Below are 230686 nucleotides of genomic sequence, written 5' to 3' on the forward strand. Positions count from 1 at the left end.
TACCGCCATGAAGAAGTAGAAGGGTTGAATTTACATTTGTCCAGTAGTATGCATTATAAACAAAACGCATTACACAGTATCGATGTACAGTTAGATAGATTAGATGGTAAAATGCATGTACACCCTTTGCGATTTGAGAATTTTAATGGTCGCGTTCACTATGAAGATGAGCATATTATGATTCAGAAGTTTAAAGGCAAAATGGGTCGTACTGAATTTGAAGTAGATATGAATTACTACCTGGGTGAGGATGAAACCATTAAAAAGCGAGATAATCACTTGACTTTGAAATCAGAATTTATTGATTTTGATGCCCTGTCCAGCTTCAATGAAAGTCCACAACCTGAACAAACTGATTCTACCAAGTCTGTTCATACCTCTGAAGATATGGCCGCGCACGCTGAGGCTTTTAATCTGTACGAATTATCATTTACTGATATGCAGTTTAATGCGGATATCGGACACTTTATTTATCATCGACTAGACTTAAAGAATATTCATGCACAATTAAGAACCACTAAAAATCATTATATCTATTTAGATACGGTAAGCTTAGATGCGGCCGGAGGTCATGTGGCTATGAATGGATATTTTAATGGAAGTGATCCGAAACATATTTACTTAAAGCCACAAATGAATTTAACTGAGGTGGACTTGGATAAACTCTTATTCAAGTTCGAAAACTTTGGTCAGGAAGAAATCGTGTCGGAGAACTTACATGGGCAGTTAACCGCACGTATTACAGGGAATATTCGTGTGTATCCTGATTTAATGGTAGACCTGGATCACTCTGTAGTACATATGGATGTGATGGTATTAAATGGACGTTTGGAAAATTATGATCCGGTGATGATGCTTTCCGATTATTTTGGCGATAAGGATTTGACCAATATTAAGTTTGATACTTTGCAAAATCATATGGACATTACCAATGGAGTAGTTACCATTCCGAATATGACTATCGAATCTACCCTAGGGCATATGGATATATCCGGAACCCAGGATATGGAAGATAATATCGATTACTATTTCCGAATTCCATGGAGTTTGGTAAAACAAGCAGCAAAAAACAAACTATTTGGAGCCAAAGCATCCGATAAAAATAAAGAGGATGAGATCGTAGAAGTGGATCCTAATAAGAAAACAAAATACCTGAATATTAATGTGACAGGTAATTTTGATGACTATAGCGTAAAAGTCAAGAAGCAGAAGAAGTAACTGATTTTTTAAGTTTCACTTCGGCTCCGCTCAGTGAACAGATGGAACTCTGAGCGGAGCCGAAGGGTGAGAAGAAGATCTTCGAATTGATAATCAACTATATTTAATCCACAGATGATAAAAGGTTATATGTATATACTAGAATGTGAAGGTGGGTTTTATTATACTGGTAGTACAAATGATTTGGATAGAAGATTAAAAGAACATATTACTGGTAATGGAGCTAATTTTACTAAAAAGTATCCTCCAATTCAATTGGCTTATTTCGAGGTGTTTGATAGAATAGATCAAGCTTTTTATAGAGAAAAGCAGATTCAGGGCTGGACTAGACAAAAGAAAGAAGCGTTGATTAAGAGGCAAACTGATAAGCTTCATGAATTAGCAAAATGTTTGAATCAAACACATTTTAGTAATAAGAATGATTAATACGTTCACTTCGACTCCGCTCAGTGAACCGATTGTACCCTGAGCGGAGCCGAAGGGTACAAAAATTGAATTTTAATAAGGTGGCTGAGCGGCTTGTGCTGAACATCGCTGAAGAAAGTCGAAATATTTGGAGGTGGCTAAGCGGTTTATGCTAAGCATAGCCGAAGTAAGTTAAGATATTTGGAGGTGGCTGAGCGGAGTCGAAGCCCCGATTACATTCTCCGATGTGCAGGAATAATGGGTGCTTTTCCATTAAAAGGATTCATCTGGCCAATACCTCGGGTGTCCATAGTTACTGCACGTTTAATAGCTCCCTGTCCAAATCGATTTCTGATTTTATCCATAGCTTGATACAGATGAATTGTTTTTTCGTTGTCTTCAAAAAGGTTGATTTGATAACCACCTCCAACTAAACCACTAAACCGAACACCAACTAATCGTGCCATAACCCTACGTTGGTAGAGTTGATCAAATAGTTGCATGACAGTAGCAATTAACGTATGATCATTAGCCGTATATGGAATATGCTTTTGGCGACTCCGGGTATCAAAATCGGAATACCTTACGGTAACGGAAACATTAGACGTCAATTTGTTTCCGTTACGTAGGTAGTAGGCTAGCTTTTCAGTCATAGAAGTAAGGATTTCTTTGAGTTTCCGAACGTCTATGGTATCTTTTTCAAAAGTGAGGGATGATGAAATAGACTTGCGATCGTGGTAGGGTGTTACAGGAGTGCGATCAATACCATTGGCTTTTTTCCATATAGCGATACCGTTTTTTCCAAAAACACGTTCCATGAGTTCCAAAGGCATTTCCTGGAGAGTGTGTATTTTTTCAATTCCCATGCTTCTGAATTTTCGATAAGTCTTATCACCAACCATTGGAATTTTTTTGATGGAAAGAGGTGCCAGAAAACGTTTTTCAGTACCATATGGAATTTCTATTTGTCCATTAGGCTTGGCTTCACCGGTGCCGACTTTAGAAACGGTTTTACTCGTAGACATGCCAAATGAGATAGGAAGATGCGTCTCTTTTATGATCCGTTGGCGTAATTCTTTCGCCCATTTGTAACTACCGTGGAACCGGTCCATTCCGGTGATATCAATGTAAAATTCATCGATAGATGATTTTTCATATAAGGGAGACATTTCTTCAATGATATCGGTAACCATGTTAGAGAACTTGCTGTAGATTCCACTACTGCCACGAATAACAACAGCTTCGGGACAAAGCTTACGCGCCATTCGCATAGGCATAGCAGAGTGAATTCCATAAGGACGGGTTTCATAGCTGCATGCAGAAACCACACCACGGTCGCTGGTACCTCCAACAAGCACAGGTTTACCAATAAGTTTGGGATCAAGTAGACGTTCACATGATACAAAAAAGGAGTCTAAATCCATGTGAATAATGGTATTAGCGAGGGGAGAAGTAAGGTCGGTTGAAGAAGACGAAATCGAATCTGAAGCTTTAGGTCCAAAATCAAATGTGGGGGTGTCCTGGTCTAAAATTGTTTTCATTGTTTTACGCTTTTTATTTCAATAGGATTTAAAATCCGTTTTGTTCTGATTTGTGAATTACAAAAGAAGTAAATATATTTGTCATTTAATGTTAATATATTTTACAATGTTGAATTTTGCCAGTAATATCAAATATTTGAGAAATAAGAAAGCTTGGTCTCAGCAAGCTTTAGCAGACCATTTTGAATTATCCAGAGGTCAAATCGCTTCATATGAAGATCATCGGGCAGAGCCGAGTCAGGAAACATTAATTAAGTATTCAGACTTTTTTAAATTACCTATTGATGCCTTGATCCGACATGACCTGACTTTATCCAAAGATGATGTATATATCGATATAGGAAAGAACAGAGTCCTGTTTCCGGTGGTCATCAATAATGATGATGAAGATATGATTGAAGTCGTTCCGATTAAAGCTTCTGCAGGTTATTTAAGAGGATATGATGACCCGGAGTATATCTCAGAGTTACCTCAAATGAAATTGCCTTTTGTGCCTACAGGAAAACACCGTGCATTCCCGATTAAAGGAGATTCTATGGAGCCCTGGGTTCGTGATGGCGCTTTTGTTGTAGGGAAGTTTGTAGAATCCCCTGAGTATATCCGAAGCGGACAAACTTATGTGGTGATTACACGAAATGAAGGACTTGTTTATAAGCGTTTATATAAGAACACTCAGAATAAGAGCGTGTTGATTTTTAAGTCGGATAATGCATTTTATGAGCCTTATGAAGTGCGTCTGGAGGATGTTATTGAATTGTGGGAATACACCTGTAAAATTGATATGCAGAATTACGAGAATGATGATTTGAATCTATCCAGTATTATGCAAATGATGCGTAGTTTCCAGGTAGAACTTAAGGAGATTAAAAGTAAGATGAATTAGAATAATATGAGGTGTAAATGAAGCACCGTAGGTGCGATATGAATTTCAGGAAGGTATAGTCAAAAGATATTGAAGCACCATCGGTGCGAAATATCTCAAAAGAATAAGGTCAAAAGCCAGAGAGCTACAGCGTAGCGACACCAAAGTCAATAATTAACCTAATAATCCTAAAATAAAGTAAGATGGCGAATACGTACACGCAATTGTACTATTATGTTGTGTTTGTGGTAAAAAGAAGAAGAAACCTCATTCAACCCAGATGGAAAACCGAACTCTATAAGTATATCGTTGGTATAGTGAATAATAAGAATCACAAAATCGTAGTCATTAACGGGATGCCAGATCATATACATATTTTATTGAGAGCAAAACCAGATATTAACCTGTCTCATATCATGAGAGATATTAAGGCCAATTCATCCAGATATATTAATCAAAGAAAGTGGGTACGGGGCAAGTTCGAATGGCAAGTTAGATTTGCCGCATTTACAGTAGGGTATTCACAGATAGATATGGTGATGAACTATATCGAACGACAAGAAGAGCATCATATAAAGCAGTCGTTTAGACAAGAGTACATATCATTTTTGGAGGATAACAGTATAGCATACGATACCCAATACATTTTTGACGAGGTGGAGTGAAGGAGTCGATTTCGCTACGCTGTAGCTCAGTGCCTTAATTAGGATTTTGAATTATGGCGTAGCGCACCGATGGTGCTTCCGCCAATATAATATAGGATTCAATTTTATATACTCCGCATCTCAGGGTTATGTTTGAGCGCAGTAAAACTATTGGTCCAGGCCATAGCCACATGTACGAAAAAGGCAATCCAGATGGTTCCGGTTAACAATGTCAAAAGGCACAGCACAATACCGAGTGGGATGGCGCCAATGGTTTCATCCAGTCCTTTAGGAATATGTGTAGAAGAGTAGAGTGCTACATTGACCGCGATGGCTGGCCAAACACCAAACTCAGCCACTAATGGAAACAACAAAATACCTCTAAATAAAATCTCGTATCCAAACAAATAGGCAGCCCATCCCAAAGCATTTTTAATCTTTAAAGCAGTATCCCATTCTTTAGCTCTAATCTGCGGATAATTCACAAAATTCTTTGGGTTTCGTGCACTGATACTGGCTATTGGGACGATAAGAATACAAAGCCCCAGAATCCAGGCCAAAGAAGTCAATGTCGTTTCCGGAATGATGGTTAATCCATAATCTGCCAGAGCATAATTAGGTAACACCAACAAACTGATGATTAAGGGAATAATTCCCATCCAAATCAGACCTGAATATTTAGTGAAAAGAATGTGCTTTTCAGAAGCTTTATCCGCATCGTATCGATTATAAAATTTGGATTTGATTTTTGGAGAAATAGAAATAAACCAATAGATGGTAAACCCAACAGTAGCAATGATAATGGGGTAGAAGCTCTGAATATTGTCAACTTGCCAACTTAAATCAATTCCGGTAGTATTAAAATCCATTATAATCTAATTGAGCGGCAAAAGTCATAAAACAGATTTAAAAAGCCTCATTAACGCCAAAGTAAATTCCTGACCCACCATAAGAATTGAACCCAATATCTAATCTTAAAGCCGATCTGTTATTCTTTGAAATGAAATATCGAGGACCAAAACCAAAGCTGGATTTATTGGGACTATCAAACCCATCAAGTGCATTGCCCACATTTCCGGTAAGTACAAATGCAGCCATTTCCCATCTGGAAGCAATCGGAAAACGGTATTCTGCCTGAAGCACATATAAGTGATCATCAATAAAACGACCTCTAAAATAGCCCCGGGCTAAATCAGCTCCACCATAAATGGCTCTGGCCTGGAAAGGTGCATCCCCAAAGGTGAGACGTGTATAAAACTGGAGTGCTAAAACCTGTTTTCGAGGTAATTTCAAATATTTCCGTAAATCAATTTGAAAACTGTTAAAGCTATGGGTACTGGCCATAACCTTGCTGGTGAAATTGGTTTGAAACTGGTATAAACCACCTCGGAGGGGCGAAAAATAATTGTCACGCGTATCCACATTAAAAACAACACCCAATCCCATTAATCGGGCACCTGAGGAACCGTTGACTGTATCAGCATCCAGAATACCACCACTATCAACTTCTGTGACATCATAATTGGCAAAAGTGAACTGAAATCCAAAGTTGACAAACTGAGGGAGTTGCTTGAGCAATGAGGCAGTTATGAATGTTTCCGTCTGATTAAAATTCTCTTCCGCAATATCTTGTGTATTTCCACCAATGCCCCAAAACTGAGTAGGGAAGACCTGATATTTGATTTTGGCATCTAATGCAAATCGATCTTGATTAAAGAACAATTTAGAAGCCCCCTGAATAATCAACTGATTGTTTAGCGTATAGATAAATGTTCCGAATATATTGGATAGTTTACCGCTTTTAAAGACCGGGTTTGTTTTAAAAAATATCTGTGTTCCCGCACCAAAAGCGCCACTGGTTTCAGGAGTATAAAATACAATGGGAACAGCAATAGTCTTCACATTCTTTATAGCCGTATCTCCAATAGGAATAGCCGTTAAGGTATCCTGCATTTGCGTATACCCTGACAAACTGGTGCATATGATAAAGATGGATAGTAGAAATCGCATTAAAAGAAAAATTGATCTAGGTATACTTGAAAACTAAAATTGAAATTTAACTGCGAAAATTCATAATCTTCTTTGGTTACCGTTTCTAAAATCAAATTGGTTCGGTCTGCATATACATGCCCAAATTGATAGGCCACAGACATCCCAAAACCTACATTTTTATTGATCAGATATGTAAAACCAATAGCCGGTCGAATCCCATATCCTTTACCATGTAATTCCTCGGCAAAAACAAAATTGGTTGTTTCAATCTCATTGATCTCATTGATTACCGTGTAAAATGGGGTAAGGTCTGCAAACAGTGCTCCGTTATAATATCTCATAAAATAATATCTGGACCATACTCCAATAGACACATTTTCAGCAGAAACATGTAAATCCGGATTACGAAATTCCGTTTTACCCAATGCGAATTCCACACCAAGTGTCCAGCCATCTTTAATAAAATAACCACTTTGGGTGCCAATGGAGTACTCATTGACCTTTCTGGCTACCTGACCACCCAGAATATTTCCATTCACACTTTGGCTACTGATAGATCCGTTCAATCCAGTGATATAACGCCCTTTGACCAGAATAACCGAATCTTGATCCTGTGCCAAACCATGCAGTGAAATGAATAAGATAAAACCGAGTAGGTATTTCATGTGACCAATCCTTTTTTTGGTTCGTCAAATATATTGTTTGAGGTCAGCATATGGACGAAGACTTTAGAAAGTTATAAAGCAAATTAATTTTCATTCTGAAAAGTTACACATTTTTAAGAGTTTTAGATTATTGGTTTGATCAACAATCAGAAGCCATAACCCTGTAGCCTAAAATGTCAGAAACCTGACAAAAAGAAATTTTATGTAGCAGAGTTCTTATGTTATGTTTGGACTTACTTAAAACATGAAATATGAAAAAAAGTTTACTCGGTCTATTAGTAATCATTTCGGCAACTGGTTTTTCGCAATCATGGGTGCAATTGGCTAATGCTCCGGTGGGACGTCATCATCCCATTTCTTTTTCATTAAACGAAAAGGGCTATGCAATTACAGGAACTTTATCATCGGGATTACCCACTAAAGATGCCTATGAATATGATCCGGTTACCAATACCTGGACCACACTACAACAGTTTCCAGGGCCTGCACGTAGTTTCGGAATCGGAACAGTAGCCAATGGGATTGCTTATATGGGTTTTGGTGCAAATAATTCACAATACCTAAATGATTTATGGAGTTTTGATGCGGCTACCGATACGTGGACGCAATTGGCCAGTTGTGGATGTACAGGCAGGAGACACCCTGCAATGATTGCAATTGGCAATAAAATATATGTAGGTCTGGGAGATGATCCATCCGGTGATCTTGATGATTGGTGGGTGTATGATATCCTGCTGGATTCATGGACTCAAATTGCAGATTTGCCTGGCCCTGGAAGACATCATCCATTTATGTTTAACGCGGGAGATGAAGTTTTTGCCGGTTTGGGACATAGCGGAGGAACTATATTTAAAGATTGGTATAAGTTAGATACGACATCTAATACATGGTCCAGCATGAGTGATTTCCCGGGAGAAGCCAGAGTGGCTGGAACACAGTTCGCTATTGACGACAAAGGATTTGTCCTCAGCGGTGATGGAGATGATCATAACTTTATGGCTACAGGTGAAATGTGGAAATACGATCCATCAACGGATACATGGAATGAACTTACTCCTCACCCTGGGGTGAGTCGTTGGGCTCCCGGAAGTTTTGTGATCAATAAGGAGGTCTATTTTTATGGTGGACAAAACCGTCAAACCAATACATTTCCAACCGATTTATGGAAGTTTGATTTAACATCAGCCGTTTTAAGTGTAGAAGACAATTTAGCTGAAGCAACTCGTGTATATCCTAATCCTGTAAATGATGTTTTGTATTGGGAAAATGATAGTAGAATCACAGAAGTAAGAGTGTATAATGCTTTGGGACAATTGGTCGTTACCAGTTCGGTGAATGCCAAACAACTAAATGTACAAGATTGGACGAATGGAATTTATGCGGTGCATTTTTATGAAAATGATAAACGAGTTTCAGCCACCAAAGTATTGGTGCAACATTAAGCATTGGAATAATTTTAGTTCAGTAAAAAGTAGCTTTTGGGCTACTTTTTTTGTTTAAGGGTATTGGGGGTGTGTTGTGATAACCTGAATGTGGAGGATAGATATTTAATGAGTTATAATGTTATGGTAAAGGTGTATTATTTTCTTCCCGATAAGCTTAGTATTTTCCAGGAACGAGTGGATATTTAAAGAAAATAGTGCCAGAAGAAATTTTGTATATTTGAGCTATGGAAATAAATATTCAAAATGCTAAAATTGAATTGATCCAGTGGTTGACTACTTTGGAAGATAGCGCTTTGATTCATAAATTATTAGAATTGAGAAAATCTGAATCTAAAGACTGGGGGGATGAAATTTCTGAGGAGGAACGAAAATCAATTGAACAAGGAATTTTGGATGCTGAGAATGGAAAAGTTAAGCCGCATTCTGAAGTAAGAAAGATTTATGAAAAGTGGCTTTAAAATTTTTTGGACCAATCATGCTCTTACTGAACTTAATCAAACTTTTGAGTACCTGGAGGAAAATTTTACCCAAAAAGAACTACAAAGACTGTCAGCAGAAATAGAAAGGGTATTAAATTTAATTGCTCATAATCCCAAATTGTTTCCCTTCTCTGAAAATCTAAGAGTTCGAAAAGCCATTATTTTGGAATTAAACACGATGTATTACAGAGAAAATAAGGATGTAATTGAAATATTATCGTTTTTTTCCAATCGACAAAATCCAAATAAAAGACGATTGAAATAATTAAATAAACTTAACTCATCAATCTAAAAGATCGTCTAAAACACCAATAAATATAGGTTGAGAGCGTATATGAGAACAGTATCATTTACAGATATATTTATTCTGGGCATAATTATAAATGCAACATTGTTGCATTTGAGTGGTGATTCTATACTTTTGCCCAAAAACTAGAATATGGGTGAGTAGAGAACAAGAAGGGAATTTGTAAAGCAATGTGCGCTTTCCATTCCAGAGCTTACCTATGCTCATATCTCCATTTCCAAAATACGATATCATGAATCAAAAAGAATTTGAAGTAATCATAATAGGTGGAAGTTATGCCGGACTTTCGGCAGCCATGACTTTAGGGCGTTCGCTTCGCGAAACGCTGGTCATAGATGGCGGAAAACCATGTAATCGCCAAACACCGCATTCCCATAATTTTTTAACCCAGGACGGAAGTACTCCCAAAGAAATTGCTGAATTGGCCAAAAGCCAGGTAGCCCAATATGACAGCGTAAAGTTCTATGACGGACTGGCTATTGCAGGAAAGAAAAGTAATGGAGGATTTGAAATAACCACTTCAAAGGGAGATGTTTTTAGGGCTAAGAAATTGGTGATGGCATCCGGAATTAAAGACCTGATGCCTGAGGTTAAAGGTTTTTCCGAATGTTGGGGAATTTCGGTAGTGCATTGCCCATATTGCCACGGATACGAAATAAGAAATAAAAAAACGGCTATTATTGCCAATGGAGAAAGGGCTTTCCATTTGGTGTCGTTGGTTAACAATCTGACCAAAGAAATTAAAATCATTACCTCGGGAGCAAAAGACTTTGATGATCACCAACTCGAAAAATTAAAACAACATAATATCCAAATCATTGAAAAAGAAATTTCGGCTATCGAACATCAAAATGGACAATTAGAAACCATTATTTTTAAAGATGGCAGTACCGAAAACTTTGATTGTGCTTATGCTTCAATTCCTTTTGAGCAAAGTTCTCATATCGCTGAAAGTTTGGGCTGTAAGCTTACTGAAGATGGGTACATTGAAGTAGATTTTATGCAAAAAACCACTGAAGAAGGTGTTTTTGCTTGTGGCGATAACAGTACCATGATGCGCTCGGTGGCCAATGCGGTTTATGGAGGAAACATTACCGGTGCGGTGCTCAATAATGAACTCACACAAGAAAGCTTTTAACATAGTAGAAGTGTTATTTTTTTATCTTCGGGAGAAGCGGTAGTTTTAGCAGATAATTGTAAATCATATATGGTTTATTTACCTGTGGTTAAATGAAAACTAAGCAATCGAAATGAGCTTTTGGAAAAAAATATTAAGAAGTATAAGTGGGACCAATCCGGACAAAACAAATTCTCAATTTGATAAGTATAGAAGTGAACTAAATGAGCTGAATTTGAAATCAATTTCAGATTTAGAAAATAGGGTGAAGCCGTTAATTCGACCCGCAACAAAGCTTGAAATATTATCGGCTTCAAGACCACCGGAAAACTCTCAATTTGAATCTCATTTTGGCGGACATCCATATTTTGAAACGGGAGAACAATGGCCCAAAAGTAAAAGAGGAAAACACTTAGAGTTTATTTTTCAGATTTTTAACTCTCCTGAATTAGAGTTACCTGAAAGCATAGAACTGGTACAATTCTTTTATGATTGGGAGCAATTTCCCTGGGATACCCAGGATGATGGTTGGTTAGTCAAAATGTATAACAAGGTGGACCATCAAAATGCAGCGTTTATTGCCAAACCTCAAGAGTTGAAATCCTCAAAATTTTGTAAAGTCGAATTTAAAAGTGTGCGGTCTTTGCCAGATTGGGAAGGCATCGATTTATATGATAATAATGCATCAAAACTATCCTGTGTATTGAACGAAGATGAGCCCTGGGACAGCTACGGTCAGATGGTTTCAAAATTAATTGGAGAACAAGATTATCAAAGTCAACTTGGAGGGTATCCCAATTGGGTTCAGGGAGAATCCACGCCAAACGACCCGGAGGGAAATCCTATGAAACTTTTGTTTCAGATCGATTCCGATGATAATGCAGGATTGATGTGGGGAGATGTAGGCTTAATTTATGTGTTTTATGACGAGAAAACCGAAAATATCGAATTCGCCCTGCAATGTCATTAGTCTTTGAATATGGGTAAAAAGAAAAAGAATATCGATAGAACAAAATATGGAGATTATTCTTCGGGAGCGCTAGGCTATGAGGAGAATAAAGCGCATATTTTTATCTATACGATTGTTTCTGTGTTTGTTCTTTTATTCATAGTGTATTCTATTGCGAATGGAAGAATTGCTCTCCCAAAGCGTCATGGGGTTTTATACTTTGATGGAATGGCGATGTATACTGTTATAGGAGCACTGATTTTTATGGTCATTGGATTCTATTTACCCGTCATCGAATTTTATTTATGTAGAAGAAACTTCCATAAAAGAAACCTGATTCGTAAAAGGTTTATGAGGATAAAGAAGTGGAATAGAATATGGGCTTGGACACTTTTTATTTTATCCATTCTAATTGGGATATTCTATGACCAGATATCCAGGGCGTAAATTTTTTTATTACTCCGAGAAGCGGTAGTTTTAGCCTGTATTAATAACCGGATAACGTTTATAAAAATGAAAGTTACAGTCGAAAAAAATGAAAAGGTAGCTCAAATGATATTTGGCTCTATTTATCCACTTTACCTGGATAGACTGGAGAAAAATGGTAGGACGAAAGAAGAACTGGATCAGGTACTTGGATGGTTTACCGGTTTTGATCAAGATACTTTACAGGCACTGATTGATGAAAAAGTAACCTATAGAACATTTTTCGAAAAAGCACAGATTCATCCAAATGCACACATGATTAAAGGCGTGGTTTGTGGTTATCGAATTGAAGAGATTGAGGATGAATTTGAATTGTATAGACAGTGTAGGCAAATGGAAAAGCTGATTGACGAATTGGCCAAAGGGCGTAAAATGGAGAAGATTTTGCGCGAAGAAAAGAAGTAGGGATGGGGGCCGAAATCCACATAAGTTTAGAGAGCGATAAATATGATGACCAGGAATTAGCGCCATTTCTTGGGCGTAGTTTTCATTATGAAATCACCAGAGGTGCTATTTGGGAAAATAGGGCGCCATTTTTAAGTAAAGCAGAGATAGAATTACTTGAGGCTCCTTATTATGATGGAATTGAATATGAATCTGTTCAACTCATCTCGCCAAATGATTTAAAAGCTGTTTTAGAGAAAGTCAAAAACTACTTATATGCGTATAGAGATACTTTGCCATTTGAAATTGATATAGACCATGAAAGAATGGAGAATGCCGGACTATCAAGCTATTTGACTGTAAATGGGAGCAAATGCTGGATTAAAGGAGATTCTTTGTATCACCATGTTTCCGAAAAAGTTCAAATTAGCAATTATCCAATGGAACCGACTTCGATAGATGTATGGATAGATTATGCCGATGAAGTGGTGATAGATGGGAATAAGTACTATCTCAAAAAGACATCACGATTCGAAAAATTTGCCGATACATTAGACCAGGTGATTGCGTTTTGTGAAATGGCGAATAAAAAGAACGAAAAAATCTATTGGCTGTATAATCATTAAATAACCAGATTGAAACACATAGAACTAATATTGACCAGATCGGTATGGATTATATTAAAAAATGGATATAAGAAAACCCTATGATTGAAGATGGCACATAAGAAAAAAGGACAGTTAACAACTTCACCTGAATGGGTTAAACATTTACGAAAGTATATGAAGAATCAATTTTGGCGTGGTGAACGAAATGCAGGGAAAAAACTGATTCAATCAGAACTGAAAGAGATGTACAAAGGAATCAATCAGTTGATAGATGAAATTCTTTGGAATGATTGGGACCCAATTGGCGTAAATGATATTGCTCCACGAGATGAATATCAAGATTATGTCCCTGAGATTTGTTCATTGATAATCCAAAATAAGTCAGTCAGTGATATTGCCGATAAACTGCATCAAATTGAAACCGAAGTTATCGGGGTGGTAGGTAATAGAGAAAATTGCCTAAATGTGGCCAATAAAATAATGAGTGAAATAAATAAGGATACTCACGATATCAATGTCGATAAATCATAAGCCAAATAAAATCGTTTATACTCTTTTGGGTGTGGTTCAATCTACCTTATCTGTATATTGGATTTACGATATTATTACCCTGTATATAAATTACCAAAACCCAGATCTTCTTTTTCTCTTTCAGTATCCAAATTGGGTGTTATTTCTAAATATTGTATTAAGTGTTTTGAATCTGTACTTAGGAATAAGGTTAATAAAAAGAAAAATATCTATCCAACGAAGCTACCTCACAATGATTCTTTTAACCCTCATTGGAGGGTTGATAAACATTATAAGTGCTGCATAAAATAAAAGGGCCACACTTCATGCAGCCCTTTTGGTGTTAACACTCTTGTTCAATTTGCTCAAACCCTTCCCATAAAATTTTGAGGTTAAACAGGGCATACTTTTCCTCATCATTAAAAGGCACATCGGTATGATACAGTGCCAAATCATGAATCAGTTTTAAGGATTTAGAAAATTCAGATACGCCATGAAACATGATGTAATCTATAAATGCTGCCTGAGCAGGCAGTAAAGGAGTGCGTATTTTTGATACCTGCCGGGTATCATCCGTGGTAGTTCCCGGGTGGTGTAGGGAAATACTTTGACCATTGGAGCTTCGCATAATTGAATGGTATTAAATGAATAAAAGAGGACGGGTCACTGCGAAACTCCTCAAAGCGGTGCCTTGATTGGTCTTCGGGACTTACACCCGTTTGCCCATCCAATATCTTTTGCTTAAACCGTATAAATGCAAGTTGCACCATGATTAATAATTTTAAGAAGTTTCGCACCCCAAAAGTACAGATTTTAATAAAAACATACATGGATTAGGGGGGGTATAAAAATGCCTGCCTACATACCATTTTAAGCGGCCATTAGGAATGTTTATAAACCATATGATTAAAATCATATGAGTTTATTTAATTTAAAATAAGCGTTTTACAGTTTTTATATACGTACAAACCACAATAGTAAAATACGTATTTACCACATTTTTTATAAAAGTTCGATAGGGTAGTTTTAGCTATCAATTATAAGATGATAAACGTTTATAGTCGTTTGTAATTATTTGCAAGTGGGTGGAGGCGCTTCTTTAACTGAATTAAAAACAATATTATGAAAAACATTATTTCAATAATTTTTTTACTTCTTATTTTTATATTGATGTCTTGTACCTCAAATAAACGAATTACACAACATATAACCCATGAAAGTGGTTGGAGTGATGAAGTAATAAACATTTGTAATCAATCATGGCAATTTGCCCAATTATCTCTCAATGCATATGAAGATAAAGACAGTTTAAAAATATCTAATTTGTACGAGAAACTGGATAGTTTTTCCAATGCAGACATAGATTTTAATGCTATTCTCTACCGAAATAAAATTAATGGGACTTATGTTATAGCATATAGAGGGACCAATTCAATTGAAGATTTTAAGTATGGAAATAATCCCGTAAATCAAAAACAAAATGAAGCTGGTTTATCTGTTTTCGATGAGGTGATTAAAAAATACGGTAATGAAATATTAATTGTAGTAACAGGACATTCTTTAGGAGGAGGTATTGCCATGGGGGTTTCACTTAACCGACCAAATGTTACTTGTTATTCTTTCAATGGAAGTCCAATTTTTAAAAAAAGGAATAAAGATGGACGAAACAATGCTAGATATAGTATTGTCGAATATGGTGAAATACTTAAAGTAACCCGTGTTTTTGGAAGGGAAGCGAATCAATTGTATACATCAATCAATCTAACGCCTGGAGTAAATACAATTAAACAACATAGTATGGTTAATCTTGCGATTGGAATTACGCAGATAGCAGCCATAAAGTCCCAAGAGGCGAAATTATCACTTGAATTAAATAACCTTGAATTTAAATACAAAATCAGGACAAACCATTCACAACAACAACAACAACAACAACAACAGTTGCAACAACAAATTGGAAGGTAATGGTAGATTAACATTTTAATTTTTGAAACAAGGATTAATTGATAAGAATTAAGATAATAATTGTAACAAGAAATTGATAGTTTCCTTGCTTATAAAATACTCTTGGATTTTACTATTTGGTTTGTATTTGCTAAATTAGATGCTTAAACCAAGTAACAACTCATATACAAACACATTGTAAATATTATGGTTTGAGAACGACAATAACAATATTTCAATCTTTTATTAAACCTCTGAATCGAGATAGCGAAAACCTTAAAAAAGAATTCGTAAAGTCTCAAAGAGATCTGAAAAAACTAAAGCCAATAGAGCTAAATGTGGGAGAAACACTAACTTCAGTAATGGAAGTCAAAGAATTAGATAAAATACCAGCCAACTTAAAGACTCTTTGGGGGATAAATCGCAAATACATTAGAGAAGAAACATTTTATCAATTTAAAATTAGGGTTACTTATAATAAGCAGTATTTTGAGGATTTAGAAAAAGAATATGGAATCAATTCAAATGATTACTTTAAAAAAGAAATTTTATCTTATAAAGTTGAAAAACGCTTCTATGATTTTCTAATGATACTAAATATATGCAGAGTTGGTGGATTTCATTTTGGTATAGGATTTTTAGATTATGAAGGTGGGTATAAACGACTAAAAAAAATGAATTTATATACTACCGAGTTATTCGATTATTCTTATGAAAAAAAATGGCCGAAATTTGAGAATTTGTGTATTCAAAAAACGTGGAATTGGTTTATAGAATTAGTAAATCCAATAGATGTAGATGAATTAAGCTCTACTAGTTTAAGTAGAGCCTTTAACGCATTCTCATATCTTTATGAAGAATCAGATGAAATAAATAAATTGTTTTGGACGATGGTTGGTATAGAGGCAATATATGTGAAGGGTAAAGAAGGTATTGCCCAACAAATAAAAGAAAAAGGTCAACTATTCTTAGGAGAAATAGGAGAATTTAAAAAGCGTTTGTCAAAAATGTATGATTTTAGATCATCATTCATACACGGAAGTAAAAACTTTCCAAGTTACTTTCATATTGATGATGCTATTGATAGTTATGAAAATTTCAATTCTGAACTGAATGATATTATATTGACAGCTGAATCAATGCTCATAGCAACAATTCAAAAGTTAGCTAAAGAAAACAAAAACGGTTTAAGTTTTGAATATGTAATAAAATAATAACGTTGATCAACAAAGTGTATAATTAATTGCTTATTCTGTTTATACCTAGTTCCACCATCAAATTGACATATTATAGTTTTTCAATCAGTAAAGCTGATTAGAAAAACGACATTAATCTGTCTACTGACGGATGGCAATCGGATCACTAAAAAACAACTTAACCCATCAAACCTTCCCTGGAAACCTTTTCGAAATAAACCTGGCCGGAGTATCGGCAGGGCGTTGGTGTTTCCAGCGTTTATGCGACCACAACCATAGGTGTGGTTTGGCTATAATTTGCTCTTCCAGTTTTTTGGTATGAAACTCGGTAATCTCGCCTTCCTTGGTTTCGCGTGGCTTTTCAAAAATGGTTTCAAAACCCATTTGGTATTGTCCGCGTTGCGTACGGTCCAGCTTAGCAAATAGGACCGGAAAATCATATTGTCGTGCCAATTTCTCGGCCCCTCTAAACACCGGAGTATCCTGGTTCAGGAAATTCATCCAGTAGCCACGATCGGCCGCAGGGGTTTGATCCCCAATAAGCATAATCGCAATTTTTTCTCCACGGTCTATATACTCCTGTATGATTTCATACGCATCATACAAAGGCACCAATACCATTCCGTAGCGCGTACGGTAGGAAGCCAGTAGTTTTTCAAAATGCGGATTGCTTAATGGTTTATATACCCCCAGTACGGTATGTTTGGTATCACGAGAATACGCAGTTACCAAATATTCCCAGTTGCCATAGTGCCCCAGCACGGTCACAATAGATTGTCCTTTGTCAAAATAAGAGTTGGGCAGGTCTACATTACTGGTTTGAAAGCCTTTTTGCCAATCCTTTTCGGGCATTGTAATGGCTTTGATCGATTCCATAAACATATCGGCCAAAAAGCGGAAAAACTGATTTGAAATCTGCTGAATTTCCTGATCAGACTTTTCAGGAAACGAATTTTTCAGGTTGTTCCAAACTACCTTTTTACGGTAACCAATGCCTTTAAAAAATACCCAATACATAAATGTGGAAATGCCATATAAAACGGACCACGGAAGTCTGGAAAAAGCTTTAGTGACTGCAACACCTATATGCATAGAAAGATTGGTTTAAAACGCTGCAAATGTAACAAAAAGCGCAGGTTTGCAGTAGCAAAATATTTGTGCAGTTATAGCATATTACGCACCTTTGAAAGCACAAACCCATACGGATATGAAAATTCTATTAGCAGCCATCGGCACCAGAGGAGATGTAGAACCATTTTTGGCTTTGGGCGAAATGCTTCAAAATCGCGGTCATGAAGTGACGTGTCAGTTTCCCGAGCAGTTTAGAGATCTGGCGGCCAATTCAAATCTGGCTTTTGAAGGACTCACTCCTGATTTTCTGGAACTGATCAATAGTCATGATGGAAAAATGGTAATGGGAGGTAAAGGATCACTGTTTGCCAAGTTGGGTGCCTATATCCGGGTTTATCAAAAATCGGTAGGGATCAATGCCTATATGATGCAGCAACAACATGAGCTGGCGGAGTCGCTCCAACCCGATCGGATTTTATATAGTGCCAAAGCTACGTATGCCGTGGCGTGGGAAATTATGCATCCCGGAAAAGCCATCAATATCAGTCCCATTCCGTATTTGATTCATTATGTGAAAGACCACGGACATATTGGTTTTAATGGAGACTATGGGCCGTTTTTAAATAAACTGACCTATAAACTGATCAATTACTTTTTGGCACAAAATATCATCAGTTCCACCAAAGAAATTCGCAAAGCCGCAGGGATTTCCGCCCGACAAGTACGGGAGGTGTTGACACAAAAAAAGATGGTATATACGCTATCGCGTGTATTCTTTAAAGAACAACCGTATTGGCCCGAGCAGGTAAAAGTATTGGGTTATCACGAACGCCCCGTTACTTACAATTGGGAACCAGATGCGGGATTGGAAAAGTTTTTGGCATCGCACGATAAAATCATGCTGGTCACATTCGGAAGTATGACCAACTCTGAACCGAAAGTCAAAACGGCACTCATTTTAAAAATCCTCACCGAACTCAAAATCCCGGCATTAATCAATGTTGCTGCCGGGGGATTAGTGATTCCGGAGGAATATGATCAAGACCAGTTTTATTTTGTAACGCAAATCCCATACGAATGGGTATTACCTAAAATGTATGCAGTAGTGCATCACGGAGGATCGGGAACCTCGCATTTGGCAGTGAAGCATGGTTGCGCTACGATGATTGTTCCGCATATTCTGGATCAATACATCTGGAATAACATTTATACCAAAGTAGGAGTAGGGCCTAAAGGAATTGCGATGGATAAAATCACGGAAGGCAATTTAAAACCGAAAATCAAAGCGCTTTTTACGGATTCTAAATACAAAGCACAATCAGAAAAATTAGCCGCTGAAATGAATGCGGAGGATTTTAAAGAACAAATTATTGATTTTATTGAAGGATAACATCTAGAAAGTGATTTTCTGCGAAAGAATCTTTTTGGGCAGTGGTAATGTTCCATTGCTTGGAATTGCGGTCTCGAAGAGACCATAGCATGAAAAGCAAATGGAACCATGGTCGCTTGCGAACCACCTTCCAAAAAGTGCCCTTTTTTTCGTTCTTTTTTTGGGCATACAAAAAAAGGACATAAAGAAAATAAGTGTTTTAATATGACAACATACTCTAAATTTATTATGTCCTTTTTGGCTTGAACCAAAAAGGACCAAAAAGTTCAAGGCTGAAGAAAGCTTTGTTGAAAGCTAATTCTTCATTTCGTTATCTCACCCAAACTCGCAAACGACATAAACGACTTTTCAAGTCGATGTCTGAGCTCAAACATGGGTTCGATGACACTACATTCATCGAGCTTTCTACCAAAACTTCCTAAGGCCGATTCTTATACAAGAATGTTTTATTGTAATACATTACATCCTCAAATAATGTATTATTTCTTGGTCTTTTTGGGCAGTGGTAATGTTCCATGCTCGGAATTGCGGTCTCGAGAGACCATAGCATGAAGAGCAAATGGAACCATGGTCGCTTGCGAACCACCTTCCAAAAAGTGCCCTTTTTTTCGTTCTTTTTTTGGGGCAAGCAAAAAAAGGACAATCTAAAACAGATTACTTTTACAAAAAACAATCTCCCATAATGAATCTAAAAACCGAAATAAAATCCCAATCCATATTTAGAATGAGCGAAAGCACCGAACGCATAGAAAAATGCGTGAACCTCCTCACAAACGAACAAGTATGGTATAATTTCAATGATCATACCAACAGCATAGGTCATTTAATCCTGCACTTATGCGGTAACATCACCCAATACATTCAATCCTCACTCGGAAACCAAAAAGACGAACGGGTTCGGGATTTAGAGTTCGAAACCAAAGAACAACTTTCTAACGAAGAACTTATTCAAAAGATCAAAAACACAGCTACTAAAGCATCCGAAATCATTCAACAATTAAGTGAAGAAGAACTCTTAAAAGAACGCTCCGTACAGGGATTTAACTTTACCGGAGTAGGCAACATCATTCATGTGGTAGAACATTATTCCTACCATACGGGACAAATTGCATTGCAAACCAAACTACTCCGAAATATGGATTTAGGATTCTATGCCGATTTGGATTTGAATATCAAGAATGAATAAAAGAAATCTTTGGAGAATTTCAAGCGTTTATGGAGATTTGGCGCTATGAAAAATACCGGGGAAAAGATTTTAGATTTTTACAATCATTTAGCGTTAGAAAGCCTTCAAACTCCTGGAGTAGAAGTGATGAACCCATTTAACAAAGCAGAGGTGCAGGCTATTTGCGAAGTATTTTACCATCGTTTTTACAATGATTCCGGAAAGCGTGCTTTTATGATTGCCATTAACCCGGGTAGATTTGGAGCCGGAGTCACCGGATTACCATTTACCGATCCCACAGTATTGGAAGGTTTATTGGGAATTTCCAATTCCTTTCAAAAACGAAAAGAACTCTCCGCCATCTTTATTTATGAAATGATTGACGCATTGGGAGGTGTAGAATCGTTTTACAACAATTTCTTTTTTACCAATGTTTCTCCGTTAGGGTTTCTAAAAGACGGTAAGAATTTAAACTATTACGATATTGCCGATTTACAAAAAGAACTCACTCCGTGGATGGTCGAACAAATGAATCATCAGGTAGAACAATGGGGCAGAAGAGACGTGGCATTTACGATTGGCAAAGGACAAAATCATAAAATCTTGTTGCAGTTAAACAAAGAACATAAATGGTTTGACCAAATCATTGCCTTACCGCATCCACGTTGGATTATGCAATACAATCTGAAACGTAAAGATGATATTCTGGATCAGATGATTCAGACCATCAATGAAGCCATAAAGTAAAAGAGGATAATCCGTTTCCAGATTACCCTCCTTCGGAGATTATGAGCGTTTAAATCTTGTTATTAATCCACAGCTATTATTACTGAATAGTCTACGAGACGAATTTCAAATGTCTGATAGCTAGATATGTAGTGATACGTTTGTTTCACTTTTCCTACGTTATCCGCATAGTAATTATGTACATATCTTGGGTTGGGAACATTAGGAATATTCGCGTAAGTCGTGTAGGTCCCGCGGTAATCCAATACGGAAAATGTTCCGGCTGGTACGGTTACCTCATAGGGCGGATCAACTGTTTGGAAAACCCGATGATATAAGGTATCATTATTCCCTATGATTTCGTAATGTTCTCTAAAGGTGGCCGTATAATCAGTTGCAGGTAATATGGTATCACCCAGGTGGGAAATGATATTACCATGATCATTTTTGATGATTCGGTAAATGCCCCATTGGTTTTGAAATGGGTGAAATGTACCTTCTACCACATAGTAGGTTTCATTGTTGATCATGGTGTCTTTTGTAATCACCAGACTATCATGAGGAGGTAATTTTGTTTCAACTCCATTTGTATCTATTCGATATGTATTATAAACCCAATAATTCCCAATAGCTAGTGGCATATAGTTTTTTGGAGCTGGGGTGGGAGGGCAAATAATCTCTTCATCTTTTTTACATGAAGAAATGAAAATGAGTAGGATGGCCAGGGAGGACAAAATTGCTTTCATAGATTACTTAATTATTTGAATTTTAGATGAGTAAAAAAGTAAGTCTATGCCATAAATTGTTTTTAGTGATGTTTTAAGTTGGAATGTCAGTAAAACACATTTTACGAAAGAATATTGTTAGAGGGTTCTAAAAACTTTAAAAATAATATTTGTGATTCTTCGGGAATCCAGATTATAATTGGGTTTTGAAGGGACTAAACAAATTTTAAATTTCTTTAGCCGCCCAATTTCCTTTCTTCAAATAATACCAGGATAAGACAAACATGACCCCAAAGTATACAAACTCACTGCTCCATACCATATGAAGTTCCATTTGAGATACCACAGCCACATAATATGCGTAGATGAGGTAAAGTCCCACGCCCATGACTTCAATAAACAATGCTGTACGTGTATTTCCGGTTCCTGAAACCGCACGGAAAGGCATAAACGACATGGTAAATGTAAACATAGAGAAAGTGGTCAATCTCAAGGTACTGAGAGAGTCCGAAATGATTTCCGCATCCGTACTAAAAAGTCCAATGGTAAATTCCGGAAATAAGTTAATACTCACGAAGAATAATACATTGATTCCCAGACCTAAAACCGTAGTGCGAACGATCAGAGGAATGATTTTTTCGAAGTTCTTTTCGCCCATCAGGTTACTCACAAAAGTATTGGTGGCATCGGCCAGGGAGAATACCGGAACCATTACAAAAATGTAGATTCCACGGATGATTTGAGAGATGGCTAGAGCACGTTCGCCCAGGTTTTCCACAATCACAAAAAAGCTGAACCAGGCGCCAATTGAAATAGCGTTTTGTACCATAATTGGATTGGCCACTTCTAGTATGGTTTTGGTTTGTTCCCAGTGAAATGAAATGAATTTATTGAGGTTGTATTTCTCTAAGTCTACAAACTTTAAAGTGTATACGATAAAAAGCAATGTGCCACTCGCTTCAGAAATCACCGAAGCCAGCGCAGCCCCTTGGACACCCATTTGCGGAAAGGGCCCGTAACCATTGATCAATGCCACATCCAACACAATGTTGAGTAAGGAAATAAATGGAGTGAAATACCCCAGAATTTTGGTCTTGGTTGTCCCTACAAAAAATGCGATAAACAGTAAGTTGGTCAACGTAAATAAAATTCCCCAGCCACGCATTTTCATGTACACGGTGGCAAAATGCACCACATTTTCAGAGTCAAAAATAGATTGCAAAATAGGAGGGATGGCCAACTGAATAAAAATGAATAATAAGCTGGCAAAGAGGACTGTAAAATAGATGCCCTGATAGAATAAACTCCCTATGGCTTTATAATCATGTGCGCCATTTCTACGTCCGATAATGATTTGAATTCCAGAAGTAAACCCCATCCCGATTACAAAAAGCAGGGCATATAAAATCTGCCCGTTCCCGGTTCCGCCTACTTCGGCTTCACCCAGTCCGGTCACCAACATAATATCTATCACACCTACCAGGTTCATCGCAATTCCGGCAATAACCAACGGAGCTGTAATTTTAAGAATGTTTTTATATGAGGTGTTTAAAGAATTCATGAGTGGCGCAAAAGTGCTTTTTCTAATGAGATAAATGAGAATAAAAAAGAAATAATAACAAGATATTAGTATTACGGAATTTTATAATAACCTGACAAAAATCAGTTTAAAAGTGCCTTTTAGCTCTCAGAATTTAGAATCAACATTTTTATATTGCGAATTCAAATTGAGAGATATGACCAGAGAAGAACTTTTAGACGCGATTGACAAGAAATATAAGGCAATGGGACAAGATCCGGATGTACATTTATCTGGATTACTATACGCTGAACCGATGAAGTATTGGGATTTTATTCAGGTAGATGCTTTATTGGGATTACAAACCCAAAGAACTCAACTTCCGGATGAAATGGTGTTTATTATGTATCATCAAATCAATGAGTTGATTTTTAAAATGATCTTATGGGAAATTGAGCAGGTATCTAAAGCTGATCCGATTTCTACTCAAAAGTTTACCATGCATTTAGGTCGTATCAGTCGTTATTTTGATTTGTTATCAAATTCGTTTGATATTATGGGCGAGGGAATGGAACCGGAGCAGTATATGAAGTTTAGAGATACGTTAACTCCTGCTAGTGGATTCCAAAGTGCACAGTATCGTAAAATTGAGTTTGCTTCTACGGAATTGATCAATTTGATTGATAACCGTTTTAGAGCTACAATCGATAGAAATACTCCATTCGAGCATGCGTATGATCACTTGTATTGGCAGGCTGCGGGTAAGGATTATGCAACAGGGAAGAAGAGTAAATTATTACTCAATTTTGAAGACAAGTATTTCGAAGAGTTTATCACGTTCATGAAGGATTATAATACCTTGAATTTATGGACGAAGTTTAAGTCATTACCAAAAGAAGATCAGGAAAATAAAGAATTGATCAATGCGATGCGTCATTACGATCATACCGTAAATGTGGATTGGGTGATGCACCATTTAAATGCAGCGAAAAAGTATCTGGGAGATAGTGAAGCTACCGGAGGAAGCCATTGGCAGAAATATATGCATCCAAGATATCAGAAGCGTATTTTCTTCCCGGGATTGTGGTCTGATGAAGAGATTGAGAATTGGGGAATTACCAATTTGGATGGGTACAAAGTGATTGAGTAGTCATTATAGAATATTTAAAAAGGGAGGCCAAAGCCTCCCTTTTTTGTTTGTGGATCTATCGGTGTCTATTTTTATATCATGATCTTTTTGGGCAGTGGTAATGTTCCATGCTCGGAATTGCGGTCTCGGAGAGACCATAGCATGAAGAGCAAATGGAACCATGGTCGCTTGCGAACCACCTTCCAAAAAGTGCTCTTTTTTTCGTTCTTTTTTTGGAGCAAGCAAAAAAAGGACAATAAAATAACTACCATAAAATTAAGGTGAAGTTGATCAAATAATTCAGTAGTTATTCTATTCTTTTTGGCTTGACACTTCGACTTACTTCGACAAGCTCAGCACAAGACGCTCAGCGTCCGACAAAAAGAATCAACCGGAATGGAATGAAGGAAAAGCACACAAATCAAAACTTAAAAGATGTGCTTAAAAAGTTCAAGGCTGAAGAAAGCTTTGTTGAAAGCTAACGCCTTCATTTCGTTATCTCACCCAAACTCGCAAACGACATGAGCGACTTTTCAAGTCGATGTCTGAGCTCAAACATGGGTTCGATGACACTACATTCATCGAGCTTTCTACCAAAACTTCCTAAGGCCGATTCTCACACAATAAAGTTTTATTGTAAAACATTAAATACGCAATTACAACCTTTATTCAGTCATTCGAACAGAATACTCCAATTCCTCAAAAGGAATAATACTCTTCACATTACGACCTACAATAGGCCAGGACTGAAAAATGGTATCCACTTCCAATTTGCGATCCACAATAGCCTGATATAAACCCTCCTGGCGTTTTCCGGCTTTTCGAATCGGTTGATCTTTGGCCATCCATGTCAAATCATCCTGAAAAAGAAGATGCTCCTGAGGGAAATAATACACCATAAAATCACTGGTATGTGCGGAAATCTCTCCGATCTTAAAGATTTGAATTTCATAGGAACCATCCGAAATATGGATACTATCCTCAACGATTCTGTATTGTCCTGTTTTTTGACTTTGCTGCAATTGATCCGGATGTAAAGTTCTTGGGGCATCAATGATAAATTGTAGATAATCTACATTTTCAGAAGTACAAATAATCTCAGCTCCGGTATTCACAAAAGGACGAATACCACCAATAGAGTGCGGATGATGATGCCCTACTATAAAATATTTGATCGGTTTATTCGGGGCAATTTCTTGCGCTTTTGAAATGATGAGTTCTCCGTTTTCACTATTTAAAGGGGCTTTAGCCAGACATAAGAAATCATCAAATTCAACGACTAACGTTCTATTATCCGCATCTTTTAAATCAATAAAATGAATCCGATCGTTGTAATGTGTAATGGTGGCTTCATCCGCAGTAGCTTCAGCTTTTTGAATTTCATATTTAAGAGGCAGGGAAAGAGGAGGTGTAATACCGGATGTAAATTGAATCTCATCCAAAGTCACCTGATCCTGAATTTTCCCATTGATTCTGGAAATTTCTATTTGTTGAGCGATTGCGATATTTTCTATCGTTTGGTAATCGCTATATGCATATGTGGTTACCACATCTCCATAAAGCTTATGATGCGTTAAGAACGTGACTTTATCTATTAGGAGATCACTTTTTTTGATATGGATATTTGAAATAGACGCGTATAAATTTAAAGTATAAATCGCGAAAGAGTCATTTTCAGTAAATGTAACTTCCTGGGGGTGGTGGATATAATATTGAAGTAACTGAAATGGTATATATCCGGGATTATGTTGCATATGTTCCAAAACCAATTCTTCGGTGACATCAGAAGCAGAATCAGCACCATAATCCAGATAGGATAAAGTATCACTCACGAATTGGGTAATAGAGTTAAAGTTACGCCCTCTGAAATCAATAGAGTCTGTTTTTACGAATGTTTTACTATTGAGTTCAATTCGCCCATTTATTTCATATGGAGATTTTAACCAGGGCGTCATGCTATGATGCAGCATGTGCATTTTTTCTTTGAAGGTAAAACGGATGTTTTTCTGTTCGAGAGTGAGTCCTTGTTTTTCCCAACATTGTTGTAAGTAATCGGTAGGTTTTGAGCATGAATAGGCCATCAAGGCGCAGCCTAATAATAGGTACGTAAATTTTTTCATATTGATTATATCGAATTAATGTTTGCATCAGGACGCATCTAAAATTCGAATGGTGACGGCTCAAAGTGTATTTAACGCTTTTATAAGAAAACGGAGTTTAGTCAGATCTATGAAATAAAAAAGAGGCTTAAAAAGCCCCTTTTATAAAATGAGATATGAGATGCACTTAATCCATCAAAGCCATAAACTTTTCTTTCCTATTGTACATTAAGAAAATGGTAGCGAGTAAAAAGAAAGCTGCTCCACCGATTCCTGCAGGATCTAAAATAACATGGAACCAAAAGGCACAAAACCCTACAGGAGCTAAGAAAAATAATGCGACACCAGTTTGTTTATTGATTAATAGTAATAAGCCACCAACCACTTCGATTACGCCAACTACAGGCATAATTCCCATTGCCATTAATCCTGAAAATGCCGTTAATACATCTCCCTCAGGAGGAGGCATAGGCATAAATTGTAAGAATTTGTTGAGGCCAAAGACCACTAACATCAGTCCGAGGAGGATTCGGACGATCATTTCTACTTTTTTCATAATAATTTGGATTTTGATTGGTTCTAAAGTTACATATCTTATTCATTTAAAATGAAATAGGGGATGTGTGACTTATGAACAAGATGTTAAGATAGAGAATCATCCAAATTAAACCGGTGTTTTCTAACCTTCCTGAATTCCAGATTTATAGGTTTCCAAAGCTCTTTTTCGGGCAAAAGCATGATCGACCATTGGAGTAGGATAAGCATCGGTCCCAAATTCCGGAATCCATTTTTGGATGTACTTCAAATCCGGATCGAATTTCTTCAATTGTTCTGTAGGGTTAAATACTCTAAAATAAGGTGCGGCATCACATCCGGTTCCTGCCGACCATTGCCAGTTGCCGTTGTTGGCTGACAGGTCGTAATCCAATAGTTTTTGAGCAAAATAGGCTTCACCCCAGGACCAGTGAATCAATAAATGCTTACATAAAAAACCAGCGGTGATCATGCGTACCCGATTATGCATATAGCCGGTAGCATTTAACTGGCGCATACCGGCATCCACCATAGGGTACCCGGTTTGTCCATTACACCATTTTTCAAATTCAGATTGATTGTTTCGCCACGGAATACTATTGTATTTGGGTTTAAAATTTTCTTTCATTACTTGTGGAAAATGAAATAAAATTTGCATAAAGAATTCGCGCCAAATCAGTTCGTTTAAAAATGTTTCATTGTCTCGGACTTTCAGAACTATTTCACGGATACTCACTGTACCAAAGCGTAAATGAGGACTGAGGTCACTGGTGCCTTGAATAGAAGGAATATCTCTTGTGGCCGCATAATCATCCAGATGCTCCAGCTTGAAATCGTTTACCTTTTGAGTGTTTTTTTCAAAACCTATAGAAGCCAGAGAAGGGAATTCAGTTTCAATTTCTATCAAGTTGTTGAAAGGTGCATCTTGCTTTGGAAAATGCAAAGATTGGAATACCTGTCGCCACTTATTTTTATAAGGAGTGTAAACCGTATAGGGCATTCCATTTGGTTTTACGATCTCACTCTTCTCGAAAATGACCTGATCTTTATGTTTATGAAACGGGATCGAATGCTGATGTAACAAATGTTTAATTTGTGTATCCCTTTTTCGGGCATAAGGTTCATAATCCCGATTCGCATGTACGGATTGAATATCGTATTCAGCCAGTAGTTTATTCCAGATCTCAACAGGAGTACCGTGGTGAATTAAAATGCCGGAATGAGGCGCCAATTTTTTATGGATCTCATCAAGTTGGCTATGAATAAAGCCAACACGCGCATCATCTTTAGGAAGCTCATCCAAAATATTTTGATCAAAAATAAACAGAAGCAATACCGGATGTTTTTCTTTCAAAGCCTGGATCAGCCCGGTGTTATCATGTAGTCTAAGGTCTCTTCTAAACCAAAAAATGGATACTTTCTTCTTATTCAATGCGCTAGGTTTTGTGTGAAATGAAAGATGAAATTAGTAAAATCCCGTCTATTATTGGCTGAATCTGGAAGGAATTTTTTGTGCAAAACTTTTTTTCATAGAAGCATATTTCTCTTCTTTAAATTCAACTCAAATCCCTAATTTGTAACCTTCCAAAAATGAGGTTCAACATCATTTAATTTTCTGATTAGCAAATGTTTTTAATTTACGATACCGAGACAACCGGGTTGCCAAGAGATTGGAATGCGCCTTTAACTGACTTTGACAATTGGCCCAGGATGGTTCAATTGGCCTGGCAGATTCATGATGAAAATGGGGAGCTGGTTGAAGTAAAAAACTTTATCGTAAAACCGGAAGGGTATAATATTCCATTTGCTTCACAGAAGATCCATGGAATTTCCACGGAGCGTGCCCAGAAAGAAGGGATGCCTCTGGATTATGTGTTGAATGAGTTTAACGAAGCACTAGGCAAGGCAGAATTCGTTATTGGACACAATATTGAGTTTGATATCAATATTGCAGGTTGTGAGTATCTCAGAAAAGAGATAGACTCACCATTGACTGAAATGGCTACCATTGATACGAAGGATGAAGCGACAGAGTATTGTGCGATTCCCGGGGGGCGTGGAGGTAAATTTAAATGGCCTACACTGACAGAGCTTTATGTGAAGTTATTCCAAACCGGATTTGATGAAGCGCATAATGCAAGTGCCGATGTGGAGGCGACTACACGTGCATTTTTGGAGTTGATTCGTATCGGAGTTATTACCGGACAACGATTAGGAAAAGAAGAAGCTTTTATTCAAAACTTCAAAGCCAAAAACCCGCAACCATTTGAGTTAATTGGTTTAAATATTGAACCATACAAACCACTGGATGCAGATGAGGAAGAAGTAGAAACGGATACCAGTAAGGATGTAGGTGTTGCAACTAGAACGGTTTCTGAGGAGGACTTAAATGACTTTGTCCATTTCCATGTGCATACCCAATTTTCCATTTTGGAAGCGGTGGGTCAGCCCGCTGATTATGTTTCCAGAGCTAAAGAAATTGGAATGAATGCTTTGGGAATTACCGATGTAGGAAATATGATGGGTGCTTTTGCATTTGTGAATGCATGTAATAAAGCCGGAATCAAACCTATTGTAGGTACCGATATTTATGTGTGTAAAGACCATACGAACCATACGGTAAAAGACAATGGATACCAGCAGGTACTAATTGCGAAGAATAAAAAAGGATATCATAATCTGGCCAAAATATCTTCGGTGTCCTACACGGAAGGAAAGTATTATGTGCCTAGAGTAAGCAAACCAATCATAGAACAATACCATGAAGAAATCATGGCCACCACGGGTGGACTTTGGGCAGAGATTCCGAGTTTGATTCTGAATGTAGGTGAAAAAGAAGCAGAAGAAGCATTCCAATGGTGGCATAACCTATTTGGAGATGATTTCTATGTAGAGTTGACCCGTCACGGCCTGGAAGAAGAAGATGTGGTGAACGAGACTTTACTGCGATTTGCGAAGAAATACAATGTCAAATATTTTGCTTCTAACAATGTGTATTATCCAACTAAATCCGGTGCCGATGCATTGGATGTATTGCTTTGTGTCAAAGACAACAAACTGGTTTCTACACCAAAGACATTTTTAGGGAAGAAAGGAAGAGAATTCCGTTTTGGTTTCCCAAATGACGAATGGTACCTGAAATCTCCGCAAGAAATGTTGGAGCGCTTTAAGGATTTACCGGAAGCGATTGAAACGGCTGCAGAAATGGGGCGTAAGTGTACCGGGTTTGAATTGGCCCGTGACGTACTGTTACCCGCGTTTGATATCCCGGAAGAGTTTGTGGACCCTAATGATGAAATCAACGGAACCAAAAATGGGGAGAATGCATTCTTAAGACATTTGACCTATGTAGGAGCTGAAAAGCGTTATGATGAAATTACGGATGATATTCGCGAACGTTTGGATTTTGAATTGTCGGTGATTGAAAAAACAGGATATCCGGGTTATTTCCTGATTGTACAGGATTTCACTACCGAAGCCCGAAATATGGGCGTATCGGTAGGGCCGGGAAGGGGATCGGCTGCAGGTTCAGCCGTAGCATATTGTATTGGAATTACCAATGTGGATCCAATTAAGTATGATCTGCTTTTTGAGCGTTTCCTGAATCCGGAAAGGGTATCCATGCCCGATATTGATATCGATTTTGATGATGAGGGGCGTCAACGTGTGATCGATTATGTGGTAGATAAATATGGAGCCAATCAGGTGGCACAAATTATCACATATGGTTCCATGGCAGCTAAATCCAGTATTCGAGATGTATCCCGTGTTTTGGATTTACCATTGGCAGATTCTGATCAGATTGCGAAGTTGGTTCCATTCGGAATGTCATTAAAGAAGATTTTCGGATTAAGCGAAAAAGACCTGAAAGCCAAGTTACGCGCAGAAGATCTGGCCATGGCTGAGGAATTGAAAAAGATTTCTCAGGACAACAATGATAGAGCCGCAGCTTTAAATAAAGCACGAACTTTAGAAGGTTCCATGCGGAATACAGGAATTCACGCCTGTGGGGTAATTATTACGCCAAGTGATATTACAGAGCACGTTCCGGTAGCGGTTGCTAAAGATTCTGATTTGTGGGTCACACAATTTGATAACTCGGTGGTGGAATCTGCAGGGTTGTTGAAAATGGACTTCCTGGGATTAAAAACGTTGAGTATTATTAAGGATGCTATTGAAATTGCGGAACGGAGACACGATGTGAAAATCGATCCGGACGAAATTCCACTGGATGATGAAACCACATATGAGCTTTTTCAAAGTGGACAAACCAAGGGGCTGTTCCAGTTTGAGTCGCCTGGAATGCAGAAGCATCTAATCAATCTAAAACCTGATAAGTTTGATGATTTGATTGCGATGAATGCATTGTATCGTCCGGGACCTTTGGAATATATCCCAAACTTTATTGCCCGTAAACATGGAGAAGAGGAGATTGTTTACGATTTGGACGATATGGAAGACTTGCTGGGAGAGACCTATGGAATTACGGTCTACCAGGAGCAAGTAATGCTTTTGTCTCAGAAGCTGGCAGGTTTTACCAAAGGTGAAGCCGATTCATTGCGTAAGGCAATGGGAAAGAAGAAGAAAGATATTATTGATCAATTACGTCCTAAGTTTATTGCAGGATGTGAGGAGAGAGGTCATGATAAAGATAAAGCAGGTAAGGTTTGGAAAGACTGGGAAGCATTTGCAGCCTATGCATTTAACAAATCGCACTCTACATGTTATTCTGTAGTAGCGTTCCAAACAGCTTACCTAAAAGCCAATTACCCTGCAGCATATATGGCATCGGTGCTGACACACAACCTGAATGACATTACCAAAGTAACGGAGTTTATGGAGGAATGTAAACGTATGGGAATTGTGGTATTGGGGCCAGATGTAAATGAATCCGAACAAAAGTTTACTGTAAACCAGAAAGGAGAAATTCGTTTTGGTTTGGCGGCAATGAAAGGTATTGGAACCAGTGCGGTACAATCTTTAATTCGAGAAAGGGAAGAGAATGGTAATTATACATCCGTTTTTGATCTGGTAAAAAGGGTCGAGCTCCGTTCCGTAAATAGAAAGTCCATCGAAACATTGGTTTTAGGCGGGGCGTTTGATTCTATGGGCGTGCGTAGAGAACAATTCTTTGCCGTGGATCCTAAGGGACGTACGTTTTTGGAAACTGTTGTGAAGTTTGGTGCCAGACACCAGGAAAATGCGAATTCCGCACAAGTATCGTTATTTGGCGAGAGTTCGGAAATTTCACTTCCGGAACCTGTGATTCCTCCGGCAGAAGAATGGATGATTCTGGAGAAATTCAATCGTGAGAAAGAGGTAGTAGGTGTATATATATCTGGGCATCCATTGGATGATTATAAAGTCGATATCGATAACTTCTGTAATGTTACCGTAGATAAAATGCAAAACCCTGATAGAAGTCTTGTGGGGCCTGAATTGAAGTTTGGAGGAATGGTAACCGGATTCCGTCATATGGTCGCTAAGAATGGAAATCCCTGGGGAATTTTAACGATTTCGGATTATACCGGTTCGATGGATGTACGTTTGTTCAAGGAGGATTACTTGAAATTTAAGGATTTCTTTCATCAAAATTTATATCTGTTTTTTCAAGCAAAATTCAATGTGCCAAGTTGGATTCCGGATGGAGAGCCACGTTTAAAAATTACCCAAATGGAATTTTTAAATGAGGTACGTGAGAAGTTTGCAAAACATCTAAATATCAGGGTTGATATGGCTGGTTTAAATACCACACTTCTTGATGATATTGAGGTATTGTTTGCAGATCATCCGGGAAATACGCAAATTAATTTGCAGTTTGTTACACAGAATGAAGGCAAGGAAATCAGTATAAGTGCTGCAGTACGTCAATTTAGGATTGATCCGAACAATACATTTATGAAAGAGTTGAGTACCTTACCTTATATTGAATATACCTTAAGTAAAAGTAAGGCTTAATATTTGTGAATTAGTCTTTTAAGTAGGGATGTTGGATTTTGATTTTTAAATAGTATATTCGTTCAGGGTCAATTTACACCGATCAATATATTTATTTAAATCCTATGAAGTCAATTTACAAATCAACAATCCTAGTTATATGTCTATTATTTACTTGGAACATTTCTAAAGCAACGCACATTGCGGGGCAGGACATTAGTTATACCTGTGTGGGACAGGATTCTTTTTTAGTCACGATTCGATTATACAGAAACTGTTCTGGTATTGCTGCACCTGCTACGTTAACGGCCAATTTTGCAAGTACCTGTGGTTCTTTGAGTGCGGTTTTAAATCAAGCTGGAGGAGGTGCAGGAGTAGAAGTATCTCAATTATGTCCAACCAGTATGTCTACCTCTTCATGTAATGGAGGTTCCAATCCCGGGTTAATGCTACATACCTATACCGGTATGGTGGTTTTGACTCCATGCAATGACTGGGTCATATCCTATTCTACATGTTGTCGAAATAGTTCAGTGAATTTGGTAGGGCAGCAGGGTATCTATCTCAGTGCTGATTTGAACAATGACAATGGACAATGTAATAGTACGCCAACATTTACTTCAAGACCAAATCCATATTTCTGTATCAATCAGCAGGCATATTATAATCTGGGAGCTACCGAGCCGGATGGGGATAGTTTAGTGTATACGTTAGTAAGTCCATATACAGCAGCAGCTACTAGTGTGAATTATAATGTGGGATATTCAGCATCTGCACCAATATCCGGAATCACTTTGAATTCAGCTACCGGAGAATTGAGTTTTACACCAACTATAGTAGGATACTTTGCTATGGCAATTCAAATATCGGAGTACGAATATGGAACAGGAACATTTAAAGGTTCCAATATGGTCGATTTTCAAATTATCGTTGTAAACTGTGGCGCGAATAGCCAACCAACCGTTCCGGGAATTTCAAATGTGACCGGAAATGCTTCTGTGATAAATTCTAAAACATTAGGTGTTTGTGGAGGTAATAATTTAACTTTTGATATTGTATTTACCGATGCGAATGCGACAGATACAGTGACTTTAGCCTCTAATTTAGGAACTATACTTCCAAATGCCAATATTACAATGACGGCAGGAAATCCGGCTACTATGCATGTGGATTGGACACCGGGACCAAACGCACTGAATAGAGTGATTTTTGTGGTGGTCGGTTCAGATGATAATTGTCCGATAATAGGCGAGAACTATGGTACATATACAATAATTGTGAATAAGGGAGTGGCCACCATTCAAGATGATACTATTTGTGCGGGTTCGCAATGGATTGATTTGACCACTTCGGGTGGATTTAATTATACCTGGTCGGTCATATCCGGTTCACCAATAGATACTGTAGTTGGTTCCAGCACTTATAATATGACTTGTTTTAATTGTGAGTCTCCATCGGTTTCTCCGCAAACAACAACCGTTTATCAAGTGGCATCAACCGGGGTAGGGTTATGTCAGGTAACTGATACAGTGACAATCACGGTCGCACCAAATTTTGATATCACTATGCCGGGTGATTCTGTCTTGTGTTCAATTGCATCATATCCTTTAAATGTGACAACGACACAGCCATCGTTTACATATACATATCATTGGACACCGTCTACAGGATTAAGTAATGATACCATAGCCAATCCGATCGCTTCTCCATCTCAAAATACAACATACTTTCTGACCATGACCTCAAGTGATGGCTGTTCGAAAACGGGCGATGTTACTGTGGGACTATCGGCTCCATTTCCAAGTAATTCATATGTTACTGGTGATACCGTTTTATGTTCTGGGCAATCCACGCAGTTAGAAGTCCATTTAGGTGATGTGGATATTACCACTTGTGGAACTTCCAATAATGGTTGTTTGGGAACTGTTCAAAATGGTGATATCGGTACCGCAACGACTACCAATTCTGTGAATAATTATCCTGCAGTTTACGGTATCAGTAGTTCCGGAGCTAAGCATCAAATTATTTATACAGCATCAGAACTTCAGGCGTTGGGAATGACTTTAGGAGGTGCTATTAATACCATTTCATTTTACAATAATGCAGTGAGTAGTAATGTTACCACGAATAACTTCAGAATTAAAATGGGATGTACGTCTCAATCTGATTTAACCAATGGTTGGATCACCGGACTTCAGGAAGTCGTAGGTCCTACTACACATACGATGACCACCGGTTGGAATCATCATAATTTACCAGTATCATATTTATGGGATGGTACATCAAATTTAGTGGTAGAAGTATCATTTGAAAATACCAGCGCATTTTTCAATTCCAATGCGCAAACCAGATTTACGGCAGTCACATCTTCTCGCGTATTATATTTCGCAGATAATGTACAGGGGGTTTCTCAATACTATCCACCGATCGGAACAGGGACTGGGGATGCGAAATTGAGTACGTATAGACCGAATACCAAGTTTAATTTCTGCTCAGGTGCAAATCCAGCTGCATTCTCTTATACATGGACACCTTCAGCAGGATTATCCGGAACAACCATATCTAATCCTACAGCGGCACCAGGTACATCAACTACATATCAGGTAGTGATTAGTGATACGCTGGGAGGATGTTCAGATACCATTACCCATTTTGTGGATGTGGTAAGTCAATTCGATGCAGGGTTTAATTTTGATGATCCAATTTGTGTGAATGAAGCACCGATTACTTTGGCGCCAAATGTAGCCGGAGGAGTATTTACAGGTAGTGGAGTTACATCTTCGGGTGTTTTTGATCCGTCATTAGCAGGCGCAGGAACCTGGCCAATTACATATAGTATTTCTTCTCCAACTTTATGTGCGAATGATTCGACTATGTTGATTCAGGTATTGCCATTGAGTAATACCGCAATTACCTATGTGGAAATATGTGAAGGAAGCGGAACTGTGAATTTAACTGCGGCAACTCCCGGAGGAAATTGGGGTGGAGCACAAATCACAGATTCTGTAAATGGCGTATTTGATGCGACAGGACTGACCGCAGGGTATTATCCGGTTACGTATACCATTTCACAGCCATGTTTAAGTGTGGATACAATGGACATTAAAGTTATAGAGCCTTATAGCTTTACATTTAGCCAAAATCAAATCAATGTATGTCAGGATGCATCTGTAAATCTGGGGAGTAATTATGTATTATCTAATGGTCCAAATCAAGGTTCCGGTCCGGTAACCGCAGTATGGTCAGATGTGAATGGATATATTTCTGCTTCCGGTGTGTTTGATGCTATGGGAGTTCCGCAAGGAAGTTATACAGTAACTTTAAGCATTTCTGGTCCGAATGGTAGCTGTGGAAGTTCAGAAGATATGATAGTGAATGTAATTAAAACAGATTATCCAACGTTCCCGAATAGTTTGAGTTTTTGCGATGCATCAACAAATGCTGTTATTAATGTAAATCCATGGTTATTTGGTAATGGAACGGGTTATGTGCAAACACCAATTAGTCCACTAAATCCAAATGATACGCTGGATATCCAACCATTTGGAAGTAATGGGAAATTCGATCCGTCCGTATTGGGTGCAGGTAGCTGGAGTTTAACAGTATATTATACCAATTTAAATGGATGTACCGGAATTTCTACCGATACAATTCATGTGTTGCCAACACCAGGAAATGGGGTGACTTTAAATGGAACTACTTTAACCGCAAATGCTTCGGGAGCATATACCTATCAATGGTTCGATTGTAACAATGGTAATTCACCAATATCAGGTGCGACCAGTCAATCATACACACCTACGGTTAGCGGAACATATGGCGTGAGTATTAGTGCCGGAAGTTGTACATCTACTTCTGCATGTACTGATGTGACCATAGTAGGGGTTGAAGAGTTAGAAAATGGATTGGGCGTGATGTTATATCCAAATCCTGTAGTAGATGTGTTGAAAATTGATCGTGGAAATAATGATGCGTTAACCATCGTAATCACGAACAGCTCAGGTAAACAGATGTATAAAACTTCTGCGATTGAGCAAATCACAGAGTTAGACTTATCAAACTATTCATCAGGAGTATATTTTGTTAAAGTGAGTAACGAAACAAATTCACAAATTGTAAGAATTGTCAAGATGTAAATACTTTGAAATGAGATATAAAAAAAGCCGGTTGATATCAACCGGCTTTTTTATTGAGATTATTAAGAGTATAACATTATGCCATTATTGGAAGTAAAGGACATCTTTTACAGTACTTGCCCTTTTTGTTAATCTTGTCACAACATTTAGACTTACGTTTTTGGGATTTTTGTTGAAATCCAAGAACGTGAACACGCAAATCTTTCGATGCTTTACGATGAATCATGACCATGTGGCAAATTAATGAGACATTGCAAAAGCGTACAATACCTAAAAGTGGGTAATTGAATTGGGTGGAGACATAGTCAAATTTTATGAGACTATTAGTTTTTTATGTTTTGATCACAATGTAATTGTCTCCATATTTGCAGAAATAATGAATCCGTTACATTAAATTTGTCCCGGTTTTTAAAATTGATACGTTAAATACAAAATATAAGATTATGGCAGTAGAAATCACAGACGCAAACTTCGAGGAAATGGTAATGAACAGTGATAAACCAGTTTTACTAGATTTTTGGGCTGAATGGTGTGGTCCTTGTAGATTAATTGGACCTTTAGTAGAAGAGATTGCAAATGAGCAAGGCGATAAAGCGGTTGTGGGTAAAGTAAATGTGGATGAAAATCCTCAAGCTGCAATGAAATTTGGAATTAGAAATATTCCTACAATTTTATACGTAAAAAATGGAGAGGTTGTTGACAAACAAGTTGGTGCAACTTCTAAAGATGTAATCGAAGGTAAATTAACTGCTTTGATGAACTAATAAACATCTGTTTATAATATTAAAAAGGCTTTGGAAATTTCCAAAGCCTTTTTTTATGCGCTATATTTTAATGAAAGATGTGGTCTAAAAGATAAAAAGCACCGAGATGCTATCTCGATGCCTTTTTAGTTTTAAGTAATCAGGTTAAGTGTTTATGAACTTTATTTCCTATCCGAGATCAAATGTATGGGGCGAAAACCACTTAAATTGGGAGGTTTTGTTAAACGAATGTTTGAGTTAGTAAAGAGGCGATTCGGCTTTGTGAAGTATATTTCGTTATTTGTGAATCTCAAATAATTCTAATCAGTGATTTTAGTTTACTTTTAGTTAATCCCTCTGGAATCAAATGATATATTTGTTTGATCCCTTGTAACAATGTTGAGGCCATTGGAACATTTGAATACTAACATATCCGGATTTAGAAAATGGTTGGTTTTGACCCTTTTTTGCCTTGTGTATTTCATTGGAAATGCATCTAATCAAAATCATTTATTAAACACATATAGTCTGCATAACTGGAATACCGAGGATCAATTACCTCAGAGTTCTGTAAATACGATTATGCAATCTTCCGATGGTTACTTATGGATAGGTACATTTGGTGGAATTGCCAGATTTGACGGATTAACTTTTGAGCATATCAAACACCCTCAATTGATGTATGAGCGTGTGATTAGTTTGTTTGAAGATCAAGATGGATATATCTGGATCGGTTCGGAGAACAATGGACTATATCGCTATAAAAATGGTAAAGTCAAACATTATAATCTGGAAAATGGATTTCCGGGTGTTGGGATCACCAGTATCTTCCAATATGGTGATCGGGTAGGCGTTTTGATTCAGGGAAAGGGAGTTGCTGCGATATCTGGAGATGAGATAGAATTTCATCAAAGTAAAGTGTTGGATGGAGAACTTCTGGAACAAGCGATTATTGATGCAAATGGTGATATCTGGATTGTTTCATCCAAAGGAGTGTTTTTACAAAAGGATCTTAGAACGGAACCTGTTTATATTGAGAATAGTTTTCACGAAGAAGATGGATTTGCTATAGACATAGGGAAAGATCAGGAATTGTATTTCGGAAATCAGGATGGTTTTTACCGAATCAATAAAACAGCATTAAAAGCAGAATATTTATTTGATCATCAAATTGGCTTTTTATCTCAGCAGTTTTGTATAAGCAATAATGGCACATTCTGGTATGGAGGTAAAGGAAATGAATTGCATTGTAAAACATCCGAATGGTCGTTGAAATGGGGGCGAGAAGATGGTGTGCCAAATGGAGAAATTTCATGTATTTATGAAGATCGATCTGGAAACATTTGGGTAGGTTTAAATGGAGGGGGATTAATCGAGTTTTATCAAAACCAGGTGAATGTACTGGCGCATGAAACCGAATTAGGCCAAAAGATTTTTTTAGCCATTCATCCGGATGATCAGGGAAGATTGTGGATGGCGACTAATAATGGCGGCTTCTTTTCATTAGACACAGCTACACAAACGCTTAAGTCTTATGATGAGCGACATAACATCACAGCGGATATTTGGTCATTGGCATCTAATGCTAATGGAGAGTTATGGGGTGGTACATTTGGCAATGGAATCTTTTATGTAAATACCAATAAAACAGACGTATTTACACGTATTGATGATTGGGGCGGAGGTAGCAAGGTGATTTTGGCTATGATTTATGACACCGTTTACGATAGGCTTTTAATCGGTTCTGATCAGGGAGGTGTTTTTCAATTTAAGGATAACGAATGGAGTAATATTATTCCGGATCATATAGATCATGACAGAATTACAAAATTCACATTGTCTCCAAATGGAGATATGTACGTTTCTACCCAGGGCAATGGTATTCGAATGATTCGTGATAAAGAAGTTACGAGTTTAGACGAAAACAATGGCTTACCTTCAAACACGATTAGGGATGTGTTTTTTGATTCAGAGGGTGTCATGTGGTTAGGTTCGTATGGGAGTGGGATTATAGTGAATTTAGATGGACAGTTTGTAACTATAGATAAAAGTCTGGGGCTTTTCGATAATCTAATTTCTACCATTCGTGAAGATCAATTGGGTTATTTATGGATGAGCTGTAATTCCGGGGTATTTAGAGCGAAGAGGCAAGATCTAATTCAGGTGGCCCGAGGTGAATTGGATAAAGTACAATGTCAGGTTTTCAATAAATCCCACGGAATGGGGCATTCAGAGACAAATGGTGGGTTCCAATCGTCTAGCATTCAGTTTGGCGATGGGACATTGTTATATCCAACAATGAAAGGGGTGGCCGTTTTTAATCCGGAGAAACTCCAGGGACATGATACATTATCTAATGTATTGATTAGTGCCATTTCTTATGGTAATACTCTTATAGAATCGACAGATAAAATAGTGGTGCCAGCAGAATATAGAGATGTGGAATTTGCCTATACTGCGCCTACATTTTTTGCTCCCGAACTGATCACTTTTGAATATTACTTAGAAGGTTACGAGCAGGAATGGAGTACTATAGGCAGAAACAGAAATGCTGTCTATAAAAAGTTGAAACCGGGAACTTATACATTTAAGGTAAGAGCAAGAAATAGCCAGGGAATTTTGAGCCATACATATGCGGCTCAGGAAATAACCATTGAGCCGTATTTTTATGAAACCACAGCGTTTAGATGGATTTTAGGTGCGTTTATCCTGCTGGTTATATTCGGAACCTATGCGTGGCAAAACATCAATGCAGAGAGGAGAGAAGTGGAATTAAAAAGAATAGTTTCCGAGCGTACTATTGATTTAGAAAATGAAAAGAAACTGACCGAGGAAGCTTTGCAGAAGGTAGAAGAACAGTCTGTAGAGATTCAAAAGATGAGTATGGCAAAAGCCGATTTCTTTCAAAGCATTTCTCACGAATTAAAAACTCCGTTAACTCTCATCAAAGGGCCTGTAGAGGCCTTGTTGGATTCTGATGAGGTAAATCTGGAATCAGAAGTTAGAGAAGATTTAGGCCTGGTAAAAAAGCAAGCCAATTACCTGACCGACCTGATTTCCCAGTTGTTGGATATTGCACGATCGGAAGATGGATACTTAAAGAAACAAGAAGAGCCCGTAGATATCATCGATTTAATGCAAAAGGTCATTTCCTCAGTAGATTCCTGGATCCAACAGAAAGAAATCAACTTTGAGTCCTATGTGCGCTTACAACGTGTAAAAGGGTTAACAGATATAGACTTTGTAGAAAAGATCATTAAGAATTTATTGACGAATGCCATTAAGTTTACCCCACCCAAAGGAGTGATTGATTTGAGTCTGGGAGAAATTGGTGATGATTTACTGATTACCGTATCCGATAGTGGTAAAGGGATTGATGAGGATGATCTCCCGTATATTTTTGATCGTTACTATACCAAAGGTTCTCAGGAAAATGGAAATACTGCGGGTACCGGGATTGGATTGGCGCTTGTAAAAGAGTTTATCCAATTATTAGATGGCGAAATCAAAGTGGGAAAATCTGGATTATATGGAGGAGCAGAATTTGTATGTCGAATTCCGTTTTTTAGATTGGATGATTTAGAAGTCCCAACAGAGATTCCAAAGGAATTGACTTTGAGTCAGACTATCATCAATGTAAATGGAGAATTGGAAGAAACAGAATTAGATGATCAAAAGAAAGTCGTTTTAGTCGTGGATGATCACAGTGATATTCGAACTTTTATCAAGAGATCATTGAAGCCGAATTATAGAATTGAAGAGGCTGAGAATGGGGAAGAAGGATTGGCAAAAGCCCTGAATATAAACCCGGACGTGATCATTTCGGATGTAAACATGCCTCAAAAAGACGGATTGGAAATGTTAAGCGAATTAAAGTCGAATTCAAAAACAGATTACATTCCAGTGTTATTACTTACCGCCAGAGGGTCTGAAAAGATAAAGGTCCAAGGATGGGATGAAGGTGCAGATGGATATATGGCTAAACCATTTAATGCCAATGAGCTTTCAGCCAGAGTCAATGGGATTATAGAAAATCGTAAGAAGTTAAGACGAAGAATAGAACAAGAACTAAGTACTTCCGATTTTGAAAGTGACGGTAAGTCTGATTTTGAAAAACAATTTGAAAATCTGGTACATTCAAAACTGACCCATCCGGAGTATAGCTTTAACGAAAGTCTGGGAGATTTTGCCATGAGTTTGTCTAAATTTCAGCGTACGGTTAAAGAGCATTACGGAATGACTCCGCAGGTATATCTAAGACTTCAACGATTGGATATGGCCAAAAATCTAATTGAGAAAAATAGAGGTTCTATCTCTGAAATCGCATATGCATGTGGTTTCAATAGTGTGTCTTACTTTAATCGTGTATTTAAAAAAACGTATCAAATTACGCCTTCAGATTTGATTTAACCTTCTTTTATTTAGTTGTTTACGATATAGTTCAACGACTTAACGAAATAGTTCAATAACCCGGTCTTAGGCTACATGCATATTTGTTAATAGATAAATTTAACAAACAATATTTCAGAAATGAAAAAGTCTATTCTCGTTCTTTTGGTCGCTATTTGGCCGACCATTTTATTTTCACAACTCACAGCGCCATTTTGTAATCCATCATTTACTGGGCACCAGGCTTTCTTTCAGCTAGGTATAAAAAGAGTAATTTTTGGTACAATAGATAATTCAACTAGTGTTCCGGGGCAGGGAGATCCACTTATTCATGACTTTACTGCTACCAAACAAACCACAATTGTACAGGGAGTACCCAAGTCTATTACCGTAACTAATTTTACTCATAATCAGGAAGACGTTAAGGTGTATATCGATTGGAATAATGATGGTGACTTTAATGATGCTGGAGAGTTGGCTTTTAGTAGTGATAAAAAAATATCGCATACCGGATCAATTACAGCTCCGGTAACATCAGTAATTGATACTTTGATAAGAATGAGGGTATTATCCGATTTTTTCGATAATGGTATTAGTGGTCCCTGCGAGAATATTGATTTCGGGCAGGTTGAAGAATATGCCGTTCGGGTATATCCTAATTTGGAAATACCAATTACAATTGATAGTAGTGTAACCTGTGGCGGTCTTACGAATGGAGGCTTAACAGTAAATCCAACCGGATATGCTGGACCTTTTTCTTATTCCTGGAGTAATGGTGATACAACAGCTTCAATAACAGGGTTGGGAGCTGGAACATATACTGTAACGGTTTCTACAACTTCCGGATTTTCAATAACATCAACAAATTCAAAGACAGTTACTGTTCAGGATGTAACCGCTCCAACGATCACAGTATGTGCATCTACACCTGGCAATATTACAGCAAACGGTTCTTGTCAGGGAAGTGCACCAGATTTAACGGGTGGAGTAACCGCCACAGATAATTGTGGTCCACCAGCAATTACTCAAAGCCCTGCTGCAGGAGCGATTTTAGGCTTAGGTACTACAACCATTACTTTAATCGCCACTGATGCGGTGGGGAATACCGCCACATGTACAGTAAATCAAACCGTAGTAGATAATACAGCTCCTGTAATTACCATATGTGCATCAACACCGAGTAATATTTCGGCCAATAGTTTCTGTCAGGGAAGTGCACCAGATTTAACGGGGTCAGTAACTGCCACAGATAATTGCACGGGTTCACCAACAATTACACAAAGTCCGGCATCAGGTGCCACATTAGGTTTAGGAACGACTACCATTACATTAACCGCGACTGATGGTTCAGGAAACACAGCAACCTGTACAGTAAATCAAACGGTGGTAGATGATACAGCTCCAACGATTACAGTATGTGCATCAACACCGAGTAACATTTCTGCGAATAGTTTTTGTCAGGGAAGTGCACCAGATTTAACAGGTTCAGTAACTGCTACAGATAATTGTACGAGTTCACCAACGATTACCCAAAGTCCGGCATCAGGTGCCACATTAGGTTTAGGAACGACTACCATTACATTAACCGCGACTGATGGTTCAGGAAATACTGCGACTTGTACAGTAAATCAAACTGTAATAGATAATACCGCGCCAACAATTACGGTATGTGCATCAACACCAAGTAATATTTCTGCGAATAGTTTTTGTCAGGGAAGTGCCCCAGATTTAACGGGATCAGTAACTGCCACAGATAATTGCACGGGTTCACCAACGATTACCCAAAGTCCGGCATCAGGTGCCACATTAGGTTTAGGAACGACTACTATTACGTTAACCGCAACAGATGGTTCAGGAAATACCGCCACGTGTACGGTGAATCAAACGGTGGTAGATGATACAGCTCCAGTAATTACGGTATGTGCATCTACACCAAGTAATATTATGGCAAGTAATTCATGTACGGGTACTGCACCGGATTTAACTGGTGGAGTAACTGCCACAGATAATTGTACGAGTTCACCCACAATTACGCAAAGTCCTGCGTCAGGTGCAACCTTAGGACTAGGGACGACTACTATTACATTAACCGCGACTGATGGATCAGGAAATACTGCGACTTGTACGGTAAACCAAACGGTGATAGATAATACGGCACCAACAATTACGGTATGTGCGTCTACAAGTAATATTTCGGCCAATGGCTTTTGTCAGGGAACCGCCCCGGATTTAACAGGTGGAGTAACGGCCACAGATAATTGTACAAGTTCACCAGTCATTACCCAAAGTCCGGCATCAGGAGCGACTTTAGGATTAGGAACGACTACCATTACATTAACTGCAACAGATGGTTCAGGAAATACTGCCACGTGTACAGTGAATCAAACAGTGGTAGATGATACCGCACCAACGATTACAGTTTGTGCATCCACGCCAACTACAATTGTTGCAAATAATCTAAATCAAGCTTCAACACCGGATTTAACGGGAGGAGTAACTGCTACTGATAATTGTACGGGTTCACCAGCGATAACACAAAGTCCGGCATCAGGAGCAACTTTAGGACTAGGAACCACAACTATTACGTTGATTGCAACTGATGGTTCCGGGAATACGGCCACTTGTACAGTAAATCAAACAGTAATTAGCCCGTTCTCATCCAGTATATCAGCTCAAACCAATGCAAGTTGTAATGGTTTTTCAGATGGAAGTTTAACAGTTTCATCAACCAATGGAACACCACCTTATAGTTATTTATGGAGTAATGGTGGAACAACAGCAACCATATCCAGTTTAGTTGCTGGAACATATGCGGTTACCATGACTGATGATAATGGATTGACTGCTACGTCATCATCTACAATTACAGAACCTGCAGTACTGGTTGCCGCAACAGTTGTAGATAGTAATACTACATGTAACGGGTATTCTGATGGAGGTGCAACGGCTTCAGCTACAGGTGGTACAGTTGCCTATTCATATGCGTGGAGTAATGGGGCGACAACTGCTTCAATCACAGGTGTGGTTGCAGGATCATATCATGTAACGATCACCGATGCGAATGGATGCACCGCGACAAGCTCAGTGATCATTACCGAGCCTGCTGCTCTTGTTGCAGCTACTGTTGTTGATTCTAATTCTTCTTGTAATGGTTCCTCTGATGGAGGTGTTTCGGCTTCAGCTTCCGGGGGAACTGGAGCTTATTCATATGCATGGAGTAATGGGGCAACTTCAGCTTCAATTACCGGAGTAGTGGCAGGAACATATACAGTAACGGTTACTGATGCGAATGGTTGTACTGCAATAAATAATGGTGAGGTAACAGAACCGGCTTCAGTTATAGCTTCTATCGCTGTAGATAGCAATGTAAGTTGTAATGGATTGTCTGATGGAGGTTTGACTGTTTCAGCTACAGGAGGAACCGGAGCCTATACTTATGGATGGGGAATTGGAGCGTCTACGGCTTCAATCATTGGTTTAGCAGCAGGAAATTATTCGGTTGTGATTACCGATGCGAATGGATGTTCAGATTTTACTTCAGGTACAGTAACAGAGCCAGCAATATTGACATCAAGTGTAACGGTAGATAGTAATGTGACATGTAATGGATTTTCAAACGGTGGTGCAACAGTGTCTGCAACCGGTGGAACTTCGCCTTATACTTACGCATGGAGTAATGGGGCAACTAACGCTTCAATTACCGGAGTAGTGGCAGGGTCTTACTCAGTAACAGTTACTGATGCAAATGGGTGTACTTCAGTGAGCAATGGAATTGTAACAGAGCCAGCTGTATTAGTGGCCAGCACAGTGGTAGATAGTAATGTAACCTGTAATGGGTATTTAAATGGAGGAGCAAGTGCATCCGCCACCGGAGGAACTGGAACATATACCTATGTCTGGAATAATGGCGCTACAACAATGTCTATTACAGGAGTAGCGGCAGGATCATATACCGTAACTGTAACGGATGCGAATGGATGTACATCAACGAATTCATCAATAATTACAGAACCTGCATCCATTACTGCATCGATAGTGGTAGATAGCAATGTAAGCTGTAATGGATTATCAGACGGAGGAGTGACCGTATCTGTATCTGGAGGAACCGGAGCCTATTCTTATGGATGGGGAACCGGAGCAACTACGGCATCCATTACAGGTTTGGCAGCTGGAAGTTATTCAGTGGCAATTACTGATGCGAATGGATGTTCAGGTTCTGCTTTCGGAACAGTAACAGAGCCGATGGTATTGACTTCAAGTATTGCCGTAGATAGTAATGTCACTTGTAATGGTTTATCAAATGGAGGTGCAACGGCTTCAGCTATTGGTGGTACGGTTGCTTATTCATATATATGGAGTAACGGTGCAACGACTGCTACTATCACAGGTGTTGCCGCAGGAACGTATACTGTAACGGTAACTGATGCAAATGGTTGTACATCATCCAGTTCAACAACAATTACAGAGCCATCTGTTTTAACCTCAAATGTTGTTGTAGATAGTAACGTGACCTGTAATGGTTTTGCGAACGGAGGTTTAACTGCATCTGCCGCAGGTGGAACAACGACTTATTCATTTGACTGGAATAATTCAGCGACTACAGCTTCAATTACAGGAGTGGTGGCAGGGACTTATACTGTAACGGTAACGGATGCAAATGGATGTACTTCTGTAAGTAATGGTACGGTAACGGAACCTACATTATTAGTAGCAAGTACTGTAATTGATAGTAATGTAACTTGTAATGGTTTATTGGACGGTGGAGCTACTGCTTCTGCAACGGGAGGAACGGGAACGTATACTTACGATTGGAACAACAGTGCTATTACTGCTTCAATTACCGGAGTATCGGCAGGATCATATACTGTAACCGTGACAGATGCAAACGGTTGTACATCAACGAACACGGGAGTAGTGACCGAACCTGCTGTATTGGTAGCGAATGCAGTTATTGATTCAAATGTGACCTGCTATAATGGTGCTGATGGAGGCGCTTCTGTTCAGGTAACCGGAGGAACCACAGCATATTCATATGTATGGGATAATATGGCCACAACATCTGTGATCTCTGGATTGACGATGGGAACTTATGAAGTAACTGTAACCGATGCGAATGGTTGTTCAGATACTTCTATGGTAAGTATTACAGAGCCAGCTCCAATCGTGATTAATTTAGGTAACGATACTTCAATTTGTTTTGGAGGAAGTTTAACACTTGATCCGGGTGCCGGATTCCATTCTTACGTATGGAGTGATAATTCAACAAATGCTACATTGAATGTGAATTCAGCTGTAGCAGGTGCAATGGATTATTCGGTAACTGTAACAAACACAGATGGCTGTGAAGGTATAGATACTATAAATGTAAATGTTTTTGTTGCCACAGGTGTAACGATTTCAGGAGCGAATGATTTATGTGCTTATGAAGTGGATACTTTGATAGCTTCATCTGGATTTGTAAGCTATGTATGGAATACTACAGAGACCACAACAGATATTCTTGTGGATGCAAATGCATTAAGTGGAGGAACATATTCATATGCGGTAACTGCTACAGATAGTAATGGTTGTTTATCGGATGATATGGTCACCTTTACTGTATTTGACCCGGTACTGGTAGACCTGGGGCAGGATACTTCTATTGTTTGGATTGATGGTATTACAACGGAATACACATTAGATGCAGGAGCAGGATTTAGCTCTTATCTATGGAGTGATTTATCATCTACTTCTCAAACGTATGTAGTAGACTTAACAAACATGGGAAATGTAAGCGTTACGGTTACAGATGGAAATGGATGTAAAGGATCAGATACGGTATTTGTTGATTTCATTTTGGATGTCCCAAGTTTAGAAGCTGCAAAAATTAGTGTTTATCCAAATCCAGCACATGATGTAGTTAGAGTAGAAGTAGAAGGAAATATCTCCGGTGAAATGGAAATGAGCTTACTTTCAATGAATGGTAAGTTGGTTGAAAAACAAATTCTAAATCCGGCCGACATGCAAAATCAGGTTCAATTTGATGTGCAGCATTTGGCAAGAGGAGTCTATTTCATACGAATGGTTCACGGAGCGCAACAAGAGATTATGAGGTTAGTAATTCAGTAAGGTAGAGTTTGATTAATTACTAGCACAAAGAAAAGGCATCCAATTGGATGCCTTTTTTGTTTTGGAATATAAACGAACCAAAACTAACAAAACATACGGTAAGGGAGTGTACTGTGGTGGTACACGTAAGTAGATTGTAGAAGAAGAATTTGCAAAGCTTCGGGAAGAGTTTCCCGAAGCTATTATTGTGGTTTAAGTACAGGTTATTTGAGCGTGTTAATAAAAGAGTTTTTATGAGTTATGTTGTGTTTTTTATTTCACGATTCAAATGTATGGCATCATGAAAGCTTAAAATGAGAGGTTTTGTTAAACACGAAATCGAGTTGGTGAAAATGCGTTTTTGATTTGTGAAAAAAATCGATGAATTTAAATAGGGGAGAATGCTACAATGAAATGCGAAATAAAGGCATAAAAAAAGCACTCCGTTTGGAGCGCTTTTGAGGTAAACAGATGGTTAAATCTAAATAGAAAAGAAATATGTAATTAATCATTAATCACTTCAAAGTGAGCCGTAAAGTGACGTAAGAATTTGGGTTCTTTGGTAATTCGTATTCCTTTAGCCTGATCTTTTTCTTTAATCAATTCCTGGAATACCTCTAAGATATATTCTACATGACTTTGTGTATATACTCGTCTTGGCATGGCCAAGCGAACCAATTCCATTGGTGAAGGAATAAGTTTACCGTCAGAATCGTATTTACCAAACATGACGGAACCAATCTCAACCGCACGAATTCCACCTTTTTTATAAAGATCTAAAACCAGAGCTTGTCCCGGATATTGATCTACCGGAATATGTGAGTAAAACGCTTTGGCATCAATATAAACCGCGTGACCACCGGTTGGACGCATAATTGGCACTCCCATTTTATGAAGATTATCCCCTAAAAAACCAGTGCTTTTAATGCGGTACTGTAAGTAGTCCGGTCTGAAAACTTCTTTTAACCCTTGAGCAATGGCTTCCATATCTCTTCCTGATAAACCTCCGTAAGTAGCAAAGCCTTCCGTAATAATCAATAAGTTTTTGCACGCTTCAGCCAGTTCAGGATCTTTCAATGCGATAAAACCTCCCATATTTACCAGTCCGTCTTTCTTCAAGCTCATTACCGAACCATCGGTTAAACGATACATTTCTTTGGCAATATCTTTATAGGTGTGATTTTCAAAACCTTCCTCTCTATGTTTAATGAAATAGGCATTTTCAGCTATTCTACATGAATCCAGTACAAATAGAACATCATATTTTTTACAGACTTCACCTACCGATTTAGCATTTGCCATACTCACAGGTTGACCACCACCACTGTTATTAGTAACGGTAAGGATGACTGCTCCGATATTTTCTGGTTTGTGTTGTAGGATAAGTTCTTCCAATTTGGCGACATCCATATTCCCTTTAAATGGGTGTTCTAAGGACGGGTCTTTACCTTCTTCAATAGGTATATCATATGCGGTTGAGCCCGAAAATTCAATATTAGCTCTTGTGGTATCAAAATGCGTATTACTAATAAATACTTTGCCCGGACTTCCCAGGTGTCCATATAATATTCGTTCTCCGGCACGTCCCTGATGGGTTGGAAGTACATATTTGCATCCGGTTTGTTCCTGAATTTCGCTTTCCATTTTTAACCAGGAGTGAGAACCTGCATAAGATTCATCACCTTCCATCACTCCAGCCCATTGTTTTGCACTCATCGCTGATGTTCCACTGTCAGTAAGGAGGTCAATGATAACGTTTTCAGACTTTAACAAAAACGGGTTATTATGCGCTATTTCCAAATATTCTTTTCTTTCTTCTTCGGAACTCATGCGAATAGGTTCAACCATTTTGATTTTAAAAGGTTCAATGATCGTTTTTATAGCCATAGTCTAATTTTTGTTTTGTGCGAAACTACGCGAACACTATTGTGATTTAAATGATTTCCGTCAGGGCAAGAGGTGATATGCATGAGTGTTTTTAAATGGTGTGCCTGTGGTAAGTGTTTTAAAATTAAAGGTCTATAAAATGGTGGTTAACGAATGAATGAGAATATGGAAAAGTCACTGAAATAAATCAATACATTCCTATCGAATAGACTATTAAATACATTAAGAAATGGTTATTTTTGCGAAATTTTCAGGGAAAAAGCAATCAAATTATGTCGGTAAATCTAATTGAGGAAAAAGCAGTAAAACAATTATATCCGTATCAACAACAGGCTATTGACCAAATTATTGGGAAGTTAAATGATGAGGAAGATGGCTTTAATTTGCTGTATCAATTACCAACAGGAGGAGGGAAGACGGTTATTTTTTCGGAAATTGCCAAAAGATTTATCGAGGAGCATAAAAAGAAAGTTTTAATCCTTACGCATAGAATCGAGCTTTGTAATCAAACATCCAAAATGTTAACGGATTTTGATGTGAAGAATATGATTTTCGATAGTAAGGTAAAACATATTCCATTTGAAGAAGATTACGTTTCGTTTGTAGCGATGGTGGAAACACTAAACAACCGTCTACGTGATAATGAAACCAATGTAGATAATATTGGTTTGGTAATTATCGATGAGGCGCACTACAACTCGTTTAGAAAATTATTTAAATACTTTGAAAACGCTTCTATTCTTGGGGTGACTGCTACACCTTTAAGTTCAAATATGAAGTTACCAATGAAAGATAACTATGATCAGTTGATCGTTGGTGAAAGTATTGCTTCTCTGATTAAGAATCGTTACCTGGCAAATGCAGTCACGACTACTTTACAAGTGAATTTAAGTTCTCTGAAAGTAGGTGCGAATGGTGACTATACTGTGGCTTCCTCTGAGCGCTTGTATGGCAATTTTATCATGCAAGAGAAATTATTGAATATCTATGAAGAAAAGTCTTTAGGTAAAAAGACTTTGATTTTCAATAACGGTATTCAAACTTCAAAGCATGTTTTAGAAACGTTCAAACATGCAGGTTATGATGTAAGACATTTAGATAATACATATACCGGTCAGGAACGTAAGGATATCATTCACTGGTTTAAAGTGACTCCAAATGCGGTTTTAACTTCGGTAGGGATTTTGACTACAGGTTTTGATGAACCTACGGTAGAAACCATTATTTTGAACAGAGCGACAAAATCTTTGACATTATATTATCAAATGATTGGTCGTGGTTCGCGTATCATTCCTGGAAAGAATGAGTTTCAGGTGATTGATTTGGGGAATAATGTGGCGCGTTTTGGTTTATGGGGCGCAGATATTGACTGGCAACGAATTTTTAGATCACCACTTCATTATTTGAATAATATCATGAATGATGAGGAGATTCAAAGGAATTTCGTTTATGAAATGCCGGAAGAGTTGAGAAAACACTTTAGTAAATCTAAAGAAGTACATTTCGATATTGAGGCCGCATACAAACAAGCCATTCATGAGTGTTTAAGACCGAAGGTAGCTTTGGAAAGATCAATTGAGCAACAAACTCAAATTTGTGTGGAGAATAGTGAGGATTTATTTGATGCGCTATATCTAACAAGATTCTTGAAAGATGACATAGATGCACGTATTAAGAAATACTCATATTGTATTTGTAATAGTACTGTAAACTATTTAAAATGGTTAACAGAAGATTATTCCAGAAAGTTGGAAGCGAGTATCCGTTCGCGATTCTAAATGATTTTCAAAATATTATCCACTTAACACTTCATTTTACTTTAGTATTAGAGTAAATTTCCATTAAGAAAAGTAGAGGAAAAGCGCGCGAAATTATTTTAGATAATTAGTTTTACGCTTACATGGCTAGATTACTATTTCTTCAAAATTTGGATTACGAGTTTTTAGGCCCGATGTATATATCCTCCATTTTGAAGCAAAATGGTCATGATTGCAAAATGCTTATTGGACATAAGCTGGCAGATTTTGAGCGCGAAATTCAGGCGTTTAAACCCGATCTGGTAGGCTTTTCCATCATGAGTGGAAGTCATAATTGGGCTTTGCAAATGGCGCGTGAAATCAAGACGAAGTATAGTGTAAAGAACATTTTTGGCGGAGCCCATCCTACTTTTTTTAGAGACTTTATAAAAGAAGAAGGGGTCGATTATATTGTAAAGGGTGAAGGAGAGGAGACGATGGTGGAGATTATGAATCGTTTAGATCTTCAGGAGTCCTTTACGGAAGTTTCCAATTTATCTTATATCGATTCAGATAATCAGGTACAACATAATCCTTTGAGAAATCTGGCAAAACGAATGGATGATTATCCTTTTCCAGATCGGTTTTTGTATGGTCAATTAGATTCTCGATTAGATAGATCAGTTCGTAATGTGATAACCTCCCGCGGATGTCCCTTTCATTGTAGCTTTTGTTTTGAAGATGCCATGCGCGACTTATACAAAGGAAAGGGGAAATACGTCCGAATTCGCGAAATGGATGAGGTGATTGCAGAGTGTAAGGAATTAGTGCAAAACACCGATGTGAAAGTTATCTATTTTGCAGATGATGTTTTTGGGATGAGTCGCAGCTGGTTGTATGAGTTTTTGGAAATCTATAAACGTGAAGTCGGACTAGAGTTTATTTGTTTGGTACGGGCCGATTTGGTTGCAGCTGATGAAGCTTATGCATTTAAACTTGCAGAAGCTGGTTGTAAATCTGTGTTTTTTGGAATAGAATCAGGAAATGAAGATTTAAGAAATCAGATTTTAAAAAAGCAGCTCACTGATACGCAAATCGTAAAAGCAGCGGAATTGTTACACAAGGCAGGAATCAAATTCAGAACATATAATATACTTGGATTGCCAGACGAAACCCTGGCGGATGCTTTTTCCACTTTGGAATTAAATATCAAAATAAAAGCAGATTATCCGTGGTGTTCTTTGTTTTCTCCTTTTCCGGGAACTGAGTTAACGGATTATGCGTTTGCCAAAGGCTATTTAAGCCCGACATTTGATTACGAAAAATTAACCAAGTCTTTCTTTACGGAAAGTAAATTGGAAATTCCGAATATTCGAGAGATGCAAAATCTGCAGAAGTTTTTTCAAACTGCAGTTTTATGGCCATGGACGTATCCTGTGGTGAAGCAATTGATTAAACTACCGCCAAATCTACTGTTTCAGGCCTGGTTTGGCTTGATTTATTTTCATGTCTACATTAGAAGTGAGAAAAGAAGTTTTTGGTCTACTTTAATGTTTGCGTTTAAAAACTATAAACACGTATTAACTAAGCAGTAAACCTACAGATAACGCATGGATCAAAATGGAATAAAGGTATTGTTTTTAAACCCTCCCGGGAAGGAAATTTATATACGTGATTATTATTGTTCCAAAGTATCCAAGGCGTATTACTTACCGCAACCGGTTGATCTCGTAATTCAATCTAGTTTTTTCAACGGCCCCAATTTTGAATGTCTGGTGTGCGATGCGATTGCAGAGAAATTATCCATACCACAAACCATAGATATGGCGGTTGGTTTTCAGCCAGAACTAATTATTACACAGTGTGGTTCGGTTTCTATTGAGGAGGATGAGACATTCTTTAAAATGCTCAATCATAAACTCCCGAAGGCTAAGATTTTGTCTACCGGAGATTTGTTTTTAGAAAATGCAACAGAGTATTTAAAAGAAACAGATTGGTTGGACGGAATTATCACTGATTTCTTTGATAGTGGGCCATTACATTTCATACTAAACAATCCGGAAGAAATAAATGGACTGACTTATAAAAGTAATGGCGGTATTATAACACGTCCGAGTAGTAAACAAACTAAAGGAATTGAGTTGGCCGTACCACAACATCATTTGTTTAAGAATGAATTGTATAGAATGCCATTTGCAAATAAATACCCAATGGCTACGGTATTGACCAACTATGCTTGCCCATATCCATGTACATTTTGCATTATGTCGTTCCTGAACTTTAAACAACGTAGTGCTGAGAGTGTAAAGCAGGAATTGCTGCAATTGAAAGATTTAGGGGTAAAATATCTGTATTTCTCAGATCAAACTTTTTATAAGAATAACAAGGTAACATCAGAAATCTTAGATTTTATGATTTCGGAGAACTTTGGATTTAATTGGGTTTGTTTTTCCAGGGTAGATGTTTTGGATGTGAAGAAACTTCAGAAGATGAAAGCAGCCGGATGTAACACGATTATGTTTGGAGTGGAGTGGGCCGAAGACGATTTGTGTGATAAGTATAAAAAACAATACACCACCGCTCAGGTTAGAGCGACATTTGAGTTAGTCAAAAAGGTAGGGATAAAAAGGATGGGAACTTTCTTAATTGGAGTGCCAGGGCAAACTGAGGCATCTATTAGAAATACGGTAGATTTTGCGATTGAGATTGATGCGGACTATGCCTCGTTTAATGTAGCAGTACCAAGAGTTCAAACGTCTTTTAGAGAGGAGGCTTTGGAAATGGGGCTGATTACTGATAACCAGAAGGAAATGGATCAATCCGGGAGTTTTATTGCGATGGGAACAGGAGAGGTATCTGCAGAAGGTTTAATGCGCTTAAAAAAAGAGGCCTATCGTAGATTTTACTTGCGACCAGGGTATATCTGGAAAAGGGTCTATGCATTAAAAAACTGGGAAGAATTGAAAACGCATACAAGAGAAGCTTATTTTGTGGTTAAAAATATTTTTTCCTGATGGAGCACCTCCGAAAATATTTCCCAAAACTATTGCTGGTTGTACTATCAGTAGGTGTATTATGGAAAGGAATCTTACCTGGGTTTAACCAGATTAACTGGGATTTTCCAAACTACTATATTGCTGCACAATTGTTTAGTGAAGGGCATGATGTGGCTTTGTTTTATGATAATGACTGGTTTTTAGAACAGGCAGATAAGTATGATGGAATTTACGCGAAGTTCACTCCGTTTCCTCCATCAACTGTTTTTATCATGTATCCGTTGAGTGGGTTTTCAATGTTGTTGGCTAAGCAAATCTGGACGGTACTTAATGCGTGTGTGTTAATAGGTTTAATTGCAATCATCCGAAAAATAACACTATGGTCGTGGATAAATGCGACTTTGATAGTAGTGCTTTCAGGTTTTTCGTTGATTAATAATTTCTATTTAGGTCAATTCTATCTGATTTTGACTTTCCTATTGTTTCTGGGGTATTATTGGGATCAACATGGAAAATCGTTGTTGTCGGGGAGTATGTTTGCTCTGGGGATTCTGTTTAAATATCTACCTGTAGTGTATTTGCCCATCTATCTTTTGAAAAATCGCAGCACATTTTTTTTAGCTCTGGGAACCTTGTTGGTGATGATGGGAGTTGTCATTGGAGTGGTGGGTTGGAATGCTACGATTACCTTTATTGATCAGGTGTTTTTAGCTCACTTACAGGGTGAAATCGCAGGACAGGAAAGTCAATCCATTGCTTTTCAATCCTGGGGTGCTTTGTTTAAGAATTTATTTGAACTGGAAAAAGCTAAAATCTTAACATATGTGGTTACCGGTGGAGTTCTCGTGATTTATTTATTGATGATTGAACGATTATGGAAGGTGAAAGCACATTACAATTACTTGTTGGCATTTACAGGATGTACTTTTATGCTGCTTTTACCAGCAAGTGCCAGTTATCATTTTCTGTTATTGATTTTTCCAATTGTGGTGCTATTAGCTCAACTTCAAAGCGATCGTTTAGATCCACCAATAAAGGTGATTTTGATATTGTATATTGCTATTGGATGGTTTAATATTGGGTATACCAGAATTTTATGGGACTCAGATCATTTTTTAGCCATATTGGGGAGTTTTCCAAGATTGTGGTTGATGTTTGGGTTGTGGATGTATGTTTTTTATGTTTTAAAAAGAAATGTTTTAGATGCTTACAAGGTTAAAATCTCTCAATAAAAGATTGCATCCAACTAAACTGTACTTTGATCCCGATTGGATGGTTTTGGGAGTCAACAATGTATGTAATCTTCATTGTAAAATGTGCGATGTAGGTAATCAGAATCTGGAAAGCAATTTTGCGCAAAACCTGGTAGGCTCTCATCCCATTAATATGCCTTTAGAGCTGATTTATAAAGTAATTGACGAAACAGCGTTATACTTTCCAAATACCAAATTGGCTTACGCGTTTACAGAGCCATTGGTATATCCATATCTGATAGACTCTTTGAAGTATGCAAATGAAAAAGGTTTGTACACCACGGTAACCACCAATGCTTTGACGTTAAAACAGAAGGCACAAGGATTGTCAGAATCAGGGCTAAACGAACTGTTTGTTTCACTGGATGGTCCACAAGATATTCATAACGAAATCCGTGGGAATAAAAAATCGTTTCAAAAAGCGGTTGAAGGAATTAGAGTGTTAGCCTATCAGGATGTAGTTCCTGAAGTTTCGATTATTTGTGCCATAACAGAGTGGAACGTAGGTCACTTGCAGCAACTTTTAGAAGAATTAGATGGGCTTCCAATCAAGGAGGTTGGATTTATGCATACGCAGTTTACCACAAAAAAAGCGGCTGAACTACATAACATGAGTAAGTGGGGACCGATTTATCCGGCAGTAGATTCCAATGTTGATGAAATTGATTTTTCTAACATGGATTTAGAAAAACTATTGGAGGAAATAAATGAACTACAAAAAGGCACAAGCAAAATTCCGGTCTTCTTTTCACCTAAAATAGATACACTTAAAGACCTTCAAACCTATTATTTAGAACCGGAAAAAATCATTGGGAATTATTGTAATGCCATTTTTACCAATATTATGGTAAAGTCAGATGGTAGTGTGATTCCGGCTCATGGAAGGTGTTTCAACCTGGACATTGGAAATGTATATGAAACGTCACTCAATGAAATCTGGAATTCACCCGTAGTCGGTAAGTTGAGATCGGATGTGATGCGTGCTGGAGGTTTGTTCTCGGCATGTTCGAGGTGTTGTAGTGGGTTTTAACGTTCTGGAATATTAAAGCTTTTCAAATATAGAAGCTACAGCAGGACAGATGGCCGCATTTTTTGTGGTCAATGCCAGGATTCCAATTTGGTTTACTTGATCCGTATGTGGGTATGCGGCACATGCCTTTGGACGAACATCATAGATACCGCAGTAATTATCATCTCCAAGAAAAGGGCAGGGCACTTGTTGTAAAACGAAATCCTGATCTTCATCGATCCTTAAATATTGCGCAATAAACTCTGCTTCTTTAAGATTCAAATGCTTTGAGATTCTAGCGATATCGCGATCTGTGAATAGAGGACCTGTAGTTTTACAGCAATTTGCGCACTGTAAACAATCAATATGTTCAAATGTCTCTTCGTGTAAAGGGTGAATAATATTATCTACAGCGCCTTTGCGCATTTTGCGCAGCTTTTGCACTTTCTTTTTTATAGACTTCTTGTTGGTCTTGGCTTGTTGGAGAGCCTCCTGATAATCGGGACGCATACTAATCGATATGATATCTGTAAATCAGTTTTACACGAAAGATCATGCCGTCAGCGAAGTCCGCATTCAGTTGTTTACGATCATCTCCAAATTTGAAAGCAGAAAGTCCCCATGTGATCTTGTCTTGAGTATCATAAACTCTGTAATTACGCCCAATAGAGTAGCCCACTTTGGCCTGAAGTAAAATGCTTTTTTTAACGTGATATTGAAGATATCCATACACCTCATTTGTAGTTTTAGCCAAATAGTTGTTTGGATTGCCTTGATATGGTTCGTTTAAGTGATAGGTACGGACAAACGCAAAAAAGTTCATACCGGCTCTAAATTTATCGTTAAACGCGTAATTGGCATCAGCTGAAATAGGAAGTGCCAGATTCACCTCGAACTTCTTATTATCACTCAGGTAATATAAACCTAAGATGGGAACGAAAAACGGACCGAATAATTCGCCATTATAATACATCCCGAATTTGTACTTGAAGTAGTCATGCTTTTTGTATTTGAAAAGTGCAAAAGCTCCTAATTGAAAATCTTTGCTACCAATAGCTTTAAAATCCGAAGAGAGTTTAGGAAGTAAAACATATGTTCCTTCCCATTTGTCACCATATTTGAAGTTCATTCCCAGTTTAATATTAGCAGTATAAACTGATGATAAATTGGAATTTTGAGGAGATACTTTGGTAGAGATAGATTCAGCATACAGTCCGGTAATGATTGCGTTGCCATTTTCTAATACCAGTGGTAGAGTAAGATCTAACCCGAATTCCTGTACACGTGTGCCATTTGTTGTGCTATCAAATTGGTTTACGGGTGTGTTTGCATAATGAAATTTAGCCAGGTCTACATAGTCCTGAGCTTGAATTTGCCAAACTAAAAATGAAAATAACAGCGTAAAAATTAATCTCATAAGCACATTGAATGGAATCAAATACAACAAATAAGCGCCAATGATAGTAAATTAACTTTTAAATGTAAAAGAAGGGGGCGGGATTTAGTTTAATCCCGGATTAGAAGGGAAGTTAGACATTAGGGCAAACTCTTTACCCAGGCCAACCATGATCTCTTTCCAGTACTCTTCAGAGTCGCTCATGACCTGATCTGGTGTAATAGTAGCAATGATCCAGGAATTTTCTTTGATTTCCTGATCGAGTTGATCCGGGTCCCATCCCGAATAACCAACAAAAAAACGAACCTGATCCGCATTTGCCAAACCGTTGTTTAACATGAATTCCAGATGCTTAAGATCTCCTCCTAAATATAACCCATCCATAATTTTTTGAGATTGAGCCAATTCCTCTCCAAGTGTATGGATGAAGAATAATTGATCGTTCCCTACAGGGCCACCTATGAAAATTGGAAGGTTCTTAACTGAGAATTCAGGTAAAACATTGTCGACATCAACAATACTCATATGATTGAGTACGAAACCCAGAGATCCTTCTTCATCATGTTGCGTCAATAAAACCACAGATCTGAAGAAATTTGGATCGGGGAGCATAGGTTCTGAAACCAGAATTTTGCCTTTTCCTGGTTCAGTAGTTTTGAAATTGATGTTATTTAAAAAATTATCTGAAGTCATTCTGTATTTGTACGGATAATTGCCACTAATTTACACCTTTTTCCGGGGAAATATTGATTAAAAAATGTCATATCATAACATTAATAAACCATTTTCTCGTAACTCTGTAATAGTGAGTTCATTCCAGAATAATAAAAAGTAACCCAGTTCCTGATCATTAAATTCATTCTCCAAATCACCGTAGGTATACGAGGAATTATTGCTGTAATGTGATTCTTTTAAAATACGTGTTAACCACTCAGCTTGTTTCAAGGGAAGGGTAAAAGTGAGCGTTTTATTTAAATTATTAATTTGAATTGTAGCTTTTTTTGAGTTTTTCTTTGAGAGTTTAATGTGTTTATTACCAGTCCAAATAATCTTTTTACTTGAAGTTGTTTTTTGAAATGAATTGGCTTCCAGGTATTTTAGAATGAGGTCTTTCTGTATGGTGGTTTTAGGAACCTTAAAATCGAACCATTCGCTTAAATTGAAATCAAAACCAACACCATGCATATAGTTGAAAAGGGCCTTTTTTAACCCATCTCCAAACTTATAATGGTCAGTTCCTTTAGGATCTGTATGCACCAGATCGTTATTGGCAAAAGCCCCTAATTCATTATTTTCTCGGATCACTTCAAATTCTTCAGGGTTTAAACCTATTGGACTATGTGCGGTCATTGAAAATAAATGCCAGTATGCAGAATTAACAATTCCTGCTTGAAATAACTGACGGACAACTTCCAGAGAATCAATTGTTTCCTGAGTAGTTTGGGTAGGGAAACCATACATCAGGTAGGCATGTACCATAATTCCGGCATCTGTAAGATTTTGTGTTACTTGAGAGACTTTCTCAATACTTACACCTTTTTTGATGCGTTTTAGAAGTCGGTCGGAAGCGACCTCGAGTCCACCTGAAACTGCGATACAACCGGAAAGCTTCATCAATTTTGCTAAATCAGAAGTAAAGCTTTTTTCGAATCTGATATTGGTCCACCAGGTAACGGTAAGATTACGCTTTAGAATCTCTAAAGACAAGTCCCGAAGTAGCGCAGGAGGTGCAGCTTCGTCTACAAAATGGAATCCGTTTTCTCCAGTTTGCTGAATCATCGTTTCCATCCGGTCGCATAGAATTTCAGCGGTAACAGGCTGATATCTTTTGATATAATCCAAACTGATATCGCAAAAAGTACATTTACCCCAGTAGCAACCATGTGCTAAAGTAAGTTTATTCCAACGTCCATCGCTCCATAAGCGATGCATAGGATTAGCGATTTCAATTACCGAAATGTACTTGTCTAACTGAAGTCCTTCATAATCAGGTGTACCTACTTCTGCATGTGCGAAATCAGGTTCAGGAGCTCCATTAAAGTATTGGACTTTATGATCAACTAAAGCGAAGGTGCGTTTAAGAGACTTTAAATTCCTATGACCATTAATATGTTCTAATAGAATGGATAACGGAGCCTCACCGTCATCTAAAGTGATGAAGTCCGTGTATTTAAAAACTCTGGAATCAGATAAAGATCGTAACTCTGTGTTAGGGTATCCACCACCCATAGTGATTTTGATCTTGGGATAATGGGCTTTGATGTATTGTCCACATTTTAAGGCGCCATAAAGGTTTCCCGGAAAAGGAATAGAAATAGCAATTACTTTTGGTTGGTGCTTTGTTATTGATTTTTCTAGCTCTTCGGTAAGTAAGGCATCTATCAAATTATCATCTTCTTCCAGATGATTATGGATTTCGTCAAAGCTACTGGCAGCTACTGCAATTTTTTCAGCATATCGGCTAAAACCGAAGTATGGGTCGATCGTTTCAACGATTAAATCAGCTATATCTTCCAAATAAAGCGTTGCAATGTGTTTTGCCTGGTCCTTGATCCCCAATTCTCCAAAAGCCCATTCCAGGTCTTGTAAATCGTTAAAACGAGAAGATTCCGGTAGATAATTCCGAGAGATGATGCGATAGGCGAGTGTGGGGTTCTTTCCTTGTAAAAATTGTATCGTATCATCAATAGTTTTAATGTATTCATTTTGAAGTGATACGATTCGTGATGCATTTTCGGATAAATCAAAGTCATATGCATCGATCAATTGAAATATGTCTTTAAATCCTTCGCGACTAAATAGTCGTAAAGTAACATCAATTCCAAGGTCAATTTGTTCTGTGTGAATATTTTGTGTGTTAAAGAATCCTTTTAGATAAGCAGTAGCAGGATAGGGGGTGTTGAGTTGTGTAAATGGTGGTGTGATGAATAATATATCCGTTTGATGCTCCAAAATGATCTGCTTTTAACTCTGGTGCAAGATTAATGGAAAATATGGAATGTATAGGTTTAAATGCCAGGATAAGTTTACGAGATTTTAGGATAAAAAAGTACTTTCGCGGCTTGTTTAAATCAACTCTAATTTTGTTATGAAAAAGTTTGCTCTAGTGTTCATGGTTTGTATGTCAAATATGCTCTCAGCTTATACCCAGCCACAAAAAATTCAGTTAAGTAAGGATTATAATATTGAAAAGCAGAAGCCTCCTATGGTTATAAGTGAGGATGAAAAAGGATTGGTTGCCTACCATACTTTTTTGAAAGATGAAAAGATCATTTTAGAATTGGGGTATTTAAACAATGAGTTTGAATGGGGTGAAAGTGTAAAGGTTAATTTAGAATCTAATTTTGATTCACCATCTATTGAGAATGTCATTTTTAAAGATGGTGAGTTTTTGATTTTTGTTTCAGAGTGGTTAATCAAAAACCCGGATGAAGTAGTAAGCGCTAAAGATTTGAACGGTAGTAATATTGCGGTAAGTGTATTTAAGGTTAATTTAAAGACGGGTAAGAATTCGAAAATTACCGAGGTTTTGGCGTATGAATTCAAGTTTGAATCAGGTCTGTATGCTATGTTTCCTGAAATAGTGATATCAGATAACAAAGATTTTTTTTGCATTTCATATCAGGAGGTCAAATATAGAGAAAGCGCAAAAATTATCGGAGTGACAGTGAATTATGATATGGAAATTGTGAATCATTTTACTCATTTTGAAGAGCAGCGTGCTGTAATGGAGATGGAAATCTATGATGTAGATATATCTAATGCTGGAGCAGTATCATTTTTAGTAAGAAGTAGGTTTTCTCCAGTTCGGAGAATGAGAGATGAGGATTATATATCTGTAGTTTATTTTGATGTAGAATCTGAGAAAGGTAAAAGGTTTGATGTGAAATTTGAGGATAAATCACTTTTTGTATCAGAGAAAGGATGTTTGAAAAACTTTGATGATAATGGAAATATTATTCTGGCAGGTACATATAGTCAAGGAACTAAATATCATCCTTTAGGTACTTTTTATGTCTTGGTTAATGTAGAAGAAAATACGATTGAATTCAAGCATCTGGGATCGTTTAGTCAACAAATCGTTTTGAGATGGTTTGATGACAATGAAAAGGCTAAACAAAAAGCTATAAAGAGTCTCGCTAAAAATAAAGGGGTCCCTTTACGTAAATTAGAAGCGGAAAAATGTATTCTAAATAAGGATGGGTCTTTAACGTTGGTTCTGACACAAGAATATTCAGTTAACTATGGTGGTCTAGACAAAATCAACGGTAATTTGATTCTTGTAAAAATGTCTGCAGATGGAAGTGAAGTTCATTGGGAATATCTGCTTAAAAAGACGCAGTCGTTTAATGTAAATGATGATTTTTCTGAGGCTGTTAAACCAAGTGTTGAGATTAATGATGACGGGGATTGTTTTGTAATTTACAATGAGGGAGATTATTTTGATGAAATTAATCTGGATGAGCCTGAAGAAAATGGTGAGCATTCAATTCCGAATTTGGTATTGGTTAAAATCAGTGCTTTAGGAAAAGAAGAGTTTAATGATGTGATATTGAAAAGTGAGGAGGAGGGTGTGATTTTTGATCCTGCTTCATTAAGGATGGTGGGGAATGAGAAGATTTACTTTTGGGGTAAATATAGTAGTAATGGTGTGTTTGCAATTATAGATATATAATAAAATTAAAAACCACTACAGCGTCTGGAACATGCGGGGAATAAACCTTCACTTTCATTAAGTTCGTACGTAGTCTCCCTATGATGGGTGAGTTCCAACCGGGTTTTGTGCGAAGTTGCTTTCGAAATTCTTGCCCCCAACATCACGCATTTTACAATGTAAATTAAATCCATTGTTGACACCCATGTAAATCCATTCCTGGGTAAAATAGTGATGTTGCTGATGTATTTTTATTTACAGTTTTTAGTGTTCTAGTAATCAAAATCTAAAACTCGAGAAATAAAAAAGGAGCCTATACAGCTCCTTTTCTAATTTACTTTTCAATAAGTTCTCCAGCCTTACGCAGATGCGTGTTTTTGGCTTTTCTGAAATTTACGGCAACTACTTTGTATTCCGGACATTTAGCTTCGCTATCATGCACGTCTCCGGTGAGGTTGTTCACCATAATCTCTGGGAAATGGAATGTGGTACTTAACACTCCGGGTCTTACTGCATCTGTAACCGATGCACGAATGTCAACTTTTCCACGAGGGGATTCCACGCAGACCATATCACCATCCGAAATACCTTTTTCAGCAGCATCCGCAGGATTCATTTGTAGTACATCTTCTGTATGGATCAATACATTATTGGTCCTTCTGGTCATTGCGCCACAGTTATAATGTTCTAAGTCTCTGTTTGTGGTAATGATATATGGATATTCCTTTTGGTGTTCTATGATTTCTTCAGACTCTCTCCAGTCAAAATACGCCAGGTTTCCTTTACCATTCTTAAATTCAGAGGCATGAAGAATTTGTGTGTCTGTGCCGTCTTCCATGACCGGCCACTGCAATCCATTCTCGCCTAATCTATCCCAGGTAATTCCTTTGAAGAATGGTACAATTTGATTGATTTCCTCCAGCATAGTTGCAGCATCATAATCCGGTTGGTCATATCCCATTCGGTTCATGATATCCACAATGATTTGTCCATCTGCTTTTGCATTACCGATAGGCTCCACAACTTTTTGCACACGTTGAACTCTTCTTTCACCGTTGGTAAATGTACCACTCTTTTCCAAGAATGAAGCACCCGGTAAAATGATATCTGCATGTTTTGCAGTTTCGGTCATAAACAACTCTTGTACAATAAGTAAGTCTAGGCTATTTAAAGCTTTAATTACCTTTTGTGTATTTGGATCAGTCTGTACCACATCCTCACCAATAATCCACATAGACTTTAATGAACCATCTAATGCAGCATCAAACATTTCCGGAATTTTATATCCAACTTCCTGCGGAACAGATACTCCGTAAAAATCATGATACAATGCATTGATATCTGAATTTGTCACATCTAAATATCCGGCTCCCTGATGTGGTTGAACTCCCATATCGGCAGAACCCTGAACGTTATTTTGTCCACGTAAAGGATTTACCCCTACACCTGGGCGTCCAATATTTCCGGTAAGCATGGCTAAATCGGCAATTTGTTGCACTGTAAATGTTCCCTGCGAATGCTCGGTTACACCCAAACCATGGAAACTCATGGCATTTGATGCTGCGGCATATGCTAAAGCAGCTTCGCGAACCAGCTTTTGATCTACACCTGTTACACGCTCCATTTCATCTACATCTAATTGTAGAATACTTTTCTTAAAGTCTTCGTAACCATTAGTCCTTTGCGCGATAAACGATGCATCTTCTTTGTTTTCCGAAAGAATGAAATACATCATCATATTAAGTAAAGCGACATTGGTCCCAGGGCGTAATGGTAGGTGATAAGTCGCATATTTAGCCAATTCCGTACGTCTTGGATCAATCACAATGGTGGTTTTATTCTTCATTGCGAATTGTTTCATTTTCGCTCCCGTAACCGGGTGACCACTATTTGGATTGGCACCAATTACCATAATACAATCGGTGATCTTTAGGTCTTCAATAGAATTAGTCGCTGCTCCGGTGCCAAATGCACGTTGCATACCTAATGCGGTAGGAGAGTGACATACTCTGGCGCAACCATCAATATTGTTTGTACCAACAACTGCACGAATAAACTTCTGCATTAAGTAATTCTCTTCATTGGTACATCTTGCAGATGAAATTCCAGCAATTGCATCAGATCCAAATTCAGATTTGAGTTCTGTGAATTTGCCAGCTATCAGATCATAAGCTTCATCCCATGTTGCTTCTTCAAATTCTCCATTACGTTTAATCAATGGAGTAGTTAATCGCTCCGGATGATTGTAAAATCCAAAGGCATATCGACCTTTTACACATGTATGGCCTTGATTAACTTCGGCATCAATTGGTGCCTGAATACTTTTTATTTCTCCATCCAGAGTTGAAACTTCCAGATTACAACCTACACCACAATATGTACAAATGGTTCTTGTGGTTTCTTTGGTAGCCACACTCTTAGATTCGAATATATCCGATATTGCAGAGGTTGGACAAGCCTGCGCACAAGCCCCACAAGAAACACAATCAGAATCATTAAATGATTGATCCATTCCTTTGATAATGTGGTTGTCAAACCCACGACCGGCCATACTTAAGACCATTTGTCCCTGAATTTCATCACACGCTCTGACACAACGGTAACAGTTGATACATTTTGATAAATCAGAGGTCATATAAGGGTGAGACAGGTCTTTTGGTGTGTCTAAATGATTCGCACCCTCCGGATATCTCACATCTCTTAAGCCTACTTCGGCAGCTACATCCTGAAGTTCGCAGTTTCCACTAACCTCACAGGTTAAACAAAGTAATGGGTGATCTGAAATCACTAATTCTACAATGTTTTTACGAAGCTTTTGAATGTTTGGAGTATCCGGATAGATATGTAGTCCCTCAGAGATAGGAGTGTGGCAGGAAGCCATGGCTTTGGTTTTGCCATCTTTTTCTAAGGCTACGTCCACACTACACACTCTACAAGACCCGAATGGATCCAAATTTGGTGCATCACATAATGTAGGAACAGGTTTTTCACCGATGTGGCGTTTCATAAACGCCAACATGGTTTCTCCTTCTTGAATTTCGTATGGTTGATTATTTATATATGCTACTTTCATAATTTCCTAAAATTTAATTGAACCTCTCACGCTAAGACTATTTATTGGTAAAATATTCTTTCAGTTCATCATCAAAGTACATGAGCGCATTTTTAACCGGAAGTGGAAGACCTCCACCTAAAGCGCATAAAGAACCTTGCTGTAGCGTTTCTAATAAATCTGTAAATAATTCGTAATCAATTTTGTAATCTTCGGTTCTGGCTTTGTGAAGCAATTCTTCTCCTCGTTTAGAACCCAATCTACAGGGGAAACATTTACCACAACTTTCAAAGGAGGTGAATTCAAATAAATGTTCCAGATATTCAATCATTGGAAAAGATTCAGGAATACACACGATAGTGGCATGTCCGAGTAAGAATCCATTTTCAGCAAATGATTCAAAATCCAATGTTAGATCGTCAATTTTAGTCACCGGAACCAGACCACCTAAAGGACCTCCGGTATGCATGGCTTTCACAGGCATTTTAAACCCACCACCCAGATCATCAATGATCGTGCGCAGTGGTGTACCCATTTCAACTTCATAAATTCCAGGCTTTACGAAGTGTCCGTCTAAAGAAACAAGCTTGGTTCCTTTTGATTTTTCCGTACCTAATGAAGCGTAATGTGCACCGCTGGTTTCAAAGATGTGATAAAGTGCCGCCAGAGTTTCCACGTTGTTAACGACTGTTGGTTTACCAAATAAACCTTCTTGAGTAGGGTATGGCGGACGAATTCTAACTTCTGGTCTCTGTCCTTCAATAGAGGATAATAAAGCGGTTTCTTCTCCACAGATATAAGCACCTTGTGCTTTTATAATTTTAAAATGAAAATCAAATCCGCTATCCAAAATATTATGGCCAATTAATCCCATTTTGGTCATTTCATCAATGGCATTCTGAATAATCACCGGAGAATCCGGGTATTCTGCCCGGATATATAGGACACCCCAACTGGAACCAATGGCATAACCCGCGGTAATCATTCCAAACAATACCTGATAAGGTTGTTTTTCCATTAAATATCTATCGGAATATGCTCCAGGATCGCCTTCATCAGCATTACATACTACATAACGGATATCGGAAGGGGTGTCTTTGGCACTTTTAAGTTTGATTCCCATGGGGAATCCAGCGCCACCACGACCACGAACTTGAGAGGTTATGATTTCATTCAGACATTCATCCGGTGTCATGTCCAACACCTTGCCCAAAAGACCTTTCAGATAATCCATCCCATCAAATGGTTTGGTTAATGCAGGCTCACAGCATGATTCAATGTGATAGGAGTCTTCATGAGGAATGGACTCTTCTTTTACAATTTGCGCAATTTCATCCGCAGATTTGGCAGAGTAGTTTTGGCCATTATAATTGAAAGCACCATTTTCATGACATCGCCCTAAACAGGTCATATGTCCAATCTCATTGACATCCAGATGTTTTTCCAGTTCAGTTTGGACTTCATCCTGGGTTCCGGCACATAAACATGCCGACCCGTTACATACATAAGCTTTCTTCCCCTTATTCTCGGGTTTCATGAAATCATAAAATGTAGCGGTACCAAAAGTGTTCGCATCTCCTATTAAAAACTCTTTAGAAAGTTCCTTCAGTTTTTCTTTATCCGGAGTTCCGGTTTCTAAAGAGAGTTTTCCGAGCTTATCAAATAAGTTGTCTTCTAGGCCTTTACGAGCCGATAGATGTCGTAAGTTTTTTGACATAAAAATCCTGTTTTTTGCGTCTCACAATATATCAAAAAAAATCGTTCAATCCTTATTTGGTCATAGTATTGTCAAATTTTTTTTCCACTGTAAATAGTACTCCTGAATAAACATTTTTTTGGAGTTTTGGCCGGCTTTAAAAAAGCCTTAAAAAACTAATGAAATCTTAAATGATAAAAAGAACAAATGCACAACCTCCGGTAAAATTTACGGGGCTTAAATCTGGAGAGATGGAATCTACAGCGGCTGGTGTTAAGGCCGTTACTTCTGCGGTAAAACATGTATTGGATGAAATGGCTTTACCGAGAGCTTTAAAGGTGTTAAATAAAATGAATCAAAAGAATGGTTTTGATTGTTCTGGTTGCGCCTGGCCTGATCCGGATGGACATCGTTCCGGACTTGGGGAATATTGTGAGAATGGGGCAAAAGCTATCGCAGAAGAGGCGACCACCAAAAAAGTAGATCCTGCATTCTTTGCAAAACATTCTGTGGAAGAAATAGGGAGTTGGTCCGATTATCAGATTGGTAAGTCGGGAAGGATTACTCATCCAATGGTTTTAAGAGCTGGAGATACCCATTATCAACCCATTGAATGGAAAGAAGCATTTGATCTGATAGGGAGTGAATTAAATCATCTGAATTCTCCAAATGAAGCGGTATTCTATACCTCCGGAAGAACCAGTAACGAAGCAGCTTACTTGTATCAACTTTTTGCACGTGAGTTTGGAACGAATAATTTACCGGATTGTTCGAATATGTGTCACGAATCCAGTGGTGCCGGTTTGATTGAGACTTTAGGTATTGGAAAAGGGTCAGTGACTCTTGAAGATTTTAAACATGCTGAAGTGGTGATTGTGATGGGGCAAAACCCGGGAACAAATCACCCCAGAATGTTATCTGCTTTGGAGGATACCAAAAAGAATGGAGGTAAGATCATCTCTGTGAATCCTTTGATAGAGGCCGGGTTGATGAATTTTAAACATCCACAAAAACCGAAACACTTATTAGGTAAAGGAGTTCAGCTTACGGATATTTTCTTACAGGTACGAATCAATAGTGATGTGGCCTTGTTAAAAGCTTTGATGATGCTATTACTAGAGGCGGAGGAAGAAAACAAAGGACAGGTATTAGATCAGGAATTTATATCACAAAAGACGAAAGGGTTTGAAGATTTAAAAGCCGATTTAGAAAAACAAGATTTTAACAATTTGGTTTCCCAAACCGGATTGGATGAAAGCCAAATTCGAGAAGCAGCCCAATTGCTGATTGAAAAGAAAAAGATCATTGTGTGTTGGGCTATGGGGTTAACACAGCATAAAAATGGTGTTCATAACATTAGAGAAGTGGTTAATCTTCTTTTAATGAAAGGTAGTGTAGGTAAAAAAGGCGCAGGCACCTGTCCGGTACGTGGCCATAGTAATGTACAGGGAGATCGTACCATGGGAATTTGGGAAAAACCAAAAGCTGGATTTTTGGATAACCTACAACGTGAATTTCAATTTGATCCCCCGAGAGCCCATGGTTTTGATGTTGTAGAGGCCATTGAAGCTATGCACCAAAACAAAGCCAAAGTATTTATTGGAATGGGAGGGAATTTCATTTCAGCCACACCTGATACGGAGTTAACAGGAAAGGCTTTGAGACAATGTAATTTGACTGTTCAGGTTTCCACCAAATTAAACAGAAGTCATGTGGTACATGGAAAAACGTCATTGATATTACCATGTATCACACGATCTGAAAGAGATCTGCAAAACGGAAAGGCGCAGTTTGTGAGTGTAGAAGATTCAATGGGTGTGGTGCATGGATCACAGGGAAATTTGAAACCATTGTCACAGCATTTGAAGAGTGAGCCGACCATTATCGCTGAAATAGCGCAGGCCACTTTAAAATCGAATACAAAAACCGATTGGGGAAGTTTTAAAACCAATTATGACCTGATCCGAGATAAAATTGAAGCAACGATTCCTGGGTTTGATAATTTCAATACGCGTGTGCGTCAGTTGGGAGGTTTTTATTTACCAAACAACTCCAGAGCTGGAGACTTTACTCCAACACACACAGGTAAAGCTAATTTCACGGTAAATAAAGCTTCGGAAATAAAGATTGCAGATGATGAGTTTTTGATGATGACCATTCGAACACATGATCAGTTCAATACCACCATCTATGGATTACATGACCGTTACAGAGGAATCTATAACGAACGGAGAGTGATCTTGATGAACGCAAATGATATTGAAAAACAGGGTTTACAGGCGAATGACATTGTGGATATAATTTGTGAGGATGATAATGAAATCCGCGTAGCAGAGAAGTTTATTGTTTATCCATATAATATTCCTGAAAAGTGTACGGCAACATACTTCCCTGAAGCCAATGTTTTAGTATCTTTAAAAAATAAAGCGGAGATCAGTAATACTCCGGCATCTAAATCCATAATCGTGAAGCTCAGAAAGAGCTGATTGACATGAAAATATTCACAGCAAAACAAATTCGAAAGGCGGATCAGTTTACGATAGAGCATGAGCCTATCTCTTCATTGGATTTGATGGAAAGAGCAGCTACAAATGCTTTTCATTGGATTCAAAAGAAGTTCAATACGCAAACGACTTTCAATGTGTTTTGCGGAATGGGGAATAATGGTGGTGATGGTTTGGTGATTGCACGATTGCTGAATGAGAGCGGATATCAGGTTTCCGTGTACGAAGTTAAACTTGGAAATAGGTATAGTGCGGATTATTTAGCCAATAAAAGCAGGCTACAACAGTTGGATATCCATATTCAGGTATTGGAATCTGAAGAAGCGTTTGGAAACATTGGAAATGCGCATGTAACCATTGATGCGATTCTTGGTTCCGGTTTGTCAAAACCAGTCGAAGGGTGGTGTGGGGCTTTGATGGAGAAATTGAATCAAAGTGTTCAGCCTAAAATTGCGATTGATATTGCATCCGGTTTGTTTGCCGAGGATAATGATGAGAATAATGGGATAATCTTTCAACCGGATTATACCTTGACTTTCGAATTTCCCAAGTTAGCGTTTATGTTCCCTGAGAATTATCAAAATGTCGGAGAACTCATCGTGATTCCAATTGGGATTAGTGAAGAGTTTGTTTTACACGAATCTACAGAGTATTTCACCATTGAAAAGTTTACGGCACAGTTGATTCATCAATCCGGTAGTAAGTTTGATTATAAAGGTGTCTATGGACATGCATTCATTGCAGCAGGTAGTTTAGGTAAAATGGGAGCTGCTGTGTTGGCATCAAAAGCCGCTTTGAAATCAGGTGCGGGTTGGGTGACGACACAGGTGCCGAAATGCGGTGTAGATATCTTGCAAACAGCTATTCCTGAGGTGATGGTTGTGCCGGATGCCCATGATGAATATCTGACTTCCCATTCTCACTTAAATGATACGCAAACTTTAGGGATAGGCCCAGGAATAGGACAGGATAACGCGACTAAAATAGCTCTAAAAAATATTTTAGATGAAGCTAAATCACCTGTTGTCATTGATGCAGACGCCTTAAATATCTGTGCAGAGGATGAATCAACACTTGGAACGATTCCCTCTAAATCTATTTTAACACCACACCTTGGAGAATGGAAAAGATTACACCCGAAACCATCCAGAGGCGCTTTTGAACGATTGCAACAGGCAAAAAAGTTTGCAATGACCCAAGATGTTTTTGTGATTTTAAAAGGCGCGCATACTGCGGTAATTTGTCCGGATGGAGAAGTGTTTTTTAATACGACCGGAAACCCGGGAATGGCGTCCGCAGGAAGTGGCGATGTGTTGACCGGAATTTTAACCGGATTATTGGCACAAAAGTATGGCCCTAAACAAGCTGCTATTTTAGGGGTTTATATTCATGGACTTGCTGGAGATTTAGCCTTACATACAGAGAGCAGAGAGAGTTTAACTGCAATGAATATTATAGACCATTTAGGGCAGGCTTTTAAAACTATTGCGTAAAGCAATTTATATTTAGCCTCACCTTTACATTTGATCTTTCGTTAATAGTATAGTTAGTTAACTTGTTTTGAATGAGATTGTTCTTGTTTAATAACATAAGAGAACTACATAAAATCAATAACCGAACGAAACAAAACTATACTATGAAAACCAGAATTCTTACGCTGTTCCTATTGATCAATGGGATGTTATTTTCACAAAATGTAACCACACTGGTAGGACCCAACTCAGGAATTAACGATGCTATCGTAGTAGATAGTCTGGGCAATATTTACGGATCAGACTTTGGCGTATCCACCACAGGAGGATCATCTGTATATAAAATTGATACAGCGGGTAATGTTTCCACATTCTCAACAGGTTATAGTTCCTGCAATGGATTGGCATTTGATCACCAAGGAAACTTATATGTGGTGGATTTTACTTCATCCAATCAAGATCATCAAGTCTATAAATTAGACCAAAATGGGGCGAAAACTGCTTATGGGCCCAAAATTCCAGGAGCTTCCGGGATTATTTTTGATCCGTTTAGCGACACATTATATGTGAGTCAATACACCAGTTCCTCCAATAGCATTAGCAAACTGGCCCCTGATGGAACGGTTTCGCTTTATTGCAATCATTCATTGTTAAATGGCCCGGTAGGAATGGCGTATGATGATCAGTATAATTTATACGTAGCCAATTTTTCGGATGGTGAGATATATAAAGTTACACACGCAGGAGATAGTTTAGAATTCATCGGTAAAGTACCTAAGTCAGGATCATGGGGGATTGGTTTTTTAACGTATGCTTCCGGATACCTATATGCCACAGGGATTGGAGTCCATAAGATTTATCAAATCAGTACCAATGGAGTGGTGACGGAGTTTGCCGGAACCGGAAATCCTGGAAATACAAATGGTAATGCGCAGAATGCAGAGTTTAACAGACCCAATGGGATTGCTACCAATAAGAATCAGGATAAGCTTTATATTTCTGATTACGGAACTAAAAATATTCGATTAATCTCTGACATCATATCCGATGTCGATGATTTAGACAAGGAGGTCCAATGGTCTGTATATCCAAATCCCGTTTCAAATCTGATTACGATTGAATTCTCAGATCTTCAAAGTCGTCAACAAATTCAAATCTATAATGCCAATGGACAATTGGTAAAAACAGCGACTATTTATTCTCAGGTACCTTTAGATGTATCTGATTTGCCTTCCGGGTTGTATTTGATTCGGATGGTAAACAAACGGAATTCCAGATTGAAGTTTATTAAAGAATAACGCAAAAGATAAAGGTACCAGAGGGATTGACTAGAAGTCAATTGTCTCTATGCCTCAATTCATACCAACTCTCCTCCCAAATCCCCACTTCCGGGGCCAAGTTTAATAATATGGTGGGCGGATTCAATTAATGTGCAATGATGTTCAATAAAAAGTACAGTATGCCCATCATGAACCAGTTTTTGGAAAACTTCAATGAGCGGTAATAAGTCGAAGTAATGTAATCCGGTGCTGGGTTCATCAAACAGGTATAAGGTTTTCCCTTTTTTTGATTGTTTGCTACACATAGATTTGGCCAACTTTAAACGTTGTGCTTCTCCGGTAGAAAGCGTATTTCCGGCTTGCCCCAGATGTAAATGACCTAAGCCTACCCGGAGTAAGATTTTGAGTTGTGCGACAATGGATTTCTCTTCAAAAAAAGTGGCAGCTTCCTGAATGGTCATTTGAAGTAAATCCCCAATGGAATGCCCCTGGAACTTACATTCCAGAATGGATGGGTGATAACGTTGCCCATGGCATGCGTCACAGGTTAACCACAGATCACTCATAAAATCCATACTGGTTTTGATCTTTCCATTTCCATTACACGTAGGACATTTCCCTTTTTTACTTTGATAGGAAAAATCCGCTTTTTTGAAACCTAGAGTTTTGGCAGTTTCGGTTTTTGCAAAAAGTGTTTTTAAACCGTCCAGAATTCCGGTATAGGAGAGAGGTGTACTCAATCGATTTAAAGCAACGGTTTCCTGATCAATCAAAATAACCTCATCAAATTGTTCGAATCCGTAGGTAGCATTACAGTGAACAGCTTTGTGTTTAACCCATGATTGATGTAGGACATCTTTAATCAAACTGGATTTACCACTTCCCGAAACTCCTGTAATAGCAATAATCTGTTGTCCGTGAAATTCAACATCAATTGATTTTAGATTGTGTGCAGAGGCGCCCTGTAGACCAAAGAGTTTTCCTCTTGGTGTTGTGGTTTTCGTTGGGGAAAGCTGAGTTTTTTGCATCATTTGGTAAGTCACCGAATGAGGTGCATGTTCCAATCCATCTAATTGTCCCTGATAGATCACTTCACCACCTAAAACTCCTGCGCCCGGGCCCATTTCAATTAAATAGTCAGCAGTTTGAATAAATGACGGATCATGTTCTACCACAACAACCGTATTTCCATTGGCTACAATTTGTTTCAATATGTTAGATAGAACAGAAACCTGACCAGCATCTAACCCAATGGTAGGTTCATCCAACACGTAAGTAACGCCAAAGAGATGAGTCGCCAATTGTCCGGCTAGTGTGATTCGTTGCCTTTCACCACCGGATAAAGTATTTACCGACCGATCCAGATTTAAGTATCCCAATCCCAAATCCTGAATGGTTTGCAACGATTGAATTACCGGAGGCAGTACCACTTTACTGATGGCATGTGTGGTGGTATCCATTTGAGCTCCTTCATTTGTTAGTAAATCTAAACATGCAGTAATACTTAGCTGCGTGAGCTCATGGATATTTTTACCTAGAAATTTAGTGTGTAATAACTCTGGCTTTAAGCGACTCCCATTACATATCTCACAAGTCACATGGTGTTGTAAGTCTAATAAAGGCTGAATGTTTTTATTGTGACGTCTTCTTTGAAATTCATCATCGATATAACGACAAAGTCCTAACCATTTAGCTTTTAATTGCTGAGTTCCGGAACTGGTTTTGGTGACATATTTCCAGGTCACATCCCATTCAGTATCTCCGGTACCATAGAGAATGGTTTCCTGAATTTCAGGTTCCAAATGATTCCATGAGCGTTCGATATTCCAGTTTTTCTGTAGAGCAACTTCACGAAGAGTGGCCATAAATTGCCCATTTGGATCGGCATAATAAGCAATAGCTTTATTGGTAGAAATCGCACCATCCCAAATGGATTTATCAGGTGAAACAATGATTTCATCCGGATCACATTTCTGGATTTCACCAAAACCTTCACAGGCCGGACAAGCGCCTAAATGATGATTAAAAGAGTAGTGTTGGGCGGTATAGATTTCTCCTGCTTGTTGTGCCATTCGAGAATACAATAACCTAAATGCATCATAAATTCCGGAGAGTGTTCCAACAGTAGATCTGGGTGAAGCAGCGCCTCCTTTTCGATGAATACCAATGGCAGGCCCTAATCCAGAAAACGAATCAATCACAGCTTCACTGTTTTGTTGCAAAAAGCTTCGATGGTACGTAGATAAAGATTCGGTGAATCGTGCATTAGACTCTGCGAATAGCGTATCATATACCAATGAAGATTTACCGCTACCAGAAAGCCCGGTGACTACAGTCAGTTGGTTTTTTGGAATGCGTATATCAATGTTTTTAAGTCCATGGGTACGCACACCATTTAACACGATCTCGTTGGATTTGACATCTGTAGTATCATGCGAAATAGGAGACTGCGAGTGGCTGGTTGGTTTTGGAATACCTTGATGGATAATTTCTCCACCGGCAGAACCACTTTGTGGCCCCAATTCAATGTGCCAATCGCTCCAACCTATAATAGTTTCGTTTTGTTCCAGGCAGACGATAGTATTGCCTTGCTTTTTGATACGATCGAATAAATTTAAGAGCGATTGTACGTCACTGGCATGAAGCCCTATACTTGGTTCTATAACGACATATAGCGTATCTCCCGTATCTTTCTTTTGTAGTTGATTGGCAATTTTAATCCGTTGGGCTTCACCACCTGAAAGTGTGGTGGAGGATTGTCCTAATTGAAGATATCCAAGCCCAATTTCCTGTAACACTTTTAGTCCGGTTTGAAGTTTCTTTTGATCTTCAAAAAAGGTGAGCGCTTCATCTACGGATAATCGATAGATATCTGCAATAGACAATCCTTTGAATTTAATTTCAAGCGTTTCTGCATTGAATCGATCTCCATTACAGGTGCCACAAATCAAATCTACATTTCCCAAAAAGTGCATGCCGATCTGAGTTTTCCCTGCACCCTGACAGGTTTCGCAACGGCCGCCTTTGGAATTAAATGAAAAACGAGATTTGGTATACTTTCTTTCTTTGGCTTCTGGGAGACTGGCAAACAAATCCCGGATATGATCTGATAAACCCAAATATGTAGTAGGATTACTCCGTGGGGTTTTACCAATAGGAGAATGGTCTACAAAAATGAGTTTATTAATGGCATCCAGATTCCGATGGCCTTTGATTTTAGTAGGTGTTCCTTGTTCCAATCCTAAATGTTGACGTACCGTTCGAAGCAAGGTGTCTTTTACTAAACTGGATTTCCCAACTCCGGAACGACCACTGACCACATTGAGTTTACCCAACTGAAACGTCACGTCAATGTTTTTAAGGTTTCTTTCGCTACAGCCCAATAATGTAATAGCTGTATTATTTACTACTGGAGCAGAGACCGATTGATGTGCTACATATTGGTTTTCTAACGCCTGTAAAGTTGGGCTTGTGGTGCGTAGTTCTTTTTGTTTTCTAAATTCAGAATAAGCCCCATTAAAAATCACTTCACCACCACGAATTCCGGCCTTAGGGCCAATTTCAATGATATGATCTGCACTGGAAATGGTATCCAGATCATGTTCCACAACAATGACCGTATTTCCTTTTTGAACCAGCTGTTTCAGATGGTAGATCAGACGTTTGTTTTCTTCATGATGCAAACCAATAGATGGTTCGTCAAAGACATATAAGACATCGCTTAAGGGCACCAAAAGTTGATTAGCTACCCGAATCCGTTGGATTTCACTGGCTCGAAGGGTATTTGCTGGTCGGTCCAGACTTAAATGCCCCAAACCCAAATCTGTCAACAGATCTACCTGAGTCAGGATTTTTTGAATGATTTCATGCGCTATCGGTTCCCAGTTATGAGAGGTGATCCAGTTTTTTAATTGGTGTAACTCCCGCTGTACGATTTTCGCAATGGATTGCCCTTGAATGGTTACGCTTAATGCGTCTGAATTCAAACGTGCGCCCTGACATTCGGGACAAGTTACGGAATGGACATACTTCAAAATATTGGCATTTCGATCTCTACGCAGAATATCCGACATAATCGGAATCATGCCTTTGTAAAACCCTTCTTCTCTGGGTTTGGCTTTAATTCCAGTCCATTTGAGTCTGGATTCTAAACTGTGTTTACCAAATGGAACTTTGATTTTTTCACTGCCATATAGAATGACTTTCTGCTGTTTTGCAGTGAGTTGATTCCATGGAATGTCTACGTTAAATCCTTCAGCTTCGCACACCTGATTAAGCACATCAATAGTCACTTGCGAATACATGATATACCCATTGGGGAGTGTAGGCGCCAAAGCACCTTCTCTAAGCGTTTTTTCGGGATGTACAACTAAACGATTCAGATCAATTTCTTCCTTTTTGCCAATCCCATTACATTGCGAACATTTTCCAACCTCTGAATTAAAAGAGAATAGTGCGCGCGAAAGTGAAATATCTGCTTCGGTTTTCCCGGTACGTGCAAACAACAAACGCAACAAATCGTATAGATCAGATAAAGTCCCTACCGTAGAACGGGCATGCATGCCGGTAGTACGCTGACCAATGGCAATCACAGGGGATAAACCTTCAATTTCGTCCACATCCGGACGGTTGAGTTTCCCCATAAACTGACGCGCAAAAGAGGGGAGGGTTTCAAAATATCTCCGTTGCCCTTCCTGAGCGATAATTTCAAATACCAAACTCGATTTCCCGGAACCGGAAATCCCTGTCACCACAATAAAATGATTATGCGGGATTTTTAATGATACGTTTTTAAGATTGTTGGTCTTCGCGCCCTGAATTACGATTTCCGAAGGTGTACCTGCGTTCATGGCGTGAAAGTAATATTATTTACGGTTAAGAATAGAGGGAAACTGTGAAGTTGTATTACAGATAAAAACAGTTTAAATTAGTTTCATTCTTCTGATGAGTTATTGACCGTTAATAAGCAGACATACGAATTGAAAAAAATCGTTTTAATATTGATCATCTTAAGCCCTTATTTGGTTTATGCTAAGCATAATAGTTGGGGTTTTAAGGATGTCACTTTGCAGGTGGGACAGCAGTTTAATATTCAGGAAAGAACTTTGTGGTCATTTGAAATACAATTTGATAAGTATACTCGGAGCAGTTTAACCCGTTTACCTTATTGGGGCTTTGGGATACTGTACAATCACAGTGAAAGTCAAACTGAATTTGGAATAAAAGGTATCTTAAACCCAGTAAGGTATTCTCTAACAAGAGGGAATTCAACCTATTTTATTCCATATGTATACGGTCAGGGAAATTATGTTCAAACCAAATCAATGAATTCAGAAGATGAGGTCTTTCTAAACAATAGCAATTTCCGAACAGGAGTTGGGGTAACAGGAAAATTTAGAAGTAATCAGGCCCTCTTTATTACTTCAACAGCCCAATTGGGGTATAACTTTTATTTTGAGGATAAAATCGAAGATCGTGCATCTTTTGTTTTCGAGTTTAGAATAGGAGTAGGCATTGATATAGGTTATTTGAAACGAAAGAAACATTTGAAGGAATAACTGGGTGCATATTAAATGACTTAAGGGTTATTTAAAATGTTAAAAACTATATCCATATTAGTCATTCACGGGACAAGTGAAATTTGTACTTTCATACTTCCAATTACCCTATGGTAAATCTCCCAGTTATCATATTGTTGGAAGTAATAACCGCTTTTAAATGCTTATAAGTATTTATTGTTGGTTAGGTGTGTAGGGCGCTATACTTAAAACGAAATATAGGAATAAAAGATATAGTGGAGGTATGTGTACTGGTACATATACACTTACGTTGTGCGCAAGGTAAAGAAACATTGAGAAATTGAAGAAACAAATTGAACTAGACGAAATAGACCTATCAAAAGTTAAGATTGGTGGAATTGAATATAACTTAGATATTGCTCTAAAAAGACTTAAACAAGATTTAAGAGATGATTGGTTTCCCGACTTTTTAGAATTTAGGGATATTTTCGAAAATAAAACATACTTCTCAGAGCAATTAAAAAAATATACTGAATCAAATGAATTGTACGAACCAAGTCCTGCGCTACATTTTGACATTCCAAAACCAGGATATACAATTAGGTATTCCAGCGAAACAAATATTATTGATAGATTAATTTATCAAGCTTGTGTCGACTTTATAGCTCCTGAACTTGATAAAATTCACTCAGCATCTATCTATTCACATAGAGTAAATTCAGATTGGAGTAACAAATATTTTTTTAAATATGCGGTTGATGAGTGGAATAAATTTTTATCTGATACTAAGATAGAATTAGATAAAGAAGAAAATGAAGTTTTACTAATTACCGATTTATCGAACTACTATGAATCCATTAGTATTAAAGATTTAAACAATACTCTAAATTTCCAAATTGGAAACTTAACTATTGACTCAAAAAAGAAAAAGGAATTCAAGAAAGTTTCAAGTCAACTTAATAAATTACTTTCTAATTGGTGCCAGCCAGATACTAAAAGAGGAATTCCTCAAAACCGAGACGCATCCTCATTCTTGTCAAATATTTTTTTAAATCCTGTTGATGATATAATGATCAAATCTGGTTATAAATATTTCAGGTATATGGATGATATTAGAATTGTCTGCAAAAATAAATTTGAGGGAAGAAAAGCACTTAAATTATTAGTAAAGGAATTAAGAAAAAAAGGGTTAAATGTTAATTCAAAAAAAACTCAAATATTAGATTTAAACAATTCAGAACATAGACCTATCGCAAATGAAGCATTACAAAAAAGTGACAAGCAAATTGATCAAATTGAGAGTTTATTAAAGTCCAAAAAAGCTAGAGGTGTACAAATAGCTGTACCTATGCTAAGGAAAAAAACTATATCACTTATAGAAAGTGGAGGAACATTAGAAAGACATTTCAGGTTTTGTGTTAATCGCCTTGAAAGGCTCGTAAGAATACCTGAATTAAAAGCTAGGTTAGAACTGGATGAAATTACAAATGCCATAATTTCCGAGTTAATTAACCAACCTTGGTCAACTGACTCATTTGCAAGATATTTAATTAGTGTACCTCTTACAGAAAATCAACTACAGAGAATTGTAAATATTCTTTTAGATGATGAAAAAAACATTTACGAATGGCAAGAGTACCATATTTGGAGAATTCTAATTAATCGCAATTACAAAAGTTCGCAATTATTAGACAAAGCAAGGGAGAATTTAATTCATCGAGCAACTGACATACCTATTATTGGTGGGTCAGCACTATATTTATGTGCAATTGGTGATGGGAATGATAGAAAACAAATAGCTGACAATTTTCAAAACCTTAATAATTTCTTTGTGCAAAGAATTGCTTTGATTGGTATTAAAAATTTAGACTATAGTACTATTATTAAGGGATCTGTAGAGAAATTCTTAGACAAAACACATAAGGGAACATATAAAGTCTTAAATACAAACTACAATGACATATACTGCTTAACTCCTTCAAAACTCAATTTCAAGGATTTTTATGATGAATTACCTGAATTTATATCATAAATGAAATTGTTTCTATCACATAAAATAGATATTTATGATTTCTCCGAATCTATATACATTGGTGTATTTGAAAATGGAACAATTCAAAGGTTCAGTATTCAAGAAATAATCGATTATCCAAACGAGATAGTAACATATGAGGTAAGATATTTATTAAATCAGATAAGAAAGAATTACAAAGGAAAAATCCCAAAAATAACCGACTTAGGTCAAATTGTAAAAATAAACGCTGGAAGATCAAAAAAATCATATCCAAAAGGTAAATATCCTTGGATTTTTTGGAATAGAATAAATAGAGATATTGGTACAGAAGAGTCCAAAAATTTATATGCTAAGTTAAGAGAAGAAACTAGTGAAGATGAAATAATACCTTCCCTTGAATTTCTTGCTAAGAAATTAAAAGCATATTATGATGATTCAATTGTGAAAATTCAAGAATCTAATCAATTAGATAGATTCAATGACTTAGAAAATGAAATTCAACAAATACTTCACAAAAGACAAATAGAAGGTATTCACATTGACGAAGCAATTCTTAAAGATTTAGTAAATAAATTAGAAGTAAATAAAAATGCTTTAATCAATAAACTAAGATATAAATACAACCTCATTGATTTAAATTATAAATCAATAAGACTATTTCTAATAGATAAAGGTTTTAAAATCTCTAGAAAAGACTATAATTACTTCAACCTTCTTAGCTTCTTAAAGACCACTAAAATCACTTCTGAAATTTGTAAGGATATTTATATCACATTAAGAGTTAAATCAGATTATGAAAAGCTTAAACAATATATCACAGAAGAGGGGAATTTAATTTACCCAGAATTCGATTGTATTGGAACAATAACATCAAGAATATTAATTAATTACCCACATATTCAACAGCTAAAAAAAGAGAATAGAGTAATTTTCAAAGCTAAAGAAGGCTTTACACTTTTATATTGTGATTTTAATCAGTTTGAACCTGGCATTCTTGCATCATTTTCAAAAGATGATGTAATGATTGATTTATATAATAGTGAAGATATTTATACTAATTTTAGCGAGTATATTTTTGGTACTAAAGCATTAAGAAAAGAAGCTAAAGTTCTTTTTCTATCTTATTTATATGGAATGTCAAATAAAAAATTGATTAGCTCCATAGAAAATGTGATAAAAACCAAAGGCCTTACTAAAAACACATCTGCCACAGATTTTTTCTCGAAGTTTAAAAACTTAGAGAAATTCAAGGTTTCAGAATCCGAAAAGGCGGTAGAGTCTGCTTATATTCAATCTGAAACAACTCTTAGACGAAATATAAGAAAAACTAATGCTGGTAAAGGAAAGAAATCTGAAACTAGATTCGTTTTAAGTCAACTGATTCAAGGAGCAGCATCTTATATTTTAAAGAAATCAATTATAGATGTTTCTAAAGATCCAGAAATTGAATTTTTAATTCCAATGCACGATGCTGTTCTCTATCAGGTTCCAACAGAAAAATTAGAAGAAAAGAAAAAGTTTATAGAAGAATGTTTTATCGGAAATTATTCGAAACTATGCCCAGATATAAATGCAACCGTTGATTTTAAACCATTTGAAGATTAAAACCCAGCGCACAACAATGTATAAAAATAATAGCGGTTTAATTGCTAAAACAAAAATAAGTAAATATAAAAAAGGTCTCTGTTTAACCGAAAAGTTAGTGTCTATAAATCCGCTACTATTCTTATACTAGACCGTTATAAGTAATTAATAAGAATGGAAGAAAACGAATACAAAATTGAATTAAGAAAAGTACTGGATGAAAATTCATCAAATGCAGTAAAGAATCTAAATGAAACAATACAATCTTTACCTGAAAAGACGAAAAGAATTGATTTAACGATTTTTCCAGACCAAGATGGAGAAGGTACTTTTGGAGTTAGAGTATCTTTATCAGGTCCTGATTTGTATGTTTTGAATAAAGCAATTGAAAAATCAGCTGATTTAATTAATGTGATTCATACTCCAGAAGGTTTAAGCCCAAACGTTCCCCTTATGGATTCCTTTGATTCTAGTTTCGAAGTAAATGATGTACTATCTGATGTGGTTGGGGATTGGTTAAAATCTATTTGGAATCAGGTGGATCACAAAAGTATTAATCTACCAGTCGCAATTATAGCTGATGAAGACTATGGTATAACGTTACCGATTGAACTAAATTAGAATATGAAACTTGATTACGATATAATTAAAGCCTTTTTAAATGGATTTCAAGATAGCAAAAAGCCGACTTTGAATACTTTAGAGGTTTTCACGTCTCTTAATTATGATCATAATGTTAAGACAGATTTCAATTTGGTTTGGCATTATTTAAAATTGTTAAATGATCAAAATCTCATTGAGTGCATTGGAGATAATAATGGAGATTTAGGGATTTCATTCACTGGTTCGGGTGAACCAATAATAAGTGTTAAACATTTCAGATTAACTATGTTAGGACATCAAGCTTTGGAAGCAATGAATAACAATAAAGTTTGGGAAAAAATAAAGAGCGGAGTAGATAAAATTGGAATAGCAGGTTTGAAACAAATTCCCGGATTGGCGATTAAAATACTGACAGAGTAATACGGGCTATCAACTATGACAGCCCGTTAAAGAAATTAAGATTTTCCCATCTGCTCCAATCCTTCCCACAAGATTTTTAAATTAAAAAGTGCTTTCTTTTCGTTCGTATCAAAACATAAATCTGTGTGATACAAAGCAAAGTCGTGAATCATTTTGAGCGATTCAACGAATTCACCAATTCCGTGAAATTTGACATAATCAAGAAACTCTGCTTCCGAAGAATTTAAGAGTATTGTGACTTTTGGTTCGGTTGAACCATTAACCGTTTTCAAAAAGCTGTCATTCAGACAAACATTTTGACCATTTGTGTTTCGCATAATTGTAATGGATTAAATGAATAAAAAGAGGATAGGTCACTGCGAAACACATCAAAGCAACGCCTTGAACGGTCTGTGGGACTTGCACCCATATGCCTATCCAAGATTTTCTGTTTAAGCCGAATTTTGATTTTTGGCGTCATTTAATAAAGTATGATGTATTTCGCACTTCAAAGATAAGACTAAAAATGATACGAGGGAAGAGCAAGCCGATAAGACTATATAAAGCAATCTCATAGCGGTTTGGGTTTGCGTCCGAACCGTTTTTTGTTAAATCCGGATTTATACATGGCTAGTTAAAAGACTAAAAAACGAATTAAAATTGATTCGTTAACATATGTGATCGCGTAGGTATATTGGATCATCTAATTTTGCCCATTAAAATCGTGATACCACATGATGAAAATACTATTATCCAGTTTAATTTTCCTATTCACTCAACAAGTCTTTGCACAATCTGACAGATATGATGTCGATGAGGTATTATCTAAAGCGGCCTATTTAGAAGATTTGAACCAATTAGTAGACTCTATACAAACGTATCATCCACAACCTTATGAATTCATTTCAAAAGATGACTTTGAGCGGTTTGTTCATCAAAAAAAAGATGCCATCACAGATTCAACCACCATAGGTGAGTTTTCATGGATTTGCAATGCCATTGCTGCGAAGGTCGGTTGTGTACACACCTATACCTCAGCAGGAAACATATTAAACTTTTCTCCGGAAATGTTTTTTCCTGTAAAGGTGCAATACATCGATTCTAAACTCTATATCACAGATACATATGCACCTCATACGGAGTTAAAACCAGGGGTGGAAATATTGAAAATAAATGGGATGGATGTACTAGATCTCAAAACAAAAATTGCAGCTCATATTTCATCAGATGGTTACAACAAAAAATATACAGATGCTCGAACGAATAGGAGTTTTGGATATTTCTGTGCCTATCAGCTCAACTTTCCAAAAGTCTACAAGATTGAAATTCTGGAAAATGGGGTTCAAAAAGAGGTGGTACTTCATAGGGAATTGCCAAATAAGGCGCAACAAGCTTCAAATACACCAACAGAAAATTTAAACTTCACCCTCAAGACTTCTGAAAATTTAGCCATTGTGACCATTAAAAGTTTTGTGTATTATCATGATCAGCTTCCAGTTTTTAAATCTTTTATAGATAGTTGTTTTAATCAAATTAAGCTGCACGATATCGAAAATGTGGTGGTTGACCTCCGGGGTAATGGAGGAGGAGACCCTTACTGCGCAGTACATTTATTGCAATACATTTCAAATGACCCTTTCCGGTATTATAAAAAAGGCACGACAACCTATTACAAAGATCTGGAAGAGGAAATTATACCATTTGAAAATAACTTCTCGGGGAAACTTTATGTATTCATGAATTCCTTATGTACTTCTACTACAGGACATCTGTGTTCCATCTTAAAACAAAACAACCTGGGAACATTAATCGGCAGTGAAACGGGAGCAACGTATAGCTGCAATGCCAATACCATTAATTTCGCATTAAAAAATACGGGTATTCATGCCTCCGTAGCAACAAAAACGTATCAGACAGATGTTACTGGTTTTACAAAGAACAGAGGGATCATTCCAGACTATCAAACCCATATAAATCTTGCCGATATTTTAGATAAAAAAGACGTAGAGCTTGAAAAAGCAATGGAGTTAATACTTGATAAATGAGAAATAAATGGATGCTTAAAATGGGAAAACGAATAAGTCTGGTTGGGAACATTTTAGTCTTGCTGGTTTTTATGGGCTGTTCAAATAGTCAGAGTGATTCAAAGTCGGTTGAGTTGAGCGGATGGGAAAAAGAAGGACAGGTTTTAAAATCAATCGCAAATATAAATTTCAATTTCCCTGATCATGGATTTGCTTTTGAGAGTAGAAATGATCTTATAGAAGAGTGCTTTGATGCTATGCAAAGTGATATCCAAATCATTGATATGGATGAATTTACTGACACCATTCGAATACGATTCTTAAAAACAAGAAATGATATGAATGTCATGACGGGAATGTATGCCACGGGCATGGCTTATCCACATAATAAAACACTTTATGTGGTTGCGGACTCATCTGAAAAAGTAAAACCACCTATTAAACATGAATTAATGCATCTGATCGCAATGCTTGAATGGGGTTATCCGCATAATACCTCTACCTGGATAAATGAGGGACTTGCTACGTATGCAGAGGACAATTGTAATGGATATAGTGTTTCTGAGATTTACAGATACTTTTTGGATGCCGATCAACTAATTCATATAGATTCTTTAACCACAGATTTTTATCATCAACCGGAAATGGTCGGTTATCATCAATCGGCTTATGTGGTTGAGTATCTTCTAAACAATTATAGCATCAACCAATTTAAAAGACTTTGGAAAGAAGGCTTCTATAGTTTTGAATCTATTTATAGCGTCAGCTTTCAAGAAATGAAAAAGCAATTGGATGAGTCAGTTCAGAAAGAGCACCCGGAAGTTCCAAATATTGACTGGGACACATTTAAAGAAGGCTGTATCAAATAATCTGTACACAACAAGTCATATGTAAAAATATTAAACACCCGGCATAGTGGCCACTACATCCATCTTGGAGAACCTGAATGGGTGATCACTGAATTAGAAGTGTATCTTAAAAGTTTAAAATAGTTTTTATCGCGGTGTATATTGTATATCTTTCGGGATACGAACCATTCACGGTACGTGTTGGACAATAACCAAATATGATGAATTCAATTTTCTTAATTTTTCTCTTTTTAATCCAAAACTGGAGCCAAATACCAAAGGAAAATATTAAAATAGAAACCAAATATTTTATGTTCTCTCATGAAGAAGAGCTTTCAAAAAAAAACTATGGCAAATTAAATGTTCTTGGTGCTTGTGGAGGAACAGGGGCATTAGGATTTGATACGCTTGATATAAAATATAGTCAGGAAGAAAATAAGATTAAAATATACGCGGAATTAATCGATAAAGAAACAAATGAAAAATACCTATTTCCGAGAATGATTTTAGCAACTGTAAGAGAAGACAATGATATATACATACCTAAATCTAAAATCATTAAACAACTGGATGCGACAAATGTGATTGCGGGGGAATTTAACTATACTTCTAATCAAAATATTTATATCTGGGGTTTAGGTTCAACTGTTCTGGAAATCAATATTGAAATTTAAAAAAGGGCTAACAACAATGATCAAAAATGGACCTTTTATTGTTTTTTACCTTTATGATGGTTTGGTAGACAAAATCTCCGTAATCGATGGTTATCAATAAAACAGAACTATGAATAAAATACTTACCATAATTTTAATTTTCTTGTTGGTCGTTTCTTGTGCTAAGAAAAACGAAAAAAACAAAATTCTGTTCATAGCCACCAATGTCAGTGAAATGAAAAAAGAGCCCAATGGAACTTATCTCGTTGAATTGGCTATTCCATTTAATCAATTTGCAAAGAGTGGGTATTCCATAGATATCGTATCTCCAAAGGGTGGAGACATCCCGATTTATCATAGTGGAGATACCACTAGCGAGGTAAAATCAATCATTGAAAGTGATTTGTTTCAAAACAAAACAGAGCACAGTTTAAAGCCTTCGGAGATCAATCCGGAAGAGTATCTGGCTGTTATAATTCCAGGTGGATATGGACAGTTTTGGGACACGCATAAGAACCAGGAGATTCTCGAAATTATTTCAAGAGTATATGATGCAGGTGGAGCTATTGGAACAATTGGGCATGGTGCGGCAACACTTATGGATGTGAAGTTGAAATCCGGAGCATATTTGGTGAAGGATAAAACGATGACCAGTTTTCCGAGTTGGAATGAAAAAAACATTATGAAACAGTCTGACTTTGGAGCGTTACTACCGTATGATATGGAAGTAGAGTTACAAAAAAGAGGAGCCAACCTAAAAGTGTATAATCGCGAAAAGAAAATCAACTATGAAATCGTAGATGCTAAAAATAGGCTGGTTACCGCATCATTTTCAACGGGAGGAGAATTTGTATCGAATGAAGTTTTAAAATTGATTACACCTGATACAACTGAGGAATGATACTAATCGAATGGATATTAGATGCTTTAGTGTGGTTTTTTGAAGAAATCATAATTGAGGGATTTATCTATGTGTTTTATAGATTACCAAAGAAAGGATTCAGATATTTGAGAACAAAATTTTCAAAGAAAAGTTGAACTTTTTGAAATGACAGAATCTCAATTGGTAACGACCCAATAAATGAACAATTTAAATCAAAGACTAGAATTCCATCCGGAAATGAATCTATATAGCCAATATGTACACCTGAAGCATGAAGAGAGTTTTGTGGAAGTTGGAGATTATGTCCAATCTGAACAAGCCATAGGTCTTTCAGGAAAAACGGATCAAACCGACATGGAACATCTTCATTTCAATGTGTTAAAACCAAATGATTCCGGGATGGAATCTACACCCATTGAATTTGTTGGCGGTCATAAAGGTGCTGATTTTAAAAAAGGCGATTGGATTAAAAAATAATGAGTGAAGAACTATAGTACCATAGGAAAATACAAAACCTTATTGATCCATTAGATAGTTTAATCAACTTATTGACGTCAAAACAAAAGCTTCATTTATACTATGCATCAATACAAAATTTAGAAGATGAGATTTCATACACGTAAATGGGTAAAACCCGAAGATTTAAATCCAAATGGGACATTGTTTGGTGGTCGTTTATTGGCCTGGATTGATGAAGAGGCTGCATTGTATGCGGTGGTACAATTAGAAAATCAAAGGGTGGTGACCAAGTTCATGTCCGAAATAAATTTCAACAGTAAAGCTATGCAAGGCGATATTGTAGAAATCGGAATAGAGGTGAAGAAGTTTGGCAAAAGCTCTCTGGTCCTTAAATGTGTGGTAAGGAATATGATGACCAGAGAAACCATTATTACCGTAGATAATATTACTATGGTGAATCTGGATGAAAATGGAAAGCCGAAACCTCATGGTAAAACAGAGGTGGAATACGTTAAAGGTCGTCTCGATCCGGAAGAAAAGTAGACAATCTATATTTCACCACAAATTTTTGGGCCTGAGATCGAGAAGTACCACTTTGGACTTTCAGCAGATACATTCCCGAATCCAGGCTTTGTGTATTTATGATCAATTCGTTATTAGAACCAGGTTTTTCCAGTCTCGGTAACTTGTCCCTGCGTAGTGATTTCATAATCGCAAAAAACAGTGGCTAAATAATCATCCACATAAATGATCTCCGTATTGCTAAAAGTAAGTGTTTGTTGATCGGGAGTATGGATAAAGTCACTTAGATAATCGCCCAATTGGGTTATAACTTTTATTTTGAGGATAAAATCGAAGATCGTGCATCTTTTGTTTTCGAGTTTAGAATAGGAGTAGGCATAGATATAGGTTATTTAAAACGAAAGGAACATTTGAAGGAATAATTGGGAGCATATTAAGTGACATACGGGTTATTTAAAATGTTAAAAATTATACCCACATGGGTCATTTATAGGAGAAGCAAAATTTGTATTTTCATACATCCAATTAATCGATGGTAAATCTCCCCGTTATCATATTGTTGGAATATAATAACCATTTGTTGTTGACTTGGTGTATAGGTAACTATACTGTAAACATGAGGTCTAAAACAAAAAATAGAAATACAACATATAGAGGAGATATATGTAGGGGTACATATATACGTACGTTACCTTTAATTGTGAAGAACAGAGAGAACGAATATTAATTATGCCGAACAAAACGAGATAGAAGTTTTAATCAGAAACAATTTTGGAATTGAATGAATTAATGGCATCTTAATTTGACGAATGTAATGGAAAAACAAATGACTTTAGATTATTAGACAATGGAAATACAGACAAACTTTTGGACTTTTTTGGGTTTAGGAATTGCTTTATTTGGGTCTTTGATAGCTTCGGAATACAAAAAAAATGCTAAAATCGATGTAAATGATTTGGCTTCAAGGTTTTTTCTTTGGTTTTTGGTTGTTTTAATTTTTTTAATTCTTTTCTACGGAGAAAAAGGAACCTTAATTTCAATAGGTTTTAAAAATGTGACTTCAAGAACTTTTCTCATAGGAATTTTAGGAGGAGTCGGTTTAATGGTTATCATGGCAATTATTCAAGTCATATATAGAAAAAAAGGAAACGGTAGCCCTGAAAATAATTATGAAAAAATAATTAAACTTTCGTATCCTTATAGAATTTTTATTGTTTTGACCGCTGCTTTTGCTGAAGAAATCCTTTACCGGGGTTATGCAATCGAACGTCTTTCATTGTTTACCCATAATATTTGGATAGCTGGTATAATTTCCACAATATTTTTTACTGTGGCTCATATTTATGCATGGTCGTTGCGACATCTCATACCTGTTTTTTTATCAGGATTGTTTTTGGCTATTTTATATATCATCGAAAGAGATATTGTAGCCTGTATCATCGCACATTTTATTGTGGATAGTGTTGCTTTTATAGTTATGCCGATCTTAATAAAAAGGAAAAAATAGGACTCTCCATAAAATAAACAACTAAAGGTAACAATGTATAACCGCAATTATGACGGATTCTGAGTTAATAAATGTTGGAAGTGACAGTATTTGTTTTATCATGAACTGGAAAGAGTTACCAGTAGTTTTTATAAAAAATTAAAAACTATATAGTTAGAGGTAGTCTTTAAAATCTTTAAAACGTTTACTTGCACTATTCCAATTAACCTATGGTAAATTATCCAGTTGCGATATTTGGGAGTATGTATATGACTGTTTGCTGTCGGTGGTAATAATTAGAAAAAGTACCTATAATGAAATATGAAGGATTTGTTCATACGGATTATGTTGAAATAGCTAATTCATTTACTGAAAACTTCGTTTCTAAGGATGAAATCGGAGCCTCACTATGTGTCTATCATAAGCATGAGAAGGTAGTAGATGTTTGGGGTGGATTTAAAGATGTTGACAAAACTAAGAGATGGAACAAAGATACAGTAGTCCCAATCTTTTCAACAACAAAAGCTGTTAGTTCGGCTTGTCTTGCTATGCTACACAGCAAAGGATTGTTTGACTACAAGGATAAAGTTTATACGTATTGGTGTAATTTTAAAATTAATGGAAAAGAATCCACGACAATTGAAGAATTACTTCAACATAGAGCTGGGTTATCTGCAATTGATAAAAAGCTTAACATCAACACAATTAACGATCATGAGTTATTAGAGCAAATAATTGAAACACAAGCCCCACATTGGAAATCTGGAGATTATCAAGGATATCATGTATGGAACATTGGCTGGTACATAAGCTCTTTAATTGCCAAAATGGATAATCAAAAAAGATATTTAAAGGATTTTTTAGAGCAAGAAGTGTTATCAAATATTGAAGGAGAAATCAGAATAGGAATATGCAAAGATTATGACTTAACCAAAATTGCTCACTTAAAGCCCTTCTCAAAACTTAGAGGGCTTTTTTCCATGCCTTTTAAGTTTGTTTTTGAGTTTTTTAAACCATGGTCTTTAACTTATAAATCCATGCTAAATCCAACTTTTGTAAGTAACCATAGCAACTTTAATAAATCTGAGATATTACAATTGGAAATGGGAGCGGGAGGAGGTGTAGCCAATGCAAGAGGGTTAGCCTCCTTTATTGATGCACTTTGCAATGAAAAACATGTTCTGGGTTTGAATAAAGAAACACTTGGTTATTTAATGACATATCCTAAAAAGCCAACAAAAGGTTTTGTAGATATTGTTTTTAAACAAGACTTATTCAGATTTCATGCTGGATTCATGAAACCTTCTGAGAAACACAATTTTTCTCAGAGCACAAAAGCATTTGGTGGATTTGGAGCAGGAGGTAGTTTTGTGTTTCATGATCCTGATAAAGAGGTAACTATTGCATATACAATGAACAATATGTCCTCGCAGATGATGAACATGGACAGAGAAGTAAATATTAGAGAATCAGTATATAAAACTATTACCAATAAAAATAATGAGGGGTGATTTGCTTGGGCGAATCGGAACTTTGAGTCAAATACTTTCTTATCGTCAGTCCGTTAGGCTAACAATTCTCTACTATGAAATTAATATTTCTGAATCCGTTCCATCACTTCTTTCCCACAATCTATTCTATCCCATATTTTGGACCCACCGGTGAATCGGTAAAATTGATAATATTGGGTTAAAGCCAAAACACCCAGATCGGATTTTAGAACTTCTTTTTCGGTCTTCTTTCCCACGAGTTTTCGATCTTCCATGTGAAATTCCCGGAAGTATTCCTGAATCTGCGCTTTGATCTCGTCCGCAGTGCCTTCCACCTGGCAATACTCATAATCAAAGCGTAAAGTGACGATGTCATTCCGAAAAAAAGGAAACTCCATTACATGCCATCCTGTTTCAGATTTAACCAAAAATGCGACTCCGGTTAAACGCGCCTCAATTTGGGATCTATGAACGGTTTCGGATGAGGTGATCACATTCATTTCCTTTTTGATGTTAATGAAATCACCCACACGAATCCCAATACCTCGATCATGAAATACATCCAGAATCTGAATTTTATAACTGTGATCGGTATGACTCACAATTTTCGATTTGACAATGAGTGAACTCCCAAAGAATAGTCTATGCATTTTGGTTGCTTGTACCTCGCTTTTAGCCGTATTGACAGACAAAACCAGTACAAAGAGTAGAATGTATTTTAAAACGTTCAAATCAGTCTTTTTTACAATAACGCATTCATCCATTTTAAAGTTGATTTAGCCACCTGATCGCTGTAACTATCTCTTAATCGTAGTCTATATTCACCATTCAAATGTGCATTGATATTGGCTTCCATAGAATCAAAATACACAAAACCATGATCGGTATGGGGAATTATCTGGTAAGATGCATTTCCAGGATGTTTGGAATTGACCACTGCTGCTAAGGTACGAATATGATTGGCATTTAATGCTTCAATATCAAATTCTCCATACAATGCCAAAACATGGCTATTCACTTCCAGCCAGGTATCTACAAGGCTTATTTTATTGAGTGATTGCCAATAAGTATAATGTCGGTTGAGGTAATACCCATTCTTAAAGTCTTCCAGAATTCCGTCTGCCTCCAGCATTTTTCGAATAGATTCATCTTTGAGAATTTCAGTATTGGTTTTATTGGTCATCAACATTTCATACCAAAATGGAATGGCATTCCGAACATTACTTTCAATATCCGCAAAAGGGGTATGAAACATTTCTCCCTGTACACGCGTCATTTCCTGCATATACTCAAACCAGGTGTTGATGATAATCCCATAGGTAATCACACCTTTAGGAGAAAACTCTTGAGCCAGTAGAGGGGCGATAATCCCACCCATAGAATGACCGAACAGGAAAATATTTGAGGTATCGATCATGGAATTCTTTTGCAGACTTAAGTAACCTTGTCTGAAACCTTCCAGTTCTTCATTAAAGTTTTGATCCATGCATCCTTTTTCGCATTTACTGTCGCCCATATTCGCTTTTTCTACGCGATATACGGCATATCCTGCACGTACCCAATCCTGAATGAGTTTCGTAATCGTTAGATCAGGAACGGTAGACAATTCTACGGTTTGACAGACATAACCTTGTAAGAAATAAATCACCGGTGGATTTTGAATGTCTTTTGGTGTATATAAAATAGAACGAAGTTGGTTTCCGGGATAGTTCACCTGATCATAATAAATATGGGCTTCTTCGAAAACCTCAATCGGTCTTCCAATGGCTTTTGTCGATTTGGTGATCCATTTTCTATTTTGATAAAAAGTGATACTGATTTTGTCGTTGGCGCGCACGTCTTGAATCTCGGCAAACAGATCATTCATGCTGTTGATTTCATGATCATTGATATGAGAAATGATAGCACCATCTTTCATTCCCACTTTACTGGCGGTTGAATTTGGAAAAACAGTAAGGACATAAATTCCTTTTCCCTTTTCCATATGATGCGCAGTAGAAATAGAATCATTCATAGTTTGTAAACGTACCCCTAAAGAGGCTTTACGTTTTAATTCTTGTGCATTTACAGATATGGAAATAGTGATACATAGAAATGCGAATGCCAAATGTTTCAATTGATGTGTGCTCATTATTTGAGGTATGATTAAAAAAATGATGGAACCTGGAAGTTGGTCTTAATTCTATTTCAGCAAATTTGAATTTTGCGCTTAAAAGGGCAGGGGTAATTATTGCTAAAAACAAAAAAATGAATTAACCAATAAGTGCTTTTCGCAGATTTTTTGGATCAGAGAATCCAACGACTTCTGAAGCTGATGTGTATGTATGTCCTTGGTGTATAAGTTTTTTAGCAGCTTCTAATTTTAAATTTAGCGCATACTGGTAGGGTGTGCATTGATAAAAATCCCGAAAACTTCTGACAAAATGGTATTTCGACAAACACGAAACGGCCGCCAGTTGATCAATATTTATTTTTTGGTCGTAGTGCGCATGAATAAATTCACGGGCGGTGGAAAGCCGTCTGTATAGTTCTTCTTTGGTATGTTTTTTAGATGACTTTAAGTTGAGAAGTTGCTGGTTTAAGTTCAATTGATCTTGTACCAAATGTTCTGCTAATCTCATGTAGATGAGATGAAAATCAATTGGGGAGTTAAATTCACTATTTTGAATAATCCTCGGGAGGTATTCCTTTAAAAATCTTCCCGTGTTTGTAGACAGCAAAACGTTGTTGTTTTGCGTAAAATGAAATGGAGTAGAGTCAACCTGTTCTAATAACTGTTCTTTCGTTTGAACACGGTAATTATAGGCTTCTTCAATAATCTGTTTGGGCGGATAGATACAAATTCCCTGCGTGATCTTTGGGGTATGGATATCAATCTCGAATTCATCTCCATGATTGACAATAAGGTAATTATTGGCTTGAACGGTATAACGTTGGTTGTTGACTTTATAATGCTCTGTGCCCTCACTTACAATTTTAATGGAAATAGGAGAGTCCACCACCGTTTTATGATACTCCTTTAGATGAGATAGAATAAACTTACTTTGAGCGTTTTCACTATCTGCGGACTGCGTGTCAATATTTTTTAGAAACGTTTGAATGGTTACCGAATTTGAGGTAAAGCTAGAAAGAAGCTTTCGTTTTACCATTCAATAATTGGCATGAGGTCGTATGACTGGATAAGTGGGGGATTTATGGGGTGTAATTTGAAAATGAATTATTTGTTCAACATTTTCCAGATTTGCTCCGTCATTTCCTGAGCGGCTCTTTTTTTATTTGCTAATAAACTTAAAGGTCTAAAGTCTACATGAGCCAAATCCCAATGAATCAAACTTCCTTCTGAAATAAATGGCGCAGCATTTTGTTCTAATGCGATGGATAGTCCTGAACCTTGTGATTGCTGAAATAAGAGCTCATATTCGTTAGGAATGATGTAGTTGGGGATGATGGCCGGACGTTTTCGATTAAACGTATCAATCCAAAAGAGTTTAATGTAACCTACAGCGGGATCATGTGCATACCATTTTTGTTGAAGCAGCATTTTTTCAGCCTGATCAGGATGTTTTTTCATAGTGTCTTTTATTCTTTCTAAATTGATATCCGGAGTACCCACCAGGATGAGGTTCTGACGTTTTAGCGGACGACATATAATATCAAAAGTGTTGATTTCATCAGGAATAATAGCGTAAAGCAATTTACCTTCTTCCACATCGCGAATTAAAGATTGTTTGTTACCAAATTTGATATGTACAAATTCACCGAGTTGCATCACCCGGTGACATAGGGTGGTTTTATACAGATGTTCTGAAATTCCAATAGTAATAATGCTTTTAAGATTAGACTTTTTATGTTGAAGCTGATACTCGACTTCTTCCAATGTTTCAATAGAACCTGAAATCATAGTATTCAATACTTTACCTTCATCGGTTTCTAAAACGCCTTTTGACTTTCGGATAAATAATTTATGTCCCAGATGTGCCTCGAGAGTAGATATTTGTTGACTTACTGTAGGCTGACTGATACTTAACATTTCTGCTGCCTGACTTAATGATTTGGTTCTATATACCGCTCTAAACGTACGTAACCACTCTAAATTTATCATGATATTGAAATTTCAATATCAAAAGTACAAATTATCTATTTTTATCAATAACATATAATCTGTTCTTTTGGATTCTCGAATTAATAATCAAATTAAAGAACCATGAAAACAGTAGAACCAAAAGGAAAAATAGCGTTGGTAAGCGGTGCAAACAGAGGTATTGGTAAAGCCATCACCTTAGAATTATTAAACAAGGGAGCGGCTAAAGTTTATGCAGGTGCCCGAAATGTAGAAACCTTAAGTGAATTGGTCAGTGCATTCGGAGATCGTGTGGTCCCAATCCAATTGGATGTAACAGATGACCATTCTATTCAGAGAGCAGCTTCAAGTATTGATGAACTGGATATTTTGGTAAACAACGCAGGGATATTTGCTTTGGGAGGCATTTTATCGGATGCAGCATTAAGTAGTTTAAAGTCTAATTTAGACATTAACGTTTGGGGACTTGTAAAACTGTCTAATGCTGTATACCCTCAATTATCAAAAAGTGAAGGTTCAGCCATTATTAATATTTCATCTTTAGCGGGATTGGGAAATATGCCAATGGCTGCAACATATTCAGTGAGCAAAGCAGCAGTACATAGTATCACTCAGGGAATGCGTGCAGAACTATCAGATAAAAATACTTTAGTGATGGGTGTTTATCCTGGACCTATTGACACAGATATGGCTGCAGGTTTGGAGATGGATAAGGATAGTCCGGGAAATGTGGCTCAAGCTATAGTGAATGGATTAAAGGAAGGAAATGAAGATGTATTTCCGGATGTGATGTCTCAACAAGCAGGTAATTTTTACTTGTCAAGCCCAAAGGCAGTAGAGCAGGAGTTTGCCAATTTTAGGGCTTAATTCGTAAAACATCATTTTAATTTAAAAGGCATCAGTATTTTACTGGTGCTTTTTTGTTTTAAAACCATTGCTTTCTTCAAGAGCGGTTATAACGGTATAGGTTTTATGTGTATTAGTATTTTTTATAGATGTTGTTTTTCAATCATATTTAAATATGTTTAATTTGAAGTATGCTCAACAGGTCATGAAGTTCAGGTGACTTGTAGCTTCAAATAATCAAATTGTACACTTAACATTATTAATACGAATAACGATAAAATTAGACTTATGGAAAATTCAACAGAAGGAAAATGCCCTTTTCATCATGGGGCCAATACAGAAACAAGCACCACCGTAATGGAATGGTGGCCCAAAGCTTTAAATCTTGATATTTTGCATCAGCATGATACCAAGACCAATCCAAATGGAGTCGAGTTTAATTATCGTGAAGAATTTTTGAAATTGGATCTGGAAGCAGTAAAAAATGATCTGAAGGATTTAATGACGGATAGTCAGGCGTGGTGGCCAGCAGATTGGGGACATTATGGCGGATTAATGATTCGGATGGCGTGGCATGTTGCCGGTACGTATAGAATGGCTGATGGACGAGGAGGAGCAAATACAGGGAATCAACGTTTTGCGCCCCTGAATTCGTGGCCGGATAATGCCAACCTGGATAAATCCAGAAGATTACTGTGGCCGATAAAAAAGAAATACGGAAATAAAATTTCATGGGCCGACCTTTTTATTTTGGCTGGAAATATGGCGTATGAATCTATGGGTTTTAAAACTTACGGTTTTGCCGGTGGGCGTGAAGATATCTGGCACCCGGAGAAAGATATTTATTGGGGTTCTGAAAAAGAGTGGTTGGCACCAACAGGAAGTGAAGGAAGCCGTTATTCGGGAGAACGTGATTTAGAAAACCCATTGGCAGCGGTCATGATGGGATTGATTTATGTCAATCCGGAAGGAGTAGATGGAAAACCGGACCCGATAAAAACAGCAAAAGATGTGCGGGTCACATTTAAAAGAATGGCCATGAATGATGAAGAAACTGTGGCGTTAACTGCCGGAGGTCATACGGTGGGGAAAGCCCATGGTAATGGAGATGCTTCTGTACTTGGAGATGCTCCTGAAGCTGCTGGAATTAATGAACAAGGACTGGGATGGTCCAATCCCAAGAATAATGGAAATGGGGTAGATACTGTTACCAGTGGATTAGAAGGAGCATGGACCTCGACACCAGACCGATGGAATAGAACGTATTTTCATGTATTGTTAAATCATGATTGGGAATTAACCAAAAGCCCAGCGGGTGCGTGGCAATGGGAACCTGTCAACATGAAAGAAGAAGATAAACCGGTGGATGCGTATGATGCCAACGTACGTAGAAATCCAATTATGACTGATGCCGATATGGCCATGAAAATGGATTCGGAATATCTAAAAATATCCCAAAGGTTTTATGAAGATCCAGCGTATTTTGAAGAAGTATTTGCCAAAGCATGGTTTAAATTAACCCATAGAGATTTAGGTCCAAAAATTAGATATCTGGGAGCTGATAGTCCTAAAGAGGATTTGATTTGGCAAGACCCGATTCCTTCGGGGAATGCTAACTTAAGTGCTAATGAAATAGAAAATTTAAAAGCTCAAATATTAGCGACTGATTTAACATCAGCAGAGTTAATAAATACCGCATGGGATAGTGCCCGAACATATAGAGGTTCGGATTATAGAGGAGGTGCAAATGGAGCGAGAATTCGTTTAGCACCACAAAAAGATTGGGAAGGAAACGAACCGCAACGTCTGCAAAAAGTATTACATACGCTATCCGATATCAAAAATGATTTTAATTCAGAAGTGAGTCTGGCCGATCTGATTGTTTTGGGAGGAAGTGCTGCCGTAGAACAAGCCGCTAAAAAGGCTGGTGTGGATATTACGGTTCCTTTTATTCCAGGGCGAGGAGATGCCAAGGAGGAAATGACAGATACAGAATCGTTTGAAGTACTGGAGCCGTTACACGATGGATTTAGAAATTGGCAAAAAAAGAATTATTCGGTACATCCGGAAGAGATGTTGTTGGATAGAGCGCAATTAATGGGTTTAACTGCTCCTGAAATGACCGTTTTAATAGGAGGGATGCGCGTTTTGGGAACAAATCATGGGCATAAAACGCATGGGGTGTTTACGGATAACGTAGGCGTATTGTCTAATGATTTTTTTGTGAACTTAACGGATATGAATTATTCCTGGAAACCTACCGGGAGAAATAGCTATGATATAGTAAATCGTGAAACTGGAGAAACACGATGGACTGCCTCACGCGTGGATTTGGTTTTTGGGTCTAACTCGATTCTAAGAGCCTATTCGGAATATTACGCACAAGATGACAATAAAGAAAAATTTGTACAAGACTTTGTGAATGCATGGGTAAAAGTGATGAACGCTGATCGTTTTGATTTAAAGAAATAGTGGCTAAAAGCTTTTAAATAAAAATCCCCTTTCAATTCAACGAAAGGGGATTTTTATATTCTATAAGTTCGTTTATTTTTTTACAAAAGATATCGTTTTAGATTCCTGGGTGTTTTTTGAATATGACTTTAAAAAGTACATTCCACTATGTAGAGATTCCATGTTGATAGTTCCAAGTGTCCCTTTACCAATTGTAATATCTCTATAGACTAATTCACCTGTAATACTGTAAATGTTAACGACTAAATCAGACCCGCTTTTGTTTTCAAATCGAAGAATATCTGAACTTAAAGGATTTGGATAAACAGAAAAATCGAGTCCTTCATTTAATGTTGTAACACTATTAATGGTCTTGTCAATTTTAAATTGAACAATCATCGGTTTGTGCGTATAACTGGCCACATTATAATATCCGGTAGCCAAAATCGTGTTATCCGAACCCAAATGAACTGCATTTAATAAATCATAACTCGGACTGATAGAAGTACTGAAAATTCCGTTATCCTGAAAACTGGAATCTATACTGCCATTACTATTTAAACCCATGGCAAACAAATCCATTTGTTTGTTACTGGCCGTACCGGAATTACCTACAATGACGATTTTTCCATTATCGCGTTCCAAGCCATAGATCCCATAGGTATCTTCTCCGGGAAGATTAAACAGAAATTCACCATTATTGGCAAAAGTTTGATCTTTTGAGCCATTTGGCAATAAACGCATAGCATACACATTAATCTTTGAGGTAGTAGAATCCAGTGCAAATCCCACACTTAAAATTTTATCATCATTAAGAATAATACTCTGATATGGAAAAGAATAAGGATACTTACTACTGGAAGTCCAATTTGAGGTGAAAGAAACGTCTTCATTTCCGTTGGCTAACAAACGTACCAGGTTAGGAGAGGAGTTGCTTTGATTAAAACCCGATAGTATAATTTTATCATCAGTCTGAACAGAGAGCCCTCTGCAAATGTCTTTCCCTCCAAAATCTTTTTCCACTATACCATGGGTACCAAAAGTACTATCAATAAGTCCGGTGCTTAAGAAACGCGCAGCGAAGAAATCACTATTAGACGAAGATTTCTCAATATAACCGGCCAGGACAATTTTGTCATTTTGCATGGCAACTGACCGTCCAAAATAGTGTTTTGAGGTATTTAAAGTTCTGGAATACCCTGTTGTATTAAAACCGGTATCCAAACTGCCATCCGTGTTAAATCGGATTACAATACCATGGAGTTTCCCTTGATAATATTCTTGTCCGGCAATAATGATTTTACCATCATCCTGAAGAACCATAGAATAGGCTACACAGGTTGGTAAAGTGGTAAGCAATTGGACTCCTGTAGTATTAAACGTAGAATCAGGGGCTCCATTTTTTAAGTATCTCGCTACAAAGGGATAGGTGTCATTGGCAGCCGGACTGTAGGATGAACCACAGATCAGGATTTTTCCATCTGTTTGGACTGCAGATAAGAGCGCTTGATCATCTCCACCATTTACAATTTTTAGTTTATTGAGCCCATTCAAAGCATATGAGGAGTCTATTTGAACTGACTGTGAAAAGGTTAAAAATGAAATCAGGGTAAACAATGAGGTGAGAAATATTTTCATAAAGGTGTTTTTGAATTATGGGCTAAATATAAAGTCCAGTCAAGAAACAAGAAAATATTTTTATCAATAATAGTAGGTGAGTGCTTAGTTCTGCGGAGCTAAAAACTAAGGATAGCTATAGATTATATTCTCGCATGATCTTAGCAAACTCTCGATAAGATTTTCTACGATCTTCGGCATCAAATACATGGGTGATGGCAATGAGCTCATCCACTTGTGTAGCTTCAATAAATGATTTGATTTTTGCTGTTACGGTTTCTTTATTCCCAATAAAAGCATACTTGGCCATTTGTTGAACCGCAGGCTGTTGGATGATTTCACGGAATTGATCTGTCATTTCAAAGGGAGCTTCCATTTGACCACGTCTGCCAGTCAAAATTCCAATAACCCGAGAATAATAGGATGTTGAAATACGTTCTGCTTCTTCATCTGTATCGGCAATAATCACAGATATTCCAGCTATAGTGTATGGTTTTTCTAAAACATCAGATGGTTGGAATTCACGATGGTAAATTTCTAATGCAGGAAACAATTGAGCCGTGGCAAAATGACTGGCAAATGCATAGGGAAGTCCCTTAGCAGCGGCTAAATGTGCACTATCGGTGCTGGAACCCAAGATGTATAATGGCACATCCACACCTTCGGCTACTTGAGCCCGAATGGGTTGAGTCGCATTATCTGTGGAGAAATAGTTTTGAATTTTTTGAACTTCACCCGGAAAATCTCGAGCGGCTTGATAAAAATCTGAACGTATGGCACTGGCGGTAGCCTGATCTGTCCCGGGCGCTCTACCTAAGCCTAAATCAATACGATTTGGATACAAAGTACCCAATGTACCGAACTGTTCAGCCACAATTAATGGAGAATGATTGGGAAGCATGATTCCACCGGAACCAACACGCATTCGTTGTGTCGCTTCTGCAATTTTTCCAACCAGGATGGAGGTGGCACTACTGCCAATGGCTACAGAATTATGATGTTCTGCTAACCAATATCTGGTGTAACCTTCCTGATCTGCTAATTGCGCTAATTTTACAGAGTCTTCAAGTGTTTGACCTAAAGATTGTCCTTTGGAAATAACGGCTAAATCTAAGATGGAATATGCCACTTTTTTGTTCCCCATGGTTCATTTTTGAAGGACACAAATGTAGTGATGAATTTATAAGTGATAATTGCCCCGGGTTTTATTTTCAATTTGGCTTGACCCAAAACGAAAAAACATTTTCATCTTTGAATCCTTCAAACTATAAAATGAACACCAAAGCACGAATCGCATCCATATTTCAAGCAGAAACGCTTTCTGAAAAGATTACAGGTTTTCCTGCCTTTAGCTTAAAACTGTTACAATGCGATGAAAACATAGATTTGGAATTGCCAATACATATGCGATTAGGTCATATGGTAGAAAGAATAGTAGGAGAATTGCTCAAAGCATCAGGTAATTTTAAAGTGCTGCATGAAAATGTTCAGATTGTAGAAAACAAAAGAACAATTGGAGAAATAGATTTTATTCTTCAAGAAATGCCCACTCAAAAAATCATACATCTGGAATTTGCATACAAGTTTTATTTGTTTGATCCTGGAATCTCAAAAAACACCATAAACAATTGGATAGGGCCTAATAGAAATGATTCGCTGATTGAAAAAATACAAAAACTCAAAGAACGGCAGTTTCCCATATTGTATACACCACAAGCAAAAGAACGATTATCTGAAATACATGATGACATTCAACAAGAATTATGCTTGTTAGCATCTTTATACATTCCGTATAACTATAATCATGATTTTGATCCTGAATATAAAAACGCGATTAAAGGCTATTATTTACATTTTGTAGATTTTAGGAATTTAGATCATTCACAGGTTCGGTATTATATCCCGGATAAAAAGGAGTGGGGCATGGATCCTTCCGAAAATAGGGTTTGGTTGTGTTATGAAGATATTCAAGAGAAAATACATTTAAGAACTGAGGAAAAGCAAACCCCTATGGTATGGTTAAAACGAGAAGGACATTGTGAAGCGTTTTTTGTCACCTGGTGGAGATAACTACTTTAAACTTTGTTTTACGGTCCGGATAGAGTTATTGGGAGATAATTATTTTTACCACAAATAAATTTTCATGAAAAAGTCAATCATATTTGCAGGCTTATTGGCCTTTGGAATACTTACCAATTGTACTGATCCCCTAAAGGATGTTGCAAAAACAGCGCAAACGATAGCCCCAAAAACAGAATCTCCCAAGGAAATGCTGAAACAGGCGTATCAGTTGTTTAAAGAAGGAGACGATGCACAATCCATTGAATTGGCCAATAAAGTGTTGGAGATTGGACAAGAAACCGAAAATGATACTTTGATTGGAAAAGCTTTAACTTCTTTATGTCGGAATGCCCAACGAAGTCTGGATACCACAAGACTGGCTGAGTTAAGTACGCAGTTGAGTGAATTGTCTCAAACAACAGGAAATCCCCAATGGATGATGTATCGTGCACATATGAATGCGGAAATGTGGCGTTTGATTGGCGAAATGGATCGTGCCGAGAAGTACTACAATGAAAGTTTAAAAATCAGTGCAGAAACAGGTGCAAAGGGAATGTATACTATCGATCATTTTAACAAATCATTTGTGTCTATAGCTAAAGGAGACTTTGATACGGCAAAAGAGCTGATTCTAAAGTATTACGCATTACGAAAAGAGGCAGATCCGGAATCGGAAGATGCATATGGGTTAATTGCGTTATCATATTATTTAGAACAACAGAAAAATTACGAAGGGGCTTGCGAAGTGGCATTGGTGACACGTAGACTATTTAAAGAACAAAACCTTTTTCCGGAACCACCTGATGAGAAACCGTTGTTAGCGGTAGAAGCAAAGGTGAATGAAATGATTTCTGAAGAAAGAAGAGCCGAAATCAAAACAAATTCAGCGTCTTTAGATGTAACCGGTCTTCTGGAGAAGTATTTGTAATGAGAACTTTTATTGGGAAGACAAAATAGTAAGATTCCGGTTTTATATTTAGGGAAATGAGAGTTTAATGAAATGTGTGTAGTTTGGCGGTAGGGCTTTTAGTATAGTGTAAATAGGTTTTAATAGGATGTTACGAACTTAATTTATTCTGATATTCCTTTTTAAGAATACCGTCTTTAAACCAGGAGATTAAACATAAAAAACGTTCCTTTTTTCCGGGAAGCCCGAAAGTATCTATTTTCTTGTTGGTGACCCGAAGTCTAAAAGAACTATTGGTAATGGCTTGTTTAACATTTTTGAGTTTGGATTCCGGAATATTAAAACTCGACATAGCCGTTCGGATAATTTCGGTATAGGAAAGTGGACGATCCTCTTTTTGAAGTTGATTGAGAATAAACTGTCCCCAAATCGATTTTCTTCCTCGGCTATTTTTTTGATCGGAATCTACTCGTTGTCTATTCTGTTCATGAAGTTGTAAAGAAATTCCATACGTCTCTGTATCGACTTGTGTTAAATCATCCGATTCCAGCTTTTTAAGAATCGTTTTAAAGTGCTTCACCCTACGAAGCGCCTCTTCCAATTGTTCAAGATAAAATCGTTTCATTTCTGACCGATCTTCTTGAGTTAGTTTTAGATTGACCATGATATTTAGTGTTAGGTTTGCTAACAAAGTTAATAAATTAAAAATAAAACATCTGATTACTAATGTTTTATAATCTTTTTGAAATATTAAAATAACGTTTGTTCGTTACTAAACTGAATAATGGAGAGGGATGCATTTGTAGCCGTTTCCAGATAATTGGAAATGTATTTGGAACTTATTCCGGATGGTTTTGCGGTGATGGTATGAGGTTGAAGTTGATTAAAATGCGTTGTTTTTTTGTGGGGTGCAATAAATCCGAATCCATAAAATTGGAAATCTTTGATTAGAATAAAAGCTGTTTCATTTGATTTTCTCCCTTCTTCCCAGATCACAAAATCTTTAGGATGTTCAGAATGATTATTCAACACATTAGAAAAGTTACTGTTGTGCTCTTCATCTGTAATGTGAGAAAGTCCGGCTATATCGATTTGACAAAATTTCGGATTGAGCTGATAGGTTTTAACCAATTCATGTAAACGTTCCCGGGCGCTTAACATACTGTAAGCGGTGATCAGTTTTTTACCTGAGAATTTACCAGACATGATTCCGATTCGCCAGTTATTGTTTTGATCTGAATAATAACTGATATGAAACTTTTTAGGGTTGTGTTTTTGTGCTTTGTTATACGGTGGCCAGTATTTTCTTATTTCGGAGTCTTCGTACAACAATGCTAAAAACTCAGAACCTGTGAGATAATAGTCTATTTGGGCCACTTCTTTATGAAAAGCTGTAGACTTGGATGAAGTTTTATCATTGGAGAAATGCTGCGCAATTCTGGATTTGATCTTAATGGCTTTTCCAATATACAGGATTTCACCCACGTCATTTTTTAGATAATATACTCCGGGCTGCTCGGGTAGGTTATTAAAGATTTCAATATCCAATCCTGACGGTAGATTGATTTCTTTTGATTTCCCCTGAATATAGGATTTCCAGTAATCCGAAATATCCCGTTGAAGCAACTCATGGAGCAGGTGTACTGTAGTGATGGTATCACTCATCGCCCGGTGTGCATTGGGATTATGGATATCAAAATACGAACTGATATTGCCTAAAGAATAAGATCGTTGTCCCGGAACGATTTTTCGGCTATATCGAACGGTACACATTTTCATTGGCGTAATAGGGAAGCCTGCTTCTTCCAATTGTTTTTTGACGAATGAATAGTCAAAATTGACATTGTGTGCCACAAAAACTTTGTCTTGTAATAATTCCGAAACGCGTGGTGCAATCTCATTAAAATCCGGGGCATCTTCAACCATTTGATTGGTGATTCCGGTGAGGTTGGTAATAAAACTGGGAATATGAATTCCCGGATCTACTAAAGATTCGTATTCTTCCAAAATGTTTTCGCCATCTGTAATCACAACAGCGATTTCAGTAATCTTAGATTGACTGGCATTTCCTCCGGTGGTTTCGATATCTACAACTGCGAATAACATTGCTTCAAAAGTATATGTTCTGCTTTTTGTAATTTGATTTTGCTGATATATTTGTGCATCTAATTAGAAAAGGATCGTGAGACTTGTACTAAACGCCATTCAAATCCTGTTGATCTGGATATTGACCTTACTAAGTGCTATCTTAGGTTTGGTGATTTTACCGTTTGTAGGACAAAAAAAATCCATTTGGGTCAGTTCCAAAATATGGTCCGTACTGGTTTTGGGCGTGTCCGGAGTTAAAATAGAAGTGGAGGGCGTAGAGAATATTCCTACGGATCAACATGTCATTTATACTTCCAATCACGAGTCTGCATTTGATATTCCCATTTTGTTTAAAACGATTCCGGTTCCACTATTTTTTCTAGCTAAAGCAGAATTGAAAAAAATCCCGGTATTTGGTTGGTATGTCGAAGCAGTGGGGATGGTCTTTGTAGATCGTAAGAACCATCAAAATGCGATGGAAAGTTTGAAAAAGGCCGGACGTGAGATCAAGAAAGGCAAAGATATTATTACTTTTCCGGAAGGGACGCGCCCAAGAGATGGGCAAATGAAACTATTTAAAAGAGGTTCTTTTATTCTGGCGTTAGAAAATGAAATCAATATGGTTCCGGTGGCGATTATTGGTTCCAAATACATTAACCCTCCCGGGTACAAGATTAGACCAGGTAAGGTGACGGTGAAAATCGGTAAAATTGTAGATGTATCAGAATTTGATGTGAATAAACCGGATGTCCTGGCCAAACATATTGAAGATCAAGTGAGAGAAATGTACGGAATTCCGGTTAGAGTGGATGTCTAATCTTGATATTGTTCCAAACCGCCTTCTAAACTGTAAAACTGATTTTTGAACTCATGCTTTTGTAATAACATGATGGCTTGCTGACTTGTAACCCCTTGATTACAATAGATCAGAATAGCACCATCTTTAGGGATTTCATCTAATCTCCAGTCTAGTTCTACAAATGGAATGTGTTGTCCACCTATATGATATACTTCACGTTCTTGTTCAGATCTGACATCCAATACTTGAAATTCCTTTTCTGATGCTTTGAAATCTTTTAAAGAAATGAATTGATATGCAGAAGGAACTTCACATTCTAAAGCATAATCTTCTTCTAGTTGGGTAATATTTAATGATTCGTCTTTTGTGACATTCAAAATCATTTGTTGCATGCTGAGGGTGTTGTAGGTCAGTAGTTTACCAGATAATGGTGTGCCAATATTACAAATCATTTTAATGACTTCATTGGCTTGAAAACTCCCTATAATCCCCGGTAAAATACCTAGTACGCCAATTTGTGAACAATTTGGAACTTCACCAGCTTTAGGAGGTGTGGGAAACACACAACGATAGGTCGGTCCGCCTTTGTAATTAAAAACAGATACCTGACCTTCAAATTTGTAAATGGAGCCGAATACCACTGGTTTTTGAGCTAAAACGGCAGCATCATTAATTAAATAACGGGTAGGGAAGTTGTCTGTTCCATCTACCACAATATCATATGATTCAAAAAGCTTTACGGCATTTAAAGTGGTCAGTCTTTCTGTATAGGTTTCAAATTGGATAAATGGATTGAGTACAGCTAGTTTTTTTGCAGCTACTTCAGCTTTGTATTTTCCTACATCCTCATGATTATACAATACCTGACGTTGAAGATTACTTACATCAATACGATCATGATCGATGATTCCAATGGTGCCTACACCCGCTGCAGCTAAATATTGTAGAATGGGGCATCCCAGTCCACCCGCGCCAATCATTAAAACTTTGGCAGACTTTAGCTTTTCCTGACCTTCAGCACCAATTTCATTTAAGATCAGATGACGATTGTATTGTTGTTGCTCTTTTTCTGTAAACATGCAGCTACAAAGATAGAGAAGGGCTGATAGAAATTAGGTGAAAATCTTATGGAACAATAACTTTTATAATTCGAATTAAAGTAAAAGTGAATCAATTAGGGCGATTTTCATAAGTAGGTAAGAAGGAACGCTTATAGCTATTGTTAGCTATAGCCATTTTTTATTCATTTAGTCGCGATTCGATATCCATTCTTTGATGTAAAACTCTGATAATTTCAATTACCTGTTTCTTAGAGTTCGTTTTGTAAAAAATGGAATGAGATTTTATTTTGGAACGGAAATACCCTTTTTTAAGGTGGTCATAATTTTTTCCGGACTTTGGATTATTTGCCAAATACTCAATTTCGTCCATTATAAGGTTGAAATATCTATCTGCTTGTTCAAGTGACCAGTTTTCATAAGTGTAAATCCAAATGTTTTCTAAATCTTGATTTGCTTCGTGACTGATTTTATACTTCATTCTTCAGTCAAATATCTATTATGAAGACTATTTAAAAGTTCTTTACGGTCGAAATTTTCAACAAAACCAGATTTCTCACCCTTTTTTAACTTTTTAATCAACTCGGTTTTTTTAGATTCTTCGTGCTCGAACATCCTTAATGCTGCCCTTACAACCTCACTTGCTGAAGTATATTTTCCAGTTTTAATCTGTTGGCTTATAAAACTGTCAAAATAATCGCCTAATAATATAGATGTATTTTTTGCCATAATTCCAAAAATATCACTTCAAATATACCAAATGTTGGTATTAAATCGAAATAGGGTTTTCTGATTTCGTTTTAGATGGGTTGTGGCTAATGAATTTAGTGGACTAACAATTACGTTGTTTAAAGCTTAGTATTTTAAGTGCCTGCTAAAATTTCCAAAGTAGGCGACAACAAACAGTTGCTTATAGCCATTGTTAGCTACTGCTATTTTTTTCTTCTAAAAATATAGTGTCTTGGTTTATTTAAATCAGTAATGTCCATAATTGTTAATTCGCTTTCATTTAAGCTTATAATTTTAAATGTCCTTATACTTGGAGGCTCGTATAAATTTGGCCCATGAAACCGATATTTCTCTATTGTAAACGTATTTTTTAAGGTATCTAAATGAAAAATACCATAACAATGGCCGAAGAGTAGTTTGTTCTCATATTGAAAATCCCACTCACAACTACATATTGTATCGTCCTTTGTAAATGATTCTGTTTGATAGGCTTTATTCCGAATTTTAGCATCTTCTGCACTAATAAAAAAAAGTAAAAAAGGTATATCCTTCATGTACCTCCTTTTATTGGTTTTCTGATCACTATGGTAATACTTTTCACTAAGTTTTCCTTTTTGTTCTCCTTTTATCCCTACTTGGACTAATCGATATTCCCGATTATTTAATTTTAATTCTGAATAATCTATTGTGAATTGAGCTTTTGTGGTGAGAAAGGTCACGAGGGAAATTATTATGAGAAGGTATTTCATAGTATTGTTTTTTTGCTGTAGGTTTTGAAGTCAGTATTTGTTTTTTAATGGTTGTCAACAATTGTATAAATATAAGATCTAATCTAAATAACTTCAAAAGACTATAACCATTTACAATAGGATATTTCATTATATATGCTTGCCTGATAATCAAGTCATTGGTAAGAACTGTTCCCAATCTTTCCAAACGACTTCAAAGCCTTTGGATTGCAGCATTTGTTCAATTTCTTCGGTAGTTCGATTATCAGAAATTTCAAATTGTTCCAATGATTCCGGTTCTACTGCATAGCCTCCCGGATTGGTTTTAGATTCTGCGCTTACGGTTGTAATTCCTAAATGGACGACATGATCTCTAAATAATTCACTTTCTCTGGTCGATAGCGATAGCTCCACATCTTCATCAAATAATCGATACGCACAGATTAATTGCACCAAATCAGCATCGGTCATTTCCACTTTGGGTTGAACATCACCGGTATGCGGACGTAACCTTGGAAACGAAATAGAATATTTGGTTTTCCAATAGGTCTTTTGGAGATATTTTAAATGCAATGCAGTGAAGAAACTATCTGCACGCCAATCTTCCAGACCAAATAATGCGCCTAAACCAATTTTATGAATTCCAGCCCTTCCCAGACGATCCGGGGTTTCCAGACGATATTGGAAATTGGATTTTTTACCCTTGGGATGATGTTTTCTGTATTCTTCCTGATGATAGGTTTCCTGATATACCAAAACCGCATATAATCCATTTTCAATCAAAAGTTCGTATTCGTTTTGATCTAATGGTTGTACTTCAATGGTGATATTGGCAAACTGTGATCGGATGAGTTGAATGGCATGATTGATATAATCTACACCGACAGTTCTGTTAGCTTCACCGGTAACGAGTAGGATATGATCGTAACCTTTTGATTTTAAATAAGCCACTTCTTGCAAAATCTCATCATCGGTAAGTGTACGCCTAGGGATTTTGTTGGTAAAACTAAAACCACAATACGTACAAACGTTTTGACATTCATTACTCAAATACATAGGTGCATACATCTGCATGGTATTGCCAAAACGTTTTTTGGTTTGCCGCATGCTGATTTGCGCCATTTGTTCCAAAAATGGTTTGGCAGCAGGGGAGATCAAAGCTTTGAAATCCTCCAAAGTTCTTTTGGGGGCATACAGCGCATGTTGTACATCTGCTGTAGTTTTAGAAAGGATACTATCTAAAGTATGCTCCCAGTTATATTGATCAAATATGTCTTTAAACGTTTGCATTAATTCGATTCACTTAAGAAACTCGTTAACGGACTACTTGCTTCCGCGTGTTTTTGGATCGGAGCCAATTTGGCTTCATAGGCCATACGTCCAGCTTCCACAGCCATTTTAAACGCTTTGGCCATTTCAACCGGGTTTTGAGAAACCGCGATAGCAGTATTCACCAATACTGCATCAGCACCCAATTCCATGGCATGTGCGGCATGTGAAGGGCTACCAATTCCAGCGTCTACTACCACAGGGACATTACTTTGTTCGATAATGATTTCCAGGAAGTCCATGGTTTTTAAACCTTTGTTACTTCCAATAGGTGCACCCAAAGGCATCACACATTGGGTCCCGACTTCTTCCAATCTTTTACATAAAACCGGATCGGCATGGATATAGGGCATCACTACAAAACCCAATTTTACCAATTCTTCAGCGGCTTTTAAGGTCTCAATTGGATCCGGAAGTAGGTACTTGGGATCCGGGTGGATTTCCAGTTTTACCCAGTTGGTTTCCAGTGCTTCTCTGGACAACTGAGCCGCAAATACAGCTTCTTTGGCATTTCTTACACCAGAAGTATTTGGGAGTAAGTTAATCCGTGGATGATTCAGATGTGTCAGAATATCATCTTGTTCATTCTGAACATCCACACGTTTTAAAGCTACCGTGATGAGCTCACTTTCTGAAGTCAACAAGGCATCACGCATGAGTTGACTGGAACTGAACTTTCCCGTTCCGGTAAATAGTCTGGAATGAAACGTTTTATCTGCTATATGTAATGTTTCCATTTTCTTGTTTTTACAAAGTAGGAATGGCTAAAATGTCTTTGATACTTTCCGGGGATTGATGTGAGATCAGTCCGGAAATAGCGATTCCATAAATGTTTGTTTTTAATAAATCATTGAAGTCCGCTTGTGTAATTCCTCCAATCGCGTAAATAGGAGTAGTGGCCCCTGCATGCTTCAATTTTGAGACGATACTTTGATATCCCTCAAGCCCAAGAATGGGACTTAAATTCTTTTTGGTTGTAGTGTATCTAAATGGCCCCAGTCCAATGTAATCTACTTTTTGTGCAATGAGTTTTTTACAATCTTCGAATGTATTCGCAGTTCCTCCAATAATCTGGTGCGGAGCCAAAAGTTCACGCGCTTCTATAGGACTGATATCATTTTGTCCCAAATGCACCCCATCGGCATGAATTTCTTTGGCCAAAGCCACATGATCGTTGATGATAAATGTAGCTTGATGCGTTTTACAAATCTGTTGCGCTGCCAGAGCCAATTCTAAAAGTTCTTGTCCCTTCAAGTTTTTAGCACGTAGTTGTACCAAACGAATACCTGCTTCACAAACATTTTGGATGTTTTGCAAATGGTACTCTTGCGATATGTAATACCATTTATCCATGATAGCCCAATAAAGTTTGATTTGAACCCAATACCTTTTCCGTATACATTTTACCTTTTGTGCAAGCATCTTCCAATGAATCACCTAAGGCCAAATACCCGGTAATCGCAGAAGAGAGTACACAGCCACTTCCATGTTTTTCAGTAACATCTGTGTTTGCAGGCGTTAGTTCTACGGAAGAACCGCTTCTGAAATACAATTGATCATATCCAACCTTTTCGAGATCATGTCCACCTTTGAGCAACAGATTAGTTTTAGAAGTAATAAAAGCAATAGTCTGTGAGATATTCAGCTTCGGACATAATGTTTGTATTTCAGGCAAGTTAGGGGTGATCAAATAGATTTTGCGCAGTACACTTTCCAAAACAGTATCATTTGATTCATGGAACACATAATCCGAACTGGATTTCAAAACCGGATCTAAAACAATTTTGATTTGATTGTTTTTGCTGATCAAATAATCTGTGATTTGATCCAGAACTTCCCAGTTTTCAATAACGCCAATCTTCACCAAATCTATGTGGAATCTCTCAAATAAAAGATCGATTTGGTGTCTCATGATATTGGTGTCAGTCCATAAACAATCATCCATGCGAATATCATTCTGAATGGTATTTGTAGAACATACCACTAAACCATAACACTGAAGTTGTTCCAGAGTTTTGATATCAGCCAATAATCCGGCACCTCCCGAAGGATCTAATCCGGCAATGGTCAATATGTACGGTCTGTTTTTCATGTTAAAGCCGTCTGATATTGTTTTTGGATATTTTGAAAGCTTTGTAATGGATTGGTGGCTTGCCAAATGCTTCCCAATACCGCTACACCATCATATCCGAGTTTTAGTGTCTGTGCAATGTTATCCGGATGAATTCCACCCAGTCCAACAATCAGTCGATCTTGACGGTGTACATTAAATTGCTTGCCTGAATATCCGTTTTTGGAGATAGAGTCAAATACCGGACTTAGGATGTAATAATCTAAATGCGTTTGAAATGTTTGAATCGATGTCACATCATGAAACGAACTACTCACTACGAAATCTTGTGCATAATACGTATTTACATATTGATCAAAATCTGCGATTTCGGATTTCGTACGATCCGGAATATGAATCCCCCTCAATCCGTATTGGATACACAATTCATGGTATTCATGAATCATGATTTTACGATGATATTGGGATTCAATTTGTTCGATTAAATCCTGATATGCCTCCATAGAATATCCGGGTTTGCGTAAATGCAAGTACTTCAATCCATTTTGAAACATTTGGTTGATCCAATTTGTTTCATTTGGAATGTGGTGCTCAGATGTAACTACAATAAGCATATCAGAATTTAATTTGAGTTCATTTTATAGATAAACCTCAGACCCTTTTTCGATGAATTCTTTGGATTTTTCTTCCATTCCTTTTTCAAAGACCTCGTCATTTTTCACATCATTTTCCGCTGCGAAATCACGAACTTCCTGAGAAATCTTCATAGAACAGAATTTTGGTCCACACATAGAGCAGAAGTGGGCAATTTTAGCACCTTCAGCAGGTAGTGTCTCATCATGATATTCTCTCGCTAATTCAGGATCTAAACTCAAATTGAACTGATCTTCCCATCTGAATTCAAAACGTGCTTTACTTAACGCATCATCTCTATGCTGTGCACCCGGATGTCCTTTGGCTAAATCCGCTGCATGTGCTGCCAATTTGTAAGTCACCACACCTGTACGTACATCATTTTTGTTTGGTAAACCCAAATGCTCTTTAGGGGTAACATAACACAACATCGCACAACCATACCAGCCAATCATAGCTGCACCAATTCCGGAAGTAATATGATCATATCCCGGAGCAATATCAGTAGTTAACGGACCTAATGTATAGAAAGGAGCTTCATCACAAGCTTCCAATTGTTTTTCCATGTTGGCTTTGATCATGTGCATTGGAACGTGACCCGGACCTTCAATAAAGGTTTGCACATCGTGTTTCCAGGCAATTTTGGTTAATTCACCTAGAGTCTCTAATTCCGCAAATTGCGCTTCATCATTGGCATCGGCTACACATCCCGGACGTAATCCATCTCCTAATGAGAATGCCACGTCATATGCTTTCATGATTTCACAGATTTCTTCAAAATGAGTATACAAAAAACTTTCTTTGTGATGTGCCAGACACCATTTGGCCATGATTGAACCACCGCGTGATACAATTCCGGTGATTCTTTTAGCGGTCATTGGTACGTATCTTAAACGCACACCCGCGTGAATGGTAAAGTAATCCACACCTTGTTCAGCTTGTTCAATCAATGTATCTCTAAAGATTTCCCAGGTCAGGTCTTCTGCTACACCGTTTACTTTTTCCAAAGCCTGATAAATTGGAACGGTACCTACCGGAACCGGAGAATTACGAATAATCCATTCACGGGTTTCGTGAATATTCTTACCGGTTGAAAGGTCCATGATGTTATCTGCGCCCCAGCGACACGCCCAAACGGCTTTTTCTACTTCTTCTTCAATTGAAGAGGTAGTCGCAGAGTTTCCAATATTGGCATTGATCTTCACCAAGAAGTTTCTTCCCAAAATCATGGGCTCACTTTCCGGGTGATTGATGTTTGAAGGAATGACTGCACGTCCTCTCGCGATTTCATCTCTTACAAATTCTGGGGTGATTTTAGCCGGAATACTCGCGCCAAAATCTTCTCCCGGATGTTGTTCTGACAAACGTGTCATTTCATCAATACGTTGATTCTCACGAATGGCTACATATTCCATTTCCGGAGTGATAATTCCACGTTTTGCGTAGTACATCTGTGATACATTCTTTCCTTTTTTCGCACGCTTAGGTTTACGTACTAAATTGAATCTTAAATGATCCAGACTTTTATCGTTAAGTCTTTCATTACAGTAAGTAGAAGAGAAGGCGTCCAGTTCTTCTACATCATCGCGATCTAAAATCCATTTTTCACGAATGCGCTCAATACCATTGTGAATGTTGATCTCTTTGTTGGGATCGGTATATGGACCTGAAGTATCATATACAGTTACAGGTTCGTTTGGTGTTCTTTTTTGCGTCATTGAATCTACGGTGTCGTTCAATTCGATCTCACGCATTGCTACTTTTAATTCAGGATACATTTTTCCTGAAACGTAGATTTTCTTTGAATTTGGAAACGGTTGACGGGTAACTCCGTCCTGCTTTGGTGCTGTGTCCTTCTTTTTCATTGTATCAGCTTTAATTTTTTGGATTAACCACCTTGTGTGGCTTTAATAATCAGAATTTGGTCTTGATCCGCAACAGAAGTGGAATCCCATTTGGATCGTGTGATAATTTGTTCGTTGACAGCCACAGCAATCCCTGTGGTTTGAATGTCTAGTTGTTTTAAGACATCATCCAACGAACTGGAGTTTTCCACTGAGTGAGAAACATTGTTTACCTGAATAGTCATATTCAAAATGCTTTGCATTGAAATAGGGTAAACCAAAAAATAAAATGAAATAATACGTAGTATTCCGAACGAACACTACAACTTTTCCCTACGCTGGTATTAACCAAATCAGGTTCAAAGGCTATTTCTCAAACTATTTCTAGCTACACCTAAAGTTTAATATGTCTTGTCGATTGCCGACCGGACAAACATAGTTCAATATTTCGAAGTATTGTAATTTTTATTTGAACACCGCATATGGAAAACTTGTGTAAAACGTTATTTTCGAAACATATGAAAATGATCAGATTATTCGGACTTCTTACTATTGGATTACTAGGATGTACTTCTGCACCGGAAAAGGAACCTTATGAAACAGAAACGCTAAAAATCAAACAGATATCAAAAAATGTATATCAGCATGTTTCATATTTAGAGACGCAGGATTTTGGAAATGTAGCGTGTAATGGTGCGTTTTATGTCGTGGGGAATGAGGCTATAGTCATGGATACACCTACCGATGATGAAGTGTCACAGGAATTAATGAATTATATACAGGATGAATTGGGAGCGCAAACTGTGGGTGTGATTGTAAATCATTTTCATGTGGATTGTTTGGGAGGCTTAAAAGCTTTTCATGATGCTGGAATTTCTTCATATGCCAATCAAAAAACAATTGAATTGGCGCGTGAACAAGATCGAGAATTGCCGCAAACCGGATTTTATGAAATAGACACCATCTCAGTAGGAGGAAAGATCATCGTAAATAGATACTTCGGACCAGGGCATACGGAAGATAATATAGTCAGTTACATTCCTGAGGAAGATGTTTTGTATGGAGGTTGTATGATTAAGTCTGTAGGCGCAGGAAAGGGAAATTTGGAAGATGCCAATGTCAAAGAATGGTCTGTTTCTGTAGGTAGAATCAAAACGGAATATCCGCAGTTAAAATATGTAATTCCGGGCCATGGGAAATATGGAGGAATGGAACTCCTGGATTATACCATTGAAAAATTTAAAGAATAATTAATATTAGAATTCAACCAAAACGATCGTGAGATCGTTTTATACTAAAATCTGAACTTATGAAAATATACGCTTATTTAACCGGGTTAATGTTATTTACAACCAGTGCTTTTGCACAAATGACCCCTGAGGTACCCACCAAGAAAAACTATATCGAAGTTGTAGGAAATGGCGAATTAGAAATCATCCCTGATGAAATCTATATTTCGATTACCATTCGGGAAAGACAGGAAGGCAAAAAGAAAATTACTGTGGAATCTCAGGAGGTGGATTTAAAGAATGCCGTAAAAGAATTAGGTATTCCTATGGAAAACCTGACTTTATCTGATGCCAATGCAGATTACGTTAAAGTAGGCTGGACCAAGAAAGATGTGGTATCCAAAAAGAGTTATACTCTAAAAGTTGCTGATGCGACAACAGTAGGAAAAGTATTTGAAAAACTGGATGCTCTAAAAATTTTAGATGCGTATATCTCGCATGTAAGTCATTCAAAAATTGAAGAGTTTAAAAAGCAGGTACGTATTATGGCGATTAAAGCAGCTAAAGACAAAGCGGAATATTTGTTGGCAGCCATTGATGAAAAAATGGGAAATCCAATCGTGATATATGAGCAAAATTCTGTGCCGAATTTACCTCGAAAATTAATGAATTTGAGGGGTGTGTCTATAGCCAGTGAAGCCGATTATGTGGACGGTATAAAGCAACTTCCGGAAATCCAATTTAAGAAGATCAAATTACAATCCAGTATTTACGTGAAGTTTGAAATCCTTTAATGAATAGCGAATGCGTTTTCCATTAAACAGGTTATTAATATTGGGAATATTGTTGTTGATATCGACAGTATTTGCAAATGATAGGTTTACGAATAAACATATTGCTACAGATTCAGTTGCATCTGAGTCTGTATTAAAGAACTACCTTCAGGATAAATATAAACTGGTTTTATCTTATTCGGTTGGATGTGCGATGGGAGATGTTCAAACCTATTATGCTTTTGGATATCGTGATGAGCGCTGGGAGAAAATAGAACTCAAAGTCCGTTTTAAAAGTCGTAATCGTGTATACGATCAGGTAAAAAGGATTCAGGCTAAAAAACAAAGATTAAAGGACGCATCGCAAATAGATAGTTTACTTCAGTTTTGGGATCAGAATGAAATCTGTAAATTAAATGCGGATTCTGTCAATGTAGATTACATAAAAGTAGCCGGAGAACATCCGGGTGAAATGAAAGAAAATCTGGTAGTTATTCGTGATGGATGTGTAACTACATTAGAAATGTTTGATGCGGTATCGTATTGTAACATTAGTAGTTATGAACCGGAAAGGTATCAGGAACAAATTCCAGTAGCGCAACGAGGAAGGTTTATTCAATTAAAAGATACGTTTCTTCAATATTGGGAAACCGTGAGATAAATAAGGAATCGTAAAGCATAAAATTGGAAACTAATTTTTGCAAGAAATAAACGGATGTGTAATTTCGCATCGAATTTTACATCCTATCACTAAGGAAGAAATTGGGGATGTAGAAGTATAATTTTTGTGTAAAAAGCGCATACCTTAGTAAGGAGTTTAAAAACTTGTTGCTAGTGTATGCGCTTTTTGCGTTTATGTTTAATGATTTAAAAAAAGTATGAAAAGAAAACTACTGATTTTAATGTGGATTATATCCCCACTGTGGATATCCGCACAAAGTGATGAATTTCAGGATCGAAGTTTTAAGGTAGAGCCTCTAAACCTTGGTGGTACGCTGAACTCTGACCTTTCAGAATTTGAAATGCCTTCGATATCTGCGCTTGAAAAGGATAAACCATTTATAGAACAACCCATCACTTTAGATCTGCCATATACGGATGATATAATCAAGCCAGCGTTTTATTTGGAATTAAGTGTGGGGATAAACTTTTCAAACTTTAGAGATTTTGCGACTTCGCCATTGGTTTACAATGGGAGTCCTAAATATTTCTCGATAGCATATCAAAAGTACGCAGCTAAATTCGAAATGAATTTGGGACTATCAAGTTCATTGGGTAAATATAGATCGGTAGTGGGAGATAACGTTGCCATTAGTAATGTGATGACATTTTCTGCTTTTTATTCCCGATTGTATAACATCGAAAAATGGAGTAATGAGAAATGGTTTTTTAGAGCCGGAGGACTTTTGAATTCGACCTATAACTACCGATTGAATTCAGCGCTTCAAAATAATGCTGTAGGAATTGAGTGGATTACGACTTTATATGGTTCGGGAAGGGTGCAACGAGATGTTTCCCGAATGAAAGAGAAACACAAGAAGTTTTTGTTCATTAAATACACGTTAAAGCCACGTACCAAAAGGTTATCCCTGAGATATGATTTGGGTTTGATGAATAATACCTTTAGAAATGGGTATGTATATGCCGGGCAATCGAGTGTGTTAAATGATCCCAAATTATTTGACGATTACCAATTCAAGTTTTTCTCCGGATTTAGAACAGGAGCAGCTCTTGAATATCTGATTTACCTGAAAAATAGGAACGCTGTGAAATTCTCCTACTTATGGGACGCGTATTATACCGGTGGTGATTTAGATCGATTTGAAATGGCCAGTCATGTGCTAAAGTTTTCTTTAATGTTTAATACTAAATAATGAGACTCATGAAAAAGATAGTTGTTTTAATGCTAGTGGTTCCATTGCTTTTTTCTTGTGAAAAGGTATTGTTTAAACCAAAAGAAGAGTCCTCTAATCCACAAGCCAATCTGGATTATTTATGGAATGAGTGTAATGAAAAATACGCCTATTTCGATTTGAAAAATATAGACTGGGATCAGGTGAAAGTGAAATATGAATCTCAGATATATGAAGGGATGACCGAGGATTCATTGTTTAGTGTTTTAGGAGGCATGTTAACCGAATTGAGAGATGATCATACCAATCTGGTATCTAATTTCAATGTGTCTCGTTTTGGGGTGAATTATTTAAGTCAGGACAATTTTGACTGGCGTATTATTGAGGATAATTATTTGCCTAGAGATTATTATGTTTCAGGTCCATTCTCACATGATTTTATTGCCAATGGAGAAGTGGGTTATGTACGTTTTGCTTCATTTACCGGAACAGTAGGAAGTACCAATTTAGATTTTATTCTGGATCGTTATAAAAACACCAAAGGTTTGATTTTGGATTTAAGAGAAAATGGTGGAGGTGCTGTGTCTGATGTGTTTTCAATTTTAAGTCGTTTTGTAGATCAGGAAACGATCGTATACTATTCGAGAATAAAAAATGGTAAGGGACATAATGATTTTTCTGAAGCGATGCCTGCTAAAGTATCGCCATACGGAGGAATTAAGTATTTGAAAAAAGTGATGGTACTGGTAGACCGTGGAACATATAGCGCGGGTTCATTTACTTCTATTTCTACCAAGGCGATTCCGAATATGGTATTGGTGGGAGATACTACCGGAGGCGGATTGGGATTGCCAAATGGAGGTCAATTGCCAAATGGGTGGAACTATAGATTTTCAATCACACAAACGTTATCGTTGGATCAAAATCCGGAGTACGAAAATGGGGTGCCACCGGACATTCACGCTTTGATGGATTGGAACGACCGTACCAAAGACGAGGTGATTGAAACGGCTTTAAAGGAAATCCTATAAAAAGCGAAACGTCAAAAATATGACGGAATCTTTCCCTGATCCGATACACTTTTACACTTTGAAAGTAGAAGGTCGATCAACGAATTATGAAGTTTTTGGGAAAGAACAATGCATTTATTGAATTAGATGTATTGGAACAAAATACATGTGAGATTTTTCAACAAAATCCACCAAGCAGTTTAACTATATTATGGTTTGAAACCAATGGGAACGAATTTGTTGTAGATGGAGTGACGCACACTTTCAATAAAAATGAAATTGTGTTTTTTACCGAATTCCACCAGATTCAAGTCATACGTAAGGGGCGGACTAAATTGATAAGATTTAACCGCCCTTTTTATTGCATCATAGATCATGATGTGGAAGTAAGTTGTAAGGGATTGTTGTTTTTTGGCGCATCTCAGCTTCCCAGAATTCAGATTCCCAAAGAATCCTTAGAACATTTTGAAATACTCTGGAAAATGTTTGAGATCGAAATGAACTCTGTAGATAATCTACAAGCCGGAATGCTCCAGATGATGCTCAAACGTTATTTGATCCTTTGTACTAGGTTGTATAAAGAACAAAGTGATTGGACCGATGAGTTAGAACCATCTGATTTGGTACGGGAGTTTAATTTTTTGGTAGAGCAGCATTTTAAAACCAAACATTCTGTGATTGAATATGCAGAGCTCTTAAACCGTTCTCCTAAAACGATCTCAAATCTATTTTCCAGGTTGAATCGTAAAACACCCTTACAATACATTCAGGATAGAAAAATGCTGGAAGCCCGAAGATTGTTAGGACATTCAGATTTGTCGATCAAACAAATTTCAGATGAAATTGGGTTTGAAGATTCACAGTCTTTTAGTCGATTCTTTAAAAAACAAGCAGGAATTTCTCCATCGGAATACCGTACGGGATAAATGGTTACATCTTCGGGAAATCTGGTCTACAAAAAAGGAGGGAAGTCTATGGAAATTTGCCTCGTCAATAAGACATAGAACTTTAAAAATGTAGATGATGAAAAGAATAGTAAGTAACGTAACCGTTTTTATTTTAAGTATAGTAAGCGTATTTGCGCAGTTACCAGATCCAGGATTTACCGTAGATGCACAAACTGCCATTGTAATCACCGACCCACAAAATGATTTTTTAAGTCCTGATGGTGTAGCCTGGGGCGTGGTAGGCAAGAGTGTAGAGGAAAACAATACCGTAGATAATATAGAAGCGTTGTTTAAAATGGCAGCGGAAAAGAATATCAAAGTATTTGTTTCACCACATTATTACTACAAACACGATCACAACTGGGAGTTTGAAGGAGCTTTGGAAGTATTGATGCATAAAATCACGATGTTTGACCGTAAAGGCGCGTTAACCACTGAAGGATTTGAAGGTTCTGGTGCAGACTGGTTGGAGCGTTATAAAAAGTACATTGATGGAGATAATGTGATTGTGACCAGTCCACATAAACTATATGGACCAGAGTCGAATGATTTGGCTTTACAACTACGTAAACATGGGTATAGTAAAGTGATTATTGCAGGGATGTCGGCTAACCTATGTACGGAATCGCATATGAGAGAATTGGTAGAAAATGGTTTTGAAGTGGCTGTCGTAAAAGATGCTACCGCAGCAGCGATTTTACCGGATATGAATGGTTATGAAGCAGCATTGGTTAATTTCAGAATGATTGCGAGCCATGTGTTTACCACAGAAGAATTGATGAAACAATTGTTGAAGTTTTAAGAATTTCAATTGTATATAGTGAGTGAAGAGCAAGCATTTTATGCTTGCTTTTTTTGTTTTATAAAGTGTGAATCTATTTGTAAGTTTGAAGGAGTCATCCATAACCAATTCAAACCATGAGTAGCTATTTAAACAGTGTCAAAAAGCAATTTGAATATTATCAGATGTTGGGCGAGAAAACGATTCAACAATTGAGTGATACAGAATTGTTTTGGCAACCCCATACGGAAAGCAATAGTATCGCAATCATGGTTAAACATCTACATGGCAATATGATGTCGAGATGGACCGACTTTTTGAATTCGGATGGAGAGAAGGAATGGAGGCAAAGAGATGCAGAATTTGACAATGATATTCCGGATAGAGTAACACTTTTAGCAAAATGGAATGCCGGATGGGGCTGTTTACTTTCAGCATTGGATGAACTCTCGGAGTCTGATTTAGAAAGTGAGATTTATATCCGAAACATGGGCCATACCGTGACTGAAGCGATTAACCGACAATTGGCACATTATGCATACCATGTGGGGCAAATGGTATTTCTGGGTAAAATGATTAAAAAAGAAAATTGGAAATCACTATCCATAGCCAAAGGAAAATCCAGGGTGTATAATCAAGAGAAATTTTCTAAACCCAAACGGAGAGAACATTTCACTGATGATTTGTAATTTTGTAATCAATGGTTTTTAGCCAAAAAGTTTAATTCTAATGAAAATCCTAATATCATGTTTAATCTGTTTAACAGGTGTTGTATGCTTTGGTCAAACACTTATATTCGAACGAAAACCATTGGTTAATGATTCTATTGAGGTTAAAATAATCGAATATGATTCGGTAATTAGCGAGTTCTCCCTTGCATTTCCTGAAAAATCAGTACTTCTAACCAATGAAAATCCAATAGGGATAATTTCTGTATCTGAAACGACTAAAAAAGCAATTGTGATTGCATGTGATGCTAAAAACGGATTTGTTCTTTTACCATTTCCCGAAATGGAGAGTAACGATACTCTTTTATTCTCGGAACTATATCTAATCCCAAACAATTTTCCTATGTATGTGAAGCATATTAAGGAGTGTTGGAAGGTCAGAGGTGAAAAGAGAACATGGAAAAGCGGATACGAGATTTATCCTTTAACCATGAATAGAGATACTGTTGTAAATTGGCAAATACTTATTAACGCAAATGACACTAGTATTAATTTATATCCAGTGGGCACATCATTCAAACATACTATATACCATGGATACAAAAATTATCGTTGGTATAAGTTTAGAAGACTTATATACCGAAACGAACCTAGAAATTATATAAAAACATATGAACACATTTCAGAAGGAACTTATAATTGGCGAAACAGAATATAAAAAATGAAATAAATAATGGATCGTACTTAAATTAATGAGCCAACAATAAATAACTCTAAACCCTAGCAAATGAAAAGAAGAAATTATAACACAGGAGGAGGTAGTGCAATGTTCTCCAGTTATCTGCAAAACATTGGATTGTTAAATACAAAAAAGAGCTATTTCGAAACCCGAAAAGAATGGTTGAAAGTTTCGAAGAAAAAGCAGATCAAAGACCCTAAAAAAGCAACTCCAGAACAACTTAGACAAATTAGAAATCAATTAGTCAAAGACCGGGAACGCGACAATTGGATTAGATTTATTTCTGCACTGGCCACTATCATCATCAGTATGCTGTTGATCTCTGGATTAATTTATTACGTTCGTAGGGTGTTTGACTTTTAAAGGAGTTAAATAATGCAGTTAACCTTGAATTAAAATATTGAGAGTTTAAAACACAATGATAAATTTTGACAACATAAAAACATACTCCGAGGAATTTCCAAACGTCTGGAGTTTTTTAGGTGATCCAGAAAAAACAGCAAGTATATCACAGAATGATAAAGATCAAATCTTCTTTCTAAATAATGAGGCGAGTGAGTTTGTCAAAAATTACATTAATAATTCCAATATGATTACGGGCCCCATATGGTCTCCTTTCAACGAAAGGTATTTTAAAACAATTCAGGAGTTTCCAGTGACGGAAAACTGTGAAAAAGAATTAAAAAAGTGGCTTTATAGTAAATCAATTCCATTTGACAAGTTTGTATACATGGATAGAGATAGAAGTGGACAGGCAATTGCATTAACGTGGAAAATGGTTATTAAATATTGTGAGGGGCTATTCTTTGCAGATGACCTGATATTATTTGACGAAACACTTAATTGGGGCCTTTATTATTTTCACGAAGACAGACTCTACTATGGAACGGATAAAATCTATGATAAAGATTTTGAGTATGAAAAAACATTGGAACTTAATGAATTAAAAAAGAAATTTTTTAAAAAGAATAATCAGGATAATATAGAAGGAAAGAAAAGAATAATAGATTTTAAAGAAAAACATAATGTGAATAGATTTAAGTGAATTTATTATGTAATAAATTAGTGAATAAAGACTTGAATCAGAAAAAAGAAATAAACGCATGTAATGAGTGTGAAAGTGAATATTATGCTGACACATCTGAGATGGAGCACTTATGTCCCAATTGTTCACATTTTCTCTATGGATATGCCAACTGCGATCATAGAATGAAGGATGAACGATGCACAAAATGTTATTGGAATGGTAATACGACTGATTATATTAAAGGATTGAAAAATGACCAGTAGAGAAGAAGCAATAGCGATATCCAAATCCTTCATAAATAATAATGAATTTTACCAGAGCTTTGTGATAGATATCGAAAATTTACTGGAGAGAGAAACTTTGTGGTATGTACCATTTAAAGAGTTGAACCCTGCCCCAAACGAGTTTTTTACTGGTGCGTATAATGGAATTATTGTAGATAAAAGTTCTACAGATTATTTTCAACCCGGAAGTGCATTGAATCTGGAAGAATGGATGTATGGTTTCAAAATTGGACTAAGGGGTGAAAGGTACGATTTGCATATTGAAAAGGTTATTGATTATAGGGCAACTTTAGATATGTTGGATAGGCTTGAACTTACATACGTGGAAATTGAACTGGAGGGAGGAGTTGAGTGGAAAATTCCTAAGAGTTTTAAGAGAAAAGAAATAAAGAAGAGATTAAGGAAGATGCCTTGTTTATTTAAGAATCAATCTTTCACATTTGCAATCAAGGAGTTTAGGCAAATAAAAGAAGAACGAATATTTGAATATAAACTATTAAAAACGGAAAATCGAGATTCCAATTTGTTGGGAGAATTGATAGAGAACCGGAGTTAAAATCTTAATAGTTTTATTCATTAAATTGTGCACTATAGAAGAAAATTGATGGGTATCAACAAATTATTAAATAAGAAGGGTTCTCAAAAATCACCAATTGAGAAATACATGAGTCATCTTGATAGAATTTTTCAGGTTGAACCAGAATTCTTTTCCAACGATTCAATTTATCCGGAATTAAATGGCGTGACCAGCATAGTTTATAAGGATATTCCAGAAAAAGGAATGATTACTGCGTTGACCTATGGACTCTCATTAATCAATCATCCAGATTGGAAATATGGAAGGCCAGAACTTCTGATTTCTGTTGATTCGGATGATGTTTCATGGGGTCAAGTGGTTGGTTTTTTAGCTAATAAATTAAGAGGAGATTGTTCTTTTAGTTATGGTGAAACAATAAACTTTGGAAAAAAGATATCAGATTCTTCAGAAATGGATGCTTTTTTTGTTTTTGCACCATCTATACTTGAACGAGAAGATTATCTGGATGTTGATATTGGACTGGATTATAAGATTAATATCATAGGATTATACCCTATGTATGCTTCTGAGATGGAATTAATAAATAATTGGGGATTGGAGAAGTTTTGGCATCATTCTGATTTTGATAATTATGATGTAAATAGAAAAAGAGTAGAAGAATAGAATTTATAGCTGGTGTATTTTATTCCATAAAATAAAAAATGAACAAAACCATTAAAATACTATGGATACTGCTATTACCAGTGATTGGATATAGCCAATGCGATGGAAATATCCGGTTTATAGATTCATTAGGGCATGATGTGGATTCGATATATACTGAACCCGTTTATGTGTATAATAACGGAAATGATACATTGCATTTGAATGGATTATATGATCGCAGTTCCATTTATACCTATCCGTTTAATATTTCAGTTTCATCAGATTCGATGAGCAAAGAGCAGAGGGATACCACAAGATATTGTGTGACTTGTACAAGAAAGAAGATTCGCGTGTTAGACTCCATTGACCTCAATGGTGATGACGTCAAAGAGTTATTTCTGTACCGGGAGTGGTTTTGTTCTTCAGAGTCTCGAAAGCCGACTACAGATAACCCTTTGGGCATAAATATAAATCCGTTTGGTATTGGGGTTTATCGTCATTATTATGCGCAGTATGAGGTATGGGATGTAAGAGAAAAGCGTAAAATATTTGAAGTAAAAAACAGAAATGAAAGTGATGTAGCGGTATCCACATCTGTAGGTAAGTCTTTTGGCTATTGGTTTAAAGTAGAGATAGATCGTAAAGGTCATTTTAGGCTATCTTATAATTCTGAAGTTCCTATTGAAGATTATGAAATGGGTGAGTATAAATATGATCGTAAAAAGAATCAGTACGTAAAGAGGTAAAACCATTGACAATACAATTCTCAGAATACAACGACACCGTATACTAACCTTGTTTATAATCAAGAATGAAAAAACACCAGCTCATATTCGCAAAAATTAAGAAACTTCTTATTGAACAGATTGGTCAGGATTTAAACCAATACGAAGAAGGAACATATTTAACAATTGGTGATACAGGAATATGGATTTCTGTAAGTGAATCTGAACTAACAGTTGGTTATGGTATTAATCATAGACATTACCATCACGAGCATGATGATATTAATGAGGCTATTGATGAATTTTTCGACTTGCTAACGAGAAGTAAGCGAATTACCGAGTATTATAAAGGAGAATTTGTTTTTAAAAACAAGGTTGAAATTGAAAATGAGAACGGTGAATTTAAGAATTTGAGTACTTCATTAACCTGGCTGTTTCCATATTGGAAAAAAACACAAACGAAAATGGAAATAGACGAATTGATTGATGAACTAAACAGGGAAGTTGCTACTTATACAAAACGTTAAAACTTATTGATTAAAGAGAAAGTTATCCAATTTATAATTGTTTAGGAGTTAAAGAAGGATTAAGAATTATGACACCCGAGTGGAGAGGGTAAAAAATATATGGTAACAAAAGTTCTTTGTAATTTGCAAACATTAGAATTCAGCGAAAACCATGTGATTTTAATCTACCTAATTCCACATACCTTGGTATCGTACCATATACATCAGTTATAGACAATTAGAATGAAATTAGAGAAAGAAATACCTACGTGGGCTTATATTAATTTTCAACTTCTTTATCAGATAAATAAAGCCAAGGATAATGGTGAACTTTCGGAATTAACGGTTTCTGATTTAATAAATAATACCAGTGAACATATTGGATCAAATATTCCCTTAGAAAGCTTTTATTCTCCTGTGAACAGCGGTTCAGTATTCTCGTTTTTGTACTCTTTGCTTGTAGTCCCCAAAGAATTGTTTAAAAAAGAAAACTATGACTTATTCAAAGAGTTTGAGTTTAAAATTGAGGATTATTTTGAGATAATTAAAGGGAGAAATTTAATTACTCAGAATTTTAAAATTTTCAGGTTATTGCGTAACTCTATTTCCCATGTTAACTACGAGATTGATACAAACGATAAATTCACTGTCACCTTGTGGAATACCAATAACGGGAGCATTGATTTTAAACTTAAATCAGATATTCACCGTCTTTCAAATTTTGCAGTAGAAATAGCAAAATTCTATATTGCAAATAATAACAAGGAGTAAATTAGTACCGATAATGAGAATTAAAAGGCTGTCAATAATTTGACAGCCTTTGTTCATTTTAAGCTTTCCGCATCCGTTCCAATCCTTCCCATAAGATTTTTAAATTCAGAAGCGCATTTTTCTCATCAGTATCCAAACATAAATCGGTGTGATACAAAGCAAAATCATGAATCATTTTTAAAGAATGGATTAATTCCTCAATACCTTGAAATTTGAGATGATCAATAAATTCCTGATCTACAGAATTTAAAGATGGTAGGGTTTTAGAACCATTAACAGATTCTACTAGATTGCCATGAATACAGGCGGTCTGACCATTTTGTGTTAGCATTTTGAATGGGTTTTAAAAGAATAAAAAGAGGGGGAGTCACTGCTAACACATTCCAAGCAATGCTCAGATAGGTCTCGGAACTTACACCCGTATGCTCCCCCAATATTTTCTGTTTAAGACGTAATTGCAAATTTTGCATTGCAGATAAATTAAAATGTGTTAGCGTCTCAAAATTACGAAAAAGAATGAATTGGGTGAGGTAAAAAGCGGATAACATAAAACACCCACACGCATACTAATTTAATCCGCCAGTCTTGTGATTAAATAACCATATGACAAAAATCATAGTAGTGTATTTATTTCAAAATAAGTGCTTTATAGATTTTTTATCCGTATAAACCACAAAAGTAAAATACGTAGTTACCACATTTTTTTTGAGCGTTGGATAGGGTAGTTTTAGCTGTCTAATTCGATAGTAAACGTTTATAGTCGGTTGTAATTATTTGCAATTGAGTAGAAGAGAGGATCTGGTTAGAAATAATGGATTAGAATGTGGGTAATATTTACTGGTATATGCCTACGTTGTGAGCAATTAAAAAAAACATGGATATAACGACAATAATTACTGGAGTAGTAGGAGCAAAATTAACTTCTTTGTTTACTGGAATTGCAAAAGATTTTGGAGAGGAGATAAAGCATACTATTTCCAACAATATTCTTGAATACCAAGTTGAAGAATACAATCGTAATTCGATTTCAAAAACACTGTTACATAGAGTTGAACCTAAAAGACTTAAAGAATTTTATCAACCTCTATTTATCACCAATTGTGGCCCAAATAGTAAACCAACTCATTTTGGCCGTAAAAGAGGTAGCAGAATAGCAACCGATTCAATTGAAAAATTATTTGAAAAGAAGCAATTTATTACTCTGATTGGTAGCGCTGGAAGTGGTAAAAGTACGATTGTAAAATATTTGTTCCTGAATGCTATTGACTCGGATTTCAAGGTTCCAATAAAGCTCGAACTTAGATATCTAAATGATTATGACGGAAGTGTTATTGAATATATAAAAGACAAAATCTTTAAACTTGGACGTTTGGCATCAATTGATAAAATTGTTGAACGACTAATGAAGTCAGGTGATTTTGTTTTCTTTTTAGATGGATATGATGAAATTACTTCTGTAAAAAAGGAAAAAATTACCAAAGAGATTGATGATTTAGTCAAATTGTATAACAGCAACAATTATCTTTTGACTTCACGACCATACACAGAAATTGATTTGCTTCCCTTGTTTCATAATTTTGAAGTTTGTGAACTTTCTGACGAAGACATTAACCAATTTATTCAAAAACAAATTCCACTGGAAGAATCTGAATTACAAGCTAAGATTATTGAGGCCATTAATAGCCCAGAAAACAGTTCTTATAAAACGTTTTTAAGCAATCCGTTATTGCTTTCAATGTTTATTCTCACATTTCAATCTTATTCAAGTATTCCTCAGAAAAGAAGTGCGTTTTATAGTCAGGTTTTTGATGCTTTGTTTTCTGTTCATGACAGTATGTCTAAGCTTGCCTTTGTACGTGAAAAACAAAGTGGCTTATCGAAAGAACAGATTGTCGAGGTGTTAGAACTATTTTCATTCATCAGTTACTTTGAGCAAAAGTTCATTTTCACAAATAAGTATTTGAATGATAAATTGAATACAATTAAATCCAAAAAATCCAGTATCAAGTTCACAAACAATAAACTGATTACGGATTTGCAAATAGCGATTGGAATAATAAACCAAGATGGGACAGAATTTACCTTTCCTCATCGGTCGTTGCAGGAATACTTTACAGCAGCATATATTTCATCATTAAGTGATTCTAATAAAAAGACTGTCTACAAAAAAGTACTTACGGCTCTAACAGATGACCGTACCTTTATAATGAATTCAAATGATAATTTTCACCTACTACTATCTGAGTTAGACGAAGTTGGCATTATTCGTTTTGGTGTAATTCCATATCTAAAATCCTATTTAGACAGCATCAATATTAAAACTACAAGCACAAAAAAAATCATAACCTATTTTATTAATCTTCAAAATGTTTATGAATCCTTTTACTCGGTTATCAAATGCAATGAATTAAGTATTCAGAATGAGGAGTTTTCGAAACTATTTCGAAAATATAATCCAATGAAAAAAGGAGAAAAACATTCATCAAAAGAGGGGAGAAAACGGAGTGATGTTGCTAGGGCAAAATTAGCAAAGGAAGATATTAAACCTTTTCTAAAAACTTATATTCCAAAAATTAAGGATAAGATTCAAGAACTGGAATCTTACTTAGAAGAGCAAGACAATAGTGATACTGACATAATATCATTAATATAAAACGACTTACAACAATGTATATAAAATCTTAGCACCCTACTTGATGTCAAGACACCATACACAAAATGTCGTATGCCATTTAAAATGCACATATAAAAAAATGCAAGAAGATAGAAACCTATTATTAGAAAAAACTAAGAAGGAAGATGAGCGATCAAGTTTAAAAAAGTTTGCTGATGACATGTTACGGGGTTTTGAGAAGTTCAACAAAAAATCTTCCGACCGAGCCATTTGGGAATTGGTGCAAAATGCCTGTGATTTAACCGAGCGGTGTAAAATTAAAATTGATTATCGAGATAACCAGTTTTCTTTCTCTCATAACGGAAAAGCATTTACCACTATGACCTTAATATCTTTAGTAAAACAAGTAAGTGGTAAATATGGGGATGACGATATTCCTGAAGTAGGTAAATACGGAACAGGCTTTTTAACTACTCACACTTTTGGACGGAAATTCAAGCTTAACTCATATTTAGATGCAGGTGGATATTACTTGCCTATTAAAGATTTTGAAATTGACAGAACACCAAAAACTTGGCAAGAGCTAAGTGACAATATTTCGGAGCAGAAAAAACGTGTTTACGACTTATTAGAGAAAGAAAATGCTGTTGAAGTTTCGGACTTAAAAACCACTTTTGCCTACCTACCCTCATCAAAGAAAGAACTTGAATATATCAAAGAATCATCCAAATATTTAGATGATTACATTCCTTTGGTTTTTACTATAAACAATAGATTACAAGAAGTTGTAGTCCATCAAGAAAATGGTGTAACAGACACTTATCGATTCCGTAGTAAAAAAAGAATAGAAAACGATCAGAAAATTGATTTACACAAATCTATTATTATAAAAAACCATGATGAAATCCATCTATTCAGCATAAGAGATGAGGAAGAAGAAATTGAAATTATTCTTCCAGTAGATAAGAATAAAGAGGTCATTCAGTTTAATGAGAATATAGCCCGTTTATTCTATTACTATCCTTTAATTGGTTCAGAAGATTTTGGGTTAAACTTTATCATTAATTGCAACAAGTTCTTACCCACAGAACCTAGAGACACCATTCATCTAAATAGTGATAAGGACCAAGTAAAAGCAGATGAAGAGTCGAATAGACTCATCATTGAGAAATGCTCTAGCCTTATTTTTTCGTTTTTAAGAAGCAACATCATTGAAGTTAAAAACCCATTACTCTATACCAACGTCAACTTTAGAACAGACAGTGATGATAGCTTCTTGAACGAGTACTTTACCGAGTTGAGTAATAAATGGAATTCAGAATTAAGTGAACTACCGTTTGTAAAAACAAATGATGGCTATAAATCTATAAATAGCGTAAGTTATCTATCGGAAGATTTTTTAAATACAGAAGATGACCTTTTCGATTGTTTTTATGAACTCATCTCTAAGTTTTATTCCAGTATACCTGTTAAGGAAGATATTATCAAATGGAGTGAACACGCCATTAACTGGAACAATGAATCCACCACTTTCATAACTCATAATGATTTACTTGAGAAAATAAGTGAATGTAGTCTTCAAGATTTTAACGAGACCATTCTTGTACAATACTATCAGTACATCATTGATTTAGTTGATATCGCCTATTTCAACGATTTAGACTTAATTCCCAATATAGAAGGGAATTTCAACAAAATTGGAGTATTGCTAAAACCTGATAATCTCAATGATACACTTATTGAACTCGGTAAAGTTTTAATACCTGTCTCCATTGCAAAATTGATTCATCCTGCTTTTCATTTCAGTTTTTCCCTCAATTTATTTAATCGTAGAAATTTCTCTGATGAAGTTAAAAACAGCTTAGATGAAAAAAATATAGACAATTCTATTTTTTATCCTGAAGAACTAAACAATGAACTTTTTCATTATGATTTAGTAGAGACAAAAAACAAAGTTGAGGAATCCTATTTCAAATCCCTATTAGAATTTTGCAAACTCACCAATAGTGTTGATTCAACCAGTAAGCCAAACCAGCTATTAAAAAAGATTTCAACCTATTACAATTGGGATGAAAGTTTACTACACCTGCCTAGTTTAAGTGAAGACAGTGAAAATATTGAGTCACGCTCTACCAGAAAAGTGCTAATTAAAATATTCTGCAATTTAATTGCATTACACAATAACAATTGGGTTCAAGAGAACACCGCTTTTTTGAGCGATTTATGCTCCCTCTATGACGATAGCTATAAAGAGGTTTACAAGGAAAGTAAAATCTATCCAAATCAATTGTTCGAACTTCATTTAGCTGAAGATTTAAAAAGAGATAATGGTGTTACCAATGAAATCAAACAGCTCTATTTAGCAGTTGAGAAAAAAGACATCAACGAAATATTAAGCATTGCGACATTTAATAGCTTTCTATCAGAAGATGACTACATCAACAATAGGTATCTAACGACTATTATTGAAGAAACCTTATTTCAGGATAATATTAGTGATATAGAGAATCATCCTCTTAAAACCACCATACTCAAAATCATCCCACTTTTAACAGAGCAGAACTATCAACAATTGTTTCCTCAGTTAAACGACAAAAAGGCAAGCATAATGATTTCAGTGGTTTCTAAAGAAGAAACCAAAGAAGACATATTTTCAATAGTGACATTAGATGATGAAAAAATCAAAAACATTGGTGACCTAGTAAGAAAGTCCAATTTTGAAGAAATACTCAATAAAGCACTTGAAAGTCTTGAAGATGAAAATCAACGTAAGGCTAATTTTCAATTCAAACATCAAATTGGAACCCATATAGAAGAAAAATTGAAAGAACACCTAAAGCTGTTATTTCAGCCAGAAGATATTAAATGTGAAGTATTAGGTGAGCAAGATGGTCAGGATATAGTCATCAAAATAAAGGATGAGATCAAATACTACATAGAAGTAAAATCCAGATGGGATAAACGAACTTCAATCAGAATGTCACGGAACCAAACCTTGAGATCTAATGAGCACCAGAATATTTATGCTTTATGTTCTGTTGACATGACTGACTATCATGAAGAAGACAGATTTGAAATCTCAGACATCAACAAAATTTTAGACAATATAAAATTCGTCAACAATATTGGTGAAAAGGTTGAACACCTTGTAGAAGTGTTTGAGCAAACAAAACAGCTTGATGAAATTCACTTAGATGGTGATTATAGAACTCTAGTGCCTCAAAACGTAATCGAAGAATTTGGATTAAGTTTCGATCAATTTGAGGTTTACTTAATCACCTCATTAAAAAGTACAGTAAATGAGGATTAGAAGAAAAACAGCATACAACTATACGTAATATCCGTCAGGAAACTACTATGCATAGTCAAACCGTTTAATGCAATTAAAAGAAAGCTATTTGGTGAAACTTACTCCTACCCATAAAACCTCCGAATCAACTCCTGCATTTCGGTATGAATCAATCCATTGGTAGCTAGAATTTCAGAACCATCGGTATATTCCTCGCGGTCGGTAAAATAACCGGATTTCCCACCGGCACGTTCCACAATAAAAGCACCAGCGGCCACATCCCACGGATTGAGTCCGTATTCGTAGAAACCATCAAAACGTCCGCAGGCCACATAGGCTAAATCTACGGCAGCAGATCCCAAACGTCTAAGTCCACGGGTGTTTTCCATAAAGTATCTTAAAGAAGCCAGAAAGCCTTCCATTTTATAAAAATCATGATACGGGAATCCGGTCGCTAATAAAGTATCGCTTAAGTTTTGGGTTTGCGTTACTGAAATTGTGTGGCCATTCAGATAAGCTGCACTGTCTTTCCAGGCATAAAAACATTCATCCAAATTGATTTCATACACCACACCAATCACGGGTTGGTTGTTTTCCATTAACGCCACACTAATAGAGTAGAGGGGAACCCCATGAATAAAGTTCGTGGTGCCGTCCAAAGGGTCAATCACCCAATTGTAAGTGTCTCCAATTTTGTCTGAAGTGCCTTCTTCGGCAATAAAACCTGCTTCGGGAAGTAACGCGCTTAAACCTGCTACCAGTTTTTGTTCGGCCGTTTTATCTACAAAACTTACCAAACTGTTTAAGCTTTTGGTTTCTACCGCATCTTCGGTAAAGTCTTTTCTCTGGGCCAGAATATACGTTCCGGTTTCTTTGATCAGTGCGATGGATTGTTCACACAACTCTTGATAGTTCATCAATGGAAAGAATGAAATTTACTTTTTAGAATAATCTCGTGCACCAAATATGGAAGATCCGATCCGCACCATATTGGAACCGTTTTTAATGGCCAACTCATAATCATTGCTCATCCCCATAGAAAGGATATCAAAATCAGATTTAAACTCCTGGCACGCTAAAAACAGGTTGTGTAACTTTCCAAATTCTTCTTCCACCACAGAGTCAATAAACGTATTGGTGCCCATGCCCATAAAACCACGGATATTCACATTTTCGTATTTATTGAATAAACCTTCTTTCATGATGTCAAACGCATCAGAAAACAAGAAACCCGTTTTAGAATCTTCACGGGCAATGTGTACCTGAATCAGCACATCAATTACACGATCATTGTTTTTGGCACGTTTATCAATTTCTGCAATCAAACGTTCACTATCCACAGAATGAATCAGATTGACAAAAGGCGCAATATACTTGACTTTATTGGTCTGCATGCGTCCAATCATATGCCATTCGATATCTTTCGGCAGGTCATTGTGTTTATCGCGAAGCTCTAATGCTTTGTTTTCTCCAAATACCCGTTGGCCGGCATCATAAGCTTCCTGGATGGCTTCGTTGGGTTTGGTTTTTGAAACAGCAATAAGTGTTACATTTTCAGGAATTGTCTTTCCGATTTTTTCTAAGTTTTCAGCTATTTTCATTCCCCAAATAGTTTTAATGATCGAATATAGAATAAATAGTTAAACCACTACGCAATTTGGGTTCAATCCATGTACTTTTAGGAGGCATGGTTAATCCCTGATCTGAAATCTCTATAAGTTGTTCAACTTCAACCGGGTATAAGGCAAATGCTAAATCTGCCTTGCCTTTACGTACCATTTTCTCCATTCCTTTAAGACCTTTATCGCCACCATAGAAGTGCATGCGACTATCGGTTTTGATATCTTCAATGCCTAAAATCGGATTGAGAATGGTTTCGGAAAGTTGATGGCTGTCCAATTGTGAGATGATATTTTCTTGTTGAATTAAATCGTTGTTTAACACCAATTTATACCAGGAGTTATCTAGAAACATATGGATATGGTGTTTTTGCTTGGGACGACTCTTTTTAGGAAGTGGAGTCACCGTATAACTTTCCTCGATTTTAGCTAAAAGTTGTTCCGAAGTCAAACCGTTGAGTCCGCTTACCAAACGGTTAAATGGCAAAATATTCAACTGATGATCAGAAATCAGATAAGCCATAAAGTAATCGTAAGCTTCGCCAAATTCGCTTCCGTAATAATCTCTTAAATCAGATGAGAGTCGGGCAGAGGATGCACAACGGTGGTGACCGTCTGCGATATACATATCCGGTACCTGTTGAAAAGCACCCTGCATTTTTCGGATATCTTCTTCATTAGAGATCAACCATAAATTATGAATGGTTTTATCGGTAGTAGAAAACTCATATTCAGGTCTCGTTTCCGAATACTTTTTCAAAATCGAATCAATTTCATCCTGATGTTTGTAAGTCAACAGCACAGGTTCTGCATTGATTTTGGTTTCCTTTAGATATTGTGCAAATATCGATTCCCTTTTAGTCAGCGTATGCTCATGTTTTTTGACATGTCCCGTGTTAAAGTCATCAATAGAAACCCCGGCAATCACTCCAATAAATGAATGGTTTTGCTTGATCTGTTGATACACATAGAACTGCGGCTTTGTATCTCTTTGGAAAATCCCCTGATCGTTGAAATCTTCGAAACGAGAACGTACTTCACGATAACGATCCAGCATGGTTTGATTGCCGTGATCTTTTAAACCGTAGGTCGGTGTGATGACATGCAAAAAAGTATATGGATTGGCCGATAGCTTTTCTTTAAAATCCTTCTCCGAATAGTTGATGTAAGATCTGGAACCTACTAAACTCACTTTATTTCGATGTGGTCGAATGGCTCTGAAAGGAATAATGTTTGCCATATCTGAAAAATTAGTTCGCAAAATTAGCCAGAACAGCTAAATTGAACTTGAACAAAATGTTATGATTTGATATTGATGGTAGATGATAAAAAAGCCGTAAAACACCAGTTTTACGGCTTTTTTATGTGAATGTGTTGTGCTTATTTTTTGAACGTATCAGCTACGATCAATTCTTTTGTGCCATGGGTATGGTTATAGAATCCGTTTCCGGATTTTACACCTAAGTGTCCGGCTTGTACCATGTTTACCAATAATGGAGATGGTGCATATTTAGGATTTCCGAATCCTTCGTACATCACACGTAAAATAGATAAACATACATCCAGACCGATAAAATCAGCCAATTGTAATGGACCCATTGGATGCGCCATACCTAATTTCATTACCGTATCAATTTCTGCCACACCTGCTACACCTTCGTGAAGGGTAATGATCGCTTCATTGATCATTGGCATTAAAATACGATTCGCAACGAACCCAGGATAATCATTTACCTCAGTTGGAGATTTCTTTAAATTTCTGGATAATTCCATAATGGTCTCCGTTACCTCATCGCTGGTTTGATATCCACGGATAATCTCTACCAGTTTCATGATAGGTACCGGATTCATAAAGTGCATTCCAATTACTTTTTCCGGTCTTGAAGTTACCGAAGCAATTTGAGTGATCGAGATAGAAGAAGTGTTACTTGCTAAAATCACCTCAGGAGCTGTAAGCTGATCTAAATCTCTGAAGATCTTTAATTTTAGATCCACGTTTTCAGTAGCCGCTTCCACTACCAGTTGGATATCTTTTACACCCTCAGCCATATCGGTGTATGTCGTTAGGTTCGCAAGAGTTGCAGCTTTGTCGTCTTCAGAAATTCTTTCTTTCTTCACCATACGATCCAGATTTTTCGTAATGGTTCCAATCGCTCGGTCCAAAGAGTCCTGAGAGATATCAATTAAAGATACTTTATATCCAAATTGTGCGAATGTATGCGCAATTCCGTTGCCCATTGTTCCGGCACCAATTACAGCTACTTTTTCCATTATATTATATTTTTTTAAGTGTCGTTTAAAGATTTGCAAATATAGTTTTTGCGGGCCCAAATTTAGTCTAAATGAAATGGTATTAAAAGCTTATTTTTTGTTGAAATCAATGAGTTAAAAAGAGGATATGAACAGTTTATATTTTGAATGCGAATGATCCATGGAATTGGATTCCAAAATCCATATTTCCCCAATGTTTTTAAGCTATATTTGAAAAGTGAACAAAATTACTCCTATGAAGAATATATACACTCCTATTGTATTGATCATTGCACTTTTATGGATTCCTTTTAATGGGAAATCTCAGTTAAACTGTTACAGTTTACAAGCACCAACCATCATGGTCGAGGGCATGGAAAAGATTGCGATCATGAATTTTGAAAACCGTAGAGATACCCATTGGTATTACTATCGTAACAATGATTATGGAGCGCAATTGGCTGATTATATGATTGCTTCGTTGTTGGAAAAGCACAGAGGTGTATACAGTTTGGAAGCCGCCAAGCAAAACAAAGCAGATCTATCTGATATTACCATGAGTCAGTTGATGAGTCGTAATAAAGAAACCAAGCTGGCGAAGAAAGGTAAGAACTATATGGAACGTTACAATACGGATGTTTATACTGTGGTGGAACGTGGTGAGTTGGATAAAGTGATGCAGGAGCAGAAACTGGGAGCAAGTGGTGCTATTTCTGATGCGGATGCGACAGAAGTAGGTAAGTTATTGGGTTTGGATGTGATGATCACCGGAAACTATTCTACAGATGTAAAGACTTCTGTAAAGAAGAGTGGAAGTGGTTCAGGTTTGAGCTATAATGCGAAGAAAATTGCGACAGTAGATGTGACTATGAAAATTATCTCCATTGAAACCGGAGAGATTTTAAGTATGGTGAATAAAACTGCAACCTTAAAAAAGAAAGCTTCCGGAAGTTCTTATTCTGAAGCAAGTAGCAGTTTATCTACTGATGGACAAATTATCAGAAGTTGTTTGAAAGATGTAGCAAAACAGCTGGTATCTCATTTTGCACCAACATTTGTGTATCAGGAGCTTGCTGTGGAAAAACCAGCAGGAAAAGGATATAAAGATGACTTTAAAAAAGCGAAGGATTTGGTAAAGGAAAATGATTTATCAGGAGCTTTTGCGATTGTAAAGAAAGTATATGATAAAGATCCATATGATGCAGCTATGGCGCATAACATGGGTGTTTTATACGAAGCGGTAGGAAACTTTGATCAGGCGATTGAGTATCATAAAGCAGCGTATGAAATTGATCCTTCAAAAGAGCATAACGATGCGATGCAACGTGCGATGAATAGTAAAGAAGCTTTAAAAGAACTGGAAAGACTAGGTGTAGATGCTTCACCGTATCAGTTTGATGAAAGTGCCGGAGCACGTTTGAATATGCAAAAGGTACAAACCATTGGTAAAAAGACCGATCGTTATGATGTGTATATCGAAGCCAATAAAGCAGCCGATATTGCAGCTAAAGTACCGGGAAGTACAGAATTTGTAAAACTAGGGGAAGAAGGAAACTGGGTGAAAATCAAGTTGATTGGCGGTAAAGAAGGTTTTATCGATAAAAAGTATTTGAAGAAATAAATTTGGATTTAAATAGTAAAAGCCAGATGAATGTTCATCTGGCTTTTTTTATGCCTTAACGGTAGAAATGTAATGTTGGATTTAGAATATTTATAAGACTTTAAAAATGGCATTCTGGAAGGTTTGGTAGAAAGCAAGAAGAATGTAGTGGTAATCGAACCCATGTTTGAGCTCAGACATCGACTCGAAGAGGCGTTCATGTCGTTTGCGAGTTTGGGTGAGATAGCGGAATTATTCGTTAGCTTTCAACAAAGCTTTCGGTAGCCTTGAACTTTTTAAGCACGTGTTAAAAGCTTTTGAATGTGTGCTTTTCCTTCATTTCATTCCGGTTGGTCCTTATAATCGGACGCTGAGCGAAGTCGAAGTGTCAAGCCAAAATAGGACAAGAGGAATTGGTCAATTAGATTCTAATCACTTATAAATGAATTTTGTTGTGATTATGATTGAATTAAATCAATCTAGGTATTGTTCTAATATTCAAAATGAAAGTTAGGATAATTACCCATTTTTTATATCATTTTGCTGTACTACCCAAAAGATTTTCACTATCAATCATATCCACCCATCGTTTCATTTTCTTTTGAATCACCTTAAAATGGTGTTGATCTTCCGGAGCAACGAATGTGAGTGCTTTGCCCGGGTTCTCTGCACGTCCTGTACGCCCAATTCTATGAATAAAGTCTTTTGGTGAGCGTGGTAGCTCATAGTTGATGACATAAGGAAGGAATTCGATATCAATTCCACGACCTAGTAGGTCTGTAGCTACCAGAACCCGGATATTCTTATTCTTGAATTTGACCAACGAATCCATCCGGGAACCCTGACTTTTCTTACCATGAATTGCAGCTGCACGGATGTTATTTTTCTTTAATTTTTTAACGAGATGATCCGCTTTGAATTTAGAAGACACAAATACCAGCACCTGATCCATATCGTGATGTTCGAGTAAAAACCTTAAAAGTGGTCCTTTACGTTCTTCCGTCACAAAGTATCCCGTTTGTTGGATTAGACTAAGATCCTGTTCTTTTTCAACATCACTAATTTTTACCGGATCGTTTAGCAATCCCGGGTGTAAAGCGCTGACCTTGTCGTCCAGGGTAGCCGAAAACAATAGGTTTTGGCGCTTTTTAGGAAGCAACTTAAAGATGTGCTCCATTTCATCTTTAAAACCCAGGTTTAATATTTTATCGGCTTCATCCAGAACCAATGTATCCACACGTGATAAATGAATCGCTTTATTTTCAACCAATTCAATCAATCTTCCCGGGGTGGCTACCAGAACGTTGATTCCGTAAAGTGCTTTCATTTGTGGATTGATAGATACGCCACCATAAACTGCCATGGTTTTAATGGGTTGGGGTAAGTTTTGTCCAAACGTATGAAACACGTCTTTCACTTGTTCGGCCAATTCTCTGGTGGGTACCATCACCAGTACATCTACGTTTCTGTTTTTAGTGAGGAACTTTCCCTGAAGGTTCATCAAAATGGGCAACACATAACTCGCTGTTTTACCCGATCCGGTTTTGGCAATCCCCAATACATCCTTTTTGTCCAGGACAGCCGGAATGGCTTTCTTTTGAATTGGATACGGTTTCTTAAAACCTTCTTGGACCAGTGTTTTTAATAGTGATGGTGTTAAACCCAGTGAAGAAAATGACATAGACGTTTTTGCTTTTTAGCTCGTGCAAATGTAGGGTAGTGGACATGACTGATCATGCCGAATCCGGGAATTCTGAATAGAAATTGAAACAGGTAGAATTTTACAACTCAATAATTCGATCTACATTGGAATAGATGGTGAATTTGTCTTTTCGGCAAAACCCCAATAAAGTGATTCCGAGTTCTTTGGCGTAATCTACTGCAAGTGATGATGGAGCTGAAACAGCAGCGATTACCGGAATTCCGGCAGCAAATGTTTTGGTCAGAATTTCATAAGAAATCCGTCCGCTCACCAGAATGTATTTGGCCGCTTTTATGTTTTGTTGGAGTAGAAGAGTACCAATCACCTTATCCACTGCATTATGTCTTCCGATGTCTTCTTTAACCACCAGTAAGTTTTTGTCTTGATCGAAAATAGCTGCCGCATGGATCCCACCGGATTGTTCAAATTGCAATTGACTTTTACGCATCAGGTCAAACATTTGATTCATATCGGTAGCGGTCAATTGCAGTTGTTGCGAATCGATTTTATTGGCAGCTGTAATCTCAGGAAGTTCCGGTTTTCCACAAATCCCACAGGATGAAACAGAAAGTAAACTTTGACCACTTTTATACCCTTTTCCCAATACATCAGGTCCAATGGTTACATTTATTTCGGAGATGTATCCCAGTGGACTCTTTTTAATCACTTCGGTGTGTAATTGGGCCTCTTTTGATCTGAAAATGTCTTCTGAAAATAGCAAACCACGAATCAATTCCACCTCATCACCAGGCGTACGCATGGTTACCAGATATTGCTTTCCGTTGATATGAATTACCAAAGCTTCTTCTACAGTTAATGCGTCTTCCACATCAGTGACCTGTTGCGATTGAATTTTGATTCCCTTGTATTTTGCTATAGCCATATGAAAATAAAAAAGCTGCTCCAAAGTTAATTGAAGCAGCTTTTGTAATCATTATTTATTTACAGATTATCTCGGACACTGAATGGCTTGTATTGAGCCTGTCATTCCCGTTTATAATCGTTCTTAGCTTAATCCGGTCACCACACCGTTTTCGTCAATATCCATTCCTTCAGATGCCGGTACAGCTGGTAAACCAGGCATACGCATCATAGGGCCTAAAATTGGTACGATGAATCCTGCTCCAGCAGCAATTTCAAATTCTCTTACGCTGACATCAAATCCAGTTGGACGTCCAAATAATTTAGGATTGTCAGAGAATGAGTTTTGAGTCTTAGCCATACAGATAGGAAGGTTATCCATTCCTAAGTTCTTAATACGTTTTAGATCAGTTTGTGCTTTCTTACTTAAGATTACGTTATCCGCACCGTAAATCTCTTTGGCTACGATATCCATTTTTTCTACGATATCTGTAGAGTTCCAATCGTATAAAGGTTTGAAATCACCTGAACCAGACTCAATTTCTTCTACAACAGCTTTGGCAAGGTCTTGTGTACCTTCACCACCTTTGGCCCATCCTTCAGAAAGAACTGCTTTTACACCTAGTGCTGCACATCTGTCTTTGATGATTTGGATTTCTTCCTCAGTATCAGAAATGAAGTTGTTGATCGCCACAACCGGGTTTAGACCAAACTTCTTAATATTTTCAATGTGTTTCTCCACATTTGCCATACCGTTAGTTACACGCTCTGCATTTGGTGTATTGTATTCTTCTTTTGGTGCACCACCATGATGACGTAAAGCTCTTACGGTTGCAACCAATACTACAGTTTTTGGTTTTAGCTCTGCATGTGCACATTTTAGATCGAAAAATTTCTCAGCACCTAAATCTGCACCGAATCCTGCTTCTGTTACGACATAATCAGATAGCGACATTCCCATTTTGGTAGCGATAATAGAATTGGTTCCCTGAGCGATATTCGCGAACGGTCCACCGTGAACCAATACCGGATTGTGCTCTAACGTTTGAACCAGGTTTGGCTTAATAGCATCTTTTAATAAAAGTGCCATTGCCCCAACACAGTTTAATTCTTTTGCATATACCGGACGTTTATCAAATGTTTGACCTACGTAGATATTTCCTAATTTCTCTTTTAGGTCATTGATGTCTTTACTCATACATAAGATCGCCATGATCTCTGATGCAGCTGTAATATTGAATCCATCCTGACGAGGGATTCCGTTACCTAAACCACCTAAACCAATGGTGATATCACGTAAAGCACGATCGTTCATGTCAATCACGCGCTTCCATTTAATGGTTCTGCCATCAATTCCTAAACTTCTGGTTTTACTTTGAAGGTTGTTATCAATTACTGCAGATAAAAGGTTGTTGGCCTTTTCGATTGCGTTAAAATCACCTGTGAAATGCAGGTTGATATCTTCCATTGGAATTACCTGAGAATAACCACCTCCGGCAGCGCCACCTTTAATTCCGAAAACAGGTCCCAAAGAAGGCTCTCTTAAAACAGCCATGGCTTGTTTTCCAATTTTGTTTAACCCTTCCGTTAAACCAATCGTTACGGTTGTTTTTCCTTCACCTGCAGGAGTAGGGGTTAAAGCGGTTACCAAAATCAAATTACTGTCAGCAACCTTTTCATCGTCAATTAGATTTAATGGCAGTTTGGCTTTGTATTTACCATACATTTCAATATTGTCCTCATCAACACCTATTTTAGCCGCAATGGTACTAATATGGTTCAACTCAGCCGACTGAGCAATCTCTAAATCCGATTTTACTTCTCCCATGATATTTTATGTTTTTTTATTCCTAATTTTTGAATGCTTGCGAATTTAAATAATTACAAATGAAAATCCATTTCTAAGTCAGGCTTTATCTAAGGGAAATGTTATTTTTTTATGAACTATTTTTTACCGTTTCCATTTAGTTTTAAAATGGGATGGTTTTACTTTGTTTTAAATTTATTTTCATGGTTACTGTAGAAGAAGCAAAAGATCTGATTAATACGCATACGGAGGTATTAGAAGTCAAAACAATGTTGGTTTCAGAAGCTCTTGGATATGTTTTGGCAGAAGACATTTTTTCTAAAATTGATATTCCGGGTTATCCGCAATCGGCCATGGATGGTTATGCGGTGAATACCGATGGAAATATTGTCATTGGAGATGAATTTAAAGTGGTGGCTGAAGTACAGGCCGGAGATGTGAATTCGCATACGATTCAACCCGGAGAAGCCGCTCGGATTTTTACCGGAGCACCTGTTCCGGAGGGTGCAACTACGGTGGTGATTCAGGAAGTGGTGCGTAGAAATGAGGACTCTATTCATGTGGAGAAAGATGTACGTTATGGCGTAAATATCCGCGCGCGAGGGGAACAAATCATGACTGGTGATACGGGATTGCAGAGCGGAACGAAAATTACTCCGGCTGCGATGGGGTTTTTAGCTATGATGGGCTATGATCAGGTGAAGGTGTATAGAAAGCCTGTCATCCATTTGGTTGTGACTGGAGATGAGCTGGTACAACCAGGAAGAGAATTAAAGCATGGCCAGATTTATGAAAGCAATTCTGTTACCATTTGTGGAGCGGTACAGAATTATGGATTTGAGGTTTTGGAGGTGAAGTTCGTTAAAGATACTTATGAGGAAACATTAAAGAGTTTAAAAGACTCGTTAGAGACTGCGGATGTGGTGCTGGCTTCAGGAGGTATTTCTGTTGGAGATTATGATTTTGTGGGTAAAGCTTTTAAGGAATTGGGGGTAGAAGAAATTTTCTACAAAATCAAGCAAAAGCCGGGTAAACCGATGTTTTATGCCAAACATGGAGAAACGGCAGTGTTTGCATTACCCGGGAATCCGGCATCGGCATTAACCGGTTTTTACCAGTATGTATTGCCATGTCTGGATAAAATGATTGGTTTGGGATTTTCCGGATTGAAAACGAAATGGGTGAAGATGACCGATTCTTTTAAGAAAAAAGGAGATCGCGCACAATTCTTAAAAGGATTTGTGACTGATGCCGGAGTAGAAGTCCTGGAAGGTCAAAGCTCTGCCATGATGTATTCTTACGCCATTACCAATGCGATTATTTACATTCCACAGGATCAAATGGAAGTTCAGGCTGGGGAAGAGGTGATCGTGTATGTCCTGGAATAAAAAAATCCCGCTAAGTTCAACTTAACGGGATTCAGTTTTTTTATGAATTCAAAGATTAGTTGTTCTCCGCGTAATCTTTTAATGCTAAGTTGTATTCCTTTAATTCAGCGTGATTCATTTTGTTGTGTGCATCGCTCATGATTGATAATAGATACACCAAACTATCAGTATCAGTTTCATTAGCCGCTTCAATAACGCCAATCACTTCACCATCTTCATCTACCATTTCATCTTCCGGCTGCGGAATAAAAAAGCCTTCGTATTCTTCAATATGCTCGTAAGTTAAACGGATAGCCTTTGCTAAACGTGGAATTTTTTCTGCAACAGCATATGTACGTAATTCTTTAAGGTCATTCACCATTTCTTCAATGACTATTCCGTTATCAGAAATGCTTTGTTGCATTTTTTGGATGAGATCTTGTGCTTTTTTATTTACCACGATATATCGATTTAATATTGCTTGTATTAGAATAGAAAGGTTCTTTAAAGAACTTTTCGGAGGCCAAAATTAAAATATAATACCAAACTCTACAGACATGTGATGGAATAATTTAAGTATTAAACCATTTCCATAATTTACCATACCAGGTTGTTGGTTCTGGTGCTGTAGGTGTGGTATTTTCAGCTTTTTCTATTTTATAGTTGTTTTTCTTTTTCGTTTTTTTCGGAACAAATTTTTGAGCGTCCGGTTTTGATTTTTCCTTTTGCTTAGCGGCAATCCTTTTTTCACGATGTTCCAGCTTTTTAGACATTTCCTCTGCGGCTTTGTCTCTTTTAATTTGTTCTAGCTGCGCTTCACTCTTAATTCTGGATTTACGCGCTGAACTTGCAGATCGCTTTTCACGCTGTTTTTGCTTGAACTCACGTTGTTCTCTACGTTTTTCTTTCTTACGATTAGCCAATTCTTCTTTACTAATCATGACACCATCTACCTCAACCATTTGCTCTGAGAGGGGTGGAGGAAGTTCAATTTTACCAACAACTTTAGGACCTGTGAGTTCCACTTTTTCGGCTTTAATCAATGGTGCGTTGGCAATGGTGGAAGCATCTACTTCCTGATGGAGTTCAAATTCAATGGATGCTTCCGAATCAGAACTTTCTGTTTCTTCAATTGAAACGCTGTCTTCTGATGATTCATTTTCTACGACTGAAACCTCTGGCTCAAAAGTTTCTTTGATTTCGGATGTTTCTACCAGGTCGGAAACCGGAGTTGATTCTTCTTTAGATTCCGAAGGCTCTGGCGTAGGATTGAATTTAGCGACTACTTTTTCAACTAAAGCATCTTCTACTTTGGTGTTTAGATGCGATCCTAATTCAACGTCAAATTCCAATTTTAAATAATTTAAAATTTCGTTTGGCTTAACGTTTACTTTTCTGGAAAGTTGACCTAATCTCATATTCTATCGCTATATGGTTGCAAATATAATTGTACGAATTAGTTATAAAAATGGCTATGAATATTTATAACATTTAATTTAATCGATTTGCCATTTCATTGAATGCATGTTGCTGGTTGGTACGCATTTTAGAGGTCACACCTTCTCTTAGGGCCAATCGCGTAAAAACATGAATGTCGGAATCCATAATTTCAACATCAATGGGGCCGTTTTGAGCTGTTTTTGTGCCTTTATAAATAAGTACAGTACTGGTAGAACTTGCGGTAGGATCGTTTTTAGAATGGTATACTTTCATATATGCAGAGTTGGGGAGGGTAATTCCATTTTCCAACTTCTTTTGTACCCGTTTCATAACGAAGTTAAGTTCCGAAACCGTTTCATGGGGTCTGAATTTATACCAGTATTTGGTTTCATTGCCTTCCACACTACTTTCTACGTATCCCAACATCGGCCCAATGATTCCCGCAATAGATTGGATTTTTATGGAAGAAACGACAATAGGGTCGATACAGAATGCATTTTGTGGAGGAATATGGGAATCAAAATAGTCTGAGGATAACAGTTCCAGAATAAGTGTTGCTCCGGTAGAGGAACCTACCAGACTGATTTTTTGATATCCAAGTTGTTCCAGCTTTTCATATTCTTCAATAATAGCTGATTTCCAATCTTCCCAGGAAGCATCTTTGAAATCGGCATATGTTCTGCCATGTCCACCAAGTAAGACCTGAGAAATCCGATATGAGTTTTGATTAGCCGACCAATCTTGAAATTCCTGCCATTCAAAGGTAGAAGCAGAATATCCATGTACTGCAATTAAAATATGTCGATTTAGATCATCCGCGGTGGGATTGGGATATTTGGCAGAAACCAAAAAGTCTTCCGGTTGATATAAAGAAGCATCAAAGATCACATCACCATCTAATAAATCATCGGTGATATTGGGATCTTTACACTGCTGAGTCAGAAGAGAAAAACCGATAAGGAGTATATAAACGATTCTATTCATGATTTCCAGATTTAAATAAGGTGTAGTAAACATCCAGATGATAATAGAGTGGTTGGAGGGTGCCCGGTGAATATCCGGGTTTGGAAAAGTCAATGTAATAACCCGAACCTAATTGTAGTTTTACCGGATATTTTTGAAATTCATAACTAAATGCAATTTCCGGTGATAGAAGAAAAGCTGTATTCGGAATGTCATCAAAAAAATCATATTCCAGATTGGAGTAGAAGTACCCCATATTTAATCGTGTGACAAAATGATACGGTTTATTCTGAATAAAATTCCAACTACCTGAAAATAAGAAATGACTTTGCTTGATCGCATTTGAATTAAAAGCTGAACCCAATCTGGAAGTCACAAAATCAAATCCGAGATGAAACCTTTCCGGTTTGAAGTTTTTAAATGCGTATTGAACGGAAATTCCGTTTTCCCAATACATGTTTTGTGTTTTTTGAATTCGGATTCCCAGATTCAAATTTTGCGCATATATGCTTCCTGTCAATAGAAGGGTGAGTGAGATTAGAAATTTCTTCATAGGCTTCAGAATTGTTTGGGCCTACAAGATCACTATAAAAATTGTAAAAAACCTAAAGTGCGCTGAAATTCGGGGTGATAGTCTGCATTTATTCGCATAGGTTCATTCGTTATCGGATGATGAAATGCAATTTCCTGCGCATGAAGCATCATAGTGATCATGTTCCATTTTTCCTTAAACAAACGATTTTGTTTATTGCATCCATGTGGACGATCTCCTATAATTGGATGTCTTAAATGTGCAAAATGTTTCCTGATCTGATGAAATCTTCCGGTTTGTGGTTGGACTTCTATTAAAGAATATCTGGATGTTTCAAATTTTCCAAAAGGTACCGGAACCTCTGTGGTTTGAATCGTTTTGAAATGGGTAATTGCATCTTGTTTTTTCCCGCTGTCATTAATCAGGGCATAATCGATGATCCCTTTTTCAGGAGCAAAACCTCTAACAATCGCGTGATAGGTTTTTGTGATCTGATGTAATGCAAACTGATTTTGCATTAGCGAATTCACTTCTTGAGATAAAGCAAAAACAAGAATTCCACTGGTTTTACGATCTAAGCGATGAATTGTATAGACATGCTGACCAATTTGATCTCGGAGAATTTGCAATGCAAACTCTTCCGCATTAGCCGCTATTTTACTGCGATGAACCAAAAGACCGTGGGGTTTATTGATCACCACCAGATGGTCATCGCGGTATAGTATTTCTAAATCCAATAATTTAGATTACTGATTTCTTTTAGCGTTGATAACAAAACCAATGGTACCTGTAAATTCTGTAAACCAGAATGTTTGCATGGCTCTATCTGTTGGATTATCTCCGGTAGTTAGGATATCCTGCATGCTAATGAATCCATTTTTCCATTCTGCATTGAAAGTTAAATGTTTCCATAAAACAGCTTGAAGCCCCACTTTACCAGATAAACCATAACCCGCAACATGGAATTCATCGTAACGATCGTAGCCCATTAATGTAACGTTAGAACGAGGTACCAATAATCCAAATCCAGGGCCTGCATAATAATTGATACTATGCTTATCATTGAATTGATAGATGTTACCATGATATTCTAATTCAATACTTCCATAATTGAGACCATCAGTATGTTCAAACATCAAGAATTCTGATGTTAATTCCTGAGGTTGACGGTTATAAGCTCCATTGTATTCTCCATTCGGGATATTAATATAACCTTCCATAGCCACATACTGGTTTTGTTGCATCACATATTTCATATGGTCGGTACCTATAGAAATAGACCAACGATCAGCAAAGAAATACCCAAATCGTAAATTCCATTGCGGAATAGATAGGTTTGCAGGATTAAAATACAGATCGAAATCAAATGGAGTAGGACGGTCGTTGGCTTTTACATCATATATGGTAAAATTATAGTTCTGTCCTACAAATGAGATATCAGACTTAGAATACGCAGATACATTGTATCCCCAGTATCCGTAAATTTGATTTTTGCGACTATACTTTTGATTCCATCCTTGTTGCGCTTGAGCGGTATAACCCAAAATCAAAAGGAAAATAACGATATATGATTTTTTCATTTTGCTTTATAAAAGAATTCGCAAATATAATTGTTGATTGTATTGAGAATATGACTTTTATACATAAAACCAAATCAAAATCACATAGATTGTTTTGGTAATGACAAATTGAACCAAATAAAATTTGATGTTGCTACTTATTTTTCTTGTCCTTCTTTTTCTTTTTGCCTTTAGATTCTTCTTCGGTTTCCGGCTCAGCAGGTTGCGGTAAATTAAAACTGATCGGAAGCGTATATTTCACTTCAACAGGGTTTCCTTCACTGTCGTAACCTGGAGTCCAGGCAGGCATCATTTCAACCAGACGTTTGGCTTCTTCATTACATCCATGTCCGGGACCTCTCAAGACATTAACATGATCAATGGAACCGTCTTTCATGACCATAAAGGCGACATAGGCACGTCCCTGAATTCCATTTGCTTTAGCTTCTGTAGGGTAGACAAAGTGAGTGGAGATAAACTTGTGCATTTCTTCCTTGCCGCCAGGAAAACTTGGATATACGACTGGTCTGGGTGGCAATCCCAATGCCTTTGTGATGGAGTCTTGTTTCTTTTTAAGATCCGCGGTGGTCATTGTAGTTGTAGTGGTGGTGTCTGTCTTTTGCGAAGCGGTATCTTGAATATCCTGAGCGTTGAGTTGGATAAATGGGAAAAGTATTGTTAGTATTATCAGTGTGTGTTTCATGATCTAAAATAGAAAGTTGGTTGTTGTTTTGAGTTGAATAAAAAAATCCCATCAGTCTGTAGAAAGACCAATGGGATTTAATAACATTATTTTGAATAGTGCTTAGATGTGAATACACTCATCGTAAGCATCAGCAGCAGCTTCCATAATCGCTTCACTCATAGTTGGGTGAGGATAAACAGTAGTGATGATTTCGTGTCCGGTAGTTTCCAGTTTACGGATTGAAACTAAATCAGCCACCATTTCAGTTACATTATAACCGATCATATGACCACCTAATAACTCTCCGTACTTTGCATCAAAGATCAATTTAACGAAACCTTCGTTATGACCTGCAGCAGATGCTTTACCTGATGCAGAGAATGGGAATTTACCTACTTTGATATCGTAACCAGCTTCTTTAGCCGCTTTTTCTGTCATACCTACAGAAGCGATTTCAGGAGTAGTATAAGTACATCCAGGGATGTTTCCTTTATCGATTGGTTTTGGATCTAACCCGGCCATTTTCTCAACAGCAACGATTCCTTCGTGTGATGCCACGTGAGCTAGAGCAGCACCAGGAACGATGTCACCAATTGCCCAAACACCAGGAATGTTAGTTTGACCATACTCGTCAACCAATACTTTTCCTCCGTCAGTTGCTACACCTACATCTTCTAAACCGATGTTTTCAATATTAGAAACTACACCTACAGCAGAAAGAACAACATCAGCATTTACAACTTCTTCGCCTTTCTTAGTTTTGATCGTCACTTTACATTGATCACCAGAAGTATCTACTGATTCCACAGAAGAGTTAACCATCACTTTCATTTTTGATTTCTTAAATGAACGTGCTAAAGCTTTAGAAACTTCTTCATCTTCTACAGGAACGATGTTTGGCATATACTCAACTAAAGTTACTTCAGTTCCCATTGTATGGTAGAAGTAAGCAAACTCAGAACCAATGGCACCAGAACCAACAATTACCATTGATTTTGGCAATTCAGGTAATGTTAACGCTTCTCTATATCCAATAATTTTCTTTCCATCTTGTGGCAAGTTAGGTAATTGACGAGAACGTGCACCAGTAGCTAAAACGATATTTTTAGCTTCATATTCCGTTACTTTGTCGTCAGTATCAGTTACAGCAATTTTATTTGCAGCGACTAATTTACCAAACCCGTTAATCACATCGATTTTATTTTTTTTCATCAAAAACTCGATTCCTTTGCTCATTTTATCCGCAACACCACGGCTTCTATCAACAACTTTAGAGAAATCGAATTCAATGCTTTGAGATTTTAATCCGTAAGCTTCTGCATGAACCATGCTTTCATAAACGCTTGCTGACTTTAATAACGCTTTTGTTGGGATACACCCCCAGTTTAAACAAATACCGCCAAGCTCAGCTTTTTCAATAACAGCTGTTTTAAGCCCTAATTGAGAAGCTCTAATCGCAGCAACATATCCACCAGGTCCACTTCCTAGTACTAAAACATCGTAATTCATGTTGATAATAATTTTAAAAGTTTGGGCGTCAAAATTAACTCTTTTGACAGAAGGTTTGATTCAAATTCGCAAGAATATTTATTTAAGTTTGTGCATCATCAAAAATCCTGAGAAATGTTGCAATTACAAGTCCGGTATCAAGAATCATATTCCCGCTTACATTTACTGTTAAGAACCTTTTTTGGAGCGTTTTATATTTACATCCCACATATGTTTGTGTTATTGTTTGTGTTGCTGTGGTCAAAGATTCTATGGATTTATGCTACCTTTTATATTTTGATTAAGGGAAGATATCCGGCAAACGTATGGGATTATCAAATGGGAGTAATGGACTGGTTGGCCAGATTACATTTGAGTTCGTATAATCTAAGAGATGATTATCCTGTTTTTGGGGTCAATAAGGAAGTAGAATATTTAAAGATTACAGCCTCATATAATGAAACACCTAACAGAGCAAGCGTATTGATTCGTTTTATCTTCATTTCAATCATGATATTACCACATGTTTTTGTATGGACATTCAGGAATTTGTGGAGTGGGATTCTAACATTTCTGGCATTTTTTGCAGTATTATTTACAGGGAAATATCCGGAAAACTGGTTTCACTTTAATATCGGAACTCTGCGTTGGGTAATGCGTTTGATGGCGTATCAGAATTACATTTTTGATACATATCCACCTTTTACAGGAAAAGAATAGGCATGGAAGAAAATTACTTGGAAATCAATAAGAAAACGTGGAATAATAGAACTGAAGTTCATGTAGATTCTGAGTTTTATGACAATGAAAGCTTTTTAAAGGGAAGATCTTCTCTAAACTCTATTGAATTGGATTTATTTGGAGATATCAAAGGGAAGAAGATTTTGCATTTGCAATGCCATTTTGGGCAGGATTCCATTTCTTTAAGTCGTTTGGGAGCTCAGGTGACTGGGGTTGATTTTTCGGACGTGGCCATTGAAAAAGCAAAGGAACTTGCGCAAAAGATGGATGTGGATACTTCTTTCATCTGTTGTGATGTCTATAGTCTACCTGATATTTTAGAGGAGCAGTTTGATATCGTTTTTACAAGCTATGGTACGATCGGATGGCTTCCGGATATTAATCGATGGGGAAGTGTGGTATCACATTTTTTAAAGCCTGGTGGGCAATTTGTTTTTGCTGAATTTCATCCGGTGGTATGGATGTTTGATTCTGAATTCAAATTCGTGAAGTACAATTATTTTAATACGGAAACAATCATAGAAGAATCTGAAGGAACTTATACGGATGGTGGAGAGGAAATGCGAAATACAGAAATTTCCTGGAATCACCCGATGAGTGATGTGGTAAATAGCCTGATGAGTTCCGGATTAGAGATTTTATCTTTGAAAGAATTTGACTATTCTCCCTATAACTGTTTTGCGAATATGGAAGAAGTTTCTTCCGGTGAATTTGTAATATCCGGTCTAAAAAGACGAATTCCAATGGTGTATGCTATTCTGGCTCAGAAAAAATAATCACTTTTTTGACCTATTTCGTCACAAATTGTAACCCTTTTAGCACAGAATGCGTATAAAGCAAAAGGTGCGCATGCATAACATCTTGTATTTCTTATAAATCAATGTATTTTTGTAGCACCTAACGAATTATGAACAAATAATTATAAATTCTGGAGTTATGATTAAAAAGTTACATGCCATTTTGATTTTGTTGTCGCTTGTAGTGATAAGTCCAAGCGTGATTGCTGTAACGTATACCACTACAGGAAATAACTCCTGGAGTCCAAGCAATCCTGGAAATAGTATCAATTCTTCTGATGATTTTATTATTAATCACACCGTAACATTAAACGGTTTGCGTTTATTGAGTGGTGGATCTATTACCATAAACTCAGGTGGATTCTTGAAAATGGGATGGAGTGCTCGTTTTGATCTGGGATCAAGTGTTCATGTGAAATCCGGAGGGAAATTACAAGTGAGCCAGTTGACTGTGGTTAACTATTCGGATAATTTCGTAATTGATGGAGACATTGTGACTAAAAACGGAACATTTGCAAATTACCAATCAGGTGTAATTACTTATAACCAGGGTGCAAGTTGGACATTCAATCAAATGTCATTTGTAAATTATGGTACATTGATTTTAAATGAAGATGCCGATTGGAAAAACGGTTCTGTGGCATTCTCTTTAGGAACTGTAACGATTAACGGAAAGTTATCCATTAAAAACTTGAGTTTAGCCAATAACGCAAAAATTGAGGGCGTTGGACAGGTAGAAGTGAAGAATGGGAACGGAATTTTTGTGAGTAACGGTGAAATAAATGGGTGTTATGGTAATGCGTGTATTCCTCCAAGTACCATTGGAAATACAACCTATTTGGCTTATCACTCCACTACATCCGGAAATACATTTACCACATATGATGGCGGGAATGTACCGGCAACAACTTGTACAACTACTTTACAGGTTTTAGATGATTTAAACTTTTCTTCAGATAAAACCATTGGTGATTTGGTAGTTTCACCTGGCGTGAACATTACGGTGGATCCAGGCGTAAGTTTGACCGTTTGTTCCGGAATCTTGAGTGAAGGAAGAATTACCGTAGAAAATACAGGATCATTGGTACAAACTTCTTCGGCAGATAATAATGAAGGTTCTGGGGTGTACATTATTAAAAGAAATGGAGGAAACGATCCATTGTCATTTAATAGTTGGTCTTCACCAATTAAGAGTGCTACAATTGCGGATGTATATTTAGGTGCAAACCCTTGTGATATCTTTTGTTTTGAGAGCTCCACGCAATCTTGGAAATTTGATTATCCTGTAAATTATCAAACGACTTGTAATGGAAATCAGGTAACTTTTGGAGCTGCTAATGTCATTTCAGGAGGAGATGGAGTGATGGACCCAGCACGCGGTTATTTTGTTCCGGGTGATAATTCTATAACACGTACTTTCTCTGGAACTGTTAACAATGGAGATGTAACCATTGCTGTAGATGAAACGAATCTGGGAAACAATCCAAACTGGAGTATGGATGATTGGAATTTGGTAGGAAACCCATACCCATCTGCAATTGATTTGGAAAAGTTCTATTCTGATAATAGTGGGGTAATTACCGGAGATTATTATTTCTGGGTAGATGATAATTCAAACGGAGCTACATATAATCAGTCTAATGATTATGCCGTGTATAATCAATTCTCTTCCATTTCTGCAAATGGTTCGGCATTGCCTTCACAGTTTGCAGCAGCTGGTCAGGGGTTTTGGGTGTATGCGTTGCAAGATGGAAATGTGACGTTTACTAACGCAATGCGTGTAACTGGAAACAACTCAGGTTTCTTTAAAACAGAAGCAAACAAAGACAAAGTTGTAGTAAGAGTAGGGTTAGAGAATGATTCTAATAACTTTAATCAAACTGCTGTAGGATATTCTTTATCATCTAGCAATGCGTATGATATGGCTCAGGATGCCCCTAAAGGAGAATCTAATTCAGCTTTATTATTTGGTAGTATGATTGATACCAATGTGTATTCAATTCAGGCATTTGAGAAATTGGAGGATTTAGCGACTTACAGTGTTCCGTTGTATGTAAAAACAGATAATGAAGGAAATCATACATTCTCAATCAACAGTTCAGAAAATATGGGAAGTCATATTTTGGTTTTCTTGAAGGATAATGCAACTGGAACGGTTACAGATTTAAAAGCACAGAACTACACGATTTATCTTCCTGTTGGAGAATATAACTCCAGATTTGAGTTAATGATGGAAAATACAGGAGCTCCAACTGGTGTTGAAGATGTAGTGAATTCATCTAAAGTGGATATCTATCAAAATCAGAATACAATTCGTGTTCAATCTAAAGATTTGAATGTTATGATGGAGTCGGTAACGGTGTTTAACCTTATAGGTAAAAGAATCGCAGGAAATACAAACTTCAATAATTCAATGGTAGATATTGATGCTTCTACATTGAACTCAGGAGCTTATTTAGTAAGAGTAGAGTTTAGTAATGGAGAAGTAGAAACCAGAAAAGTGGTTTTCGTTAAGAACTAGATTTTCTTTAACATTTAGCATAGATAATCGGAATTTTATTGTACTTAATCCTGGTCAGTAAAAGATAGTAGGTTTGAATACTGATACTTATTCTTTTGAAGAATAGTCAAAAAGTTTAAATTTACAGCCTACTATATAACTGATTATCATGATAAAAAATGTACTTTCAAAATCACTATTGGGCTCATTTGTACTGTCAGCAACAGTTTTGATGGCCCAGGAGCCTGCACAACCTACACATGAAAAAAAGGTATATGTCAATGATGGAAATACGTATGTACAGAAATCTTTGCCACTTTATTTTATGTTTTCAACGTCTAAAGGAGGACCACAGTACCCTTTAACGAGTAAAGCTTCTGCCGGATATGCTGATCCGATGTATTTAGATACAGAGGGTGTAAATTATATCCGAAGTAAATGGGCGGTGGATCCGGAAACCGGAAAAACGATTGAACCCAAAAGAGAGGTGATGTATGAGTTATATGCAGATGGATTGGCTCCTGTAACACGTTTAGCTTTTTCAGGTGCCAATGTGTATCGCAGTGATAGAGTTTATTATGGGCCTGGACTTCAGTTTACTTTAACTTCAAGAGATGGTGTTTCAGGTGTTGAAAATACATTTTATTCTTTAGGAACAGGTTCCTGGACCAATTACTCAGGAACTGTGAATGCTTCCACAGAAGGTGAAAACACTTTATATTATTATGCGAATGATAACGTTGGAAATGCAGAAAAAACAAAAAATTCACGATTTGTAGTGGATTTATCAGCTCCAACTTCTAATCATGCGATCGAAGGAATCGTTTACAATTCTAATATCATTGCGCCAAGCACCATTTTTACATTGTCTCAGTCGGATAATTTATCAGGTGTAAACAGAACATTGTATTCTTTTGATTCAGGGTCTGAGAAAAGATCTTCTGGCAGAATAGGGGTATCTTATTTAAGTGATGGTGAACACACCTTATATTATTACTCTATTGACAATGTAAAGAATACTGAGACTAAGAAATCATTTTCTTTTTATTTGGATAAAATTGCTCCGGTTGTTACAATTTCAATTAATGGAGATCAATATCAGGGAAGTAAGTATTTATATGTTTCGAATAGAACTACCGTAAATTTATCAGCTACCGATAATAAAGCAGGAGTAAACAAGATTTATTATCGAATGGATGGCGGGGAACGTTATGACTTTACTTCAGATTTTAAATATCCGGATGTAAAAGGTGTGCATACCGTTAAATATGATGCAACAGATAATGTACAGAATTTAGCAGCAAATAAATATAAAACAGTTTATTTGGATAATGTAGCGCCACAAACGGGAATCAAGTATGGATCTCCACAATTTTTTGCCAGAGATACTTTGTTTGTAAATAAGGATACGAAAGTGAGTTTATTCTCAAGAGATTATGAATCTGGTGTAAAACAAATCCAATACAGTTTAGATGGTGGTGCTTTCCAAAACTATAGCCAGTTTACTATTCCAAATGAAGGATACCATACCATTAAGTTTAAAACTACGGATAACGTAAATAACGTGGAAGTAGAAAAGACTTCAAATGTATTTGTAGATAATACCCCTCCGGTAATATATCATAACTTTAGTATTGAGCCAATTGGTTCTAAAAACGGAATGAGTATTTATCCAAATTACTCTCGTTTATACTTAGGGGCTACGGATGATCATGTTGGAACAAAAACGATTAAATATTCTATTAATGGTGGACCATTAACACTTTATTCTTCAGCTTCAACATTAGATATTTCGGAGCGTAACAGATTCTTGAAAAAGAAAGTGAAATATTCAGTAAGAATTGTAGTAGAAGACAAGCTGGGAAATTCAACAGAGAAAACGGTTGAGTTTTATGTAGGATTGGAAAACGATTAATTCCGGTTTAAACAAAATAAAAAATCCCGAATACTATCAAGTATTCGGGATTTTTATTTGGAGTAATTTGAATTCTATTTCACAGCGATTGCAGAAATTTCTACATTAACACCTAGTGGTAATTTCCCTACCTGTACGGTTTCTCTAGCAGGATATTGATCTGAAAAATATCCACCATAGATTTTATTTACCTCTGGGAAATCATCCATATCAGCTAAAAAGATGGAGCATTTAACAATATTGTTCCAATTGTAACCGGCTTCTTTTAGAATTGCAGCCAGATTAGCCATCACCTGATGTGTTTCGTTTTCTAATGAATCCTGAACCAATTCACTGGTAGCCGGGTTCATACCAATTTGGCCACTTACATATAAAGTGTTATTTGCCTCAATGGCCTGATTGTATGGGCCAATTGGAGCAGGAGCATTGTCCGTTTTAATAATTCTATTCATTGTTATTTTGAATAAAAGGTTCTTTTTTAAGATGATCTAATACAGTATTCAGCGTTTGCGTAAAGTTGTGAATCTTATCACAAATGGTATCCATATTGGTTTGATCTCTGGCGTCTTGTTCAATTTGAAGAATTACATCTGATAGGGAAGTGACACCAATTGTACGAATGGATGATTTTAATTTATGCGCTTTTTTCGAAGCCTCATCCCAATTTCTTTCTTTTGCAAATGCGGCAAGTTCCATAGCATCCGTAGGAGCATATTCTATGAAAGTTTCTACTAGTTCTCTCATAAAATCAGTATCTCCATACACCATGTCACTTAAAATGGATAGGTCGTATAATTCTTTTGACATTTAGTAGTGTTTGATGGTACAAACTTACGATTTTGTAAATAAGAAAGTTCTAAAAATAAAAGAATATCAATGTGTAACAGGAATATTGATTTATAGTGACATTATCAGTTATCTCCGCTTCTTTTTGGATTTCTTCTGGTCACGTTTTTTCTGCTCTTCGTACATTCTTTGCTGTTCTTCTAAATAAGCTTCAGCCTGTCTTAAATCTACTTTTCGGTTATAATTAAATGCAGTTACAAAAGCATCTTTAACGCCCACATCTTTAACTAATTCTAAATAAAATCTGGCTTCAGTAATATTGTCAAATTCTCCCACCGTAAGATAGGTCCAATTGGCATCATTGATCTCCACAATACTGTCTAATTCAATGAATAAATAGGTCAGGTCATCAGGAATTGTATCGCTTTTAAAAGCACCAACCTGGACCGTAAAGAATACTTTTCCTACCAGTTCATCTTCAATAGGTTTGTAGTCCATATTCACCACCTTTTCGCTAAATCTGGTTTTATCTTTTACGTTTACAACAAATGCATCCGGATACCCTGATTCTTTAACTACTTCTAAAAGACGTTCTGCAACTAATGGATGAACAAATTTTCCAATGATATAGCGATAAACGCCATTTTCATCCACATAAACCTCCACATTTTTAACCCCCTTAAATTCCCATGTGAATTTGGGCTCCAGTGTAGCGCCAATTTGAACACCATAAGTAGGCTGTTTGTTCGTATAGGTGACACTTTTGGTGCTTACCCAATGCTCCACAGCTTCATCTTTTTTATAAGCGATTAAATCTGCCGAATCAATCGGTACCTCTCGTTTTTTACATTCTCTATGAAATCTTTGACCTTCAACCAAATAGTATTCGTTGGCAAATGAGTAGATTGAATAAAATTTGTTAAGTGTACCAATTGTTTTGGAACAATTTCCATTTAAGGAATACGCCATTAAAAGATAGTAGAATACATATTCCGAAACATTACGTTCTTCAAAATTTCGTACTCTGTAATTCGGGGAGTAACGTTCCGAAGCTTTTTCCAATAAATATACCGCGTAATCCAGGTTGGTATCCAGTCTGGCATAACTTTGACCTAGTAGGTAGGCCAAGTTCATATTGGTAGAATCCAGCTTGTAGAGTTTTTCAAAACTTCTGGAGGCCTTTTCTACTTTGTTTTGTCCTAAATCAAGCATAGCCTGATTGAACAATTCACTTCTATTCGTTTTTTGCGCATATGTCCAGGTGGAGAGCGATAATAGTAAAATTAATATCCCGGAATACTTTTTCATTGATATAACAGATAGATTTCTAATACTTTAATTTGGGACATATGAATGACCAAATCACTACCGCAATTTACAGGTTAGAAGAATAGTGTAGAGAAAACCCGTAGACGGGTTATTAACATTGAATTTTGAATAGGGTTAATGTAAAATTAGCGAACGCTCATTGAGTACGACATTATGATAGAAATCCACCAGTTTTTTCCCTTCATTATTCCAGTTTAATTCCTGAAATCCTTTACAGGAATTCGTTTGATATTTCTGTAGAAGTTCCGGAGATTCGATGAGTTGGTTAATTGCGTCAGCCATGCTATCCGGATTTCTGTCAGACACACTAATGCCGTTTTTATATTTAGACATCAGTCTTGTGGTTTCAGGCATATCTACATCAATGACCGCCATTCCTGCTGCTAAATAATTATAATATTTAATCGGAGGACCTCCAATGATGTTGTTCACCGTAGGTGTTTTTGCAATAATTCCAATTTTGCAATCAGCCAGATGTGTAGCAACATCTTCATATTTCACCCACCCGGTTTCAAAAATTATATCTTCTAATTGATGTTTTTGGACGAATGCAGTGAGGTATGTCTTTTCCTCACCAGTTGTAGCACCGATAATTTTGAATTGAATTTGCGGATGCTTTTGATACACTTTTAAAACAGCGTTTAGCATTTCTTTTAACCCTCGGTTAAATGGAAGGTAGCCATCATGCGCAATTACAATTCGGTCTGGTTTATTTTCCCGGAAATGATTAGGATAAAACTGATTCTGCGCAGCGTTATATATGACGGTACTTTTAATGTGATGGTGATTCGAAACTAAATATCCCCGTGTAATATGATTGGCGCTAATGAGATATTGCAGTTCAGCCAAATACTGGTTTTTAATCCAGATTTCTTTTGGGGTGCCGGTAGTATAACTCTCATGAGAATCAAAAACTACTTTGGCGTTATTCTTTTTGGCAATTTGCAATCCAATGTAAAATGATTCCGGTTCATGCGCATGATAAACATCCGCATTAACTTCAAGCGCTTTTGCAATAAACTGATCGTAAAATTCGCCTTTAAATACTTTCTTCAGAACCACATCTAATTTTCCTTTCGGACTTGGAATAGGGTAGGTTTTGATATCATTGAAAACAATCTCTTTTTGATCTGGTGCATTCAAAGGAGTCGTATTCCCCATATCGAACATAATTCCTTCTTCATTTGCACGACAAATCATGGTAAGCGTATGACCAGCTTTCTGTAATGTAAGTGCTTCTTTGTAGAAAATACGATCATCCAAAGGAGAATGATTGACAGAGATCATACAGATTTTAGCCATAAAATTTAGTTTTCCTTTAGGTATTTATTGTAATAGTAAATTTTACCCAGTAGATGTACAAACTTCGCAAAAATACTGGTATAAATGGCACCCAATACCCCGAATATTGGAATAAGCGCTAAATTCCCGATTAAGTTTATTCCGGCCTCCGTGAAAGCCACATTTCTGATTGCTTTACCTTGTGATTTGGCCGATAAAAAGTTAAAGGGTTGATATAACCCCTGAAACAATAACGCCACTGAGATTCCAACGGCATATCTGCTTACATCTCCAAATTCTGAGGTGAATAAGAAATGGACAATCCAATCTGCAAATAAGTAAAGAAATAACATGGAGAATAGTAACCACAAGGTGTTATAAATAAATACTTTTTGAGGAATCTTCTTTTGATGACTAAAGTCTTTAAACAAACTATTTGATAATGCCTGACTTCCCATAATCATTGGAGAAGCAATTAGGTTTGCCAATGAATAAAAACCATTGACGGTGGTATTGATAAAATAGGCAATGGCAAGTTCATCTAGCTTAAATGTACTTTGATTGACTGTGCTTCCCAAATAGAAGTTAAAACCAAAGCTTTTGTTTTTGGCCCAGACGGATTTAAAATGTGTTTTTAGATTTTTAAACTGAGGATTAAACTGACGATAGATAATTCCTACAGAAACCAGTAAGGTTAATAGATTAAATGAAATTACGGTATAAACATCCAATTGATCCGAATAAGCAAATAGACCCAAAGCCATCAGAAAGAATATTTTGGAAGTATTATCGTAGATTGGGAGGATATGAACTTTGTTAGAGCCTACAGTCATTGAAGAGATAAGGTTCCGAGAGGGAATGACAATGGTCAATGGAGCCAGAACTCGAATAATATCGCCTAAGGAGGTATCAAATAATTGATCTACATAAAACGAAAAAATCCAGACAAAAACAGCATATAAAAGCCCGATAAAAAGATTAATCACAAAGCCCAGAGCAAATAGTTCCTGTTCTTTTTGAAAGTCTTTGTTTTCGGCTAACAGTACTTGAAGAGAGGAGTAGAAACCGAATCGGAAGAACAAAGCAGTGAAAGCAGTGAAAGAACCAAAAAAAGCATAGATCCCATAACCTTCTGTGCCCAGATAATTGGTTTGGATGGTTTTAATCCCAAAACCAATCACAACCATTGCTAACTGCGAAGCAAAAAGAAGTATAGTTTGTTTCCCTGTTTTAGATTGGAGTGCTTTCAACGCATTTGATTTGTTGGCGAAAATAATTAAATCCATAACGGAAATAATGGACAGAATGTATAAAGAGATAATAATAGTATGTTGATATCTCCAGGGCATAAAATATGGTACATAAATTGTTAAGCAATAGAATATTTAATTCTATGTGATGACTAAATTTTTGCTCAGTTCAGTAATCTTAATTTACCTGTTATCTTCTTGTAGTCCAAAGGTTTTGACTTCGATACCAGTAGATCAAACCGAAAGAATTCAATTGGAGGTGGAAAAAACAAAAGGTTTAAACCCCGGAATGGGATTTCAAATTAAATCTAAAGTCACACTCAAAAATGGAAAGCAATACTTTACATATCCGGAATATTCGGGACAAAGAGTTTTGAAATGGGATGGGGTAGTCGTTCAAATATCGAATGGGGATTTTAATGCATATAGACATACGGTGATGGTAGATGATGACTTAAAATATACTGGAATTCCCGATACGGTTACAGTTAAGATTATGGTGCCAGGTTCGGGTCATTTAGTTGATGAAAAGCAAATAATTGTCAATTACAATAGTAGTTTCACCTATAATGTAAGTGGATATAATGGTGCACATGGAAGTGATGGCTCTAATGGATTTGATGCACAAGGGGATTCGGTTTGTGGTTCGCAAGGTGGACATGGATATCCTGGAGGAGATGGAACTCCCGGCAAAGATGTGGATGTGTTTATTAAAGATACTTTGGTTTTTGATGAAGAATTAATCATGTGTCGTTTTGTTACAGATCATTCAGTAAAGAAAACAATGTTTTTTGCGAATCATCATTTGATTGTTAAATCAAATGGGGGCAATGGAGGGCATGGCGGTCGTAGAACCAGATATGCTAGATACAAAGGAGGTAATGGAGGAAATGGAGGGCATGGAGCTTCTGGTGGAGACATCACAGTTTTTGTTACAGAATCGGCTTATCGATTTAAAAATAATTTTCATTTTGAAAATGAAGCAGGACGTGCGGGTAGAGGAGGTAGGTCCGGTGAAGGTACTCAAAATGTAAGAGGCGTATTGGGGTTTATTGTAGATGGTATCATTATCGGAAAGAAGGAAGGTGCAGATGGACATGCGGGTTTTAGCGATGGAAAATTAGATATTCAAATAATTGGAAAAAGTTTTGATGCGAATTATTGATATAAATATTTGAAAATTATGGAAGTAGCGGTATCGCTTGGAATACATGAAAAAATGATCAAGAAAAAGTCATAAAAATGTTATTGAAATTCCAAGATTATTATACTTTTGCCGCTCAATTTTATGGTGATTGTAGCTCAGCTGGTTAGAGTATCGGTTTGTGGTTCCGAGGGTCGCGGGTTCGAATCCCGTCTTTCACCCAAAACTAAAGGTCTTACGCAAGTAAGACCTTTTTTTGTTTGAGGAATATCGTTTCGAATGTATTCGAATAAGATATTTCGAGAATAAAAAAGTCCATTTTCGGACTATAGTTTTGATGGCATTTTCGAAAGAGTTGGGATCATATTTAATCTATAATCCCGTCTTTCACCCAAAACTAAAGGTCTTGCGTAAGTAAGAGCTTTTTTTGTGTCTGAAAATTCGAAGTTGTCATTTAAAATGACAATTATCTGCATTTTACAAATGCAACAATGTTGCATTTGATGAGTTTGTAAATATATTTGCATCAGGAAGAATTTCCTGATGCCTATGAATTCGATCTATTTCAAATCCGATAGTTTAGGAGCTGTGTTTAGTAGTTTGTGCCTGGTGCACTGTATTGCAACTCCATTTTTGTTCGTTGCTCAAGCGTGTACTTCTAGTTGTTGTGAGGATTCGCCTGTGTGGTGGCAATCATTAGATTATTTGTTTCTGACTTTATCTTTTTTTGCGGTTTATTATTCAGGAAGAAAATCAAGCAGTAAGTTGGTAAAGAAAGGATTGTGGGTGAGTTGGGTAGCCCTTTTTATTACTGTTATGAATGAAAAGTTTCTAATTATACCTCTTCCTGAAATGTACAAACATGTGAGTGCTTTATCTCTGGTCAGTCTACATTTATATAACCTTAAATACTGTCAATGTAGCTCAGAAGGCTGTGTGTCAACCAGGTAAGTAGTCGTTAGGGAGGCTTTGTTACTGTTTTTATTTCAGCAATTTACGTTATCATTAAATAAATTTAACATTCAATTAAAAGTTTTGATATTGTTATTGATAGTAATACTATTATATTTGTGAGCAACTAAATCATAAATGAAAGGATTAAACTCAAATATGAAAATTCAGGTGAATGAGAAAGTGTTTATTAAAACACCTGACTCGTCTGTTTTAGGGAGTAAGATTCTTTCTGGAAGTATTGATTTAATTGATGATCTGGGCTTTGAGAACTTTACGTTTAAGAAATTAGCACAATACATTTCTTCTACAGAGGCTTCTGTTTATCGATATTTTGAAAGCAAACATCATTTATTGGTGTATCTGGTTTTATGGTATTGGGGCTGGCAGGAATATCGAATGGATATGCGCCTGGCAAATATTGATGACCCTAAAGAGCGATTAAGACGTGCTATTATTTTGTTAACTGAGAAAATTGAGCGAGACAGTACTTTTTCTCAGATCAATGAAGTAAAGCTAAATCAAATAGTGATTAAGGAGTCTTCTAAAGCATATTTGAATAAGGAGGTAGATCGAGACAATAAGCTGGGATATTTTAAAAGGTATAAGGAAGTGGTACACAGAGTTTCTGAAATCATTCATGAAATAAATCCGTCTTTTAAATATCCTCATATGCTGGTTTCTACCGTAATCGAAGGTGCGCATCATCAAAGGTTTTTTGCAGAGCATTTACCGAGACTCACAGATGTAGTAGTTGGGGAGGATGCCATATCAAATTTTTACGTGGAATTGGTTTTTAAGGAAATAGATCAATGATAGAATTACGATTGAAATATTATTTGATGGTTGTGATCACAACGTTGTTGACGCTTTCGATATCAATAGATTACATTAAAAGCTATTTTGATGTGGATTTGGCTAATATTGAAATGTTAGATGGAGAATTAGAAGAAGAAACAGAAAAAGAACTTGACGATAAAATATTGGAGTGGAGTGGTTTGAGTTGTTCGCTAGCAGATGAGTGGATGCTACAAGCGAATTATTCGAATACCATATTGGACGTGTCCAAATATGAAAGAACACCACCCACACCACCGCCTGATTTTATCTAACCTTACCACAGGCGTATCAGCTAAATTTCGTTAGCAATAGTAGTATTTAACTTTAATCATGGGCAATAAAAAAATTAGTCCAGCGGATAGGTTTTGGCTTTTAATCAAACCGGACAAAAAAGAAATCCGCAACGTTTACATATATGCATTTTTTAGTGGGTTGGTGTATTTGTCTTTACCAATAGGGATTCAGGCAATTATCAATTTAATTCAGGGAGGTGAAATTAATACATCGTGGATTGTATTAGTAGCGGTTGTAATACTTGGGATTATGTTATCAGGAGTTTTACAGATTCATCAAATGAAGATTACCGAGTTGTTACAACAAAAAATCTTCACCCGAGCGGCATTCGAATTTACGCATAGAATTCCAAGAATTAAATTGGAAGCGTTGTATAAGCATTATGCACCAGAATTGATGAACAGGTTTTTTGATATTACCACAGTGCAAAAAGGACTTTCTAAAATTCTGATTGATTTTTCAACGGCTTCCATTCAAACACTTTTTGGATTGTTGCTGTTATCTCTCTACCATCCTTTTTTTATCGCGTATAGTTTGATTCTGGTAGGGTTGGTGTATTCGATTTTTAGATTGACATCTAAAAGAGGGCTTGAAACCAGTTTAAACGAATCCAAGAACAAATATGAGGTAGCGCACTGGTTGGAAGAATTAGCAAGAACTAGTGTAAGTTTTAAGTTGGCTGGTAAAACGGAATTGCCTTTACAGCGTGTAAATGAGTATACCAGTTCGTATATCGATTCCAGAGATGCGCATTTCCAGATATTAAAGAATCAGTACATATTGTTGATTTTGTTTAAGGTGCTAGTAGCTTCCGGTTTATTGATTGTAGGAAGTATTTTGGTGATGGACCAACAAATGAATTTGGGGCAATTTGTCGCTGCTGAGATTATCATCTTATTGGTTATGGGCTCTGTTGAAAAGCTGATTTTAAGTTTGGAAACGATTTATGATGTCCTGACTTCATTGGAAAAAGTAGGGCAGGTAACGGATTTAGAATTAGAACGCGAAGCTGGAATTCCAGTTTCATGCGAGGATCAAAGTCGAGGAATCTCCGTAAATCTGAGAAATGTAGATTTTACCTATCCTAATCAAAACGAGCGAATTTTAGAAAAAGCATCCTTAGATATTAAATCCGGAGAACGTGTGCTAATCACTGGCGATGGAAATACAGGAAAAACAACTTTATTGTATTTGCTGGCCGGGCTGTATAAAGTGGACTCGGGAGACTTAGTGATTAATGACCTGCCCATAGGAAATTATAATCCAATGAAATTACGATCTATCATTGGAGATTGTCTAATGGATGAGCTGTTATTTGAAGGTTCTTTATTAGAAAATATCACAATGGGTAGAGCAAGTGCTTCCATGGAAAATGTGATGTGGGCTATTGAAAAGCTAGGTTTGATGGATTTCGTTTGGTCACTACCAAGAGGGTTGGATACGCCTTTAGACCCTCAGGGAAAGCGTTTTTCGAAGGGAATTGTAGATAAAATCATTTTAGCCAGAAGTATTGCGGACAAGCCAAAACTATTGCTGATTAAGGATACATTCTCCTCGCTATTGGGAGATGAAAAAGATCATATCATAAAGTTTATCACAGATAAAGAGAATCCCTGGACGGTTGTGATTGTTTCCAGAGATATGAATTTAAAAGATAATGTTGATCGAGTATTCAGACTCGATGATAAAAAATTAAAGGAGGTTTAATATGTTGAATATCTCTAAAAATAAGGTACATCAAAATATTTCTTCAGAGGAATATGATGCTTTGTACAAAGTAGAAAGTAAGCGCTCCAGTAAGGTTTTTAGAAGAGTGATACTAGGATTTAGTCTCTTGATTTTGGTAATTGTCTTTTTACCATGGACTCAGAATATTAGAGCCAAGGGATATGTAACTACATTACGGCCCGACCAGAAGCCTCAAAGTCTGACTTCTGTGATTGCAGGTAGAATCGACCAATGGTTTGTGCAGGAAGGAGATTTCGTAAGTAAGGGAGATACAATTCTAAAGATTTCGGAGGTGAAGGATGCGTATTTTGACGAAGAATTGGTAGAGCGTACGGAGAGTCAGGTGAATTTGAAAAAAGAATCTATTGAGAATTATATTGAAAAGATCAAAATTCAAAACAACCAAATAGAGGTTTTAAAGGAATTACGAGATGTAAAATACAAACAAGCGCAGAATAAACTGGAGCAGGCTTATCTAAAAGCTGAAAATGACAGTGCGAACTACGAAGCAGTTAAGATTAATTATGTCATTGCTCAAAATCAATTTGATCGAGTGGATAGCTTGTATAGTCAGGGATTAAAGTCCAGGGTAGATTGGGAGCAAAAGAAAGTTAAACTTCAACAAACTGAGGCTTATAAGCTGAGTGCGAAGAATAAATGGTTAAATGCCAAAAATGAGATCGCCAATTTAAAGATGGAGCTGAGCAATATTTGGATCAAATTTACCAATGATTTGAATAAGCTCGAGTCTGAAAAAATCAGTACAATATCTCAAAAATTAGATGTAGAAACGCAATTAAGAAAATTGGAGAATATGTACAGTAATTATGTGTTCCGTAATGGGTTGTATTATATTACAGCACCGCAATCCGGTTATATTACGAAGACGATGTCTTTCGGTATTGGAGAAGTGATTAAAGAGGGCCAGGTGATACTTTCTTTAATGCCAAAGAACTATGATTTAGCGGTAGAACTGTATGTAGATCCAATCAATTTACCATTAATGCAATTGAATGAAAAGGTAAGAATTCAATTTGATGGATGGCCGGCTATTGTTTTTTCCGGATGGCCAAATGTAAGTTATGGCACTTATGAAGGAGAGATTTATGCGATAGACCAGTTTATCAGTGCCAATGGGAAATATAGAATATTGGTGAAACCGAATGAGGAGTCTTACGATTGGCCTGAGGCTTTACGTTTCGGTTCAGGAACTACCAACTTGATTATGCTGAATGATGTAGCTATTTGGTATGAGTTATGGCGTAATATCAATGGTTTTCCACCGGAATATTATACCAATAAAATTGAAACCTCTCAAAATAAGAAGTAAATGATGAAATGGATTTATAGTCTGTTATTCGTTTGGATCTGGGGAAGTTCAGTATTTGCTCAGGAAGAAGTGCAAATCTTGAAATATTCCGATTATTTAGAGATTGTTAAAGCACATCATCCTGTGGCTTTTCAAGCTAATTTGAAAGAAACCGAAGGGGATATGTACCTCCGTAAAGCGAAAGGAGGGTTCGATCCTAAATTGCAAGGCGGAATCAATCAGAAATACTTTGATGGAAAGCAATACTATAGCTATTTGAATGGAGGATTAAAGGTACCAACATGGTATGGTATTGAAGCTGAAGTAGGATATAACAACAATGAAGGAACCAGATTGAATCCGGAGTCTTACAATGTTGAAACCGGAATCTGGAATTTAGGAATGACGGTGAATTTGGGAAAGGGACTTTTTATTGATCAAAGAAGAGCGGACTTAAAACAAGCTAAAATCATTCAGAACAGTACCAAATTGGAAAGAAAATTGATTTTGAATCAGTTAGTTTTCGATGCTTCATTGGCATATTTGGAGTGGGCAAAAGCTTACGAGAAGGTGGTTTTGTACCAAAAAAGTATTGAAAACATTGAAGAACGTTACTTTAATGTGAAGCAAAACGTCATGTTTGGAGATCAACCGCAGATTGACACATTAAAGGTTAGAATTCAAATCCAGGATAGATCTTTAAAACTTACTCAAAGTCAGATGGAGCTGACCGTGAAACGCAATTATCTGAATACGTATTTGTGGCAAGATGGATTTGTGCCCTTAGAAATGGATTCTACCGTAATTCCTTTGGTAGATATTGATGCTCCGGATGAAAGCTTTAATTGGGGGGCAGATTCACTGGTGGAGAACCATCCTGAAGTTTTGATGTATAAAAACAATGTCTCGATTTCTAAGATTGATTATCGTATGAAGAAAGAGAGCTTAAAGCCTTTATTACAAGTGAAATATAATGCGCTTTCCAGTGATTTGGGGAATGGTGTAATTAATGATTATTCCATTGATAATTATAAATGGGGGGCAGTATTGAGTTATCCGATTTTTACCAGAAAAGAGCGAGCAGATGTACGATTGAATCAGATTAAAGTAGAAAGTAATGAGGCCAAATGGGTGGATAAAAAAGCGCAGGTAAACTATAAGATTCAGGGTGTATACAATCAAATGGTATCCCTCAAACAGCAAGTCAATATTCAGGAGGAAGCTGTTGATATGTACAATACATTGTTACTTTCCGAACAACAATTATTTGGCTTGGGAGAATCATCATTGTTCTTAATAAACACCAGGGATCAAAACCTGATTAATGCGCAATTAAAGCTCATTGATATTGATTTTCAATATCGAATTTCAGAAGCAGGATTGAGGTATCAAACGATGTTGAATCTTTAAGGAAATATGATGCTTTTTATGATTTTTAGCTGTCTGAAATCTTATTAAAAAACACCCGTGAAAAAAGGTTGAGAAACAAAATAAAAATCACTTGTGTAAACTTTCTAATAGGTTAATTTTGGCGTTCAAAATTTCGAAAATCTATACAAATGAGTATTCTAGTAAATAAAGATTCAAAAGTTATAGTTCAGGGTTTTACCGGTGGTGAAGGTACATTCCATGCAGGTCAAATGATTGACTATGGAACAAACGTAGTAGGTGGTGTAACTCCTGGAAAAGGTGGTCAAGAGCACCTGGGGAAACCTGTATTTAATACCGTTGAAGACGCAGTAAAAGAAACTGGCGCTGATACGTCAATTATTTTCGTGCCACCAGCATTTGCAGGTGATGCGATTATGGAAGCTGCTGAAGCAGGAATCAAAGTAATCGTTTGTATTACTGAAGGTATTCCAGTTAAAGATATGATTACGGTTAAGGAATACTTATCGGATAAAGAAACTCGTTTGATTGGGCCTAACTGTCCTGGAATTATTACTGCTGGAGAAGCTAAAATCGGAATTATGCCAGGTTTTATCTTCCAAAAAGGTAATGTAGGAATTGTGTCTAAATCAGGAACATTAACTTACGAAGCAGTTGATCAAACAACTAAAGCAGGATTAGGACAAACAACTGCAATTGGTATTGGTGGAGATCCAATTATTGGAACAACTACGCTAGATGCAATTAAAATGTTTGAAGCAGATGAGGATACTAAAGGAATCATCATGATTGGTGAGATCGGTGGTAACCTGGAAGCTTTAGCTGCAGAGTGGATTAAAGAAAATGGAACAAAACCAGTTGTGGCATTTATCGCAGGTGAAACTGCACCAGCAGGACGTACTATGGGACACGCTGGAGCAATTGTTTCAGGTTCTGACGACACAGCAACAGCTAAAAAACGCATCTTAAGAGAAGCAGGTGTTCACGTTGTAGATTCTCCAGCGGACTTAGGTTCTAAAATGGCTGAGTTACTAGCGTAAACAGAATATTATTAAAATAATAAATGGCCCTGACGGTGTATGCTGGTCAGGGCTTTTTTGTGTTAATTTGTAAGCAAATATTACAGAATATGAAAAGAATTGTAGTGTTATCCGTTTTAGTTTCATTACTGGTCATTCCACAGTTGGGATGGTCCTGGGGACAAACAGGTCACCGTGTGGTTGGACAAATTGCGATGAACCATATGTCTAAGAAGGCCAATAAAAATGTTTTAATCGCATTAGGTGGAGAAGATGTAGCGATGGTATCCAATTGGATGGATTTTATTCGTTCCGAAAAAGATAAATCATTTATGAGCCCGTGGCATTATTGTACGGTGCCTGATGGAGAGCATTATTCACATGCTCCGGAAGAAGGAGATGTGTATAAAATGATCAATCAGTTTATGGAAGAGCTTAAAACAAAAAAATACAGTGTGGATGAGCAATTCGCTTTAAAGTCATTAATTCACTTGGTAGGTGATATTCACCAGCCGTTACATGTGGGAAATGGAACTGATAGGGGAGCGAATGATGTTAAAGTAGAATTTTTCTGGAAGAAATCTAATTTACACCGTGTGTGGGATAGTGGAATGATCGACAAACAACAACTGAGCTATACCGAATATACCAATTGGATTGATACGGCTTCAAAGGATCAAGTAATGATTTGGCAAAATGCATCTGTAATGGATTGGGTAGAAGAGTCCATGAGTTATAGAACTTCGGTGTATGATTTACCTGAAGACAAGAAAATCTCTTATGTATATGTGCATGACCATATTGATGAAGTCAATCAAAGATTATTGCAGGCAGGAATAAGGCTTGCAGCGATTCTGAACGAGATTTATGGATAGATAAAGAGCAACGGCTCAAACCGTTGCTTTTTATTTTACAGAATACCGTGCATCCCTTTTTTGATAAGAGGCGCTATGCATAATGCAAATATTCCTAACCCCACAGAAAATAATCCAAATAACCCGAAGGTTGAAACATATTGATATAACTGAATCCAATTGGATTGTGAGGAATCTAGTGTATCCGGGTCCAATAAAGTAATGGAATATAAGATTTGATCAATTAAATCTATCCCAGAAGAAATATTAGTCTGAGTGGTTAGATTGGCGAGTTTCCCTGCAAAAAAATGACCATAAAAAGAGGAAAGAAACCACATTCCCATTACAAAGGCAGCATATCGTACAGGACTTAATTCGCTGGCTTTTGACAAGCCAATAGGTGAAATGAATAGTTCTCCAACGGTGTAGACCAAAGTTCCGAAGATTAAGAAGAACATAGGAACCTGAGCCGATGCATCAGCATGAGTGGAAGAATAAGCAAAGACTAGATATCCGGCCCCTAAAAGGATAAGACCAATACCGAATTTGATGGTGGAGCTAAAATTTAGACCGTGATGGCTCAAAAACTTCCAAAGAATAGAGAAAGGGATAGCCAGTAACATGATAAACCCGGAATTTAAACTATTGGTTTGAGAAGCATTTAGAAATACAAGATTTACGTTTCTCGCAGCAAAGAGGGTCAAAGAGGAACCAGCTTGTTCAAAAATGGCCCAAAATACGGTAGCCAATATGATAAAATAGCTAACAACTAATAAGCGATGTTTTTCTACGATTGAAACATAACGAAAGATATAAGCCAATATCATGATGACTGCGATAGTGACCATCCAGACCAAATAATGTTCAAATTCATAGAAATATAATATCGAAGCAAAGATTGGAACACAGAGTAAAGCAATAGTAAAAATGATGAAGCTTGCTTTTTTAGGGGAATAGGAGGAGTTTTCGGGAGGTAACCCTTTATTGCTAAAGACATTCGATTTGGTACCTAAAACAAATGAAAGTAGTCCTAATATCATTCCGATCCCAGCAGCACCAAATCCATAATGCCAACCATATTCATAACCTAACCAGGCGCAGATTAATGGGGCTATTGCGCCACCCACATTAATACCTAAATAGAAAATGGTATATCCCGATTCTCTTTTGGTATCCTGATCTTCATATAAAGTTCCCACCATGGAGGATATATTGGGTTTAAAAAAACCATTGCCAATGATAATTAAAGCTAAAGAACTATAGAAAAATAAAGGAGTCTCAATGGCCATGGTAAAATGTCCAATAGTCATTAAAACGCCTCCAATAATTATGGCATTTCGATAACCAATAATTTTGTCCGCAAGCATACCACCAATTAGAGGCGTTGCATATAAAATGGAGCCATATGCGGCATAAACTCCAAATGATTTTTCATCATTATAGAGTAATTCTTGAGTCATATAAATGATTAACATGGCTCTCATACCATGAAAAGAAAATCGTTCCCACATTTCAGCAAAAAACAGATAATATAGACCTTGAGGATGCCCTAAAAATTGTCTGGATGGAACAGGGTTTTCATTCGTTTTAGAATGTGTTATCATTTTATTGGTTTTAAAAATTATTTAATAACCAACAAGATTTAGGATCAGACTAAAAAGAAGAAGTGATGTGATAAATGATAGTAAAAAATAACCCGTTGTAACAAATTGTTATCAAGAAACAAACTCTTTATACTTTTTGTTATCAGGGTTTTGCGTGAATTCAGTTAAAAGTGTGGATTGAATGGTAATGTTTTCCGGTGGGACTCTTAAACGATATTTTCCTTGACCAATAAATGTAAATAGGTCTTTTCGATAAAGCTTTTTTTCATCATCCAACTCGGCAATCGCATTAAGGTTATTAATGATTCGAGTTAGGTATGTTTGACTATCCATTTCCTTTCCATGGCCAATCTCAATGTACTGATTTTCATGGTCTGCAAACTTTCTGCGTAGGGCAAATTTTAAGAGGTTTTTAAATTGAGTTGTTTTGGATTTAAAATCAACCGTTTGCTGATGAATTCCTTTGGATGGAATATGTATCTGAATTAAGGACCAATCCCGAAATATGAGCTTAAGTTCATTTGATTCAGGTGTATTAGCAAGTTGTATAACCCAGGAAGTAGCTAAAACGAGAAAAATGGAAATCAAAGAACTTTTAGATATAATCTTTAAAATTTTGCGCTCTAAATCCATATCGAGGTGAGGAAATACATCTGGTAGTTGAGAACAGAACATCAGGATGACGATAAGAGAAGACAGCCATGCGACCACAATAAGATTTCGAGATTTAAATGTTTTATGAAATGTAAGAATCAACAAAATGGAAATAAACCCGGATAGGATTAAATCAGGGATATTTTTGAGTTGAAAACCATATAACACATATTCATCAAAGAATATAAAACTGAGTGTAGACAAAACAGAAATTACCAATACTCCAAAGATGACATATTTTAAATTGGTATCATTTCTGTAAATAAATTGAGGAGATTCATCAAAATAATACAAAGCTAATAGAAGCAGAATATTATTGATGGTCGAGAAAAACACCTCCGCGATATGGGTATATTGGTGATGGAAGAAGTAGAAATATAATCCGGAAAGCACCCAGGTGAATATAGATAGACTCACATATAATAAACCCTTGTCTATTCTATTTTTATAAGAGTCGGAATCCAGTTTGGATTTGAAGGTGTTTTTAATATTATACCATATCGCCATAAGTAATATCGCACCAAATGCTGAAATGGAGATATGCGCCAAAAAGTAAAATTGTTCTGTTTGAATCAAGGATTTATGTTTGATGGGTACAAAATAGGTGAGTCATATGATTTTCGCAATAAAATCTTATTTGTTTCTTGGTCCCAGTTCAATAATTTCCAGATTTTCAATTTTGCCTGAGTTCAATTCAAATCGGAGTAAGGTTTTTATTTTATGAAACCCATGAAATCCGGCAGCACCCGGGTTTAAATGCAGTAATTGAAGTTCTTTATCGTAAATAACTTTTAAGATGTGAGAGTGTCCGCAAATAAACAAATCCGGTTTTTCCTTTAATAAAAGCTGTTTTACTTGCGGAACATATCTTTTAGGATAGCCTCCAATATGGATCATTAAAACTTTAACACCATCCAATTCAAAGACTTCGACTTCCTTAAACTGTGCACGAATCACATGGTTGTCAATATTTCCATAAACCGCTCTAACCGGTTTGAATTCTGAAAGTTGATCTGTGACCTCAATAGTTCCAATATCTCCGGCATGCCAGATTTCATCTACATGTTCAAAATATTTGTAGACTTTAGGATCTATATAACTATGTGTATCTGAAAGCAACCCTATTTTTGTCATAGTTTTGCGAAGGTGAATAATTTTTAATAAAATTCATCAAAATAAAATTAGAAATCAATCATATGAAAGTAGATATCTTAGCTATTGGAGTACATCCTGATGACGTGGAATTATCTTGTTCAGGAACGATCCTAAAAGCGGTTCAGGCAGGTAAAAAAGTAGCCATTTTAGATCTCACAAGAGGAGAAATGGGCACAAGAGGTACACCGGAGTTAAGAAAAGAAGAAGCCACACGTGCTGCTGAGATTTTAGGTGTAACCGATCGTATCATTTTGGATATGGGAGATGGATTGTTTACACATAACAATGAGAATATGTTGCAGATCGTTCAACATATCCGATATTATCAACCGGATATTGTCTTAGCGAATGCCGAAAACGATCGTCACCCGGATCATGGACGTGCAGGTAAACTTACTGCTGATGCTTGTTTCTATGCAGGATTAAAGAAGATTGATACCGAATGGAATGGTGAGAAACAGGAAGCCCATCGACCAAAGAATGTGTATCATTATATTCAGGATTATTATACTGATCCGGATTTAATTGTGGATGTTTCTACAGTATGGGATGATAAGATCAAGTCAATTATGGCGTATTCTTCTCAGTTTTATAATCCAAATTCTAAAGAAGCCGAAACACCTATCTCATCTAAATCATTTTTAGATTTCATAAATGGAAGAGGGGTACAATTTGGTCGCTTAATTCAGTCTGAATATGGTGAAGGGTTTACTATGGCCAGACCAGCTGGAGTAAATCAAATTTTTGATGCTATTTAGTAAATCAAGATAAGTTTATAGCGAGTTTATGCTTACAAAAATATTTGTCTCAAATTACGTTTTAATCAATCAATTAGAGGTTGATTTCAACTCAGGATTTACTGTGATCACCGGAGAGACTGGCGCAGGTAAATCGATCATTTTAGGAGCTCTGGGTTTGATTTTAGGACAACGCGCTCAATTATCCGGTAAAAGGTTTCCGGATAAGAAAGTGGTAGTAGAAGGGGAGTTCAATATTGAAAATGATCAACTGCAAAGTTTTTTTGATGATCATAATTTGGACTACGAACCGCAAAATACCTGTTTACGTAGAGAGATTTCAAATTCTGGTAAAACACGTGCGTTTATCAATGATACCCCTGTTAACGTTTCTATTTTAAAGTCTTTAGGGGAAAAGTTGGTGGATATTCACTCGCAACATGAAAACCAACTGTTATTAAAACCATTGTATCAATTACAGTTTTTGGATGCATATACAGGATTAACTTCAAAAGTAGAGGCATTTGAAAAGGAATATGATCGTTGGAAAAACCTTCAGACGGAATTCCAGGTTCTTACCGAAAAAGAACAAAATGCACGGAAAGAGGAAGATTATTTAAGGTTTCAGCTGTCCGAAATTAATGATTTGGGATTGCAAAATATTCAGTTTGATGCTTTGCAGGATGAGTTGAACCTACTGGAACATGCAGATGCCATCAAGTTAGGGTTAAACGAAGCTTCATACCGTATTTCTAATGGTGATGTGAATGTGATTCAATTGCTTAAAGAAAGTGTGACCCAGATTGAGGATTTGGCCAAATTAAGTGAAGAGTTTGGCGAATATGTGGAACGCTTGAATAGTGCGATTATCGAATTAGATGATATTAATAGTTCTATTGAGCATAAAGACAGTATGGTGGAATCAAATCCGGAAAAAGCCATGCATATTCGTGAGACCATCGATCAGGTGAATCATTTAATGCATAAGCATAATTTGAGTGAGATTGAAGAATTACTTCAATTAGAAAGTGATTTGCAAATCAAGTTAGATGAAATCGATGGTTTTGCAGATGAAATTCAGATAAAATCTAAAGAACTTCAGGCGCAAGAAGCCCAAATGGAGAAATTGTCTGTTGAAATTTCGAAAAAGCGTAAACAACATATTCCGAATTTAGAAAAGCAAATTGTTTCTGATTTGGCTGAGTTAGGAATGGCAAATACCATTTTAGAGATTGTATTAAAAGAGAAAGAGTCTTTTGGTAAGACCGGAAAAGATGAAATTCAAATTTTATTCTCTGCCAATAAAGGATTTGCAACACATTCTTTAGAAAAAGTTGCTTCAGGTGGGGAAAGGTCCAGATTGATGTTGGTTTTAAAGAAAATACATGCATCGGTGGCGTCTACACCCACATTGATATTAGATGAAATTGACACGGGGATTTCAGGAGAAGTAGCAGCTAAAACCGCACAGATGTTGAGTGAAATGTCCAATGATTCTCAAATCGTAGCCATCTCACATTTACCGCAGGTTGCAGGAAAAGCAGTTCATCACTTAGAGGTTTCCAAATCCTCAGATGAGGAAGTAACTGAAACCAGTTTACGCGTTCTTACTCCTGAAGAGCGGAAGGTAGAAATAGCGAGAATGCTTAGCGGAGAGAATATTACAGAGGCTGCATTAGAGAACGCGCATCAACTCATGCAGTAAGAAAGAAATTTTAATAAAAATCAACTACTCAAAACAATATTCTTAGTTTCGTGACGTATTGATAGCGATTTATTCGACTGATGAAAAAGAACATACTATTACTTTTATTTGGATTTCAATTTTTTACGCTTGTAGGACAGGTAAATAGTACGCAAACGTATAAGTTCTTGAATTTACCAACATCAGCAAGGTCTGCCGCAATGGGTGGAAGCTTTATTTCTTCAGGTACACATGATTTAAATTTGGTGGCTGACAATCCATCGGTATTAGACAGTACAATGGATAAGCTGGCTACGATCACCTATATCAATTATATCTCGGATATTAACATGGGATATGTAGCGTATTCCAAACACTATGATGGTATTGGGACATTTAGTGGTGGTTTACAATTTATGGGTTATGGTGATTTTATTCGAGCAGATGAAACCGGAACACAAAACGGAACTTTTAAGGCAGGGGATTATGCGTTTGATGTTTCCTATGGCCGCCATTTAGATTCATTGTTCTCTGTTGGGGCCAGTATGAAATTGATCTATTCCAATTACGATTATTTAAACTCATTTGGAGTTGCATTTGATTTAGGTGCCACGTATGTAAGTAAGAATAAATTGTTTACAGCTGGTGCGGTGATGAATAATATGGGGTTTGAAATCGTGCCATATTTCAAAGGGCAGAGACAGAAATTACCATTTAATATGCAATTGGCAGGATCTATTAAATTGGCTAAAGCACCATTAAGATTTACCCTTTTAGTAAACAATTTGCAAAAATGGAATTTGGTAGGAAATCAAGCCGTAGAAGGATTGCCAACTATAGGTCCGAGTGGAGGAAGTATAGCTACAGATGGAGGAAGTAGTTTTACCGTGGATAATCTGTTTCGTCACTTTATTTTTGGAGCAGAGATTGTACCATCGGAGAATTTCTTTATTCAAATAGCATACAATCATTTAAGAAAGTCTGAATTAAGCGTTCCCCTTAAAACAACTTTAAATGCCTTTTCGTTTGGCTTGGGAATGAGGATAAAACGACTTAAGTTTTCATACGCTGTAGCATCTTATACTTCTGCAGGAACAAGTCATCATTTGACCTTAAGTACTGACTTGAAAACATTCCGAAGAAAGTCTTCTTCAAATTAAATTTAACCCGACAGATCGAATACTTTTGCGATCTTCAATTGAAATCATGGATAAAATAAATATTGCAATTGACGGATTTTCGTCTTGTGGGAAGAGTACTTTGGCTAAACAATTGGCTAAAGAAATTAAGTATGTTTATGTGGATTCCGGAGCGATGTATCGTGCGGTGACATTATTCGCGATGCGTGAGGATCTTTTTAATGACCTGAAGTTGGATGAAGAGGCTTTAAAGGAAAGAATAGACGAAGTTCATGTGAAGTTGGTGTATGATTCGTTGAATGATCAGCAAGTGACCTATTTGAACGATGAAAATGTGGAGGAAGAAATCCGTAAAATGCCAGTATCTCAAAGAGTAAGTCAGGTAGCTGTGGTGAAAGAAGTACGTGATCGTATGGTTTTTTTACAACAGGAAATGGCCAAAGATAAAGGCGTAGTGATGGATGGAAGAGATATCGGGACTGTGGTATTACCAAATGCAGAGTTAAAGATATTTATGACGGCTTCACCAGATGTAAGAGCGCAAAGAAGAATGGATGAGTTAATCGCAAAAGGTGAACAAGTTACATTAGAAGAGATCAAACAAAACTTAACCCATAGAGATCATATTGATCAAACTAGAGAAGAGTCTCCATTACGTCAGGCGGAAGATGCACGTGTATTGGATAATTCAAATTTAACAAGAGCAGAACAACTGGATTTGGTAAAGAGTTGGATTGTAGTTGCTTAGTTTACTTTTAGCTATAGGGAAGTTTGTTCACAATTTATTATGAATAAATGCCTTAACCCTATATTGAAATCTAAATTAAATCATTACTTTCGCAGCCCCAATATTTGGGTGTGCTACATTCGGGAGTAGCTCGGGTTTAATATCTTATGGAATCCCGATACCATAATACAAATTTTTAATGCCAATATGGCTGAAGAAAAAAAAGATGTAGCTCCTAAAGCTACAGAAGAGAAAGTGGAAGCAAAAGCTGAAGCTACAAAAGCAACTAAAGTGGATGTTGAAGAAGTGGTAGAAACCATTGCTGAGACAGAAGTAAAAGAGGAAGCTCCTAAAGCAGAGGTTTCTTCTGAGCCAGTTGATTACTCAAAAGTTGAACCATTAGCAGATTTCGATTGGAGCGCTATCGGTAAAACTGATGATGTATATCCGGAAGATGTATTTGCAAACTATGAGAAAGAGTATGAGTCTACTTTGACTTCAATTGCAGATCACGAAGTTGTTGATGGTAAAATTGTTGCTTTAACAAACAAAGAAGCAGTAGTTGATATCAACTATAAATCTGAAGGAATTATCTCTGTAAACGAATTACGTTACAATCCGGATGTAAAAATCGGAGATGTAGTAAAAGTTTACGTTGAGAACTTAGAAGATAAAAACGGTCAATTAATCGTTTCTCATAAAAAAGCACGTATGTTAAGTGCTTGGGATGATGTAAACGAAGCATTAGAGACTGGAAAAGTAATTCAAGGTTTCGTTAAATGTAGAACTAAAGGTGGTTTGATTGTAGATGTATTCGGAATCGAAGCATTCTTACCAGGTTCGCAAATTGACGTGAAGCCAATTAGAGATTACGATGTATATGTTGGAAAGAACATGGAATTCAAAGTGGTGAAAATCAACAATGAATTCAAAAACGTTGTAGTATCTCATAAAGCACTTATTGAAGCTGAATTAGAGCAACAAAAAGTGGAAATCATGTCTAAGCTTGAGAAAGGTCAGGTACTTGAAGGAGTGGTTAAAAACATTACTTCTTACGGTGTATTCATCGATCTTGGTGGTGTAGACGGATTGATTCATATTACAGATCTTTCTTGGGGTAGAGTAAATCACCCAGAAGATTTCGTTGAATTAGATCAAAAATTAAACGTGGTAATCTTAGACTTTGACGATAACAAAAAACGTATCGCTCTAGGTTTAAAACAACTACAAAAACATCCATGGGAATCACTTGATGAAAACCTTAAAGTAGGTGACAAAGTGAAAGGTAAAGTGGTTGTGATGGCTGATTACGGTGCATTTGTTGAAATCGCTCCAGGTGTAGAAGGATTGATCCACGTATCTGAAATGTCTTGGTCTCAGCACTTACGTACTGCACAGGATTTCTTCAAAGTAGGTGATGAAGTAGAAGCGGTAATTATGACTTTAGATCGTGATGAGCGTAAAATGTCATTATCTACGCGTAGCTTAACTACTGATCCATGGGAAGATATCGAAAGCAAATATCCAATCGATAGCAAGCCTTCTGGTAAAGTAACTAATATTTCAAACTTCGGAGTATTTGTTGAGTTAGAAGAAGGAATTGATGGATTGATTCATATTTCTGATTTGTCTTGGAACAAGAAAGTAAATCACCCATCAGAGTTCACTAAAGTTGGTGAAGAAATGACTGCGGTTGTTTTAGAAATTGATAAAGACAACAGACGTTTATCATTAGGACATAAACAATTAGAAGAGAATCCATGGGATGTATTTGAAACAGTATTCGAATTAGGATCTGTTCATAAAGGTACTGTTACTTCAGTAGGAGATAAAGGTGCTGTAATTGCATTACCATATGGAATCGAAGGTTTCTGCCCAACACGTCATTCTAAGAAAGAGAGTGGAGCTAAATTGGTAAATGATGACAACTTAGACTTCGTAGTATTAGAGTTCAACAAAGATGCTAGAAAAATCATCGTTTCTCATACTAGAACTTTCGAAGAAGATCCAAAAGAAAAAGCTGAAATGGAGAAAAAAGCGAAAGCAGCTAACAGAGCTACCGCTAGCCGTGCAGTTGATTCTTTAAACAAGAAAACAGAAAAATCTACATTAGGAGATTTAGATTCGCTTGCAGCGTTGAAAGCTTCAATGGAGAAAAACGAGAAAAAATAATCTCGGTTACATATTTAAAAGAAAAGCCTCTTTCATTTGAAAGAGGCTTTTTTATGCGTTATCCTGAAATTTAATTTCTGTCTAATACAGCGACCATTTCTACAAGTTGAATAAACTCTGAACGAGAACCGTCATCATCCGTTCCTTTGGAGTTTTGAGCTAATTCTATAACATCGGAATAAGCGTAGCTCCCAGAATACTCAGAATCGCGTAAAAGCATTCCAAATGAAGCCACCGATACAGAAAACTTACAATTGTTTGAAGTTTGAACAAATGGAATGGGTTCGTTGTATAAAACTTCTGTGATCAGTTTAGATTTAGATGCTTTTGGATCTTTGTATCGGAATTTAATAGTGAGTACCTCATGATTTAACTCCACCAAAGACTCAGAATCTTTACGATATTTCAAAGGATCAATATCAGAAAATTCTTCATCAGATTCAGTTAGAATAATTTCATACATCATGGTGACATTGTGGCCCGATCCAATTTCTCCCGCATCTTTAAGGTCATCGTTAAAATCCTCATTGTTGAGATTACGATTTACATATCCAATCAATCGATAGCCTTTTACGGCTGCCGGATTAAATTCTACCTGAACTTTTACGTCTTTGGCAATGGTGATTAGGTTCCCACCTAATTCAGTCACAAATACTTTTTTAGCTTCTAAGGCATTGTCGATATAATTATAATTTCCGTTCCCTTTATCAGCCAATTGTTCCATGGTTGCGTCTTTGATATTTCCAGTTCCAAAGCCTAAAACGGTTAGAAATATACCTTGATTTCTTTTTTCTTCAATAAGCTTGACCAATCCTTCACGACTTGAGATTCCCACATTAAAATCACCATCCGAAGCAAGTATGATGCGATTATTTCCATCTTTAATAAAGTGTTGTTTTGCAACTTTATAGGCTAAATTAATCCCCGCGCCACCAGCTGTGGAACCACCTGCTGATAGGTTTTCAATGGCTTCATGAATTTCGCTTTTATGTTCGCCATTTGTAGATGGTAGTACCAAACCTGCTGCACCGGCATAAACCACAATAGCTACCTGGTCTTGCGGACGTAATTGATCTACCAGTAAATGTAAGCCAGTTTTAACTAATCCTAATTTATCGTGGGAACTCATAGAACCGGAGACATCTATTAAGAATACAAGATTACTTGGTGCCGCATCTTCAAATTCTATTTGTTTACCTTGAATTCCAATGTGGACCAGTTTGTGAGAAGAATCCCAAGGACATTTAGTATACTCAGTTGTAATTGAAAAGGGTTTGTCATCCTTAGGTTGTGGGTAATCGTAATCAAAATAGTTAACCATTTCTTCAATTCTCACAGCTTCTTTTGGCGGAAGCTGTCCCGAATTGATAAAACGTCTAACATTAGTATACGAAGCTTTGTCGACATCAATACTAAAAGTCGATAAAGGATCAAAAGCGACATCTTTAAAGTTGTTGTCTGTAATTGCACTATAGGTTTCATTGGATGGAGGTAATTGATATTTATATTGACTATTTGGGTCGTATACACCTGCTGTATTCATACTTACCTCAGAAGTGGAACGAATAGCTATACTCGTAAAATCCTCTTCAGATACAGTCCGTTTAACGGTTGTGTGAGATTTATCAATAAGCCTATTTTTATATTCCACCATTACGAATTCCTGCATTTCAATTGTTGTGGGTTGCATTTTAATATCTATATGTTTAATGGAATCTATACTCAATTCAATGTTTGATATTTGAACTGGTTTATATCCAATACAAGCCACTCTTATGGTATAAGTATTTGGAGCAACATTTTTGAATATAAAATTACCATCAAAGTCAGATTGAGCTCTTGACAATGTTTTGTTATCGAGTCTTAAATCTATATTAGCAAATGGCAATGGTTCACCTGAATCTTTGTCCGTTATTTTACCTTTTAAAGTAGACTGAGCCTGGGTTGCCGATAGACTTATAAAAAATATAAGCATAAGAAGAGTACGTATCATAGCATTAAGTTTTAAATAAATAAAAAGGGTATCTATTTATATTAACGCGGATGATATGGTTGGAGTTAGGGAAGTTTACTTATTTCTAAGGGCTAACGATGATTAATGATTAGGAGACAAATTTATTTGAGCATCTAAATAACTCTCAAATAAAGTGAGAAACTCACTGAAGTATGGAGTAAAAAAAGGTATGTATTGGGGTGTATTTGCTCTTTTAGAGGGTTTGATGATTTAGGATTTTTGTAGGGATAAAAATAAATTAACCATGCAGAGATACTCTATAATAATCAGCGCACTATCGTTGGTGCTAATCGTAATTTTTCTAAGTCTATATATAGGAGATACCCGAAAGGTTGGGTATGTGGATAACACTCGTTTGTTATTGGATTATAATGGGTATAAGGAAGCACAGTCGGATTATGAGAAGAAGGAAGCAGAGTGGGCGAAGAATCTGGAGGAATTAGAGAAGGATTTAAAAGCGTCTTTTATAAAGTATCAAAGTGAGCGAGAGAGTTTATCGATAGAGAGACGGAAGAAGGAAGAGGAGATATTAAATTACAAGAAGAATAATCTATTAGAAGCGAAGGAGCGATACACGGAGAATATCCAAAGGGAGAATGATCGTTTGATGGAGGAAGTATCAAATCAGATTGAGGTGTATGTAGAAAGGTATGCTCAGGAGCAGGGCTATGAACTTATTGTAGGAATCACGGATCAGGGGAATGTTTTGTATAGTGATAAGGACAAGAACATAACGGAGGAATTACTGATTGGATTGAATGGCAGTTATGAGGGGATGTAGTTATATATGGATATATATAATGGTCTTTTTTATTTCTGGATGTGTGAGAGAGGAAATAGAGAGTAAGGAAGATCTGTTGGGGTATATAGAGGCTCATCGCGAAGATTTTTCGAAACACCGAAATTTTAAGGAGTTAGATGTGGATGTTCGCTGTATTCCCGGTGAGTTAAGAAAGGATAGAGATTTAGATGGAGGTTTAAGTTTTGTTTTTTCAATAACGGGAAAGGAGCAAGATTTTTTAAAGAGATATTCACGTAATTATGAAGAGTACCGGCAATACAAGTGGTATTTGATGAATAGTTGGAAGGACTTTATTTATATAGAGGAAGAAGGGCGTAAGATACCACCTGATATTGCACAATTTGAAGAGCGATATGAATTGGGGAGGGGATGTGTGTATAATATTGTGTTTGATGAGACCCAATTAAAAGAAGAGCAAGTAACCCTGGTATATGATGACCAGATATTTGGTATGGGGAAGTTGAAGTTTCGGTTTGACTTGTCTGTATTAAGAGATCTACCAATAAACGAAGAAACGTATTACAATACTTTGTAAAATGAAGAGAATAAGACCATTATTAAAGACAGCGAGTTATGGGATGTTGATCCTGTTTGTAAATCAGATCATGTTCCCGATGTATAGTTATGCGATTACAGGGCATTCGAGTATGCCGGAGTATAGTTCATTTGAGCCGGTATCGACCACGAATATGGTCAATGAATTTGATGGGAGTTTTACTTATAATTTACCGTTATTGAATGTACCGAATGGGTATCCGGTAAACTTATCCTATCATAGTAATTCAGTGAATAATGAGGCATTATCGAGTTGGGTTGGATTGGGATGGAATATTAATCCAGGAGTGATTAATAGGAATAAGAAGGGTTTCCCAGATGAGTATGATGGAGCGAAGGTGACCTATTATAATCGTATGCCAGCAAACTGGACAATAGGAGCGAAGTTGGGAGTAAATATAGACATATTTGCTAAAGAGACATCAAAGGGAGAGTCATCAGGATTGATAGGAGCGAATATAAGTCAAACAATATCCTTTAATAATTATAATGGATTAGGAACTTCATTAAGTTTTGGCGCATCAGATTTTGCAGGAGTGGCCAATATCAATGCGAGTTTTTCGAATGGGAAGTATAATGGGGCGACATATAGCATTAATCCAATGAATGCATTAAATGCATTTTCGGCTAAAGATAGGCCTTTAAGTGAGGAAGATGCTAAGGGTAAAAGTGAAATAGATAAATTACTTCTAACCGAAAAACAAAAGGAAAAAGATACTGAAACTATGAATAAGGGAAAGGAATCAGCGTTATCTTTTTTTAATCCCTCATTTGGTCCATCATTTCGCCCTATTCCGGTTTCTGTGTCAGAGTCTATGGGAGTTATGACAAGTATTAAATTGGATGTTGGAGCAGCTTTTGCACCTGTACCAATAAAGGGTCAGTGGTCTGCTACGGGAACATTTTCGATGCAGAAGAACAAGTATGAAGTAAAGGAGGAGACGGTATATGGCTATTTAAATACAGAGAAAGCCCAAGATGATCCAAAAGGATTGATGGATTATACGATGGAGATGGAGTCTCATTTAGAGAAGAACGATGAAGTTTTGGGGTATCCACTAGCGAATGCAGATAATTATAGCTTAAGTGGAGAAGCTTTTGGAGGGAGTTTTGAAGCGGTGCGAGGAGATTTTGGATATTTCAGACCGAATGAAATACGTAGTGAAGATATAGGAGTGGATTTTGGAGCTGGTTTTTCAGTGCCATTAAATTTCATTCCGGGTCTTGCAAATTTAGAGTTCGGGTATGGAGGATCGATAGCATCAAATTATCATCAGACAGATATAGGAGAGTGGGAAGAATTTATGGGTGTAGATCAATCTTTTAAGTCAGAGTCTTCATTTGAGGAATCTCAAGAGAAAGTATTTTACTTGTTTGCTGGGGACTTAGCTGGATATTTTGATTTAACGGAAAGACATGATGTATTTAATGATGCACCATATTCTCCGACATTAACGGGGAATGTATCAGCAAATGATAATTCATATGGAGGGTTTCGTATGGTTAACTTCAGAAGTGATGGGAAACATAAGCAACGAAGTACACATATTGTGACTCATACGAATGAGGATTTTTCAAAGCTAGGAAAGCGAAGTAGCCCATATAGGACTTATGAGAAGGGGTTAGAATATTATAATGGAAGTAGTTATGAGGATTATGACTATGGAGATTACCCTGCAGGAGGTATTGCAGAGATTGTAACAACGAATAAGGATGGATTAATCTATGTATATGGATTACCGGTATATGAAAGAAATGAGCAGAATATCCAGTATGGTTTGGAATCGAGTGACTATTCAGGTTCACCGAATGTAATCTTTTCAGAAGATGGCTTGATAGCGATGTTAGATAAGAGTCAATTTTCTGATAGTGGTGCAAAACGTAAAGTAGGTCAGAAGGATGGGAATATGTATGCGACAACGTATTTACTTACACAGATACTCACACCAGATTATATAGACCGTACAGGAGATGGTCCATCAGAGGATGATTTTGGAAGTTATACACAGTTTAAATATGAGCGAGTACATGGTGGAGATGGCTCAGACGCATGGTATGGTCATAGATCTCCATATATTGGGGTGAGTTTATCTTCAGGTTCCTTATCAACGAATCGAGATGATATGGGAAGTTTTGGATATGGAGAGAAAGAGGTGTATTTATTACATGAGGTGCATTCAAAGACTCACGTAGCGAAGTTTAAAAAGAGTAGTCGATCAGACGGACAATCGGTGGGATTACCGAATGGTTCAAGTGCGGAAGCGATTGCAGAATGGGATGGAAGTACCGGAACGAGAAAGAGTCTGAAGAAATTAGATGAGATTGAGCTATATGCAAAACAAAGTGATGATGGTTCCTTATCCGAAGAATTATCGAGTGTTCATTTCAAGTATGATTATACTTTGGCAAATGGCTTACCTAATAATTCATCTTCTAGTGGGAAGTTAACCTTAAAGAAAGTATGGGTAGAACACGGAGGGATTTCTAAGAATAGAATACAGCCATATGAGTTTGTATATGAGTATCCTAATATTACGAGTTATCCTATTAGTGCTCAGTATCCTTCATCAGATCAAGTAGGACGAAATATTAACGATTTTGATCATGGGGATATTCCAGTAGGAATTCAACATCCTAATTATATGTCTGTGAACACAGATGGTTGGGGGCAGTATTGTAATTATGATGAGGACAAATCAGATTTAAATTATGCGAGTAAAAATTTAAAGCGCTTTTTCCCATTTAATAATCAGGATCCGGATTATAGTAAGTTCGATCCAGCGGCCTATTTATTAAAGCAAATAAAATTACCAAGTGGTGGGGAAATCCATGTTCAATATGAACAACATGAATATGCTTATGTACAAAACCGCAATGCGATGGTGATGGTTCCGCTTCATTCGGATACGGATGTTGAAGAGACAAATAACAAGCTATATTATATTGATATAGAGAAGATAGGGTTGTCTACTCCGAATACGAAGAGTGAGCGAGAAGCTTTAGCTAAAAAGCTATTTGAGCCGATGATAGAAGGGGATCGGATGTATTTTAAATTTTTATATGCGTTAATAGGGGATACTCCGGATTCAAAGCGTAATCATACGGATTATATTGAAGGGTTTTCGGTGATATCGAGTTATGGTTTTAAAGATGGGTATTTTTTCTTCAGTTTTGATGAAAGAAATCCGAATACATCTAGCCCAGAGTTTGATAATCCGGTTAATAACCCAGGAAAAACGAGTAAGCGAGAGATTCCAAGGAAGGTCTGTAAGGACTTTTATAAATCACAAAGGAGGTTATTAGTAGATGGAGGTCAAAATGTAGTTGGTCTAACATCAGCTGTAGATGGGGGAAGTGAGAAAGGAATGGCAAAATCCTTTTTAGGAATATTAGAAAGTGCGGCATCAGGGGTTGTTGAAAAATGTAAGTATATGGATCCTGAAATGTCTTATGTGCGTTTAAATCTACCATTGGGTACTGGTGACTATAGAAAGCCAGGGAAGAAAGCAGGAGGCGCTCGTGTAAAACGATTATTAATGTACGAAGATGGAGGAATGTTATCTGACCCGGCAACAGTATATGGAACGGAATATTTATATACGCTGGATGATAATGGTCAGGGCATATCTTCAGGAGTAGCGACCAATGAGAGTGGAAGTATTAAGATGGAAAATCCATGGGTACATCCTATAGATAAGTCGGATATATCTTTAGGCGAATCGATATTAGGCTCAAGTTATTTATACAAGCATATGGGGCCAATAGGATTTGGGTTTATGCCTGGTCCATCAATAGGATATTCAAAGGTAACGAGTCGTTCAATTCACCCTGGGAAGACAGGAACAGGAAAGACGGTAAAAGAGTTTTATACAGCAAAGGATTATCCCTGTTTTATGGAGAATCCAAGTGTAGATGCCCCGCCACCAAATTATGGACGTACACCACAGTTAACTGCAAGTTTAGGTGTTCCAGGATTTAGTGTAACGAATGAAGAGTTTTCAGCGACTCAAGGGATCGTGGTTCATTTAAATGATATGCATGGTAAACCAAAGATGACACGTGTGTTATCGAATGATGGAAAGAGTTTGGTTTCATCAACAGAGTATAAGTATATGCATTATGAAAAGCGCGGAGATGATCAGTCTAAGACGGTACAGTTGATGGGTGATAATATGGCTATAAAAACAGCACGATTGGGAGATTTAGGAAGAAAGGTGAGTGTACATGGATATAGTAAGTCTATTGTGGATGAAAATGTAAGTGTTCGAGCTACTTTAGATACAGATGGTCCAGGAGGAATAGCTTATCCGGGGATACCAATACCTATACCTGGAATTTTGGCAAAGTTGGCAGATTTAAGTTCGCCAGTGAAAGCTTCATATACGCGTACGAAATACAATACAGCAAGTGTATCAAAAGTAGTGGAACATACTTCGATTCCAACAGAGGTGATTACGGTGAATGATGGAATACGTACGCATACGGTAAATAGAGTATATGATGATTACACGGGTGATGCTGTAGTGACGACCTATAAAGATGATTTTAAAGAAGGAGTGTATTTGGATCAGAAATTTAAGGCGATGTGGAACTATAAAGGGATGCGATCTAAGTATCAAAATGAGGGTTTAGTGATAGAGCCGTCATTATGGGGATTATCATCAATTACAGGAAATACATCCGCAGGTTTGAGTACAATTACGTTTAACGCCACTTCGTCCTCTAATTTCTGTGGATTAGAGGAATCTTTCCAGGTTGGTGACTTCTTAGAAATTAATGATAAAGCATGCTTATATCATGTCACAGATGTGGATGCCTTGAATAATAAACTGGTTGTTCAAAGGTCAATGCATAGTACGAGTACCTTACCATCGAATATTAGTCGTATTGAGATATTACGAAGTGGATATACGAATCAGATGAATACAATGATGGGGCAAACGGTATTTTTCTCTCCAGAAGGAGTGCCTAATTATTATTCAACACCGAGTGGTATTAGTTATGGAACGAATCAGTTTATAAATGATTTAAATCAGGCAACAACAAACTTGAGTAGTACACCTAGTCAACCCATAGTTTTATATGGGCCGTATACGGAGGTTGATTTGTCAAGTTTTTCAGTGATAAACTGTGAGGGGATGAGTATTAGGAATGTGAAGGTGGACGTGATAATAGATCAAACCTCTTCTCCAATTAAGACAAGTTTTTCAATAGTATCCTATGAGTATTCATGTGACGGAAAGTCTTATACATTGTATCACTGTGGTGAAGGCGGCTTAGGTTATCCATCAAACTAAAATTAAACCGATGAAAAAGTTAATTTATATTTTATTGTTTATGTCTCCATTAATTGGTCTTGCAGCTAATTTTAATGCGACTTATGTACCTCATTCGACATTAGATTATGTTTTGAGGTTTAAGATAGAAAAGATAGCGGGGAGTTATAATTCGAGTGATAATTTGGGTTATAGTATCCGGGTCAATAACAGTTATGGGGTGCATCAACCATTGTTAGATCCCAATGGGGGACCGTATTATTCAGATGTGTATTTTTATTATGCAGGAACATTTAACATAGAGGTTAAATATTCTATTAATGATGTAGTAATAGAAACCCAGACCATGAGTGTGGTGGTGACATCTGCTAATGGGGAGTATGGTTGTTGTTCTGTGACGATGAAGATGGCACATCAAACGGTAGGAGAGAACGGGCAATTTGTATTGGATCAAGCTACTGGAAATGTTGTATTTCAAAGTGGGCTATGCGGAAGTGTAGAAGAATTTGATTGTATTTCATTTAATAACGGGTTGTATTTAGAGCATGTGATCAGTGCGAATGCACAAACATTTTCATCGAATTGGTCAACGGATTTAACTCGATATGCGAAGGATATGACGGGGGTATTTCCAAATCAGGTAGAGCAAGGCTTTTTAAATAAATGGAGAGTAAAAGAATCTTATACCTATAAGTCGGAATTAGATGGATCTATAATTAATACTGCAGCTACAGATGATTATAAGAATTATGATCGAGGGACTTTTGGTTATTCTCAATTTTTATGGAGGGATGTGTCTTCTAATGACTATGATAAATGGATTAAGACCTCCAATATGATGGAGTATTCTGCTAATGGAGATCCTATTTATGAGATTAACGCATTGGGAGTGACGAGCGGGGCTTTATATGGGTATAACAACACGCAAGTAATAGGAGTTGTACAACATGGGAGATTTTTTGAAGTATCCTTTGAATCATTTGAGAATACGTACATTCCGGACCCTTCTTCTTCCCCTGTACTTAAATATTTTGATAATGGAATAGAGCAGACGAGTAGTTTGGATGTGGAGACGACATTTGGTCATACGGGTAATCAGTGTGTTGAAGTTAAGGATGCGGGATATTTTAATATAGCACCGAGTTTAAATGGCGGTTTATGGAGTAATACGGATGTTTTAGATGGAGATGGTTTTTTAGTTCAGGCATGGGTAAAAACCACAGGGACTCCAACTTTTAATGTCAAGCTTACAGATGGGAATGGTACGGTTAGAAATGAAGATATGGAACTCGCTCAATCATGTGGAGAATGGAGTTTATATGAAGTAGAGTTAGATGGTTCTGATTTAGCAGGAGTATCTCCTCCGGGTATTGAACCTTCAAGAATACGATTTGAGATGTCATGTACATCATGGACATCATCAGGCCCTACGATTTATATAGATGATGTTCGAGTTCAACCGGTAAAATCAGAGATGGTGACGTATGTGTATGATAATCATCAGCGCTTAGTTGCAAATTTTGATAGTCAGCATTTTGCATTGATTTATCAATACAACGAGGAAGGGAAGTTAATCCGCAAATTAAAAGAGACAAGCGAAGGAATAGTAACGCTTTCAGAAACACAGTATAACTCAGAAGGTAAGCCTAGACAATAAGATATGAGAACAGGATTGATAATGATGGTATTGCTATTGGGGATGAGAGGTATTGTTATATCTCAATACCAGTTTCCTTTAGATGCGATAGAAAAATTAAAGCAACATACTTCGGATTATGCAAATATGGTGAATACGGAGAAGTATTTACATTTTCAGATGCAGACCTATTCGCGTAAATCAAGTTATACATCAGATGTAAGAACGACCGATTTTTATAAGAATGGAAAGATGGTCATTATAAGCAGTGATGAGATGAGCTATTATATAGATGATAGTCTGATGATCATTTTAAATGAAGAAGCGAAAAAGATATATATCAAAGAGATAGAATCGGAAGAAGAAATGGCAACCGGTTATATGAATAGTCTGGTAAATGCTTTTGATTCAATTATGTCTTATACATCATCGGTAACCTATAATGAGGGGAAGAATATTTCGTATGAATGTAAAATAGCCCCTAAGAATTATTACAAGTTTGATAATCTGATGTATCAGAACATATACTATTCTAAAGGGGAGATTTTACCGGATAGTATAGTAAAAGGCTATTATTCGGAGCAACTCTACGAAGAAATCACGTATGTTGAATTGGTGTCAAAGGCACGATTTTCGGCATACCCACATCATGATGTGAAACGCTATTTTTTTAATGAAAAGGAAGAGCTTTTAGCACGTTATAAAAATTACTCTATATCAAAACTCTAATTATGAAACTAAAGAATCAATTACATAAAGTGTTTTTATTGTTCGTTGCAATAGTTGCGATGAGCGGTAGTGTGATCTCTCAAATTGTTTTTGAAGGGTCTAATATTTTAGTGAATAATTCGCTTACAGGGAGTTATTCTTCATTGTCAACAAACGGATCACAAACAGTGAGTACAGACGAGTTGATTATGTTGGTTTCATTGGATTATGGAGATGTAACAAACCCTAATATAACGCAAGGGACTATAAGTGTTGGATATGATTTAGAATACTCAAATTCTTCAGGGAGCTCAGTGGTTTTATCGGGTGTGTTGACGGTGAATTCGAACGATTTAAGAGATGCCAAGCAGTATATCAGATCTAATTTTCATTCTTCAAGTGCTGTAAGATTAACAGTGACGAGTGTAACAGGAACGATACCTAATAATTTACGTTTAAAGGTGGATTATCAGGCGAAGTATAAGTATCACTTACATTCCTCAAGTAATATCAATTATCAGTCGGTAGATGTTATTTCAGCTCAAGAGAGCAAGGTAATGTTAAGTTGGAGTAGTCATAGTTCAAATGGTACAAATAGAGATTATTTTGAGTCATATGATTTAGAGATACTAAAAGTAGATCCTAAAAAAGGTTCAGGAGGATCATATACGTTATATAAAGATTGGAGTAAAGCTTTAAAAGTAAGAGTAGATGGAGGAGTGCGTTCGTATGCATTTATGCCAAGTTCAGGAGAAGGCTATTATGTATGGAGAGTAAGACCGATTGGATCACAATATTCAGGTGGTGCAACAAATGTTAAGAATATAGGAGAATGGTCCAGTTTATCAATAGATGCTTCGTTAGGACATTTTTATACTCCGGCAAGTACAGATGGGGGACAAAAATTTAAAGTTACATCACCATCTGGAAATTATAAGCCAGGGGGAAGTTCGGCAAATAATGAGTTTTTCATAGATCAAAGTTTTGAGCAGGGGAAGAACTGGAGTTATATGCAACAGTTTGCAGAAGGAGGCAAGAGAAAAGAAGTGGTAACTTATGCGAATGGATTAAATCAGGTAAGACAAACTCAAACGAAATTAAATAGTAGAGAAGAAGTTGTAGCCAATGCGACTGTATATGATTATTCGGGTAGAGGAGCATTAAATACGATGATGGCACCTACTCAAAAGTCTTATTTTGAGTATGATAATCATTTTATGATTTCCTCATCAACAGGAGGGGTCTATTCAGCAGCAGATTTTGATACGGATGGAAAAATGTTTGCGCCTAATAGTGTAAAGTCTACTTCTTCATTGTCTCAGTATTATAGTGATCAGAATAATGGATCGATGGATGGATTATATGTGGCTGATGGGGAAGGTCAGACATATACCAGAAATGTATATACTCCGGATGCAACAGGAAGAGTATGGGTTCAAGGAGGAGTCGGTGACGTGCTGAAGTTGGGAGATCCAACGAATGTATCAGGAGCGCATAATACGGTGGTGGAATATGGGAGTGTTGCACAGCAAGAGTTAGATTACATATTTGGAAATGAAGCACCATTGGCTGAGAATGTATATAAAACGAGTACAAGAGATCCAAATGGAGTAACCTCTATTAATTATATGACCAAAAAGGGGGAAGTATTGGCCACGATGTTGGATGGAGCTAGAGTAACAGATTATTCAAATAGACAAACGCCAGTAGGAGGGATGCAAACTATAACAGTAGAGGATGCATTATCAGAAGGGATGTTGTCTTCAGATGGATATAGTAGTTCGTCTTCGAAGACATTAATGGTGATGGGAGCAGGAACTTTTAATTCGGTAAAAGCAGATCAAATTGATTTAACGTATTCGTTTTCTCCATCAGATTTTAATTTAGATTGTGATAATGGATGTGGCGATTGTGATGATATTTGTTCGGAGTGTGATTACAAGGTTTATATAACGATTACAAGTCCGAAATATCCAAGTGATCCGGATCGTAATGTACGTTTAGAGATAAATATCCCGCCAAGTTATTTATTGGAGTGTGGACAAACAAATGCGGTATATAGTAATCTTTTGAATGGAAGTGCTCCAGGCAATATTACAGTATCAGCAGTAGATTATACGAATACATCAACAGCTGGAAATACAGTGAGTAGTGCATTTTTATCAGGAATTACTTCAGGAACAATCCATTTAAAGCCTGGGGTGTATACGATAGAGAAAGAGGTAGTGATTAATGATTTAGAGGGGCCTAATTCTGGGCAGACTTATTTAGATTATTATATTTCAGAATTAGAGTCACAGTATGAGAATTGGACATTGACAGAGAACTGTTGTGGGCCATATAGTTTACCAGCTCCACAATGGAGTTGTGATACAATAGAAGGGTTTACTTGTGCAGATCCTAATTTTAACTCAAAGGCTACCGCATTGGCGACTACATTGTATAACTATGTTCAAAAAGAAAAGACCTATCAATTAAACGATGGCAACAATACGTATTATAAAAATATTTTGACAAAACCAGCAGGAGATCTGTTAAGTAATAATATTAGTCAAACATCGATAGCAGACTTTAAGGGCCTAATTACAGATTGGATGTGTAATGAAGGTATAGCGTCAAATACTATATTATCATGTATTACATTATATGGTGAGTTATTAGATAATAATATCACGATAGCAGAGAGCATGGCGAATGGAGGAATCCAGAACCCTGGTTCTGCCGCAGGTGCTTTTAAAGAGAATTATGATTTTTTATTAGGTGTATTTAATTGTTTATCTGTATCGAGTGAAGGCCCTGGTTGTAGTTATTGGATAGATATTGTAGCATATGGTCAAAACGGATCTTCACAGGAATTCATAGATGCAGTGAATTTGGCGAATATGAAGAATAAAGGAATAATAGTGACCTATAATAATATTGAACATCCGGGAGGTCCGCCTAATATAGGAGGGATACCATCGAATCAGGTAAAATTAGTAGAGGTAGTTCATTCGGGTTTTTATTCATCAGCTAGTTTTTATCAGAATCATAATACACATATAGATAAAACACAGGCCCTGGCACATGATAATTGTTTAAGGTATTTGCAATATCCAAATTCGACAGTGAATACAGGGGCAGAGGAGTCAGACCGTGCGGCATTGGCAGAGATGGGGTGTGATTGTTTAGAGAAGATTCCAGACCCGATGCCAGAGATGAAAGATGAGATTTCTAATTCGACTGCATCTGTGGAATTAGAGTTATCATGTGAGGAGCAATGTGATGATAATAAGTTGATGTACGAGGTGGCATATAATAATGCGGTTTTAGCCGCAAATTTGGCCAATGGTCATACAGATATCTATTCAGATGATTGGGAAGATGATATAGCTGGTATAGTAAGCACGAAAAAAGATTGTGAGATTGAATTAATGGTAGCACATTGTAAAACAAAGTGTCATAAGGAACTACATACTTATTTAGAGGGTCGGGCGAAGTTTGATTCAGAGACAAACAATGAGAATTCATTTTCTATAAATGGAGTAGGAGTAGATCAGATTTCAATTCCAGGGACTTTTAAGATGAGCGATGTATATGATGATACAGAAGTTCAGCAAAGGTTAGCAAAAGAGCGTCAGGACATTGAAGATGTAGTTTTAGGGACCGCACATTATGCACCATATATACAAAATGGATATTCGGTATCAGATTATCAAAAAGAGGTTAAAGAAGAGATAGTTAAGTTTTTCTATGATAATTTAGAAAGGGGAATGTCTGAAAGAAGTAATTGGGTGAGTCCTAATCCACAACATGTTCTAACTCCATTAGGAAGTCAGGGAGATAGAATGAATACTTATGAAAAAGGTTTTTCTCTATCGGATGGAACAGGAACGCTTAGATCAGTAACAGCTCAGGTGAATGTAATATTTAGAGAGATAATGCCGAATGATTTTTCAGATGATGAGATATTAGAGTTGAACGTAAGATTATTATGTTCAACAGGGGCGGAGATATTTTCATGGGCGGTGGCTCCTGAAAATCTTAGTGATCTGGATCACTGTGGAATATTCAAAGGGGTGAGTCCTTCAGGTTATGATGTGCGTTATCATATTGCAGAGTTTTATTTTGATCAGTTTGATAATTTCCATGCAGTGCCATCAGAGAATATGTGTTGGAAGTCTAATTCTGAGTGGTATCATTATAATAAAGTGACTCCGGTAGATTATACAGCAATAGCGAGTATAGATATTAGTGATTTTCCATGGGGAGGATCAACGGAGTTTTTATTGAAGTATGATGATGGAACGAATGTAGAATATGTAATGAACAAGAAAGTTTTAGCAGGTAGTACATATTCAGAAAGTGCAACATTAATCGCAGATGAAATCAATAAAACTTCATCTAATCCTATAATGAGAGCGAGTAGTTCCGGGAATATTTTGAAGGTATATTTATATGATGAAGAGGCTTTAATTGAACCATCATTAATAAAATTAGAAGGAACTCTTTCCGGTGACTTTGTGAATTTTGATTATCCATCAGAAGTGAGTAGTAACAAAAGTTTAGATGCTTTGAATACTTGTTCTACTGCAAGTGCAACATCTACAAATTGTCCATATGGATATGCAGAAGTTATCGGAAATTCAGTTAGTAGTTTATCAGGTATAGATGTATCGGTTGATCAAGAAATGCAAGTATTGGGAGATGATATTGCAGATTTTTGGAAAACTTCATTTAAGACGCTGATAGATTCACGTCAAGCTACTGGGGTATCAGCAACTTATACAACTAGTTTACCAACCCCTGTAGCGAATGAAACTATATATGTGGAAGTCTACGAAGATGAGAAGGAATGGATAACATCTACTGCGGGATTATTAAGAGCAAAGACATATGTAGAGGCACAGATTTCGGAGATTGAAGAGACAAGTGAGACAGGTGTGGTGACTAAAAGTAGAGAGAGTATTATTACTATGGTGAAGTTGACATTAGAGAACGATTGTGAGAGTGGTCCACAACAACCCAATATAATAGCAGGATTTCAGATTGAACCACAAAATGCGAATAGCCATGATTCATGGATGAGGGGATTGACAATAGAAACAGGATCATATTACGATTATTCAGGTGCCTCTTATACACCTTATTTATACAATAATGTAAATAGAAAAGTATTTAATGATATTGTGTATAATGGATCAGGAGAGTTTTTCCAAATAGATTTGAACCCCAATATGTTGTATTATACAGGGAATCCTCCTGTGGGTTCTGTAAATGGATCAGGAGTAGTTAATGTGTACCAGGGTATATCAAGTAATGTTGAATATTTAGGATGTTATGTGCCATTTACATATGGGCATGTATCGGGCAACACTTATAATACTACAGCAAAATCATCAACCGATTACGATGCGAGTGAGATAGATGAATTTCGAAAACAAACTAATTGTGCTAATTATTATTCTAAATCTTGTGATGTATGTGTGAGATATACGTTTGAGGTAGATAATACGCCAAAGGATATAGAAGTTCCATTATCGTGCGAAGAGATTCAACAACAAAATCAGAATAATGCGATTAGAGGATTATTAAGTGCATGTTTGGAGGATAAGACGAATGAATTAAAAGAGAATTATAAAAAGTGTGCGGAGGATTATACGGATAATCTAAGTATGAGATATGATTTGGTGGCTGGTCAATATACTTTGTATTACTATGATAGAGCTGGGAATTTGATTGAGACAGTTCCTCCACTTGGAGTGAATTTGTTGAATGCATCTCAGGTATCATCTGTGAAAACGTATAGAGATAATCCAGCAGGAAATACGCCAGTGTATCCATCACATACAATGCGTACAAAGTATAGATACAATTCATTAAAGCAATTGGTATGGCAGGATACTCCTGATGGAGGACAGAGTCAGTTTGGATATAATAATCTGGGTCAATTGGTACTGAGTCAAAATTCGAATCAAGATGATAATAACAATAAGTTTAGTTATACTAAGTATGATAAATTGGGCAGAGTTGTTGAAGTGGGTCAGGTAACCAGTTCGTCAGCAGTAAGTTTTGATCAGATGTTGACGAATATAATTTTAGATCCAAGTTTATCAGGTTATACCACATCAGAAGAGGTATATACTCAATATGGAAAGAGTAGAAACAGTACAGCTGATATAACCAATCAAACAGGTGGAGTAACAAGTATAGCACTGGAAAATGTGCGAAATCGTGTAGAAAAGACCTGGAATGATCATGTGACAACATATTATAGTTATGATATGCATGGTAATGTGAAAAAGTTGATTCACGATATGGATGAGATCGGAGTGAAAATTCTGGATTATGAATATGACCTGGTGAGTGGGAATGTGAATCAAGTGAAATACAATAGTCATTATGATGTAGATAGTGAAGACCAGTTCTATCATAGATATAACTATGATGAAGACAATAGAATCACAGAAGTTTATACATCCAAAGATGGCATTTTATGGGACAGAGATGCAGCATATGAATATTATTTACATGGCCCATTAAGTCGAATAGAATTGGGCCAGGATGAAATTCAGGGTGTAGATTATGTGTATACATTGCAAGGTTTCTTAAAGAGTGTAAATACAGTAGACTTAGATACCAAAGGACGCAATGATAAAGGTGCGGATGGTGCACATGTAGGATATATTGATATTACAAATGTATCGGGTTCTGTAAGTAGTGCAACGTTGAGTTTAAATGGATCAAGTACAACGTATAGTTTTACGTCAGTAAGTACACCTGAATTATTTGCTTTGGCATTAAGTTCAGAGATTAATGCGTCCTATGAAAAAGCGAGTTCAGGACTATTGAATAGACTCAAAGCAGAAGTAGTAGGAGATCATAAAGTAAAAATCTATGCTACTGGAGAAGGATCATTGCCTACTGGTTTAGGATTAACCGCAGCAGGTGTGACGATTACCAAAAAAGACTTTGCGATTAACAGTACAGCAAGAGATGCATTTGCGATGGAATTGGGGTATTTTGACGGAGATTATCAAAGAAAAGAAACGCGTATTGGTAAGCATAGTCAGTACAATCCGTTTACGGCAGCAGGGTCAGATGTGAATAGTAATACTTCGTTATACAATGGAAATATTAGTACGTGGTTGACCAATACGTTTACCGGAGGATTAACGATGGATGAGTACGATGTGAAGATGAATGTCTATCGATATGATGCATTAAACCGAATATTAAACTCTGATTTTAAATGGTGGGATGGAGCGAAGTATTTAGATGGTGATAAACGATACGATGAATCGTTTACTTATGATGCGAACGGAAATATCAAAACAGTGGATAGATATGGAACCTCATCACAAGGAAAAGTGGATGATATGGATTACCAATATGTAAGTCCTGGAGTGAATAACAGGCTGGATCATATTGAAGATGCATCTTCTGTGATTCCTTCTGGAACATCAGATTTTCATATGGGGACACAAGGAGATGAGAACTATGAATATGATGATATGGGGAATCTGTTGAATGATAATTATAATGACACGGAAATAGAGTGGAATGTAATTGGGAAGGTGAAGCGTGTGATAGGTTCATCAGAAACCATTATATTTGAATACGATGGGATGGGAAACCGAATAACCAAAGAAGTTTTGACTAACTCAGGAGGCTTAATAAAGAAACAGTATTACTTGCGCGATGCGAGCGGGAATGTAATGGCTATTTATGACAAGAAACCGGTGGGGAATAATGTGACATTAAAACTATCAGAAGTGCCATTATATGGATCGGATCGATTGGGGAATAAGAATATGAACCAGGAGATCGCGACTCAGACGAATGTATCGGTGAATAACTATCAGTTTACCAAGTCACAAACGCAAACGGATTTTAATGTGACTGCTCCGAATCCATATACCACAGTGACATCATCGACACGAACAGTGGGAGCGAAGAGTTATGAGTTAAAGGATCATTTAGGCAATGTTAGAAGTGTAGTCACTGATAGAAAGAAAGCTATCGTTGGAAGACAATACTTAAGCTTTGATGGAAATGATCAGGTAGTTATAAATAATACAAGTGCATATAATTTAGCTTCAACTTTAACTTATGAAGCCTGGATTAAGCCTGATGTAGTATCGGGTCAACAGATGATTGTAACTAAACAATGGTGTTCAGGAAATCAATTTTCATATTATTTCTCAATTAAAGAAGGTAAATTAAGATGGGTATGGAGTGCTCCTGGAACATGTGGATCGGCAATAGAGTTATATGAGAGTTCTTCTGTTGTAATTACCGCAGGAGTATGGCAGCATGTCGCAGTGGTTCATACGACTTCAAGCGTTAAGTTATATGTGAATGGAAACGAAGTAGGCGGTGCTTTACGAAGTGGTGATAGTTACAGTACGATTAAAGTAAGTAATGTACCTATTCGAATTGGTGCATACAGAAATGGTAATGGCAGTTACGGGCTTCATTTTACAGGAGGAATAGACGATGTGCGTTTATGGAATGATGCGCGAACTGCATCTGAGATTTCCGGGAATATGAATAATGAGTTGTCTGGAAATGAAGCCAATTTAGCTGGATACTGGAAGTTTAATGAAGGTACAGGTACAGCCGTGGCAGATGCTTCTCCAAATGGATCCAATGGAATTTTAGGGGCTGGTAACGGAACTCAGCCAAGTTGGGTATCGACATCAGGCGTTGAAGGTTATATGGCTGAAGTGATCTCCGCAGCAGATTATTATGCATTTGGGTCATTGATGCCAATGCGTAATGCCAGTACGGATGATTACAGGTATGGTTTTAACGGTATGGAAAAGGATGATGAAGCAAAAGGTACAGGAAATTCTTATACAACCCTGTTTAGACAGTATGATCCGAGGATAGGAAGATGGTTGAGTTTGGATCCAGTGATTCAACCATGGCAGAGCCCATATTGTTCAATGGATAATAATCCCGTTTATTACAATGATCCGTTAGGTGATAAGGTTAAATATAAAAGAGATAAAGGAGTAAGTAGGAAGGATTTTAAAGCTATGAAATCTAGGATTAAGGAACTTCGAAAAAATTCAGATAGCTTTAAAACAATGTTTGATGATTTGGATGATCGAAAGGAAAAATATTTTTACAATGCTGTGGATGGGTTAAAAAGTGATAGTCCTACGGGGGATAATGTTATGAATATTGCCGTTGGTTACACAGGAAATGACCCAGGAAAGAATGGAAAAGAATCATATGATTTTGCTCAATTGGGAATGATAGCTCATGAAACGGGACATAAATTTATGGAGGTAAATAACCTTGATATGCCATTTCCTAAAATGCCTATAGTTAGCGTTTTCGATAAGGATTATTCAAAAATGAATGCATGGACCGAAGCTTGGCAAAAAGCACATGAGTTTAATGAAAAAAGTGCCTTGCATATTGAAAACATAGTTAGGAGTGAATTGCTTAAGGTTGGAGGTAAATACTCGGGAATAAATATTAACAGATATTATACTCCAGCATTTAAAATTACCACAAGTTTTATTTTGGGTATAAGGAAAAACAAGTTAGAATTAGGAGGCTCCTATGACTTGTTCTTAAACGGAAATTATAGTAGATCGTATTATGATAAAAAAATTGACATTAAGATGGAATTGGGTTTATAAATCAATAATTATAGTTCTGTTGTTTGGTTATTGTACAGGTAATGCTCAAGACTGTGGTATTAAGGTTGAGGATTATAACAAGAATTATGAGTTTTATTTTGATATTGACTCTATTCCAATAAATTACCATTTTGAAATGGTGCTAATAGGTACAAATGGTAATGAGATTAATGATTTCCACCTTTTTTGTGATGGTAATAATTATTTTGTAAAAGAAAAATCTGAGGTAATTAAAATTAGATCAAAGCAAAAGGATGAATTGGATGCATTACTAGAGGGAATTGAAGTTCCTAATGAAATTGTAACTATTTATACGAATGAGTATTCTCGACATTATTTTGAGATGATGGTGATGAAGTTGGGAAATAGTAAAATGTTTTTTGTTCCAATGGTTTCAACAATGGAAGTGAATTATGATTGTATTTATCAGAAATTCCCCCAATATAAAGAGATAATAAAAATTTTTAGGGAAATTTATTTTGAGACTAAGAAAGTGACACGATAGCTCGATTTTAGTTTTGCTCCAATTATGAATGTAAGGTATTAATAAATAAGAAATTTAGAAAGCCCCCTAGCACCTTGCCAAATGAGAAATAAAGAATAAAAGTTGTCATTTATAGCGAAAGCGCTAATGGCAACTGGTTAATGAAAGAAGAAATAGAGATTAAAAAGAAAACCACTAGCTGAAGAGTTAGTGGTTTTTTGTTACTAGTTTTTCTGAATATAGAAACCGCAATCAGAATCTAAACATAGAACATTAATTATTAGGTGTGTAGCTGCTGTGGTTCGTATATTGCGAACGTGATATCAACGATCCAAGCTGGGTATCGGCATCAGGCGTTGAAGGTTATATGGCCGAAGTGATCTCTGCAGCAGATTATTATGCATTTGGGTCATTGATGCCAATGCGTAATGCCAGTACGGATGATTACAGGTATGGCTTTAACGGTATGGAGAAGGATGATGAAGTGAAAGGAACCGGAAACTCGTTGGATTTTGGGGCTAGGATTTATGATCCAAGAGTGGGGAGATGGTTGAGCTTGGATCCTTTGATGGCGAAATACCTAGGTATGTCACCGTATAATTTTGTTGGGAATTCTCCAATTAAGTTTGTAGATTATGATGGTAAAGATTTTGGAGTTGTTGTTGATCATGATGCTGGGACAGTCATTATAGTAGCAAATGTTTACGCCTTAAAAGATGATGTTGAAAGAGCCCAAAATGCTGCCAATACATGGGCAGAGGTAAACGGTGGTATGGAGTATACTTATACGGATGAATTTGGAAAGAAGCAAACATATTCAATTAGTGTTAAAATTTCTGTGATTGAGAGTGTTAATCCTGAGGGTGATGCAATGGCTGATCCTGAGGGTAATTCATTTAGGGTTTTAGATGGTACGCCAGAGCAAATGGATACCTTTTTTAGTGATGATAATAACCCTAATGCAGAGGTTGAAGGGGTGACTAAAGGAAAGAAATTAGCCTATGTGAAAAAGGATGGTGATTCTAGGGATGATGCTCATGAGATGGGGCATTTTTTAATGAGTGGTACGAAAATGACGAAGAATACACATTCTCTTACAAAAGGAGATTTAATGTATCCTGCAAAAAAAGGTGGTGGGTATAATATTGGTAAATCAACTATTCAAAGAATACTTAAAGGCGCGGGTATTGGAGGAATAAATTCGCCAAGTATAAATACGAATGCAACTCCCCAAAATAGTGTGACCCATATGAAGGGGGGAAAGAAAGTTGATGCCCCTAAAGGGTTTAATAATGGAAAGGTACAAATTGCACCAAAAAAGAAAGCAAAACCAGTTGAAAAGACATAGATATGAAGTTCGTTCTTATTATAGTTAGTTTATTTTTAATAAAGACACTCCCTGCTCAACAGAATGATAATATTAATTATGAACAGGCTGCGATTAATTATTTTGTAGACTCTATTTATACTATAGATGAAAATTATTTGCAAGTATGTGTTGTCGACTCTGATAGTGTAGCTGATGTTTTTGGTCAGTTAAAATACGTTGATTTATTTGCATGCTTTAAAGATATAGGAATGGTTGATTCTTTGAATGCTGAGTTGAATTGGGAAATTTCTGTTGAAGATAATTCAAAGGAGGTTTTCTTGTCAGGATTAATTGCTATAAAGAAATATAGGCCAGTATATGAGCGAACTATTAAAATTCACGGAGCTAGGAAATATGAAAATAAAGTTTATGTTGGTTTGTTTTTCAATGCTATTGAAGGTGGGTTTGGCGAAATAATCTGTTTTGAATTTGAATGTGGTTCAGAAGTTGTTATGAACACCTGTGAGTCATCTTGGACAAATTAACAGCTAGGTTGAACAATGAATATCCCCTTTAAATCAGCCAGTTTGATGAATTAGATAAGTTGGTGAATGAAGGTCTCCCAGACTTGATGCAGAATGATGGTGCTACACCTCAGCAGATTGCCAAATAACCCGTTCCAAATAGCCTTCTATTTAAAAAAGGTTTTAATCAAAAGGGGGTAATAAGACTCGTGGTGGATATAATGAATTTTGGATTTGGCATGAATTTTTTAAGGATTCTTTGAAAAATGTAGTTCCTGGCACCTTGCCAAATGAGAAATAAAGAATAAAAGTTGTCATTTATAGCGAAAGCGCTAATGGCAACTGGTTAATGAAAGAAGAAATAGAGTTTAAAAAGAAAACCACTAGCTGAAGAGTTAGTGGATTTTTTATTTCGTGTAATTCTGAGTAACGAAACGCGAATCGGAACCTAAACATAGAACATTAATTATTAGGTGTGTATCTGCTGTGTTTCGTATATTGCGAAAGTGAAATTAACGACTGACTATTATCCTTCTGGCTCCGTACAAGCTAATAAATGGCAGCATGTAGCAGTGGTACATGGTAATGGTACTGTGAAATTGTATTTAGATGGAGTTGAAATAACCAATAGTTCGTATAGATCTGGAGATTCATTTTCGAGTATTAAAGTAAGTAATGCACCGACAGTGATTGGCGCTTATCATAGTTCAGGGTCTACATATACGTTACATTACGAAGGAGACATAGATGATGTGCGCATATGGAATACAGCACGAACATCTGCACAAATTTCAGCTAATAAAGACACAGAACCATTGGGTAATGAAGCTAATTTAGTAGCATCGTATAATTTTAATAGTTCAACTACGAATACTGTTATTGATAATACAAGTGTGCCGAGCAATGGGACATTGGTAGGAGGAGTAACACGAGTGTTACCATCAGGCGTTGAAGGTTATATGGCCGAAGTGATCTCCGCAGCAGATTATTATGCATTTGGATCATTGATGCCAATGCGTAATGCGAGTACTGATGATTACAGGTATGGCTTTAACGGTATGGAGAAAGATGATGAAGTTAAGGGAACCGGGAATAGTATAGCTTATGAAGCCCGAATCTACGATCCAAGGTTAGGAAAGTTTTTAAGTGTTGATCCCTGGACAGATAAATATTCTTGGCAAACCCCTTATGCGTATCATAGAAATAGCCCCATTAAATCAGTGGATTGGAAAGGATATGGAGATCCTATTAAGTTTGGAGGGAATTTAAATTTAAAAATGACATTTGGTTCAGGTTCCGGAATCGGATTTAATTTTTCTGCAACCGGATCAGCTCAGATTGGAACAGGAGGAAGCTTTGGTGTTTCAGGTAAAGTTGATGCTACTGCTAGTATTTACAATGCTGGTCTTGGTACTTCAACAACTTTTAATAAGAAAAGGCCTCAGTTTGATTTAACTTTAGCTAGTACATTAACTATTGGAGGAGGAAATGGAAAACCTCTACCTCAATATACTCTGAATTATAATTCTAAATCAGGAATACCCAATACGAGATTAGGATCAGTAACTTATGGCCAAATGTTGACTTATAACTCTGCATTAGATAAAATATATAGACAAGGAATTGTTGGTGCAAGAATAGGTCCTTTATCAATGTCTTCAAATAACGATACGGAGAATAAGCCCTATTTTGCGATGGGAACCGATGAAGGTTTTACCGGCGGTATTATTTTTTCTACAACCTTCGGAGGTAAGATGCCATTATTTGAGTTCGGTTATCAGAGTTTTACAGGAAGTAATACCGTGGGTGATATAGTTCAGGGGACGCATATTAGGCGTCAGAGTGCTTATGATAAATCTTTTAATAAAGCAAGCACTTTTTTTAGAACAGGTTTAGGTTGGGGTAATAGTGTCGGAATAATTAACTCTTATCAGTTAGATGCTTATACTACGGGTTGGCTTCAAGACATAATTCATAAAATGCCTGGGAATTCTGGTGAGCACTTTGAATATAATGATATAGGTAAGTTTGATATTAATTTAGGGAATTAATGAGGTATTTTAGTATAATTTTTTTAATGTTTATTTTGATAGGTTGTCAATCTAATCAGTTTTTAAAGAGTACGGATGTTGATGGAGTATTGCTGCCTGTTTATGAGGATTACATTTTGAATAAGAGTAATGAACAGAACTATTTTTCTGAATCTAAGCTTTTTGTTTGTGATAAAGTATATAAATATGAGGAGGGATGTTCTTTTTTTATTTACCATTTTTGGGAAAATGGACGCCTTTTTTATTCGACTTGTAAGTATGATTATCAATTAGCAAATAAAAATATAATAAATGATAAGTCAGGAATGGCTGGTTATTATTATTTGGTTGGAGATACAGTTTATACTGAAATTTTCACTTCGTATGATGGAGGGAAGTATTTATACAAGAATTATGTAATAAAGGGGGATTCTTTAGTGGAAATTGAGAAGTTCATTAGAAAACCTGGTTCTCGAAATAAAAGAAAAATAACATGGGAAAAGGATTGGGATGTTTTTATTGACAAAAGAATTGATTCAACTGGATATTGGATGAGTTTTTGGTAGTATTGTAGTGCAGTGCTGATTAGCCTGGGTAGCTAGCCATGTGAATAGTAATTCAATAGGTGGAGTGTAAAAGAACAGATAAAGTTGAACATCCGTCAAGGTACGGACAAGTTTTCTATAGTATCGATAATGGTAATTGTTTAATGAAAGAAGAAATAGAGTTTAAATATAAAACCACTAACTGAGGAGTTAGTGGTTTTTTGTTACTTGTTTTCTGAATATAGAACCAACAATCAGAACCTAAACATAGAACATTAATTATTAGGTGCTAGTTGCTGTGATTTGTATATTTCAGACGTGATATCAACTACCGACTAATATGTGGTGGAAAATGGAGGTAATAAAGAAGGTAATATTGTTTTATTTGATAATTATATTAATTGGATGGGAACGGGACAAACTTCATTTGATTTTAAGGATACAGATTCGTTAAATTTATGGAAAGGTTATTTAGAGAAAAATAATATTGAGTATAATATGGTAACCTCATATGATGAAACTTCTGGTACATATAATTATAATATTACAATAAAATGATGAATAGGTTTTTGATTATTTTGTATTTAATTAGTGCTTTAGTAGTCTTTATGCTTTCCTTAACTATTCTATTAGATTTACCAAGATCAATTAATATGAGTAATGCTAACAGAATGGGATTGTTTCTTCTATTGTTTGTGAATTTTGGTATATATGCGATTTCATTTTTTATCGGAAAGAGTATAAAAAATAATATTGCATTAATATATAAATATGGTTTATTAATAAATATAATTTTACTTTCTATAGCAACCATTTCATTAGGAGTAATTGGGTATTTATATAATAATTAAAACGGCCCCCACAGCAGGTTGTCAAATGATAAATAAAGGATAGAGCAGGTTGATCGCAACCGTTTAAAGAATAGAGAAAGCCGCTAACTGAGGAGTTAGTGGTTTTTTGTTTCGTGTAATTCTGAATAACGAAACGTGAATCGGAATCTAAACTTAGAACACTGATTATTAGTGTTTTTTTATTCCGTTATATATCTTTCGGAAGTGATATCAACTACCGACTATTATCCTTTTGGCTCCGTACAACCCGGAAGATCCTATACTTCTGATGCGTATCGTTATGGGTTTAACGGAAAAGAAAAAGACCCTGAAGGTCTAGGCGGGGGGCATTCTACTTATGATTATGGATTTAGGATTTACAACCCTGCCATTGCTAAGTTTTTAAGTGTAGATCCTTTAACTTCGTCATATCCATGGTATACACCATATCAATTCGCTGGTAATAAGCCTATTGTGGCAATAGATATTGATGGGCTTGAAGAGTTAGTTTATACTCATAGTTTCGAGAAGGCTTCAAGAACGCAGATGAAAATATTGTATATAAGTAAAATGCTAAGAGAAAAACTTGCTGAAATTTCACAGCCTGAAAGATATGCAACTCATAAAGTATATTTTGCAACAAAAACAACCGGAAGAGCAAGAGGACAAACAAGAGATTTGGGCGCTTTAGCATTAAGTATTTCAAAATATGAATCTGCTACTGGTGCACAGAAAATTGCTGCAGGTGAAAAATATAGGAAAGATATAGAGAGATCTAAAAAAGTGTTCGAAGAGTTAGGGATTTCGTACAGTGAAGTTTTATCTGAAGCTCAAAAAGGGAAGTTTGTTTTTGTCGTAGCTATAGATATTGATTTTTTAAATAATTCTAAACTTATTGATGAATCAACTCACACAATAATTCATGAAATTGAAGCCCATTTAATAGAAATGCTAAACGATGGTGGAGACATTGAGAAAGATGGTGGTGTTGAAGATCATATTAAGTATTTTGCATTAGATAAAACCGAAAATAAAGAACTATATGAAGAGTATAAAGAATATATTGAAAAAGGTTATTCTATTTTTTATAAAGATTTCCCCGAAAACAGCCCAGCTGGTATAAATAAAGCTGAAATAGAAAAGACTATTGAATTAATTAAGAATGCAATATTTGCGTATTAGGTATGAAAAATTTGTTAGTGGGATTTATTTTGATAAACATTTGTTCTTGTGTTTTAACGGATTCAAATGCTATAATAGAAAAAGAAAAATTAGATTGTAATCTGATACATTTGAAAGATAATAGTATTAATACTGAAATGTTAAGTTGTTATGATTATGATATTAGAATAAGAGATGAGCAGATAAACTTTATTCTCTCAAACGATGATAAGTTAGTATACATCTTAAATTCTAATATTATAAATGATTGTATTGAGGTGATACCAATTTTTGACCTAGAAAATGCGGATAGTACATTTTTGCATTTTGGTAGTTCTTGTTTTGAGACTAGATCCGTAATGAAATCTATGGTATCCAACATCGATAGTACGAATGGTGATCGTATATATACAGTGCTGTTGGAACTATCCGAATTAGATTTAGAGGTGGGGCAGGAATACCCTAAGAAGATTAGAAAGTTTTGGTACTCATTAAATGAGGGTATAATTAAAGTGGAAAAAAATGATATAGAAGCTGATTATCTTTTATGGCCATTTTAATTGTTGGGATTCTTTTCTGGAACTAATTAAATGGAAAAAGAGAGAATTGGAGAATTAATTAGAATAATGAAGGTAAAACCAGAAATTTTCATTAAAAATGATACAAGTAAGTATTCTTCTTATATAATTTTTTTGAGACATTGTTTATTGGAATGGAATTATGTTTGGAGATTAAAATGGAAAGGCTTATATCGTCATGGTATAGTAAGAATTTAGACACAAAACCTGGAAGTATTAATTGGTTTTATTTTTTTGAAATGCTGAATCAGGATTTGTTAGAAGAGGATAAGATAAAATTATTACTAAATACCCCTGCAGTATCTACAGATGTGTTTTTAATTAAGTAGAATGAAAAGTAAAATATATCAGTCATTAGTTTTAATATTATTAATTTCTTTTTCATGCGATAGAAGTTATTTGGGATCGGATATAGAGATTTTTAAGGAATGTGAAAATTGGGAATTGGCTAAAGCGATTTCGAACCACAAAATTGAAAAAGCTAGAGAATTATTAGGAAAACACCCTGAATGGGTAGACATAAACGAACCTAAATATGGATTCTCGTTGTTGTATTGGACGTTTTATAATTCTTTAGAAAATTCTTTACAAGAAGATTATTTTAAGGAATCTGAGTTATTATTGATGCATGGGGCGGATCCATATTTTACAACTAGAGACGGAACTTCTCCTATTAATAGAGCGGCAATGGTTTTTCATAATAATGATGAATACATAGAATTGTGCTTAAAGTATTCGGTTAATTCTAATTTGAGCGAAGATATGGTTGATAAAGTTTTAAATGAATCACTACTATTAGCCTGTGGTAATTTTAGAGACCAATTGGAAGGGGTTAAGGTATTATTAAATGCAGGTGCGAATAAAAACTATTTTAATTCTGATAGTAGTAAAATACCTTTATCTGTTAGTATTACAATGAGAAATATGGGAATTGCGGAGTTCTTATTAATAGATAAAAAGGTAGATTATGATGTTTATATTTATAGATCAGTTGATGGGAAAAAAATGTCTGTAGTAGATAGATTGATAAATAAAGATTTTAATGATTATCGAAATGTTGTTATTCAAAAACGCATGTTAGAATATATTGAATCTCATAGAACAGAAAATTAGAAGAGTGTTTTTTATTTGAAGTCCAAGAGTTAATAATCTTGTAAAGATTCTGACTTTAAATAAATGAAATTTTAGTAGCTATAAAAGGTGTTATTATGAGATGTTTTACTTTTTGTTGATTTTAACAATCTCTGGCTGTCAGTGGGATACTTCGTCTGATAATCTTCCAAATGACTATGTATTGAGTTGGGTGGATTTACCAACTTATAGGAATATTCATAAAGAAGGAAGGGGAATGCTTGTAAAGCCACATGTTTTTGAAGTTGGTTTTGATAATAATTATATTATAGTGAAACAAAATCCTTTGTTAGGAGAGTTTTTGGATGCAAAAATTGATGAATCTACTTTAAACTATTTTATTGTAAGAATGGAACATGATAATATTCAGGAAATGGTATGGGGGCCGTTAACCAGTTATGAGTTTGACAGTTTATGTTATGTTTTAAATATTTCCGAAATTGATTTTTCAATTATATATGAGAAAGAAAAAAATGTGAGGCTTGATTAGTTCTCTATAATCATCATGCAATAAATAGCTTTTCATTAAAAGAAGAACAACTTTTTTTGTTACTTGTTTTCTGAATATAGAACCAGCAATCTGAATCCAAACTTAGAACATTAATTATTAGGTGCATAGTTGCAGTGATTTGTATATTGCAGATGTGATATCAACTACCGACTATTATCCATTTGGCTCCGTACAACCCGGAAGATCTTATACTTCTGATGCGTATCGTTATGGGTTTAACGGAAAGGAAAAAGACCCTGAAGGTTTAGGGGGCGGTCTTGCAACTTACGATTATGGATTTAGAATATATAATCCTGCCATTGCAAGGTTTTTAAGTGTGGATCCTTTAACGAAATCTTATCCTTGGTATACTCCATATCAGTTTGCAGGTAATACACCAATTTGGGCGATCGATTTAGATGGTTTGGAGGAAGCTTTTGCTACGGATTATATTGATGAAAATGGAAACTATAAACGAATGTATACACTTAATCCAAATGCGGGTCCCGATGATTTTGGTAAAGTTCAAATAATTTATAAAGATAAAACTAGATCTAGGATTCTTAACGCTGATGAAGACGAACTTAGGAGAATAAAAAAATTAAGAGAGGATTATGGAAAAAAACCATCACCTGGTACTGCTGTAACTACAAAGATTGCTATTAAATTGGATAATTTTGAAAGTGCGTCAACTGATGTTCGTAATAAAGTACCTGAAGTAAAACCCAAGTAGCTTGCCATTTAAATAAAGGAATAGGTACAAGTTGAGCATTTTAGTTTTTCAAGCAGCTTTACAGCTTAGAAAAACTTAATGGCAACTGGTTAATGAAAGAAAAAAATAGAGCTTAAATAGAAAGCCGCTAACGAGAGTTAGTGGTTTTTTGTTACTTGTTTTCTGAATATAGAAATGGTAATCAGAATCTAAACTTAGGACACTGATTATTAGTGTTGTTTTATTTTGTTACATATATTTCTGATGTGATATCAATCACACTAGAACTGATACAGCAGAACCTTATATTACAGTTTAGAATGACTGAAGGTAAATTGAGCAAAATGAAGCTATCATAATTGTTGCAACGTATAAAAACGATTAAAAAATGAAAAGAGTCAACAAAATAGCAGTGGAAATACTAGCAAATAGAGGAATGTCAGTTTTACTTTTTTTTATGTTGTTTGTAAATGATTTGAATTCTCAACAGATAGATAGTAATGGAGTTATGATAGTAGATTCTATAGTGACTAATTTTTATAATGAACTAAGTGAAATAAAGTTAGGAAGCTGTCGTAGATATTACCTTATAAGTGATACTGTTTTTTTTAGTTCTCATAAAAAGGTTAGTAATAAATTAAGTATCGTAGATAGTACGGTTAATAGAAAGCGTAATTGTTGTTATGTGACCTTGCATGGGATTACTTCAAAAGAGAATGATGGGAAAGTAGAATTAATTCTATCATTTGAGACTTTAAGAAAAGTAAAAAAGAAAACTGATGCTTTGCAGGGGTATACCGATTTCTTTGTTTACCTAGAGAACAAAGTATTATTAAGTATTGTTTATAAGGGAGGTTTATATGAGCGAGTCTTATATAGTTTATGAAAACCTTTTTAAAACAATTTATTTTAATAATACGTTTTTGGTTTTCAAACTCATTGTAAATTACTGATTTGTCATTAGGGAGGGCGAACCTCCAGCAGCCTATGGCATAAATATTCAAGTTAAAGGAAATTGATATGTTTAAGATATTTTATAGATCGTTAGTGTTTTATACCATTTGTGTAGCACTTTTTTCGTGCAAACAACCTGTATTATTAATGTTAGATAAAGATAATATGGTAACGAAGAATGCTTGTGAAACTTTATTTTATACGGATTCTATTTATACTGAAATAGAAGATTTTAAAATGGAATTAAAAAAACAAATAAGAAAAGAATCTAGAAATTGTAATTGTGATACTATGTACATTGATTTAAATGATTTATGGAAAATGCGTGACAATAACCCTGGTACATATTGGGGAATTTGCCCGAATAAATAAAAACATATTAATACTAGAATTGGATATAAATAGAAAGATAAATCAAAATGAATATAATTTTGATAATTTGTTCTTTCTGATAAATGAGCTAATGGTAACTGTGTAATGAAAGAAAAATAGAATTTAAACAAAAAAGCCTCTGATCACTCAGAGGCTTTTTAATTTTTACATTATAATTTAATCCACTATCAGTCGATACGTATTGACCTGACCATCTAATGGAATTTGAATTAAGTAAATTCCTTTGGCCCAGTTTGAGGTATTGATTAATGTTTTTTCCATTTGAAGTGGAGTAGTGGTTATCACTTGTCCTACGCTATTGATGATCGTTGCTTTTAATCCAGTATTCGCAAGAATGGATGGAATAGCAATGTTAAATTCATTTTGAGTAGGATTTGGGTAGATTGAAACATTGTTGGTCAAATCATTTTCATTGACACTTGCACAAATGTCTACCAAAGCATCCACCTTAATTCTTGGACTTAGACAGGTCAGTTCTTTAATCTGCCAGTTATAGAAGAAATAATAATATCCTGAACTAGCTGTAGAACCAGTAATCGAAGCCATGTTTGCTATAGTATATGGGAACGAAGCTCCTGCACTGTTTCTATATAATGCAGGTTGCGAACCTACAGCAACACCCAGTTGATATCCGGTACCTGGTAAGATTTCAAAGTTTAGATTAACGGTTTGTTGTCCGCTTCCTACAAAAACATTTGCAGTATCGATAACAGTTCCGGCTGCATCACGTAGTTCAATATTTCTGATGCCACCTCCCGCTGCGTATACTTCTACAGATTCTAAAATAATGGCTTGTTGTACATCAAAAACTAAACTTTGATCTCCATTAAAGTTCCCTCCAGGACCGATTGTGTTATCAACAGGTCCTAAGAACTGAGAAGATGATTGGGTTTCTTGCTCTAAATAGAATGAAGTCGTACTCGAAAGAGTAGGTGTAATAAAGGTATCACCGACAAATACAGGGTTTAAATCATATTGATCATCATACCATTTGCTTAACCCATTTGAAGTAGCAATAAGCGTATCTGAGTTCCCTGGACAAACCGTGGTAGAAGTCGCAGTTGGCATTCCTACATATGTAATGGTCACCAGATTGTTTTTAGTTACTTGTTGATTCCCAAAAGCATTAGTTGCTGTAAGCGAGACACTATAAGTACCCGAATTGGCATAATGATGCGTTGGGTTTTGAGCAGTTGATGTTTGTCCATCACCAAAATCCCATAACCAACTGGTAGGATTGTTGCTGGATAAATCAGTAAATGTAATATCACCGGAGCATGTAGAATCTATATTATTCGTAAAGTTAGGTTTTGGAGGTGTATTTGGAAGATTACATTGCCAGTGCATTTCGAACCCTGATAATTCCAAACCACCATCACTATAGAATTCTACGGTAACAGAACCTGTAGTAGATGTAACCGTTGAAGGGATGTTGTTATTACAGTAGGTATCAATTACAGGAGAACTTGCACTAGGTCCATCATAAATCCTGATATAGTCGAAGTTGCAACTATTACCTTGCCCTGGTTCAATATCAAAATGTGGGAATGTTACTGTAACACTTTGCGCACCTGTTGGGCTAATTGTTATACGAGAATTACTATTCGCAGAATAGTTGGCTTGTGGACCACCATTGTCATATACAATTCCGGTACAAGACGTTTGTGTGGTCGCTAATCCCTGAGCAGGTAAAGAAACAATACAAGGTAAAGTATCACTAATTACAATAAAGCCAGGTTTAATTGTATCATCTACACCACAGGCTCCTCCATCAGCATTTAAAGTAACCTGATAAGATCCCATTGACGTATACGTATGTGTGGGATTGGCCTGTGTAGATGTATTTCCATCACCGAAATTCCAGGTGTAGGTCTGTCCATTGATACTGTTGTTTTGAAATTGAACGGTAAACGGAGCGGTACATGAAGTATTTTGTCCTACAGAGAAACTAGCTAAAGTATATGGAACATATGGTTGACCGACACCCACCGCATACCATGCATCGGTTACCTGGCCAACATTTGGTGTACACGCACCAAATAAATCTATGGCAGATTGGATCGCGAAAAATCGTGCATCTGCAAAATTGGACGAAGGAGTGAGGTAAATCGTTAGATTTCTAAAAGCCACATCTGCTGCATCTTCAATTCCAATTCCAGTAATGTTATAAGCATCTCCATTGTCATTTGTTCCGGCACCCCCATCAGAAAGTAAATGGAACCAGTAATTCTGTACACTACTATTGGTATGTACACCACCATTGTCACCTCCGGTTAGTGAAGCCCAATTGTTTCCAAAATAAGTATCGGGATCTCCCACAGAATTTGGGTTAGATAACGAACGTAAAGGATTTCCTAAATCTTCACCCAATAGCCAGTTCCAGTTATTCGGACGTCCGTATTTTTCAATTGTTACAGCGAAAATGTCGCTGAAAGATTCATTTAATGCTCCGGATTCCTGACTGTAGATTAAATCGGCAGTATTGGAAGTTAAACCATGTGTAATTTCATGCCCGGCAATATCAATAGATGTTAATGGTGAGCCGTTTCCATCACCATAAGTCATACGTTGTCCGTCCCAAAAAGCATTGTTGTATGCATTACCAAAATGCACATAACTTTTTAGGGTAAACCCCATGTTATCAATACTATTTCGATTATGTTCCACTAAAAAGTAGTCATACGTCATTTCTGCACCCCAATGTGCATCTGTGGCGTATTGATCAAATTGAGGATTCACATTGTTCCAGTAGTTATCAGCATCGGTAAAATCTACAGCATTACTATGCGTAGATCCTTGTTGCATATTAAAAGTTTCCACACCGTTTCCACGAGAGTATTCTCTTAATCTAAAATTACCCGGGCCTGTACTATCTGCAATTATAGTACGTGTACCGCTATATGCAGTAACCGCAGTACCCGGAACATCCGAATGATGAATTTGTTCAATGCTCCTCAACACATTGCCATTGAGCGCACTGATATAAATAATTTGACGTGATAGAGGACTATGCGCATAAATGTTCATTTTATACGCCAATTGATACTGATCCGATGAGAAATCCGATTCTGGAGTCACATAAACCAATTCCGGTTGCGGATAATAAGTCGCTTCGGGATCATTTTGTTCATGTTTGATATGTGTTTCTTCTCCTGGAATTTCCCATTTATATACATTCGCCCCAATATGGTTAACTGCAGCCTGAATGGCTTGTGCACCCGTTATTTGTGGCGAAGAAACTCCGGATGGGATAGAGGTATGAATAAACCCACTTTGGGATTCAACTAAACCATTTCTAACGTGTACGCTCCAGCTGGTAAATTCCACTGGAATCTGATTAAATTTTTGTTGGTATTTATAATGTGTAAAACCCAAATGGTCTTCTTGTTGGTTTACCAACTCCATTTGCATCTTAGGATCGAGTTTTAATTGCGCTTGAAGTTGTGTTAGAAATTCTGAACTACGAGGCCTTTCTGAAGAATGAAATCTTACAAAAGAAGGGAGTTCGCTATTGGGATGCGTTCTGATTAACTCAGCACCATGAATTTGATTTTGGGCGTCAATTCCGGTTTTAATGGTTTGCGCTGATACAAACTGAAATGTTAAAGTGACTAAAAAAGTGAATGTAAATGATAATATCCGCATATGTTTCTCGTATGGCATAGTATTCGATAATAGATTTAAAGCAGGTGAATTTAAAATTCGATGCAGCAATATAGTGCTTCTTCGTAATGCGTCAAAAATTTAAATTACGTATATAAGTGGAATTGTTCACATTACGACAAAAAGTAGTATTTCTAATTTAAATTAGGAATTAAGAAACATTAAAAACGCAGATGCGTAAATTGGATCATGAAGAGAGATAAACATATAGAGGTAGAGACCTCACCATGGAATGAGGATAGAGAAGTGATCCCATTAATAGATTTATTTGTGGATATGTGTTTTGAGCATATTAACAATGTGGTTTGCATTACTCAATTTAAATTGGTGAGTGCACAAATGGGGTATCCGAAAGATATGATTGAACAAGTGGTTGAAATGGGGAAGAGTGAATATGAAAAAATGTTGTCCGAGATCAATGAGAAAGAACTCTCGATTTAACGAGTTGAATTTTTCATAGATTTTATTTGAAATGAGATCAAATACAACATGGCTATAAAAGCAGTAAGCGCTCCAAAACCGAATGCATACTTAAACATGCCAGGATCATTGTTATAGATAAAACCTGAAATAGCGGCTCCCGAACCAATTCCAAATTCTAAAAAGATGTATAGCGTAGACATGGCACGTCCACGATGTTCCTCAGAACTACGATCAATATTCCAGGCAAATATTGTTGGGCCGTTCATTCCAGCCGCTAAGCCAAATAACACTCCACCAGTGTAGAACCAGAATTGAGAATCGGCAAAACTGATAATAGATACGGAGACTCCAATAAGGAATGCCGCTACAATAAGAACCGGAACTCTACCATATATATCAGAAAACTTCCCTGCAAAGAATCTTACAGAAATAGAAGAAACCACAAATACCGTATAGAACGATCCACGGTTAGAAATTCCTAAGTGATCGCTTAGATCAGGTATAAGTGTTAAAATAATACCAAAAGGAATTGTGGTGAGTAAAAATGTAATCGCTACTGGCAGAACGTTTCTTTCAAAGAAATCATGGAATTTCACCTTTAAAAGATGAGATTTCATTTTTTGCTTATTCGGCAAAGTTTCTTGCATCCCGAAAATTACAGCTACAGATAAAAAAGAGATAAAAGCTGATAAGTAGAAAAGTCCATTGATTCCAATGTAATCAGAAGCAAAAGACCCAATCATTGGACCTAAGGCCATTCCCGAACTGGTAAATACTCCCAAAATTCCCATGGCTTCTCCACGCTCTTTAGAACTTACGACATCAGATACAAATGCCGCTGTTGCAGTAGGCTTAAATCCGGTAGAAAGTCCATGAAATAAACGGAGGAAAAAGAACCCTGAAACGGTAGCCAATACAGGATAGAGTACGCCAGCAATAATCCCAATAGATGCTCCAAAAATCATAACAGGAATTCTTCCTATGGTATCGGTGAGTTTTCCACTAAATGGTCGGGATAGCAACGCGGTAACCGTAAACAAAGAGATGATTAACCCTTTGTATTGCCCGCCTCCTAATGATTCCAGGTATGAAGGAAGTTCAGGGATCATCATATTGAAACTCCCAAAGAATAGTGCTGAACTTAAACACAATAGCCAAAACTGACTGTTTTTCTTGTAATTGATTGGAGCTTCCATGAGCGCGCGAAATTAGTCGGATAAACGAATTAAATCGTTTTTTAAATCCATTATATTTGTGATAGAACTATAATTTTTTTTTTGATGAACTCACATGAAGTAGATTACACAATTGAAGGAGATGATATTCAATTTGTAGAAGTAGAATTAGACCCGCAAGAAGTCGTGATGGCTGAACCTGGAAGTATGATGTATATGAAATCGGATATAGTTATGGAAACTGTATTCGGTGATGGCTCCCAGCAAAGTGATAATAGTATACTGGGTAAAGTTTTCTCTGCCGGAAAAAGAGTTCTGACCGGAGAGAATTTATTTATGACCGCCTATAAAAATCAAGGGTACGGAAAATCTCATGTAGCTTTTGCGGCACCCACCCCTGGGAAGATTATACCGATTGATTTAAGTATATATGGTAACAAAGTGATTTGTCAAAAAGACTCATTTTTATGCGCTGCTAAAGGTGTTTCAATTGGAATAGAGTTTAATAAACGTATTGGTGTTGGATTATTCGGAGGAGAAGGATTTATCATGCAAAAACTGGAAGGTGATGGGATGGTATTTGCCAATGCCGGTGGAACGATTCACAAAGTAGTTTTACAACCTGGAGAAACTATTAAAATAGATACGGGATGTTTGGTGGCTTTTACCAGTGGAGTGAATTACAACATTGAAATGGTAAAAGGAATTAAGAATGCATTGTTTGGAGGTGAAGGTTTATTCTTAGCCACATTACAAGGACCCGGAACCGTATGGATTCAATCTTTGCCATTTAGCAGAATGGCTGATCGTATTATTTCTTCCGCACCGAAAATGGGAGGAAAGTCTAGAGGAGAAGGAAGTATTTTAGGAGGAATTGGAGATATTATGATGGGGGATAATCGATTCTAGATGCAGATCACCAAAAAGAAAATATTTCATGCTATTCTGGTAGTTATTGGACTGGGATTACTTTGGTATTCAAGCGCTGTATTGGTGTATCTGGTGATATCTCTGGTATTGGCACTTATGCTGAGTCCCATAAATCAGTTTTTACGGAAGGGAAAAATCAAAGGATACGGGATTAACCGTACGGGAGCAGCGATTATCACGATGTCCATGTTGATTATCTTTTTGGTGTTGATCATCAATATTTTTGTTCCGGTCATATCTCGTGAGGTAAGTTTATTGTCACAAACTCAGATGGATGAGTTTTATGAGCTCATTGAACCGGAGGTTAAAATGGTAAGCGGAGCATTAAAGAAAATTGATTTTGATCCTACCGATGGTGTAAAAAGTGAAAAAGAAGTACTGAGAAGTTTGATTCTGGGAAAAAAGAACGTGGATCGCGTACCGCAGTTTTTTTCCGGTTTGGCCAGTGGAATAGGAGGAAGTTTGGTTACGATGTTCTCCGTAATGTTCATTACATTCTTTTTGTTAAAGGATGATAATCTGTTTAACAACTTTGTTTACTCCTTAAGTTCGGATAAAAACCTATCCAGCGTAAAGAATGTGCTCGAAAAAGTTAAAAAGACGCTCAGTCGATATTTTATTGGGATCGCAATACAGATTTCTGTAATTACCACATTTGTATCTATAGGATTAACCTTATTTGGATTTAAGAATGCATTGGTCATCGGCTTGTTTGCAGGAATCATGAACGTAATCCCGTATATTGGACCAATTATAGGATTAGGGTTTGGTTTATTGATCGGTGTTTCGACCAATGTAGACATGGCTTTTTCGATGAGTATATATTCACTATTGGGGAAAATATTCCTGGTTTTCGGAATTACACAGGCATTTGACAATTTTGTCACTCAGCCTGTGGTTTTTTCAAGAAGTATTAACGCACATCCGCTTGAAATTTTTCTCGTAATTTTATTTGCGGGTAATATTTCCGGAATTCCTGGTATGATCGTAGCTATTCCATTTTATTCTGTGGTTCGGATCATCGCGAAAGAATATTATGGAGATTCAAAGTTTATCCGATTTATGACTTCATCTATGAAGTAGAGTAGAACTAAAGTTTAAAACATAAAAAAGCCGATTAGAATTTTCTAATCGGCTTTATCATTATAACATCTTTTGTTTACTGTGCTACTTCTACAACGTTAGCAGAAATATTTAAACGCGTATCTTTTGGTTGTGTATTGGCAACAACGGTAACCGTTTTGTTTTGTAACCCTTTTTGTTGTCCAGGTTTGTAAACCACCTTAATTTGGCTAGATGCTCCCGGAGCGATTGGCTCTTTAGGGAACTCAGGAACCGTACATCCGCAAGATCCTGTAGCAGTTTCAATAATTAATGGTTTATCACCCGTGTTTGTGAAATTGAACACGTGAACATTCTCTGTATTTTGATCAATAGTTCCAAAATCATGAGCCATCGCATCAAATGCAATTGAAGTTGGATTGTTTACCGGTTGACTCGTTGGAGCCGTTGGTTGTGGTAATGGTTGTTGTGCATTTGGCTTGATTTGAGGAGTCGCTGCAATGTTACTTTTACGTTCTGTATTGCGGTGACGTTTACGATCCGGGGTAGAAGAGTTATCCTTCAAAAATGTTCCATAAATAACAGTTGCTGCGATAATGACAAGCAATCCTGTTTGTATGTTTTGAATATTTTCTTTCATTTTCTGATTAATTTTTGAACAAATATAATTGTCTGGAAGTATTATTTATAATCTAATTTTAGGTTCTTGAACGTTTTATCGCTCATAACTCTTAAAGCTTTGTTAAATGCATTGTCATTGGTGTTAATTACACGATAAAACTCTGTTGAAGTCCATAAGTTAGACGCCATCAATGCCTTAAAATTAAGTTTAATTAGATTTTTAGAGTGTGCGATTTGCTCATCATTTCGCTTGACGCCTTTTTCTTCTGCGTAAGCTATGATTTCTTCTAACATTTCATCTGATAATTCAAAACCTTTATCGAAGTCTTCAAAAGTTGGATATTTTGCCAATAATTCAGCTCTGTGTTCATCCAGGTAATCTAAATCATAGGTATATAAAATTCCTTTGCGTACCAAAGCACTGAAATACTCAGAAGTTTCTGTAGTATCTAAAGGTATAAAAATGTCAGGCATGATTCCGCCACCACCATATACGGTGCGTTTTAATTGAAGTGTTTCAAATTTTAAAGAATCTGGGAATTCAATTGAATCAGAATTCATTAATTCTCCATGCTCATATCTTTTATTGATTTCATTGTAGTAATCTTCTTTGCCCTCAGAATAGTCTCTTTGGATAGATCTGCCAGAAGGCGTATAGTAACGAGAGATCGTTAGTCTAATCGCAGAACCATCAGTTAACTGAAATGGTTTCTGAACCAGACCTTTTCCGAAAGATTTACGACCAATAACTAATCCACGATCCCAATCTTGTACCGCACCAGTTACAATCTCACTGGCTGAAGCAGAACCTTCATCAATTAAGACTACCAATTTTCCTTTTTCAAAGTTTCCTAGAGTAGTGGAATTATAATCTTCTCTTGGAAATGCTTTTCCTTTGGTATATACCACTAATTTTCCGGCTTCCAGGAAATTGTCGGCTAATTGAATGGCTGTTCTTAAGTATCCTCCGCTATTTCCCCGTAAATCCAGAATTAGATTTTCCATACCTAGTTTCTGTAATGAATCTATTGCTGTACCCACTTCAGTCATACTTTGAGCGGCAAAACGATTCAATTTGATATAACCAGTTTTTGGTGTAGCTAAATAAGCTGCATCCATACTATAAATTGGAATCTTGTCTCTGGTGATTTCAAAATCTAATAATTCAGATTCGCCTTTACGCGCAATACCCACAGTTACTTTTGTGCCTTTTTTTCCACGTAGGTGATCTGCAACATCTTTATTGGTAAAGCCTACTCCGGCAACTACTTTATCATCAATTTCAATGATTTTATCCCCCGCACGGATTCCTAATTTTTCCGATGGACCACCGGCAATAGGAGATACCACTGTGATCGTATCATGTAGAATATTAAACTGAATTCCAACGCCTTCAAAATTACCTTCTAAAGGTTCATTCATTCTTTGAAGATCTTTCTTAGAAATATATACCGAATGGGGATCTAAGTCTTTGAGTACCGCCTTAATCGCATCTTCAGTTAGTTTTTCAGTATCCACAGTATCCACGTATGCTAACTGTACATATCGCATAAACGTTTCTAACTTTTTTATTTGATCCTGATCTACTTTTTGACCAAAGGTCATCCCTGATAAAACGAGGAGTAGGGCGAGTGTGGTGTATTTTATTTTATTCATTTTTATTTAAAAAATAAGCCCACTATAAAATAGTGGGCTGTCCATTCATTGTAAAATAATTAATTACTTATTGAGCATCTTTCTGGCCTGACCTGCAGAGATCAATTTACCATAGTAAACTGCTACAACATAACATCCTTCAAATCCTTTGTCTAATAATTCTTTCTTATAAGTTGAAGCTTCTTCATAAGTAGAGAACGCACCAGCAACATATCTGATATACTTGTCTTTACCTTTCATTTGCTCCACATTTCCTAATTCCATGTATCTCTCTAACACATCAGTTGGAATTTGACTTCTATAAGAGCCTAATTGAACTTTAAATTTCAAGTTTGCTTTTTGATCTTCCGTTAATGGTTGAGTCGAAGTGATACCTGCACTTTGTGATTTGTTCAATTGAATTGTTCCGATGTTATTTAATGAAACACGGTTACCATCTTTAAATGCTACCACAAAGGCTCCTTTAAATCCATTGGTCAAAATATCAATCTTAGATTTAGCAGCATCACTATACGAAGCGTATGATCCTGTGAAGTATCTGATATAACCATCATCCGAACTTACTTTGATCAATTCCGGTAAATCTTCAAATATCTTTTCATCAGCAGCTCTGGTGAATGCGCCTACCTGAACACGGTAAATGATTTCTCCATTTTCAGAATCGTCTCCTTCCCATTGTTTTGCTTCAAATTCAGGTTTTACACCAGTAATAGTTTTTACCTCTTTTTTATGATCATTCACACTTACGATGTCAGTAGGAGTGATGCCATCTTTAACCAATTGGTTCTGTCTCGCTTCAGCTTCTTCTTTTGTATCGTAAGAACCTACTGTTACGACAACTTTACCATCAGCTTCATGTGTATTTACGTCTTCAACACTTAGAATGTCATTTACTAAATCTGCTGGGATTTCACCTTCAAATTCGCCAATAGCCACAGAATACTTTGTTTTGTTTACGTTTCGATTACGCTTTACTTTACTTGCAATAACCTGCATGGTATAGCCTTCAGCGGTGATAGGAGAGTAGTTACCCGTAGTATCATAGTATTTTTCGTAGTATAAGTCTACATCAGAGGAAGTAATAGTTACTCCAACAGAATCTACCTGTGCCCCAGGAGCTGAATCTAATTCATCATCATTAAAGTTTGGTACTCCGTCTTTATCACCATCCACAGGACATCCTTTTTCGTCAACTTCAGCACCGAATGGTGTTCCTAAACATTCATCTTCCCAATCTATGACACCGTCATTATCTTCATCTGCATTAGGATCAATGTCAATGAAATCATCGTAGGCATCATATCCGCCACCATCTTTGTCAAATCTGGTGAAATTGTAACTTAAAGAAACAGAGGTGTATAAAAGGTTATCCATTTTAGCATCTCCTTTAAAGTTACCTGAGTTTTCATCAATACCATCTAATAAGTCGGTCATGGTAAAATGATAAGTCATAGCTGCACGGAAAGCCCATTTGTCATTTAAATCTAATTTGGCTCCAACAGTTACAGGAAATGCTAAAGAATACGTGTTGTAATCATCCAGATCATACATCGGAGAAGTCTTGATATCCGTTTCATAGTAATAATCTCTATGAATTCTTACTGCATCCTCTGCATTTGGAGATGACTCGGGAAGGTCACGAATAGAGCCATCACTCCAGTAATGATATGCTACATTGTCTTTACTTAAAAGATCGGTTTTAGAACTAAAACTGATCATCTCAATCCCAACACCCAAAATAGGTTCTAAAGTTCTATCTGGTTTTAGGAAATTACCAAAGTTGTAGTTTAAGCCAAATCCACCACCAAACATTGTGGTTTCAAAGTTTAGATTTCTCTCAATTGATCTTTCATTCGCAGAAATCTGACCACCCCAGGCATTAATTTTAAATTCTAAAAAGTAATTGATAGGTTGTCTGAAAGAAATATCAAATGCCATTCGACTAACCAGGGGAGAAGAAATGGTGTTATTATTATTCAGTTCTCCAAAATAAGAAAGCGTACCCACACCAATAGCTATAGTAGGAGGAGTACGTTCAGCTGAAGTAGAATCCGATTGCGCTATCAACGCGCTAGGGATCAAACTAATAAGAATAATAAATGTAAGTAATCTTTTCAATGAAATTGTATTCGTTATACACTTACTAATGATAATCGGCTAAATTAATCATTATTCATTGATAATGAAAATAAGACAGAACTTAGTTGATCCATTTCTGGTCGGTAATCATCAGTGCTTCTTGTACTGTAATTCTTTCACCATTGTTATATGCAACAACAAATGGTCCTCTAAAAGTATAATTTGCTTTATAATCCTCTCTTTTATCACGTGCCTGACGATAGGTATTGTAACCACCAGTTAAATATTTCATCCAACCTTCGTGAGAATCCATGTGTACGTTATCATAGAAATTAAACCTTTTCGGAAAGTAACTTTCAATATCCACAGATTTATGGGAAGCCATAACCTGAACTTTAAATACCACCCCGTTTTCTGGTGATGGCGTGGATGTTACAGGGATTTCTTTTGGTTTAGGTGTGCTCGTTTTTTCTTCAACTACTTTTTCGATTTTTTCAGGTTTTGTAGTCTCTTCTTTTATTTCTTCTTTAGATTGCGGAGTTTCTTCTTCCACAAAATCAACAGGATCAGTTGTAGTCACTGGTACTGTAGCTACAGCTTCGGTGACTTCTGTTTCAGAACCGGAGTTGTTATCTGCCAATTCTGGAGTTTCGATGTCTACAAAATCAATAGCTCCGGGATTGGATATTTGAATTTTTCTGGACTCTCCATCATGTATAAAGGCAAATTCACCGGCTAAATCACTGATTTTCTTACTTGAAGCGTTAGATAAATCAATGAAATAAGAAACGGACAAATCGTTTTGATCTTCAGGGAAATTCATCCAAACGAACTTCACTTTGGTATCTAACATAGAGAACACCGCGTCTTGAGATTGGTCTGGTTTGATATCTGAATTCGATGGTACAATATCCTGAATCTTTGCAAATCCCGAAACATTAGAGTAGTGGATGTCTAAAGTGATCTTATACAAGTCATTTGATACATTCTTAATATTTCTGGTCACGCTTACTTCGGCTTCAGGGATTTCTTCTACGATGATTTCTTCTTTACCCATTTTCACGGTACGTGTAGGTAAATCTACCGTCATGCGTTGATTTTCATCTAAATAAGAGAATGTTCCGGCTACGGGTACTTCTTTGATGTTAGGATCAGTAACGATTACCTTATATTGTATATCAAATACGCGAGCTTCCGGAAGAGTCATCCAAACGAACTTGGCTTTTCGATCTTCGAAGTTGAATTTAGCAACCCCTGATTCTACATTTTCAGCTTTCACACCTTCTGGAAGTAAAACCTGAAATTTGGCATATCCCGTAATGGTACTTTTATCGATAGTAACCGTTACTAGAAATTCATTTCCCTCTTCAACACGATCCGGTAGAGATTGGTCCACTGTAACATCTTCCAAAAGGAAGTTGAAAAAAATGAGCGCGAGTAGATTGAATGAAAAAGCCAATATTTTGAACATAATCTAAATGGTTGATGTATGCTAACAAATCTACCAGATGACTATGCTGTATTGGCTTTTACCGTTTCATAATTACAAACAGAACCGTGTTAATAAGGTAAACCGCGTAAAACCTAGAAATTAGGCGATAACAAGTAGTCGTTGTAGAATTTGTCAATTTCGGCTACGGCTTCTTCCGGAGTATCGACTACTTTAAAAATGAACATATCTTTTTCAGATATGGTAGCTTCTTGTTCTAATAACGAATTGCGAATCCAATCTACCATTCCGCTCCAGAATTTCTTGCCTACCAAAATAATAGGGAAGGTGCCGATTTTTTTGGTTTGAATTAAAGTGATCGCTTCGAAAAACTCATCTAGGGTTCCAAACCCACCTGGCAATACCACAAACCCCTGTGCGTATTTGACAAACATCAGTTTACGAATAAAGAAATAATCAAAATTGATCAGTTTATCCTGATCAATATAAGGGTTGTGCGATTGCTCATGTGGCAGATCGATATTTAGACCTACCGATGGGCCTGCACCTTCAATCGCTCCTTTATTTGCAGCTTCCATGATTCCAGGACCACCACCGGTAATGACACCATATCCTTTATTGGTCAGTTGAAATGCAATTTGCTCTGCTTTTTTATAATTTTCATTGTCGCTTTCGGTACGCGCAGATCCAAATATGGATACGCAGGGTCCAATTTTACTTAGTTTTTCAAATCCTTCAACGATTTCGGACATCATTTTAAATACTTGCCAGGAATCATTGGTTTTGATTTCATTCCACGTTTTATGATTAAGTACTGATTTTAAATGTTTTTTATTGTTTTCGGTCATAATTTATGAGTTTTGAGAGGCAATGGCTTTACGGACACTGCCATGTTTTAAAAGTAGATTTTCAGCTGTTTGGTAGTCTATATTTAACGCATTTTGAACCATCAATGTTCCACGGTCAACGAGTTTGTTGTTACTTAATTGCATGTCCACCATACGATTTCCTTTCACACGACCCAATTGAATCATAATCGTAGTGGAGATCATGTTTAATGCCAGTTTTTGCGAGGTCCCCGATTTCATACGGGTACTTCCGGTAACAAACTCCGGTCCAACTTCAATTTCAATAGGAAATTTTGCTTCCTGGCTAACAGGAGAATTTGGATTGTTTGTAATTCCTCCGGTTAGGATACCAACGTCATTACATTTTTTTAAAGCACCAACCACGTATGGCGTAGTTCCTGATGCTGCTATGCCAATAACGGTATCTTTGGTGTTGATATTATATGCTTCTAAATCTTTGAAGCCTCCATCAATACTGTCTTCAGCAAATTCAACAGCTTTACGGATTGCAGAATCTCCACCGGCAATAATGCCAATAACCATTTCATGATCGACTCCAAAAGTAGGAGGACACTCTGATGCATCCACAACTCCTAAACGCCCACTGGTACCTGCCCCAATATAAAATAGACGTCCTCCTTCACGCATTCTGGGTACAATTTCCTGAATCAGGGCACTGATTTGAGGTATAGATTTTTGTACGGCTAATGCAACTTTTTGATCTTCCTGATTGATGCCTTGCAATAATTCATCAACGGATAATTCGTCCAGATTTTTATGTAATGATTCCTGTTCCGTAATACGCTTCATAAAGCAATTTTAATAATTGTTCTATGAAATTAAATATAATAAACGAAAGACTTATTCAATATTTAACGTGTATAGAATAAAAGTTTATCGGGGAAGCGTAATGGATACGGTGGTACCTTTTCGAACAACAGACTCAATATTGATGGTTGCATTGTGCATATCAACAATTCGTTTCACCACCGTAAGACCTATTCCAGTACCTTTTTCTCCTTTAGTTCCTTTTCGACTTTGTTTTTTACTATAGTCAAAAATTGTACTTTGAATCTTCTTGGTAATACCAACTCCTTCATCAATGATCTGTATGGTTAAACTTGATGGAGTAGTGACCGTTTGGATTTTAATCGTTTGCCCTTCGTTTGAGAATTTAATAGCGTTATTTATGATGTTATGTAACGCGTTTTTAAAAAATGCCTGATCAACTTGTATCAAAATACTCTCTGGAAAATTAAGAACAAGATCCAGGTTTTTATTTTCTAATTTTTCATGAAACAGTGACTTTAAGTTCACACATATATCATGTAATGACACTTCGGATATGTCCAGTTCAATGTTACCAAAATGGACATTAGACCAGTCATACAGACGATTTACATAATCGTTTAAATCTCCCAGACCTTTATACATCATATTGAAAATCTCTGCCTGATCCGGTTTGAAGTTTTTCATGAATTCTTCCTTTCTTTTCAGGTAGTTCATTAACGAATATGCACCTCCTAATGGACCTTTGATATCGTGAGAGAAAATTGAAATGAACTGTTCTCTATGTTTAAATAGTTTGCGTAGGCTTTTTTCAGTTTTAATCAGTTCCTGATGTTTTAGATACATCTCACGTGCCATCTGAACATTTTTATGTTTATCCGGAAATCTCTCGGAAATGTTTTCAATAAAGATGAAGTTCCGTTCATCAGTACGTATTGCAGTGGCTTGTAAAATAAATTCTTCTGTATTGTCTTCGTTATAAACACTCCACATTCCAGATAAGAGTTTGCCGTCTTTTCCGGAATTAAATAACTGCTGTGTGTCTGGCATGAAAATTTCCAAAAACGGAAACAATTCCTCCAGATTAAATATGGGACTGCTATAATTGTAATGCGGAAATATAACCTGAAACCAATGCGGGATATTTCCATTTAAAACAAATCCTTTATCCGTTTTTTCGAAGTGCATAAAACCCAGTGTATCGAATACGTTGCTGGATAAAATCGCTTTATCTGTTTTCATTACCAATTGATCAATAAGTTCTTTTTGATTGTGCTTTTGGATGGTTTGTTCCCATAACAATGCTTCCTTAGGTTGTTTGTAAAAACTAATAGAAACTTCTTTTAAATTGTTTTGAAGGATAATGTTTCCTTTAAAACCTTCAAAAGCCATGTCTTTTAATACGAGTTCTTTTTGCGTCATTGGAAACAATCCAAAAAGAAATGGAAATATATCGTCTATACAGTTTCCTTTTTCAATTTTAAAGTTAAATGTATCTGAAAAAACATTTTTCGACCCCAAAACCCTTCCACAAGGTTCCGTAATGATTGTAGTGATTTTATTTACGTTATCGGAATCGGTCATTTTTCAATTATATGATAGAATTTGCCAAGGCAATAAAGGTCTCATCAACCTGAGCACCAGTTTTAGCAGAGGTTTGAACAACTTTCCAGCCCATTTCTTCAATAGTTTCAATATCTTTTGGGTTGAGCTCCCAGGAATCTTTTAAATCTGATTTATTGATCATTAAAATAAACTCTTTGGCACCCACCGTTTTAAAAACAAGATTTTTCAAATCCATGGCTACTTTGAGCGTTTCTTTACGCGTTCCGTCCACTACCAATAAAAAGCCTGAAACTCCTGTGAGATATGAGGGACGTACATGTTGATAATCATCTTCACCATTTATATCCCAAATAATTAAACGTACATTTTTTCCATCTATGATCAGGTCTTTTTGATCTGTTTTGACCCCAATAGTGGTGTGGTATTTATCTGAAAAAATGCTTTTAACATACTTTTCAACCAAGCTGGTCTTTCCAACAGCAAAAGCACCCAGGATACATATTTTCTTTTTTATCATTTATTGGTGTTTATTGGCGTAAAATTCATTTTTCGTGGACTGAGAACCACCTGATTTGTATCAATTTCTAATTGGATCAAATGCTCTGCTATACCTTGAGATATCAGATATCTGGAAACAGAACGTAATCTCTTTTTTGCGAATTGTAGATTACCTGATTTGGAACCGGAATTATCTGGGGCAATCTGTACGCTTAAGTAGGAGGTAGGTGTATACTTTTGATAGTTGTTGAATTGAGAAACAATATGTTGTAGTAACACTTTATTCTCAGGTACCAAATACGAAACGCCAAATGAAAACTCGATGAATTGTTTTTTGAAATCTGATTCAATGGCCCGGATACTATCTGCACTGGTATTTGTGAGTTGATATAGATTAAAGTGCACAGGATATTCCTGTTGGTCAATAAATTCTTTGGTTTCAGAGATCCAATGATCAGGTGCTTTACCTGAAATAAATATAGTATCTCCAACCAGTTTTGTTTGAACAGAGTGAATGGGAGTGATTTTCTTTAGAATACGTTGGTAACTATAAATAGGGTCCATACTAAAATACGGAGTCCATTTATAATCTATTTGTGTGCTATCTATCTGGTATTTTAGTGCTAATCTCCCAAAGTTATTGATTAAAACATCTTTCATTCCCTTGACGTAATATCGCCCTGATTCATTACCCTGTTCTAAAATGACCACACTAGGAATCGCTTTTAATTCATTGATGAACCCGTTCCATCTATATTGATCCCGAATGGAGAAAAAACTCCAGACACCAATAATAAACGCTAAAACGGAAGCTAAAACAAT

At 36.6% G+C, this 230686-nt stretch carries 187 protein-coding genes, 1 tRNA gene and 1 riboswitch (2 of these 189 cut by a window edge); of the genes, 111 read left to right on the forward strand and 77 right to left on the reverse strand.

Annotated features, from left to right (window positions below; translation table 11 throughout):
- Together KFE94_15940 and KFE94_15945 are read left to right on the forward strand one after the other, a co-directional pair.
- Positions 1-1218: the end of an AsmA-like C-terminal region-containing protein gene (locus tag KFE94_15940; GenBank protein ID UTW68298.1), read on the forward strand. The gene continues 1968 nt to the left of window position 1, outside the view; the window shows 1218 of its 3186 coding nt (coding positions 1969-3186); its start codon lies beyond the left edge, outside the window; it ends in the stop codon at positions 1216-1218.
- Between the two features lie 129 nt (positions 1219-1347).
- Positions 1348-1644 (forward strand): GIY-YIG nuclease family protein, encoded by a 297-nt coding sequence (locus KFE94_15945; GenBank protein ID UTW66125.1) that lies wholly within the window; start codon positions 1348-1350, stop codon positions 1642-1644.
- A 212-nt stretch (positions 1645-1856) separates the two neighbouring features.
- Here KFE94_15945 and dinB read toward each other — a convergent pair whose 3' ends face one another.
- The gene (dinB, locus tag KFE94_15950) at positions 1857-3047 is read right to left on the reverse strand and encodes a DNA polymerase IV (protein UTW68299.1); all 1191 of its coding nucleotides are present in this window, start codon (positions 3045-3047) and stop codon (positions 1857-1859) included.
- 223 nt (positions 3048-3270) lie between these two features.
- On the opposite strand from dinB, the gene KFE94_15955 reads away from it, so the two are divergent.
- Together KFE94_15955 and tnpA are read left to right on the forward strand one after the other, a co-directional pair.
- Positions 3271-4047 carry a LexA family transcriptional regulator gene (locus tag KFE94_15955; GenBank protein UTW66126.1) on the forward strand — a complete coding sequence of 259 codons (777 nt, stop codon included), beginning with the start codon at positions 3271-3273 and terminating at the stop codon, positions 4045-4047.
- A 182-nt stretch (positions 4048-4229) separates the two neighbouring features.
- Positions 4230-4691, forward strand: coding sequence for an IS200/IS605 family transposase (gene tnpA / locus KFE94_15960; GenBank protein ID UTW66127.1), 462 nt, complete (start codon positions 4230-4232; stop codon positions 4689-4691).
- A 104-nt stretch (positions 4692-4795) separates the two neighbouring features.
- Here the strand turns inward: tnpA and KFE94_15965 are convergent, their stop codons facing one another.
- Genes KFE94_15965 through KFE94_15975 form a run of 3 tightly spaced genes read right to left on the reverse strand, consistent with a single transcriptional unit; the run spans position 4796 to position 7327 of the window.
- Positions 4796-5539, reverse strand: a complete 744-nt coding sequence (locus KFE94_15965; protein ID UTW66128.1) for a CPBP family intramembrane metalloprotease — start codon at positions 5537-5539, stop codon at positions 4796-4798.
- A 37-nt stretch (positions 5540-5576) separates the two neighbouring features.
- The gene (locus KFE94_15970) at positions 5577-6680 is read right to left on the reverse strand and encodes a BamA/TamA family outer membrane protein (protein UTW66129.1); all 1104 of its coding nucleotides are present in this window, start codon (positions 6678-6680) and stop codon (positions 5577-5579) included.
- Positions 6680-7327 carry a hypothetical protein gene (locus KFE94_15975; GenBank protein ID UTW66130.1) on the reverse strand — a complete coding sequence of 216 codons (648 nt, stop codon included), beginning with the start codon at positions 7325-7327 and terminating at the stop codon, positions 6680-6682. The genes KFE94_15970 and KFE94_15975 overlap by 1 nt, the downstream gene beginning before the upstream one ends.
- Before the next feature lie 251 nt (positions 7328-7578).
- On the opposite strand from KFE94_15975, the gene KFE94_15980 reads away from it, so the two are divergent.
- From KFE94_15980 to KFE94_16015, 8 genes are all read left to right on the forward strand, one after another.
- Positions 7579-8769, forward strand: a complete 1191-nt coding sequence (locus KFE94_15980) for a T9SS type A sorting domain-containing protein (GenBank protein UTW66131.1) — start codon at positions 7579-7581, stop codon at positions 8767-8769.
- Between the two features lie 227 nt (positions 8770-8996).
- Positions 8997-9230 (forward strand): hypothetical protein, encoded by a 234-nt coding sequence (locus KFE94_15985; GenBank protein UTW66132.1) that lies wholly within the window; start codon positions 8997-8999, stop codon positions 9228-9230.
- A gap of 560 nt (positions 9231-9790) precedes the next feature.
- Positions 9791-10696: an NAD(P)/FAD-dependent oxidoreductase gene (locus KFE94_15990; protein ID UTW66133.1), complete on the forward strand. Its 906-nt coding sequence runs from the start codon at positions 9791-9793 to the stop codon at positions 10694-10696.
- A gap of 112 nt (positions 10697-10808) precedes the next feature.
- Entirely contained in the window at positions 10809-11645 is an 837-nt protein-coding gene (locus KFE94_15995) for a DUF1963 domain-containing protein (protein ID UTW66134.1), read from the forward strand.
- 9 nt (positions 11646-11654) lie between these two features.
- On the forward strand, positions 11655-12071 hold the full coding sequence (locus KFE94_16000; protein ID UTW66135.1) for a hypothetical protein: 417 nt from the start codon (positions 11655-11657) through the stop codon (positions 12069-12071).
- A 66-nt stretch (positions 12072-12137) separates the two neighbouring features.
- Positions 12138-12515 (forward strand): DUF2200 domain-containing protein, encoded by a 378-nt coding sequence (locus KFE94_16005; GenBank protein UTW66136.1) that lies wholly within the window; start codon positions 12138-12140, stop codon positions 12513-12515.
- Positions 12516-12517: 2 nt separating this feature from the next.
- Positions 12518-13120 (forward strand): hypothetical protein, encoded by a 603-nt coding sequence (locus KFE94_16010; GenBank protein UTW66137.1) that lies wholly within the window; start codon positions 12518-12520, stop codon positions 13118-13120.
- 156 nt (positions 13121-13276) lie between these two features.
- A complete protein-coding gene (locus KFE94_16015) occupies positions 13277-13633 on the forward strand; it encodes a hypothetical protein (protein ID UTW66138.1) in 357 nt (118 codons plus the stop codon).
- Between the two features lie 322 nt (positions 13634-13955).
- On the opposite strand, the gene KFE94_16020 is transcribed toward KFE94_16015, so the two are convergent.
- Positions 13956-14240, reverse strand: coding sequence for a hypothetical protein (locus KFE94_16020; GenBank protein ID UTW66139.1), 285 nt, complete (start codon positions 14238-14240; stop codon positions 13956-13958).
- A gap of 494 nt (positions 14241-14734) precedes the next feature.
- On the opposite strand from KFE94_16020, the gene KFE94_16025 reads away from it, so the two are divergent.
- Both KFE94_16025 and KFE94_16030 read left to right on the forward strand, forming a co-directional pair.
- Positions 14735-15577, forward strand: coding sequence for a DUF2974 domain-containing protein (locus tag KFE94_16025; GenBank protein ID UTW66140.1), 843 nt, complete (start codon positions 14735-14737; stop codon positions 15575-15577).
- A gap of 191 nt (positions 15578-15768) precedes the next feature.
- A complete protein-coding gene (locus tag KFE94_16030) occupies positions 15769-16770 on the forward strand; it encodes a hypothetical protein (GenBank protein UTW66141.1) in 1002 nt (333 codons plus the stop codon).
- A 168-nt stretch (positions 16771-16938) separates the two neighbouring features.
- On the opposite strand, the gene KFE94_16035 is transcribed toward KFE94_16030, so the two are convergent.
- The gene (locus KFE94_16035; protein ID UTW66142.1) at positions 16939-17844 is read right to left on the reverse strand and encodes a lysophospholipid acyltransferase family protein; all 906 of its coding nucleotides are present in this window, start codon (positions 17842-17844) and stop codon (positions 16939-16941) included.
- 115 nt (positions 17845-17959) lie between these two features.
- On the opposite strand from KFE94_16035, the gene KFE94_16040 reads away from it, so the two are divergent.
- The 3 genes from KFE94_16040 to KFE94_16050 all read left to right on the forward strand — a co-directional run bounded on the left by KFE94_16040 (position 17960) and on the right by KFE94_16050 (position 21125).
- Positions 17960-19213: a glycosyltransferase family 1 protein gene (locus tag KFE94_16040; protein UTW66143.1), complete on the forward strand. Its 1254-nt coding sequence runs from the start codon at positions 17960-17962 to the stop codon at positions 19211-19213.
- Positions 19214-19895: 682 nt separating this feature from the next.
- A complete protein-coding gene (locus KFE94_16045) occupies positions 19896-20399 on the forward strand; it encodes a DUF1572 family protein (GenBank protein ID UTW66144.1) in 504 nt (167 codons plus the stop codon).
- Positions 20400-20444: 45 nt separating this feature from the next.
- Positions 20445-21125 (forward strand): DUF4918 family protein, encoded by a 681-nt coding sequence (locus KFE94_16050; GenBank protein ID UTW68300.1) that lies wholly within the window; start codon positions 20445-20447, stop codon positions 21123-21125.
- A 62-nt stretch (positions 21126-21187) separates the two neighbouring features.
- Here the strand turns inward: KFE94_16050 and KFE94_16055 are convergent, their stop codons facing one another.
- Positions 21188-21850 carry a hypothetical protein gene (locus KFE94_16055; GenBank protein ID UTW66145.1) on the reverse strand — a complete coding sequence of 221 codons (663 nt, stop codon included), beginning with the start codon at positions 21848-21850 and terminating at the stop codon, positions 21188-21190.
- Between the two features lie 205 nt (positions 21851-22055).
- The gene (locus KFE94_16060; GenBank protein UTW66146.1) at positions 22056-23390 is read right to left on the reverse strand and encodes an MATE family efflux transporter; all 1335 of its coding nucleotides are present in this window, start codon (positions 23388-23390) and stop codon (positions 22056-22058) included.
- 175 nt (positions 23391-23565) lie between these two features.
- On the opposite strand from KFE94_16060, the gene KFE94_16065 reads away from it, so the two are divergent.
- Positions 23566-24498, forward strand: coding sequence for a tryptophan 2,3-dioxygenase (locus tag KFE94_16065; protein UTW66147.1), 933 nt, complete (start codon positions 23566-23568; stop codon positions 24496-24498).
- Positions 24499-25142: 644 nt separating this feature from the next.
- Here the strand turns inward: KFE94_16065 and KFE94_16070 are convergent.
- The 3 genes from KFE94_16070 to KFE94_16080 all read right to left on the reverse strand — a co-directional run bounded on the left by KFE94_16070 (position 25143) and on the right by KFE94_16080 (position 28542).
- Positions 25143-26597, reverse strand: a complete 1455-nt coding sequence (locus tag KFE94_16070) for a hypothetical protein (GenBank protein UTW66148.1) — start codon at positions 26595-26597, stop codon at positions 25143-25145.
- Positions 26598-26763: 166 nt separating this feature from the next.
- Positions 26764-27132, reverse strand: a complete 369-nt coding sequence (locus tag KFE94_16075) for a DoxX family membrane protein (protein ID UTW66149.1) — start codon at positions 27130-27132, stop codon at positions 26764-26766.
- 123 nt (positions 27133-27255) lie between these two features.
- The gene (locus tag KFE94_16080) at positions 27256-28542 is read right to left on the reverse strand and encodes a deoxyribodipyrimidine photo-lyase (GenBank protein UTW66150.1); all 1287 of its coding nucleotides are present in this window, start codon (positions 28540-28542) and stop codon (positions 27256-27258) included.
- Between the two features lie 194 nt (positions 28543-28736).
- On the opposite strand from KFE94_16080, the gene dnaE reads away from it, so the two are divergent.
- From dnaE to KFE94_16105, 5 genes are all read left to right on the forward strand, one after another.
- Positions 28737-33068, forward strand: a complete 4332-nt coding sequence (gene dnaE / locus KFE94_16085; GenBank protein UTW66151.1) for a DNA polymerase III subunit alpha — start codon at positions 28737-28739, stop codon at positions 33066-33068.
- 104 nt (positions 33069-33172) lie between these two features.
- Positions 33173-37183 carry a T9SS type A sorting domain-containing protein gene (locus KFE94_16090; GenBank protein UTW66152.1) on the forward strand — a complete coding sequence of 1337 codons (4011 nt, stop codon included), beginning with the start codon at positions 33173-33175 and terminating at the stop codon, positions 37181-37183.
- A 443-nt stretch (positions 37184-37626) separates the two neighbouring features.
- Positions 37627-37947 carry a thioredoxin gene (trxA, locus tag KFE94_16095; GenBank protein UTW66153.1) on the forward strand — a complete coding sequence of 107 codons (321 nt, stop codon included), beginning with the start codon at positions 37627-37629 and terminating at the stop codon, positions 37945-37947.
- A gap of 453 nt (positions 37948-38400) precedes the next feature.
- On the forward strand, positions 38401-42336 hold the full coding sequence (locus KFE94_16100; GenBank protein UTW66154.1) for a response regulator: 3936 nt from the start codon (positions 38401-38403) through the stop codon (positions 42334-42336).
- A 120-nt stretch (positions 42337-42456) separates the two neighbouring features.
- Positions 42457-48423 carry an HYR domain-containing protein gene (locus KFE94_16105; GenBank protein UTW66155.1) on the forward strand — a complete coding sequence of 1989 codons (5967 nt, stop codon included), beginning with the start codon at positions 42457-42459 and terminating at the stop codon, positions 48421-48423.
- Between the two features lie 483 nt (positions 48424-48906).
- On the opposite strand, the gene KFE94_16110 is transcribed toward KFE94_16105, so the two are convergent.
- On the reverse strand, positions 48907-50283 hold the full coding sequence (locus KFE94_16110) for a tryptophanase (protein ID UTW68301.1): 1377 nt from the start codon (positions 50281-50283) through the stop codon (positions 48907-48909).
- Positions 50284-50561: 278 nt separating this feature from the next.
- On the opposite strand from KFE94_16110, the gene KFE94_16115 reads away from it, so the two are divergent.
- From KFE94_16115 to KFE94_16135, 5 genes are all read left to right on the forward strand, one after another.
- Positions 50562-52067: a DEAD/DEAH box helicase gene (locus KFE94_16115; GenBank protein UTW66156.1), complete on the forward strand. Its 1506-nt coding sequence runs from the start codon at positions 50562-50564 to the stop codon at positions 52065-52067.
- 122 nt (positions 52068-52189) lie between these two features.
- Positions 52190-53620, forward strand: coding sequence for a B12-binding domain-containing radical SAM protein (locus KFE94_16120; protein UTW66157.1), 1431 nt, complete (start codon positions 52190-52192; stop codon positions 53618-53620).
- 15 nt (positions 53621-53635) lie between these two features.
- Entirely contained in the window at positions 53636-55039 is a 1404-nt protein-coding gene (locus KFE94_16125) for a radical SAM protein (protein UTW66158.1), read from the forward strand.
- Positions 55039-56253, forward strand: a complete 1215-nt coding sequence (locus KFE94_16130; protein ID UTW66159.1) for a DUF2029 domain-containing protein — start codon at positions 55039-55041, stop codon at positions 56251-56253. The genes KFE94_16125 and KFE94_16130 overlap by 1 nt, the downstream gene beginning before the upstream one ends.
- Positions 56225-57304: a radical SAM protein gene (locus tag KFE94_16135; GenBank protein ID UTW66160.1), complete on the forward strand. Its 1080-nt coding sequence runs from the start codon at positions 56225-56227 to the stop codon at positions 57302-57304. Before KFE94_16130 ends, KFE94_16135 begins: the two co-directional genes overlap by 29 nt.
- A gap of 12 nt (positions 57305-57316) precedes the next feature.
- Here the strand turns inward: KFE94_16135 and KFE94_16140 are convergent, their stop codons facing one another.
- From KFE94_16140 to KFE94_16155, 4 genes are all read right to left on the reverse strand, one after another.
- Positions 57317-57793 carry a YkgJ family cysteine cluster protein gene (locus KFE94_16140; GenBank protein UTW66161.1) on the reverse strand — a complete coding sequence of 159 codons (477 nt, stop codon included), beginning with the start codon at positions 57791-57793 and terminating at the stop codon, positions 57317-57319.
- 1 nt (position 57794) lies between these two features.
- Positions 57795-58700 (reverse strand): hypothetical protein, encoded by a 906-nt coding sequence (locus KFE94_16145; protein UTW66162.1) that lies wholly within the window; start codon positions 58698-58700, stop codon positions 57795-57797.
- Between the two features lie 84 nt (positions 58701-58784).
- On the reverse strand, positions 58785-59372 hold the full coding sequence (locus KFE94_16150) for a YqgE/AlgH family protein (GenBank protein ID UTW66163.1): 588 nt from the start codon (positions 59370-59372) through the stop codon (positions 58785-58787).
- 72 nt (positions 59373-59444) lie between these two features.
- A complete protein-coding gene (locus KFE94_16155) occupies positions 59445-61634 on the reverse strand; it encodes a radical SAM protein (protein UTW68302.1) in 2190 nt (729 codons plus the stop codon).
- 133 nt (positions 61635-61767) lie between these two features.
- Between KFE94_16155 and KFE94_16160 the strand changes: the two genes are divergently transcribed.
- Positions 61768-63354: a hypothetical protein gene (locus KFE94_16160; protein UTW66164.1), complete on the forward strand. Its 1587-nt coding sequence runs from the start codon at positions 61768-61770 to the stop codon at positions 63352-63354.
- 313 nt (positions 63355-63667) lie between these two features.
- Here the strand turns inward: KFE94_16160 and fdhF are convergent, their stop codons facing one another.
- Positions 63668-66406: a formate dehydrogenase subunit alpha gene (gene fdhF, locus KFE94_16165; GenBank protein ID UTW66165.1), complete on the reverse strand. Its 2739-nt coding sequence runs from the start codon at positions 66404-66406 to the stop codon at positions 63668-63670.
- Positions 66407-66443: 37 nt separating this feature from the next.
- Positions 66444-68102, reverse strand: a complete 1659-nt coding sequence (locus tag KFE94_16170) for an NAD(P)H-dependent oxidoreductase subunit E (protein UTW66166.1) — start codon at positions 68100-68102, stop codon at positions 66444-66446.
- Between the two features lie 170 nt (positions 68103-68272).
- Here KFE94_16170 and KFE94_16175 point away from each other — a divergent pair, with 170 nt between their 5' ends.
- The 3 genes from KFE94_16175 to KFE94_16185 all read left to right on the forward strand — a co-directional run bounded on the left by KFE94_16175 (position 68273) and on the right by KFE94_16185 (position 73355).
- A complete protein-coding gene (locus KFE94_16175) occupies positions 68273-70567 on the forward strand; it encodes an FdhF/YdeP family oxidoreductase (GenBank protein UTW66167.1) in 2295 nt (764 codons plus the stop codon).
- A gap of 5 nt (positions 70568-70572) precedes the next feature.
- On the forward strand, positions 70573-72078 hold the full coding sequence (locus KFE94_16180; GenBank protein UTW66168.1) for an NAD(P)H-hydrate dehydratase: 1506 nt from the start codon (positions 70573-70575) through the stop codon (positions 72076-72078).
- A 143-nt stretch (positions 72079-72221) separates the two neighbouring features.
- On the forward strand, positions 72222-73355 hold the full coding sequence (locus KFE94_16185; GenBank protein UTW66169.1) for a T9SS type A sorting domain-containing protein: 1134 nt from the start codon (positions 72222-72224) through the stop codon (positions 73353-73355).
- A 59-nt stretch (positions 73356-73414) separates the two neighbouring features.
- Here the strand turns inward: KFE94_16185 and KFE94_16190 are convergent, their stop codons facing one another.
- Complete coding sequence (locus KFE94_16190) at positions 73415-78187, reverse strand: ATP-binding cassette domain-containing protein (GenBank protein ID UTW66170.1); 4773 nt, start codon at positions 78185-78187, stop codon at positions 73415-73417.
- Between the two features lie 129 nt (positions 78188-78316).
- On the opposite strand from KFE94_16190, the gene KFE94_16195 reads away from it, so the two are divergent.
- From KFE94_16195 to KFE94_16215, 5 genes are all read left to right on the forward strand, one after another.
- A complete protein-coding gene (locus tag KFE94_16195) occupies positions 78317-78895 on the forward strand; it encodes a hypothetical protein (protein ID UTW66171.1) in 579 nt (192 codons plus the stop codon).
- Between the two features lie 301 nt (positions 78896-79196).
- The gene (locus KFE94_16200; protein ID UTW66172.1) at positions 79197-80888 is read left to right on the forward strand and encodes a hypothetical protein; all 1692 of its coding nucleotides are present in this window, start codon (positions 79197-79199) and stop codon (positions 80886-80888) included.
- Positions 80889-82475 (forward strand): hypothetical protein, encoded by a 1587-nt coding sequence (locus tag KFE94_16205; protein ID UTW66173.1) that lies wholly within the window; start codon positions 80889-80891, stop codon positions 82473-82475.
- A gap of 153 nt (positions 82476-82628) precedes the next feature.
- A complete protein-coding gene (locus KFE94_16210) occupies positions 82629-83075 on the forward strand; it encodes a hypothetical protein (GenBank protein UTW66174.1) in 447 nt (148 codons plus the stop codon).
- Between the two features lie 3 nt (positions 83076-83078).
- The gene (locus tag KFE94_16215) at positions 83079-83477 is read left to right on the forward strand and encodes a DUF2513 domain-containing protein (protein UTW66175.1); all 399 of its coding nucleotides are present in this window, start codon (positions 83079-83081) and stop codon (positions 83475-83477) included.
- 35 nt (positions 83478-83512) lie between these two features.
- On the opposite strand, the gene KFE94_16220 is transcribed toward KFE94_16215, so the two are convergent.
- Positions 83513-83794 carry a hypothetical protein gene (locus tag KFE94_16220; GenBank protein UTW66176.1) on the reverse strand — a complete coding sequence of 94 codons (282 nt, stop codon included), beginning with the start codon at positions 83792-83794 and terminating at the stop codon, positions 83513-83515.
- 396 nt (positions 83795-84190) lie between these two features.
- Here KFE94_16220 and KFE94_16225 point away from each other — a divergent pair, with 396 nt between their 5' ends.
- The 6 genes from KFE94_16225 (at position 84191) to KFE94_16250 (ending at position 88866) form a co-directional block, all read left to right on the forward strand.
- Positions 84191-85501, forward strand: coding sequence for a hypothetical protein (locus KFE94_16225; GenBank protein ID UTW66177.1), 1311 nt, complete (start codon positions 84191-84193; stop codon positions 85499-85501).
- On the forward strand, positions 85498-86349 hold the full coding sequence (locus KFE94_16230) for a hypothetical protein (protein UTW66178.1): 852 nt from the start codon (positions 85498-85500) through the stop codon (positions 86347-86349). The genes KFE94_16225 and KFE94_16230 overlap by 4 nt, the downstream gene beginning before the upstream one ends.
- Before the next feature lie 197 nt (positions 86350-86546).
- Positions 86547-87002 (forward strand): hypothetical protein, encoded by a 456-nt coding sequence (locus KFE94_16235; GenBank protein UTW66179.1) that lies wholly within the window; start codon positions 86547-86549, stop codon positions 87000-87002.
- A gap of 109 nt (positions 87003-87111) precedes the next feature.
- Positions 87112-87882, forward strand: a complete 771-nt coding sequence (locus KFE94_16240) for a type 1 glutamine amidotransferase domain-containing protein (protein UTW66180.1) — start codon at positions 87112-87114, stop codon at positions 87880-87882.
- A gap of 180 nt (positions 87883-88062) precedes the next feature.
- A complete protein-coding gene (locus KFE94_16245; GenBank protein ID UTW66181.1) occupies positions 88063-88341 on the forward strand; it encodes a peptidoglycan DD-metalloendopeptidase family protein in 279 nt (92 codons plus the stop codon).
- A gap of 126 nt (positions 88342-88467) precedes the next feature.
- Positions 88468-88866, forward strand: a complete 399-nt coding sequence (locus KFE94_16250; GenBank protein UTW66182.1) for an acyl-CoA thioesterase — start codon at positions 88468-88470, stop codon at positions 88864-88866.
- Here the strand turns inward: KFE94_16250 and KFE94_16255 are convergent.
- The gene (locus KFE94_16255; protein ID UTW66183.1) at positions 88835-89032 is read right to left on the reverse strand and encodes a T9SS type A sorting domain-containing protein; all 198 of its coding nucleotides are present in this window, start codon (positions 89030-89032) and stop codon (positions 88835-88837) included. The two genes, KFE94_16250 and KFE94_16255, sit on opposite strands and share 32 nt — an antisense overlap.
- On the reverse strand, positions 88980-89144 hold the full coding sequence (locus KFE94_16260; GenBank protein ID UTW68317.1) for a hypothetical protein: 165 nt from the start codon (positions 89142-89144) through the stop codon (positions 88980-88982). The genes KFE94_16255 and KFE94_16260 overlap by 53 nt, the downstream gene beginning before the upstream one ends.
- A 548-nt stretch (positions 89145-89692) precedes the next feature.
- Between KFE94_16260 and KFE94_16265 the strand changes: the two genes are divergently transcribed.
- A complete protein-coding gene (locus tag KFE94_16265; GenBank protein UTW66184.1) occupies positions 89693-90352 on the forward strand; it encodes a CPBP family intramembrane metalloprotease in 660 nt (219 codons plus the stop codon).
- A 293-nt stretch (positions 90353-90645) separates the two neighbouring features.
- Positions 90646-91842: a beta-lactamase family protein gene (locus KFE94_16270; GenBank protein UTW66185.1), complete on the forward strand. Its 1197-nt coding sequence runs from the start codon at positions 90646-90648 to the stop codon at positions 91840-91842.
- Between the two features lie 80 nt (positions 91843-91922).
- On the opposite strand, the gene KFE94_16275 is transcribed toward KFE94_16270, so the two are convergent.
- From KFE94_16275 to KFE94_16290, 4 genes are all read right to left on the reverse strand, one after another.
- Positions 91923-92585: a hypothetical protein gene (locus KFE94_16275; protein UTW66186.1), complete on the reverse strand. Its 663-nt coding sequence runs from the start codon at positions 92583-92585 to the stop codon at positions 91923-91925.
- Positions 92564-93952, reverse strand: a complete 1389-nt coding sequence (locus tag KFE94_16280) for a PDZ domain-containing protein (GenBank protein ID UTW66187.1) — start codon at positions 93950-93952, stop codon at positions 92564-92566. The genes KFE94_16275 and KFE94_16280 overlap by 22 nt, the downstream gene beginning before the upstream one ends.
- A 121-nt stretch (positions 93953-94073) precedes the next feature.
- Entirely contained in the window at positions 94074-94970 is an 897-nt protein-coding gene (locus KFE94_16285) for a helix-turn-helix transcriptional regulator (protein ID UTW66188.1), read from the reverse strand.
- A gap of 68 nt (positions 94971-95038) precedes the next feature.
- A complete protein-coding gene (locus tag KFE94_16290; GenBank protein UTW66189.1) occupies positions 95039-95923 on the reverse strand; it encodes a LysR family transcriptional regulator in 885 nt (294 codons plus the stop codon).
- Between the two features lie 102 nt (positions 95924-96025).
- Here KFE94_16290 and KFE94_16295 point away from each other — a divergent pair, with 102 nt between their 5' ends.
- Both KFE94_16295 and katG read left to right on the forward strand, forming a co-directional pair.
- Entirely contained in the window at positions 96026-96769 is a 744-nt protein-coding gene (locus KFE94_16295; GenBank protein UTW66190.1) for an SDR family oxidoreductase, read from the forward strand.
- A gap of 267 nt (positions 96770-97036) precedes the next feature.
- On the forward strand, positions 97037-99220 hold the full coding sequence (gene katG, locus KFE94_16300) for a catalase/peroxidase HPI (protein ID UTW66191.1): 2184 nt from the start codon (positions 97037-97039) through the stop codon (positions 99218-99220).
- 72 nt (positions 99221-99292) lie between these two features.
- Here katG and KFE94_16305 read toward each other — a convergent pair whose 3' ends face one another.
- The gene (locus KFE94_16305; protein UTW66192.1) at positions 99293-100837 is read right to left on the reverse strand and encodes a T9SS type A sorting domain-containing protein; all 1545 of its coding nucleotides are present in this window, start codon (positions 100835-100837) and stop codon (positions 99293-99295) included.
- Positions 100838-100952: 115 nt separating this feature from the next.
- Positions 100953-101960 carry an LLM class flavin-dependent oxidoreductase gene (locus tag KFE94_16310; GenBank protein ID UTW66193.1) on the reverse strand — a complete coding sequence of 336 codons (1008 nt, stop codon included), beginning with the start codon at positions 101958-101960 and terminating at the stop codon, positions 100953-100955.
- On the opposite strand from KFE94_16310, the gene KFE94_16315 reads away from it, so the two are divergent.
- Entirely contained in the window at positions 101939-102886 is a 948-nt protein-coding gene (locus KFE94_16315) for a DUF1853 family protein (protein ID UTW66194.1), read from the forward strand. The genes KFE94_16310 and KFE94_16315 overlap by 22 nt on opposite strands.
- A gap of 73 nt (positions 102887-102959) precedes the next feature.
- Positions 102960-103805 (forward strand): hypothetical protein, encoded by an 846-nt coding sequence (locus KFE94_16320; protein UTW66195.1) that lies wholly within the window; start codon positions 102960-102962, stop codon positions 103803-103805.
- 130 nt (positions 103806-103935) lie between these two features.
- Here KFE94_16320 and KFE94_16325 read toward each other — a convergent pair whose 3' ends face one another.
- Positions 103936-104448 (reverse strand): hypothetical protein, encoded by a 513-nt coding sequence (locus tag KFE94_16325; GenBank protein UTW66196.1) that lies wholly within the window; start codon positions 104446-104448, stop codon positions 103936-103938.
- 86 nt (positions 104449-104534) lie between these two features.
- On the reverse strand, positions 104535-105890 hold the full coding sequence (locus tag KFE94_16330; GenBank protein UTW66197.1) for a GIY-YIG nuclease family protein: 1356 nt from the start codon (positions 105888-105890) through the stop codon (positions 104535-104537).
- A 76-nt stretch (positions 105891-105966) separates the two neighbouring features.
- Between KFE94_16330 and KFE94_16335 the strand changes: the two genes are divergently transcribed.
- On the forward strand, positions 105967-106689 hold the full coding sequence (locus tag KFE94_16335) for a 1-acyl-sn-glycerol-3-phosphate acyltransferase (GenBank protein ID UTW66198.1): 723 nt from the start codon (positions 105967-105969) through the stop codon (positions 106687-106689).
- Here KFE94_16335 and KFE94_16340 read toward each other — a convergent pair.
- The 11 genes from KFE94_16340 to thiS form a co-directional block, all read right to left on the reverse strand.
- Entirely contained in the window at positions 106686-107750 is a 1065-nt protein-coding gene (locus KFE94_16340) for a HesA/MoeB/ThiF family protein (GenBank protein UTW66199.1), read from the reverse strand. The genes KFE94_16335 and KFE94_16340 overlap by 4 nt on opposite strands.
- Positions 107751-107910: 160 nt before the next feature.
- The gene (locus tag KFE94_16345; GenBank protein ID UTW66200.1) at positions 107911-108210 is read right to left on the reverse strand and encodes a type II toxin-antitoxin system RelE/ParE family toxin; all 300 of its coding nucleotides are present in this window, start codon (positions 108208-108210) and stop codon (positions 107911-107913) included.
- Positions 108207-108458, reverse strand: coding sequence for a type II toxin-antitoxin system ParD family antitoxin (locus KFE94_16350; GenBank protein UTW66201.1), 252 nt, complete (start codon positions 108456-108458; stop codon positions 108207-108209). The genes KFE94_16345 and KFE94_16350 overlap by 4 nt, the downstream gene beginning before the upstream one ends.
- A 203-nt stretch (positions 108459-108661) precedes the next feature.
- Positions 108662-109207, reverse strand: coding sequence for a hypothetical protein (locus tag KFE94_16355; GenBank protein ID UTW66202.1), 546 nt, complete (start codon positions 109205-109207; stop codon positions 108662-108664).
- A gap of 150 nt (positions 109208-109357) precedes the next feature.
- On the reverse strand, positions 109358-110476 hold the full coding sequence (thiH, locus tag KFE94_16360) for a 2-iminoacetate synthase ThiH (GenBank protein ID UTW66203.1): 1119 nt from the start codon (positions 110474-110476) through the stop codon (positions 109358-109360).
- Entirely contained in the window at positions 110476-111252 is a 777-nt protein-coding gene (locus KFE94_16365; protein ID UTW66204.1) for a thiazole synthase, read from the reverse strand. The genes thiH and KFE94_16365 overlap by 1 nt, the downstream gene beginning before the upstream one ends.
- A gap of 10 nt (positions 111253-111262) precedes the next feature.
- On the reverse strand, positions 111263-111868 hold the full coding sequence (gene thiE / locus KFE94_16370; protein UTW66205.1) for a thiamine phosphate synthase: 606 nt from the start codon (positions 111866-111868) through the stop codon (positions 111263-111265).
- Entirely contained in the window at positions 111861-112607 is a 747-nt protein-coding gene (locus KFE94_16375; protein ID UTW66206.1) for a hydroxymethylpyrimidine/phosphomethylpyrimidine kinase, read from the reverse strand. The genes thiE and KFE94_16375 overlap by 8 nt, the downstream gene beginning before the upstream one ends.
- On the reverse strand, positions 112604-113200 hold the full coding sequence (locus tag KFE94_16380) for a thiamine phosphate synthase (protein ID UTW66207.1): 597 nt from the start codon (positions 113198-113200) through the stop codon (positions 112604-112606). The genes KFE94_16375 and KFE94_16380 overlap by 4 nt, the downstream gene beginning before the upstream one ends.
- Positions 113201-113224: 24 nt before the next feature.
- Entirely contained in the window at positions 113225-115084 is a 1860-nt protein-coding gene (gene thiC / locus KFE94_16385) for a phosphomethylpyrimidine synthase ThiC (GenBank protein UTW66208.1), read from the reverse strand.
- Between the two features lie 23 nt (positions 115085-115107).
- Positions 115108-115308, reverse strand: a complete 201-nt coding sequence (gene thiS, locus KFE94_16390; protein ID UTW68303.1) for a sulfur carrier protein ThiS — start codon at positions 115306-115308, stop codon at positions 115108-115110.
- Positions 115309-115376: 68 nt separating this feature from the next.
- Positions 115377-115469, reverse strand: a riboswitch (TPP riboswitch).
- A gap of 112 nt (positions 115470-115581) precedes the next feature.
- Here thiS and bla point away from each other — a divergent pair.
- The 16 genes from bla to KFE94_16470 all read left to right on the forward strand — a co-directional run bounded on the left by bla (position 115582) and on the right by KFE94_16470 (position 127559).
- Positions 115582-116313: a subclass B1 metallo-beta-lactamase gene (gene bla, locus KFE94_16395; protein UTW66209.1), complete on the forward strand. Its 732-nt coding sequence runs from the start codon at positions 115582-115584 to the stop codon at positions 116311-116313.
- Positions 116314-116372: 59 nt separating this feature from the next.
- Positions 116373-117086, forward strand: coding sequence for an SIMPL domain-containing protein (locus KFE94_16400; GenBank protein ID UTW66210.1), 714 nt, complete (start codon positions 116373-116375; stop codon positions 117084-117086).
- Between the two features lie 10 nt (positions 117087-117096).
- On the forward strand, positions 117097-117726 hold the full coding sequence (locus KFE94_16405; protein ID UTW66211.1) for a hypothetical protein: 630 nt from the start codon (positions 117097-117099) through the stop codon (positions 117724-117726).
- Positions 117727-117943: 217 nt separating this feature from the next.
- Entirely contained in the window at positions 117944-118939 is a 996-nt protein-coding gene (locus KFE94_16410) for a hypothetical protein (GenBank protein UTW66212.1), read from the forward strand.
- A gap of 8 nt (positions 118940-118947) precedes the next feature.
- Positions 118948-119949 (forward strand): S41 family peptidase, encoded by a 1002-nt coding sequence (locus KFE94_16415; GenBank protein UTW66213.1) that lies wholly within the window; start codon positions 118948-118950, stop codon positions 119947-119949.
- A gap of 86 nt (positions 119950-120035) precedes the next feature.
- Positions 120036-120854 carry a helix-turn-helix transcriptional regulator gene (locus KFE94_16420; protein ID UTW66214.1) on the forward strand — a complete coding sequence of 273 codons (819 nt, stop codon included), beginning with the start codon at positions 120036-120038 and terminating at the stop codon, positions 120852-120854.
- A gap of 97 nt (positions 120855-120951) precedes the next feature.
- Positions 120952-121677 (forward strand): isochorismatase family protein, encoded by a 726-nt coding sequence (locus KFE94_16425; protein ID UTW66215.1) that lies wholly within the window; start codon positions 120952-120954, stop codon positions 121675-121677.
- A 116-nt stretch (positions 121678-121793) separates the two neighbouring features.
- Positions 121794-122345, forward strand: coding sequence for a DUF1572 domain-containing protein (locus tag KFE94_16430; GenBank protein UTW66216.1), 552 nt, complete (start codon positions 121794-121796; stop codon positions 122343-122345).
- A 40-nt stretch (positions 122346-122385) separates the two neighbouring features.
- Positions 122386-123042: a hypothetical protein gene (locus tag KFE94_16435; protein UTW66217.1), complete on the forward strand. Its 657-nt coding sequence runs from the start codon at positions 122386-122388 to the stop codon at positions 123040-123042.
- A 69-nt stretch (positions 123043-123111) separates the two neighbouring features.
- Positions 123112-123426, forward strand: coding sequence for a hypothetical protein (locus KFE94_16440; GenBank protein ID UTW66218.1), 315 nt, complete (start codon positions 123112-123114; stop codon positions 123424-123426).
- 55 nt (positions 123427-123481) lie between these two features.
- Positions 123482-124108: a hypothetical protein gene (locus tag KFE94_16445; protein UTW66219.1), complete on the forward strand. Its 627-nt coding sequence runs from the start codon at positions 123482-123484 to the stop codon at positions 124106-124108.
- Positions 124109-124342: 234 nt separating this feature from the next.
- The gene (locus KFE94_16450; protein ID UTW66220.1) at positions 124343-124930 is read left to right on the forward strand and encodes a hypothetical protein; all 588 of its coding nucleotides are present in this window, start codon (positions 124343-124345) and stop codon (positions 124928-124930) included.
- A 108-nt stretch (positions 124931-125038) separates the two neighbouring features.
- Positions 125039-125575, forward strand: a complete 537-nt coding sequence (locus KFE94_16455) for a suppressor of fused domain protein (GenBank protein UTW66221.1) — start codon at positions 125039-125041, stop codon at positions 125573-125575.
- Between the two features lie 38 nt (positions 125576-125613).
- The gene (locus KFE94_16460) at positions 125614-126303 is read left to right on the forward strand and encodes a hypothetical protein (protein UTW66222.1); all 690 of its coding nucleotides are present in this window, start codon (positions 125614-125616) and stop codon (positions 126301-126303) included.
- A 65-nt stretch (positions 126304-126368) separates the two neighbouring features.
- The gene (locus KFE94_16465; GenBank protein ID UTW66223.1) at positions 126369-126809 is read left to right on the forward strand and encodes a hypothetical protein; all 441 of its coding nucleotides are present in this window, start codon (positions 126369-126371) and stop codon (positions 126807-126809) included.
- 222 nt (positions 126810-127031) lie between these two features.
- Entirely contained in the window at positions 127032-127559 is a 528-nt protein-coding gene (locus KFE94_16470) for a hypothetical protein (GenBank protein ID UTW66224.1), read from the forward strand.
- Between the two features lie 58 nt (positions 127560-127617).
- On the opposite strand, the gene KFE94_16475 is transcribed toward KFE94_16470, so the two are convergent.
- Complete coding sequence (locus tag KFE94_16475) at positions 127618-127890, reverse strand: hypothetical protein (protein ID UTW66225.1); 273 nt, start codon at positions 127888-127890, stop codon at positions 127618-127620.
- A 543-nt stretch (positions 127891-128433) separates the two neighbouring features.
- Here KFE94_16475 and KFE94_16480 point away from each other — a divergent pair.
- Entirely contained in the window at positions 128434-130212 is a 1779-nt protein-coding gene (locus KFE94_16480; GenBank protein UTW66226.1) for an NACHT domain-containing protein, read from the forward strand.
- Between the two features lie 100 nt (positions 130213-130312).
- On the forward strand, positions 130313-133483 hold the full coding sequence (locus tag KFE94_16485; protein UTW66227.1) for a DUF3883 domain-containing protein: 3171 nt from the start codon (positions 130313-130315) through the stop codon (positions 133481-133483).
- Positions 133484-133587: 104 nt separating this feature from the next.
- Here the strand turns inward: KFE94_16485 and KFE94_16490 are convergent, their stop codons facing one another.
- The 4 genes from KFE94_16490 to KFE94_16505 all read right to left on the reverse strand — a co-directional run bounded on the left by KFE94_16490 (position 133588) and on the right by KFE94_16505 (position 137352).
- Positions 133588-134379, reverse strand: a complete 792-nt coding sequence (locus KFE94_16490) for an inositol monophosphatase (protein UTW66228.1) — start codon at positions 134377-134379, stop codon at positions 133588-133590.
- Between the two features lie 18 nt (positions 134380-134397).
- Positions 134398-135063 carry a YggS family pyridoxal phosphate-dependent enzyme gene (locus KFE94_16495; GenBank protein UTW66229.1) on the reverse strand — a complete coding sequence of 222 codons (666 nt, stop codon included), beginning with the start codon at positions 135061-135063 and terminating at the stop codon, positions 134398-134400.
- Positions 135064-135076: 13 nt separating this feature from the next.
- Positions 135077-136321, reverse strand: a complete 1245-nt coding sequence (locus KFE94_16500; protein UTW66230.1) for a DUF1015 domain-containing protein — start codon at positions 136319-136321, stop codon at positions 135077-135079.
- A 140-nt stretch (positions 136322-136461) separates the two neighbouring features.
- Positions 136462-137352, reverse strand: coding sequence for a 3-hydroxybutyryl-CoA dehydrogenase (locus KFE94_16505; protein ID UTW66231.1), 891 nt, complete (start codon positions 137350-137352; stop codon positions 136462-136464).
- Positions 137353-137587: 235 nt separating this feature from the next.
- On the opposite strand from KFE94_16505, the gene KFE94_16510 reads away from it, so the two are divergent.
- Positions 137588-138952, forward strand: coding sequence for a hypothetical protein (locus tag KFE94_16510; GenBank protein UTW66232.1), 1365 nt, complete (start codon positions 137588-137590; stop codon positions 138950-138952).
- A 514-nt stretch (positions 138953-139466) separates the two neighbouring features.
- Here KFE94_16510 and KFE94_16515 read toward each other — a convergent pair.
- From KFE94_16515 to KFE94_16525, 3 genes are all read right to left on the reverse strand, one after another.
- The gene (locus KFE94_16515) at positions 139467-140612 is read right to left on the reverse strand and encodes a DEAD/DEAH box helicase (GenBank protein UTW66233.1); all 1146 of its coding nucleotides are present in this window, start codon (positions 140610-140612) and stop codon (positions 139467-139469) included.
- 100 nt (positions 140613-140712) lie between these two features.
- Positions 140713-141516, reverse strand: coding sequence for a formate dehydrogenase accessory sulfurtransferase FdhD (gene fdhD, locus KFE94_16520; GenBank protein ID UTW66234.1), 804 nt, complete (start codon positions 141514-141516; stop codon positions 140713-140715).
- Between the two features lie 123 nt (positions 141517-141639).
- Positions 141640-143322, reverse strand: a complete 1683-nt coding sequence (locus KFE94_16525; GenBank protein ID UTW66235.1) for a formate--tetrahydrofolate ligase — start codon at positions 143320-143322, stop codon at positions 141640-141642.
- A gap of 182 nt (positions 143323-143504) precedes the next feature.
- On the opposite strand from KFE94_16525, the gene KFE94_16530 reads away from it, so the two are divergent.
- Positions 143505-144689, forward strand: coding sequence for a molybdopterin molybdotransferase MoeA (locus KFE94_16530; GenBank protein ID UTW66236.1), 1185 nt, complete (start codon positions 143505-143507; stop codon positions 144687-144689).
- Between the two features lie 55 nt (positions 144690-144744).
- Here the strand turns inward: KFE94_16530 and KFE94_16535 are convergent, their stop codons facing one another.
- The 8 genes from KFE94_16535 to lpdA all read right to left on the reverse strand — a co-directional run bounded on the left by KFE94_16535 (position 144745) and on the right by lpdA (position 151356).
- Entirely contained in the window at positions 144745-145128 is a 384-nt protein-coding gene (locus KFE94_16535) for a hypothetical protein (protein UTW66237.1), read from the reverse strand.
- Positions 145129-145240: 112 nt separating this feature from the next.
- Positions 145241-146086, reverse strand: coding sequence for a hypothetical protein (locus tag KFE94_16540; protein ID UTW66238.1), 846 nt, complete (start codon positions 146084-146086; stop codon positions 145241-145243).
- A gap of 73 nt (positions 146087-146159) precedes the next feature.
- Positions 146160-147092 (reverse strand): esterase, encoded by a 933-nt coding sequence (locus tag KFE94_16545; GenBank protein UTW66239.1) that lies wholly within the window; start codon positions 147090-147092, stop codon positions 146160-146162.
- Positions 147085-147624, reverse strand: coding sequence for a hypothetical protein (locus KFE94_16550; protein ID UTW66240.1), 540 nt, complete (start codon positions 147622-147624; stop codon positions 147085-147087). The genes KFE94_16545 and KFE94_16550 overlap by 8 nt, the downstream gene beginning before the upstream one ends.
- A 32-nt stretch (positions 147625-147656) precedes the next feature.
- Positions 147657-148340 (reverse strand): pseudouridylate synthase, encoded by a 684-nt coding sequence (locus KFE94_16555; GenBank protein ID UTW66241.1) that lies wholly within the window; start codon positions 148338-148340, stop codon positions 147657-147659.
- A 9-nt stretch (positions 148341-148349) separates the two neighbouring features.
- Entirely contained in the window at positions 148350-149183 is an 834-nt protein-coding gene (locus KFE94_16560; protein ID UTW66242.1) for a hypothetical protein, read from the reverse strand.
- A 133-nt stretch (positions 149184-149316) separates the two neighbouring features.
- Positions 149317-149865 (reverse strand): energy transducer TonB, encoded by a 549-nt coding sequence (locus tag KFE94_16565; protein UTW66243.1) that lies wholly within the window; start codon positions 149863-149865, stop codon positions 149317-149319.
- Between the two features lie 102 nt (positions 149866-149967).
- Positions 149968-151356, reverse strand: a complete 1389-nt coding sequence (gene lpdA, locus KFE94_16570; protein UTW66244.1) for a dihydrolipoyl dehydrogenase — start codon at positions 151354-151356, stop codon at positions 149968-149970.
- Positions 151357-151566: 210 nt separating this feature from the next.
- Here lpdA and KFE94_16575 point away from each other — a divergent pair, with 210 nt between their 5' ends.
- The 4 genes from KFE94_16575 to KFE94_16590 all read left to right on the forward strand — a co-directional run bounded on the left by KFE94_16575 (position 151567) and on the right by KFE94_16590 (position 157288).
- Complete coding sequence (locus KFE94_16575) at positions 151567-152055, forward strand: DUF4389 domain-containing protein (protein ID UTW66245.1); 489 nt, start codon at positions 151567-151569, stop codon at positions 152053-152055.
- Between the two features lie 2 nt (positions 152056-152057).
- Positions 152058-152852 (forward strand): class I SAM-dependent methyltransferase, encoded by a 795-nt coding sequence (locus KFE94_16580; GenBank protein UTW66246.1) that lies wholly within the window; start codon positions 152058-152060, stop codon positions 152850-152852.
- A 160-nt stretch (positions 152853-153012) separates the two neighbouring features.
- The gene (locus KFE94_16585; protein UTW66247.1) at positions 153013-155394 is read left to right on the forward strand and encodes a T9SS type A sorting domain-containing protein; all 2382 of its coding nucleotides are present in this window, start codon (positions 153013-153015) and stop codon (positions 155392-155394) included.
- 148 nt (positions 155395-155542) lie between these two features.
- Positions 155543-157288 carry a hypothetical protein gene (locus KFE94_16590; GenBank protein ID UTW66248.1) on the forward strand — a complete coding sequence of 582 codons (1746 nt, stop codon included), beginning with the start codon at positions 155543-155545 and terminating at the stop codon, positions 157286-157288.
- A 74-nt stretch (positions 157289-157362) separates the two neighbouring features.
- Here the strand turns inward: KFE94_16590 and KFE94_16595 are convergent, their stop codons facing one another.
- The 5 genes from KFE94_16595 to KFE94_16615 all read right to left on the reverse strand — a co-directional run bounded on the left by KFE94_16595 (position 157363) and on the right by KFE94_16615 (position 161970).
- Positions 157363-157740 (reverse strand): RidA family protein, encoded by a 378-nt coding sequence (locus tag KFE94_16595; protein ID UTW66249.1) that lies wholly within the window; start codon positions 157738-157740, stop codon positions 157363-157365.
- Positions 157733-158095 carry an Hpt domain-containing protein gene (locus tag KFE94_16600; GenBank protein ID UTW66250.1) on the reverse strand — a complete coding sequence of 121 codons (363 nt, stop codon included), beginning with the start codon at positions 158093-158095 and terminating at the stop codon, positions 157733-157735. Before KFE94_16600 ends, KFE94_16595 begins: the two co-directional genes overlap by 8 nt.
- 108 nt (positions 158096-158203) lie before the next feature.
- Positions 158204-159382, reverse strand: a complete 1179-nt coding sequence (locus KFE94_16605) for a hypothetical protein (protein UTW66251.1) — start codon at positions 159380-159382, stop codon at positions 158204-158206.
- A 135-nt stretch (positions 159383-159517) separates the two neighbouring features.
- A complete protein-coding gene (locus tag KFE94_16610) occupies positions 159518-160705 on the reverse strand; it encodes a glycosyltransferase (GenBank protein UTW66252.1) in 1188 nt (395 codons plus the stop codon).
- Positions 160706-160710: 5 nt separating this feature from the next.
- Positions 160711-161970: an oligosaccharide flippase family protein gene (locus tag KFE94_16615; protein UTW66253.1), complete on the reverse strand. Its 1260-nt coding sequence runs from the start codon at positions 161968-161970 to the stop codon at positions 160711-160713.
- Between the two features lie 112 nt (positions 161971-162082).
- On the opposite strand from KFE94_16615, the gene KFE94_16620 reads away from it, so the two are divergent.
- The 10 genes from KFE94_16620 to KFE94_16665 all read left to right on the forward strand — a co-directional run bounded on the left by KFE94_16620 (position 162083) and on the right by KFE94_16665 (position 171483).
- Positions 162083-163099 (forward strand): hypothetical protein, encoded by a 1017-nt coding sequence (locus tag KFE94_16620; GenBank protein UTW66254.1) that lies wholly within the window; start codon positions 162083-162085, stop codon positions 163097-163099.
- Positions 163100-163224: 125 nt separating this feature from the next.
- Positions 163225-163300, forward strand: a tRNA-His gene (locus tag KFE94_16625).
- Positions 163301-163627: 327 nt separating this feature from the next.
- Positions 163628-164029 carry a MerC domain-containing protein gene (locus KFE94_16630; protein UTW66255.1) on the forward strand — a complete coding sequence of 134 codons (402 nt, stop codon included), beginning with the start codon at positions 163628-163630 and terminating at the stop codon, positions 164027-164029.
- Between the two features lie 138 nt (positions 164030-164167).
- Positions 164168-164845 (forward strand): TetR/AcrR family transcriptional regulator, encoded by a 678-nt coding sequence (locus KFE94_16635; GenBank protein UTW66256.1) that lies wholly within the window; start codon positions 164168-164170, stop codon positions 164843-164845.
- Positions 164842-165141 carry a hypothetical protein gene (locus KFE94_16640; protein UTW66257.1) on the forward strand — a complete coding sequence of 100 codons (300 nt, stop codon included), beginning with the start codon at positions 164842-164844 and terminating at the stop codon, positions 165139-165141. Before KFE94_16635 ends, KFE94_16640 begins: the two co-directional genes overlap by 4 nt.
- Positions 165142-165199: 58 nt before the next feature.
- The gene (locus tag KFE94_16645) at positions 165200-166870 is read left to right on the forward strand and encodes an ATP-binding cassette domain-containing protein (GenBank protein ID UTW66258.1); all 1671 of its coding nucleotides are present in this window, start codon (positions 165200-165202) and stop codon (positions 166868-166870) included.
- A 1-nt stretch (position 166871) separates the two neighbouring features.
- Positions 166872-168221, forward strand: coding sequence for an HlyD family efflux transporter periplasmic adaptor subunit (locus KFE94_16650; GenBank protein UTW66259.1), 1350 nt, complete (start codon positions 166872-166874; stop codon positions 168219-168221).
- Positions 168222-169610 carry a TolC family protein gene (locus KFE94_16655; GenBank protein ID UTW66260.1) on the forward strand — a complete coding sequence of 463 codons (1389 nt, stop codon included), beginning with the start codon at positions 168222-168224 and terminating at the stop codon, positions 169608-169610.
- Positions 169611-169759: 149 nt separating this feature from the next.
- On the forward strand, positions 169760-170629 hold the full coding sequence (sucD, locus tag KFE94_16660) for a succinate--CoA ligase subunit alpha (GenBank protein UTW66261.1): 870 nt from the start codon (positions 169760-169762) through the stop codon (positions 170627-170629).
- An 89-nt stretch (positions 170630-170718) separates the two neighbouring features.
- A complete protein-coding gene (locus KFE94_16665; protein ID UTW66262.1) occupies positions 170719-171483 on the forward strand; it encodes a S1/P1 nuclease in 765 nt (254 codons plus the stop codon).
- Between the two features lie 35 nt (positions 171484-171518).
- Here KFE94_16665 and KFE94_16670 read toward each other — a convergent pair whose 3' ends face one another.
- The 3 genes from KFE94_16670 to KFE94_16680 form a co-directional block, all read right to left on the reverse strand.
- On the reverse strand, positions 171519-173066 hold the full coding sequence (locus KFE94_16670; GenBank protein UTW66263.1) for a peptide MFS transporter: 1548 nt from the start codon (positions 173064-173066) through the stop codon (positions 171519-171521).
- Positions 173067-173177: 111 nt separating this feature from the next.
- Complete coding sequence (locus KFE94_16675; GenBank protein ID UTW66264.1) at positions 173178-174296, reverse strand: hypothetical protein; 1119 nt, start codon at positions 174294-174296, stop codon at positions 173178-173180.
- Between the two features lie 57 nt (positions 174297-174353).
- Complete coding sequence (locus KFE94_16680) at positions 174354-174854, reverse strand: metallophosphoesterase family protein (GenBank protein UTW66265.1); 501 nt, start codon at positions 174852-174854, stop codon at positions 174354-174356.
- A 62-nt stretch (positions 174855-174916) separates the two neighbouring features.
- Here KFE94_16680 and bshB1 point away from each other — a divergent pair, with 62 nt between their 5' ends.
- From bshB1 to rpsA, 5 genes are all read left to right on the forward strand, one after another.
- The gene (bshB1, locus tag KFE94_16685) at positions 174917-175633 is read left to right on the forward strand and encodes a bacillithiol biosynthesis deacetylase BshB1 (GenBank protein ID UTW66266.1); all 717 of its coding nucleotides are present in this window, start codon (positions 174917-174919) and stop codon (positions 175631-175633) included.
- A gap of 28 nt (positions 175634-175661) precedes the next feature.
- Complete coding sequence (recN, locus tag KFE94_16690) at positions 175662-177317, forward strand: DNA repair protein RecN (GenBank protein UTW66267.1); 1656 nt, start codon at positions 175662-175664, stop codon at positions 177315-177317.
- Between the two features lie 80 nt (positions 177318-177397).
- The gene (gene porQ, locus KFE94_16695) at positions 177398-178456 is read left to right on the forward strand and encodes a type IX secretion system protein PorQ (protein UTW66268.1); all 1059 of its coding nucleotides are present in this window, start codon (positions 177398-177400) and stop codon (positions 178454-178456) included.
- Between the two features lie 46 nt (positions 178457-178502).
- Entirely contained in the window at positions 178503-179183 is a 681-nt protein-coding gene (locus KFE94_16700; protein UTW66269.1) for a (d)CMP kinase, read from the forward strand.
- Positions 179184-179369: 186 nt separating this feature from the next.
- Positions 179370-181334 (forward strand): 30S ribosomal protein S1, encoded by a 1965-nt coding sequence (gene rpsA, locus KFE94_16705; GenBank protein UTW66270.1) that lies wholly within the window; start codon positions 179370-179372, stop codon positions 181332-181334.
- 70 nt (positions 181335-181404) lie between these two features.
- On the opposite strand, the gene KFE94_16710 is transcribed toward rpsA, so the two are convergent.
- Positions 181405-183309, reverse strand: a complete 1905-nt coding sequence (locus tag KFE94_16710) for a von Willebrand factor type A domain-containing protein (GenBank protein ID UTW68304.1) — start codon at positions 183307-183309, stop codon at positions 181405-181407.
- A gap of 283 nt (positions 183310-183592) precedes the next feature.
- On the opposite strand from KFE94_16710, the gene KFE94_16715 reads away from it, so the two are divergent.
- The 19 genes from KFE94_16715 (at position 183593) to KFE94_16805 (ending at position 213083) form a co-directional block, all read left to right on the forward strand.
- Positions 183593-184129, forward strand: a complete 537-nt coding sequence (locus KFE94_16715) for an OmpH family outer membrane protein (protein UTW66271.1) — start codon at positions 183593-183595, stop codon at positions 184127-184129.
- Positions 184130-184172: 43 nt separating this feature from the next.
- Entirely contained in the window at positions 184173-184685 is a 513-nt protein-coding gene (locus KFE94_16720; GenBank protein ID UTW66272.1) for a hypothetical protein, read from the forward strand.
- A 1-nt stretch (position 184686) separates the two neighbouring features.
- Complete coding sequence (locus KFE94_16725) at positions 184687-190002, forward strand: hypothetical protein (protein ID UTW66273.1); 5316 nt, start codon at positions 184687-184689, stop codon at positions 190000-190002.
- A 10-nt stretch (positions 190003-190012) separates the two neighbouring features.
- Positions 190013-191638 (forward strand): hypothetical protein, encoded by a 1626-nt coding sequence (locus tag KFE94_16730; GenBank protein ID UTW66274.1) that lies wholly within the window; start codon positions 190013-190015, stop codon positions 191636-191638.
- Between the two features lie 3 nt (positions 191639-191641).
- Positions 191642-192346: a hypothetical protein gene (locus KFE94_16735; GenBank protein ID UTW66275.1), complete on the forward strand. Its 705-nt coding sequence runs from the start codon at positions 191642-191644 to the stop codon at positions 192344-192346.
- Between the two features lie 2 nt (positions 192347-192348).
- Positions 192349-201963 (forward strand): hypothetical protein, encoded by a 9615-nt coding sequence (locus tag KFE94_16740; protein UTW66276.1) that lies wholly within the window; start codon positions 192349-192351, stop codon positions 201961-201963.
- Positions 201923-202468: a hypothetical protein gene (locus KFE94_16745; protein ID UTW66277.1), complete on the forward strand. Its 546-nt coding sequence runs from the start codon at positions 201923-201925 to the stop codon at positions 202466-202468. The genes KFE94_16740 and KFE94_16745 overlap by 41 nt, the downstream gene beginning before the upstream one ends.
- 346 nt (positions 202469-202814) lie before the next feature.
- Positions 202815-203795 (forward strand): RHS repeat-associated core domain-containing protein, encoded by a 981-nt coding sequence (locus KFE94_16750; protein ID UTW66278.1) that lies wholly within the window; start codon positions 202815-202817, stop codon positions 203793-203795.
- A 2-nt stretch (positions 203796-203797) separates the two neighbouring features.
- Positions 203798-204301, forward strand: coding sequence for a hypothetical protein (locus KFE94_16755; protein ID UTW66279.1), 504 nt, complete (start codon positions 203798-203800; stop codon positions 204299-204301).
- Between the two features lie 485 nt (positions 204302-204786).
- On the forward strand, positions 204787-206331 hold the full coding sequence (locus KFE94_16760; GenBank protein UTW66280.1) for a hypothetical protein: 1545 nt from the start codon (positions 204787-204789) through the stop codon (positions 206329-206331).
- Between the two features lie 26 nt (positions 206332-206357).
- Positions 206358-206876, forward strand: coding sequence for a hypothetical protein (locus KFE94_16765; GenBank protein ID UTW66281.1), 519 nt, complete (start codon positions 206358-206360; stop codon positions 206874-206876).
- 384 nt (positions 206877-207260) lie between these two features.
- Complete coding sequence (locus tag KFE94_16770; GenBank protein UTW66282.1) at positions 207261-207413, forward strand: hypothetical protein; 153 nt, start codon at positions 207261-207263, stop codon at positions 207411-207413.
- 497 nt (positions 207414-207910) lie between these two features.
- Positions 207911-208867: an RHS repeat-associated core domain-containing protein gene (locus KFE94_16775; protein UTW66283.1), complete on the forward strand. Its 957-nt coding sequence runs from the start codon at positions 207911-207913 to the stop codon at positions 208865-208867.
- Positions 208868-208869: 2 nt separating this feature from the next.
- Positions 208870-209406, forward strand: coding sequence for a hypothetical protein (locus KFE94_16780; GenBank protein ID UTW66284.1), 537 nt, complete (start codon positions 208870-208872; stop codon positions 209404-209406).
- Positions 209407-209754: 348 nt separating this feature from the next.
- Positions 209755-210537 (forward strand): hypothetical protein, encoded by a 783-nt coding sequence (locus KFE94_16785; protein UTW66285.1) that lies wholly within the window; start codon positions 209755-209757, stop codon positions 210535-210537.
- Positions 210538-210637: 100 nt separating this feature from the next.
- The gene (locus KFE94_16790; GenBank protein ID UTW66286.1) at positions 210638-211045 is read left to right on the forward strand and encodes a hypothetical protein; all 408 of its coding nucleotides are present in this window, start codon (positions 210638-210640) and stop codon (positions 211043-211045) included.
- Positions 211046-211166: 121 nt separating this feature from the next.
- Positions 211167-211778 (forward strand): RHS repeat-associated core domain-containing protein, encoded by a 612-nt coding sequence (locus KFE94_16795; GenBank protein UTW66287.1) that lies wholly within the window; start codon positions 211167-211169, stop codon positions 211776-211778.
- 367 nt (positions 211779-212145) lie between these two features.
- Positions 212146-212643, forward strand: coding sequence for a hypothetical protein (locus tag KFE94_16800; GenBank protein ID UTW66288.1), 498 nt, complete (start codon positions 212146-212148; stop codon positions 212641-212643).
- Positions 212644-212777: 134 nt separating this feature from the next.
- Entirely contained in the window at positions 212778-213083 is a 306-nt protein-coding gene (locus tag KFE94_16805) for a hypothetical protein (GenBank protein UTW66289.1), read from the forward strand.
- 177 nt (positions 213084-213260) lie between these two features.
- Here the strand turns inward: KFE94_16805 and KFE94_16810 are convergent, their stop codons facing one another.
- Complete coding sequence (locus KFE94_16810) at positions 213261-216749, reverse strand: M4 family metallopeptidase (protein UTW66290.1); 3489 nt, start codon at positions 216747-216749, stop codon at positions 213261-213263.
- Between the two features lie 207 nt (positions 216750-216956).
- On the opposite strand from KFE94_16810, the gene KFE94_16815 reads away from it, so the two are divergent.
- On the forward strand, positions 216957-217208 hold the full coding sequence (locus KFE94_16815) for a hypothetical protein (GenBank protein UTW66291.1): 252 nt from the start codon (positions 216957-216959) through the stop codon (positions 217206-217208).
- On the opposite strand, the gene KFE94_16820 is transcribed toward KFE94_16815, so the two are convergent.
- Positions 217205-218386: an MFS transporter gene (locus KFE94_16820; protein UTW66292.1), complete on the reverse strand. Its 1182-nt coding sequence runs from the start codon at positions 218384-218386 to the stop codon at positions 217205-217207. The genes KFE94_16815 and KFE94_16820 overlap by 4 nt on opposite strands.
- Positions 218387-218470: 84 nt before the next feature.
- Between KFE94_16820 and KFE94_16825 the strand changes: the two genes are divergently transcribed.
- Positions 218471-219274 (forward strand): TIGR00266 family protein, encoded by an 804-nt coding sequence (locus KFE94_16825; GenBank protein ID UTW66293.1) that lies wholly within the window; start codon positions 218471-218473, stop codon positions 219272-219274.
- Entirely contained in the window at positions 219275-220378 is a 1104-nt protein-coding gene (locus tag KFE94_16830; GenBank protein UTW66294.1) for an AI-2E family transporter, read from the forward strand.
- A 76-nt stretch (positions 220379-220454) separates the two neighbouring features.
- Here KFE94_16830 and KFE94_16835 read toward each other — a convergent pair whose 3' ends face one another.
- The 9 genes from KFE94_16835 to KFE94_16875 all read right to left on the reverse strand — a co-directional run.
- Positions 220455-220751 carry a DUF1573 domain-containing protein gene (locus KFE94_16835; GenBank protein UTW68305.1) on the reverse strand — a complete coding sequence of 99 codons (297 nt, stop codon included), beginning with the start codon at positions 220749-220751 and terminating at the stop codon, positions 220455-220457.
- A gap of 287 nt (positions 220752-221038) precedes the next feature.
- Positions 221039-222634, reverse strand: coding sequence for a S41 family peptidase (locus KFE94_16840; protein UTW66295.1), 1596 nt, complete (start codon positions 222632-222634; stop codon positions 221039-221041).
- Positions 222635-222697: 63 nt separating this feature from the next.
- Positions 222698-224752: an SPOR domain-containing protein gene (locus KFE94_16845; GenBank protein ID UTW66296.1), complete on the reverse strand. Its 2055-nt coding sequence runs from the start codon at positions 224750-224752 to the stop codon at positions 222698-222700.
- An 82-nt stretch (positions 224753-224834) separates the two neighbouring features.
- Positions 224835-226184 carry a hypothetical protein gene (locus KFE94_16850; protein UTW66297.1) on the reverse strand — a complete coding sequence of 450 codons (1350 nt, stop codon included), beginning with the start codon at positions 226182-226184 and terminating at the stop codon, positions 224835-224837.
- A 113-nt stretch (positions 226185-226297) separates the two neighbouring features.
- Positions 226298-227011 (reverse strand): TIGR00730 family Rossman fold protein, encoded by a 714-nt coding sequence (locus KFE94_16855; GenBank protein ID UTW66298.1) that lies wholly within the window; start codon positions 227009-227011, stop codon positions 226298-226300.
- 3 nt (positions 227012-227014) lie between these two features.
- Complete coding sequence (gene murQ, locus KFE94_16860) at positions 227015-227821, reverse strand: N-acetylmuramic acid 6-phosphate etherase (protein UTW66299.1); 807 nt, start codon at positions 227819-227821, stop codon at positions 227015-227017.
- An 84-nt stretch (positions 227822-227905) separates the two neighbouring features.
- A complete protein-coding gene (locus KFE94_16865; protein UTW66300.1) occupies positions 227906-229384 on the reverse strand; it encodes a HAMP domain-containing histidine kinase in 1479 nt (492 codons plus the stop codon).
- A gap of 7 nt (positions 229385-229391) precedes the next feature.
- Positions 229392-229883: a GTP-binding protein gene (locus KFE94_16870; protein ID UTW66301.1), complete on the reverse strand. Its 492-nt coding sequence runs from the start codon at positions 229881-229883 to the stop codon at positions 229392-229394.
- Positions 229880-230686, reverse strand: partial view of a hypothetical protein gene (locus tag KFE94_16875; GenBank protein UTW66302.1) — the end only. The gene runs 894 nt beyond the window's last position; only the last 807 of its 1701 coding nucleotides appear in the window; its start codon lies off the right edge, out of view; the stop codon is at positions 229880-229882. The genes KFE94_16870 and KFE94_16875 overlap by 4 nt, the downstream gene beginning before the upstream one ends.

It is taken from the genome of bacterium SCSIO 12643, from assembly GCA_024398135.1.
Taxonomy (GTDB): Bacteria; Bacteroidota; Bacteroidia; order Flavobacteriales_G; family Salibacteraceae; genus CAJXZP01.

Coding starts and splice junctions, on each gene's coding strand:
- KFE94_15945 (UTW66125.1), top strand. CDS start 1,348: ATGTATATACTAGAATGTGAAGGTGGGTTTTATTATACTGGTAGTACA.
- dinB (UTW68299.1), bottom strand. CDS start 3,047: ATGGATTTAGACTCCTTTTTTGTATCATGTGAACGTCTACTTGATCCC.
- KFE94_15955 (UTW66126.1), top strand. CDS start 3,271: ATGTTGAATTTTGCCAGTAATATCAAATATTTGAGAAATAAGAAAGCT.
- tnpA (UTW66127.1), top strand. CDS start 4,230: ATGGCGAATACGTACACGCAATTGTACTATTATGTTGTGTTTGTGGTA.
- KFE94_15965 (UTW66128.1), bottom strand. CDS start 5,539: ATGGATTTTAATACTACCGGAATTGATTTAAGTTGGCAAGTTGACAAT.
- KFE94_15970 (UTW66129.1), bottom strand. CDS start 6,680: ATGCGATTTCTACTATCCATCTTTATCATATGCACCAGTTTGTCAGGG.
- KFE94_15975 (UTW66130.1), bottom strand. CDS start 7,327: ATGAAATACCTACTCGGTTTTATCTTATTCATTTCACTGCATGGTTTG.
- KFE94_15980 (UTW66131.1), top strand. CDS start 7,579: ATGAAAAAAAGTTTACTCGGTCTATTAGTAATCATTTCGGCAACTGGT.
- KFE94_15985 (UTW66132.1), top strand. CDS start 8,997: ATGGAAATAAATATTCAAAATGCTAAAATTGAATTGATCCAGTGGTTG.
- KFE94_15990 (UTW66133.1), top strand. CDS start 9,791: ATGAATCAAAAAGAATTTGAAGTAATCATAATAGGTGGAAGTTATGCC.
- KFE94_15995 (UTW66134.1), top strand. CDS start 10,809: ATGAGCTTTTGGAAAAAAATATTAAGAAGTATAAGTGGGACCAATCCG.
- KFE94_16000 (UTW66135.1), top strand. CDS start 11,655: ATGGGTAAAAAGAAAAAGAATATCGATAGAACAAAATATGGAGATTAT.
- KFE94_16005 (UTW66136.1), top strand. CDS start 12,138: ATGAAAGTTACAGTCGAAAAAAATGAAAAGGTAGCTCAAATGATATTT.
- KFE94_16010 (UTW66137.1), top strand. CDS start 12,518: ATGGGGGCCGAAATCCACATAAGTTTAGAGAGCGATAAATATGATGAC.
- KFE94_16015 (UTW66138.1), top strand. CDS start 13,277: ATGAAGAATCAATTTTGGCGTGGTGAACGAAATGCAGGGAAAAAACTG.
- KFE94_16020 (UTW66139.1), bottom strand. CDS start 14,240: ATGCGAAGCTCCAATGGTCAAAGTATTTCCCTACACCACCCGGGAACT.
- KFE94_16025 (UTW66140.1), top strand. CDS start 14,735: ATGAAAAACATTATTTCAATAATTTTTTTACTTCTTATTTTTATATTG.
- KFE94_16035 (UTW66142.1), bottom strand. CDS start 17,844: ATGCATATAGGTGTTGCAGTCACTAAAGCTTTTTCCAGACTTCCGTGG.
- KFE94_16040 (UTW66143.1), top strand. CDS start 17,960: ATGAAAATTCTATTAGCAGCCATCGGCACCAGAGGAGATGTAGAACCA.
- KFE94_16045 (UTW66144.1), top strand. CDS start 19,896: ATGAATCTAAAAACCGAAATAAAATCCCAATCCATATTTAGAATGAGC.
- KFE94_16050 (UTW68300.1), top strand. CDS start 20,445: ATGAAAAATACCGGGGAAAAGATTTTAGATTTTTACAATCATTTAGCG.
- KFE94_16055 (UTW66145.1), bottom strand. CDS start 21,850: ATGAAAGCAATTTTGTCCTCCCTGGCCATCCTACTCATTTTCATTTCT.
- KFE94_16060 (UTW66146.1), bottom strand. CDS start 23,390: ATGAATTCTTTAAACACCTCATATAAAAACATTCTTAAAATTACAGCT.
- KFE94_16065 (UTW66147.1), top strand. CDS start 23,566: ATGACCAGAGAAGAACTTTTAGACGCGATTGACAAGAAATATAAGGCA.
- KFE94_16070 (UTW66148.1), bottom strand. CDS start 26,597: ATGAAAAAATTTACGTACCTATTATTAGGCTGCGCCTTGATGGCCTAT.
- KFE94_16075 (UTW66149.1), bottom strand. CDS start 27,132: ATGAAAAAAGTAGAAATGATCGTCCGAATCCTCCTCGGACTGATGTTA.
- dnaE (UTW66151.1), top strand. CDS start 28,737: ATGTTTTTAATTTACGATACCGAGACAACCGGGTTGCCAAGAGATTGG.
- KFE94_16090 (UTW66152.1), top strand. CDS start 33,173: ATGAAGTCAATTTACAAATCAACAATCCTAGTTATATGTCTATTATTT.
- trxA (UTW66153.1), top strand. CDS start 37,627: ATGGCAGTAGAAATCACAGACGCAAACTTCGAGGAAATGGTAATGAAC.
- KFE94_16105 (UTW66155.1), top strand. CDS start 42,457: ATGAAAAAGTCTATTCTCGTTCTTTTGGTCGCTATTTGGCCGACCATT.
- KFE94_16115 (UTW66156.1), top strand. CDS start 50,562: ATGTCGGTAAATCTAATTGAGGAAAAAGCAGTAAAACAATTATATCCG.
- KFE94_16120 (UTW66157.1), top strand. CDS start 52,190: ATGGCTAGATTACTATTTCTTCAAAATTTGGATTACGAGTTTTTAGGC.
- KFE94_16125 (UTW66158.1), top strand. CDS start 53,636: ATGGATCAAAATGGAATAAAGGTATTGTTTTTAAACCCTCCCGGGAAG.
- KFE94_16130 (UTW66159.1), top strand. CDS start 55,039: ATGGAGCACCTCCGAAAATATTTCCCAAAACTATTGCTGGTTGTACTA.
- KFE94_16135 (UTW66160.1), top strand. CDS start 56,225: ATGCTTACAAGGTTAAAATCTCTCAATAAAAGATTGCATCCAACTAAA.
- KFE94_16140 (UTW66161.1), bottom strand. CDS start 57,793: ATGCGTCCCGATTATCAGGAGGCTCTCCAACAAGCCAAGACCAACAAG.
- KFE94_16145 (UTW66162.1), bottom strand. CDS start 58,700: ATGAGATTAATTTTTACGCTGTTATTTTCATTTTTAGTTTGGCAAATT.
- KFE94_16150 (UTW66163.1), bottom strand. CDS start 59,372: ATGACTTCAGATAATTTTTTAAATAACATCAATTTCAAAACTACTGAA.
- KFE94_16160 (UTW66164.1), top strand. CDS start 61,768: ATGAAAAAGTTTGCTCTAGTGTTCATGGTTTGTATGTCAAATATGCTC.
- fdhF (UTW66165.1), bottom strand. CDS start 66,406: ATGAAAGTAGCATATATAAATAATCAACCATACGAAATTCAAGAAGGA.
- KFE94_16170 (UTW66166.1), bottom strand. CDS start 68,102: ATGTCAAAAAACTTACGACATCTATCGGCTCGTAAAGGCCTAGAAGAC.
- KFE94_16175 (UTW66167.1), top strand. CDS start 68,273: ATGATAAAAAGAACAAATGCACAACCTCCGGTAAAATTTACGGGGCTT.
- KFE94_16180 (UTW66168.1), top strand. CDS start 70,573: ATGAAAATATTCACAGCAAAACAAATTCGAAAGGCGGATCAGTTTACG.
- KFE94_16185 (UTW66169.1), top strand. CDS start 72,222: ATGAAAACCAGAATTCTTACGCTGTTCCTATTGATCAATGGGATGTTA.
- KFE94_16190 (UTW66170.1), bottom strand. CDS start 78,187: ATGAACGCAGGTACACCTTCGGAAATCGTAATTCAGGGCGCGAAGACC.
- KFE94_16205 (UTW66173.1), top strand. CDS start 80,889: ATGAAATTGTTTCTATCACATAAAATAGATATTTATGATTTCTCCGAA.
- KFE94_16210 (UTW66174.1), top strand. CDS start 82,629: ATGGAAGAAAACGAATACAAAATTGAATTAAGAAAAGTACTGGATGAA.
- KFE94_16215 (UTW66175.1), top strand. CDS start 83,079: ATGAAACTTGATTACGATATAATTAAAGCCTTTTTAAATGGATTTCAA.
- KFE94_16220 (UTW66176.1), bottom strand. CDS start 83,794: ATGCGAAACACAAATGGTCAAAATGTTTGTCTGAATGACAGCTTTTTG.
- KFE94_16225 (UTW66177.1), top strand. CDS start 84,191: ATGATGAAAATACTATTATCCAGTTTAATTTTCCTATTCACTCAACAA.
- KFE94_16230 (UTW66178.1), top strand. CDS start 85,498: ATGAGAAATAAATGGATGCTTAAAATGGGAAAACGAATAAGTCTGGTT.
- KFE94_16235 (UTW66179.1), top strand. CDS start 86,547: ATGATGAATTCAATTTTCTTAATTTTTCTCTTTTTAATCCAAAACTGG.
- KFE94_16240 (UTW66180.1), top strand. CDS start 87,112: ATGAATAAAATACTTACCATAATTTTAATTTTCTTGTTGGTCGTTTCT.
- KFE94_16245 (UTW66181.1), top strand. CDS start 88,063: ATGAACAATTTAAATCAAAGACTAGAATTCCATCCGGAAATGAATCTA.
- KFE94_16250 (UTW66182.1), top strand. CDS start 88,468: ATGAGATTTCATACACGTAAATGGGTAAAACCCGAAGATTTAAATCCA.
- KFE94_16255 (UTW66183.1), bottom strand. CDS start 89,032: ATGAAATCACTACGCAGGGACAAGTTACCGAGACTGGAAAAACCTGGT.
- KFE94_16265 (UTW66184.1), top strand. CDS start 89,693: ATGGAAATACAGACAAACTTTTGGACTTTTTTGGGTTTAGGAATTGCT.
- KFE94_16270 (UTW66185.1), top strand. CDS start 90,646: ATGAAATATGAAGGATTTGTTCATACGGATTATGTTGAAATAGCTAAT.
- KFE94_16275 (UTW66186.1), bottom strand. CDS start 92,585: ATGGATGAATGCGTTATTGTAAAAAAGACTGATTTGAACGTTTTAAAA.
- KFE94_16280 (UTW66187.1), bottom strand. CDS start 93,952: ATGAGCACACATCAATTGAAACATTTGGCATTCGCATTTCTATGTATC.
- KFE94_16285 (UTW66188.1), bottom strand. CDS start 94,970: ATGGTAAAACGAAAGCTTCTTTCTAGCTTTACCTCAAATTCGGTAACC.
- KFE94_16290 (UTW66189.1), bottom strand. CDS start 95,923: ATGATAAATTTAGAGTGGTTACGTACGTTTAGAGCGGTATATAGAACC.
- KFE94_16295 (UTW66190.1), top strand. CDS start 96,026: ATGAAAACAGTAGAACCAAAAGGAAAAATAGCGTTGGTAAGCGGTGCA.
- katG (UTW66191.1), top strand. CDS start 97,037: ATGGAAAATTCAACAGAAGGAAAATGCCCTTTTCATCATGGGGCCAAT.
- KFE94_16305 (UTW66192.1), bottom strand. CDS start 100,837: ATGAAAATATTTCTCACCTCATTGTTTACCCTGATTTCATTTTTAACC.
- KFE94_16315 (UTW66194.1), top strand. CDS start 101,939: ATGCCACTTTTTTGTTCCCCATGGTTCATTTTTGAAGGACACAAATGT.
- KFE94_16310 (UTW66193.1), bottom strand. CDS start 101,960: ATGGGGAACAAAAAAGTGGCATATTCCATCTTAGATTTAGCCGTTATT.
- KFE94_16320 (UTW66195.1), top strand. CDS start 102,960: ATGAAAAAGTCAATCATATTTGCAGGCTTATTGGCCTTTGGAATACTT.
- KFE94_16325 (UTW66196.1), bottom strand. CDS start 104,448: ATGGTCAATCTAAAACTAACTCAAGAAGATCGGTCAGAAATGAAACGA.
- KFE94_16330 (UTW66197.1), bottom strand. CDS start 105,890: ATGTTATTCGCAGTTGTAGATATCGAAACCACCGGAGGAAATGCCAGT.
- KFE94_16340 (UTW66199.1), bottom strand. CDS start 107,750: ATGTTTACAGAAAAAGAGCAACAACAATACAATCGTCATCTGATCTTA.
- KFE94_16345 (UTW66200.1), bottom strand. CDS start 108,210: ATGAAGTATAAAATCAGTCACGAAGCAAATCAAGATTTAGAAAACATT.
- KFE94_16350 (UTW66201.1), bottom strand. CDS start 108,458: ATGGCAAAAAATACATCTATATTATTAGGCGATTATTTTGACAGTTTT.
- KFE94_16355 (UTW66202.1), bottom strand. CDS start 109,207: ATGAAATACCTTCTCATAATAATTTCCCTCGTGACCTTTCTCACCACA.
- thiH (UTW66203.1), bottom strand. CDS start 110,476: ATGCAAACGTTTAAAGACATATTTGATCAATATAACTGGGAGCATACT.
- KFE94_16365 (UTW66204.1), bottom strand. CDS start 111,252: ATGGAAACATTACATATAGCAGATAAAACGTTTCATTCCAGACTATTT.
- thiE (UTW66205.1), bottom strand. CDS start 111,868: ATGGATAAATGGTATTACATATCGCAAGAGTACCATTTGCAAAACATC.
- KFE94_16375 (UTW66206.1), bottom strand. CDS start 112,607: ATGAAAAACAGACCGTACATATTGACCATTGCCGGATTAGATCCTTCG.
- KFE94_16380 (UTW66207.1), bottom strand. CDS start 113,200: ATGCTTATTGTAGTTACATCTGAGCACCACATTCCAAATGAAACAAAT.
- thiC (UTW66208.1), bottom strand. CDS start 115,084: ATGAAAAAGAAGGACACAGCACCAAAGCAGGACGGAGTTACCCGTCAA.
- thiS (UTW68303.1), bottom strand. CDS start 115,308: ATGACTATTCAGGTAAACAATGTTTCTCACTCAGTGGAAAACTCCAGT.
- bla (UTW66209.1), top strand. CDS start 115,582: ATGAAAATGATCAGATTATTCGGACTTCTTACTATTGGATTACTAGGA.
- KFE94_16400 (UTW66210.1), top strand. CDS start 116,373: ATGAAAATATACGCTTATTTAACCGGGTTAATGTTATTTACAACCAGT.
- KFE94_16405 (UTW66211.1), top strand. CDS start 117,097: ATGCGTTTTCCATTAAACAGGTTATTAATATTGGGAATATTGTTGTTG.
- KFE94_16410 (UTW66212.1), top strand. CDS start 117,944: ATGAAAAGAAAACTACTGATTTTAATGTGGATTATATCCCCACTGTGG.
- KFE94_16415 (UTW66213.1), top strand. CDS start 118,948: ATGAAAAAGATAGTTGTTTTAATGCTAGTGGTTCCATTGCTTTTTTCT.
- KFE94_16420 (UTW66214.1), top strand. CDS start 120,036: ATGAAGTTTTTGGGAAAGAACAATGCATTTATTGAATTAGATGTATTG.
- KFE94_16425 (UTW66215.1), top strand. CDS start 120,952: ATGAAAAGAATAGTAAGTAACGTAACCGTTTTTATTTTAAGTATAGTA.
- KFE94_16430 (UTW66216.1), top strand. CDS start 121,794: ATGAGTAGCTATTTAAACAGTGTCAAAAAGCAATTTGAATATTATCAG.
- KFE94_16435 (UTW66217.1), top strand. CDS start 122,386: ATGAAAATCCTAATATCATGTTTAATCTGTTTAACAGGTGTTGTATGC.
- KFE94_16440 (UTW66218.1), top strand. CDS start 123,112: ATGAAAAGAAGAAATTATAACACAGGAGGAGGTAGTGCAATGTTCTCC.
- KFE94_16445 (UTW66219.1), top strand. CDS start 123,482: ATGATAAATTTTGACAACATAAAAACATACTCCGAGGAATTTCCAAAC.
- KFE94_16450 (UTW66220.1), top strand. CDS start 124,343: ATGACCAGTAGAGAAGAAGCAATAGCGATATCCAAATCCTTCATAAAT.
- KFE94_16455 (UTW66221.1), top strand. CDS start 125,039: ATGAGTCATCTTGATAGAATTTTTCAGGTTGAACCAGAATTCTTTTCC.
- KFE94_16460 (UTW66222.1), top strand. CDS start 125,614: ATGAACAAAACCATTAAAATACTATGGATACTGCTATTACCAGTGATT.
- KFE94_16465 (UTW66223.1), top strand. CDS start 126,369: ATGAAAAAACACCAGCTCATATTCGCAAAAATTAAGAAACTTCTTATT.
- KFE94_16470 (UTW66224.1), top strand. CDS start 127,032: ATGAAATTAGAGAAAGAAATACCTACGTGGGCTTATATTAATTTTCAA.
- KFE94_16475 (UTW66225.1), bottom strand. CDS start 127,890: ATGCTAACACAAAATGGTCAGACCGCCTGTATTCATGGCAATCTAGTA.
- KFE94_16480 (UTW66226.1), top strand. CDS start 128,434: ATGGATATAACGACAATAATTACTGGAGTAGTAGGAGCAAAATTAACT.
- KFE94_16485 (UTW66227.1), top strand. CDS start 130,313: ATGCAAGAAGATAGAAACCTATTATTAGAAAAAACTAAGAAGGAAGAT.
- KFE94_16490 (UTW66228.1), bottom strand. CDS start 134,379: ATGAACTATCAAGAGTTGTGTGAACAATCCATCGCACTGATCAAAGAA.
- KFE94_16495 (UTW66229.1), bottom strand. CDS start 135,063: ATGAAAATAGCTGAAAACTTAGAAAAAATCGGAAAGACAATTCCTGAA.
- KFE94_16500 (UTW66230.1), bottom strand. CDS start 136,321: ATGGCAAACATTATTCCTTTCAGAGCCATTCGACCACATCGAAATAAA.
- KFE94_16505 (UTW66231.1), bottom strand. CDS start 137,352: ATGGAAAAAGTAGCTGTAATTGGTGCCGGAACAATGGGCAACGGAATT.
- KFE94_16510 (UTW66232.1), top strand. CDS start 137,588: ATGAAGAATATATACACTCCTATTGTATTGATCATTGCACTTTTATGG.
- KFE94_16515 (UTW66233.1), bottom strand. CDS start 140,612: ATGTCATTTTCTTCACTGGGTTTAACACCATCACTATTAAAAACACTG.
- fdhD (UTW66234.1), bottom strand. CDS start 141,516: ATGGCTATAGCAAAATACAAGGGAATCAAAATTCAATCGCAACAGGTC.
- KFE94_16525 (UTW66235.1), bottom strand. CDS start 143,322: ATGGGAGAAGTAAAATCGGATTTAGAGATTGCTCAGTCGGCTGAGTTG.
- KFE94_16530 (UTW66236.1), top strand. CDS start 143,505: ATGGTTACTGTAGAAGAAGCAAAAGATCTGATTAATACGCATACGGAG.
- KFE94_16540 (UTW66238.1), bottom strand. CDS start 146,086: ATGAGATTAGGTCAACTTTCCAGAAAAGTAAACGTTAAGCCAAACGAA.
- KFE94_16545 (UTW66239.1), bottom strand. CDS start 147,092: ATGAATAGAATCGTTTATATACTCCTTATCGGTTTTTCTCTTCTGACT.
- KFE94_16550 (UTW66240.1), bottom strand. CDS start 147,624: ATGAAGAAATTTCTAATCTCACTCACCCTTCTATTGACAGGAAGCATA.
- KFE94_16560 (UTW66242.1), bottom strand. CDS start 149,183: ATGAAAAAATCATATATCGTTATTTTCCTTTTGATTTTGGGTTATACC.
- KFE94_16565 (UTW66243.1), bottom strand. CDS start 149,865: ATGAAACACACACTGATAATACTAACAATACTTTTCCCATTTATCCAA.
- lpdA (UTW66244.1), bottom strand. CDS start 151,356: ATGAATTACGATGTTTTAGTACTAGGAAGTGGACCTGGTGGATATGTT.
- KFE94_16575 (UTW66245.1), top strand. CDS start 151,567: ATGTTTGTGTTATTGTTTGTGTTGCTGTGGTCAAAGATTCTATGGATT.
- KFE94_16580 (UTW66246.1), top strand. CDS start 152,058: ATGGAAGAAAATTACTTGGAAATCAATAAGAAAACGTGGAATAATAGA.
- KFE94_16585 (UTW66247.1), top strand. CDS start 153,013: ATGATTAAAAAGTTACATGCCATTTTGATTTTGTTGTCGCTTGTAGTG.
- KFE94_16590 (UTW66248.1), top strand. CDS start 155,543: ATGATAAAAAATGTACTTTCAAAATCACTATTGGGCTCATTTGTACTG.
- KFE94_16595 (UTW66249.1), bottom strand. CDS start 157,740: ATGAATAGAATTATTAAAACGGACAATGCTCCTGCTCCAATTGGCCCA.
- KFE94_16600 (UTW66250.1), bottom strand. CDS start 158,095: ATGTCAAAAGAATTATACGACCTATCCATTTTAAGTGACATGGTGTAT.
- KFE94_16605 (UTW66251.1), bottom strand. CDS start 159,382: ATGAAAAAGTATTCCGGGATATTAATTTTACTATTATCGCTCTCCACC.
- KFE94_16610 (UTW66252.1), bottom strand. CDS start 160,705: ATGGCTAAAATCTGTATGATCTCTGTCAATCATTCTCCTTTGGATGAT.
- KFE94_16615 (UTW66253.1), bottom strand. CDS start 161,970: ATGGATTTAATTATTTTCGCCAACAAATCAAATGCGTTGAAAGCACTC.
- KFE94_16620 (UTW66254.1), top strand. CDS start 162,083: ATGACTAAATTTTTGCTCAGTTCAGTAATCTTAATTTACCTGTTATCT.
- KFE94_16630 (UTW66255.1), top strand. CDS start 163,628: ATGAATTCGATCTATTTCAAATCCGATAGTTTAGGAGCTGTGTTTAGT.
- KFE94_16635 (UTW66256.1), top strand. CDS start 164,168: ATGAAAGGATTAAACTCAAATATGAAAATTCAGGTGAATGAGAAAGTG.
- KFE94_16640 (UTW66257.1), top strand. CDS start 164,842: ATGATAGAATTACGATTGAAATATTATTTGATGGTTGTGATCACAACG.
- KFE94_16645 (UTW66258.1), top strand. CDS start 165,200: ATGGGCAATAAAAAAATTAGTCCAGCGGATAGGTTTTGGCTTTTAATC.
- KFE94_16650 (UTW66259.1), top strand. CDS start 166,872: ATGTTGAATATCTCTAAAAATAAGGTACATCAAAATATTTCTTCAGAG.
- KFE94_16655 (UTW66260.1), top strand. CDS start 168,222: ATGATGAAATGGATTTATAGTCTGTTATTCGTTTGGATCTGGGGAAGT.
- sucD (UTW66261.1), top strand. CDS start 169,760: ATGAGTATTCTAGTAAATAAAGATTCAAAAGTTATAGTTCAGGGTTTT.
- KFE94_16665 (UTW66262.1), top strand. CDS start 170,719: ATGAAAAGAATTGTAGTGTTATCCGTTTTAGTTTCATTACTGGTCATT.
- KFE94_16670 (UTW66263.1), bottom strand. CDS start 173,066: ATGATAACACATTCTAAAACGAATGAAAACCCTGTTCCATCCAGACAA.
- KFE94_16680 (UTW66265.1), bottom strand. CDS start 174,854: ATGACAAAAATAGGGTTGCTTTCAGATACACATAGTTATATAGATCCT.
- bshB1 (UTW66266.1), top strand. CDS start 174,917: ATGAAAGTAGATATCTTAGCTATTGGAGTACATCCTGATGACGTGGAA.
- recN (UTW66267.1), top strand. CDS start 175,662: ATGCTTACAAAAATATTTGTCTCAAATTACGTTTTAATCAATCAATTA.
- porQ (UTW66268.1), top strand. CDS start 177,398: ATGAAAAAGAACATACTATTACTTTTATTTGGATTTCAATTTTTTACG.
- KFE94_16700 (UTW66269.1), top strand. CDS start 178,503: ATGGATAAAATAAATATTGCAATTGACGGATTTTCGTCTTGTGGGAAG.
- rpsA (UTW66270.1), top strand. CDS start 179,370: ATGGCTGAAGAAAAAAAAGATGTAGCTCCTAAAGCTACAGAAGAGAAA.
- KFE94_16710 (UTW68304.1), bottom strand. CDS start 183,309: ATGCTTATATTTTTTATAAGTCTATCGGCAACCCAGGCTCAGTCTACT.
- KFE94_16715 (UTW66271.1), top strand. CDS start 183,593: ATGCAGAGATACTCTATAATAATCAGCGCACTATCGTTGGTGCTAATC.
- KFE94_16725 (UTW66273.1), top strand. CDS start 184,687: ATGAAGAGAATAAGACCATTATTAAAGACAGCGAGTTATGGGATGTTG.
- KFE94_16730 (UTW66274.1), top strand. CDS start 190,013: ATGAAAAAGTTAATTTATATTTTATTGTTTATGTCTCCATTAATTGGT.
- KFE94_16735 (UTW66275.1), top strand. CDS start 191,642: ATGAGAACAGGATTGATAATGATGGTATTGCTATTGGGGATGAGAGGT.
- KFE94_16740 (UTW66276.1), top strand. CDS start 192,349: ATGAAACTAAAGAATCAATTACATAAAGTGTTTTTATTGTTCGTTGCA.
- KFE94_16745 (UTW66277.1), top strand. CDS start 201,923: ATGATAAAAAAATTGACATTAAGATGGAATTGGGTTTATAAATCAATA.
- KFE94_16750 (UTW66278.1), top strand. CDS start 202,815: ATGGCCGAAGTGATCTCTGCAGCAGATTATTATGCATTTGGGTCATTG.
- KFE94_16755 (UTW66279.1), top strand. CDS start 203,798: ATGAAGTTCGTTCTTATTATAGTTAGTTTATTTTTAATAAAGACACTC.
- KFE94_16765 (UTW66281.1), top strand. CDS start 206,358: ATGTTTATTTTGATAGGTTGTCAATCTAATCAGTTTTTAAAGAGTACG.
- KFE94_16770 (UTW66282.1), top strand. CDS start 207,261: ATGGGAACGGGACAAACTTCATTTGATTTTAAGGATACAGATTCGTTA.
- KFE94_16780 (UTW66284.1), top strand. CDS start 208,870: ATGAAAAATTTGTTAGTGGGATTTATTTTGATAAACATTTGTTCTTGT.
- KFE94_16785 (UTW66285.1), top strand. CDS start 209,755: ATGAAAAGTAAAATATATCAGTCATTAGTTTTAATATTATTAATTTCT.
- KFE94_16790 (UTW66286.1), top strand. CDS start 210,638: ATGTTTTACTTTTTGTTGATTTTAACAATCTCTGGCTGTCAGTGGGAT.
- KFE94_16800 (UTW66288.1), top strand. CDS start 212,146: ATGAAAAGAGTCAACAAAATAGCAGTGGAAATACTAGCAAATAGAGGA.
- KFE94_16805 (UTW66289.1), top strand. CDS start 212,778: ATGTTTAAGATATTTTATAGATCGTTAGTGTTTTATACCATTTGTGTA.
- KFE94_16810 (UTW66290.1), bottom strand. CDS start 216,749: ATGCGGATATTATCATTTACATTCACTTTTTTAGTCACTTTAACATTT.
- KFE94_16815 (UTW66291.1), top strand. CDS start 216,957: ATGAAGAGAGATAAACATATAGAGGTAGAGACCTCACCATGGAATGAG.
- KFE94_16820 (UTW66292.1), bottom strand. CDS start 218,386: ATGGAAGCTCCAATCAATTACAAGAAAAACAGTCAGTTTTGGCTATTG.
- KFE94_16825 (UTW66293.1), top strand. CDS start 218,471: ATGAACTCACATGAAGTAGATTACACAATTGAAGGAGATGATATTCAA.
- KFE94_16830 (UTW66294.1), top strand. CDS start 219,275: ATGCAGATCACCAAAAAGAAAATATTTCATGCTATTCTGGTAGTTATT.
- KFE94_16835 (UTW68305.1), bottom strand. CDS start 220,751: ATGGCTCATGATTTTGGAACTATTGATCAAAATACAGAGAATGTTCAC.
- KFE94_16840 (UTW66295.1), bottom strand. CDS start 222,634: ATGAATAAAATAAAATACACCACACTCGCCCTACTCCTCGTTTTATCA.
- KFE94_16850 (UTW66297.1), bottom strand. CDS start 226,184: ATGTTCAAAATATTGGCTTTTTCATTCAATCTACTCGCGCTCATTTTT.
- KFE94_16855 (UTW66298.1), bottom strand. CDS start 227,011: ATGACCGAAAACAATAAAAAACATTTAAAATCAGTACTTAATCATAAA.
- murQ (UTW66299.1), bottom strand. CDS start 227,821: ATGAAGCGTATTACGGAACAGGAATCATTACATAAAAATCTGGACGAA.
- KFE94_16865 (UTW66300.1), bottom strand. CDS start 229,384: ATGACCGATTCCGATAACGTAAATAAAATCACTACAATCATTACGGAA.
- KFE94_16870 (UTW66301.1), bottom strand. CDS start 229,883: ATGATAAAAAAGAAAATATGTATCCTGGGTGCTTTTGCTGTTGGAAAG.